Raw genomic sequence first — 175,826 nt, 5'->3', positions numbered from 1 at the left:
AAACTCTGGCGGGGGTGCGAGGCCCGGGCCCCGCCCTCCCCCTTTGGCGGGCACTCCCCCGCCCCGGGGGGGGCCCCCCCCCGGCCCCCCCGCGGCTCGCGCATGACGGGGCTGCCGAACCGCACCCGGGTGGCCCGGGGCGGCGGCGGGACGGGGCGAGCCCCTCCGGTGGTCTCCGAAGGGGCTCGCCGCACCTCAGTGGTGGCCGTGGGCCGACCGGTGATGACGGGAGACGACGCGGTCCACGGCGGCGGCCATGGCCTCCTCGCCCTGGGCGTTGGGGTGGGCGGGCGCCGCCGGGGTCGCCGGGGCGAGGGATTCGATCCAGCGCTCACCGGTGGGCCGGCACATGTCGTGCCCGATGGTCGGGGTGTAGGTGTCGACGTACCGCGCACCCGCCTTGCGGGCCTGTACGGCGAGCATGGTGTTGAGCGCCTTCTCCGTGTCGCGCAGGTAGGCGAAGTCGCCGGCCGCGAAAGGCACCGAGGCGCTGGTGCAGCCCGCCCCGTCGTCCGGGAAGAGGTCCGGGTATCCGACCACCGCGACGCGGGCGTGCGGGGCCCGACGGTGGATCTCGCGGATCGCGGTGGCCACCTTGGGCGCCGTCTCCTGGATGCGCTCCGCGAGCTGGTCGCGGCCGTCGCCCGTGAAGTGGGCCCGGCAGGGCGCGCCCGTGGGGTCGGAGGCCGTCACGCCGGCGCAGGTGGCGATGACCTTGCTGAAGCCGATGTCGTTGCCGCCGATGCTCAGGGTGACCAGGTCCGTCCCGCGGTCGAGGGCGTCGAACTGGGCCGGGGCGCTGCCCTGCGGGGCGGTCAGCTCCGCCGTCGTCGCTCCGGAGCAGCTGACGTCGGTGAGCCGGACCTGTTCGCGCGCCGCGACGAGGGAGGGGTAGTTGTGGCTCGAGCGGAGGCAATGGGCGTCCACCTGATCGGGGATCAGCGGACCGGATGCGTAGGAGTCCCCGAGGGCGACGTAGTCACGTTCCGCGTGGCCTGCCGGAGACGCGCCGGCCTGCCCCGCTCCGAGACCCATCAGCGCCACCATGCCGGTGAGCGCGGCGGCACCCAGTGCGGCCCCGCGGCGGGCGCGGGGCCGGACCTGTGTTCTCTTCATTTGTGTCCGTTCGTTCTGGTCGTTCTGGCTCGCATCCCTGGCGGGCCGCCACCCCGGCGGCGCCCGGCCGCGCGTCGCTCATGCGGTCGTCCGCGCGCGGCGGGCCGACGAGGTCGCGGCACGCCGGAATCGCGCGCGATGCGCGGCGGGTTGACGGGACACGTCCCCGTGCCCGTCGGGCCGTCGGCACCGAGTCGGGCGCCACCGAGGGGCAACTGGCGCCCGCAAGGTAATTGTTGTGGCAAGCAAGTAGATCACCGGGCTGCCGGGAGACGCAAGCGGGACGCCCTGGCCGGGCGGAGCCGGTCCGGAGTCCGCCGGGCGTGCGGACCCCGGCCGTCGGGGGTCCAAGGGCAGGCTCGAGGAGCTGTTCGGCACCGGTGTGACGGACACCTGGACCCTGGCCGCGGCCGGGGCGGTGGCCCTGTCGATGTACGCCTGGATAGTGCTGCGCATGGCCCGGAAGCACGGCATCGCGCGCACCGTGCCCGGTCCCGGATCCGCCCGCGGCACCGCGGGACCGCTGCCCGCACCGGCCTGAGAGCGGCCGCGAAGGGTCCGGGGGCGGGAGGCGTACAGCGCCTCCCGCCCCCGGACCGGCACTCAGTAGGAGAACCGGTGGATCTGCCCGTCGTAGGGGCCGTAGGTCCAGCCGGTGCGGGTGGCCGGATCCAGTTGGACGGAGTTCATCAGACCCCCGTGGACCAGTGGGCCCCCGTGCGCGCCGGACGCGAATCCGCCGAGCGTCCGCAGCACGCCGCCGGTCGCGAGGTCGACGACGAGCATCCGGCCGGTGGCGTTGTTGTCCGCGACGAAGGCGGTTCCGGAGCCCGAGTAGCTCGTGCCCTCCGGCGCCGCGAACGCGGCCACCGCCACCCGGTTCCGGCCGTCGACCGCCATCGCCTCGGACGGGCCGCGCCGCACGGCGGGCGAGTCTCCCGGCTCGCCGGTCGCCACGTCGAGGGACCCGAGGACGCTGGTGGGGACGATCTTCGTGCTGATCGCCGTGGCCGACAGGTTGTACAGGGTGCCGGCGCCGTCGGACGCGAAGCCGTTGCTGCAGCCGGACATGGTTCCCACGGCCGTCACGGTCCGCGTCCCCGGATTCACGCGGGGGATCTGCACGCCGCCCAGACACAGGCCGATGGGGGCGCCCTTCGCCAGGTAGACGTCGCCGGTCGAGGAGTCGATGTCCAGGAGGCTGTAGGTCCCCTTGGGCACCCCGGGGAGGTCGGAGGGGATGGGTGCGCCGGCGGTGCCGTCCGCCAGGTTCACCGGGAGTACGAGGTCGCCGCCGTCCGCGACCGCGCGGAGCAGCAGGGCGCCGCGGGCGCGGGCGGTGTCGACCCGGCCGACGACGAACCGGTACTCCGCCGCCGGCAGTGCCGTCCGGCCGACCAGGGTGTCGGTGGCGGTGTCCCAGGTCTCCACCTGCACGTCGCCGCCCGGCGCCGTCTGGTGCACCAGGAGCGTGCGGTGCGCGGCGGGCGCCGCGCCGAGGACCTCGTAGTCCGACCCCTCGGTGGTGTCCGAGGCGATGACGGCACCGTAGACGCCGGTCCTGGTGGAGTAGTGCCGGACCTCCGTCGTGCCGGAGACGGTCCGCAGCGCGGCGACCGATCCGTCGCCGGCCGCGGCGAACGACAGCACCGTGCTGCCGTCCGGGGCGGGGCCGTCGTCGACTTCGAGGGTCGAGACGGGGGACGCCTGGCCGACCACCCGGTGGTCGCGGTCGAGGGCCATGACGCGCACGCCGTAGACGGCGGACGTGGACAGGCCCAGCCGCAGGGCGTCGAGGCGGACGGTGCCCCTGGTGGCGGGCAGGACGCGGTGCGCGCTGGAGGGCGCGTTCACGCCGTCGTCGTCCAGCGCGGTGCCGTTGGCGTTGGTGAACGTGTTGAACGAGTCGTGGAGGGTCGGGGCGGGTGCCGAGAACTCCACCTGCGCGTACCTCGCCTTCGGGACGTCGCGCACGTCGTACCGCAGCGTGAAGCCGGAGTGGGCACGCGTGACCTGCGCGGCATGCCCCCGGGCGCCGTCGGCACCGCTCACCACAGGCGCCTGCGGGCGCTCCTCGGCGGACGCGCCGTCGACGCGGACCGGGGCGAACTCGCCGTAGGTGACGAGGGCGGGATTGCCGCCGAACCCGGACTGCGCGATGCCGATGCCGTACAGGCCGCCGCCGGCGGCGAACGCCTCGGCGGGGATGGTGACGGTTCCGGCGGTGCCGGTCAGCGCCTGGTGCCACGCGGCGCTGAACACGGGGGCGAGGACGGGGTTCCAGTGGCCGACGGTGGAGACGACGAGTTGCGGGTCGGCGGTGTGCGCGACGCCGGTCAGGTCGTAGGAGACGGTGACCGCGTGGCCCGCCGTGACCACCGCGGGAGCCCTGGGCGCGGTGCTCTCGACGTAGCGGCCGTCGCTGGGGCCGACGGCGAGGGTGCGCCGCACGGTGGCCCGGGTCCGGTCGCCGGTCAGCACCCGGTAGGTGACGGTGATCCGGCGGTCGGAGGCGGAGACCACCGGGAGGCCCGCGGCGTCGAGGAGTTCGGCGGGCGTCACCCGGATCGCCGGGGTGCCGGAGCGCCAGGTCCGCGAGCCCACGGTGAGCGTGTACCGGGCAGCGGACCCCTTCGGGAGGCCGGTGACGTCGCCGGCGAAGGTGACCGGCCCGACCAGGCCCATGCCGTTGCCCCCGGAGGCCATGTCGCCGAGGTCGATGCGGTCCTGGTCGGTCGTCTCCACGAACTGGCCGCCGAGCCCCGCGGTGGTGAGCCGGTGGGCGACGGACAGCCGCACGGCCGTGGTCCCGTCCCGGTCGCCCCGGTGCCCGAGGGCCTCCTCGACGGCCGCGGTGACGTCGATCTGCCGGCCGACGCCGAGCGGGCGGTCGATCTGCGCCGGGGTGGACACCTCCCGGCCGGTCCGCCGCAGCAGGTCGCGTACCTGACCTGGCGTCAGTTCGTGCCCGCCCAGGCCCGCCGCCTGCAGCACCACGGCGGCGGCCGCCGCGATCTCGGGCGCGGACGCGGAGGTGCCGCCGTTGAGGACCGGGGTGACGGACTGCGCGTCGCCGCCGGCGGTGTGGGTGAAGGCGACGATGGTGTCGCTGGGCGCCGCCAGGTCGATGCGGGTGCCGAAGCCGGAGGAGAAGGTGCCGAAGCCGCTGATCCGGGTCTCGGCGGTGGTGGCGTCCCCGGTCCGGGAGGCCAGCGTGTCGTCCAGGGTGGTGCCGCCGGCGGCCACGGCGCCGCTGTCGGGCACCTTCGACGGTGTGGTGGAGTACGCCACGTCGTCGATGCGGGTGGCGTCCTTGTCGTCGCGTGCCGTGTCCGTCGGCGTGCTGCCGCCGTCGGGACCCACGGCGGCCGGGGTGTAGAGCCTGGTCCCGTCGTTGGACGAGATCACCACGACGATGCCGTCCTTCCGGACGATCGAGGCGACGACCGACCGCACGTACGGGTCGTCCTCCAGGTAGCGGCCCGGGAAGCCCTGGGCGTCGGTGCCGAAGCCCAGACTCGCGGTGATGACGTCCGGCCTGGGGGACTGGTGGGCCGCCGCGAGCAGCGCGGTCGCGATCTGGTCCATGGTCGGCTGCTGCGGTACGACGAGCCGGTACCCCGCGCCGGGCGCCACCCCGAGCAGGTCGGTGTAGCCGCTGCCGGTCCGTCCGGGCCGTTGCCGGTCGTGGGCCAGGGGCGCCATCACACTGAAGTCCAGCAGGACTTCGCCGAGGCCGGGGTCCTGGTCCTTGGTGGACGCGGAGCCGCTCAGTGACCCGTCGGGAGCCGCCACATAGGCGGGGATCAGCGGCATCGACGGCAGGTCGAGATAGCGCTGACCGTCCTGGAGCACGGTGGTCGGGCCGTTGCCCCGCACATAGGCGTCACCGGAGTCGGCCATCGCCTGGTCGGTGAGGTCGCCGATGGATACGTTGGTGATGGTCCGGCCGGTGCCCGGCTGCTGCCCGTGCCGGCCCTGGAGGATGTCGAAGGCGCCCACCGCGTCCACGCCACCGGCGTTGAGGAACGCCTGCGCCGACGTGGCCAGCGCGAAGTTCCCCGGTATCGCGGCGGAACCGCCCGACGGGACCGCCCGGTCGGCGGCGTCGCTCTTCGCCGACGCGAGGACGGCCGGCGGAAGTCGCCGGCCCCCGGTGTTCATGGTGTTGACGTACCGGTTCGGCTCGGCGTGCACGACGCCCGGAGTGCCCTGGAGTTCGCGGGCCACGGCGGCGGAGTCGCGGTTCGCGGTGCGCACCACGAAGGTGCGCGACAGATCGGCCGCCTCACCGCCGAGGCGCTCACGGGCCGCTCCGGTCAGGGCGTCGGCGGCCGACGCCGACAGTGAAGGGAAGAGCGGCCGCAGCGAGGTGGCCCCGGCCGCGTCCAGTGTCCGGTTGACGGCACCGCTGCTGGTTCCCGCCGCCCGAGAACCGACCCGGCTGCCCGGCAGCTTCCGGCCGGTCACGGTGGTCTCCGGAGCGAGGGTGACCAGTACCTGACCCGGCACCACACCCTCGCGCTGCGCGGGCGGCGCCTGCGCCGCGGACGCGCCGCCCAGTGCCGTACGGGCGGTGAGGGAGGGAACGGAGCCGCCGGGGCCGGGGGCGGCGGCGGCCGGAAGTGCCGCGACCGCGGCGGACAGGGCCAGGAACGCGACGGAGACGACACCGAGCCGTCGGCCGTGCGGATGGGCACGCGACATGGAACACCTTCTCAGCGGGGCGAGGTGCTGCGGGGGAACACTCCGAGGCGCGCTGTCGCCCACCTGGACGCAGGGCAGCGCGCTCGTTGCTGGAAGATGTCAAGCACGGCGGACGGGCCGCAAGATCGGGAAGGTGGCCTACTTCCGCCAGGTGACCTTTTGGTGCCACGGAGGTGTCGGAGAAGGCATGGGATTCAACGTACTGGGGCTCAGCGACGACATGGAGCGCGTCTACCGGGCCCTGGTGGGCATGCCGCGGTGCACCGCGGCGGACATCGCCGAAGCGTGCGGCATGGCCGCACCCGCCTCGGGGCGACTGCTGTCCGCCCTGGTCAGGGACGGATTGGCGGTACGCAGCGCCGGGCGGCCGCCGCGGTTCTCCGCCGCCGCCCCCGACGTCGCGGTCGGCGCGCTGATCCAGGACCGGGAGCGGCAACTCGGCGAGGCGCGGGCGCTGGTGCAGCGGCTGAACGAGACGCACCGCGAGGCGACCAGGATCAGCCACCCCGACATGGCGGCCGAACTGCTGACGGACCGCGAGGACATCAGCGAGGCGGTGCACCGGCTGACGACCGGGGCCCGCCGCGAGGTGTGCGCCTTCGACCGTCCCCCGTACGTCGACCGGCCCGGCAGCAACCTCGACGCCCAACTGGAACGCCAGCGGACCGGCGTGGCCCACCGCGTGATCTACGACCGGGAGGCGGTGGCCTGGCCCGGCAGGCTCCAGGCCGACATCGTGCCGAGCATCCGCGCCGGCGAACAGGCCAGGGTCCGCCCGGAGTTGCCCCTGAAGCTGGTGATCAGCGACAGCCGGGCCGCCATCATCCCGTTCAGCCTCGCGCCCGGCGGCCAGTCCGCGGCGTACCTGATCCACCGCTCGCCCATGCTGGTGGCGCTCCAGTCGCTCTTCGAGGCGCAGTGGGAGCGCGCGATCCCCCTGGACGACACCGCGCAGCCGCCCGCCGGGAGTGCCCCGGCGGGCCCGGGGGAACCGCGGCAGCCGGACGCCGAGACCAGGACGCTGCTGACCCTGCTGGCCTCGGGACTCACGGACGCGGCCATAGCCCGTACCCAGGGCTGGAGCACCCGCACCACGCAGCGCCGCATCCACCGGCTGATGACCGAGCTCGGCACGGCCACCCGCTTCCAGACCGGCCTCGCCGCGGCCCGTCGCGGCTGGTTGTGAGCCGCCGGTCCCACCGCGCCCGCGACGGCGACGACCGACCCGACCCCGCCCGACGTGCGCCGCGTCCGCACGGCGGGCACGCTGGAGGACGGGTGCGGTGGGCGTCGGCCCGGCCGGGCTCCGCGCAGCGGCGTCCCCGAGGGACGAACCGAGGAGTGCTGATGACACGCACGGTCGACGCCGTCGTCGTCGGATCCGGGGTGAACGGCCTGGTCGCCGCCACCGAGCTGGCCAAGGACGGCTGGTCGGTGGCCCTGGTCGAACAGGCCGACCGGCTGGGCGGATTCATCGCCACCGAGGAACGGACCCTGCCCGGCTATCTGCACGACACCTACTCCTCCTGGCACCCGCTCTTCGTCTCCGGAGATGCCTACGCCGCCCTCGCCGAAGACCTGCACCGCCACGGCCTGAAGTACCTCAACACCGACGGCTTCGTCTCCGGCACCGTCGGCGACGACGGCCGCGTGCTCCTCGTCCACCGCGACCCCGCCACCACCGTCGAGGCGTTCGGCCACGCCGAGGACAGGACCGCGTACCTCGCCATGCTGGGGCGGTTCCTCGACAACGCCGACGCCATCGGCGGCATGCTCGGCGGGGAACCCCGCTCGCCGCGGATGCTGCGGCACATCGCGAAGCTGGTGCGCCGGGAGCGGTTCACCGGCACCGAGGCCTGGCTGCGCGCCACCGTGACCGGCGGCCGCTCGTACTGCCGCGGCACCTTCCGCGGCGACGAGCCGGACCGGCTGTGGGTGCCGTGGCTGCTGCACGCGGGGCTCTCCCCGGACCAGGCCGGGGGAGGTCTGCTGCTGCCCGTCCTGGCCGCCTCGCTGCACGGTTACGGCACGCCCGTCGTGGCCGGCGGTGCCGGGCGCTTCGTCCGGGCCTTCGAGGACCTGCTCGGCGAGCTGGGCGTGGACGTCCGCACCGGGCAGCCGGTGGAGCGGCTGCTGCTGACCGATGGCAGGGTCACGGGCGTGGTCAGCGGCGGAGAGCCCATCCGTGCGCGCCGCGCCGTCCTCGCCTCGGTCACCCCGACCGCGCTGTACGGGGAGCTGCTGCCGCAGGAGGCCCCGGTCCCGCCCGCGGTCCGCGACCAGGCCCGGCGCTACCGGTACGGCCGGGCCGCGATGCAGCTCCACGTCGCCCTGTCGGCCCCGCCCGGCTGGCACGACGACCGCCTGGCCCGCGTTCCGCTGTTCCACCTCAGCGACGGATCGGCCAGCACCGGGATCGCGTGCGCGGAGGCCGAGGCGGGTCTGCTGCCGCGCAGGCCCACCGTCGTCGTCGGCCAGCAGTACGTCCTCGACCCGTCCCGGGTACCGGACGGGGCCGCCGCCCTCTGGATCCAGCTGCAGGAACTGCCGTATCGGCCGGCCGGCGACGCGGCGGGTGAACTGGACGTCGGCGGGGGCTGGACGAAGGCCCTGACCGAGGGCTACGTGAACCGCGTCCTGGCCCGGATCGCCCGGCACGCACCCGACCTGCCCGGGAAGGTTCTCGCGTGGGACGCCGTCACACCGTCCGACCTGGCCTCGTACAACCCCAACGCGGTGGCGGGCGACCCCTACGGCGGCTCGACCGAACTCGACCAGAACCTGCTGTGGCGCCCCCTGCCCGGCGCGCCCCGGCACGCCACGCCCGTGCCGGGGCTGTGGCACATCGGCTCCTCCACCCACCCCGGTCCCGGCCTCGGCGGCGGCTCGGGGCACCTCGTGGCACAGCGGCTCATCCGCGGCGCGCGCCGGCGCGGACGCCGCTGACGCGTCCGCCGACGGCGGGGCCCGGGCGACTCCGGCCGGCGCCGATCCGTCAGCGTGGACGTAAGGTGCATCTTCACAGGGGGGGTGAGATGAGGTCGCTCGCGATCACGTGGACGTTGCCGGGTCGTGGCTGGGCCTTGGTGAAGGTGGCCGACGACCACGGCGAGGCGGAGGTGCTCGCCTCGTACGTCACCGACGGGCCCGAGCGGTTCCTGTACGCGGTCGCCCGGCTGGTGCTGGGTGACCCGGAGACCCGTGCCGAGCTGGAGGGGGAGCCCCAGGTCCACCGGTGGTACTTCCGTCGGGACGGATCCGAGGTCGGCATACGCCTCGTCGTGGCCGACGACACCCGGGCGCCGGACGGCTCAGGGACCGTTCTCTGGTCGGGTCGCCACACGATCACGGCACTGGCGCGGTCGGCGGTGCGCGCATTCGACCAGGTCGCCCACGAGTGGGGGGAGGAGGCCTACGCGGCTCAATGGGGGCGCCCGTTTCCCCGAACCGAACTCGCGGCTCTGCGAACCGCGATGCGGGCGCACGCCAGGGGCCGCGCCCCAGGATCCCACGTCCGGGCCGTGGCACCCCCTCCCGGTGCCACGTCGGCGTGACGACGATGCCGCCGTCGAACCGGAGCCGCCGAAATACGCTGGCGCAGGCCCGCGGCTCCGTGTGACGGTTCGGTCCATGGGCAACTCCAAGGCGTATCCCGTCCTCCGGACCAACGACGCGACCGTGGCGTACACGCAGGCCAAGCGCCTGTGTGTGCTGCTGGCGCAGCACGATGACGAGGTCGGACTCTACGCCGAGCTACGGACGGTCGCGGACGTGCGGCGGATGGCCGCCGCCTTGCCCGAGGCGATTCTCGAGTACGACGGCTTGCATCGCGGTCCGGCCGGCGCGACCTCGTTCGACCTCGACGTCACGACGGCGGACGACACCGCGCTGGAGCCGCACCTGCCGCTGGGCGTCACCCTGGACGTTCCGCGGGGGAGCGTGGAGGAACGCTTCGTGGCGGCTCTCGGCCAAGGCACGGCCGCCATCGACTGGCACGGCAAGTGGCCGGACGACCCGGGGGCCGGCCTGTACGGATGGGCGAAATACGACGGGGTCCAGGTCGTGTTCCACGGCGAGCACGCCCAGTTGGGCCGGTGGACCGAGCACCACACCGTCTTCGTGCACGTGGACAAGTTCGGCGACCTGCCGCGAGCCCGAGAGCTCGCCGCCCACATCGGCGGCGCGGTCCTGGACGAGCCGCAGCTCGGCTGGTGACGTGCCCCGAACCCGGTGAGGCAAGGTTCTCCGCGACCTGAGGATCGGGGCCCACACCGGGCCCATGTGGGCAGTAAGGGGCCGGCCCGATCTCCTGCCCCGGCCGGCGCGCCGCCCGCACTTCATGATCGGCAAATCGTGACTGCACATGGTCAGGGCCGGGATACGATCACGCTCCGGCACACGAGGTGAGGGGCGGGATCCGGTGAAGCGGCGGCTGATGTGGATGGCCTGCGTTGGTACGGCGGCTCTGGCGCTGCTGGCGGGCTGTAGCGATTCCCCCGCTGAGCCGAGACCTGAGCGAGCCGCCTCACCGGCCAGGTCCGCCGGCCAGGCGGAGGCTCCCCGGTCGTCCAAGGCGGCAACCGCCGATCACGTCAAGACGGTCTTGGAGGAACACCTCGCTTCCCACGAGACGCGGTTCGGTTCCGGCACCGGATCGCCCTGTTCCACGTCGTCGGCGAAGATGTTCACCGCCGAGTGCGGCTCCGCGGCGGAGGCTACGGGAGCTGACGCGGCGTTTGCTCTGGAGCAGATCGAGCAGCACGAGGGCTTCGCGGCGCTGCGTTCCGTCGCCACGAAGCTCCGGACCGCCGTCGCCACGTACCGGCGGCTCGACTGTGCGGACAACCCGACAGCGGCATCGACCCGCCGCGCCTGCCTTGAGCCCGCCGCCCTCATCGCTCAGGGCTTCCCAGACCTACGCAGCGGCGCCAACCTCGGCCTGCGGGGCGCGTAGGCCCGGAGGCGGTAGGGGTGTGAGTCCGCCGAGCCGCGCCGGAACCGACCGCGGGTCGGCGGGCGGTCGGCGATGCCGATGAGCCGTCCCAGGAGAGAAGACCCCCAGGAGTCGGAACCGACCCGTCGCTGCGCCTGCGGACTGACTGGATTGCGCGCGGCGAGCGCCAGGCGGCGCCCGGCTCAACAGCAGTGGATCTTCGCTACGGCCTGGCGGAAGTCCCCGATCGCGAATGCCCTGACCGGGATCGTGAAGTACAAGGTTCCGGCGTCTCCCCAGCCCCATCCGAGGTCCGCGTCCTCCGCCAGTTGCAGCAGATGGACTGCGGGGCCGCCGTCCTCGCGGGAGGTCACCTTGAGCGCGTGTGAAGTGTCCGGCCAGCCGAAGGCACAGTGACTGCCGGCGGTGTTCCCGTCGAGATCGCCCATCTCGCCGAGGATGAGCGATGCCGCCCCCCAGTGCTGTTCCTTGTCGAACTCGACGTCGTCGTCCTCGACATCCCAGCAGTCCGGAAGCATGGTGAGCTCAGCCGCGTGCACAGGGACGGCTGGATGGCTTCTCGCCGGTAGAGGTGCCTGCGTTTCGACCGCGCGTGCCGGATCGGCGGGAATCACACGGGATGCCCCGGGTCCGAACGCGTCCAGTTCCCGGTACTCCTCGTACGGCACGTCCGGGTCGAGGTGGAAGAAGTTGAGCAGGCCGGGCCGTACGGGCAGTTCGTCGCCCAGCCATGCGGCAAGGGCATCGGTGTCCAGCACGGCGAGCAGGGACAGCGGGACCCCGCTCTGTTCGGGCCAGGTGGTACCCGGTTCGAGAAGCGCGGTCCCGCCAAGGCGGCATTGCCCGGTGGCCCGCACCTTGCCCATCGGCCGGACCAACTGAAAGCCGCGGCGGGCCATGGCGGCGAACTGTCGGCCTGCCTTCTCGCCGAGCCGTTCGGCGCATACGCGGCTCAAGTCCGCAGAGCCGTCGAACCGCATACCCGGATCTCCTCCTCCTTGACGCCGTGCAGCGCCGCGGAAGTGCGGCAACCGTGATACTGGAGATGTGTCCGAGACTTCCCTCAGCCTGAGCCGTTACGACGGACCCGCCAGGATTGGCGGCATCGACTTCGCCGAGGTCCACCTCAGCGAGCACGCCGGCACCGAGAGCGGCGAGTCCCGCATGGGCTGGGAGGGGACCGCTGAGGTCACCCGCAGCGAAGCACCGGGCATCGGCCCGGAATGGGCGGTGAAGCCAGGGCCGCTGGAGGTACGCCTGCCGCACGGTGGGGTCGGCAGCGCCAACATCCGTAGCCTCTCACTCACGGACGGTACCTTCTGGGTTGTCGAGTTGCTCGGTGTGGGCCCGTCTCCCATGGCCTAGTTGCGGTGTCTCAGGAGGTTGGTTCCACGGCGTCCTCGAACGTCAGCTGCTGCGGGAAGGTACCGAGCGGTTCCGGCGGCTGGTCGAAGGTGACGCGGTAGTCGCTGCCGGAAGTCCGGCTGATGGGCGGTTTCCCGCCCAGGGCGGCGTGCGGCCGCTCGTGGTTGTAGTAGTTGAGGAAGTCGGCGAGAGCGACGCGCCGTTCATGCTCGGAGGTGTGGTCCCGGATACAGGCCCACTCGCGGGTCAGCGTGCCGTTGTGGCGTTCGACCTTCCCATTCGTCCGCGGCGTGTAGGGCCGGGTCCGCTTGTGCTTCGTGCCCGTCGCGGCGAGCGCGGCAGTCCAGCTCCTGGAGCGGTGGCAGGAGCCGTTATCGGTGAGCACGCGGTGGATCACCGTGATGTCGTGGGCAGCGAAGAACGTCACGGCCCGGTGCCAGAAGGCGACCGTGGTCACGGCCTTCTCATCCTCCAGGGCCTCGGTGTAGGCAAGTCGGGAATGGTCGTCGAGCGCGGAGTGAAGGTAGGTGTAGCCGACCTTCCCGGTGCCCGGACCGGTGCGCTTGGAGGCCCGTGCGGCCTCGGTGCCCACTCCGTGCATGCGCCGGCCACCGCCGGCGGGGATGCGTCCGAGTTTCTTGATGTCGACGTGGACCAGGTCGCCGGGGCGCTCGTGCTCGTAGCGGATGACCTCGCGCAGTTGCTCGCCGGTCGGCGGGTCGAGGTCGCGCAGCCGGTTGAGTCCTCGCCGGACGCGGATGTGGTGCACGGCGGCGGGCGCCATGGTGACGCCGTACAGCCGCTTCAGGTCGGCAGCGAGTCGGGCGGGCCCGTGCTTGGTCTGCCGCCGCAACGCCTCCACCAGGTCCGCGACGTCCTGCCCGGTGCGGGCAGGACTCGTGAATGGGCGCGAGGAGTGGTCGAGGAGGCCGTCCTCTCCGTGGTCCCGCCAGCGTGCGTACCACTTCGCGAGACAGCGCCGGGAGATGCCCGCTAAGGCAGCCACATGGGCGATGGGCCGACCGGCGTCGATGCGGAGGCAGCGGCGTAGTCGCCCCTCCGGGGTCAGTGGTGCGTTGCGGTGCCCGGCCCTCGGCCCCGCCGCTTGGTCGTGCCATGTGTCCCCCTACGGTGATCCAGAAGGCTACGGAGCTTCCCTGATGAACCGCAGCCCTGGCAGCACCGAGGTCTACGCAGGTCAGCCAGGCGCTCCGATCTGAGCCTCGGACGGCCACTGGCCGCCGGAGTCCTGGTCGCCGCGGCCGTCACGGTCGCCCTGAGCTCGAAGGAGTACCAAGCCGGGGCGGCCGACCTGCCGAAGCCGGATCCCGAGGCAGTCTCGGACGAGGACTGGCCACCGAGAGCCCGGTGCCTATGCCCGATGCAGACCGGCGAGGCGTTCGGCCAGAAACTCGCGCTCTGCGTCGTTCCCGGTCAACTCCAGTGCTCGGCGGTAGGCGATCGAAGCCTCCTCCGAGCGGCCGAGGCGATGCAGCAGGTCCGCCTTGATCGCCGGTAGGTACTGGTATCTCGCGAGTCGGCCGTCCTTCTCCAGCTGCGCGACCACTTCCAGCGCCTGTGCCGGACCGGAGACCATCGACACCGCCACCGTGCGGTTCAACGCCACCACCGGTGAGGGCCACACCGACAGCAACTCGTCGAACAGCATCACGATCTGTGGCCAGTCCGTCTGGTCGTAGGACGGCGCCTCGGCGTAGAGCGAGGCGATCGCCGCCTGCAGGACATAGCGGCCCGGCCGACCGCCGCGCAGCCCGTCCACGATCAGGTCGTGCGCCTCGGTCATCGCCCCGCGGTCCCAGAGGGATCGGTCCTGGTCCTCCAGTCGCAGCAGGCGACCGTCGGCGTCGACCCGGGTGGCGCGCCGGGCGTCGGTGACCAGCAGCAAGGCGAGCAGCCCACGCACCTCTCGCTCGTCGGGCATGAGCTCCCGCAGCATCCGGGCCAGCCGAAGCGACTGGTCCACCAGGTCATTACGCACCAGCGATGCGCCAGACGGCGCGGTGTGCCCGGCGGTGAACAGCAGATGGATCACACCGAGCACCGCGCGCAGTCGATCCGGCAGCTCAGCCGCTCCCGGCAGCCGAAAGGGGATCCGCGCAGCCGAGATCTTCTTCTTCGCCCGGGTCATCCGGGCGGCCATCGTCGACTCCGATACCAGAAGCGCCCTGGCGATATCGGCGGTCGTCACCCCGCACACCAGCCGCAACGTGAGTGCCAGCTGCGCCTCTTGCGCCAACGCCGGGTGGCAGCACATGAAGATCAGTCGCAGTCGCTCGTCCGGTACCACGTCCTCCGGCTCGGCGGAGGCCGGTTCGTCGATGGCCACCTCGTCCTCGGTCTCCTCGGGCTCTACCAGCAGCGGGAGTTTCGAGCGGAACGTCTGCTCGCGCCGCACCGTGTCCATCGCGCGGCGCTTGGCTGCGGTAGTGAGCCACGCCTCCGGGATGTCCGGGATCCCGTCGCGGGCCCAGCTCGCCAGGGCCGCGGCATACGCCTCCTGCACGCACTCCTCGGCCAGGTCCAGGTCGCGCGCGACGCGCGCCGTCGCGGCGAGCACCAGGGCCCACCCGCGACGGTGCGCGTCCGAGACCGCCGTTTCGACGTCTGACGGGGACGTCATGCCGCGGCGGGCCGATGCGCGATGAAGCCCCCTTCGACGGGCCGCACCTCGACACCGCCGCCCTGCTGAGTGGCGGGATTGGCCCGAGCGATCTTCAGAGCGGCGTCCAGGTCGGGCGCCTCGATGATGGCGAAGCCGGCGATGACCTCCTTGGCATCGACGAACGGGCCGTCCGTCACCACGTCGTCGCGGATGGAGGTCGCTGTGTCGGTGGCGGGCTGCAGCGCGAATGCCGCTACCAGGGCGCCGGACTCCACCATGTCCTCGAAGTGGCGGTCATGGGCCTCCCGCGCCCCGGGAACGACCTCGGCCTCGTCGACATGCGCCTTCGCGTAGATGAGGATCGCGTACTGAGCCATGACGGCTGTCCTTCCAGGTGCTTGTTGTTGCCTGACACACTTATGTCGAACGGCCGGCCCGGATTCGACAGCCCTCCTCGAAGTTTCTTCGACCGATACCCCGCGACGTGACGATCACCCAAGCAGACGCGGCCGAACCGTGAGGGATTGCCCTCCCGCCGGTCCGTCGCCGATCTTGTCGACCGGGCCGATGAAGAAGGTAGATCTCCTTGCTGACCGGGTCCTCTTTGTCGAGCGAGGGCGTGCACTCCGGCCGCCGATGACCGTGGGTGGACTTCTACACGAAGGCCGTCGCCACTCGCGGAACCAACCTCACGAGACAGCAAACCTAGTGAGCGTCGCCGGACTTCTGCGTGCTCGGGCTTGCGGCGCTACCCGGTCTCACGACCTCGAGGTCGCGGAGCGGGCCCGTTGCTCCGCGACCCGCCAGCGGGACCGTGCCATTCTCAGGGCAGGAATTCGTAGAACGGGCGGTCAGGCGCACGGTTGCGAGAACACACCGTCACGTCCTCACCCCTGAGGTAAGCCACCAACCACTCACCGAACGTCATCACGTAGAGAGTCCACGCCGGGCTGTCAAACTCCTGGACCACCACCCGCCAGGCCGACGACGGGTCGTCGGGAACGCGAAGGAAAACCGCCTCGCCCGTCGTGGCCGTCGCCACCGGCATCAACTCACCAGGGTTCGCGCCCACCGGACTGGGCAGAAACTCCGCCATGTCCTCCTCACGCCAGAACTCAAGATCCCCCCTGATCTGTTCGCCCAGACTGTGCAGAAGATGACCGGCGGGATGGTTCAGATACAACTGCCCGTTGATCTCGATTGAACCGTAGGCATCGACGATCTCACGGAAGTCCGCAGGAAACTCGATACCGAACTCCTGCTCCAAGTCCATCCACGGCGCCGGATCCGACCAGTTGAACCGTGGCTCGCCCAACAAGGCCTCGGTCTCCGCAAGCGCTGCCATCGCCATACCCTTCTCGCACTCCAGCCACAGATCGCAATCTTGCCAGTGAGGCGACAAAGAGCAGACCAGACCGCAGTCTTGCAGCACTTGTTACCGATTTCTCCACCTCGTCAAGGCACCCGGCGTCGCTCACGCTCCGCCGGGCGCGCGGCCCGCGTCCGGCCGTGCCCACGCTCCAGTCTTCCCGAGCTCCTCCAGTGCCGGAGGCAGCAGCTCGGGAACGTCGTAACCGGCCTCTGCCCGAGTGCACGCAGCCAGGCGCCGCAATGCGGGGCCGTCGAGACCGGCCACGAGGGCGTCACAAGCAGCACTTACCACGTCGTAGGGGCCGATCTCCCCGATGCCCCAGAGAGTGGCACAGTGCTGAAGGGCTGCTGATCCAGAAGATGACACCTGTTCATGATCTCGCCCCGTGTACTCGCGCGTCGAACGATGTCAGGTGAGCTGCTTCCGCTCCTGCGGAAGTTGCTCGGGCCGTCTGCGGGCCGTCCGAGGGCAGCCAACGACGACAGACGACGCCAGACGACGCCAGACGACGAGCTTCCCCCTGGTCAGAGGTGGCACGTTGGGTCCACCGCAGGTGCTCACCCACGAAGCTACGTTGAGGGGGGCAGGAGTTTGAATCCCCCAGGTCCGCAAGCCGCCCCGATCCGATCCGCGGGCGGGCGTGAGGGGCCGTGATCTCTCGTGGCACGGTAGCTCCGGCCCATGCCGCCCCGCCGATCTTGGTCATCCCCGCGGGGGCGGGCCATCCGCCGGAGATTCACGCCGAGGCGCGCGGTACGGTTCTGGTCCGATCAAGAATGATCACTGGGCGGATCAGAGACGAGGTCGCGTCATGTTCGCGGTCATCTACCGGTGGCGGCTGCATCAAGGCAAGGAGCAGCAATTCGCGTCGAGTTGGCACCGGATGACAGAGGAGATCCACAACCGCTGCGGCAGCTACGGATCGCGCCTGCACCAAGCCGATGACGGCACCTGGGTCGCGTACGCACGCTGGCCGGATGCCTCAGCCCGCGAGCGGTGCCAGGGCGTCGATCCAGAAGCCCTCTCATCCATGCGTGAGGCGATCGCGGAGTCCTTCCCCGAGATCCGCTGCAATGTGATCGACGATCTGCTCGCCGAACCGCTCGGCTAGTGCTGCGCCCGGAGTCCATGGCATCGCGTGGGTCCTGTTCCGGAGTGTTGCCGGCCGGTGAGAACCGGGCGGTGTGGAGCGGTCGACGCCGCGAGACCACAATGGCGTCATGGACCCGGCCAGCCAGATCATCGTCGCACTGGTCGCCGCGCGCCGGGCGTGACGCTTCGGTGACCCCGCTCGGGTGTCGGCGTCGGCGCCTCGTCTGGCGCCCGTGCCCGTGTCTCCGGGTCCGACTCGGGTACCGGTCGGGCGGGATGCCTCACCCCGCATCGCCGTCCATCCCCGAACGGGGCACGGGCGCAAGGCCGAGTGCGTCCGGGAGCCCCAGGATCCACGCTGCTCGGGCCGGTTCGTGTGAGGCGACGCGTTCCAGCGTCCCGAGGAACCCCAGGCGCGCACCGGAGTCCATCCCGCCGAGCTCGGCGGCGATGCCTTCCAGGGCGTTCAACGCCATGTGCGCATCGTGCCCCACCCGGGTGAGATCCTCCAAGGTCGCCAGCGCCGTCAGAAGCGCCCTGACCACTTCGTCTCCCTGCCCCACGGCTTCCCCCCACTCCGTCACGGCTCACCGGGGAAGGATGCTGTCACCCGCGGGGCTTCCGGGAACACCACCGGCGCCGAAGCTCCACGGCCGCCGGGTCCATCGAGGTCCGGCCCGAACCCCCGCACACCGACCCGTGAGGACGGACCGGTGCTTTCCCGCACTTACGGGAGTCCCCGCCGGGTGACCGTCAGCCCGGCAGCTTCGCGGCGAGGACGTCGACCGGGGTGATGACGGGCGGCACGGCGAACAGGTCGTCGCCCAAGGCCTCGATGCGCCGGCGGACCTCGCCCTGCAAGTGCGTCTCGCGGTCCTCCTCCGTCTCGAAGGCGTCGAAGATGCGGAAAGAGGACGGCCCCAGGCGGAAGGCGAACCACGCCAACGTGCCCGGTTCCGCGTCGACCAGTGCCTTGGCCTCGACCAGGAACTGCGCGACGTCCTCCTCCTTTCCCGGGCGGGCCTCGAATTCCACGAAGAATCCGTACGCGGGCATGCGGGTGCTCCAGGTTCCTGGTGGGAAAGCCCCTTCGGGGCCCGTGACGAGTACGACGCTATCCGTCCGCCCCGGCGCGGAACGCGAAGCCGGCCCGGCAATTCGCCGGAGCGGCCGCGCCGGAGGCTGCTGCCGCCGGGTGCGATCGCATGGGCCCCGTGGTCGTCGGGTCTGCTTCCGGATCCGGGTGTGTTGTCCGCCGTGACCACGATCTCTGCCTCGGGCCAGGTGAACGACTCGTACCGGTCGTGCCTCCGCCGCGGGGGCGTGGCGGCCGTTGTGGGCGGTCTCGCCGTGGCGGCGATGGGGCTGCTCGGCTGCGCGGTGGCCGGGCGGTCCTCCGCGGGAGCGGGCGGCTGCCGACGGCATCGGCCTGAACGCCGGCAGCCTGCTGCATGGGTGGGCGATCGCGTGAACCCACCCGCGGTGCCTGCGGGGGACGGCTGGTGATCCGTCGCGCACGGCAGCCGCGGGGCCGCCGGGAGCGGCGCGGGCCCTGATACCGAGGTGGCGCGGAACCCGATGCCGAGGTGGCACGTCACAGGTGCGAGGGATGGGTGGCGGCAGTGCCTGGGGAGGCGTCATGCGATCGTTCACACTGCTGGGTGTGGTCTGCCTGCTCGCCGCGGGAGCCGTGGGGTGCGGTGCGCAGACGGTGTCCGGCGCCGGCGACAGCGGTGCGTCCGCCGGGCGGATGCGCGAGGTCGCCGAGGCGTGGCGGGGCGCGGAGGCGGCCCGGCTGTGGCGGGAGGGCTTCTACCCGCTGGAGGACGTGGTCCGGCTGCCGGAGGGAGCCTTCCGCACCGACGCGGACAAGCAGGCCTACCTCACACGGAACTTCGCCCTGCGCGGCAAGCTTCCCGGGAAGGCGCCGGAAGGGCGGATCCGCTGGGCGGACGGGACCTCGCGACCCGTCACGCCGATGACCGCGCAGCAGGCGTACGAGCTGCTCGGCAAGGGTTCGACGGGCCGCAAGGATCCGCTGACCGTCACGAAGGCCACGTTCGGCGAGATGACGCTGCTCACCAGCGGCGGTGAGGCGCGTGTCCCCGCCTGGCACTTCACGATCGCCGGCTACGACACCCCGCTGCAGCGGGTCGCGATCCGCCCCGCGAAGTCGCCGGAGGCCCCGATCGACGCCCTGACCGAGGTCACCGACGACTCGATGCCTCTGCACGGGCTGCGGGAGGTCGCCGAGGGCGGCCGCAGTGTCACCGTCCGGGCGGGGCACGGCGCCTGTGACGACGGTGCGGCCGTCGACGTGCTCGAGACCCGCGACAGTGTGGTGCTCTCCGCCTCGATCGTCGGCTCGGGCGACGGCGTGTGCACGAAGCAGCTGGTCATCGACCCGGTGACGGTCCGGCTGGAACGGCCGCTCGGCGGGCGGATCCTCCTCGACGCCTTCACCGGCGCCCCCGTGGCGCTCGTCGCGGTGCCGTAGACCGCCGCTCCGGGTTCCGTCCGGGCACCCCGTACGACGACGGCCGCCACGCCCCGACGGGTATGGCGGCCATCGCGCGCGGTGCCGGTGGAGCGTCAGGCGGCGCTCCGGCGGCGTACGACGACGATGATCACGGCGCCCAGCCCGAGGGCGAGGGGCGCGGAGCCGCCGAGGAGCAGCGCGCCGCCCGCGCCGGTGAGCGCGAGGCCGCCGCCGGATGAGCCCTGCGTGGTGCCACTGCCGCGACGGCCGGGCGGGCGCGCCGCCGAGGTGCTGGCGGTCGCGCCGTGGCGGGCCGCGGGCGGGTGGGCCGGAGGGTCCGGGCCGAGCGGCAAATAGGCAGGTCAAATGCATGTTCTGGGCCGGGCGCGTCGCGGAATAGTTGCCTCGGCATACGGGGTTGGCCAGGGTGTACGCCACACGAACGACCATCACCACGGTCCTTTCCCCGCCCGGAGGCCCCGCTCCATGACGCTCACGACGACCGACCAGCCCGCTCCGAGAGCCACCGGGGCGGTCGTCCCGGTCCTCGCCTTCGCGGGCATCGTTGTCGCGGTGATGCAGACCCTGCTCGTGCCGGTCATCAAGGACCTGCCGCAGCTGCTGAACACGGCCCCGAGCAACGCGACCTGGGTGCTCACCTCGACCCTGCTCTCGGGCGCCGTGGCCACCCCGATCATGGGCCGCCTCGGCGACCTGTACGGCAAGCGCCGGATGCTGATCGCCAGCCTGTCGGTCATGGTGGTGGGCGCGGTGATCAGCGCCGTCACCAGTGAGCTGCTCACGATGATCGTGGGCCGTACCCTGCAGGGCTTCGCCATGGGCGCCATCCCGCTCGGCATCGGCCTGATGCGCGACATGCTTCCGCGCGAGCGCCTCGGATCGGCGATGGCCCTGATGAGCTCGTCGATCGGCGTCGGCGGCGGCCTCGCGCTGCCCGGCGCGGCCCTGATCGCCCAGCACGCGAACTGGCACGCGCTCTTCTACGCCGCGGCCGGTCTCGGCGTGCTCGCCATCGTGCTCGCGCTGGCCGTCGTGCCCGAATCGCCCATGCGTGCGAAGGGCTCCTTCGACCTGCTCGGGGCGCTCGGCCTCTCCGCCGGCCTGGTCCTCTTCCTGCTGCCGATCACCAAGGGCAGCGACTGGGGCTGGTCCTCCGGCACCACCCTCGGGCTCTTCGGCGCCTCCGCCGTCGTCCTCCTGCTGTGGGGCCTGCTGGAGCTGAGGGTGAAGGCGCCGCTGGTCGACCTGCGCACCACCGCCCGCCGCGAAGTGCTGCTCACCAACCTCGCCTCGATCATGGTCGGCGTCAGCTTCTACGTCGTCTCCCTCGTCCTGCCCCAGCTGCTCCAGCTGCCCGCCGCCACCGGCTACGGCCTCGGCCAGTCGATGGTCGTCGCGGGCCTGGCCGTGGCCCCGCTGGGCCTGACGATGATGTTCACCGCCCCCGTCTACGCCCGCCTGTCCGCCCGCTTCGGTCCGAAGATCACCCTGATCCTCGGCCTGCTGGTCATCGGGGCCGGCTACGGCGGCGGCATCGGCCTGATGGACGCCGTCTGGCAGACCGTGCTCACCGCGGTGGTCCTCGGCGCCGGCATCGGTCTGGCGTACTCCTCGCTGCCCGCGCTGATCATCGGCGCGGTCCCGGCCTCCGAGACGGGTGCGGCCAACGGCCTGAACACCCTGATGCGGTCCGTCGGCACCTCGGTGTCGAGCGCCGTGATCGGCATGGTGCTGGCCAACACCGCGAACCACGTGAACGGCGTCGCCGTACCCACCCTGCACGGCTTCCAGGTCTCGTTCCTCATCGCCACGGGCGCCGTCGCCGTCGGCCTGCTGCTCGCGCTCGGCCTGCCCGGCCGGCGCCCCGCGGCCGGGCTGCAGCTGCGCGCGAGCAGCGAGGAGGAGGCCGTCGTGGCGCGGGCGGAGGAGATCCTGAGCGGCTTCCGCGGTCGTGTCCTGGGAGCCGGTGGCGCCCCCGTCGCCCGCGCCAAGGTCACCCTGATCGACCGCCGCGGCCGGCAGGCGGGTTCGACGCTGTCCGCGGAGGACGGCAGCTATGCGCTCGCCGTACCGGCGGAGGGGCCGTATGTGCTCGCCGCGCGCGCCGTCGGGCACGGCCCGCTCGCCTCGGCGGCGACGCACGCCGGTGACGAGCGCCTGGTCGACCTCGACCTGTCGCTGCCCGGGGAGACGATCACGGCCTGAGCGGCGTACGCGGCCGGCGCACCCGCGGCACCTCGGCAATCGGGGTGCCCTCGGCTTCCGGGCACCCTCGGCTTCCGGGGTGCCCGCCGGGTGCGCCGGACGCCGCCCCGTCACGGGGTACGGGGGCTTCGCCGACGCCGTTCACCGAATCGCGGACAGCCGTGTACCGGCCGCCGTCCGCCGGTACAGCACCGTCCGCCCCGACCGGGAGCGGGCGACGAGGCCGGCCTGGTGCAGCACGCCCAGGTGGTAGGAGACCGTCGCGGTACTGAGGAAGTGACGTGCCGCGAGCTGCGTGGTGGAGGCCGGCCGGGCCAGCGCGCTCAGCAGCCCGGCGCGGGTGGGGCCGAGCAGCCTGGCCAGCTCGGCGGACGCGGGCGCCGGCGTGGCGGGCCTGTCGCGTACGGGATAGGACACCATCGGCGGTCGCCGGCCTCCGCGTACCGGGTCCACCGTCACACCCGGCGCCCCGGCGACCAGCGAGGGCACCACGATCACCAGCGGAGCGGCGATCCCCACGGTGAACCGGCTGTCGACGCGCAGCGCGCCGGCCGCCCACCGGATGCCGGGGTGGAGCGAGTTGAACATCCCGTCCGCCCCGTGCCGGGCCAGCACACCGGCGCACCGGTCGACCTCCGAGTCGAGCGCGGCCTTCGCGTCCGTCCAGTGCGGAGCGAAGGCCAGCTCCCAGTAGCGCCGCAGCTCCTCCGCGGCCCGCAGGGCGACGTACCGGCCGCCCCGGCCCATCGCCCGCCGCACTTCGGGCGGCAGCTCCGCCCCGTCCAGCCCGTTGCACGGGCGCCCGTCGCGCAGCGCCTCCAGCTCGCCCAGGACGCGTTCGGGGGGCGTGGACCGGACCCGCTCCAGTTCCTCCTCGACGGTGGGTGAGGGCCCGGCCGGATGGGGACTGAGGAAGTCCGGCACATAGCCGCCGCCGTCCAGCGCCAGTTCCGACAGCAGCGGCAGGCGTGCGCGGCGCAGCACGCGACGGGCGCGCGTGACCCAGGGATCGGCGTCCGGGCCGGGGCGCAGCCCCCATGGCAGCAACGTCGACGCGACCTCGTGCAGCGGCGACACCACGAAGCGGGACCGGGCCAACCCGGCGGCGTCCACGGTGAGTTCGATCATTCTTCCCCTGCCACCCCTCGCCCCCGGACCCTTCGAACCTGCTCGAATCGTGGCACGCGGACTCGCGGTGGCGAACCCGCTTGACGCAGTCTGATGCCCGACGAACTGCAGAGGGCACGGAGACGCCGGAGGGCGGGGGTGCGCGGGATGCGGAGCACACGCGGGGCCGGGAAGGCGCGGGGGACGCGCGGGACGCGGAGCACACGCGGGGCCGGGAAGGCGCGGGGGACGCGCGGGACGCGGAGGCGCGGAGCACTGGCGGCGGTCGCGTTCGCCGCCGCTTCGCTGCTGATGGTGTCGGGCACCTGCACGTCGTCGGCACAGGACCGGGGCGCCGCGGGGCAGGCGGGGGGGAGCGGGGGGCTCTCCGGCACCGCGGCGTGCCCCGGCCTGGAAGGCTTCAGCTGCGCCACGCTGACGGTTCCGCTCGACCACAGCGGTGCCGCACGGGGCCGCCTGGGCCTGAAAGTGGCCATGGGGGACAACGCGGACGCCCCCAAGGGGGTGCTGCTGTTCCTGACGGGCGGCCCGGGCCAGCCGGGCGTTCCCTTCGTGGAACGGCTGAGCAAGGTCCTCGCCCCGGTGCTGGAGGACTACCGCCTGGTCATGATCGACCAGCGCGGTACCGGCGGCAACGCGCTGCGATGCCCCGGGCTGCAGGAGCAGATGGGGTCGTCCGACCTCACGCCGCCCACGTCCCAGGCGGTGCGGGACTGCGCCGCGGCCATCGGTCCCGACCGCCGCTTCTACGGCACGAACGACACGGTCGCCGACCTGGAACTGCTCCGCCGCGCGCTGGGCGTGCGAAAGATGACGCTCGACGGGGTCTCGTACGGCACGTACACCGCCGAGCGGTACGCCCTGGCCCACCCGCGGCACGTGGCGCGGCTGGTGCTGGACTCGGTGGTGCCGCAGACCGGCTACGACCCCATGGACCTTGCCGCCATGCGAGCGGCGCCGCGCGTGCTGAGGGCGGCCTGCGAGAGCATCGGCTGCCGGACGGACCCGGCGGCGGATCTGGCCGAGGTGGTGGACACCTACGGCAACGGCGTCGACGTGCTGGACGCGTTGACCACGTGGGAGTTCGTGGACCCGGACTACGCGGAGATGATCGACGCCCTGCACGAGGCGGCGAACGGGAACCCCGGTCACCTGCGCGGGCTGATCGAGGGTGTACGGCAGGGAAGCGCGGCGACCGCGGAGGAGCTCAGCCAGGGGCTGCACGCCTCGACGCTGTGCCTGGACGGACGGTACCCGTGGGGCCGGTCGGACACCGCGGTGGCCGGGCGCCGGGAGGCGCTGGAGAAGGCGGGCGCGGAACTGACCCCGGCGGACTACGGCCCCTTCGACGCCGCCACGGCCACGGGCCTCGGCTCGATGCTCAGCTGCCTGGACTGGCCGCGCACCCCGGTGCCGCCGCTCCCGAACGAGCACCGCCGGCTCCCGGCCGTACCGGTGCTGCTGCTCGGCGGCGACCGGGACCTGTCGACGCCCCTGGAATGGCTCTACGACCAGAAGAAGCTGACGCCGCGCGCCCGGGTTGTGGTGGTGAAGGGCGCCGCGCACTCGGTGCAGAGCAGGGCGGCGAGCGACGAGGGCCGTCAGGCGGTCTTCGAGTTCCTTCTGAGGCTCTGAGCGTACGGTGGCCCGCTCGGGTGAGGTCCCCGTCAGGCGGCTTGCCGTCGCCGACGGGGCCTCGCCTGCGTTCGGGAGACCACCGGGCGCACGTCACCGGCCCCGCGGCCGGGCGTTCGCGCCCGGCCGCGTGCCGCCGGGTGGCGCTCAGGCGCGCGCGAGCAGTTCGAGGGTGTCGACGACGCGGTTGGAGAAGCCCCACTCGTTGTCGTACCAGGCCACGACCTTGACGTGCCGGCCGTCGACCCGGGTGAGAGCGGCGTCGAAGATCGAGGAGGCCGGGTGGCCGGTGATGTCGCTGGAGACCAGCGGCTCGTCGGAGTACTCGAGGACGCCCTTCAGCTTGCCGTCGGCGGCGGCGCGGTAGGCCGCGAGCACCTGGTCGCGGGTCACCTCGCGGGCGACCGTGGTGTTGAGCTCGACGATCGAGCCCACCGGTACCGGCACGCGGATCGAGTCGCCCGACAGCTTGCCGTCGAGGTTCGGCAGCACCCTGCCGATGGCCTTGGCGGCCCCGGTGGTGGTGGGCACGATGTTCACGCCCGCGGCGCGGGCGCGGCGCATGTCGCGGTGCGGGCCGTCCTGGAGGTTCTGCTCCTGGGTGTAGGCGTGCACCGTGGTCATGAAGCCGTGCTCGATGCCGGCGAGGTCGTCCAGCACGGAGGCCAGCGGAGCCAGGGCGTTCGTGGTGCACGAGGCGTTGGAGACGATCACATGCCGGGCCGGGTCGTACTCCTCGGTGTTCACCCCGTAAGCCAGGGTCACGTCGGCGCCGTCGGAGGGAGCGCTCACCAGGACCCGCCGGGCTCCGGCGTCGATGTGCGCGCGGGCGGCGTCCGCCGAGGTGAAGCGACCGGTGGACTCGAGCACGATGTCCACACCGAGTTCGGCCCAGGGGAGCTTGGCGGGCTCGCGTTCGGCGAGCACCTTGATGCGGCGGCCCTCGACGACGAGGTCGGTGCCGTCGGCCTCGACGGAGCGGCCGAGGCGGCCGAGGGAGCTGTCGAACTTGAGCAGGTGCGCGAGGGACTCGGGGGCCGTGAGGTCGTTGACGGCGACCACTTCGAGGTCGCTGTCGCGCTCGAGGAGGGCGCGGAGGGTGTTGCGTCCGATGCGGCCGAATCCGTTGACGGCGATGCGGGTCATGGAGGGTTCCTTTCGTTTCCGCCCTCCATGGTCGGCACCGGGACGCCGGACCGGCAGTGGCCTGAACGACAGCATGCGCAAGTATCCCGCCAGACCTTTCGCCACCGTCCGCAAGGATCTCGCCACCCACCGGCGGGTCGCGGGCGCTCACGCCGAGAAGGTGTGCCGGTACTCCGTCGGTGAGGTGCCGAGGATGCGGTGGAAGTGCAGCCGCAGGTTCGCACCGGTGCCGAGCCCGACCCGGTCGGCGATCTGCTCCACGCCCAGATCGGTGCGTTCGAGCAGTTCGCGTGCCAGGTCCACCCGGGCCCGGAGCACCCACTGCATCGGTGTGTACCCGGTGTCCTCCACGAACCGTCGCGAGAAGGTGCGCGCCGACACCCGGGCGTTGCGGGCGAGCGCCTCGAGGGTCAGCGGCTCCGCGAGGTGCGCCAGGGCCCACTCGCGGGTGCTCGCGAACAGGTCGCCGAGCGGCTCGGGCACGCTCCGGGGTACGTACTGGGCCTGACCCCCGCTGCGATAGGGCGCCGCCACCAGCCGTCGCGCCACGTGGTTGGAGAGCCCGACGCCGTGGTCGCGCCGTACCAGGTGCAGGCACAGGTCGATGCCGGATGCCGCGCCGGCCGAGGTGAGTACGTCGCCCTCGTCCACGAACAGCACGTTCTCGTCCACCCGCACGAGCGGATGCCGGGCGGCCAGGGCCTTGGTGTAGTGCCAGTGCGTCGTCGCCCGCTTGCCGTTCAGCAGGCCCGTCGCCGCCAGCGCGAACGCCCCGGTGGAGATGGCCGCGAGCCGGGTACCGCGCTCGTGCGCCGCCATGAGCGCGCCGACGACCGCCGCCGGCGGCTCCGTGGTCGCCGGTTCCCGGTAGCCGGGGATGAAGACGGTGTCGGCCCGCTCGAAGGCCTCGAGGCCCTCGGCCACGTGGTAGGACAGGCCGTCCCCGCCCGTCACCAGCCCGGGCGCGGCGCCGCAGACCCGCACCTCGTACGGCATGCTCGGCCGGTTGGAGAACACCTGCGCCGGGATGCCGACGTCGAGCGGCTTCGCGCCCTCCAGCACGAGGACGACGACACGGTGGTTCTCGCGGTTCAACGGGCCTCCTCCGGATCTGCCCCGCCTGCCCTGTGGTGGCGTGGACAACCTCCATCGCAAGCATCCTGCCATCCGGCGGAGGATTCCTCGGAACGTGAGTTCGGCCTCGGGCCGCTCCGGCCCGTCCGCGACCGGGCGCGGAGCGGCTGTTCGCGACGTTCGGCCACGCCCGGTCGGAGCGGGCCGGGAGGCGTGCGGCGGATCGCCCCCGGTCGCCGCCGGCCGATCTGAGGCCGGCTCAGTTCCTCGTGGACCTCCTGGACGGCCCTGTGCGCACCGTCGCCGAGCGGGACGCCCCGGTCCGGCTCGACAGCGGTCCGGTTCCGGGCGGGACGGTGGTGCGCCGTGCGCCATGGGCGTCCGCCCGCCGCCGACTTGCCGGGCCCTCGCCGTGATCCCTTGCGGTGCGGCCACGCGCGTCGGGCGCGGAGTCTACGCGGGGAGAAATTTTAACATTGCATTGTCATGGACACTTCCCACAGCCCCGGATCCGGCGCTACCAAGTGGTAGTCAGCTCTCCGCCCAGGGAGGTTCCGTGAGACGCACCACGTCGTTGTCGGCCCTGACCACCCTCCTCCTCGCCATGGTGTTCGGCCTGCTGCTGTCGAGCCCGGCACACGCCGCCGGGCCCGCCTATGTCGCGCTGGGGGACTCCTACTCGGCCGGCAACGGTGCCGGGAACTACGACAGCGCCAGCGGCAGTTGCCACCGGAGTTTCAGCGCGTACCCGTACCTGTGGAAGAACGCCCACGCCCCTTCCTCGTTCGCCGACACCTCCTGCTCGGGTGCGGTGACCACGGACGTGACCAACAACCAGCTCGGTCCGCTGAACTCCTCGACCGGACTGGTCTCCCTCACCATCGGCGGCAACGACGCCGGCTTCTCCGACGTCATGACCACCTGTGTGGTCGGCTCCGACACCGACTGCGTCAACCGCGTGAACCAGGCCGAGACCTATGCGCGCAACACCCTCCCCGCCCGCCTGGACGCCACCTACAACGCGATCCGCGCCAAGGCCCCCAACGCCAAGGTGGTGGTCCTGGGCTACCCGCGCGTCTACACCCTGAACGTGTTCTGCGTCGGGCTCTCCGACACCAAGCACCGCAAGATCGACGAAGCCGCGGACGTCATCGACGGCGTCATAGCAGCCCGCGCCGCCGCCCACGGCTTTGTCTTCGGCGACGTCCGGGGCACGTTCAACGGCCATGAGCTCTGCTCGGGCGACGACTGGCTGCACTCCCTGGTGGTCTCGCCGAGCTGGGAGTCCTACCACCCCACCGCCAAGGGCCACGCGAGCGGCTACTACCCGGTCCTCAACGCCAACAGCTGACCACCCCCCTCCCCGCACCCGGGGCCGGTCCGGTCCGGCCCCCTCCGGCGACCCCGTACGGCCGTGCGCGAAGGTCCGTACGGGGTCGCGTCATGCCGTCACCTGCCGTACCGCACAGTGAGTCAGTGACAAAGTGGATGAGTGGCTGAACCACTCCTTGCGGTCGGGCCCAGCCTTTGCCACTCTTGGCGGGCCCGGTCCTCCGCTCCACGACCGGGTGGTTCGCGCACCTCCCTCGTCTCCCCTCGCCGTTCCGTGCTGCCCGCGCACGGTGGCTGACGACCGAACAGGATGCGTAATGTCTCTGACTCGCCGAAGAATGCTGATGGCGGCCGCCGTGAGCGTGGCGGCCGCCGCCGTCGATCCGGCCGGGCTGACCGGTATCGCCTCCGCCGCCTCGGCGGCCGACGGCGGTGCCGTGCCGGGCCTGTCGACGGTGGACCGGACGCTGCTGCGCGGCCCGGACCTCGGCTCCGGCTACCGCGGCGTCATCGCGGGGCCCGGTGAACCCCACCTCATCCGCAAGGAGTTGGCGAACGTCACCGCTCCGGTGGTGACCCGTTCACTGATCGCCTTCGCCCAGATGTCCGACCTGCACATCGTCGACGACCAGTCGCCGCTGCGCGTCGAATGCCTGGACCGGCTCGCCGACTACGGCCCCCCGCACTACAACTCGTATCCGACCGAGTCCGCCTACCGCGCGCACGAGTTCCTGTCGACGCAGACGACCGACGCCATGTGCCGCGCCGTCCGCCAGATCGGACGCGGACCGCGGACCGGCGCCCCGCTGGCCTTCACCGTCGTCACCGGCGACGCGGTCGACAACTGCCAGTACAACGAGACCCGTTGGTACATCGACCTGCTGGACGGCAACACCGTCACCCCCGACTCCGGCAACCTCGCCCTCGACGAGAGCGTGAGCAGCGGGCGGTTCGGCACCGACGTCCACTACTGGCACCCGCAGGCCCGGCAGAGCCCCGCCGACAACAACGAGCTGGCCGGCTTCCCCCTGGTGACCGGACTGCTCGCCGCCGCCCGCAGGCCCTTCACCGCGGGCGGGCTGCGCATGCCCTGGTACGCCGCCTACGGCAACCACGACGGCCTCGTGCAGGGCAACGTCGCGCCGGACGTCCTGCCGTTCGACCCGCTCAAGAGCATCGCCACCGGCTCGACGAAGATCACCCAGATCGAGGGCGTCCCCGACGTCTTCGACAACGGGCCCGCCTACTACATCGAGCTGCTGACGGACATCATCACCGGCGACTTCACCCTGGACACCGAGAAGGTCACCGCCGACCCCGCACGACGCCTGCTGGAGCGGCGCGAGTTCGTCGCCGAGCACTTCCGTACCACCGGCACCCCCGCCGGACACGGCTTCACCTCCGGCAGCGACCGGGCCTACTACGCCATACCCTCCGGCCCCTCCGACCTCGTCCAGGTCCTCGTACTCGACACCACCAACGCCAACGGCGGCGCGGACGGGGCCCTCGACACCGCGCAGTGGGAGTGGCTGGACGCGCAGCTGCGGGCGAACTCCTCACGCTACGAGACGGACCGCGCGAACGGCACGGGGCCCGGCACCGTCGTCACCCAGCCCGGGGTCAAGGACAAGCTGATCGTCGTCTGCTGCCACCACACCCTCGACTCGATGGACAACACGGACGGCGACGCGCCCTACAGCGGCGCGGACCTGCGGGACAAGCTGCTCCGCTTCCCGAACGTCGTCCTGATGGTGGACGGCCATACGCACACCAACAACGTCACCGCGCACAAGCCCGCCTGGACCTCCGCCCTCAGCGCCGGCTTCTGGGAGGTGAACACGGCCTCGCACATCGACTGGCCCGTGCAGTCCCGGATCGTCGAGATCGCCGAGGGCGGCGGCTACCTGTCGATCTTCACCACGATGGTCGACGCGGACGCGCCTCTGGCGTACGGCGGCGACACCGGCACCCCCGCCGCGCTCGCCTCGCTGGCGCGCGAGCTGGCCGCCAACGACATCCAGGCCGTCGGCCGCGGCATCGACCTGCGGCGCGGAGCGCCGACGGCCCGCAACACCCAACTGCTGCTCCCGCTGCCCTTCCCGCTGCCCACCGGCGCCGGCACCCCCGCGCCCGACTGGCCGCTGCTGCAGCAGGGCCAGAGCGGCACCCGGGTCAGGGCCCTGCAGTATCTGCTGAACGCCCGCGGGGTGGGACTCGCCGTGGACGGCGTCTTCGGCATCACGACCGCCGCCGGTGTCCGCTCCTTCCAGACCTCGCGCGGCCTGCCCTCGAACGGCGTCGTCGGCCCCGCGACCTGGCAGCCGCTCGTCGTCGCGACGCTCAAACCGGGTGACTCGGGTCCCGCGGTCTCCGCCGTGCAGTACCTGCTGAACACCCGCGGTGCGGGACTGACCGTCGACGGCGCCTTCGGCCCGGCGACGGACACCGCGGTGCGCTCCTTCCAGTCCGCCCGCGGACTGCCCGCGGACGGCACCGTCCGGACCGGGACCTGGCTGAACCTGCTGGCCCCCTGACGCACGGGAGGGGCGGGCCCGGAGTCGCCTCCGGGTCCGCCCCTCCGCCGTGCGGGGTACGGCTCAGGCCAGCAACTCCACCTCCGCCAGGGTCGACTCGGCGTCCAGGACCAGGCGGTACTTCGCGTATCCGCCCGGCGACGCGATGGAGAAGGCCCGGGTCTGGCGGTCCCAGGTGAAGGACTCACCGGAGCGCTTGTCGAGCGTCTTCCAGGTCGTGCCGTCCGAGGAGCCCTGGAGTGTCCAGCCGGTGGGCGCCTTGGCGCGGTCCGACGACGAGGTCAGCGTGTACTGGACGGCCTTGGTGCGGTCGCCGACCGGCAGGTCCACCGTCGTGACGGCCGCGTCGGTCGCCGAGGTGTTGTCGAACAGCGCGCCCTCACCCTTGACGGCGTCCGCGCGGGGCGCGGGCACCTCGTCGTCCTGGGTGATCGACACCGGCGCGGCGTCCTTGCCCGTGCCCCAGGCCGAAGGCTTCGGCCCCATGTCGAACTCCAGCACGCCGCCCTTGGCGATGAGCGAGTGCGGCAGCGTGGTCGACTTCCAGGAGCGGCCGTTGACCTTGAGCCCCTGCACGTACACGTTCCGCGTGCTGTTCTTCGGCGCCTTGACCACCAGGTCCTTGCCGTTCTCCAGGTGGACGGTCGCCTTGGTGAACAGCGGGGAGCCGATGGCGTACTCGCCGCTGCCCATCACCAGCGGGTAGAAGCCGAGCGAGGAGAAGAGGAACCAGGCCGACTGCTCGCCGTTGTCCTCGTCGCCGTGGTAGCCCTGGCCGATGTCGCTGCCGGTGTAGAGGCGGGAGAGCACCTCGCGGACGTTCTTCTGCGTCTCCCAGGGGCGGCCGGCCGCGTCGTACATGTACGTCACGTGGTGCGCGACCTGGTTGGAGTGCCCGTACATGCCCATCCGCACGTCCCGGGCCTCCGTCATCTCGTGGATGACGCCGCCGTACGAGCCCACGAACTCCGGCGAGGCCGTCTCCGGGGTCGCGAAGTACTCGTCGAGCTTCTCGGCGAGCCCGCTGCGGCCGCCGTACAGGTTCGCCAGGCCGCGGCTGTCCTGCGGGGCGGTGAAGGCGTAGCCCCAGCCGTTGGTCTCGGTGTAGTCGTAACCCCACACCCGCGGGTCGTACTTCGCGGAGTCCACCCGCCAGTCGCCCTTGGCGTCACGCCCCTGGAAGAAGCCGGCCTTGGTGTCGAAGAGGTTGACGTAGTCCTGGGCGCGGTTGAGGAAGTACGCGGACTCCTCCTTGTAGCGCTTCTTGCCCGTCTTCTCGTAGAGGGCCTGGCCCATCTTCGCGATGCCGTAGTCGTTGAGGTAGCCCTCCAGCGCCCACGACAGGCCCTCGTGGGTGTCGGTGCTCGTGTAGCCGAGGAAGGGCGAGGTGGTCATGCCCTTGCGGCCCACGCCCGACTGCGGCGGGACGACCGTCGCGTTCTTCACGGCCGCGTCGTACGCCGCCTCGGCGTCGAAGTCCACGCCCTTGACGTAGGCGTCGGCGAACGCCACGTCCGAGGAGGTGCCCGTCATCAGGTCCGCGTAGCCGGGCGAGGACCAGCGGGAGGTCCAGCCGCCGTCCTTGTACTGCTGCACGAACCCGTCGACCATCTCACCGGCCTGGCTCGGGGTGAGGAAGGAGTACGCGGGCCACGTCGTCCGGTAGGTGTCCCAGAAGCCGTTGTTGACGTAGACCTTGCCGTCCACGATCTTGGCGCCGGTGTGCGTCGGGGTGTCGGGGCCGGGCATCGGGGAGAAGGGGGACGCGTACTGGTCCTTGCCGCCGACCTTCTCGAAGCCCGAGTTGGGGTACAGGTACAGCCGGTACAGGCTGGAGTAGAGCGTCGTCAGCTGGTCCGGGGTCGCCCCTTCGACCTCGACGCGGCCGAGCAGCTTGTCCCACTGCTTCTGCGCGCGCTTCTTCACCGTCTCGAACGAGGTGCCGTCCGGGATCTCCTGGCGCAGGTTGTCCTTCGCCTGGTCGAGGCTGATCAGGGACGTGGCCAGCCGCAGGGAGACGGCGCGGTCCTCGCCCGCGTCGAAGCGCAGGTAGCCCTTCACGCCGCTCGACGTGCCCTCCGTGACCGGCGCGTCGAACTCGCCGTACACGAAGAGCCGGGTCGCGCCGGCGGACAGCCCCGACTTCACGTCGGAGTAGCCGGTGACGATCCCGTTCTCCTTGTCGAGGGTCAGCCCCGCCTGCTCGGTGACGTTGTCGAACAGCACACTCGCGTCGTCACCGGGGTAGGTGAAGCGGAGCACCGCCGCGTGGTCCGTCGGCGCCATCTCCGTCTTCAGGCCGTTCTCGAACCGCACGCCGTAGTAGTAGGGGCGGGCGGTCTCGTTCTCGTGGCGGAAGGCCAGGGCGCGGGCGCCCCGCGCGGTGTCCGGGGTGCCGGACGCGGCGGAGGGCATCACCTGGAAGGTCTGCCGGTCGCCCATCCAGGGGCTGGGCTCGTGGCTCGCGCTGAACGCCTGGATCGTCGGCAGGTTGTCCGCGTTGTTCGCCTTGGCGTAGTCGTACAGCCAGTTCAGCGTGCCCGCGTTGGTCACCGGCGTCCAGAAGTTGAAGCCGTGCGGCACGGCCGTGGCCGGGAAGTTGTTGCCGCGCGAGAAGCTGCCGCTGGAGTTGGTGCCGCGGGTCGTCAGCGCGTAGTCGGACGGGTGCGCCTTGGGCTTCTCCGGCGCGACGGGCTTCAGCGACACGTCGTCCAGCCAGCCGCGGAACTTCGCCGGGCCCTTGGGGGAGTCGTACGCGACCAGGATGCGGTCGACGGTCTTGCCCGCCGCGACCGAGCCGATCCGCGAGACGACGTCGTTCCACTGGTTGACGTAGAGCACCTTGGCCGCGCCCTGGCCCTGCGGGGTGAGCGCGAACCCGTGCTGGTCGGTGGGGTGGAGGCCGCTGAGGTACGTGCCGTCGGTGAAGGCCAGGTCCACGGAGACGTTCGTGGCGTCGTAGTCCCGGTCACCGTCCGCCATCGACGGATAGATCCGGTACGACAGCGCGGTGTCCCGCTTGACGGCCACATCGACGTCGAAGACCTTGTTGTACGAGTAGGCGCGGCCGTCCGCGGTGTGGCGGCCGGCGTAGCGCAGCGCCCGCGTGCCGGTGAAGCCGGCGCCCGACTTCGCGGTCGGCGAGCCGCTCGGGCCGCGGTCGACGAGCGAGAGCATGTCCTGCGGTACGGGGTCGCCCGTCGCGCCCGTCGAGAACTGGAGGTCGGCGAGCTGGGTGATGCCCGAGGAGCCGTTGTTCTTGGTGATGTCGATCCGGAAGTGCTGGTATTCGGCGGGTTCCGCGAGGTCGTACGACTTCGTCTGGAAGCGCTCGGAGAAGGACTCTCCCGAGCGGGTGTCGATCGTCTTCCAGTCCTTGCCGTCGGTGGAGCCCTGCAGGGTCCAGTCCCGCGGGTCGCGTTCGGCGGCGTCGTTGGCGGAGGTCAGCGCGTAGGTGACCACCTTCGCGGGGTCGTCGAGGTCGAACTCCACCCAGCCGGTGGGCTGGAAGACCAGCCACTTGGTCCCCGGCTCGGCATCGACGAGGTTCTCCTTGACCTCGCCGGAGTCCGTGTACTCGCCGTTGGCGCGGACGTCCGTGACGTGGTCGTTGAGGTTGCCGGGTATGCCGGTGCTGTAGCCACCGTCCACGCCCGCCGCCCGCTTGGACCCGTCCGCCGCGGTGTCGACCGTGTTGCGCCAGTCGGGCGCCGGTTCGCCCGCCTCGAAGGACGACGCGAAGGTGTCGGCGTGCGCCTTCGGTTCGGGCGCCGCGACCGCCGCTTGCTGCGTGGCCGCGGCGAGCGCGAAGGCGGTCGCCAACACGACCGCCGAGGAACCCCATCTGTGCCGGGCAGCTCTCTGCTGCATGGGCGAGCACCCTTTCTGCGCCTAGACAACGTTGTCAAGTTCGCTATGCAAGGGCTAGTAGGGGGGCAAGTCGCTGGTGGTGTCAAGGGTGTTGGTGTGACTTTCGGACGGCGGACTCTCTGACGTTCCGTCACTATCGGTGCCTCCGGGTGTCGACGGGCCTTGGTGCGTCCGCGATGCGGCGAACTCCGCGGCCGTGCAACGGGCGTCCGGCGAGGGCGCCGGTTCGGTCCCGCTCTCCGGGGGCATGCATGGGGGACGCGGTGCCGGCGCCCGGCGGGAGGGCCGGCGCGGGACGGGTGCCGTGAGCCGTCCGTGCTGCGGCACGGCTTCGAGGGGTGCGGCCGCGCGGGAGCCGGCCGAGCAGGACGGGGGTGGTCCGGGCGGGACGGGCCACCTGGCACGCGCGCCTGACCGAAGCCGTCCGCGATGTCCGGGACGCCTGGTGGGCCATCTTGCGCACGCACCCCGGACCCGTGCCCATCCGGACGGCCCCCGCCGTCGCCGCCGTCGTCACCGGCGGGCTGTCGCCCTGGCCGGGCGCATGGATCGGCCTCCGCACCAGCGCGGCCGGAGCCCAACTGCATTGCATCATCGCCGATGTGATGGCCCGTCCGAGTGCGTCGGACACCGATGGGCGCGGTCGCGGCGGGGGCGCACGTCCCGGCGCCCTGGGCCGCCTCGAGCGCTTCCGGACAGGAACCCCGCACCCCGGCCGACGGAGACCGCGCGGCACGCCGCCGCCTGGGCCCGGTCCGTACCGGGCCCAGGCGACGGGCGGGCGTCAGACGAGGTCGGGGCGCTGCCACTCCTCGCCTCGCACGTGGTGGGCGAGGAAGGCCAGCACCGTCGCGTACCACAGGCGGACGTTGTTGGGCTTGAGGATCCAGTGCCCCTCGTCGGGGAAGTACAGGAACTTCGCCGGGACCTGGAACCGGGCCAGGTCGTTCCAGAGGGCCAGGCCCTCGCCGATCGGCACGCGGTAGTCCTTGTCGCCGTGGATCACCAGCATCGGCGTGGTGATCTTCGCGGCCCGCAGATGCGGGGACTCGAGCTCGTACCGCTCGGTGCGCACCAGCGGGTCGCCCTGCCGCCGCATCCAGTAGCCGGGGAAATCGGTGACCTGCGCGAAGCTGTACATGTTCCACAGGCTCGCGTGCGTGACGATCGCCTTGAAGCGGTCGGTGCGGGTGGCGATCCAGTTGGCCATGTAGCCGCCGTAGGAGCCGCCCATCATCGCGGTGCGGTCGGCGTCCAGGTCGTCCCGCCGCAGCGCGGCGTCGGTCAGCGCCATCACGTCGTCGTAGGGCGCGCCGCCCCAGTGCGCCCAGCCGCGCTCGTGCATGTGCTGGCCGTAGCCGGTGGACAGCGCCGGGTCCGGCAGCAGCACCGCGTAGCCCGCGGCCGCCGCCACCCACGGGCTCCAGCGCCAGTGCCAGGCGTTCCAGCTGGTCTGCGGGCCGCCGTGCACCCACAGCAGCAGCGGCGCCGGGGCGTCGGCACTCGCGTCGTCCGGCAGCACCAGCCAGGCCCGCAGCGCCGTTCCGTCCTCGGCGGTGGTGTGCACCTCGGTGAGGCCGCCCGGCAGCGCGGTGTCCTGTCCCGGGCAGGGGAGCGTTGCGGGCTGCTGCCCGGGCGTGCCGGCGTCGAGGCGTACGGGGGCCGGAGGGCTGTCCACGGCGGAGCGCAACGCGTACACGGTGCCGCCGTCCGGGCTGACGACCACGTCCGAGTACGTACCGGAGGCGGTCAGCGCGACCAGCTCGCCGCTGCCGGCGGAGAGCCTGAACACCGGCCCGTGGCCGCCCTCGTCGGCGGTGAAGTAGACCACCGCGGTGCCGTCCTCGGCGGGCACCGGGGAGACGACCGGGGCACCCGGCCACTGGCCGAAGTCCGGCAGCAGGTCGCGTCCGGGGTCCCCGTCGTCGGTGGCGTCCGCCAGCCACAGCGTGACGTCCCCGGGGGCGTCCCAGGTGATCCGGCGCCGGCGGGCGCAGACCAGGTGGCGGCCGTCCGGGGTGAAGGCCGGGGCGCCGAACTCGGCGTCGGGGGACTCCAGCATCCGCAACGGCTTGCCGGTCTCGGCGTCCGCGACCACGATCACGGAGCGGATGTCGTCGGGGACGGTGCCGACGGCCGTCGCGTACGCGACCAGTGAGCCGTCGGGGGAGAGCGCGACCCCCTCGTCGAGGCTCGCTCGGCGCGCGCCGCAGTCCACCACGGCGGGCCGCTCCCCGGCGGTGTCCGGGACGGTGAACACGTGCGGGACGCCGGGGCCCAGGTCGTGGTCCCAGTACCGCACCGGCACGGACTCGTGCAGGATCGCCGAGACCTTGGCCTTCCGGCGCGTCTCGCGCAGCCGCTCGTCCTGCTCCGCGTCCGCGGCACCGGGCAGCAGGGAGGCCGCCAGGGCGATGCGTGCGGAGGCCGCGGAGGTCGCGTACTCGCCGATCCCGCCGGGCCTGGCCAGGAGCTGGGACGCCTCGCCGCCGCCTTCCGGCAGACTCCACAGCGCCGCCTCCTGCCGGTCGTCCTCGCCGTCACCGGGGTCGGCGACCGGGCGGGAGGACAGGAAGAGCAGGGTTCCGTCGGGCAGGAACGCGGGGGCGGACTCCCCGCGGGCGGAGCGGGTGAGCCGCCGGGCCGGGCGCTCCCCGGCCGGGTCGACCTCCCAGAGGGCGCCGATGAAGCGGGTGCGGTCGGCGGACAGCTCCTGAACCACCGTCACCAGACGGGTTCCGTCGGGTGACAGGGCCAGCGAGGAGACACGGGGCAGCGCGAGGAACGCCGCCAGGTCGTGGAAAGCAGTGGATTCGGGCATGAGGATCATCCTGAATCCCGCAGGCGGGCCCGCACCAGTGCCCCTTCGGCAAGAAGCGGTCAAAGAGGCTGGTGGGACGTCCCGATGGGAGAGGGCCGCGCGCGTCGCGCCGCGGTGGCCGCGCCTTGGTGACGTGGTTCGGCGGCCACTGGCCGGGAGGACCGGTCGTACGGCCACTACAACCCCGGGCGAACCCCGGGTGTCTTCTGGGTGACTGCAAATCGGGCGTTGCCCGGCGGGAGAACGGACCGCACCGGGATCGACGCGGCCGAGCGGGACGCCGTGGGCAACCGAGGAGACCAAGGAGGCTCTCCTGTGCGTCACATCAAGAGCGCGGCCCTCACGGCCGCGGCACTCCTCACCCTCGGCGGCGGTTCCGCGTTCGCGGCCTCCGCCGCCCGGGCGAGCGTTCCCTTTCCGTCGATCGGCTGGCAGCAGCACAACTGCGACTTCGACGGCAACGGGTACGACGACGTGCTGATCGGGGCCCCGGGCGCAACGGTGGGCGGAGCCAAGGGCGCCGGGTACGTCACCGTGCAGTACAGCGGACCGCGCGGCCTGAGCACCACCAAGAGAACCGTCCTGAACCAGAACACGACGGGCGTTCCCGGCGCCGCCGAGGCCGGCGACGGCTTCGGGCACGCCGTGGCATCGGGCGACCTGGACAACGACGGCTACGACGACGCCATCGTCGGCATCCCCGGCGAGGATCTGGGCACGCTGTCCGACGCGGGCGGTGCCGTCGTCTTCTGGGGCTCGCCGACCGGACTGCACGGCGGCGACAGCACCTGGCTGGAGGATCCGGACGAGCCGCGGGCGGGTGCGAACTTCGGGCGGGCCGTCGAAGCCGCCCGGTACTTCGCCCCGAACCCGTCCGCTCCGGACGCCGACCCGCGCGACAGCATCGCCGTCCTGGAGAACGACTCCCTGCTGTTCTTCACGGTGACGCCCGGGGCGGAGGCGCCCCGACTGCGGCAGTCCGGCAGGGGAGTCCGGGCCCTGGACCGGGCCGCGGCGGACACCGGCATCGCCCTGCGGAGCCTCAGCCACGGCAACTACAACGAGGACTCCTGGGCGGACCTGGCGATCTCCGGGGTGACCACCGGCGACCATCCGGGCGTGGGCGTCACCCAGGTGCTGCACGGCGCGCCCGGCGTCGAGGAGCTCGGGAACGGCGGCACGTTCGAGGGCGGCCCCGCGGCCGTCTCGGGCGACTTCAACCACGACGGCCAGGACGACCTGGCCATCGGCGACACGGGCAACGGCTCACCGCTGGGCGGGTCCGTCTCGGTCTACCTGTCGGGTCTCGACCCCACCCCGTCGCAGACGTGGACGCAGGACTCGCCGGGGGTGCCCGGCGTGGCCGAGGCCGGCGACCGGTGGGGCGCCGAGATGTCCGCCGGTGACACCAACGGCGACGGCCGCCCCGACCTCGCCATCGGCGCCCCCGGGGAGGACATCGGCTCGGTTCGCGACGCCGGCGCGGTGTGGACCCTGCGGGGCGGGACTGGCGGCCTGACGGCGACCGGGGCGCGCAGCTTCGACCAGAACACCGCCGGCATCCCCGGCGTCGCGGAGGCCTCGGACGCCTGGGGCGGCCAGATCCGGCTGATCGACGCCGACGCTGACGGCCTCTTCGGTCTGCTCGCGGCGGCGCCGGGCGAGAACACGTACGACGGCTTCGTATGGGTCGTCCCCGCGTCGCCGTCCGGGCTGGTCGCCAAGGGAACGTGGACGTACGACGGGGCGAGTCTCGGCGCGCCGGCCGCCAACGCGCTGTTCGGGGCGGCGATCGACGAGTAACGGAAGCCGGTGGGGAGGCCCGGGCGCTCATCGCGGACGCGAGAGCGCCCGGGCCTTCTTTCCGGGCCTTCTTTCCGGGCCTTCTTTCCGGGCCTTCTTTCCGGGCCTTCTTTCCGGGCCCGCCGACCGGCCGGCGCGCGGCACGGGGTGGGAGGCTCTCAGGCAGTGCCCCCTGTGCCGGTGCGAGATGCCCTCGGGGAGGCCCGATTTCTGTGTGTATACTCCAGGCATCCACTAAGGCGACCGGTCGTCTGGCGCTCCGATCGAGCCTGCCGGCGGGAGGATTCCCTCCGACCGCGTCGCAGCGAGACGAGGGCCCCGGCCGTCGGGCGGAACCCCGCCGGGCGACGGAAGGACGCCTCCGCGGCAACCGCCGCGGAGCGCGGCGCGCACCGCCGCACGAGGCGGTGTCCCGGTCCTCGCCGAGCCCGACAGACGTGCCGAGATCCGGAGTCCGGACGCCACGGCGGGCGGACTCTCCGATGCGAAAGGTCTCCACCGTGGCCGAACTGCCCCACGACGACGGCCTGCCCGCCGTCCACGCCCATGAGCCGGGCCGCGCACGGTGACCGGCATACCCACCGGCCGGACGCCGTCCGCGGCCGCGGGGCGGGACGGCCTCCGCCGGGACCCCGATTTCTCCGCCCTCCTCCTCGACAGCTACCGCCGCCTGGTGGGGGTCAGCCTGTGCCCTCCGGTGTGGGCGTCCCCCTCCGAAGCGGCCACATGGCTCTACGAGCACGCGCCGTTCGGGCTCCTGGTCCACGACGCCTCGGCCGACCCGCGGTTCGTGTACGCCAACCGCACCGCGCAGCGGTCCTTCGGTTACACCTGGGACGAGTTCGTCGGCCTCCCCTCGCGGCTGTCGGCCGCGCCGGACGCCCAGGAGGACCGCGACGCCCTGCTGGCGGCGGTGAACGAACGCGGCTACGCCGACGGATACCAGGGCCTGCGGCAGCGCAAGGACGGACGGATCTTCAGCATCGAGGACGCCTGCGTGTGGAACCTCACGTACCCCGACGGAACCCACCGCGGACAGGCCGCCGTGTTCCGCCCGGGCTCGGCCGCCGGCGAGTGAGGCTGCGGGCCCCGGCCCGTGTGATGAGATCACCCCGGGCCCGGTGAGGGGCCCTCGGTGCAAGCCCGACAGGAAAGGTGCCGTCATGAACGACCGGATCAGCCCCGCCCGCCGCCCCGGCGCGGTCAGCGTCCTCGGAGGCCCCACCACCGTGATCGACATCGGCGGGCTGCGCCTGGTGGCTGACCCCACCTTCGACGCCCCGGGCGACCACGGCTACCTCACCAAGACCGCGGGGCCCGCCGTCACCGAGGACGCCCTCGGGCCGGTCGACGCCGTCCTCGTCAGCCACGACCTCCACCCCGACAACCTGGACATCCGCGGCCGCGCCTTCGCTCTCGGTTCGCCTCTGGTGCTGACCGGACCCGCCGCCGCGCGGCGACTGGGCGCACCCGCCCGGGCACTGGCGCCCTGGGACAGCGTGGAGCTCCCCCGCCCGGCCGGTGGCACCGTCACCGTCCACGCCGTACCCGCCCAGCACGGTCCCGCCGACGGCGAACGCGACGAGCAGGGCCATGTGAACTGCGAGGTGACCGGCTTCGTCCTGACGGGGGACGGGCTCCCCACCGTCTACGTCAGCGGCGACAACGCCTCGCTCGCGGTGGTCTCCGAGATCGCCCGCCGCATGCCGCCCGTCGATGTGGCCGTCCTCTTCGTGGGCGCTGCGCGCGTCCCGTCGAAGATGCGCGGCCGGCCCCTGACGCTGACCGCGCAGCTGGCCGGTGCCGCCGCGTCCGTACTGGGATCACCCGTGGTCGTCGCCGCCCACTGCGACGGATGGGCGCACTTCAGCGAGACCCGGTCCGACATCGAGCGGGCCTTCGACGACGCCGGCCTCGCCGGACGCCTGCGCTCCGCGGGCAACGGCGACTGGATCGACCTGAGCCAGGGCCCCACCGCGACCTGACCGGCCGGTTTCCGCGCCGTGCGCCCGGAGCCTCCGGCCGGGACCGGGACGGGACCGACCCGAGGGGAACGCGGCGGCGAGGGGGTTCTCGGTTGGACGGGGCTTTTCGCCTGGGCCATGGGCTGGGGTGAACTCGCCCTGCCCGGCACGTCGCCCGGAGCCTTCAGCGACTACTTCTGGATCCCCATCGTCGGCCCGCTCATCGGCGGCGTGATCGGGGTCCTGGTCTACGACCTCTTCATCGGTGACGTCCTCCACATCCGCACCCGGATGGCCAAGCCCCCGGAAGTCGGCTGCACCCGCCCCGTGACGACCTCGGCCTCGGCCACCACCACGGCAGCGGAGTGACGACCCGCGGTCCGCGCGGGCCCGGCCTTCTCCGCGCGTTCCACGACGCCGGCCGGGCCGTCGGACCGCCGGGACCACCCGCGCGGCGGAAGCCGCTCGCCGATCGCGAGAGTCCTACTGGACGCTCCAGCGGTGCGGGTGGGCGGGGTTCCCGGGGCAGGCGAAGATGTTGAGCTCGCCCCAGCGGCCCACGGTGACCTCGGTCGGAGCGGCGTGCGGATGCGGCGGCAGGCCGCGTTCCTCCAGCGGCGTCCAGCTGCCGCTGCCGCCGTCCCATTCCGAACTGTCGACAGTCAGCAGCAGGTGCATCGGTGTCGTGCAGGTGGGACAGTCCATGGGAGCCGGGTCGGTGGTGTGCCATGAGGCGAAGCCACCGACGCGCCAGCCCGGCGGGATGGACAGGTCGTACTGGTAACCGACCGCCGCGGTGTCCTCGTCCGCCGATTCCTCGGCCGCCTCCTCCAGGGACTCCTCCCAGGCGTCGATCCTGGCGCACAGGTCCTCCGGGAGGAGGCCGGCGAACGGGTAGGTGGCCACCTGTTCCGGATGCAGCACGCACGGCTCCGGCACGTACCCCTCGAAGCCGACGACCTGTGGCTGCGGCGGTTCGGTCAGCACCTGGGTGACCTCCCAGGACCGGCGCCAGCGCAGGTCGAGCAGCATGCCGTGGCCTCCCGGGCCGTGCGCGTCGAAGGGGCACCAGAACACCTGGAGCAGATCGCAGCCGTCCGGCCCGGCCGCCAGGTCGGGGATGTCCTTCCGGTACAGCTGCGCGAGGCCGATCAGCGGCAGGGGATCCGTTACGGCGGCCCCTTCGACGCGGTGCCGCCGGTCGAGTTCCTCCAGCGACCGTCGTTCCTCGTCGGTGGGGCCGGGGTCCGTTTCACGGCGCCATGCGGCTGCCAGGATCTGCCGTCGCCGGTGGATGTCCGCCGGCCGTCGGCCCCGTGCGTGGCCGTGGGACTCGGTGCACACCGGCCAGGCCTCCTGCGACGGCCACAGCAGCGGACCGCCCACGGAACTCGTCGCCACGTCCGGTCGCCCCGGGCGCGGATGGAGCCGGGTGGTGGTGCCCCGATGGGCCGACAGCTCCGGGAAGAGCGCCTCGACATCGAGCGGGCGCGGCGGTGTGGTCCTCGACATGCACGTGACCTTAGACAGCTGCCGGGCACCGTGTTCCGGCACCCCCGGGTGGCGACCACCGCGAGACCACCGCGAGACCGGCTCGACCTCCGGCATCCCGGCGTTCCGCATCCCGGTGTTCCGCCGGGATGTCACCGCCCGGGTGAGGACAGGGTCAGGCGGGCTGCCACAGTTCGATGCGATTGCCCTCGGGATCGGTGACCCAGCCGAAGCGACCGACACCCTCCATGTCCTGCGTCTCCTCGTCCACGGCCGCGCCCTTGGCCCGCAACTGCGCGAGCATCGCCTCCAGGTCGCGGACCCGGAAGTTGAGCATGGTCCGCTGGGCTCGGGACCCGAAGTAGTCGGTCTCGGACTCGAACGTCGCGAACACGGTCGGCCCGGCCGCCTGACTCCACAAACCGTTCTCGTCGGCGTCCAGGCCCAGGCAGTCCCGGTACCACGTGTTCAGGGCCGCCGGGTCGGCCGCACGCATGAAGTAGCCACCGATTCCAAGCACACGTTCCATGCCGCCATCCTGCCAGGACGGCGATCGGCCCGGTGGGCACCACGTCGGCCGCGGAGCGGGCGAACCGCCTCTCCCAGGGTCAGGCGGTCGCCGACGCCAAGGGCGCCGGCCTCGAAGCGGGCCTGGACGCGCCGATGGTCGCGCTGTCCGCCGCGCGGGCGCGGACCACCACGCCCCGGGGATTCCGCGATCCCGGGAACGACGGCGAGGCGGCCCGCCGCCGGGGGGACCTCCCGCTCACGACGAGCGGACCGCCGCCTCCGTATCGTGCGCCCTTCCGGGCCGACGGTCAGAGCTCCGCCTCGCACGCCTCCACCCTGGCGAGCAGTCTCGCCAGGGCGTCGTTCCACCGCGCGGTGCCCCGCTGCTCCGCGAGGAGCGCGCGCAGCGTTCGGATCTCGTCGGTGGCGAAGGACTCGTGACCGGCGTTGTACTCGAACTGCAGGAACGCGACCTGCAGCTCGAAGTACCTGGACGGGTCCGCGTCGTACAGCCACCGGTTCAGCGCCAGGGCCGCGGCGCACTCCTCCCGGGTGCACCGGAGACCGACCGACGGCTCCAGGGCGAATTCGACGGTGGAGACGCCGTCGGGAGTGATGAGGCACATGCGCGCCGCGTCCGGCCCGCTCCCGGCCGCGCCGAACACGGTCCCGGCCTGCGGTGTTTCCGGGCTCCGGCAGGCATCGCAGCTTCCGCCGCGGCCGGGGTCCGCCGTCGCGGTGCCGGAACCCGCGGGGGTGATGCCGGCGCGCACCGGGTGTTCGCATTGCCCGCAGACAGCCATCTCTTGCCTCGACTCTTCCGATCCGGTGGGGGATGGGCGAGGTCTCGCACCGGGGTGCGGCGCGAGCCCTCACAGACATCAACAACCGGGAACGCCCGTGCATACCCGATGCGTCGGGGAGACTTCGGCGGATCGTGCGAGGACCTCGGCCGCCGTACCCTCCCGGACCGGGCCCAGCGATGTCAGGAGTCGGAGACGCGTCCGGCGAGTGCGGTGACCTGCCGGCGGATCACGTCCCGGGCCGCGGGGTCGAGTGACCCGAATTCCGTCCGTTCCAGGGCGTGGAGGGCCTGTTCGGCGTCGGTGTCCAGCGGTGTGCTGTCGCTCAGCACCTCGTAGCCGTCGCGAACGGCGACCCGGAGCCGCCGCCCGCCGTCCTCGGCGTGCACGGCGGTCGCGACGACCAGTGGCGGGGGGCCGCCCGCGTCGCCGGCCGCCTTGTGGTAGGCGCTCGCCAGCGGTTCCCGCCAGCGCAGGCCGAGCAGGAGGTGCTGCTTCGCCACGGCTTCGGCGAGGTCGGTCTCGTAGGTCCGGTCCGTCTCCAGCGTGACGGCGCGGGCGTCGAGGACGAGTGCCGCGGGCAGCAGGCAGCGCAGGGTGCTGCCGACGAGGTTGCCGCCGACGGTGGCCGTTCGGCGTACGGCACCGGTGCCCACGCCGGCGGCCGCCCGCCGCAGCACCTCCGGTACGCGGTCGTCGATCCGGTTGAGCACCACGGCGGCACCCAGGCTTCCGGGTCCGATCGCGTTGGCCTCCGGCAGGTTCCGCAGCGACATGGCCTGCTCGGGAAAACCGTCGCGCTGCCAGGCGGCCCATATGAGTGTCGCCCCGCCGACGGGGACCGCTCCGTGGGCCATGCACTCCTGCGCTTCGGTCACGGACGTGGGCAGATGCAGCAGCACGGCAGTCGACCCGCCTTCCGGGAGTCGGCGGCGGGAGGCGGAGCACTCCGGCCGCATGATCGCTTGCGCTCCGCATTCTCCCCTCACATGCGGGAGCGCGTACAGGGCTCAACTGTCCCCGTCGTGCGCCCTCCGTGCGCGAGGCGCCACCCGCGCGCCGTGCCCCGGCGGCGCCTGCAGGGCCCGGGGCGCGGTCAGTTGGTCTCGCGTTGCCCTTCGTGCCGCCAGAACCCCGAGAAGGTGATCCGGTCCTTGGGGAGCCCGGCCTTGTGCAGGTGCCTGCGTCCCTTGGTGGCGAGGCTCTGCTCGCCGACGACGAAGGCGTATCCGGAGGCGTCCACCGGTGTGTGCCTGCGGAGTTCGGCGAGCGCGGCGGAGCCGGGGACGGCGTGCGGGTCGTCGCGGACGACCCAGGTGACGGCGATCCCGGCGGGTGCGTCGAGGTCACGCCGGTCGTCGGGGGTGGGGATCTCCTGGATGAGGCGGCCCGTGGTGTGGCGGGGGAGCGACCGCAGGATGCCCGTGGCGGCGGGCATGCCGCTCTCGTCGGCGACGACGAGGACCTCGGAGGCGTCCCCCGGGCAGTCGAACATGGCGCCCTGGTCGAGGAGGGCCAGCGCGTCGCCGGGCCGGGCGCCGCAGGCCCATATCGCCGCGCGGCCCTCGAGTTCGCCGTCCGGAGCGCGGTGCACGACGAACTCGATGTCCATCTCGGCGGCTTCGGGGCGGAAGGCGGCCACGGTGTAGTTCGAGTAGTGCGGGCGCTCGGCCGTCGGGATGGCGAGGTAGGGCTGCCACCACCGGGCGCCGGAGTACTCGGGCAGCCGCAGGGTGTCCTGGTGGGGAAGTTGCATGAAGAGGCGGAACCAGTGGTCGTAGCCCATCCACGGGAAGTCGGCGAGGTCCGCGCCCGTGACGGTCACACGGTGCAGGGACGGGGTGACCCGCTCGGTCCTGACGACCTCGGCGCGGAACATCCTGGGGTTCTGCGGCATGAGCCGCGGGGTCTTCGCCATGCAGGAAGGTTAGCCTAAGTTTACCGGCCGGGGAGGGGGGTGGTTCGGGCGGTGATTAGGTTAGGCTAACCTTCGCTGGTGAGTTCTACGGAAGAGACTGCCGCGGCCTCCGGCGTGCGCGGTCACCGGCTGACGGCCCGCGAGGTGACCGTGGCGTACGACGGAGTCGACGTCGTGCACGACGCGACCATCACGCTCCGGCCGGGCGAGGTGACCGCTCTCGTGGGTCCCAACGGCAGCGGCAAGTCGACGCTCCTGCGCACCGTGGCCCGCCTGCAGCGGGCCCGCAGCGCCACGCTGACGATCGAGGGGGAGGGCGGTAGCACCACCGACGGGCTCGCCCTGACGGCCCGTGAGTTCTCCCGCCGGGTGGCGCTGCTGACGCAGGGCCGCCCCACGCCGAGCGGGCTGACGGTGCGGGACGTCGTGGAGTTCGGCCGCTACCCCTACCGGGGCCGGTGGGGCCGGCCCGACCCGGAGGGGCCCGCGGCGGTGGACCGCGCGCTGGCCATGACGGGGGTGGCGGACCTCGCCGCCCGCGGCGCCGAGCACCTCTCCGGCGGGCAACTGCAGCGTGTCTGGCTCGCGAGCTGCCTCGCCCAGGAGACCGGTGTTCTCCTCCTGGACGAGCCCACCACCTACCTCGACCTCCGCTACCAGGTCGAACTGCTGGACCTGATCCGGGATCTGGCCGACGACCACGGCATCGCCGTCGGCGTCGTCCTGCACGACCTGGACCAGGCGGCCGCCGTGGCCGACCGGATCGCCCTGCTGAGGGCGGGCCGGATCGTCGCCGACGGCCGCCCCGAGGACGTGCTGACACCGCGACTCCTCACCGATGCCTACGGCATCCGGGTCGACGTCGACACCGACCCCCTGACCGGCCTGCCGCGCACCCGCGCCGTCGGCCGCCACCACGTACGCAACGAAAGGCTCAGCACCACCTCATGAGACGCCCCCTCTTCGTGACGGCCGCCGCCGCTGCCGCCGCCATCGCCCTGGCCGGCTGCGGCACCACCGAGCCGGCCGCCACCGCCCCCGCCAAGGACGCCAAGAGCATCAGCCTCACCGACGCGACCGGAGCCAAGGTCACGCTCGACGGGCCCGCGAAGAAGGTCGTCGGCACCGAGTGGAACGTCGTCGAGAGCCTCGTGACCCTCGGGGTGGACCCGGTCGGCGTCGCCGACGTCAAGGGCTACACGACCTGGGACACCGCCGTCCCGCTGAAGAACCGGCCCAAGGACATCGGCACCCGCGGCGAGCCCAGCATGGACACCATCGCCTCGCTGTCCCCGGACCTGATCGTCGCCACCACCGATCTGCCGGCGGCGGCCGTCAAGCAGCTCAGGAAGATCGCCCCGGTCCTCGAGGTGCGCTCCGCCGACGCCGCCGACCCGGTCGGGCGGATGAAGGAGAACCTCGACCTCATAGCCGAGGCCACCGGCACCACGGCTAAGGCGGACGAGGCGAAGAAGGCCTTCGACGCCAAGGTCGCCGAGGGCGCGAAGACCCTCGCGGACGCCGGCCTGAAGGGGGCGGGCATCGCGTTCGCCGACGGCTACGTCGCCTCCAACCAGGTCTCCATCCGCCCCTACACCGGCGGTTCCCTCATCGGCGGCGTCAACGAGGCGCTCGGCCTGAAGAACGCCTGGAGCGTCGAGGGCGACAAGGACTACGGTCTCGCCACCACCGATGTCGAGGGTCTCACCAAGCTCGGCGACGTCACGTTCGCCTACATCGGCAGCGACAGCGAGGGCAGCGACGTCTTCGCCGACGACCTCGCCGACAACTCGGTCTGGAAGTCCCTGCCCTTCGTGAAGAAGGGCGATGTGCACCGGCTGCCCGACGGCATCTGGATGTTCGGCGGTCCGCAGTCGATGGAGTCGTACGTCGACGCCGTCGTCGGCGCCCTGACGAAGTAGCAGTGCCCATGGCCGTCACCGCAACGACCTCCGCCACCCGTCCGCACACGGTCACCTCCAGGACGGGGGCGGCCGCGGTGACGGCCGTGCTCGTTCTCCTGGTCGCCGCCCTCGCGGTCGTCGACATCACCCAGGGCACCGCCTCCGTCGGCCCGGCCGAGGTGGGCAAGGCCCTCACGGGCCGGGCCGATCCCGGCGACGCGTCCGTCGTGATCGCCTCGCGGCTGCCCCGGATGGCCGCAGGCCTCCTCGTCGGCGCCGCACTCGGCATCGCCGGCGCGGCCCTGCAGGCCGTCAGCCGCAATGTGCTCGCCGCACCGGACACCCTCGCCGTGAACGCCGGCTCCTATCTGGCGCTGGGCCTGCTCATGGTCACCGGGATCTCGCTGCCGCTGCTCGCCTCCTCCGGTGTGGCCTTCCTGGGCGGGCTCCTGGCCGCCGCCGCGGTCCTGTCGCTGTCGGGGCTCGGCGCGGGCACCGTACGCCTCGTCCTGGCCGGCAGCGCCCTGACCCTCGGTCTGACCTCGGTCACCGAGGGGCTGATCCTGCTCTTCCCGCAGCAGACCAACGGGCTCTACCAGTGGAGCCAGGGCAGCATCAGCCAGAACGGCTTCGACGGCGTGGCGCAGATGGCCCCCGTCGCCGTGGCGGGTGTGGCCGGACTCCTGCTGGTGGCCCGCCGCGTCGACGCGCTCGCGCTGGGGGACGACGCGGCCCGCGGCCTCGGGGTCCCCGTGCGGGGCACCCGGATCACGGTCGTCGTGTGCGCGGCGCTGCTCTCGGCCGCGTCGGTCACGCTCGCCGGACCCGTCGGCTTCGTGGGACTGTGCGCGCCCGCTCTCGTACGGCCCCTCATGCGCCGCTTCCGGACGCCGGCCCGTACGCGGTCGGGCATGCCAGTCGTGGGCCTGGTCGGAGCGGGCCTCGTGCTGGGCGCTGACGTCCTGCTGCGCGCGGTCGTGCCGGCGCAGACCGCCGTGGCGGTGCCCACCGGCGTCGTCACCAGCCTTGTGGGCGCGGTGTTCCTGGTCGTGATGGCGCTGCGGGCGCGCGACACCGGCGGCGCGAGCGCGCCGGACCGGCTGCGCATCCCCGGCCGCGGTGCGGTCGTGGTCACCTCGGCCGTCCTCGTCGCGGCGCTGATCGGCGTGACCGTCGCCGGAGTGCTGCTGGGCGACTCCAAGCTGCTGCTCGGTGATGTGGCGAACTGGGCGCAGGGCAGGGCCGGTCAGGCGGTCGCGTTCGTCCTCGACACCCGGGTGCCGCGGGTCGCCGCGGCGCTCCTCGCCGGTGGCGCGCTCGCGCTGTCCGGGACGCTGGTGCAGGCGGTCACCCGCAACCCGCTCGCGGAGCCGGGCATCCTCGGGGTGTCCGGCGGTGCCGCGCTCGGAGCCGTCCTGTTCGTGACGACGGTTCCGGTCGCGGGGGCGTGGGGAGTGGCGGGTGCCGCGTTCGCGGGCGCCGCGACCACCGCCGTGGTCGTCTTCGGTATGGCGGCGCGGGGCGGCTTCGGGCAGAACCGGCTGGTGCTCGTCGGCGTCGGCGTGTCCGCGGCGACGACGGCCCTCATCAGCCTGCTGATCGTCCTCACCGACCCCTTCAACGCCACGAAGGCCCTCACCTGGCTGTCCGGTTCCACCTACGGGCGGACACTGCCCGACGCGGTGCCCGTCGCGGCGGCCCTCGTCCTGGGCCTGGTGGTGGCGGTGGCGCGGCGCACCGAACTCGACCTGCTGTCAGTCGACGACGACACTCCCGCCCTGCTCGGGCTGCGCCGCGGACCGGCCAGGCTCGGTTTCCTGGTGACGAGCGTGCTGCTGACCGCCACCGCCGTGGCCGCGGCGGGCACCATCGGCTTCGTCGGGCTGGTCGCCCCCCACGCGGCCCGGGCCCTCGTGGGTCGCCGGCATGTACGGGTCGTACCGGTCGCGGTCCTCCTCGGCGCCGTTCTGGTCTGCACGGCCGATCTCCTCGGCCGTACGGTCATCGCCCCGGCGCAGCTGGGCGCCGGCCTGATGACCGCCGTCATCGGCACCCCGTACTTCCTGCACCTGCTGCTGCGCACCCGGCGGTAGGGCCAGCGCGGCCCGGCGTCGGCGCACATGGTCGCGCACGGTGGAGTACGAGGCGCTGAAGTCCTGTTCGGTGCGGAGCCGTTCGAGGATCTCGGCGATGGTGTACCGGCGTGCCGGCCCTGGGGCCAGCTCCTGCAGCAGCATGTGGTCGATGGCCTGCTTCACCGGCTCCAGCACGGAGCCGGTGCGGCGCGTGCGGGGGCGGACGGTCACGGGGAGGGAGAGGGCCTCCGCGACGACCGCCTGCGGCACCCGGTGGCGCACCGCCAGGGTCTGCGGGCTCGCCTCCGGGTGCCGCAGAGCGTCGCGGCGGATGTGTTCGAGAACCCACTCTCGCGTTCTGTACACCGAGGTCTCCTGATGGTGCTTCAGGGCTCTGTGGTGCTCCGGATGGAGCGAAGGGGGCCGCCGGTCGTCCGGCGGCCCCCTCTTCGCGTGCCTCAGGGGCGGGCGGCGGCGGTGGCGGCCGCGGCCGGCTCGGCCTGGCGGGCGACGAGCGAGGCGAGGATCTCGCCGGCCCGGATGGCGGTGGTGGACAGCAGGGTGGAGGTCAGCCCGTGCGTGTGCTCGGTGCCGCCCTGGACGTAGATGCCCGCGGTGACCTCGGGGGCCACCTCCACGCGGTGGTCGCGCCCGACGCGGACGGCGTCGCCGTCGTCGCGCAGGCAGATCTTGGCGGACTCCCCGAGCAGGGTGCCGACGTCCTGGGAGCGGTAGCCGGTGGCGTGCACCAGGACGTCCGCCTCCAGGGTGTGCCGCTCGCCCGTCGGCAGGAACTCCACGGTGACGTCGAGTCCGCCGTCCGCGGGGCTCACGTCGCGGATCCGCGAGACGTTGAGGAAGCGCAGGCGCTCGCGCCCCTGCACCTTCTCGCGGTAGGAGGTGGCGTACAGGGCCTCGATGAGGTCCATGTCGACCACCGAGTAGTTGGTGCTGCGGTGGTAGTCGAACAGGGACTGCTTCACCTCGGACGGGGAGGTGTAGTACAGGTCCACGGCCTCGGGATCGAAGATCCGGTTGGCGAAGGGGCTGTCGTCGGCCGGCGTGTAGCCGTACTTGGCGAACACCGCGCAGATCTCGGCGTCCGGGAAGGTGCGGTGCAGGAAGTCGACGGCCTCCGCCGCGCTCTGTCCGGCGCCGAGGACGACGGCCCGGCGCACTGGGGTGCCGGTCGCCGAGAGTTCGGCGACCCGGGGCAGCAGCTGGCTGTTGTGCCAGACGCGGTCCGAGAGTTCCGTGCCCGGGGGCAGGTGCGGCTCCAGCCCGACGGCCACGCTGACGTTGCGGGCCCGGTGGGTGACGGTCCGCTCGGGGTCCTCGGGGTGGCGGCAGGTGACGTCGAGGTGGTCGACCTCGCCGTCGGCACCGCGGACCGGAGTGATCGACATCACCTCGGACGAGTAGTCGACCACGTGGGCGACGCGGGCGGCGGCCCACTCGAAGTAGTCGTGGAACTCGACGCGGAGCGGGAAGAGGGTCTTCTGGTTCAGGAAGTCGACCAGCCTGCCCTGTTCCCGCAGGTAGCACAGGAAGCTGAAGTCGCTGGTCGGGTTCCGCATGGTGACCAGGTCCTTTAGGAACGAGACCTGCATCGTCGCGTCGTCGATGAGCATGCCCCGGTGCCAGCCGAAACGTGGCTGGCGCTCCAGGAAGTGGGCGTTGATCCGCCGGGAGGCGGGAAGTTGTGCATTGTGTTCCTCAATGGCTATCGCCAGAGCCAGATTTGACGGCCCGAAACCGATTCCCAGGATGTCGTGGATGGTGTCCGGCTCACTGCGCGGTGCTGTCACCGTTGAATCGCCTCCCTCAGCGCGCCACATACTAGATAAGGTAAGGCTTACCTTGCAATAATGTGCCATCGAGAGGGAGACACCATGCGGGTCGTCATGTTCGGTTATCAGACCTGGGGACACCGGACGCTGCAGGCCCTGCTGGAGTCGGATCACGAGGTCGTCCTCGTCGTGACCCACCCCAGGAGCGAGCACGCGTACGAGAAGATCTGGGACGATTCGGTCGCCGAACTGGCCGATAAGCACGGTGTGCCGGTGCTGCTGCGCAACCGTCCGGACGACGCCGAGCTGCTGCAGGCGATCCGCGACGCGGCGCCCGACATCATCGTGGCCAACAACTGGCGCACCTGGCTGCCGCCGGAGATCTTCGACCTGCCGCCGCACGGCACGCTCAACGTGCACGACTCCCTGCTCCCGGCCTACGCGGGCTTCTCGCCGATCATCTGGGCGCTCATCAACGGCGAGGAGCACGTCGGCGTCACCGCCCACCGCATGGACGGCGAACTGGACGCCGGCGACATCCTGCTGCAGCGCTCGGAGCCCGTGCGCCCCGACGACACCGCCACCGACCTCTTCCACCGCACCTGCGACCTGATCGCACCCCTCGTGCGCGAGTCCCTGGACCTGATCGCCTCCGGCCGCGCCGAGTGGACGCCCCAGGACCGCTCCCGCGCCAGCTTCTTCCACAAGCGCTCGGTCGAGGACAGCCGCATCGACTGGAACTGGCCCGCCGAGGACCTGGAACGGCTCGTGCGGGCGCAGTCCGACCCGTATCCCAACGCCTTCACCTACCACCGCGGCGAGCGCATCAGAATCGTCTCGGCGGCCGTCTCGCAGGCCAGGTACGGCGGCACGCCCGGCCGCATCTTCATCCGCGAGGGCGACGGCGTCGTCATCGTCGCGGGCGCGGACGCGCGCGGCGGACACCGCCGGGGCCTGCTGGTGCGCACGATCCGGACGGACGACGGCACGGAGTACGCGGCCGGCGACTGGTTCCGCACCATGGGCGGCTACCTGACGACCCGGCCGTGACGACCGCCCTGGCCGGCCCCGGGCCGCTCCCCGCGCTCCGCGACCTCGGGGGCCGCACCGTCGTGGTGAAGGTGGGCGGCAACGCCATGGGCGACGGCTCCCTGCTGCGTACCTTCGCGCAGGACGTCGTCCGCCTGCGGGAGGCCGCGGTGCGGGTCGTCGTGGTGCACGGCGGCGGCCCGCAGATCAGCGCCCAACTCGACCTCGTGGGCATCGAGGCGCGCTTCGTGGGCGGTCTGCGGGTCACCACGCCCGAGGTCCTGGACGTCGCGCGGATGGTCCTGGCCGGCAAGGTCCAGCGGGACCTGGTGGGCCTCCTCAACGAGCACGGCCCGTACGCGGTCGGGCTCACCGGCGAGGACGCGCACACCCTCACCGCGGTGCGCCGCTACGCGGAGGTCGACGGCGAGATCGTCGACATCGGCCTCGTCGGCGAGGTGACGGAGGTCAACACGGCGGCCGTGGACGTCCTGCTGGCCCACGGTCACATCCCGGTGGTCTCCTCGCTCGGCCGCGGCACGGACGGCCAGATCTACAACGTCAACGCGGACGCGGCGGCCGGGGCCCTGGCCGCCGCGCTGGACGCCGAGACGCTGCTCGTCCTCACCGACGTGCCCGGGCTCTACGCCGACTGGCCGCGCCGCGAGCGGGTCCTGGACCGGCTCACCGCGGCCGAACTGGAGGCGATGCTGCCGTCGCTCGGCGGCGGCATGGTGCCGAAGATGGAGAGCTGCCTGCGGGCCGTCCGTGCGGGTGTGCGCACGGCCCGCGTCCTGGACGGCCGCGCGCCGCACGCCCTGCTGCGCGCGCTGTCCGGGGGCGCCACGGGCGGCGGGACGACCGTCCTGCCGGGGTAGCGCGGCGACCTCGCGGCCTCGCCGGGTGGCCGGGCCGCGGTCGCCCGCGCCCGTCCGTGCCCGTTTGCCCCGGCGGGTGCCTCGCTCGCCGTGGCGTCGGGTAGGGGCGGCGGGCGGATGGGCGCTGTCCGGCGCCGGGCGTTCAGGGCCCGGGTCCGGACGGTGTGGCCGCGGTGGTCGGAGCCGGCCGGGGTGAACCGCCGGAACGGTCCGGAGTACGCCTCGAACCCGCCGATGCCGACTCCGTGCCGCGGCCGGCGTGCTGTGGTGGCTGACGCCCCTGCCCGGGTGTCGTGTGCGGCACCGCCGGCCATCGTCCTCCGGGCGGAGACTCCGTCAGGAGCCGCCCGGGCGACGCGTCCGGCGGCCGGTCAGTCGGTCGCCGCCATCCAGTCGCCTTCGTCCCCCGGCTCGGGCAGGATGCGGCCACCCTCGGCGGCGAAGCGAGCGGGGCTGTCCTTGATGATCACGAGGATGCGCGACTCCGGGACGCCGGTCACCCTGCTGCCGGCGGCCGAGATGTCCTTGGCCAGCTGTGTCTTCTCCCTGTCCGCGTGGCCTGCCCGTGTGGTCGCCTCGATGAGAAGGGGACGTGAGGGAGCCGAATCCGTGAAGACGCTGCCTTCGGGCAGTTCGGCGAACGTCACGTGCACGAAGGAGGTGGGCGCCCCGGTGATCACCGAGTGGAGACGCGTGATCTCCGCCGCCAACTCGGCCTTCTGCTGTGCCGAGACGGTGTTCTGCGTGGTGACCACGTGGTAGACAGGCATGGACGGCTCCGATCCCCGTGCGTTCCCCGTATCAACACGGTAGGGCGCCCCCGCACGCCGCGCAGGTCGAAGGCGCTCCGCTTCCCGCGGTGGGGCTTCAGGGCGGCCGGGACGGTGGAGACGACCTCCGCGGACTCGGCCCGCACGGCCACCGGGGCCGCCCTCGACGGTCGTCCGGCTCCCGGTTCTCCTTCGGCCCCGGGCCGCGAGTGCGGTGGGCCCTCGCCCGCGGGTCCGGGCCGGGGTCGCGCTCGGCGACGAAGCCGAAGGCGCGTCGGCGCCTCCGCGGGCCCGGCGGAGGCCGGCTCCGTCACGACCGCGATTGTCCGGGGACCCGGTCCGTGCGCCGCGGCGTCACTCGGCGGCGACGGGGACCGCCTCGTGGTGCCGGCCCATGGGGATCACCAGGGGGGTGCCGCTGACCGGGTCGGTGGTGACCTGGCAGCGCAGATCGAAGACGTCCTCGACGGTCTCCGCGGTGATCACCTCGGTCGGTGTGCCCTCGGCGGCGATCCGTCCGGCCTTCATCGCGATGACGTGGTCGGCGTAGCGGCAGGCCTGGTTGAGGTCGTGCAGGACCATCACCACGGTGCGGTGCTCGCGGCGGTTGAGGTCGGTGACGAGGTCCAGGACGTCGATCTGGTGGGCGAGGTCCAGGTAGGTGGTCGGCTCGTCCAGCAGGAGCACCGGGGTGCCCTGGGCGACGGCCATGGCGATCCAGGCCCGCTGGCGCTGGCCGCCGGAGAGCTCGTCGACCGCGCGGTCGGCCAGCTCCGTCATGTCGGTCGCCGCCAGGGCCTCGTGGACGGCCAGTTCGTCGGCCTTGGACCACTGCCGCCACCAGGTCTGGTGGGGCGAGCGGCCGCGGCTGACGAGGTCGATGACGGTGAGGCCCTCGGGGGCGACCGGGGTCTGCGGGAGGATGCCCAGGCGTTGTGCGAGTTCCCGCGTGGGCAGCGAGCGCAGCGCGCGGCCGTCGAGCTCCACGACGCCCTGGCGGGGCGCGAGCAGCCGGGCGAGCGCGCGCAGCAGGGTGGACTTGCCGCAGGCGTTGGCGCCGACGATGGCGGTGATGCGGCCGGAGGGTATGACGAGGTCGAGGTCCTCGACGACCAGCCGGTTGTCGTAGGCCAGATGCAGGCCGCGCGCCCGCAGTTCGGGCCCTTCGGCGGGCTGGGGGGCGGAGTCGGTGGTCGCCATGGATTCAGCCTCCTGAGCCCGCGCGGTTGGCGCGGATGAGCAGCCAGAGCAGGACCGGCGCGCCGATGACGCCGGTGACGATCCCGACCGGGAGTTCCGTGCCGGGGATCGCTTCACGCGCGATGAGGTCGGAGCCCAGCACGACCAGGGCCCCGGTCAGCCCGGAGGTGAGCAGCGGCGGGTACGCCGTGCCCGCCATCCGCTGGGCGATCTGCGGGGCGGCCAGGGCCACGAAGGCGACCGGGCCGGCCGCGGCCGTGCCGAAGGCGATCAGCCCGACGCCGATCAGCAGCAGGGCGAGGCGTACCGGTTGTACCGGGGTGCCGAGCCCCGCGGCCACGTCGTCGCCGAGTTGCAGGGTGCGCATCCACCGGCCCATGCCGAGGGCGAGCGGCACGAGCACGACCATGGCGGCGGCGAGCATCGTCACCTGGTCCCAGGTGCGGCCGTTGAGGTTGCCGACCAGCCAGCCGAGGGCGGCCTGCGCCTCGAACCGCTCGCCGCGGGCGACGAGGTAGTCGGTGGCGCTGGTGCAGATCCAGGAGACGCCGATGCCGACCAGGATGATGCGGTAGCCGGTGGCGCCGCCCTTCCAGGCCAGTGCGTACACCAGGAGCGCGGTGACCAGCGCGCCGAGCAGCCCGAGGCCCTGGGTGCCCAGACCGCCGTCCCAGCCGAGCACGATGCCGGCGACCACGGCGGTGCCGGCGCCCTCGGTGAGGCCGATCATGTCGGGGCTGGCCAGCGGGTTGCGGGTCATCGTCTGGTACAGCGCGCCGGAGATGCCGAAGGCGATGCCGACGAGCAGCCCGGTGAGCGCGCGCGGCAGCCGCAACTCCCGGACGACCAGGACCGTTCCGGGGTCGCCGGCGCCGGTGAGGGCCTTGACGACGTCGGCGAGGCCGATCGGGTAGTCGCCGAGGGACACGCCCCAGCAGAAGAGCAGGAACACCCCGACGGTGAGGGCGGCGCAGAGCGCGACCAGCCGGGGCCGCAGCACACCCGAGACCGGCGGGGCCGCGAGCCGGTACGGCCGGCGGCCGCGGAGGGGGGCGAGGACGGTCACGCTCAGACCTCCGCGAGCTTGCGCCGGCGCACCAGGGCGATGAAGAACGGGCCGCCGATGAAGGCGACGAGGACGCCCGCCTGGATCTCGGTGGGCCGCGCGACGACCCGGCCGAGGATGTCCGCGGTGAGCAGCAGGCACGGCGCCAGCGCCGCCGACAGCGGCAGCAGCCAGCGGTGGTCGGGGCCGATGCCCGCGTACTGGGCGAGCACCCGGGCGACGTGCGGCACCACCAGGCCGAGGAAGACCACGGGGCCGATGACGGCGACCGAGGCCCCGGTCAGCAGCATGACCGCGAGGACGCCCTGCAGGCGTATCAGCCCGAGCCGCCGGCCGAGCGAGGCGGCCACGTCGTCGCCCAGGGCCAGGCTGTTGAGCGCCGGAGTGGTGGCGAGTGCCAGCAGCGCGCCGATCAGGAGGAACGGCAGGATGCTGCGGACGACGGCGCCGTCCTGGTCGGCGAGGGTGCCGGCGGACCAGAAGCGGTAGCGGTCCAGGGCGTCGGGATCGGTGAGGACGATCGCGTTGGTCAGGGAGAACAGCAGGAAGGTGACCGCGACTCCGGCCAGCGCGAGTTTCACCGGCGTCGCGCCGGAGCGTCCCATCCTGCCGAGCAGGAAGACCAGCACGCTGGTGGCGAGGGCGCCCGCGAATGCGAACCAGACGTAGCCGTGCAGCGACCCCAGCCCGAACAGGGCGATGGCGACGACGATCCCGAAGGACGCGCCCGCGCTGACGCCCAGGATGCCGGGGTCGGCGAGCGGGTTGCGGGTGAGGGCCTGCATGAGCGCGCCGGACAGGCCGAGCGCGGCGCCCGCGGTGAGCCCGAGGACGGTACGCGGGACGCGGACGGTCCAGACGATGTTGTCGACGAGATGGCTGGAGGGGTGTCCGAAGAGCGCCCGGACGACCTCGTCCGGGGGGATGTCCACGGCACCGAGCCCGATCGAGAGCAGACACAGACCGGTGAGCGCGGCGGCGAGCAGCATGACGAGCAGGGCTGGGCGCAGCCTTCTGCGCGCGGTCACCGGTCGGGCTCCACGGCCACCATCCTTAGGTTAGGCACACCTTAACCCTACCGCTGTGAGCTGTGCGCTTGCCGCCTCGAGGGTGGGGCTACCTAGTTAGGTAATGCTTACCTTAATATGGCGAACGGTCACGGCTCGGCCGAGTCGATTCCGCACGCCTGGGGAGGCACGGCACCTGTGTCGGGTTACGAAGAACTGACGGTTGAGGCAATGGAGTTCTGGCGTGGGCGGCTGATTCCGCTCGCACAGGAGACCGTTCTTCCGATCGACTTCCCCTATCCGCAACAACGGCCCGCGGAAGCGCTCCCAGTCCGCTCCCGCGCCCTGCCCGGCCGGGTTCCGGGGGAGGAGCGGCAACTCGCCGCCTACGTGGCCCTGCTGCACCACTACGGCAGCGGCGCCGCCGACATCGTCCTCGCCCACGACGGGCTGCCGCTGCGCGTCGCCGTCACCGCGGACACCACCTTCGGCGAGCTCACCGCGCGGGTGTCCGCCGCCAGGGAGCAGGCCCGGGCCCACCGGACCCCCGTTCCGGCCCTCGCCGCCGCACTGGGCGCCACGGCGACCCGCGGCGGCGGCCTGATCTGCAACACCGGACTCGCCGCGGGCGCCTGGGACGGCGGCCCGCTCGACCTGGACCTGCGGATCGCGGGGGGCGAGGTCCACGCCGCGTACCGCCCCGACCTGTTCGAGGCCGCGACCGTCGACCGCATCCTCGGCCACTACGCGACGCTGCTCGCGGACGCGACCGCGCACCCGGACCGCGCCGTCGCCGACCTGGAACTGCTGGACGGGCCGGAGCGCCGGCGTCTCCTCCACGAGTGGAACGACACCGCCCACGACGTGCCGCTCGCGACCTGGCCGGCGATGTTCGCCGAGCAGGTCCGCACCCGGCCCGACGAGACCGCCCTGGTCTTCGAGGACGTCCGCCTGACCTACGCCGAACTCGACGCCCGCGCCAACCGGCTGGCCCACGCCCTGATCGCCCGGGGCGCGGGTCCCGAGACGGTGGTCGCGCTGGCCGTGCCGCGCTCGGCGGAGCTCATCGTCGCCGAGGTCGCGGTGCTCAAGTCCGGCGCCGCCTATCTGCCGGTCGACACCGACTACCCCGCCGACCGGGTCGGCTACATGCTCCAGGACGCCGCGCCGGTCTGCCTCGTCACCACCTCCGAGGTGGCCGGCGACCTGCCGGGCGACGTCCCCGCCCTGCTGCTCGACGCCCCGGCGACCGCGGCCGAGCTGGCCGGGCTGCCCGGCCACGACCCCGACCTCGGCGGACGGCTGTCGGTGGCGAGCGCCGCCTACGTCATCTACACCTCCGGCTCCACCGGGCGGCCCAAGGGCGTCGTGCTCTCCCACGCCGGCGTCGCCAAGCTCGTGGCCACCCAGAGCGAGCGCTTCGGCATCGGCCCCCACAGCCGGGTGCTGCAGTTCGCCTCCCCGAGTTTCGACGTCGCCTTCTGGGACCTGTGCCTCGGCCTGCTCTCCGGCGGACGGCTGGTCGTCGTACCGTCCGAACGCCGCGTCCCCGGCCCGCCGCTGGCCGACTACGCCAACGCCCACGGCATCACCTTCATGATCCTTCCGCCCGCGCTGCTCGCCGCCATGCCCGACGACGTGCACCTGCCCGCGGAGGCCACGCTGCTGGCCGGCACCGAGCGCGTGTCGCCCGAACTCGTCGGCCGCTACGCGCGCGGCCGCATGATGTTCAACGCCTACGGCCCGACCGAGGCGACCACCAACTCCACGCTCGGCCTGTGCGATCCCGACATCCCGGCCGGCACCATCGTGCCCATCGGTGTGCCCGACCCGGGCACCCGCGCCTATGTCCTCGACGCCCGGCTGCGGCCGGTCCCGGCAGGTGTCGCGGGAGAGCTCTACCTCGGCGGCGCCGGACTGGCCCGCGGCTACCTCGGGCGGCCCGACCTGACGGCCGAGCGCTTCGTCGCCGACCCCTTCGGCGAGCCGGGGGAGCGGCTGTACCGCACCGGCGACCTGGTGCGCTGGAAGGCCGACGGGCGGCTGGAGTTCCTCGGCCGCGTCGACAGCCAGGTCAAGATCCGGGGCTTCCGCATCGAGCCCGGCGAGATCGAGTCCGTGCTGCGCTCCCACCCCGCCGTCGCCCAGGCCGCCGTCGTCGTCCGCGAGGACCGGCCCGGCGACCGGCGCCTGGCCGCCTACGTCGTGCCGTCCCTGGACGGCGACGCCGAGGTCGCCGAGTGGAAGGACCTGCACGAACTCCTGTACTCCGCCGCCGGCTCCGAGGGCTTCCAGGAGAACTTCGCCGGCTGGAACAGCATGTACGACGGGCTGCCCATCCCGCTCGCCGACATGCGCGAGTGGCGGACGGCCACCGTCGAGCGCATCGCCGCGCTCGCGCCGCGCCGCGTCCTGGAGATCGGCGTCGGCAGCGGCCTGCTCCTGTCCCGCCTGGCCCCCGACTGCGAGGCGTACTGGGGCACCGACGTCTCCGAGGAGGCCGTCGCCGCGCTGCGCGCCCAGATCCGCGACGTACCGGAACTCGCCGGGCGCGTCGAGCTGTCGGCCCGCCCCGCGCACGACACCACCGGACTGCCCGAGGGCCACTTCGACGTCGTCGTCGTCAACTCCGTCGCCCAGTACTTCCCCGGCGCGGACTACCTGGAGGACGTGCTCCGCAAGGCCGCCGCGCTGCTCGCCCCCGGCGGTGCGATCTTCGTCGGCGACGTGCGCAACCTGAGGCTGCTGCGCACCCTGCGCGCCGCCGTGGAGAGCCGCCGCGGTGCCGGCGACGACACCGACGACAAGGAGGCGCTGCGCGCCGCCGTCGACCGGTCGGTGGCATGGGAGGGCGAACTCCTCGTCGACCCCGACTGGTTCGCGGGCCTCGACGGTCTCGCCGCCGAGGTGCGGATCAAGCGCGGCGTCCACCACAACGAGCTGACCCGCTACCGCTACGACGTCGTGCTCCGCCCGGCACACGCCACGGCGGTCCCGGACGCGGGTGACGAGGTCGCCTGGGCCGCGCTCGGCGGCCTGGACGACCTGGACGCCCGGCTCGCCGCGCGGCCGGAGCGGCTGCGCGTCACCGCCGTGCCCAACGCGCGCCTCGCCGAGGACCTCGACGCCCTCGCCGTCCTCGACGACAGCAGCCGCCCCGGCACCGGCGGCGCCGACGGCGTCGATCCCGAATCGCTGCACGAACTCGCCGCGCGGCACGGCCTGTCCGCCGCCCTGACCTGGACCGGCGACGCCGACGACGGCAGCCTCGACGCCGTCTTCACTCCCCAGGGCACCGACCCGGGTCCCCTGTACCGGACCGGCGGCGGCCGCCCGCTCGCCAACCGGCCCGCCCCCTTCCGGGACGTCTCGGCGCTGATGCGGACGCTGCGCGCGCACGCCGCCGAGTTCCTGCCCGAATACATGGTCCCCGCGGCCCTGGTGCCGCTGGACCGCCTCCCGGTCACGCCGAGCGGCAAGCTCGACGGCGCCGCCCTCCCCGTCCCCGACTACGCCGCGCTCAGCTCGGGCCGCGTCCCGCGCGACGCCCGCGAGGAACTGCTGTGCGCCCTGTACGCGCGGGCCCTCGGCGTGCGATCGGTCACGATCGACGACGACTTCTTCGCTCTGGGCGGCGACAGCATCGTGGCGATCCGGCTGCTCGTGCTCGCCCGCGAGGCGGGGCTGCGGCTCACCCCCCGGGACGTCTTCCGGCACCGTACGGTCGAGGCGCTCGCGCGCGTCGCCCAGGACACCGCCGAAGACGGCGACGACAGCGCCGCGGAGCGGGACACGCCCCTGGTGCCGCTGACGGAGACCGAACTCGCCGTCCTGCGCGGCGACCTCACCGTCGAGGAGGTGCTGCCGCTCGGACCGCTCCAGGAGGGCTTCTTCTTCCACGCCCTCGTCGACGGCGCCGACCACGACGCCTACGTCGTCCAGCAGGCCGTCGAGCTCTCGGGCCCCGTGGACGGCGCCGCGCTGTGCCGCGCCGCGGAGCGCCTCCTGGCGCGGCACGCGCCGCTGCGCGCCTGCTTCCGTCAGCTCGCCGACGGGCGGCCGGTCCAGGTCGTCCCGGACGGTGCGGTGCTGCCGTGGCGCGAGGTGGATCTGTCCGCGCAGGAGGACGGCGTGCGCCGCGGCCTCGCGGACGCCGTCGCCGCCGACGAGCGGGCCCGCCCCTTCGACCTGTCCCGGCCGCCGCTGCTGCGGTGCGCCCTCGTCCGCCTCGGCGACGGCCGCAGCCGACTGCTGCTGACGTTCCACCACATCATCGCGGACGGCTGGTCGCTGCCGGTCCTGCACCGCGAGTTGATGGCCCTGTACGCGGACGACCCGGCGCCGCTGCCCGAGGTGCCCGCGTACCGGAACTACCTGCGCCGTGTCGCCGCCGCCGACCGGGACGCCGCCCGCGCCGCCTGGCGTACCGCGCTTGCCGGGCTGGAAGGCCCGACCCGCCTGGTGGAGGCGCCCGCGGACGGCGGCCCGGTCGAGCCCGCGCAGATCCGCGTGGAGCTCTCCGAGCGGGTCACGGCCCGCCTCGCGGCCCGCGCCCGCGAACTCGGCGTCACCCTCGGCACCGTCGTGCAGGGCGCCTGGGGCCTGCTGCTGGGCCGGCTGACCGGACAGCAGGACGTCGTCTTCGGCACCACCGTGTCGGGACGCGACGTCGCCGTGGACGGCATCGCCTCCATGGTCGGCCTGTTCATCAACACCCTCCCGACCCGGCTGCTCTGGGATCCCTCCGTCAGCCTCGGCACGCTGCTGCGCCGTCTGCAGGACGAGCAGAGCGCCCTGCTGGACCACCAGCACCTCGGGCTCGCGGACGTGCAGAAGGCCGCCGGGCACGCGGGCGGCGGCGAACTCTTCGACACCCTCGTCGTCTTCGAGAACTACCCCGCCGAGACCGGCCTCGCCGACCCCTCGGGCGCCGTGCGCGTCACCGGCCACGCCTTCCACGACACCGTCCACTATCCGCTCGCGCTCATCGTGAAGCCCGGCCGCCGTATGGACCTGCGGCTCAAGCACCACGCGCGCAGGATCGACGCCGACGCCGTCCGCGCCGTCGCCGCACGCCTCACGCTGCTGCTGGAGGCCGTGGCCGACGACCCCGGCCGCCCCGTGGCCTCCGTCGACCTGCTCACCCCGCGCGAGCACGACACCGCCCACCTCGAAGGCGCCGTCCGCGACGTCCCGGTCACCACGCTGCCCGCCGCCATCGCGGAGCAGGCCGCCCGTACCCCCGGCGCCACCGCCGTCGTGTACGGCGACACCACCCTCACGTACGCCGAACTCGACGCGCGCGCCGAGGCGCTGGCCGCGCGGCTGCGCGCCCGCGGCGCCGGGCCCGAGCGCTTCGTCGCCGTCGCCGTCCCGCGTTCCGCGGAGCTGATGGTGGCGCTGCTCGGCGTCCTCAAGTCCGGCGCTGCCTACCTCCCCGTCGACCTGGACTACCCGGCCGACCGCGTCGCCTACATGCTCGGCGACTCCGGTGCGGCCACCGTCGTCACCACGGCGGCCGACGCCGCGCGGCTGCCCGCCGTCGAGGGCCTGACGCCGCTGCTGGTCGACGCCCCCGCCGAGGACGGCACGGAGACCCTCGCGGGCGACGCGGCCGGGCCCGACGACCCGGCGTATCTGATCTACACCTCCGGCTCCACCGGCCGCCCCAAGGGCGTCGTCGTCACCCACCGGGCCATCGTCAACCGCCTCGCGTGGACGCAGGGCGAGTACGGGCTGACGGCCGACGACCGCGTCCTGCAGAAGACCCCGTCGAGCTTCGACGTCAGCGTGTGGGAGTTCTTCTGGCCGCTGTGGGAGGGCGCCGCCGTCGTCCTCGCCCGGCCCGACGGGCACCGCGACCCGGCCTACCTCGCCGGGCTCGTCCGCGACCAGCGGATCACCACCATGCACTTCGTGCCCTCCATGCTGGAGGCGTTCCTCAGCACGCCGGAGGTGACCACCGACGCGTCGTGGGCGGCGAGCCTGCGCCGCGTGCTGAGCAGCGGCGAGGCCCTGCCGGGCGGTGCCGCCGCGCGCTGGACGGCGCTCACCGGAGTGCCGCTGCACAACCTGTACGGGCCCACCGAGGCCGCCGTCGACGTCACCCACCACGCCTTCGACGGCGCCCCGGACACCACCGTGCCCATCGGGCGCCCCGTGTGGAACACCGGACTGCGGGTGTTGGACGCCTGCCTGCGCCCGGTCCCGGAGGGCGTGCCCGGCGAGCTCTACCTGACCGGTGTGCAGCTCGCCCGCGGCTACCACGGCCGCTCCGCGCTCACCGCCGAGCGCTTCGTCGCGGACCCGTACGGAGCCCCCGGCGAGCGGATGTACCGCACCGGCGACCTCGTGCGCCGCTGGGCGGACCAGACGGTGGAGTACCTGGGCCGCACCGACCGCCAGGTCAAGCTGCGCGGCAACCGCATCGAACCCGGCGAGACCGAGGCCGCGCTCGTACGGCTCCCGGACGTCGCCCAGGCCGCGGTGACGGTGCGCGAGCAGCGCCTCGTCGCGTACGTCGTCCCCGCGCGCGGCTCCCGACCGGACGCCGCCGCCCTGCGCGCCGCCGTGGCCGAGCTGCTGCCCGCGCCTCTGGTCCCGGACGCCTTCGTCGTGCTGGACGCGCTGCCGCTGACCCCCAGCGGCAAGCTCGACCGCGCCGCGCTGCCCGCTCCCGAGGCCGAACGCGCCGCCGCCCGCGCCCCGCGCACCGACCGCGAGCGGACGCTGACGGAGGTCTTCGCGGCCGTCCTCGGCCTGCCCGACGCCGGCCCCGACGACGACTTCTTCCTCCTCGGCGGCGACAGCATCAGCTCCATCGGCGTGGCCAGCCGCGCCCGCGCCGCCGGTCTCGAACTGACCCCGCGCGACGTCTTCGAGCACCGCACCCCCGCCGCCCTCGCCCTGGCCGCCCGCACCGGCGCCGCCACCGCGGACCGCACCGGGCCCGTCCGCCCCGAGCTGACGCCCGAGGAGACCGAGCGCGTCCACCGCACCGCCGGGGGAGCGGTCGCCGAGATCTGGCCCCTCGCCCCGCTCCAGGAAGGCCTGTTCTTCCACTCCGCCTACGACGACGGCGCCCTGGACGTCTACACCGTCCACGAGACCTTCGACTTCGCCGAGCGCCTGGACGAGGACCGGCTGCGCGCCGCCGCCCGCACCCTGCTCACCCGCAACCCCGGGCTGCGCGCCGGGTTCACCAGCGACGGGCTGCGCCAGCCGGTGCAGTTCATCGTCGCCGAGCCCGAGGTGCCGCTCGAGACCGTCGACCTGTCCGGCCTGCCCGCCGCCGAGCAGGAGGCGCGGCTGCGCGCCCTGATGGACGAGGAGCGCACCCGCCGCTTCGACCTGTCCGCGCCGCCCCTGTTCCGCATGCTGCTCGTACGCCGCGGCGCGGAGCTCGGCGACCGCCTCGTCATCGGCCGCCACCTGATCCTGTGGGACGGCTGGTCCGCCTGGCTCTTCCTCGACCAGCTCTTCGCCCTCTACGCGACCGGCGGCGACGACGCCGGCCTGGCGCGCCCCGGCTCCTACGGCGACTACCTGGCCTGGCTCGGCACCCAGGACGACACCGCCGCGACCGCCGCCTGGCGCGCCGCCCTGGCGGGCCTGGAGGAGCCCACCCTGCTCGTCCCGGCCGTCGCCGACGCGGGCCTGGAACCCGTCATCCCCGAGCAGCTGGACGCGCTGCTCACGGCGCAGCTGGGCGACACGCTGCGCGAGCGGGCCCGCGCCCACGGCCTCACCCTCAACACGGTGCTCAACGCCGCCTGGGGCCTGACCCTGGCCTCGGCGACCGGCCGCACCGACGTGGTGTTCGGCACCACCGTCGCGGGCCGCCCGACCGAGGTGCCGGACGTGGAGAACGTCATCGGCATGTTCCTCAACACGGTGCCGGCCCGTGTCGCCCTCGACCCGGCGGAGCCCGTCCTCGACCTGCTGCGGCGGATCCAGGGCGAGCGGCTGGAGCTCATGCCGTACGAGTACCTGGGCCTCGGCGTGCTGCAGGCCGAGACCGGCCACCGGCGGCTGTTCGACACCCTCTTCGTGCTGCGCAACAACGACACCGAGGACCGGCTGGAGCGGCTGCGCGCCGAGCACGGCGCCACCGCCGTCGCCAACGTCGACGCCACGCACTACCCCGTCAACCTGATCGTGACGCCGGGGCAGCGCGTCCTGGTCACCCTCGCGCACCGCCCCGACGTCGTCCCGCACGCCGCCGCCCGCGCGCTGCTGGACCGCTTCACCCTGCTGCTGGAGCGCATGGCGGCGGACCTGACGGCGCCCGTCGGCCGTCTCGACCCGCTGCTGCCCGCCGAACACGCCGCCCTGGAGCGGGAGTGGGCCGGCAGCCGCGTGCCGGAGCCCACCGAGACCATCGCCGACCTCCTGGCGGCGCAGGCCGGCCGCACCCCGGACGCCACCGCCCTCGTCTTCGGCGAGCGCACCCTCACCTACGCCGAACTCGACGCCGCCGTGAACCGCACGGCCCGGCTGCTGCTCGCCCGCGGCGCGGGCCCGGAGAAGGTCGTCGCGCTGGGCCTGCCGCGCTCCGCCGAGATGGTCGTGGCCCTCTTCGCCGTGCTGCGCACCGGCGCCGCCTACCTGCCGCTGGAGCTGGACCACCCCGCCGACCGGCTCTCCCTGATGCTGGAGGACGCCCGGCCGCTGCTGCTCCTGACGAACGCCGCCGTCTCGGCCACCCTGGACGCCGGCACCCCGCGCGTCCTCCTCGACGACCCGGCCGTCGCCGCCGAGCTGGCGGAGCTGTCCGACGCCCCCGTCGTGGCGAGCTTCAGCCTGGAGCACCCCGCCTACGTCATCTACACCTCCGGCTCCACCGGCCGCCCCAAGGGCGTCGTCACCCCCTACCGGGGCCTGACGAACATGCAGCTCAACCACCAGAAGGAGATCTTCGAACCGGCGATCGCGGCGGCCGGCGGGCGGCGCCTGCGCGTGGCGCACACCGTCTCCTTCGCCTTCGACATGTCGTGGGAGGAGCTGCTGTGGCTCGTCGAGGGCCACGAGGTGCACGTCTGCGACGAGGAACTGCGGCGTGACGCCCACGCCCTGACCGCCTACTGCGAGCGGCACCGCATCGACGTCGTCAACGTCACCCCGACCTACGCCCGGCTGCTCATCGAGGAGGGGCTGCTCGAAGGGCACGTCCCGCCGCTGGTGCTGCTCGGCGGCGAGGCCGTCCCCGAGACGGTCTGGACGCGGCTGCGCGACACCGAGGGGACCTACGGCTACAACCTGTACGGCCCGACCGAGTACACCATCAACACCCTCGGCGGCGGCACCCACGACAGCGCCACGCCCACCGTCGGCCGCCCGATCCGCGGCACCCGCGCCCACATCCTCGACGCCTGGCTGCGCCCGGTGCCGGACGGCGTCCCCGGCGAGCTGTACATCGCGGGCATCGGCCTGGCCCGCGGCTACCTCGACCGGCCGGGCCTGACGGCGGAGCGGTTCGTCGCCGACCCCTTCGGCGAGCCCGGCGAGCGGATGTACCGCACCGGCGACCTGGTGCGGCGCAATGCCGATGGGAATCTGGACTTCCTCGGGCGCACCGACGACCAGGTCAAGATCCGCGGCTACCGCGTCGAGCCCGGCGAGATCGAGACCGCCCTCAGCCGCCACCCGCGCGTCTCCCAGGCCGCCGTCGTCGTCCGCGACGACCGGCTGATCGGCTACGTCGTCCCGGCCCCCGCCGACGCCGCCGAGCGCGAGTCCACCGAGCGCGCCCAGGTCGGCGAGTGGCAGGAGATCTACTCCGACGAGTACGAGGAGATCTCCACCGCCGTCTTCACCGAGGAGTACGCGGGCTGGGACAGCTCCTACGACGGGCAGCCCATCCCCTTCGACGACATGCACGAATGGCGCGAGGCCACCCTCGCCCGCATCCGCGAACTGCGCCCGCGCCGCATCCTGGAGATCGGCGTCGGCTCCGGCCTGCTGCTGTCCCGGCTGGCCCCGGACGCCGAGGCGTACTGGGCGACCGACTTCGCCGCCCCCGTCATCCGCAAGATCGGCGAGGAGCTGCGGCGCGACCCGGAGCTCGCCGCCAAGGTGGAGCTGCGCTGCCGCCCCGCCGACGACCTGGAGGGCCTGCCCACCGGGTACTTCGACACGGTCGTCATCAACTCCGTCATCCAGTACTTCCCGAGCGTGGCCTACCTGGAGTCGGTCGTGCGCGGCGCCATGGAGCTGCTCGCCCCCGGCGGCGCGCTCTTCGTCGGCGACGTCCGCAACCTGCGGCTCGCCCGCACCTTCCACTCCGAGATCCAGCGCGCCCGCGGCACGGGCGGTGCGGAGTTTGAGCGGGCCGTGGAGCGCGGCCTGCGCCTGGAGAAGGAACTCCTGGTCGACCCGGACTTCTTCGCGAGCCTCGGCTACGGCCTCGACCTGCGCACCAAGCGCGGGCGTCACCACAACGAGCTGTCCCGGCACCGCTACGACGCCGTGCTCCACCGCGGCGAGCCCTCGCTCAGGCTGGGCGACGAGGCCGCGGCCGCGTGGACACCCGGTCTGCCCGGGCGGCTGCGCGAGGAGCGGCCGGAGCGGCTGCGCGTCACCGCGATCCCCGACGGCCGCGTCACCCCGGACGGCGTGGACCCCGAGACCCTGCACGACCTCGGGGCCGGGCTCGGCTACCGCGTGCTCACGACGTGGGGCGCGGAAGCCGGCACCTATGAGGCGGTGTTCGTCCCCGCCGGGACCGCCGGCACCGCCGGCATCACCGCCGGGCTCTACCGTCCGGGCGGCGGCACCGCCCCGTACGCCAACGACCCGGCGGCGGGCCGCGACGCGAGCGCCCTGGTCCGCGTACTGCGCGAGGACCTGAAGCGCGAGCTGCCCGAGTACATGGTCCCTGCGGCCTTCGTGACCCTCGACCGGCTGCCGATGAACGCCAACGGCAAGCTCGACGTGCGGGCGCTGCCCGACGCCGAGCCCGCCGTGGCCCTCGGCGGCGGACGCGGACCGCGCACCCCGCAGGAAGAGGTGCTGTGCCGCCTCTTCGCCGAGGTGCTGGGCCTGCCGACGGTGGGCGCGGAGGACAACTTCTTCGACCTGGGCGGCCACTCGCTGCTCGCCACCCGGCTGGTCAGCCGGGCCCGCACCGAGCTGGGTGCCGAACTCGCCATCCGCGACCTCTTCGAGGCCCCGACACCCGCGCAGCTCGCGGGCCGCGCGGACGCCGGGCGGCCCGCCCGCCCCGCGCTCACCGCGGTGGCCGAACGGCCCGGGCGCGTCCCGCTCTCCGCCGCGCAGCGCCGTCTGTGGCTGGTGGAACGTCTGACCGGCGGCGGCGCCGCCTATAACTTCCCGCTCGTCTTCCGGCTGCGCGGCGCCCTGGACACGGACGCCCTGCGCCTGGCCCTGTGCGACGTCGCGGACCGGCACGAGGCGCTGCGCACCCTCGTCGGCGAGCAGGACGGCGAGCCGTACCAGCGGATCGTCGCCGCCGAGGAGGCGCGGCCGGAGTTCACCGTCACGGGTTGCGCCGAGGCGGACCTCGCCGGGCTGATCGAGGCGGCCCAACGCCGTCCCTTCGACCTGTCGACGGAACTGCCGCTGCGCTGCGAGGTGTTCGCGGTCGCGCCCGACGACCACGTGGTGGCCGTCGTGCTGCACCACATCACCACCGACGAGTGGTCCGACCGCCCCTTCATGGCCGATCTGACCGCCGCCTACACCGCCCGCGCCGCGGGCTCCGCCCCGGCCCGGCAGCCGCTGCCCGTCCAGTACGCGGACTACACCCTCTGGCAGGAGCGGCTCCTCGGCGCGGTCGGCGACGCGCAGCTCGGCTACTGGACGGAGCGGCTGCGCGACCTGCCCGAGGAGCTGGCGCTGCCGCTGGACCGGCCGCGCCCCGCCTCGCCCACCGGCGCCGGGGCGATCGTCCGCGGCGAGGTCCCGGTGGACCTCGGCCGGGAGCTGCGGGAGCTGTCCACCGCGACCGGCACCAGCATGTTCATGCTGTTCCAGGCCGCCACCGCCGCTCTGCTGCACCGCCTCGGCGCGGGCGAGGACGTGCCGCTCGGTGCGCCCATCGCGGGCCGCACCGACAGCGGCCTGGACGACCTCGTCGGCTTCTTCGTCAACACCCTCGTGCTGCGCACCGACCTGTCCGGCGACACACTGACGTTCCGTCAGCTGCTGGGTCGGGTGCGTGAGTCCGCCCTGGCGGCGTTCGAGCACCAGGACCTGCCCTTCGACCGGGTCGTGGAGGCGGTGAACCCGCCGCGCGCGGCGGGCCGCAACCCGCTGTTCCAGGTGATGCTGGGCTACCACCACCGCCCGGACGGCGACCCCGACGTCCTCGGGCTGCCCACCGAGTGGTTCGACATGGACACCGGCACGGCCAAGTTCGACCTGGACTTCACCTTCGTCGACCACGGCGAGGCGCACCCGCTGGCGCTGCTCCTGGAGTACGCCACCGACCTCGCCGACGAGGGCACCGCCGCGCTGCTCGTCGAGCGATTGGTGACGCTGCTGCGGCAGGCCGCCGCCGATCCCGACCTCCCGCTGGCGGAGTTCGACCTGCTGACGCCCGCCGAGCGCGCGGCCGTCACCGGCGTGTGGAACGACACCGCGCGGTACCCCGCGGAGACCCGGGCGGTGCCCGAGATCCTCGCCGACACCGTCCGGGCCCACCCGCTGCGGACGGCGCTGGTCACCGCCGAAGGCGCGCTGACCTTCGCCGAACTGGGCGCCCGCGTCCACACCATCGCCGCCCTGCTGCGCGGCCACGGCGCGGCCGAGGGGACCGTCGTGGGCCTCGCGCTGCCGCGGCACGCCATGGTCCCCGCGATCCTCGGCGTGCTCGCCTCCGGCGCCGGCTACCTGCCGCTCGACCCCGCCCTGCCCACCGACCGGCTGGAGTTCATGCTCCGCGACGCAGGCCCGGTCTGCCTGCTGACCACCGCAGAGCTCGCCGAACGCCTCCCGGTCGCACCGGGCGTCACGCGGCTGCTGCTCGACGGCACGCTGCCCGACGGTCCTTCGCCCGAAGCCGAGTTCGCTCGCCCCGCCGGGTACCCGGCCCTGGGCGCGGCCTACACCATTTACACCTCCGGTTCCACCGGCACCCCCAAGGGCGTCGTCGGCACCCATCAGGGCCTGTCCAACCTCTACGGCGCGCACCTGCGAGACATGATCGAACCGGCGGTCCGCGCCACCGGCCGCGAGGCGCTGAAGGCCGCGCACACCGCCTCGTTCAGCTTCGACGGGTCGTGGGACCCGCTGCTGTGGCTGCTGGCGGGCCACGAACTCCACGTCGTGGACGAGGCCACGATGCTCGACCCGGCCGGTCTGCCGGCGCACCTGGCCGAGCAGGCCGTGGACTACGCCGACTTCACCCCGACCTACCTGGGCGAGCTGATGCACCACGGCTTCCTCGCCCCCGGCGGCTACGCGCCCGCCGTCCTCACCGTGGGCGGCGAGGCCACCCCGGCCGCGCTGTGGCGACGGCTCACCGCGCTTCCCGGCACGGTCGTCCACGACCTGTACGGGCCGACGGAATGCGCCGTCGACGCCTACGGCTGGCACGGCGGCCCCCCGGAGTGGGCGGCGCCGCTCGACAACATCCGCGTCCACGTCCTGGACGCACGGCTGCGCCCCGTCCCGGTCGGCGTGCCCGGCGAGCTGTACCTCGCCGGTGCGGGTCTGGCCCGCGGCTACCTCGGCCGCCCCGGCCTGACCGCCGAGCGCTTCGTGGCCGACCCCTTCGGGGAGCCGGGCGAGCGCATGTACCGCACCGGTGACGTGGTGCGCCGCCGCGGGGGAGGCACCCTGGAGTTCCTGGGCCGCGCCGACGACCAGGTCAAGATCCGCGGCTTCCGCGTCGAGCTCGGCGAGATCGAGTCCGTCCTCACCGCCGATCGCGGCGTGTCGGCGGCCGCCGTCGTCGTCCGGGAGGACACCCCGGGCGTGCCGCGCCTGGTCGCCTACGTGGTGACCGCCACCGGCCACGAGCCCGACCCCGCCGCCCTGCGCGCCCGTGTCGCCGCCGCGCTGCCCGAGCACATGGTGCCCGCGGCGTTCGTCGCCCTCGCGGCCCTGCCGCGTACCGTCAACGGCAAGCTGGACCGGGCCGCGCTGCCCGCGCCCGACCTGTCCGCCGCGGTCGGCGGCCGCCTGCCCCGCACCCCGCGCGAGGAGCTGCTGGCCGAGCAGTTCGCCGCCGTGCTGGGCCTGGAGCGGGTCGGCATCGACGACGACTTCTTCGTGCTCGGCGGCCACTCGCTGCTCGCGATGCGTCTGATCAGCCGTGTCCGTACCGCGCTCGGCGCCGAGGTGACGCTGCGCGCCGTCTTCGACGCGCCCACCGTCGCCGGTCTCGCCGCCCTGCTGGACGGCGGGAGCGCGGTGGAGCGCCCGCCGCTGGTCGCCGGCCGTGCCCTGCCCGAGCGGCTGCCGCTCTCCTCGGCCCAGCACCGGCTGTGGCTGCTGCACCAGGTCGACGCCGACGACCCCTCGTACAACCTCCCGGCCGCCTGGCGCCTGACCGGCGCCCTGGACCGCGCCGCGCTGGAGGCGGCGCTGAACGACCTCGTCACCCGCCACACCACCTTGCGCACGGTCTTCCCGGCCGTTGAGGGCGTGCCCCACCAGCACGTCCTGGCGCCGGAGCAGGCGCGCGTGACGCTCGGCACCGCCGCCCGGGAGGAGCTGCCCGGGATCGCCGCCCGCCCGTTCGACCTGGAACGCGAACTCCCGCTGCGCGCCGTCCTGGCCGCGGCCGGGCCGGACGAGCACGTGCTGCTGCTCGTGCTGCACCACATCGCCACCGACGAGTGGTCCGACCGGGCCCTGCTCGCCGACCTCGGCACCGCCTACGCCGCGCGCACCGCGGGCCGTGCCCCCGACTGGGCGCCGCTGCCCGTGGGTTACACCGACTACACGCTCTGGCAGCGCGAGCTGCTGGAGCACTCGGGCGACGACCTGCTCGCGTACTGGACCGAGACCCTGCGGGGCCTGCCCGAGGAGCTGGCGCTGCCCACCGACCGGCCGCGCCCCCAGGAGCCCTCGCACACCGGCGGCACCGTCGGCTTCACGGTGCGGCCCGAGCTGGAACGCGCCCTGCGCGCGCTCGCCCGCCGCGAGGGCGCCAGCATGTTCATGGTCTCCCAGGCCGCCGTCGCCGCGCTGCTCCACCGGCTCGGCGCGGGCGACGACATCCCGCTCGGCGCGCCCGTCTCCGGCCGTGCCGACGAGCGCCTCGAGGACCTGGTCGGCTTCTTCGTCAACTCCCTCGTGCTGCGCACCGACCTGTCCGGCGACCCCGGCTTCGCGGAGCTGCTGCGCCGGGTCCGGGCGACCGACCTGGCCGCGTACGAGCACCAGGACCTGCCCTTCGAGCGGCTGGTCGAGGCCCTCAACCCGGGCCGCTCCCTCGCGCGCCACCCGCTGTTCCAGGTCATGGTCGTCCACCTCGCCGAGCGCGGCGGCACGCCCGTGCTGCGGGGCCTCACGGCGAGCCCGGAGCCGGTCGGCCAGGACACCGCCAAGTTCGACCTCAGCTTCGACTTCGTCGAGCAGGGCGAGGGCAACGGCATCCAGGGCTGGATCGAGTACAGCGCCGACCTCTTCGACCGGCCGACCGCCGAACTCCTGGCCCGCCGCATGGAGCGGCTGCTGGAGCAGGCCGCCGCCGAACCCGGGCGGCCGGTCGGCCGGCTCGAGGTGCTGGACGACGAGGAGCGCGCCCGGGTCCTGGGGGAGTGGAACGCCACCGGTCACGCCGTGCCCGCCCTCACCCTCCCCGAGCTGTTCCGCGCCCAGGCGGCGGCCACCCCGTCCGCGACCGCCCTCATGGTCGAGGGCGACGCCGTCGGCTACGCCGAACTGGACGCCCGCGTCGAACGCCTCGCCCACGTCCTCGCGGGCGCGGGCGTCGGCCCGGAGTCCACGGTGGCCGTCGCGCTGCCGCGCTCGGCGGCCCTGGTCGTCACCCTGCTCGCCGTGCACCGCGCGGGCGGCGCCTATCTGCCGCTCGACACCGACTACCCGGCGGAACGGCTGGCGTTCATGCTCGCCGACGCCCGCCCGGTCTGCGTGGTGACCGCCGACGGCGTCGCGCTGCCGGACACCGAAGCGCCGCGCCTGCTGGTCGACGCCGACGGCGTACCCGCTGCGGAGGCCGCCACCGGGCCGCTCCCGCTCGCGTACGACCCGCGCCACCCGGCATACGTCATCTACACCTCCGGCTCGACCGGCCGCCCCAAGGGCGTCGTCGTGCCCCAGGAGGGCATCGTCAACCGCCTGCTGTGGATGCAGGACGCCTACGGCCTGACCCCCGACGACAACGTCCTGCAGAAGACGCCGTCGAGTTTCGACGTCTCCGTCTGGGAGTTCTTCTGGCCGCTGATCACCGGCGCGACGCTCGTCGTGGCGCGCCCCGAGGGCCACAAGGACCCGGCCTACCTCGCCGGGCTGATCCAGGGCGGCGGCGTCACCACGGCGCACTTCGTGCCGTCGATGCTGCGCGCCTTCCTCGACGAACCGGCGGCGGCCGGCTGCACCGGCCTGCGCCGCGTGATGTGCAGCGGCGAGGCGCTTCCCGCCCCGCTCGCCGCCCGGTTCCACCAGGTGCTGGGCGCGAGCGAGCTGCACAACCTGTACGGCCCCACGGAGGCGTCCGTCGACGTCACCGCCCACCAGGTGACCCCCGGCGCGGACGCCGTGCCGATCGGCCGCCCGGTGTGGAACACCCGCACCTATGTGCTGGACGGCTCACTGCGCCCGGTCCCCGCCGGCGTGCCCGGGGAGCTGTACCTCGCCGGTGTCCAGCTGGCACGCGGCTACCTCGGCCGTCCCGGCCTGACGGGCGAGCGGTTCGTCGCCGACCCGTACGGGGAGCCCGGCGCCCGTATGTACCGCACCGGCGACCTGGCCCGCTGGACCCGCGACGGCGAACTGGAGTACCTGGGCCGCGTCGACGACCAGGTCAAGCTGCGCGGATTCCGCGTCGAACCGGGTGAGATCGAGGGAGTGCTGACCCGGCATCCCGCGGTCGCAGCGGCCACCGTCCTGCTGCGCGACGAGCGCCTGGTGGCGTACGTCGTCCCCGCCGCCGGACCGGACGCCGACACCGCGGCCCTGCGCGCCCACGCCGCGGCCGCGCTCCCGGAGCACATGGTGCCCGCCGCGTTCGTCGTCCTGGACGCCCTCCCGCTCACGCCCAACGGCAAGCTCGACCGCGCCGCGCTGCCCGCGCCCGACTTCGCCGCCGAGGTCGGCACGGCCGAGCCGCGCACCCCGCGCGAGGCGCGGATGTGCGCCCTGGTCGCCGACGTCCTCGGGCTCGAACGCGTCGGCCCGGACGACGACTTCTTCCGCCTCGGCGGTGACAGCATCGTCGCGATGCAGCTCGTCGTCCGGGTCCGTGCCGCCGGTCTGACGATCACCCCCCGCGACGTCTTCCGCCACAAGACCCCCGCGGGTCTGGCCGCCGTCGCGGTGGACACCGTCCGCCCGGACACGGCGGACGAGGCCGCGCTGCTGCCGGACCTCACGGACGCCGAGCGCGCCGAACTCGGGGGCACCGGCGCGGCGGAGCTGCTGCCGCTCTCCCCGCTCCAGGCCGGACTGCTCTTCCACGCCTCGTTCGACTCCGGCGACCAGGGCCCGGACGTCTACACCGTCCAGGTGTCGTACGACATCGAGGGCCCGGTCGACGCCGAGCGCCTGCGCGCCGCCGGGCAGGCCCTGCTCGACCGGCACGAAAGCCTGCGCGCGGGCTTCCGCTACCTCGCCTCCGGCCGGCCGGTGGCCGTCGTGCCGCGCTCGGTGCCGCTGCCGTGGCGGCACGTCGACCTCACGACCGCCGCCGACCGCGACGGGGAGTGGGAGCGCCTGCTGCTGCAGGAACGCCGCCGGTTCGACCCCGCCGAACCGCCGCTGCTGCGGCTGCTGCTGGCCCGTACGGACGACGGCGGCCACCGCCTCGTCCTGTCGCATCAGCACCTGCTGCTCGACGGCTGGTCGGTGCCCCGGCTGATGGCGGAACTGACCGCCCTGTACGACGGGACCACCCCGCCCGCCGGCGCGCCCTACCGCGACTACCTGCGCTGGCTCGCCGCCCAGGACCAGGCGGCCTCCGCGGCCGCGTGGGCCGAGGCCCTGGACGGACTGGAGGAGCCCACCCACCTGGTGCCCGCCGACGCCAACCGGGCGCCGGTCGTGCCGCGCACCCACACCGTCGAGGCCGGCGAGGAGCTGACGGAGGCGCTCGGCGCACTCGCCCGCCGCCGCGGGCTGACCGTCAACACCCTTGTGCAGGCCGCCTGGTCGGTCGTGCTGTCCCGGCTCACCGGCCGCGACGACGTGGTGTTCGGCGCGACGGTCGCGGGCCGGCCGCCGGAGCTGGACGGTGTGGAGTCGATGATCGGCCTGTTCATCAACACCGTGCCCGTCCGGGTCCGGCTGAACGAGCGGGAGCCGGTCGGCGCCTTCCTGGACCGGCTCCAGGACGAGCAGTCCCGTCTGCTGCCGCACCAGCACCTCGGCCTGGCCGACATCCAGCGCGGCGCCGGGCTCGGCGACCTCTTCGACACGCTGATGGTGTTCGAGTCCTACCCGGTCGCGGACGACAGCGACGACGCGGGTCTGCGTCTGTCGGTGCGCGAGCACGAGGACTCCACGCACTACCCGTTCGCCTGGGCCGTCGAGCCCGACGACCGCCTGCGCCTGACGGCCGAGTTCCGCCCGGACCTGTTCACCCCGGCCGCCGCCGGGCGCATCGCCTCGGCGATGCTCTCCGTCCTGGAGGCGATGGCCGCCCACCCGGACACCGCCGTCGGCCGCATCGACATCCTCGGCGACGCCGACCGGCGCCTGCTGCTGGAGACCTGGAACGACACGGCCCTGCTCCCGCGGGCCGGCGACGCCACCGTCCCCGCCCTCTTCGCGGCGCAGGCCGTCGCGTCCCCGGACGCGGTCGCCGTCACCGACACCTCCGTGACGTGGACCTTCGCGGAACTCGCCGCCCGCACCGACCGGCTGGCCCGCGTGCTGGCCGGCGCGGGCGCGGGCCCCGAAGGGATCGTGGCGCTGGCGCTGCCGCGCACCGCCGACCACATCACGGCGATCCTCGCCGTCATGACGGCGGGCGCCGCCTACCTGCCGATCGACCCCGACCTGCCCGCCGACCGTGTGCTCGACATGCTCACCGACGCGGCGCCGCGGCTGATCCTCACCACCCGGGAACTCGCCGCGTCCCTGCCGGACACCGACGTCCCGGTGCTGCACCTGGACGCCCTCGACGGGCTGCCCGAGGCGGCGCCGCAGGCACCGGCGCCCGACCACCCCGCGTACGTCATCTACACCTCGGGCTCGACGGGCCGCCCCAAGGGCGTCGTCGTCACCCAGCGCAGCCTCGCCAACCTCTTCCACAGCCACCGCCACGACCTCCACGACCGCGCCAAGGAGCTGACCGGCCGCCGTCACCTGCGCGTCGGGCACGCCTGGTCGTTCTCCTTCGACGCCTCCTGGCAGCCGCAGCTGTGGCTGCTCGACGGGCACGCGCTGCACATCGTCGACGACGAGACGCGCCGCGACGCGGAACTGCTCGCCGCCCTCATCCGCGCCGAGGGGCTGGACTTCATCGAGGTCACCCCGTCCCTGCTCGCCCAGATGGCCGACGCCGGACTGATCCGCGACGGCCACTGCCCGCTGGCGGTGGTCGGCGTCGGCGGCGAGGCCGTGCCGGACGCCCTCTGGTCGCGCCTCGCGGCCCTGGAGAGCACCGAGGCCTTCAACCTGTACGGGCCCACCGAGGCCACCGTCGACGCCCTCGTCGGACGGGTCGCCGACAGCGACCGCCCCGTCGTCGGCCGCGCGGTGCGGGGCACGCGGGCCTACGTCCTGGACGGCTCGCTGCGCATGGTCCCGCCCGGCGTCACCGGAGAGCTGTACCTGTCCGGCGCCGGACTCGCCCGCGGCTACCTCGGCCGCCCCGACCTGACGGCGGAGCGGTTCGTCGCCGACCCGTACGGGCCGCCCGGCGCCCGGATGTACCGCACCGGCGACCTCGCCCGGTGGACCGAGGAGGGGCAGCTGGAGTACTCCGGCCGCTCCGACGACCAGGTCAAGATCCGCGGCTACCGGGTCGAGCTCGCCGAGGTCGAGACCGCCCTCGCCGCCCACGACACGGTGGCCCAGGTCGTCGTCGCCGCCCGCGAGGACCGGCCCCGCGTACGGCAGCTCGTCGGCTACGTCGTCCCCGCCGAGGGCCGCACCGCCGACCCCGCCGCCCTGCGCGCCCACGTGGCGGCGACCCTGCCGGAGTACATGGTCCCGGCCGCCGTGGTCGTCCTGGAGCGGCTGCCGTTGCTGTCCAACGGCAAGCTGGACCGCAAGGCGCTGCCCGCCCCCGACTTCACCGCGGGCACGGGCGGCCGCAGGCCCGGCAACGACACCGAACGCACCCTGTGCGGCCTCGTCGCCGAGGTGCTGGGACTGCCCGCCGAGGCCGTCGGCACCGACGACGACTTCTTCGCCCTCGGCGGCGACAGCATCGTGGCGATGCAGTTCGTCAGCCGGGCCCGCGCGGCAGGGCTGCGGATCACCCCGCGCCAGGTGTTCCAGCACCGCGACGTGGCCTCGCTCGCCGAGGTCGCCGTCCCGCTCGCGGGCGACGACCTGGTCCGCACCCACGACGACGGCACCGGCCTCGTCCCGCTCACCCCGATCATGCACGCCCTGCGCGAGCGCGGCGGCCCGATCTGGGGCTACCACCAGGCCGCCCTGCTGCGGACCCCGGCCGGCATGGACGAGGACGGTCTGCTCGCGGTGCTGCGCGCCGTCGCCGACCGGCACGACATGCTCCGCGCCCGTCTGGAGCGCACCCGCACCGAGCCCTGCCACAAGGGCGACAGCGGCGAGCAGTGGGCGCTGCGCGTGCCCGCCCCGGGAACCGTCGACGTGGCATCCTGGCTCGTCCGCGCCGATGTCTCCGGCGCGGACGACACGGCGCTGCGGCAGACGATCGCCGCCCGCGCGGCCACCGCGCGCGCCGGACTCGACCCGGACAACGGCGCCATGGTGCGCGCGGTGTGGTTCGACGCGGGGCCGGGCGGGCCCGGCCGGCTGCTGCTGCTCCTGCACCACCTCGTCGTCGACGGCGTGACCTGGCGCATCCTGCTCCCGGACCTGGAGACCGCCTGGGCGGCCGTCGCGGCGGGCCGCGCACCGGAACTCCCCCCGGTGGACGTCTCCTTCCGCCGCTGGTCCGAACTGCTCACCGCCCGCGCGCAGGACCCCTCCCGCGAGGACGAACTGCCCCGCTGGACGTCGGTCCTCGCGGACGGCGCCGGCCTGCCCCTGTCCCGGCCGCTCGACACGGCACGCGACACGGTGGAGAGCACCCGCTATCTGTCACTGACCCTGCCCGCCGAGGTCACCGAACCCCTGCTGGGCCGGGTGCCCGCCGCGTACGGGGCGAGCGTCAACGACGTGCTGCTGACGGCCTTCGCCCAGGCAGTCGCCGACTGGCGGACCCGGGTGCTCGGCGCGGAGCCGGGCAGCGCGGTCCTGGTCGACCTCGAAGGACACGGCCGCGAGGAGGAACTGGCCGGCAACGCCGACCTGTCCCGCACCGTCGGCTGGTTCACCAGCGTCGTCCCGGTCCGCCTCGACCCGGGCCCCGAGGGCAGCGACCCCGAGGACGCCGTCGCCCGCGTGCGCGAGCACCTGACGGCCCTGCCCACGGCGGGCGTCGGGCACGGCCTGCTGCGCCACCTCAACCCGGTGACGGGTCCCGAGCTGGCGAGGCTGGGCGAACCGCAGATCGAGTTCAACTACATGGGCCGCTTCGACGTCCCCGAGGCCGCCGACTGGTCGTACGCCGAGGAGGGCGACGCCGCCGACCTCGACGCCGACCCCGGGATGCCCATGTCCCACGCCCTCACCCTCAACGCCCTCACCGAGGACCGCCCCGGCGGCCCCGAGCTGAGCGCCCACTGGGCCTACGCCGGCGAACTCCTCACCGAGGAGGCCGTCCGGGATCTGGCGCAGACCTGGTTCCGGGCCCTTGAGGCCCTGGTCACACGGAAGGAATCCACCCGATGAGCAGCAACCCCTTCGAGAACCCCGACGGCGTCTACTCCGTTCTGGTCAACGCCGAGGGCCAGCACAGCCTGTGGCCGGACTTCGTCGACGTCCCGGCCGGCTGGACGGTCGCCCACGGCCCGGCCGCCCGCCAGGAGTGCCTCGAGTTCATCGAGAGCAACTGGACGGACCTGCGCCCGAAGAGCCTCGTCGAGGGCCGGTAACCCGGAAGGCACGGCGACAGAGCGAGAGGGGGCCGCCCTGTGGGCGGCCCCCTCTCGTACCTCCACGCACCGCGTAGGGGAGACGACCTGCCCACCTCCCCGTGATGCTCCGTCACCATGCGGTGCACGCACCGGGGACTGCCCGGTATCCACCCCATCAGGTGCGGGCGCTTGATCCGTACTCTTCGCGCATGAGACTCTTCCGGCCGCGCGGCCGACATGAGGCCGGTCGGCCGAAACCCACCCCCGTGGACGCGGTCATCGCGCTCTACACAGCCGGGCGTTACGCCGAGGCGGAGACCGAGGCCCATGCCGTGGCGGCCGCCTGGGCCGGGCGGCGCGGCACCCCGTACGCACCGCTGGCCCTGAGCTTCGCCGCCCTGGCGGCGGGGGCCCAGGGCCGTCACGCCGAGGCCGTCACCGCGTACGACGAGCTGCTGCCCGTCTTCGGCAGGACGTTCGGTGCCGAGCACGTGCAGACCCTGAAGCTGCGTTCGGATCGCGCGCAGGCGCTCGCGGCGCTCGGCCGGCACGCCGAATGCGAGGCGGAATGCCGGGCCGTCGCAAGGGTCGCGGCCCGCGGCACCGGCCCGGACATGCCGAACTTGACGGCGGCCGCGCGCAACGGGCTGGTCTTCGCGCTCACCGCTCAGGGCCGTCACCCGGAGGCGGAAGCCCTCGTCCGCGACGCCCTCGCGGCCCATTCGGCACACGACCGGTTCACTCTGGTGCTGCGGCTCGGGCTGGCCCGCAGCCTCAACGCCCAGGCCCGTCACGAAGAGGCTCTCGCCGAGGCGGAACGCGCGGATGGCCTGTGCCGCGGCATGTCCGCGGAAGAGCACCGCCCGGAGACCGGCGCGGTCGAACTGGCCATGGCCACCGCCCTCCACGGGCTCGGCCGCGAACGCGAGGCCCGCAGCCGGGCCGAGACCGCGCACGATGCGTGCCTGGCGAAGTTCGGCCCGGACCATCGCCGGACCGTCGAGGCCCGGGACCTGCTCGAACGTATCGCCGGGGACCGACCGGCCACCGACGCCCGGTAGTTGGCGTGCCGACCGGCGGGACGCGGTGCCCGCTCCATCCCGATCCCGCACGGCCGGTGTGCGCGGGACGCAAACGGGCCGGGGCCCGCTCTGCGCACAGAGCGGGCCCCGGCCCCGGGTTACCCGGCTTCGGTCCGGCGGCGCACGGAGCACCGCGGGACGCGGCGATCAGGACGCGGGCTGCTCCACCTTCGTGGCCGGGTCGCCGTCCACCGCGGCGGCGAGCTGCGGTACCAGGCGGTCCAGGACGTAGGGGATGCTCAGCACGGTCGACAGGGACACGGCGTTGCCGTAGTCGCCGGTCTCCGGAACGAAGACCTCGCGGCCCTCCTTGACCACCTTCAGGTCGGCGTACAGCTTGTTCTGGTGCAGCTTGGTCACGGCCTTGGTGGCGTCGGGGAGGATCCACACGGCGACGCTCTGGTCGAGCAGGTCCGTGCGCTCCTTGCTGATGTTGGCGCCGAACTGGTCGCCGATCACCTTGTCCAGGTCCGCGGGGAGCTTCAGGCCGAGGTCGGCCAGCAGCCGCGAACGGGCGTCCTGGCTGCCGTAGACGAAGGTGCCCTCGTACGGGGTCGCCATCACGGCGGTGGCGTCGGCGAAGGCCGGGTTGGCCTTCTTGGCCTCGGCGAACTTCGCCTCGACGCCCTCGACGAGCTTCTTCGCCTCGTCGGGCTTCCCGAGCGCCTTGCCGATGGTCTCGGTCTGCTGCTGCCACGGGATGCCGTAGTCGTTGAACTCCTTGGGCTGGGCGACCACCGGGGCGAACTTCGACAGGGTGTCGTACTGGGCCTTGGTCAGGCCCGAGTACAGCGCGAGGATCAGGTCCGGCTTGAGCGCGGCGATCTTCTCCACCTGCGGCCCGGTGCCGGTGTCCTTCAGGACCGTCGGCGCGGCGGCGGACCCCAGCTTGTCCTGGGCCCACGGGCCGACGGCGCCCTTGTAGCCGCCGATCCACTCGGTGGTGCCGACCGGGACGGTGCCGAGGGCGAGAACGGCGTCCTGGTCGGTGAGGCCGACGGTGACCACGCGCTTGGGCTCGGCCTTGACGGTGGTGCTGCCGTACTTGTGGGCGATGGTGACGGGGAAGGCCTTGCTCGCCGACGCCTTGGTGGAGCCGGACCCCGGCTTCGACGCGTCGGAGGGCGAGTCGGAGGAGCCGCAGGCGGCTACCGCGCCGACGAGCATCAGTACGGAGGCGAGCAGTCCGGCGAACCGGGTGGCTCTGGTGGCGCGGGGCATCGGATGATCCTTCGTTTCGTGTCCCTGTACGGGACGGGGTCGGGACAGGTTGTTGCGGGGGGCGGCGGGGCGCGAGGCGGCGGCCGCGGCCGGCTACGGCCCGGTGGTGCTGCGGTTCTCCGCCCACGCGCGCCACAGGGCGGCGTAGGGCCCTCCCGCGGCGCGCAGTTCGTCATGGGTGCCGCTCTCGGCGACGCGGCCGTCCTCCATCACCACGACCCGGTCGGCCGAGGCCGCCTGGCTGAGCCGATGGGCGACGACCAGGGCGGTACGGCCCTCGAGCGCGCGCTCGGCGGCCTCCTCCAGCAGTCCGGCGCCGGCGCTGCCGGCCTCCGCGGTGGCCTCGTCGAGGACGGCGACCGGCGGGTCGGCCAGCACCAGCCGTGCGAGGGCGAGCTGTTGTGATCGGTCGGCGGTCAGCCGGTGGCCGCCCTCGCCGACGACCGTCTCGAGGCCCTCGGGCAGCGCCCGCGCCCAGCCGAGGGCGCCGACCCGCTCCAGTGCCTCGCACAGCTCCTCGTCGGTGGCGTCCGGCCGGGCCAGGCGCAGGTCCTCGGCGAGCGGGCCGGAGAAGACGTGTACTTCCTGCGTCACCAGGGCCACCGTGCGCCCGGTCTCGGAGGGTTCCGCGCCGCCGACGTCGACCCGGCCGGACGAGGGCCGGTGGATGCCGACGACGATCTTGGCCAGAGTGGTCTTGCCCGCGCCGCTGGCGCCGACGAGGGCGACCTTCTCCTTCGGCCGCAGTACGAGGTCCACATCGCTCAGCACCGGCCGGCCCGGGACGTAGGCGTGGCCGACGCCCTCGACGGTGACGGCCGGGGCACCGGCGGCCCCCGCACCCGCGGACGCCTCCCGCTCCGCGGTCGCGGTCGCGGGGTCCGGCTCGTCGACGACGCCGACGAGCCGGGCCAGGGCGGCCGTCGCGGACTGGGCGTCGTCCAGCAGCACCAGCGCGGTGTTCACCGGGCCGAAGAGGCTGTGGAAGTACAGCGCCGCGGCCGTCGCGGTGCCGATCGAGGCGGAACCGCCGCGGACCAGCAGGAAACCGGTGACCAGGACGGCGGCCAGACCGGTGTACTCGGCCACGTGCAGCCGGCTGTAGAAGCGCAGCACGAGGTGCACCCCGCGCAGCGTCAGGCCGACGGCCTCGTCCGACCGTTCGGTGACCCGCGCGGTGTGCCGGGCCTCGGCCCGGTAGGCGCGCACGGTCGCCGCGCCCCCGATCGTGTCGAGCAGCTGCTGCTGCTGGGCGCCGGTGGCGATGCGCTCCTTGGCGTACAGCGGCGTGGCGTTGCGTACGTACCACCGCGCGGTGTGCGCCTGCACGGGCACCGCGAGCAGCGCGGCCAGCAGGAACCGCCAGTCCAGTACCGCGAGCGCCGCCAGCGTCAGCACGATCGACAGCCCCGACCGGACCAGCTCCGGCAGCGCCGTGCGCACCGCCTCGGCGACTCGCGACACGTCCCGCGTGACACGGGCGTTGAGGTCGCCCGAACCGGCCCGCTCGAGCCTGTCGAGCGGCAGCGACAGCGCCCGTTCGACGAAGCGCTCCCGCAGCTCGGCCAGCACCGTCTCCCCGAGCCGCGACACCAGCGACATGCCGGACGCCGTGGCCACGCCCTGGGCCACCGCGACGAGCACCAGCAGCACCACGGGGAGCGTCAGCGCGCCGGCCGGGCGCTTGTCCGTCACCAGGTCGACGATGTACCCCAGCAGCGGCTGCGTCAGCAGCCCGACCGCGGTTGCCGCCACCATCACCGCGGCGCCGCCCGCGGCCAGCGCCTTGTGCGGGCGCAGCAGTTCGCGTACGGCCGCCCGGGTCCTGGCGGGGGTCGCCGTGGGCAGCAGCTCGCGCGCCGCGGATCCCGATGCCGTCGTCATGCGAGAACCGCCGTCCGGTAGGTCGCGTCGCCGTGTATGAGGTCGTCGTGCGCGCCGTCCGCGGCCACCCGGCCCCCGTCGAGGAGCACGACGCGGTCGGTGACGGACAGCAGCGCGGGGCTGTTGGTGACCAGCAGCGTCGTACGGCCGCGGCGGTGCTCGCGCAGCCCGGCGGCGATGCGGGCCTCGGTGACGGCGTCGACCGCCGTGGTGGGGTCGTGGACGACGAGGACCGGCCGCTCGGCGACGAGGGCGCGGGCGAGGGCGACCCGCTGGCGCTGGCCGCCCGAGAGCGAGCGGCCGCCTTCGGTGACCTCGGTCGCGGTGCCCAGCGGCAGGGCCCGGGCGACCTCGTCGGCGCAGGCGGCGGCGAGGGCGCCGTCGATGTCCGCCGTGACGTGCGCGCCGATGTCCGCGCCCATGTCCGCGCCGACACCGACGTCGATGTCGCCCGTACCGCCCAGGTTGTCGGCGAGGGTGCCCTCGAACAGGTCGGCGTCGTGCGCGGCGACCAGGACCGCGGTGCGCAGGCGCGCCGGATCGAGCTCCGGCAGCGGCACGCCGTCCAGTTCGACCACGCCCGCCTCGGGGTCGGCGGTACGGCCGAGGCACTCGAGCAGGGCCTGTGCCGCGGCCGGTTCGGTGGTGGCCACGCCGAGCAGCTCGCCGGGCCGGACCTCGAGGTCGGCCTCGCGCAGCGCGCCGAGGCTGACACCGCGCAACCGCAGGCCGCCGCGCACCGGTTCCGGCAGCGTGCCCGCGCCGGGCAGCACGTCGGGCTCCGCGGCGAGTACGGCCGCGATGCGTCCCGCGGAGGCCCGGCCCTGGGCGAACTCGGTGTTGACCCAGGCGAACACCTCCAGCGGTCCCAGCAGGAACAGCGCCAGACCGACGGCCGACACGAGTTGCCCCAGCGTGATGTCGCCCGCCGCGGCGAGCCGTCCGCCGATGAGCGCGACCACCGCGATGAAGACTCCGGTGAGGGTGAGCACGACGCCGCTCTGCCACGCCTCCGCGCGCGCCGCCCGCACGGTGGCGCCCAACGAGGCCCGGCTGGTGCGCCGGTAGCGCTCGACGGCCGCGGCCTGCGCCCCGATGCCCTTGAGCACCCGCAGCCCCGCCACCAGGTCCGCCGCGACGCCGGAGGCGTACGCGGCCCGCTCCTGCTCGGCCTCGCTGCGCCGTTCCAGGGGCTTGCTGAGCAAGTGCCCGAGCCAGAGCAGCAACGGCGTGCCGAGCAGGACGACCAGGCCCAGGACCACGGAGATCCGCAGCAGGGCGACGGCGCTCACCAGGAGTCCGGTGAGTGCCGAGATCCCGGTCATCACCGCCATGTTGACGGCGCCGACCCGCTTGGCGTCCTCGGTGGCCGTGTTGGCCAGTTCACCCGGCAGGTGGCCGCGCTCGGCGCCGCCGCGGGGGTCGAGGACGCGCCGTACGAGGGCGACGCGCAGGTCGTGCGCGGCCAGTTCGGCGGCCCGTTCCCCGGCGCGGGCGCCGAAGCGGAAGCTGAAGGAGAGCCCGACGTACACCACGGCCAGTACCGCGAGCCAGGCGACCAGCGCGCGTCCGTTTCCCTCGGATACCGCCTGGTCGATGACGAGGCCGATGAGGACGGGGACGAGCGCCTCCCCGAACTGATGGCCGGCGCCCAGGACGGCGCCGACGGCGACGTCCCTGCGTCGGCTCCTGACTGCCCGCAGCAGGACATCACGCCCCGGCGGCACCTTCGTTCCCACCCCGCGAACCCCTCCGGCCGTCGGCGACCAGCACCCTGCATCAAAGTTTAGGTAAGGCTACACTAACTCGCTCTTCGGGGTGAGGCCCGTGGGGGACATTCACGATGCCCGCCGTGACAGCCGGTTCGCCGTCCCGTCCCACGCCGCGGCGGTGCCGGCGGCCGCGTTCCCCGTGCACGCCGGCCGCCGGGGCGACGCGCCCGGGCCGGTTCAAGGTGACCCCGGACACGTGCGCGCCCCCACGCTTGACCTCAAGCGCTTGAGGTTTCGAAGACTGAGGACGTGGCTATGACAGACGCCCCGCCGGTGTCGATCCAGGAAGTGTCGCGACGGAGCGGCCTCTCGGAGCCGACGCTGCGCTACTACGAGAAGATCGGCCTCATCGGCCCGGTTCCCCGTGACGAGAGCAGCGGACACCGCCGTTACAGCGCTTCCGTGGTCGAGAGGATCGAGGCACTGAGCTGCCTCAAGGCGACCGGGATGAGCGTGCGCGACATGCACGCCTACCTCCGTCACCTCGACGGGGAGGCGGACGCCGACCGGGCCGCGCAGTTGCGCGACCTGTTCCGGCGCAACGCCGACCGGGTGGCCGAGGAGCTCGAGCGGATGCGGGTCCGCCTGCGGTACCTGCGGCTCAAGACCGATCTGTGGGACGCGCGTGAGCGGGGCGACGCGAACGCCGAGCAACGTGCCGTGGAGGAACTCACGCGCACGGTGCCCGACCTGAGATAGAGAAGAGCACCCATGTACGACATGACCCCCGGCGACCGACCGGTCCTGGTGACGGGCGGCAACGGCTACCTCGGCTCGCACGTGATCGACGCGCTGCTGCGCTCCGGTCACCGGGTGCGCACCACCGTCCGGTCGCTCGACCGCGCGGAGGGGATCCGGGCGACGGCCGCCCTCCGGGGCTCCGCCCCCGGCGAACGGCTGGAGATCGTCGCCGCCGATCTGGGCGCCGACGAGGGATGGGCGGAGGCGGTGAAGGGCTGCGACCACGTCCTGCACGTGGCGTCCCCCTTCCCCGCCGCTCAACCCCGGCACGAGGACGAGGTGATCGTCCCCGCCCGGGACGGTGCCCTGCGCGTGCTGCGGGCCGCGCGGGACCACGACGTCCGGCGCGTCGTCCTCACCTCGTCCTTCGCCGCCGTCGGCTACAGCGGCAAGGACGGCGGCGTCTACGACGAGAACGACTGGACGAACCCCGAGGACGACCTGACCCCCTACATCAAGTCCAAGGCCGTCGCGGAGCGCGCCGCCTGGGACTTCGCGGCGGCCGAGGGCGGCGACCTCGAACTGTCCGTGATCAATCCCCCGGGCATCTTCGGGCCCGTCCTGAACCGGCATCTGTCCGTCTCGGTGGCGCTGGTCAAGGCGATGCTGGAGGGGGCCATGCCGGTGGTTCCGCCGCAGTACTTCGACGTGGCCGACGTGCGGGACGTGGCGGACGTCCACCTGCGGGCGATGACGGAACCGGCCGCCGCGGGCGAGCGCTTCCTTATCGGCAGCGGCACGGCGACGAGCTTCTTCGGAATGGCCCGGGTCCTGAAGGACGCACTGGGCGAGCGCGCGGCCAAGGTGCCGGCCCGGGAACTCACCGCCGACGAGGTGCGGGAGGGCGCGCGCACCGACCCGGCACTGCGCGAGTCGGTGAGTCAGCTGGGCAAGGTGCCGGTGCTCCGCACGGACAAGGCACGCGCCGTCCTGGGCTGGCAGCCCCGTGCCGTGGAGACGACCGTCCTCGACACCGCCGAGAGCCTGTTCCGCCTGGGGCTGGTGGACGGCTGACGGTTCACGCCCCCGTGGCCCGGCGTGCCGCCCCTGCGGCGCGCCGGGCCACGGCCGCACACCTCAGGTCGGCCAGTGGTACCCGATGGTGAAGTCGACCACGACGGCGAAGGTCAGGTACAGCAGCCAGGCGGCCGTCAGCAGGCGGAACAGCCCCATCACCCGCTCGGCGACGGGGACGCCGACCGACATGACGAACTTGCTCAGGTACACCAGGAAGAGGCCGATGAAGACGAGCCCGACGGGCCAGTCGGTGGCCCCGAAGAACACCGTCGCGCCGAGCGCCGACAGGACCATGTAGGCCACCGCGACACCGGCGTTCACCCGTGCGTCGTTGCCGCGGTAGCGGTCCCAGCCGAGCGCGAACCAGTGGATGCCGTACGCGGAGAACGCCAGGGCGGCCATGTAGAGCGGCGGCTCCTTGAAGACCTCGAACCAGGTGAGGCCCACGAAGAGGATCATGCCCGCCAGGAACTGGCAGAAGCCCGGCAGCCAGATCCCCCAGACACCCATGGCCCGGTCCACCCGCTCGTCTCTCGCGGGCCAGCCGAACAACTCCTGTGATCCCCAGATCAGGTAGCCGGTGGCCAGGCCGAAGAAGCCGAGCGCGAGCGGCGGATACACCGACGGTTCAAAGACCACGTCCATTGATTCATTGTTCACCTGAATGGGTCATTACGCACATTTCGCCCCATGGGGAACTCTGGTGCCCCTGCGCTCGCGCGAGACGCTCACATACGGCTTCGGTCACCTGCCCGCCGGGGCGATTCGCCTATGTAGACGAACGGTCGTATAATCAACGTAGAGTCTCCCCTGAGCGGTGGGAGGCCCCCGTGCGTGCCGACCCGTGGGGACCGGGTGCGGTGCGGACGGCCCGGTGCGGGCTTCGCGTCGCGCGCAGGTCGCGCCGGGCTCCTCGCGCGTTCCGCGCGCGTGCGCGGATCCGTGGGGGGTCCATCGTGCGCGCGGGGGCCGCGGAAACGGCCGCGCCGAGGGGAACGCGGGTTCCCCTCGGCGCGGTGCTGCGTGATGCGAGGATCAGGCGGCGAAGCCCTTCTTGAGCGCCGCGGCGAGCTCGACGACGCGCTCGGCCTGGTGGCGAGCGGCGTTGCGGGTGGTGTCGCCGACGGGGTTGTTGCCCTGGGCGTCGACGTGCGAGGTGCCGTAGGGGTTGCCGTCGACGAACTTCACCGGGTCGGTGTAGCCGGGGGAGACGATGATGCCGCCGAAGTGGTGGATGGAGTTGTAGAGGGCGAGGAGCGTGGACTCCTGGCCGCCGTGGGCGGTGGCGGTGGTCGCGAAGCCGCTGTAGACCTTGTTGGCCAGCTTGCCCTGGGCCCACAGGCCGCCGAGGGTGTCGATGAACTGCTTGAGCTGCGAGGAGATGTTGCCGAAGCGGGTCGGGCTGCCGAAGATCACGGCGTCGGCCCACTCGACGTCGGCGGGGGTGGCGACCGGGATGCCGGCGCTGGCGGCGGCGTGGGCCGCCCAGGCCTCGTTGGACGCGATGGCGGCCTCGGGGGCCAGCTCGGCGGCCTTCAGCAGACGCACCTCGGCGCCGGCCTTCTCCGCGGCGCTGCTGATCTCCTTGGCGATCTCGGCGCTGAAGCCGGTCGAGGAGTAGTAGATGACGGCGAGCTTGACGGGAGAAGTCACGGGGGTGGTCTCCGATTCGTTGGTGGTGCGGTTCTTGCGGCGGAAGAAGCCCATGGTGCTGTTTGCGGCTTTCGGATTGTTCTGTACATCCCAGCAGGCGCGGGGTGGCGCCTGTGCGCCTGGTTGAAAACTAAACCATCCTGGCGGGTAGTGCAAAATTCAACAGATGGCGAGCGGGGTGCGGGCCGCGACGCCTTCGTACGCCCCACCGGCAGCGCCGCAGGTCAGCGCGGGTGCGCACCCGCCGCCGTCCACCCGTCCACCCGTCCACCCGTCCACCCGTCCAGCCGCCCAGCCGCCCAGCCGCCCACCCGTACGGGCCGGACGGCTGGACGGACCCGCGCATACGGCCCGGCGCCGAGCGGTGACAACCGCTCGGCGCCGGGCCGTGGAGGACGGGGGACGCGGGTTCGGCCTACCGGCCGCCCTCGCCCGCCGCGATGCGGAGCCTGATTGTGCGGGCCTCCGGGCGCAGCGCGTACTCGGGCCACACATCGGGTCCGCACGCCCGTGAGCCGAGGCCGTGCTGGGCGGCGTCGACGATCAGGTGGCTCGTCGTCGAGGCCGGAAGCTCGAAGGGATGGCCGGCCCGGGCGATCTGCTGCGGGGTGTGGCGGCTGAGGGTGAAGCCGGGGCGGCGTCCGCGGGTGTCCGGGATGGTCACGAAGCGCAGCACCGCGCTGCCGCCACTCGTCAGCTCCAGCCGCCGCAGCCGGGAGCGGTGCCCGGTCTCCTGGGGCCGCGCGTAGTCCACGGAGAGACCGTCGAGTGTGGCGGAGAAGCGGCCGGTGCGGGCCGCGCGGAGGCTGTCGGGGTAGGACTCGTGCGGGCCGAGGCCGAACCACTCGGCGCCGTCGACGGGAGCGGTGCCATCGGGCAGGTCGAAACGGATCCCGATCCGCGGCCACACCGTCCGCCACCCCCGCGAGGGCGCCACCTCCACCCGCAGTTCGAGCTCGTCGCCCTCGAGCGTCCAGACGGTCTCCACCGTCACCGACAGGGCCGAGTTCGCGGCGGAGACCCTGGAGACGGTGCGCAGGGCGTCCGCGGCGCGCTCCACGGACACCCGCCGCGTGGTCAGCCGGTCGAGACCGTCGCGGCGCCACAACTCGGCGTTGGAGACTCCGGCGATGTCTGCGTCGCTCTCCCCGACCTCGTCGGACGCGCCTTCGTCGTTGTCGGTCGGGGCACGGAACAACTCCAGCCGCGGGCCCGCCACATCACGGCCGGCGAGGCGGACGAGAGATCCGCCCGCGAACTCGGCGATGCCCAGCCTCAGCGTTCCGTCGCTCGGCCGCCAATCGGTCCGGGGCTGGACGGAGGGTGCGGGACGGCGGCTGGAGCGGTCCAGCTGGGCGCTCGCCAGCAGATGCCCCTCACGCGCCCAGGCGGTTTCGGCCGCCAGCACCGCGTCGACGGTCAGCCATGTCTCCGCCTCCTCCGACACCTTGATCGGTGGCAGCGGCACCCGCGCCGAATCGCCCGCCGCGACGACCGGCACCTCCAGGTCGCCGGAGTCCACCAGTGTCCCGTCGTGCTCGACGCGCCACTGGAAGCGCAGGTCGGAGGTGTCCGCCGAGTGCCGCAGATTGGTGATCACCACCGTGTCGCCGTCGCCGTCGCCGTCGCCGAAGGCGAAGCGGATCGGCTGCACGACCGCCTTGTACTCGTGGAGGCCGGGGGTGGGGACGCCGTCGCTCAGCACCATCCCGTCCATCACGAAGTTGCCGTCGTGGACGACCTCCCCGAAGTCGCCGCCGTACGCGTAGTAGGGGGTGCCGTCCGGAGTCGTCGTCAGGATGCCGTGATCGCGCCACTCCCACACGAAGCCGCCGTGGAGCCGCGGATGCTCGTGCACCAGCGCCTCGTACTGGTCGAGCGCACCGGGACCGTTGCCCATCGCGTGGGCGTACTCGCAGAGCAGGAACGGCCGGGTGCGCTGCCGAGCGCCCTGCGCGGGAGTGCAGTGCAGCAACGGCGCACGCGAGCCGTCGGTCCCGATCTGCTCGGTCTCGGGCACCGAGGCGTACATGCGCGAGTAGACGTCGGTGTACTCGCCGGTGTGGTCGCCCTCGTAGTGCACGGGCCGGCCCGCGTCGCGGGCGTGGACCCACGCCGACATCGCGGCCAGGTTGCCGCCGGTGCCCGCCTCGTTGCCGAGCGACCAGATCACCACACTGGGATGGTTCTTGTCCCGTTCGACGGTGCGCTGGATGCGGTCGAGGTACGCCGCGCGCCACGCCGGGTCGTCGCTGGGGTTGCCCACCCAGTCCACGGTGTCGAAGCCGTGCGTCTCCAGATCGCATTCGAGGACGACCCAGAACCCGAGTTCGTCGGCGAGGTCGAGCAGCCGCGGATGCGGTGGGTAGTGGCTGGTGCGGATCGCGTTCACGTTGAACCGCTTCATGCGGGCCAGGTCCTCGCGGGCGTCCGCCTCGTCGAAGACCCGGCCGCGCTCGGGGTGGGTCTCGTGGCGGTTCATCCCGTGGAACACGACGCGGCGGCCGTTGACCAGGAAGCGGTCGCCGCGGATCTCGACGGTACGGAAACCCACCCGCTGGGTGATCGTCTCAGCGGCCGTCGACACGGTGGCGTCGTACAGGCGGGGCCGCTCCGCCGACCAGGGCTCCACCTCGCCGACGTCGAACGGGGCCACGTCGGCGGCCGACTCCCAGACCCGCTCCACACCGAGTTCGGGGAGGCGCAGGGTGACCGGGAACGCCGCGGCGTCGGCGGTGACCTCGGGCTCGAGCCGTCCGCGCCCCTGCTCGAAGCCGGTGCGCAGCCAGACGTCCTCGATGCCGCCGGCCGGCCGTGCGATCAGGGTGACGTCGCGGAAGATGCCCGGCAGCCACCACTGGTCCTGGTCCTCCAGGTAGCTGGCCGCCGACCACTGGTGCACGCGCACCGCGACGACGTTGTCCCCCGGGCGCACCGACGACGTCACGTCGAACTCGTGGGCCAGCCGGCTGCCGCTCGCGCTGCCGATCTCGTCGCCGTTGACCCAGACCCTGAAGAGCGACTCGACGCCGTCGAACCGCAGCACGACGCGCTCGGCCTCCGACCACCGCGCGGGCAGGTCGAAGCGGCGGCGGTAGTCGCCGGTGGGGTTCTCGTCCGGGACGTGCGGCGGGTCGATGGGGAAGGGGAACCGGATGTTCGTGTAGATCGGCCGGCCGTAGGCGCCGTCCCCCTGGAGCACCCAGTGGGAGGGCACCGGGATGCTGTCCCAGCCGTCGTCGTCGAAGGTCTCGGCCGCGAAATCGTCGGTCGCGGGCACCGTCGGCGACAGCCGGAAGTGCCAGGGGCCGTTCAGCGAGCGTGAGGGGGCGTCGGAGTGCAGCCACGAGCGCGCGGGGCGCAGCGCGCCGCGCCCTGGTGTGGTGTCCGAAACGTACGCGGAAGGCTCGGAGGGCAAGAGGTCACACACTTTCTTGGTAGCGAGGGGGGATCCGAACGCGGGTCGCGGGCGCTTACCGGACCACGACCGTCCGGATCTCCCACGGACCGAGGACGAGTTCCAGCCCGTTCGCGGCCGGCGTGGCGGACAGCGGCCGGCCGAGCAGGTCGACCGTGGTGGCCTGCGTGAACGCGCCGGTCACGCGAGCGGTCGAGCCCGAGTCGCTCATCGCGGTCAACCGCAGCTCGGTGCCGGCTCCCGGACCGTCCCCGGCGACACGGCGGATGCCGGAGACGAGGACGTCCGCACCGTCGACCCGCAGGCCGGCCGCGTCGGGGGGCAGTTGGCCGCCGGCGGGCGCGGTACCACGGGTGACCAGCACGTCGTTGCGGAAGTCCTCGGCGAGGGCGACGGCACGGGCGCTCTGCCAGCCGGCCGCCGAGGGCACGACGGCGAAGCGGTTCTCGATGCGCACGCCGAGGTCCTGCGCCCCCGGCGCGGGGATCTCACTCGCCGCCGGCTCGTCGCGGAGCGGATGGATGTTGACGCTGATCGAACCGATCGCCCGCAGCAGGGTGACGGCGAGTTCGGAGCCGCCGTCCACGAGTTCGTACTCGGTGACGTGGTCGAGCAGAACGGTGGCGGCACCGGCCGAGACGAACGAGTCGGCGGGGAAGGTCGGGATCGGGTACTCGCCCCAGCCACCCTCGGCGGTGAGCCCGCGTTCGGTGACGGCGAACTGCCCGGCGGAGGCGGAGACCGCCGCCGGCTCGGGCAGCGGCACGTGCAGGCGCAGCCGGTGGTCGGCGGACTGGTTGAGGAAGGACGTGGAGACGCGTACGAACGGCTCGCCCGCGCGTACCTCCACCAGGGTCTCCACCGGGGTCGGCACGGTCCGGCCGCCGCGCACGTCACGGTCGGCGGACAGGGCGGTGGGCCACTCGTACACCCGGGTGATCCGCATCCTCGACCGCAGCGGCCCGCTCTCGAGGAGTTCGACGGCGACCTCGGCGGGCTCCGACACGAGCACATCCCGCGCCGGCGGAGCGTAGTTGTAGCTGTCGCCGCGGTCACCGCCGTCGACGAGGCGGCCGACCCCGCGCAGCAGCGTGCCGTCCGCGCCGGTCACGTCGAGGGTGCCGTCGGCGGCCGCCACGACCTCGACCAGCCCGTTCGCGAGGGTGCGCGCCGTCGCCGTCGCGGGTGCGAACGCCGGCGACGGCGCGGCGGCCGTCTCGGCCGGTGCGACCCGGAAGCTCGCGAGCCCGGAGGCGGGGACGTTCACCGGCACGAGAGCGGTCGCGCGTGCCTCCTCCAGCGTCAGCACCCGCCACTCACCCGGGTGCGCGGCGGCCGCGGCGGCGACCTCGCGGCGCAGGATCAGCAGGTCGAACGGCCCGCTGGTGGGGACCTCGGCGAGGTGGAAGACCAGTGACCCCGGGGTGAGTTCGTACTGGTCGATCTGCCGGCCGAAGAGCTCGCGGCGGTGGATGCGGCGCAGGACGCGTTCGAGTTGCGAGGCGTCCATGCGTTCGTCGCTGAGCACGGTCGGCGCCTCCGCGACCGGCTGCACGGGATATGCCGTGCCGTCGGCCGCGGTGGCGACCAGCACGGTCCCCTCGGGCGCGGCCACGACGTCCACCTCGACCAGCGCGGTGCGCGCGAACGGCAGCGGATTGGCGACCAGGTGGCCGTCGCTCGGCACCAGGGCGGCGGGTTCGGCGAGCGCGGCGTCCCGCACCGCCCGCGCGGCGTGCGCGGCCTCGGCCAGTCGTGCTTCGACCTGATCGGCGGTCTCGTCCGTGCCGGAGCCGACGACGGAGTCGTGCGCGCTCGACTCGATGACCTTGTGCCAGGCGAGTGAGAGGAACCGCGAGTCGTCGCGGCCGGACCACTGCGCGTTGAGCCGCTCGGCGTGGTCGATGGTGCGCTCGGCGACGGCCATCCGCCGCTTGAGCCCGCGCCGTACGGAGATCACGCCCGGGAGGATGTTGCCGCGTACATGGCTGCGCAGCTCACCGGTGACGATGGCCGTGACCTCGTCGCGCGCGTGCTTGCGGATGTACTCGTCGAGCGTCGCGATGGTGATGGGGCGGTCGTCGCCCGACGCGCGCCGCAGCCACTCCGCGAGCCGCGGGTCGGGAGCGTTGTGGTCGGTCCCGGCCATCGCGAGCACCGGGTCGTCACCCCACCGCTCGGCCGTCATCTCCGCGTACTCGCCCAGCGCGCGCCCGATCTGATCGGGGACCAGCAGGACGTCCAGGCCGTTGTCGTAGCCGTCGAAGAGGAACTCGGTGCGCACCTCGGAGCCGTCCGGAGCCCGCCAGCGGAAGGCGTGCCCGTCGACCGAGCCCGGGACGCCGCGCCAGAGCGCCGCGTGCTCGATCCCGGCCCGGGCCAGGATCTGCGGCATCTGCGCGACGTGGCCGAACATGTCCGGCAGATAGCCGATGGGCATCGAGCCGCCGAGTTCCGCCGCGGCGGCCCAGCCCATCCGCAGGTTGCGGACGATGGTCTCGCCGGAGCAGAGGAACTCGTCGAGCAGGATCAGCCACGGCCCGATGGCGAGCCGGCCCTCGGCGACGAGCGCCGCGACGCGCTCGCGGTTCTCCGGCCGCATCTCCAGGTAGTCCTCGACCGCGGCCATCTGACCGTCGACGGTGAACCGGAAGTCAGGGTTCGTCTCGGCCGTCTCCAGCACGGTGTCGAGGGCGGTGACGAGCCGGTGCCGGAACACCTGGAAGGGCTCGTACCATTCCCGGTCCCAGTGGAAGTGGGGCACGAAGACGGCGGATCTGCGCATGCGGGGAGGACCTTCTGTGCTGGCGGGGCGACCGGGACGACCGGGACGACGGAGAGCGCGGACGCGGGGGCTACTTGAGGGAGCCGGCGGCGAGTCCGGTGCGCCAGAACCGCTGGAGGAGGATGAAGACGAGGATCACGGGCACGATCGAGACCAGCGAGCCGGTGATCACGGATTGCTGCAGGAGCGGGGCGCGGGCGGTCTGACCGTTCCACTGGTACAGGCCGAGGGTGATCGGGAAGAGCGACTCCTTCTGCAGCATCACCATCGGCAGGAAGAAGTTGTTCCAGATCGCGACGAACTGGAACAGGAAGATGGTCACCAGCGACGGCGTCATCAGCTTCAGCGCCACCGAGAAGAAGGTGCGGAACTCGCCGGCGCCGTCCAGCCGCGCCGACTCCAGAAGCTCCTGGGGCACGGCGGCGGAGGCGAAGATGCGGGCCAGATAGACGCCGAACGGGCTGACGATGCTGGGCAGGAACACCGCGAGGTAGGTGTTGACGAGCCCCGTCGCCGAGAAGAGGAGGAACAGCGGCAGCGCGAGCGCGGTGGTCGGCACGAGGATGCCGCCGAGGATGACGGAGAACAGGAACTCGCGGCCCCGGAAGGCGAACTTGGCGAGGGCGTAGCCGCACAGCGCGGAGATCAGGGTTCCCACGGCCGCGCCCACCACCGCGTACAGGACGCTGTTCAGGGCCCACCTGCCGAAGATGCCGCCGCTGCGGGTGAAGAGGGTGTCGAGGTTGTCGAACAGGTTGAAGTGCGAGAAGGCCAGCCCGTTGGTGGAGGCGAGGTCGCCCTGCGGCTTCGTCGCCGCGACGATCAGGAAGTAGACGGGCAGCAGGAAGTAGATCGCCAGGAGGAACATCAGGGCCATGGCGGCCGTGCGGCTGACGCGGCTCTCGCGGATCGGGGGCTGGTTGCTCACAGGCCGGCCTTCTTCGAGGTCAGTCGCATGAACCCGAAGCTCAAGACGAAGGTGATGACGGCGATGACCACGGAGACCGCCGCCGCCTGCTGGTAGTTGTTCCCGGAGGCCACCGTGTAGGCGAGCATGTTCGGGGTGAAGGTGCTCGAGATGTTCGAGGAGATCTGCCGCAGCACGGCCGGCTCCGCGTAGAGCTGCAGTGTGCCGATGATGGAGAACACCGTGGTCAGGACGACCGACGGGGCGATGATCGGGACCTTGATCCGCCATGCGATCGCCCAGTTGCTCGCACCGTCGAGCCTGGCGGCCTCGTAGAGCTCCTGCGGGATCGACTGCAGCGCCGAGAACATGATCAGCATGTTGTAGCCGGTCCACAGCCAGGTCGAGACGTTCGCCGCCGACCACAGCACGGCACCCGGGCCGAGGAAGTCGGGCTCCAGCCCGATGCCCTTCAGCAGGTCGACGACCGGGCTCAGTTGCGGCGAGTACAGATACGACCACATGATCGCGGCGATGACGCCGGGTACGGCGTAGGGCATGAACGCCGAGATGCGGAAGAACGACTTGAGCTTCAGCAGGGGAGTGTCGAGCAGCAGGGCCATGACCAGCGCGACGAACAGCATGACCGGCACCTGCACGATGCCGAACAGTCCGATGCGCCCGATGCTGGCCCAGAACTCGATGTTCCGGAAGACCTGTTCGTACTGCTCCAGACCGCCGAAGGTCGTGTACGACGTGCCGTACTGGCCGCCGGTGCGACGCACGACGAGCAGGCTCTGCCAGAGCGCGTAGCCGATCGGCACCAGGTAGAACAGGACGAACGGAAGGAAGAACGGGGTCACGAACGCGGCGATGGTGCCCGCCCGGGGGCCGCCGCCGTTACGGCGACGGCGGCCCCGGGTGGTCGCCACCACGCGGGTCGCGCGGGTTGCGATGTCGGTCATGCTGTGGTCACTTGCCCGCCGCGGCCGGGATCGCCTGGTCCTTCATGGACTTCAGCGCGGCCTCCTGGGCGGCCGACAGCGCGTCGCCGACGGTGCCGTCACCGGCGGCCGCCTTGGCCATCGCGTCCTGGAGCGCCAGGTTCACCGCCTTCTGGGTCGGGCCCCAGGTGAAGCTGGTGTCGATGTTCTTGGACGACTCGGCGAAGACGTCGAAGATCTTCTCGTTGTTGTAGTAGGGCACGCCCTCGGAGAGCGCGGGCAGCGCCAGACCGGCGGTGGCCGCGGGGTAGAGGCCGCCCAGCTTGTTCTCCAGCGCGAGGGCCTCCGGGTCGGTGTTCAGCCAGTTGTTGAACTTGACCGACTCGTACAGGTGCTTGCCGCCCTTCATGAAGGCGACCGTGGATCCGCCCCAGTCACCGGACGCGGCGCTCGTACCCCAGGTCGGCATCGGCACGATCGACCACTTGCCGGCCTGCTTGGGCAGGTTGTCGCGGAACATGCTGTAGCCCCAGGCGGCACCGACGTAGGTGGCGATCTGGTTCTTCTGGTACGCGGTGTACATCTGCGTCGAGCCGTGGGCGAGATCGGTGCGCACCAGCTTGGCGTCGATCAGCTTCTGCCAGTACTCGGCGACCTGCTTGCTCTGCTCGGACTCGACGGTGACCTGCCACTTGTCCCCGGAGTAGGAGTACATCTCGGCGTTGTTCTGCCACAGCAGCCCGTTGAACCACTCGGCGTTGTTCGGGTCGAAGAACGTCATGCTGAGGTTCGGGTCCGCCTTGTGCAGCTTCTGCGCCTCCGTCGCGTACTCGTCCCAGGTCTTCGGGATCTCGAGGCCGTGCTGCTTGAAGATGTCGCTGCGCACATAGAGGGCCATCGGACCGGTGTCCTGCGGGAAGGCGAACACGCCCGTGCCGCCGAAGCTGGTCTGCGACCAGGTCCACGGCACGAACTTCGACTTGGCCGCGGTGGCCGCGGAGCAGGCCGACGCGTCCACGAAGGCGTCCTGGCTGCGCAGGTTGGGCAGCTCGTCGTAGCCGATCTGGGCGAGGTCCGGTGCCTTGCCCGCCTTGAGGGCGTTGCCGATGGTGCCGTACTGGTCGTTGGAGATGTTCTTCGTCTCCACCTGGATGTCCGGGTTCTTCTTGTTCCACAGCGCGACGACTTCGTCCATGCCGGGAACGGTGTTCCAGTACTGGAGGGTGACTTTGCCCTTCGCGGGCGCACAGGAGTCTGCTGATGCGCTGTTACCCGACGGCGCCGGCGATGAGCATCCGGCGAGTACGGCGATGCTGGCTGCCGCGGCGACGACGGCGAGGCGGATGCGCGTGACTGTGCTGCTCATATTTTCCGTTCCAGAGGACGACTAGCGGTGGCGCTAGACGGGTCGACGTTGACACCTCAGGCGGGACGATCGCTGATGGGAAGGGGTGGGCCGCAGCGGCGTCGGTTGCCTTGCCGAACGCCGTTGCGAGATAGGGCAAAACCTCGTATTCCGGTCCCGTGAGCGTTCACGTGAGCGTTCACGTGAACGCTCACGGGATCATTGAGAATTGTTCGGAAGTGTGCGCTCCGGTGTGGTCAAGTGTCAAGACTTCGGGGCGTACACGAGTCCGGCGGGTTAAGCGGATCCGCTCAGCCGCAGTTCGGCCCGGACGACCAGGTCCTCGGCGCCGAGCGGGTCCATCCCGGTCAGCAGCCGGGCGACCTGGTCGATGGCGAGCGCGCCCAACTTCCGCGTGTCGAGGGCGACGCTGGACAGCGGGGGCTCGACCAGGGTGCCGAGTTGCAGACCGTCGAAGCCGATCACGGCGAGGTCCGCGGGAACGCTCCTGCCGAGCCGGCGCGCCTCGCGCAGGGCGCCGATGGCGATGATGTCGTTGAAGGTGAAGACCGCGGTGACCTCGGGATGGTCGGTGAGCAGGGCGCCGAGCGCCGCCCCTCCGCCGTCGGCCGACTGGGCGGCCCCGACCACCAGGCCGGCGTCGATCCCGTGGGCCGCCGCGGCCGCCGCGAACCACTCGCGCCGGATGCTGGGCTCGGAGCGGCCGTCGTGGTCGAGCATCCCGATGCGCTCGTGTCCGGCGGCGACCAGGTGCGCGACCGCGGCGCGGACGCCCTCCTCGCCGTCGATCCTGATGGAGCTGAACCCCGCCGTGTGGTGCTCCCGGCCGATGAGCACCACCGGAAGTCCTCGGGTGAACCGCTCCAGATCGTGCTCGGAACAGCTGAAGTAGCCGACGACGGCGTCCACTTGCGAGGCGATCACCTGAAGGGTGCCGAACTCCTCCTCGGCCCGGTCCGCGGTGTCGTACACGACGACGTGCCAGCCGCGGGCCCGGGCCGCCTCCAGCGCGGCCGCGGCGACCTCGGTGAAGAACGGATTGAGCAGGTCGGGGATGACCAGCCCGATCGTGGTGGTGTCCTGGCGGACCAGACCGCGGGCGAACCGGCTCGGCCGATAGCCGAGCTCGCGGGCCGCGTCGAGGACCCGCTGCTTCGTGGCGGCGTCGATCTCGTCCTTGTCGTTGAGCGCCCGCGACACGGTCTGACGGGACACCCCGGCGGACCGGGCCACGTCATGGATCGTGACCTTCCGGATTTCCGCCCCCGACGACGACACCATCGCGTACCTCCCGCTCCTCGCGGGTGCCGGCGCGCCCGCAGGGCCTGAGTATGCACGTCCCGGGCGCGGCGGCGCGAGATCGTGCCGCCCGGCGGGCCGGGGCACGGCCGGGCCGCTGATCACGGTCACGACCTCGGGAAACGCCGCTCAGGTGGCGACCGTGCGGAACACCGCGCCGAGCGTCTTGAGGTCCAGACCCTCCAGGTGGTCGAGGAAGCGCCGGCGTACGGAGGCGAGGTGGGTCGGCCAGGCCCCTTCCAGGCGGGACAGACCGGCATCCGTGAGGACGGCGTTCCATCCCCGGCCGTCCTGCTCGGACTTGACCCGCCGGATGAACCCCTGGTCCTCCAGCCGACGTGCGACGCCCGTCATGCCGCTGAGCGACATGTCGCAGGCGGCGGCGAGATCGCTCATCCGCAATCTCCGGTCCGGGGCCTCGGAGAGGTTCATCAGGGCCTGGTACTCGATGAGGGGAAGCCGCTGCTCATGGGTCATGTCGGCGTCGAGGGCCCGGGGCAGGGAGTAGATGACGCGGCTGAGGGACCGAACGAGGGCTTCTTCATCCGGATTGAGGGGTATCGGCGGCTCCGCATCCGATTTCATCCGCTGTGTGGCGTCTGGCATGCCCCCACTTTACTTGCTCGGTGAAGCATATATATTTGCTATGCCAAGCAAATATCTTGGAAACGCGGTCCCGCGGCCGTTCCCGCCTGCGCGTCAGCGCCGGATCGGCGGCACTCCTGGAAAGGGAAGCAGATGCCCTACTCGATGACAGACCCCCAGTCCTCCGCCGCGAGCGGGACCGCGGCCGCCGGTTTGACCGCCGGTTTGACCGCCGGTTCGGGCACCGGCTTGACCGCCGGTTCGGGCACCGGCCGGCACCGGGGCCGGCGAGCCGACGGGGACTCGTGCGCACGGGGGAGCGGAGTGGGCGCGGGGGGCGGCCGGCACCGCCGGATCGTGCGCTCGCTGCGGACGCGGGCGGGCGACGAGGAGCCGACCCGCCTGATGACGGGCGACGACGGCGGCACGCCCGGTGCGGACCGGGACTCCGCCCCGGTACGCGCCGAACGCGCCGAACGCGCCGAACGCGACGCGCGCTTCGAGCGGGAGGTGCTGGCCCATCTCGACTCCGTGTACCGGGCGGCCTCGGGTGTCACGGGTGATCCGGCCGACGCCGAGGAACTCGTCATGGAGGTGTTCACGCGGGCGTACGCGGCATTCCCGCGCGTCGTCGACGGCGTCGACCACAAGGCCTGGCTCTACGACCTCCTGGCCTCGGCGTTCGTCGGCCCCCACCCGGAGGTGTGCGTGCTGCCGCCGGAGTCCGGGATTTCGGAGGGGCTGCGGGTGTCCGCGCTGGACGAGTTCGTCCTGATCCCCGAGTCGGACGTCCGGGGCGCCCTCCTCGCGCTGCCGAAGGAGCAGCGGTTCGCCGTGTACCTCGCGGCCGTTGAAGGCTTCACCTATCACCAGATAGCAGACATCATGGATGTTTCCTCGGCAATTGCCGCGTACTGGCTGCACGACGCCCGGCTGCGGCTGTGGGCGGCCGAAGGCCCGCGCGTGGCCGCGTCCGAGGAGGAGTACGTCGCCGGCGGCCTCGTCGGTGCCGGGCGGTCCGGATCCGCGTGACGCGCCGTCGCGGGGGGAGGCCGCGGGGAAGGGCCGGCGGGGCCGCGCCGCCCCCGCGCGAGGTGTGATCTTCGTCGCCTCGTCACATTCCCGGGGCCCGCGCGGTCATGCCCGCGGGAGGCACACCTCCGTCACCTGCGGAAACATGGCCCCCCGCAGCCGGGAATCCTTTGCGGCCCCGCGAGGTTGATGCGAGCGCAGAAAGAAGATGATCACAGTGAACGAACAAGCAACCGCAACCGCGGAACCGTTGCAGCGCCTGGCCGCCGAGGGAGTCTCGATCTGGCTGGACGACCTGTCGCGCAGAAGGATCGCCTCCGGCGACCTCGCCGAACTCGTCGCCTCGGGGCGTGTGGTGGGCGTCACCACGAACCCGTCGATCTTCCAGGCCGCCATCGGCTCGGGGGAGGACTACGGGGAGCAGCTCGCCGAGCTGGCCGTGCGCGGGGTCACCCGGGACGAAGCCGTCCGCATGATGACCGCCGCCGACGTCCGGGCCGCCGCCGACATCCTGCGTCCGGTGTACGAGGCGACCGGCGGCCGGGACGGCCGGGTGTCGATCGAGGTCGACCCGCGTCTGGCCCATCGCACCAGGGCGACCGTCGCCGAGGCCAGGCAACTCGCCTGGCTGGTCGACCGCCCCAACGTGATGATCAAGATCCCGGCCACACCGGCCGGGCTCCCCGCCATCACGGAGGTCATCGGCCTCGGCATCAGCGTGAACGTCACGCTGATCTTCTCGCTGACGCGCTACCGGGAGGTCATGGCGGCCTACCTGGCGGGTCTGGAGAGGGCACGGGCGGCCGGCATCGACCTGTCCACCGTGCACTCCGTCGCCTCGTTCTTCGTCTCCCGCGTCGACACCGAGATCGACAAGCGCCTGGAGAAGCTGGGCACCGACGAGGCCAGGGCCCTCAAGGGCAAGGCGGCACTCGCCAACGCCCGGCTCGCCTACGAGGCCTACCAGGAGGTCTTCGCGGGCGACGGATGGTCCGCGCTCGCCGCGGCCGGCGCCCACGAGCAGCGACCGCTGTGGGCCTCGACGGGCGTGAAGGACCCCGCGTACAAGGACACCCTCTACGTCGACGAGCTGGTCGCGCCCGGAACGGTCAACACCATGCCCCAGGCGACGCTCGACGCCACAGCCGACCACGGCCGCGTCGTAGGGGACACGGTCACCGGCGGATACGACCGGGCCCGCGCCGACCTGGCGGCCGTCGAACGGCTGGGGATCTCCTACGAGGAGGTCGTGAATCAGCTGGAGGACGAGGGCGTCGCGAAGTTCGAGGCGGCCTGGGGCGACCTGCTGGAAGCGATCGGAACCGCACTCAACGACAAGGGAGCCGACGGGCGATGAGCAAGTCCGAGACCACACCCACCATCCCGTGGTCCAACCCCCTGCGTGCCCCCGGCGACCGGCGGCTGCCGCGCATCGCGGGCCCGTCGGGCCTGGTGATCTTCGGCGTCACGGGCGACCTGTCCCGCAAGAAGCTGATGCCGGCCGTGTACGACCTGGCCAACCGCGGGCTGCTGCCGCCGGGCTTCTCGCTCGTCGGCTTCGCCCGCCGCGACTGGGCGGACCAGGACTTCGCCCAGGTCGTGCACGACTCGGTACGCGAGCACGCACGCACCCCCTTCCGAGAGGAGGTCTGGCAGCAGCTCGCCGAGGGCATGCGCTTCATCCCCGGCGACTTCGACGACGACGTGGCGTTCAAGCAACTGGCCGTCACCGTGGACGAACTGGACGCCACCCGGGGGACGAGCGGCAACTACGCCTTCTACCTCTCGGTGCCGCCGAAGTTCTTCCCCAAGGTCGTGCAGCAGCTGAAGAAGCACGGGCTCGCCGACGCCCCCGAGGGCTCCTGGCGGCGCGCCGTCATCGAGAAGCCGTTCGGCCACGACCTGGCCAGCGCCCAGGAGCTGAACGCGATCGTCCACGAGGTGTTCGCCCCGGAGCAGGTGTTCCGGATCGACCACTACCTGGGCAAGGAGACGGTCCAGAACATTCTGGCGCTGCGCTTCGCCAACACGATGTTCGAGCCCGTGTGGAACCGCTCCTACGTCGACCACGTGCAGATCACCATGGCCGAGGACATCGGCATCGGCGGGCGCGCGGGCTACTACGACGGGATCGGCGCCGCGCGCGACGTCATCCAGAACCACCTCCTCCAACTCCTCGCGCTGACCGCGATGGAGGAGCCCGCCTCCTTCGACGCCAAGTCGCTGGTGCGGGAGAAGCTGAAGGCGCTGCAGGCGGTCAAGCTGCCGGCGGACCTGGGCAGGCACACCGTGCGCGGCCAGTACGCGCACGGCTGGCAGGGCGGCGAGGAGGTGCTCGGCTACCTGGAGGAGGACGGCATCGACCCCAAGTCCAAGACCGACACCTATGCCGCGATCAAGTTGGAGATCGACAACCGCCGCTGGGCGGGCGTCCCCTTCTACCTCCGGGCCGGCAAGCGGCTGGGCCGCCGTGTCACCGAGATCGCGGTCGTCTTCCAGCGCGCCCCGCACTCCCCGTTCGATCCGGCGGCGACGCAGGAGCTCGGCCAGAACGCGATCGTCATCCGCGTCCAGCCGGACGAGGGCGTGACCGTGCGCTTCGGGTCGAAGGTGCCCGGGACGTCGATGGAGATCCGGGACGTGACGATGGACTTCGCCTACGGCGAGTCCTTCACCGAGTCCAGCCCGGAGGCCTACGAGCGACTGATCCTCGACGTGCTGCTCGGCGACGCCAACCTCTTCCCGCGGCACCAGGAGGTCGAGGAGTCCTGGAAGATCCTCGACCCGATCGAGGAGTACTGGGACCGCCACGGCAGGCCCGCGCAGTACACCGCCGGTACATGGGGTCCGAAGGCGGCGGACGAGATGCTCGCACGAGACGGACGGAGCTGGCGCAGGCCATGAAGATCGACCTGACCGACACCACGGCAAGCCACATCAACAAGGCCCTGGTGCAGGGCCGCCGGGCGATCGGGAGCCCCGCCGTCGGCATGGTGCTGACGATGGTCGTCGTCACCGACGAGGAGAACGCCCACGATTCCCTGAAGGCGGCCGAGCAGGCCTCGCACGAGCACCCCTCGCGCATCCTGGTCGTCATCAAGCGTCCGGCCCGGACCGCGCAGCGGCCCGTGCCCTCGCGTACCGACGCCGAGGTCCGCGTCGGCTCGGACGCCGGATCCGGCGAGGCGGTACTGCTCAGACTGCACGGTGAGGTGTCCGAGCACGCCGACTCCGTGGTCCTGCCGCTGCTGCTGCCCGACGCCCCCGTCGTCGTGTGGTGGCCGGTCGACGCCCCCGCCGACCCCGCCGCCGACCCGCTCGGCGCGCTGGCGCAGCGCCGGATCACCGACGCCTACGCGGTCGAGCGGCCGCTGGAACAACTGGCGGCCCGGGCGGCCGCCTACGCCCCCGGCGACACCGACCTCGCCTGGACCCGGACGACGCCGTGGCGCTCGATGCTCGCCGCCGCACTCGACCAGGCCCGCGCGCGTGTCACGTCGGCCGTCGTGGAGAGCGAGGCCGACAACCCCAGCGCCGAGCTGCTGGCGCGCTGGTTCACCGACCGGCTGCGCGTACCGGTCGAGCGCGTCGTCACCGACGGCCCCGTCGTCACCGCGGTGCGGCTGAGCACCGCGGACGGCGACATCCTCATCGACCGCCCGGAGGGCGCCGTCGCGCGCCTGTCCATCCCCGGACAGCCCACGCGCACCCTCGCACTGAAGGTGCGCACCACCGCGGAGCTCATCGCCGAGGAGCTCCGCCGCCTCGATCCCGACGAGGCGTACGCCGCGGCGCTCCGGGCCCGGATCACCGCGCCCCCCGCGGCGGCGGCCCCGCCCGCGTCCCCCGCGGCGGCTCCGCCCGCGCCGGCACGGCGGCGGGCACCCCAGCAGAGGAACCAGGAGAAGCACGATGCCTGACACACCCGCACCGAGCCACCGCCCGCAGTGGGCCGCGCTGGCGGACCACCGTGCCGCCGCGCAGCCGGAACTGCGTCTGCGCGAGCTGTTCGCCGCGGACCCCGCGCGCGCGGAGCGGTACACGGTGGAGGTCGGCGACCTGCGCATCGACTACTCCAAGAACCTGATCACGGACGAGACCCTCGCCCTGCTGCGCGACCTGGCCGCCGCCACCGGTGTGTTCGCACTGCGCGACGCCATGTTCCGCGGCGATAAGATCAACGTCACCGAGGGCAGGGCGGTCCTGCACACCGCGCTGCGCGCCGCGCGGGACGCGGTGATCGACGTCGACGGCGAGAACGTCGTGCCGCAGGTGCACGCCGTGCTGGACAAGATGTCCGCCGTCGCCGAGCGGGTCCGCTCCGGTGAGTGGACCGGCCACACCGGCAAGCGGATCAGGAACGTCGTCAACATCGGCATCGGCGGTTCCGACCTCGGTCCGGCCATGGCGTACGAGGCGCTGCGTCCCCACACCGACCGCTCGCTGACGTTCCGCTTCGTCTCCAACGTCGACGGAGCCGACCTCCACGAGGCCCTGCGGGACCTGGACCCGGCCGAGACGCTGTTCATCGTCGCGTCCAAGACCTTCACCACCATCGAGACCATCACCAACGCCACCTCGGCGCGCGGCTGGCTGCTGGCCGGTCTCGACGGCGAGGAGAAGGCGGTGGCCCGGCACTTCGTCGCCCTGTCCACCAACGCCGGCAAGGTCGCGGAGTTCGGCATCGACCCGGACAACATGTTCGAGTTCTGGGACTGGGTGGGCGGCCGCTACTCCTTCGACTCGGCGATCGGCCTGTCCCTGATGATCGCGATCGGTCCGGAGCGTTTCCGGGAGATGCTGGACGGCTTCCGGACCGTCGACGAGCACTTCCGCACCGCACCCGCCGAGGCCAACGCGCCCCTGATCCTCGGCCTGCTCGGGGTCTGGTACGGCAACTTCCTCGACGCGCAGTCGCACGCCGTGCTCCCGTACTCCCACTACCTGTCCAAGTTCACCGCCTACCTGCAGCAACTGGACATGGAGTCCAACGGCAAGTCGGTGGACCGCGACGGGAATCCGGTGGAGTGGCAGACCGGCCCCGTCGTGTGGGGCACTCCCGGCACCAACGGGCAGCACGCCTACTACCAGCTGATCCACCAGGGCACGAAGCTGATCCCGGCCGACCTCATCGGCTTCGCGCGACCGGCCGACGAGCTGAGCGACGAACTCAAGGCCCAACACGGCCCGCTCATGGCCAACCTGTTCGCCCAGGGACAGGCGCTCGCCTTCGGCAAGTCCGCCGACGAGGTGCGCGCCGAGGGGGTGCCCGAGGAGCAGGTGTCCCACCGCACCTTCCGCGGCGACCACCCGACCACCACGATGCTGGCCGCGGAACTGACCCCCTCGGTCCTCGGGCAGCTCATCGCGCTCTACGAGCACAAGGTCTTCGTCCAGGGCGCGATCTGGAACGTCGACTCCTTCGACCAGTGGGGCGTCGAACTCGGCAAGGTCCTGGCCAAGCGGGTAGAACCGGCCCTGACCGGCGACGCCGACGTGGCCGGCCTCGACCCCTCCACCGCGGGACTGGTGGCGGCGTACCGCTCGCTGCGGGGCAACTGACCTGAGCAGACCACGGCGGCGCCGCCCGGCCCCGGGTGAGCGCCGCCCGCCGGCAACGATCCCGCGCCCGGCGACCACAACCCCGCGCACAGACAAGGAACACGTACATGCAACTCGGACTCGTCGGCCTCGGCAAGATGGGCGGCAACATGCGCGAGCGGATCCGCCGCGCCGGCCACACCGTCGTCGGCTACGACCGCGACCCCGACCTCGCCGACGTCGGCAGCCTCACCGAACTGGTCGACAAGCTCGACGCCCCGCGCACGGTCTGGGTGATGGTCCCGGCCGGTGCCCCGACCCAGTCCGTGATCGACGAGCTCGGCGGCCTCCTCGAACCGGGCGACATCGTTGTCGACGGCGGCAACTCCCGCTGGACGGACGACGAGAAGCACGCCGAGGAGCTCGCGGCCAAGGGCATCGGCTTCGTCGACGCCGGGGTCTCCGGCGGCGTCTGGGGCCTGCAGAACGGCTACGCCCTCATGGTCGGCGGCGAGGCCGACCACGTTGCGAAGGTCCGGCCGGTCTTCGACGCCCTCAAGCCCGAAGGAGCCCACGGCTTCGTCCACGCGGGCAGGGTCGGCGCCGGCCACTTCGCGAAGATGGTCCACAACGGCATCGAGTACGCCATGATGCAGGCCTACGCCGAGGGCTGGGAGCTGCTGGAGAAGGTCGACTCGGTCACCGACGTGCGCGAGGTCTTCCGCTCCTGGCAGGAGGGCACGGTCATCCGCTCCTGGCTGCTGGACCTCGCGGTCAACGCCCTCGACGAGGACGAGCACCTGGACAAGCTCAAGGGCTACGCCGAGGACTCCGGCGAGGGCCGCTGGACCGTCGAGGCGGCCATCGACAACGCCGTGCCGCTCCCCGCGATCACCGCCTCGCTCTTCGCCCGCTTCGCGTCCCGCCAGGACGACTCCGCGCAGATGAAGATGATCGCCGCGCTCCGCAACCAGTTCGGCGGCCACGCCGTCGCCTCCTCGGACGACCGGGCCTGACCACCACCCGCGCCCGGGACGGCGCCGGCCGGAGATCCGCCGGCCGGCGCCGTCACCGTCCCGGGCACCGCTCCCTCCCTCCCACCCTCCCGGACCGCTCCACCCTCCCCCCTCGTTGCCGAAAGTGGATGAACGACCATGGGTGATCTGCTCCTGCTCCGCCACGGCGAAACCGCGTGGACCCTGTCCCGACAGCACACCAGCCACACCGATCTGCCGCTCACGGCACACGGCGAGAGGGAGGCCGCTCGCGTCGCCCCCCTGCTCGCCGGACACGACCTCTCCCTCGTCCTGACGAGCCCGCTGCGCCGCGCCGTACGCACGGCCGAGCTCGCCGGGGTGACCGGTGCCGAGATAGATCAAGACCTGCGTGAATGGGAGTACGGAGGGTACGAGGGCGTCACCACCGCGCAGATCCACCGCACCCGGCCGACGTGGAACCTGTGGACCGACGGCGTCGCTCCCGGCTCCGCGGACCATCCGGGGGAGGGCCCCCGGGACGTCGGCGACCGCGCCGATCGCGTGCTCGCGCGCATCGAACCGATGCTGCGCGACCCCGCCGCCGGTGACGTGCTCCTCGTGGCCCACGGGCACATCCTCCGCGTCCTCACGGCCCGCCGGCTGGGCCTGCCGCCCTCCGCCGGTTCCCTGTTCGCCCTGGACACCGGTACGGTCAGCCGGCTCGGCACGGAACACGGCCGCGCCGTCATCAAGGCGTGGAACGCGACCGGGACCTCACCGGCCGGTACCGCCGCACCCGTTCCCGGCGGCATCCCCCGGCAGCGGCACCCCGCGCACGACTCCCGGGGAAGGTGAGACGGGCCCGCGGGTCCCGGAAGGGGCGCTGCTAGCCTGCTCGGCATGATCGGGAGGGGCTCCAGGCAGCGGACGTCCGGCTCGCCGGCGCCGAACGGCCCGCAGCGCGCTCTGATCATCTCGAGCTTCGTCAGCCGGGTGGGCAACGGGCTGTTCAACTCCGCCGCGGTGCTCTACTTCACGCTGGTCGTGCACCTGCCCGCCGCCCAGGTCGGTGTCGGCCTGACGATCGCCGGGCTGACCGGTCTGCTGGCCGGGATCCCGGCGGGGAATCTCGCCGACCGGTACGGGCCGCGCACGGTCTGGCTGACGAGCGTGGCGACGCAGGCCGCGACGATGGCCGCCTTCGTCCTCATCCACGACTGGGTCACGTTCACGCTCATCGCCACCCTGGACCGGCTGGCGGCAACGGCGAGCGGCGCCGCGGGCGGTGCGCTCGTCGCCCGCGCCGGCGGTGAGCGCCCGGCCGCGTTCAGGGCGAGACTCCGCACGTTCGTCAACCTCGGCGTGGTCCTGGGCACCCTCGGCGCCGCCTTCGCCGTCTCGGTCGACACCCGCTCGGCGTACACCGCGCTCATCCTTGCCAACGCCGCCAGCTTCGCCTGCGCCGGCCTGATCGCCCTGATCGGCCTCCCGAACTACCGGCCCCTGCCCCGGCCCAAGGGGCACCGCGGCTGGGCCGTCCTGGCCGACCGGCCGTACGTGTCCTTCGTCGCGCTCTACGGCGCCATGGGCCTGCAGTATCAGACCGTCTCCCTGCTGCTGCCGATCTGGCTCTCCGCTCACACCGACGCGCCCCGCTGGACCGTGGCGGCGGTCTACGCGGTCAACAGCGGAGTGTGCGTGCTGCTCCAGAGCAGGATCGGCTCCCGGGTGGAGACTCCGCGTCAGGGAGGCCGGGCGTTCCGCCTCGCCGGGCTGCTCTTCCTGGTCAGCTGCCCCTTGATGGCCCTGACGGCGGACGTTCCGGCATGGATCGCGCCAGGGCTCGCCGTCCTCGCCGTCTGCGTGCACAGTCTCGGAGAGGTATGGGAGTCCTCGGCCGGCTTCGCGCTCGGCTTCGGGCTCGCCCCCGACCACGCCCAGGGGCAGTACCAGGGCCTCTTCGGCATCGGCTTCGACGCCGGACAGGCCCTGGCCCCGGTCATCCTCACGGGAGCGGTCCTCGGGCTCGGACACACGGGCTGGCTGCTGCTCGGCGTGTTCCTCGCGACGCTGGGCGCGGCGGGCCCGCCGGTGGCCGCGTGGGCGGAGCGAAGCCGTTCCACGGGCAAGGACACCGGCTGCGCCACACCTGGTCGGCGGAGCGAGGCCCTGCTGCTCGACGCCGACCAGTCGCCGCGGGTTCTCGGAGGCTGAATCCCCGTACGGCACGGCGGCAAGGCGGTACGGCGGTACGGCGATACGGACACCTCGGCGCCCCGGTCGTCCGGGGTTCGCGGAAGCGTGCGCTCGCGACTGTGCGGCGCCCGGGAGTTCCCGCGGCGCGGGGCGTCCCGAGGTGGGGGAACTCCCGGGCGCCGCGGGCCGGAGACGCCCCTCGGCCCCCGGCCGGGCGGTGAGGGGCGGCGTCCGGGACGGCGGCCGCTCAGGTGCCGGGCGTGTCGCTTCTCCCCAGGGGGGCGCCGCCCGCGGCGAGGCGCATGAGGGGGGTGCCGAAGTCGACATCGGCGGCGGTGCGTTCGGCCCGCGTGGCGTTGCCGTCGAAGTGGTGCTGGTAGCCGGACCACGCGCGGTCGGCGATCGTGCGGCCGATGCCGCCGGCCATGAGGGCGGCGAGTTCGGTGGTCGCGCGGGTGATGCGGTCGCCCAGCGCGGGTGTGCCCCAGTCGTCGGGCGCCGCGAAGACGGAGGTGGGGAGGGTCAGGGCGCGCAGGTAGGCGAACATGGGCCGCACCTGGTCCTCGACGGCCAGCGCGTGCCGGGGGCTGCCCGCGGTGGCGGCGACCAGGACGGGGGTCGCGACGATCAGGTCGCTGTCCACGACGTCGAAGAACGACTTGAACAGGCCGCTCATGCCCGCGGTGTAGACGGGGGTCGCGGTGATGACGCCGTCGGCGGCGGCCAGGTCGGCGATCGCCGACCGCAGGGGTTCGCCGGGGTGCCCGGAGACGATCGCGCGGGCGATCTCGACGGCGAGCGGGCCGAGCTCGACGACGCGGGTCGTGGTCTCCCGGTCGAGTTCGCGCAGCGCGGCGACGGCCTTGTGGGCGATGCGGTCGGCCAGCAGCCGGGTGGAGGAGGGGTCGCTGACGCCGGCGTTGACCACGACCAGGTTGAGCGGGCCCCCGGCGGGGGCGCGGGTGGGGGAGTGCGTCACGGTTCAGCCGATCGCGGGGTAGCGGGTGGCGACGGCGGGGTCGCTGTCCTGGTAGGGCGAGGCGCCGGTGACGTTGTCCCCGCGGTTGGGGTTCGGCCGCGGCCGGCGCGGCTGCGCGTCGCCGTACGTCGCCTTCACCCGCGCGGCGTGCGTGGGTGCCTGCGGCACGCCCGGCGCGCGCACGGCGGCCATCTCCTTGCGCAGCACCGGCACCACCTCGGTGCCCAGCAGTTCGACCTGCTCCAGTGCGGCCTCGATGGGCAGGCCCATGCCGTCCACGTTCCACAACTGGCGCTGGTAGTCGCCGAAGCGCTCCCGGAAGTCCATGGTCTTGTCGATGATCTCCTGCGGGCTGCCCACCGACAGCGGGGTGAGCTTCATGTACTCCTCCAGCGACTGCCCGCTGAACATCGGGAAGCCGTTGAAGTAGGGACGGAACGCGGCCACCGCGTCCTGCGACCGCCTGGCGATGTGGACCTGGCCGCCCAGCCCCACGATCGCCTGTTCCGGGGTGCCGTGCCCGTGGTGGGCGTAGCGCTGCCGGTAGAGGTCCACCAGCCGCTCGAAATGGCCGTACGGGGCGAGGATGTTGTTGGCGAAGAAGCCGTTGCCGTAGTAGGCGGCCTGCTCGGCGATCTCCGGGGTGCGGATCGACCCGTGCCACACGAACGGCGGGACTCCGTCCAGCGGGCGCGGCGTGGAGGTGAACCCCTGAAGCGCGGAACGGAAGTTGCCGTCCCAGTCCACCACGTCCTCGCGCCACAGGCGGTGCAGCAGGTTGTAGTTCTCCAGCGCCAGCTCCAGCCCCCGCCGGATGTCCTGCCCGAACCACGGGTAGACCGGCACGGTGTTGCCGCGGCCCAGCACCAGGTCGACCCGGCCCCCGGCCAGGTGCTGCAGCATCGCGTACTCCTCCGCGATGCGCACCGGGTCATTGGTCGTGATCAGCGTCACCGACGTGCTGAGCACGATCCGCTCGGTCATGGCGGCGATGTGCCCCAGGATCGTCGTCGGCGAGGAGGGGATGAAGGGCGGGTTGTGGTGCTCCCCGATCGCGAACACGTCCAGGCCCACTTCCTCCGCCCGCTTCGCGAGCCGCACCACCCCCTGGATCCGCTCCGCCTCACTCGGCGTACGACCGGTCACCGGGTCACGTGTGACGTCCCCGACCCCGAAAATCCCGAACTGCACGATGATCCGCCTTTCCTGGTGTGGGGCCGGCGCGTCGCGCCGTCGCAGCACGGGCGCGCCGGGAACCCGCTGGTGTGTACCGCGCGACGCGGTGCCCGGAGTGGGTCGCCCCATCCTAAGGTATTTGCTTGACGTTGCAATAAATCTCTCCGGGATACCTCATCGGATGGACATCGGGGCCGTTCGGGCCGTGTCGCCCGGGCCGCGCGCCGCTGGGAGGCCAAGCTTGTGTGCCGGTTGTCGCAGGCACAGAGAGGTCGCGCCGTGGAGGGCATCGCCGACATGGGGGGCACACCGGGCTGGGGCCCCGTACGTCCGCCGAGAGCGGGCGAACCGGTCTTCGAGGAGCCCTGGCAGGGCCGGGCGTTCGCGCTGGCGATCCTCTCCACCCGGGTGTCGGGGTACACCGTGGACGGCTTCCGGCACGCGCAGGAGCGCCTGGACCGCGCCGCGTACCTGGACGAGGGCTACTTCGGCCGCTGGCTGAACGCCGCGGAGCTGATGCTCACCGAGAGTGCCGTCCTGGCGCCGTCCGCCGTCGAGGCCCGCGCCCGCAACCTGCGCGGCGAGCGCGTCGAGGAACCCCCGGCCCCCGAACCCGCCCGGCCGGACCACACGCCGACCGCCGAGGGATCGCTGCGCACCGTCGACACCCCGCCGGCCTTCGCCGCCGGCGACCGCGTGCGCGCCAGGGACTTCTCGCCGCCCGGGCACACCCGGCTCCCGCGCTACCTGCGCGGGCACACCGGCGTCGTCGACCTCCTCCAGCCCGCCGCGGTCCTGCCCGACACCCACGCGCACTTCCTGGGCGAGAACCCGCAGCACGTCTACTCGGTGCGGTTCGACTCCCGCGAACTGTGGGGCGAAGGCGCCGAGCCCTTCTCCGTCACCGCGGAGCTGTTCGAGAGCTATCTGGAGACACCCTCATGACCTCCACCGGCGGATCGCACGACCGCCTCCCCGCGGCCCTGCGCACCGAGGCGCTCGAGCAACTGCTCACCGAGCGCGGCCTGATCGACCCGGACGTGCTGGACGGGATCATCGCCACCTACGAGACCCACGTGGGCCCGCTCAACGGCGCCAAGGTCGTCGCGAGGGCCTGGACCGACCCTCGGTACCGGCAGCGGCTGCTCCGGGACGGCACCGCCGCCATCGCGGAACTGGGCTTCTCTGGGCGGCAGGGCGAGCACATCGTCGTCGTGGAGAACACGCCGACCGTCCACAACGTGGTGGTCTGCACCCTGTGCTCGTGTTATCCGTGGCCGGTGCTCGGCCTCCCGCCGAGCTGGTACAAGGACCCCGCCTACCGTGCGCGCATGGTCAGGGAGCCGCGCCGGGTGCTGTCCGAGATGGGACTCGAGCTCGCCGACGACGTGCGGATCACCGTCCGCGACTCCACCAGCGAAGTGCGCTGGCTGGTGCTCCCCGAACGCCCCGCCGGTACCGAGCACCTGCCGGAGGAGGAACTCGTGCCACTGGTGACCCGGGACGCGATGGTCGGCGTGGCGAAGGTGGCGGCACCATGACGGCGCCGCTGGACATCGAAGGGCCGGCCGCGCCGCCCCGTTCCAACGGCGAGCTGGTGTTCGCCGAACCCTGGGAGAGCCGTGCCTTCGGCATGGCCGTCAGCCTCCACGAAGCGGGTGCGTTCACCTGGCCCCGGTTCCAGGCCGCGTTGATCGCCCGCATCGCCGCCTGGGAGAACCCGCCGGGGCGGGACGGGCCCTGGAACTACTACCGGCAGTGGCTGGCCGCCCTGGAGGACGTACTCGCCGAACACGGCGCGGTGTCCGAGCGGGAGGTCACCGCACGTACCCGGACCCTGGCCGGTCGCCACCCGGGCCATGACCACGGTGACGACGGCGACCACGGTCACGCGCACTGAGGGCGGGAGCGGGCGGGGCTCAGCGGTCCGGGATGGGCAGGTCCAGCGACACGGTCTTGCCGCGGCCGTTGGGGGAGGTGTTCCACGCCCCGGCCAGGGCCTCCACGATGAGCAGGCCCCGGCCGTGCTCGGCTTCGGCGTTCTCCTCCTCGTCCAGGGCCAGCGGCGAGGGGACCGGCGGATTGGTGTCGGAGTCCCGTACTTCCAGCCGGATGCGGTCGGCGTACGCCCGCAGGCGGACGTCGACGTCGCTGCCCGCGTGGATGAGGGCGTTGGTCACGATCTCGGAGACGATGAGCTGGAGGGTGTCCGACATCCGGGTCAGCGCCCAGGAGCGCAGGTGGTCGTCCACGAAACAGCGGGCCTCCTTGACCCCGTGCAGGTCCCGGCGCTGGACCTGCAGGCTGGCGGTCCGCGGTACGTCCGCGCCGACGGCGCCTTCGTACCGGGCCAGGAGCAGCACCGCGTCGTCGCGGCGCTCCTCCGGGCCGGAGGCCTCGGCGATGAGCTGGTCGGCCAGCTCCTCGAGGTCGCTCCCGGCCTCCCGGCTCGCCACGCCCAGCGCCGCTCGCACATGGGTCCCCGGATCTCGGACGCTCCAGTCGGTCAGTCCGTTGGTGTACAGCATCAGGACGGACCCCGGCGGGAGGGTGTGCTCACAGGCCCGGTAGGCGTGCCGTGCGGTGATGCCCAGCGGGAGGTTGGCGGGCGCGTGCAGGGTCGCGACGCTCCCGTCGGGCTTGCGGGCCAACGGTTCGGGGTGGCCGGCCAGGGCCACCTCGGCCGTGCCGTCACAGGTGTCCAGGGCCACGACGCAACAGGTCACGAGCCGGTCCGTACCGAGCGCGGCGAGCAGCCCGCCCGTGCGGTCGATCACCGCGGCGGGCCGGTGGCCCTCGGTGGCGTAGGAGACCAGGGCGGTGCGCACCTGACCCATGACGGCGGCGCTGTCCAGGTCGTGGCCTTCCACGTCGCCGACGACCAGCACCGTGCGATGCCCCGGCACTTTGATCACGTCGTACCAGTCGCCGCCCACCTTGAAGGTGACCGTGGCGGGCCGGTACCGCGCGGTGGTGGTGAGCCGGGGCAGCTCGGAAAGGGTGGTCGGCAGGAGCCGTCGCTGCAGGTGCTCGGCGACCTCGCGTTGCCGTGTGCTCAGTTCGACACGCTCCACCGCCGTGCCCAGCAGGCCCGCCATCATGCCCATCACGGCCCGTTCTTCGGGCGGGAAGTCGCGCGACCCTTCGAAAGCCAGGCAGCATACGCCGACGACCTGTGAGGTCTGGGTGAGCGGCGGGCTCATGACGTGCCTGGACCCGATGAGCGGCAGATAGGCCTGAGCGCCGGTCTCGCCGTCGGGCCGGTCGGATTCGGCATCCGCGGTCGGGCCGTCGGAGAGGAACAACGGGCGCCCCCGGATCGCCTCGGCCGCCGGGGTGTGGGCGTCCAGCCTGACGCCGTGAACGGTACGGACCAGGCCGGAGGTGGATCCGCTGTGCCCCAGGACCCACAGGCGGCCCTCGCTCGCCGAGACCAGCATCAGCGCCCGGGCACGGAACGGGGACATGAGGCAGTGGCGGGAGGCCGCGACGATGTGCTCCATGGTCGTGGACTGGTTCAGCAGGTCGGCGAAATTGCGCAGCGGGTACATCAAGCTGGTGCCGGCCGAGCCGGGGACGTCCGGCGATCCCCAGCCCGGCGTGCCGACGCTCGTGTGGAACACCGGAATGAGCGTCGGCGCGGGACCGGCTTCGATGGGGACACCGCTGTCGGTGAGCCTGACGAGGGCGGTGGCCAGCTCCTCCCCGATCTCCCGCAGCGCCGCACGGTCCGTGCTCCGGAAGCCGCCCTGCGTCTCCAGTTGCAGGACGGTGAGCGAGCCGAAGCGGTGGCGACCCGCGATGACGGGGGCCGCGAGGGCCGCGTAGGGATAGGGCAGTACATACGGCCGCCCCGCCGTGGCGGGGTCCGGATCGGTCAGTGCCGCCACCTTCCCCGAGGCCAGGGCGCGGGCGGAGGCATAGGGCGCGTCCAAGGCGAATCGGTACGGCAGCGTGAACATCGAGGGCGGGCTGCCCGCGATCATCGCGACCCGGAGTGCCTCGTGTTCCTCGTCCAGCAGGTAGACCGCCGCAGCGACGCTGTCCAGCCGGTACAGCGCCTCGCGGACGGCGCCGTGCAGGACCTCCGCGAGACCGGTGCCCTCGATCCGTGCGGACCCGCCTCCGCGGGGGTGCTCTCCGACTGCGCTGCTGCTCGTCATCGAACGGCTCCCTCGTGGCGAGTATAGGTGCGCGGAGGGCCGTTCGCTCAGGTGTGCGGTCCGACCCTTGCCCCTCCCGAGATAGGAGCATATGCTCGTAAATATGCGAGCCGGGTCCCCCGAAGGTGTGGTCGCGCTCGGAAATCCAGTCAGCCAGGAAGGGAGCGACCTATGGTTGCCGGCAATCTTGTTCTCATGACCGGGGTCGGCGGTGTGGGCCGCGCGGCCCTCGAGCACCTGCGGGCCCAGGACGTCCCGGTGCGGGCGATGGTGCGTCGCGACGACGAGCGGGCGGACGCGTTGCGCGCCCTCGGCGCGGAGGTCGTCCTCGGCGACCTGACCCGGCCCGAGACCGTGGCGGCCGCACTGGAGGGTGTCAGCCGCATGTACTTCGCCATGCCCGTGTCGCCGGACCATCTCCTCGCGGCGACCACGGTGGCCTCCGTGGCGCGGGAGTACGGGCGGTTGGACGCCCTGGTGGGCATGTCGCAGATGACGGTGTCGCAGATGACCGCGACCAGCACCGGGGAGTCGCACCAGCAGCGGCTGCACTGGCTGGCGGAGCAGGTGCTCAACTGGTCGGGTCTGCCCGTGGTTCACATCCGCCCGACGTCCTTCCTGGACAACCCGCTGTTCACCGCCCTGGCGGCGCGGTCCATCCGGGAGAGGGGGACGATCGAGCTGCCGTTCGGCAAGGGGCGCACCTCGCCGGTGGCCGTGGCGGACGTCGCCAGGGTGGTCGCCACAGTGCTCCGCGACCCCGCTCCGCACATCGGGAGCGTCTACGAACTGACCGGGCCGCGCACCGTCGACATGGTGGAGATGGCCGAAGAGTTCTCGCGGGCGCTGGGGCGCGAGGTGTCCTATGTGGACGTGCCGCTGGACCGGTGGCGTGCGGAGGTGCTCGCCCAGGCCGGGCTGCCGCCGCACATCGAGGCGCACATCGCCACGATGGGACGCCTGCACCAGGAGAACCGCTACGACCGGGCGTCGGCCGACGTCGAGCGCGTCACGGGCGTGCCCGCCGGCACCGTCGAGGACTTCGTGGCCGTTCGCAGGGACTTCTATCTGGGGTGAGCCGTCGCGTGCCGGGGCGGTCGGGAGCAAGGCGGGGGCGCGGGGAGTGGGGAGCGGAGGGCGGGGCCGGACGTCGGTCGCCGGGCCGCGCGGCTCCGCGTCCCGGCCACCGCCCCGCTCCGCGACCTCGCGCCCCGCAACCTCCCGCTGCGCCGACGGCCGCTGTGACCGCCCTCTTCTGACCGGGTGACACCTCGGGGTCCGGCTCCGGATGAGCGATCCGTCCGCCTGTGGACGGTTCGCATCCTCCTCCCGATTGATGGTGACTCAAGCTACTTGCCCGTACAAATGTTTCAATGTTCTACTTGTTTGACCAAGCAAAAAGAGGTGCGAGGGCCCGGCTCGGCTGGGAACTCCTGTCTGCGGCGCCGCCCGACAGCGGATTCGCAACAGGCGTGCTCCTGCAGCACCGAACGACGGGTACCTCGTCTCGAACGGCCGACGGGCCGGCCGAGCTGCCCCGACCCGGGATGTCCTAGGCGGCGAACCTGCCGACATCCCACCGAGTCGGAGGCCCTAAGCGTCGTTCGGTGTGTGTCCGTGCAGCCCGTCGCCCGGCCGGCTTCGCCGTCCGTACGCCAGTCCCGCATCACCGTCACGTACCCCTGTCACGTCGTGATGCCCGGGGCCGGCCGCCGGAACGTCGGCGAAGCGGCGCAACGCTCCCATCGGGCAGATGGGGCGCGTGCGCCCACGGCCTCGAAGGGGGTCTTTCCCGCACCCAGATCACCCAGAACAGGATGAGCATTTACATGGCAACGACCAGTAGGCGGACCGTCTTGGGTATGGCCGGCGTGACCGCGGCGGCGGTCGCGGTGGCCGGGACCGGGGTCCTCGGGTCGACGGGTCTCTTCGAGGGTACGGCGGAGGCGGCCGACGCGCTGCAGGGTGTCAACGAGCCGACGTTCAAGGCTCTGACGCCGTTCCGGGATCCCCTGCGGGTCCCGCCGACGCTGCGCCCCAAGAGCCAGGGGCTGACCGAGATCGATCTGGTCGAGTCGCGGGTGCGGTTGCACTCCCAGATGCCGCCGAGCCGGCTGTGGACGTACGGCGGCCACTTCCCCGGTCCGACGATCGAGGTGCGCAGTGGGCGGCAGGTGCGGGTCGCGTGGAACAACAAGCTTCGCGGCAAGACGCCCATCAAGGCGGTGTGGGTGAACCCCGAGGGCCCCGGCCCCGGTCTTCTGCCCTACAACCGTCCCGGCTCCGAGGGCGCCACCGCGCGTCCGGAGGTCGACAGGCTGAGCGCCTGGACCACCGTTCACCTGCACGGCGGCCATCAGAACGCCATGAGCGACGGTGCGGCGGATTACGGGATCACCGCGGGTGGCGCGCAGTTGGCCGAGTACGCCAACGACCAGGCGGCCACGCACCTCTTCTACCACGACCACGCGATGGCGGTGACCTCGCTGAACGTCGCGGCCGGTCTGGTCGGCAACTATGTGGTGCGTGACGCCGAGGAGGACCGGCTCGGTCTGCCCCAGGGCGAGCACGAGATCCCGCTGATGATTCAGGACGTCAACTTCGACACCGACTCGCAGGGCCTGCTCACCGGGCAGGTGCTGTCCAAGCGGGTCGTGGGCGGAGGCGCGATGCCGATGCCCGGCACCATCCCCCCGGCACTGGCCGCGCTGGCCCCGTTCACCATGGTCAACGGTGTGGTCTGGCCGCATCTGGAGGTGCAGGCCCGCACCTACCGCTTCCGGATGGTCAACGTCGCCAGCACCCGCATCTACCGCCTGGTCGTGGTGGACGAGGAGACCGGCAAGCCGGTGCGCGGCGCGATGAAGCTGATCGGCACCGACCTGGGTCTGCTCGGCAAGCCGCAGACGATCGACGAGGCGCTGTCGCTGTCGCCGGCCGAGCGCGCCGACATCGTCATCAACTTCGCCGCCCACCCCGGCAAGAAGCTGAAGCTGGTCAACACGATCCCGGGCCAGACCCCGGGGGCGGCCCTGCCGGACTTCCTGATCCCCTTCCCGGAGGTCATCCAGTTCCGCGTGGAGGAGAAGCGGCGCCCGGTGCCTTCGCTTCCGACAACGTTGTCGGCGTCGTTCCGGAACCTCACCCTCGCCGACGTCCCCAAGGACGCCACCGAACGCTTCGTGCTGCTCGGCTTCGACACCACCGGCGCCATGCCCCAGATCTGGGAGATGGAGGAAGCCCCGAAGGGCACCAAGCCGGGTGAGGGCATCGTCACCGTCGACATGCCCGACGGCACCCGCACGCTGCGCCGAACCGGCACCATGTTCGAGGACACCACCACCTTCTTCGCCGCCGCCGGCACCTGGGAGAAGTGGCACTTCATCTCGGTCGCCCCCGAAGGCCTTCCCATCTACCACCCCATGCACATCCACCTGATGAACTTCCAGGTCATCGACCGCCGCGCCGTCGACGCCTCCGGCGTGGACTTCCCCACCGCGCAGACCAAGCGCCCGATCACCCTGGGCGCGGCCCTGCCGGTCGCCCCCGAGGAATCGGGATGGAAGGACACCATCACCGTCAACGCCAACACCCTGGTCACCGTCGCCGGACGGCTCGCCGACCAGACCGGCAAGGTCATGTACCACTGCCACCTGCTGGACCACGAGGACGAGGGCATGATGCGGCCCTTCGTCATCATGCCCTCCGCCGTCCATGACATCCACCACATGATCATGGACATGAACGGCGGGATGGCGACGGGCATGCGCCACGGCAAGAGCGCGCACCACGGGATGAAGATGTAAGCCACCCACCCCGCGCGTACGCCGGCCCCGCTGTGGGGAGTGGGGCCGGCGTACCCACCCGCGATGGCCGGCGATCCGGTCCGCGGCGAAGGCCGCCCCCGGCACACGGGGGCGGCCTTCGGTCCGTCCGGTGGGGAGGTACGCCGATTGCGTCCCGGCGGTGTGCCGTTGGGATACTCCGGCCATGGAGACGGGCACGGGAGCGGACGGGAATCCGGCGGGCCGGGCGGAGTCGGGGATCGAGGCCGGGATGGCGCCCGCGATCGAGCCGGGCCGGCCCGTCGTATGGGCGCTGCGTTCCGCGGCTCCTGCGGACGTGGAGGCGATCGCGGAGCTGCGGGCGACGGTCATGCGCCCGGACCTGGAGCGGTTGGGGCGGTTCGACGAGCATCGGGTGAGGCAGCGGCTGCGGGACTCCTTCTCGCCGCGGCACACCTCGGTCATCGAGGCCGACGGCGCCTTCGCGGGCTGCGTCACGGTCCGCCCCGTCGAGGACGGTCGGTGGCTCGAGCACTTCTATCTCGCTCCGGGCCTCCAGGGCCGGGGGCTCGGATCGGCCGTCCTGCGGAGCCTGCTGGAGCGGATCGACGCCGACGGTGTGCCGGTCCGCCTGATCGTGCTCCAGGGCAGCGCGGCCCGGCGGCTCTACGAGCGCCACGGGTTCACGGTGGAGGCGCAGGACCCCGTCGACGTCTCCATGGTGCGGCGACCGGCCGCGGGCTCCGCCTGAGGCGGAACACGTCCGTCACGGGGCCGTGGCCTGCCGGTGTCAGGCCGATGCCGAGGCGGCCTGCTCCTTCTTCCTCCGCCGGTAGGCGCGCATGGACGCCTGTGAACCGCACCTCGGACCGCAGAATCCCGCCGAGCTGTTGCGCGTGCGGTCGTAGAAGCAGAAGTGGCACGGCTCGTGCCGGCAGGCCCGCAGCCGGTCCCACAGTCCCGCCTGGGCGAGTTCCGTGATGCTCGCCAGGACGGTGCCGAACAGCCCCGGGACGCCCGACTGCGCGGTCGTCAGTGAGGCGCCCGAGGCGGTGATGACCGTCACCAGCGGATACCTGGAGGCGATGCCGCCGAGGTAGGCCTCCGCCTGGGAGAGTTCCTCGGGGGTGGTCTCCTGGTCGCCCGCATGGGCGAGCAGCACGGTGATCAGGGCGTCGCGGAACTCGCGCGCGGTCACCGCGTCGGCCTCCGAGACGGGTGTGTCCGGTGTGCCGAGGCCGTTCTCCAGCAGCCATGCGTGCATGCTCCGCGCGTCCGTGAAGCGCTCCGTCAGTTGGCGGGGGCCGGACGTGTGTGTGTTGACGAACCGCAGGACCGCCTCGACGGCGGGCGGCGGTTGGGTCATCGGATTGCGCTCGGTCGTGCCCGGCGACATCGTGTGGGCCTCCTTGGTCGAAGGAAGGCTAGATCATCCATCGTTGCTTGTAAAACCGTGACGGAGGTAATTCTCTTCCCGGGACGCCGCCCGTCCGGAAGGGCACGCCGGACGAGCCGGCCGATCCGTCGGTGGGGGGTGCTCCCGCCTTCGCGAGCCGCGTGGTGCGGCCGCTCGCGATGCGGGGCCGCCCGCCGTGGCGCGGTCCGGTGATGCCTCCGGGGGAGTGGTCGGTTCCGTCCGCCTCTGGGGCGGACGCCCGCCGGGAGTCGACGCATTGTGCGGAGGAGGCTCCGTTCTGTCGCCGCGCCGGGGGAGGGCGGGGCTGTGACCGTCGTCATGTCCGTGGCGGTTGTCGTGTCCGGGAGGCGCGGACGGGCCATGTGCCGAGCGGCTTGCGGCCACTGTGACATCCGGCGGTGAGACACAGGGCACCCCGAGATTCGCCCGCCGCGTGTTGCGCGTTAGGAGTCAATGACCTACGGTCCTAACCACGAGAGCTTGTGAGCGGCTCGGGAAGTACGGCTCGCAGGCTTCGACGGCCGGCAGGTTCACTCGCAGAGTGGGCCCGCGCGACGCGGCCGGCGCCTCGGCGCCGGGTCCGGCGGCGAGACGCCGGTTTCCCCCCGCCTTGGAGGAACCGCCGCGGACGCCGTCCGGTCGTCCTCGTTCTCCAGAGAACCGGTGGCTCACGGATGTGAGGCGCACCGACATCAGAAAGAAGAACCTCTCCATGTACATGAAGCTCGAAGTGACCGTGCTGCCCGTGTCCGATGTCGATCGGGCCAAGGCCTTCTACGAGGCGCTGGGATTCCGTCTGGACCTGGACAAGACGGTCAGCGCGGACTGGCGAGCCGTCCACTTCACGCCGCCGGGCTCGGAGTGCTCGGTCATGTTCGGCCAGGGGCTGACGTCTGCGGCGCCGGGTTCGGCCCAGGGCCTGTACCTCGCCGTCTTCGACATCGAGGAGGCCCGTGCCGAGCTCGTCGCCCGCGGCATCGAGGTCAGCGAGGTCTTCCACGACGCCGGCGGGATGATCTACCACGGCCACGAGGGCGGAGAGGTGACCCACCGCCTGGAGGGCCAGGGCCGGATTCCCGGTCTCCACCCCGACCGTGCCTCCTACGGTTCCTTCGCCACCTTCAGCGACCCGGACGGCAACGGCTGGACGCTCCAGGAGATCAAGCAGCGCTTCCCCGGCCGCTGACCCGGCCCCGCGCGGTCACGACGTCGGCTTCGCCGACAGCTGCACCCTAATACGAGCACATGCTCCCACGTCGCGGGGGTCAGGCTGCACCGCGGTGTTCGAGCAGCATTGCGAAAGGAAATCCCCATGAACGACTCCCCCGTGGAGTCCTCCGGCCAGGACGGCCCCGTCCGGCCGACGTCCCACCGCGCGCCGCGCGGGTTCTCGCGACGCCTCTTCGTCGGTGGCGCGGCCGCTTCCGCCGTCGCCGCCGCGGGCGTCCCGCTGGTCGGCGGGCTGTCGTCGGCGTCCGCCACCGCCCCGAAGCGGATGCCGCGAGGCTTCGGTTCGGTCTCGACGGCGCCGCGGCTGCCGGCGGGGTTCACCAAGACGTTCACCAGCCGGTTCGTGCAGGCCAATGGGCTGCGTCAGCACGTGGTCGTCGGCGGTGAGGGCCCGCCGCTGCTCCTGGTGCACGGCTGGCCCGAGAACTGGTACGCCTGGCGCATGGTGATGCCGGAGCTGGCCCGGCACTACACGGTCATCGCCGTCGACCAGCGCGGCATCGGCCTGACCGACAAGCCCAACGACGGCTACGACACCGGCACCCTCGCCGACGACCTCGTCGCCCTCATGGACGCCCTGGGCCACGAGAAGTTCGCCGTCGTCGGACACGACACCGGCATGATCATCGGCTACGCGCTGGCGGCGGACCACCCGGACCGGGTCGAGTACGTGGCCCTCGCCGAGGTCCCCGGTCCTCCGACGACGGAGCACTCGCCGGACCTGTTCCTGCCCGAGCGCGACAACAACCGGCTGTGGCACATCCCCTTCAACCGGGTCAACCACGAACTGACCGAGAAGCTCGTCAGGGGACGGGAGGACGTCTTCTTCGGCTACGAGTTCGACATCCAGGGCGGGAAGCGGCTGCCCGACTACGCGCGCGAGTACTACTTCCGCCTCTTCTCGGACCCCGAGACCCTGCGTGGCGGATTCGGCTTCTACCGCGCGTGGGAGGTCACCCAGAAGCAGAACGACGACCGTTCGAAGACCAAGCTCACGATGCCCGTCCTGGCGATCGGCGGATCGGAGAGCTGGGGTCCGTACGTCGGAGGCGCCATGTCGGGCCTCGCCAACGATGTGCGCGGCGTCGTCATCCCCGGCTCCGGCCACTGGGTCGCCGAGCAGGCTCCCAAGGAACTGCTCGCGGAGCTGACGGACTTCCTGGCCCCGTACCGCCGCGCCGCGGCGCCCCGTCGGTCCCGCTGACGACGCCGCCGGACGTCCGGGCGCGCCCTTGAACGCCGACGGAAGGGCCGTCCTGCCCGCCGGTGCCCCGGCGGGCAGGACCCGGGCGAACGCCGCGTCATCGCGCGGTCCGGTCCGGGCGCCGGGACTGCCGGTCGCACACCCCGTGCGACCGGCAGCCCGCGCCCGTGCGACCGACGACACGGCTCACCTCCTGTCCGGGAGCGGCGGAGCCCTCACGAACCCAGACGGGAGTCATGGATGTTTTCCGACATCGGCCCGCTCGAAGTGGTGGCACTGGCCGTGCTGGCGGTCATCCTGGTCGGGCCCGACAAGCTTCCCAAGTTGGTGGCCGACACCGCGCGCACGCTGCGCAGGCTCCGCGAGTTCTCACGGAGCGCCCAGGAGGGCATCCGCGAGGAACTTCCCGCCGAACTGCGGGACCTGTCCCTCCAGGACCTCGACCCGAAGACCTTCGTGACCAAGAACCTGCTGGGTGACCGGGGCCTCGGCCTCGGCGACCTGGCCTCCGGACTCGACTTCGAGGGACCGCCACCGCACGGCGGCGGCGCGGCGAAGATCTCGAAGAGCCCCGGGACACCCGCCGCCTCCGGCGCGGTCCCGGCGAACGCCGGCCACCCGCCCCGGCAGCCCGCCGGCGCGGGGCACCCCGACGGCCACCAGGGCCCCGGCGACGGCGGTCCGTGACACGGCGATTCCGCGTCGCCCGCCGTCGGCCCGCGCCGTCCCCCCACCCCGCCCACAGGCCCCGCACCCCGCCCACAGGCCCCGCACTCCGCTCCCCGGCGGCAGGGCCGTCCGCACGGGAGCGCCGCTCCCGTGCCCTCAGCCCCCCTCGGAAAGGAAACACCCATGTTCGGCAGGCTCGGAGCACCCGAGATCATCCTCATCCTCGTCGTCGTCCTGCTCCTCTTCGGCGCCAAGCGCCTTCCCGACATGGCCCGTTCCTTCGGGCAGTCGCTGCGGATCCTCAAGAGCGAGACCAAGGCCATGCGGAAGGACGACGAGGACGGGACCCCGAGCGGCACGCACGCCGCGACCGTCCTCGAGCCCGGGCCCGAGAGCCTGCGCACGGCCACCGAGGCCGCCGCGGCGGAGGCCACCCATCGGCGTTGACGCGCCGCGACCACTGACGGACACCTGTGCGGCCGGCGCCGCCGACGAAGGGACCGGGACCGCCATGCCCACCGGTACACCGCGCGACATCGCGGAGATGCCCCTGCGGGAGCACCTGAGCGAGCTGCGAAACCGCCTGCTCAAGGCCGTCGGAGCCATCCTGCTCGTCACGGTCGCCGCAGCCCTGTTCTACCAGGACCTGATCGGGTTCCTCATCGATCCCCTGCCCGGCTGCGCTCCGGGCCGCCTGGCCGGCGCGAACGACGCCGGGCACTGCGGTGTGATCTCCCTCAACGGTCTGCTCTCGCCCTTCAGCCTGGCTCTGAAGGTGTCGATCACCGCCGGTGTCGTCGTCGCGAGCCCGGTGTGGCTGTATCAGCTGTGGGCCTTCGTCGCCCCGGGACTGCACCGCCACGAGAAGAAGTACACCCTGGTCTTCCTCGGGGCCGGCATCCCGCTGTTCCTGACGGGCGCCGCCGTGGCCTACTGGACCCTGCCGACGACGGCCCGGGTGCTGATCTCCTTCACCCCCGAGAACGCCACCAACCTCCTGCCCGTCGACGACTTCCTCGACCTGGCCACCCGCATGGTCGTCGTCTTCGGTCTCTCCTTCGAACTCCCGGTGCTCCTCGTGCTGCTGAACCTCGGCGGTGTGATCAGCGCGCGCCGGATGGCCGGCTGGTGGCGCGGCATGCTCATGGGCATCGCCGTCTTCGCGGCGATCGCCACCCCCAGTACCGACCCCCTCAGCATGCTGCTGCTCGCCTCACCGATCGGCGTGCTGTACCTGGCGGCGTGCGCGGTCGCCTGGTGCAACGACCGTCGCCGGCGGCGCGGCGGCACGGACGGGCCGGGTGGAGTCCCCGACACCGAAGCGTCGCCCCTCGATCCGCCTCCGGCCGCCGTCGACACCCCCGACGGCATCTCCGCGGGCCGATGACGGCGGGTCCCCGCGCGGCCGTGGATCCGTCACTCGGCCCAGGGCTCGAAGCCGGTGCCGAGGACGGCTTCGAGGAACCCGCGCAACTGAGCCGCCTGGGCGCCCCCGAACTTCTCCTCGAACTCGCCCTGCACGCCACTCCACAGCGGGAGCGCCGCCTTCATCCGGGCGAGGCCGTCCGGTGTGATCGCGACGATCCGTGCCCGGCGGTCGGTCGCCGAGGTCTCGACGGTGACCAGGCCCTCCCGCGCGAGCGGCTTCAGGTTGGAGGCCATCGTCGTGCGATCCATGGCGATCATGTCCGCGAGGGCGGTGATCGTCATCTCGTCGTGGGTGCTGAGCTGCTGCAGGATGCTGAACTGCGTCGCGCGGAGGCCCACCGGAGCCAGCGCCTTGTCGTAGGTCGCGCCGAGATACCGGGCCGCCTTGCGCAGTGCCAGGTTGTTGCACGCGTCCGCATTCGACGCCGGAGTGGTCATGGTCGCCTCCAGAGCATTCCCGTCCAGGATAGGAGCATCTGCTCTCACACGGGAAGCGCGCATGTGCACCCGGCGCCGGGCGGAACCGGCCGGAACCGTGCGCTGAGCCCCCGCGGGGCCGGAGGCGGCTGCCGACGACCCGGCTCGGGCCCGCGGCCGCGGGGCCGCACGGCCGACAAGATCCAAGAAGAACCACAGGAGCAGTGATGAACGCAGCAGACGCACACCCGGCACGGCGCACCTACGACGTGGTCGTCATCGGCGGGGGCCCGGTCGGCGAGAACGTCGCCGACCGGGCCGCGGCCGCAGGGCTCAGCACCGTGATCGTGGAGCGCGAGCTCCTCGGCGGCGAGTGCTCCTACTGGGCCTGCGAGCCGAGCAAGGCACTGCTGCGGCCGGTGGTGGCGCGGGCGGACGCGCTGCGCGTCCCCGGGCTGCGTGAGGCGGCGGGGCCGCTGGACGTCGACGCGGTGCTCGCGCACCGCGACAAGATGGCCGCGTACTGGAAGGACGAGGGCCAGGTCGACTGGCTCGGGTCGGTCGGCGTCGACCTGATCCGCGGCCACGGGCGGCTCGCGGGCCCCCGCGAGGTGGAGGTCCGGACACCCGAGGGCGGGACGGTCGCGCTGACCGCTCGGAAGGCCGTGGCCGTCTGCACCGGCACCGGCGCCGCCCTGCCGGCGGTTTCCGGACTCGACGCCGTGGGCCCGTGGACCAGCCGCGAGGCGACCGGCGCCGACAAGGTCCCGGGCCGGCTGGCCGTGGTCGGCGGGGGAGTGGTGGCCGTCGAGATGGCCACCGCCTGGCAGGGCCTCGGCTCCGAGGTGACCATGCTGGTCCGCGGCGACGCGGGTTTGCTCCCGAGGATGGAACCGTTCGCGGGCGAGCTGGTCGCCGACGCTCTGCGGGAGGCCGGTGTCGACGTCCGCCTCGGTGCCTCCGTGGCCTCGCTGGCCCGTGAGGACGGGGAGGTGCGGATCACCCTGGCCGACGGTGGTCACCTGGTGGCGGACGAGATCCTGTTCGCCACCGGCCGGACCCCGAACACCTGGGACCTGGGGCTGGAGACGATCGGCCTGACCCCGGGCGACTGGCTGAAGGTGGACGACACCTTCCGCGTGACCGACGTCGCCGACGGCTGGTTCTACGCCGTCGGCGACGTCAACCACCGGGCGCTGCTGACCCACCAGGGCAAGTACCAGGCCCGCATCGCCGGCGCCGTCATCGCCGCCCGCGCGGGCGGGGATCCGGTGGACGACACCGCGTGGGGCGCCCATGTGGCGACGGCCGATTCCGTGGCCGTTCCGCAGGTCGTCTTCACCCACCCCGAGATCGCCGCCGTCGGTATGACCACGCAGGAGGCGGAGCGCAGCGGGCGCCGGATCAGTGTCGTGGACTACGACCTGGCCCGCGTCGCGGGTGCGCACCAGTACGTCGAGGGCTACCAGGGCCGGGCCCGCATGCTGGTCGACGAGGACCGCGGCACCGTCGTGGGTGTGACCTTCGCGGGTCCCGGCGTGGCCGAACTGGTGCACTCGGCCACCATCGCGGTCGTCGGCGAGGTGCCGCTCGACCGGCTCTGGCACGTCGTTCCCGCCTTCCCCACGCTCGGCGAGGTCTGGCTGCGGCTGCTGGAGACCCACCGTGACCGGCGCCTCATGTGATGCCGGTCGTGGCGCGGCGCCGGTGGGGAGCGACGTGGGCGGTGTGCCGCCTCACGGCCACCGGCGGCCGCGGTGCCGCCCGCAGCGTGCCGCAGGGCGGGGACGCGCTGCCGTGGTGCGTTCCGGCCCAGGGAGCGGACTTCGTCCATTCCCTTCGCTGTGCAAGTAAGCTACAGCCATGTCAGACGTCAAGCCGCAGCCGCAGGCGGCCTCGGAAGCGATAGAACCGCTCAGCCCGGACGAAGAGGCGGTCGTCCGGTCCCTCAGCCGTGTCATCTATGCCCTGCCCCGGGCCATGGACGCCGACATGGTGCGTGAGCAGCGGATTCCGCTGATCGAGTACCTGACTCTGATGAATCTGTCCGAGGCTCCCGACCGGCAACTGCGCATGAGCGATCTCGCCCGTGTCTGTGAGTTGTCGGTCAGCGGCATGACGCGCGTCGTGCACCGGCTCGAAGGTGAGGGGTTCGTCCAGCGGGTCAAGTGCGCGCAGGACGCCCGAGGCTGGAACGCCGTGCTGACCGATGCCGGCTACGCCCGCCTGAGTGAGGCATGGCGGACCAACCTGCTCTCCGTCAGGCGGCACTTCCTCGACCATCTGGAGGGCCTGGACCTCAAGGCCCTCGGCGCGGCCCTGAAGAACGTCGCCACCTGAGCCCCAGCCCCGCCGGAGCGCCCCGCGTCGCGTGAGCCACGCGTGGGCGCTCGTTTTTTTGCCCGCCGGGGGCCGTGGAAGCGATCGGCCGCGGCCTCGCGCACGTCGCCCCGCAACAGGTCGAACCCTTGCCGTTCGTCTGATACGAGCATATGCTCCTAATGTGGACGGGGTCCGGCAGGACCGCTGTCCGTCACGGAAGCCGGGCGCCGTCCAGCGGCGCGGACGTCCTGCGGCCGGGAGCGCCGAGGACCTCGTCCGGTGTCCCGTCCGGTCCTGTTCTCCCGAACGTGCCGGCTTCCGCTCGTCATCCGCCGCCCGTCATCCGCCGTGTGCCGTCCGCCGGACGGCGACCGCGGCACACCGTCGCGTCGACCGCGCATCCGGAGAAGGAGCCACACCATGACCGTCGTCAAGGCCGCCGCCGTCCAGATCAGCCCGGTGCTCTACAGCCGGGCGGGCACCGTAGGGAAGGTCGTGGACAAGATCCGCGAACTGGGGAGGAAGGGAGTGCAGTTCGCCGTCTTCCCCGAGACCGTCGTGCCCTACTACCCCTACTTCTCCTTCGTGCAGCCGCCCTACGCCATGGCCGCGGAGCATCTGCGCCTCCTCGAGGAATCCGTGACCGTGCCGTCCCCCGAGACGCACGCGATCGCCGAGGCCGCCAGGGAAGCGCGGATGGTGGTCTCGATCGGCGTCAACGAGCGCGACGGCGGCACCCTCTACAACACCCAGCTGCTGTTCGACGCGGACGGCACGCTGATCCAGCGCCGGCGCAAGATCACACCCACCTACCACGAGCGGATGGTCTGGGGCCAGGGCGACGGTTCGGGGCTGCGCGCGGTGGACAGTGCCGTCGGCCGCATCGGACAGCTCGCCTGCTGGGAGCACTATCAGCCGCTGGCGCGATACGCCCTGATCGCCGACGGTGAGCAGATCCACGCCGCGATGTACCCCGGTGCGTTCGGCGGCCCGCTCTTCGCCGAGCAGATGGAGGTCGGCATCCGCCAGCACGCGCTGGAGTCGGCCTGCTTCGTGGTGAACGCCACCGCGTGGCTCGACGCCGACCAGCAGGCGCGGATCGCCGAGGACACCGGCGGTCCCGCCGGTGCGATCTCCGGCGGCTGCTTCACCGCGATCGTCGACCCCGAGGGCCGCGTCATCGGTGAGCCGCTCACGTCCGGCGAAGGGGAATTGATCGCCGACCTCGACTTCGCCCTGATCGACCGGCGCAAGCGCCTCATGGACGCGCGCGGCCACTACAGCCGCCCCGAACTGCTCAGCCTGCGGATCGACCGTACGCCGGCGGCCCCTGTACACGAGCCCGGCGCCACCCGCGCACCGGTCCGTGTCGCGCCGGCGGTCGAGGAGGACCGTTCGTCCGAGGCCCGGTGAACGGATTCCGCGGATCGTCCGACCGCCGCGCGAAGGGAGCCCCGGCCCGGCGCGGAAGGTCTCCGGTCGTGTCGACCATGACGGCGGTGGCCCCGGGCGGGGCCACCGCCGTCATCGGCGAGAACGCACTCCGCGCCGGTCGGCGCGGTGCTCGGCGAGAGCGAGGCGGCCTCCTCGTCAGGATGACGTGCGGTCAGGCCGTGGCCGTTTCGGGCTCCGACCTTGGCTCGGCAGCCTCGCCCGCCGTCGCGCCCGCCGGAGGCGCGACAGGGGTGTAGAAGACGCTGCCCTGCTTCCGCTCCCGCTCGGCCAGCCCCTTGGCGACCAGGGACTCAAGGGCGTTGCGCATCACCGGAGCGCTCGGTGTCGCGCGGTCGGGGAAGCGCTTCGCCACGGCATCGACGAACTCGCTGACCATGCGCGGTTCGGCGACCGCGCCCAGGACGTCGGCGACGAGGCTGCGCAACGTGGGTTCCTCGCCGCGTGCCGCCGGAGGTGCGGCGGGCTTCGCCTCCCGGCCGCGCCGGGACGCCGCCGCCTTCTTCGCGGGCTTGCGGGCCCGCGGTGGGGCGGCCGGCTTGCGGCCGCGCGGACGCGGCACGGCCCGAGGCTCCTCCGCTCCCGCGTCTGTTTCCGCTTCCGGTTCCGCTGTGGTTTCCATCGTGGTTTCCGGCGCCGCTTCCCCGGCCCCGTCGGTGGCCGGTGCCTCATCCGCCGGGTCCTCGTGCCCGCCCGCGCCGGTAGCACTGGTGACCGTGCCCCGCAGCCGGGTCAGCCACTCCCGTTCCTGTTCCAGCCGGGCCAAGTGGGCCTGCAGTTCCGCCAGGTGCGCGCGGAGCTTTTCCTGTTCGTTGGCGTTGCTCTCCAGGTCCTCTGCGAGACGCGTCGCATACCGGTCCTGAATGGTGGTGTTGTTGGACACGACAGCCGCTTCCTCGTGAATTGGGTGTTGCTGCCGGATAGTACCCACCTGCGTGCCGGTGTGCGTGGTCGCCGGGCCCCGGCGACCCCCATCGGGAATATGTTCCGGAGCGCTCCCGGGCCTGTACGGCAGGCCGGTTGTGCCCCGTTCCGGAGTCCGGAAGTCCGCCGGCCGGGAGGTGACATCGTCACCCGGTGGTGAACGCCGTGCGGCCGGCGGCGGATCGCCGCCGGCCGCACGGGCCGTGAGCCGGACCTCAGCCGGCGTGGACGCCGTAGGCGCGGATGACGGTCTGGTCCACCAGGTCACCGGCGGTGTCCTGGGCCTGGACGCGCAGGGAGACGTAACCGGTGCCCTTGGATGCGGACTTGGGGTCGATCAGTGCCTTCCAGGCGCCGGTGCCCTCGTGCGACAACCGCGTGACCTTGGTCCAGTGGGCGCCGTCGTCGTAGGAGACCCACGCCTGCATGCGGTCGATCCGCGGACCCTTCAGGCCGTCCTGGTGCCGGGCCTTCAGGGACACGGCCGTCGGACCGGTGGCCCGGACCTTGTTGCCGCCGTCCACGGGAACCCCGTAGTCCAGCTGGATCAGGGGCAGCAGGGTGCTCTTCTGCGTGGTCCTCGACGAGAAACGCCAACTGGTGTCGGTCGAGGTGGAGACCTGCCACTCCGGTCCGGCGGGCCGGCTGGTCCGCACTTGGAGGCGGTAGTCTCCGCCACCCGTCACGGGAAGGTCGCCCCACGGGCTGCGCTGCTCGGCGACCAGCTTCCCGTCCTGGTAAAGACGGGTGTTCACCTGGTCGTTGTACTCGGCGAAGGAGTAGTGGCCGTCACTGTCGGAGAACTCCGGGATCCTCAGGGAGAGGGTGTCCCCCTTGCGGACCGAGGCGAATCCCTCGACGCCCTTCGGCGCTGCCGGCCGGATCACCGAGCGGTACCAGTTCTCGTTCCGCGATTCCCCGGGAGCGTACTGCTCGAATCCGGCCATCATCCCGTTGGTGAACAGCGGCTCGAAGCTCCACGGAATCGTGTGGCTGACGCGGTGCAGCCACACGGTGTCATCGGCGCTGACGGTCTCGGTGCGCGTCGACGGCACCTTCACCCACGACTGCCCCTCCATGGTGACGTCGGTGGTCTGCCACGGACGCCAGGAGAAGCGCTGCTCCATGTGCCACTCGGAGTCGCCGGGGCGGTGGTAGCGGCTCTTGACCGTGGCGGTCGGGAGCCGGTCGACGCGGTACAGCAGCTTCCCCGGCACCCGGTCGCGCTGGACGAGCATCACGTCGTACTGGTACGGACTCGCGGAGACGAGCGACCACGAGATCCGCACCTCGCCCCGGGACAGCAGCTCGGACAGGGCCTTTCCGTGGTCCCGGCTGATGAGCGCGCTCATGACCGGGAGCCGCTCGCCCTGGGGGGTCCAGGGCTGCCAGGCGGCCCCGGGGAACGGGGACTTCATCAGGATCGCGGCGGCTCCGCCCTCGCCGACCCCGGCCACATTCGAGAATCCGAACTCGCCGGGGTCGACCAGCGCGATCTTGCCGCGCAGGTCCTTGCCGGCCAGCTCCTCCTTCGTGCCGGTTCCCACGTCCACGAGGGGGAGACGGCGAGTGCCGTCCGGCAGGGGAGAGTTGACCAGGGGGGTGGCGTAGAGCTCTGGCGCGTTCCGGCCGAGCACCTTGACGTTCAGCCGCGGCGGGGTGAGCTGCCACCGCGAGTAGGCCTCGAAGGAGCCGTTGGCGGGCTTGTCCGTCGGCGTGACGTACAGGGTCTTCATGGTGCTGTACGCGACCACGCTGGTGGAGATGTCCCTGCCGGCGAAGGCCCGGTGGACGCCGTAGTGCACCATGCCCTGCGACTCGGCCGGCTTCGGGGTGCGGATGTCGACCTTGACGGCCTTCCGGGGGTCCACCACCAGGGTCATGTCCCCGGTGACCTTCAACTCGGGCCGGATGACAAGGCTGTTGTCGTCACCGATGGCGTCCGTGCCCTCAGCGAGCGCCGCGAAGAAGTACGTGTCCTCCGGCAGCCGGAAGGACACGCTCTCGCCGTGCATTTGCGGCAGGAAGCTCCCGATGGTGTCCCACCTGGAGTCGCTGCCGTAGAACTGGAACCACGTGACCGGGTGCGGGCCCTTGCCGGAGCGGTCGAGGCCCGTGAGCGTGATGGTCCGCAGGGCGCCCTGGACCGTCAGGGCGACGGCGGTCCGGAGCCTGACCGAACCGTCGGCGCCGGTGGCGGTGAGGTGGCCGGTGAAGCGGCCGCGGGTGTCGGCGGCGGGCGTCGCGGTGACGGGCACGGTGGCCGTCGCGCCCGGGGCGACGGTGACCGTCGACGAGCCGGCCGCGAACATTCCGGCGGGTGCCGCGGTGCCGTCGGCGCCCCTGACGTCCAGCGACAGGGACAGCCGGACCTCGGAGCGGGAGTCGTTGGTGTAGGTCACCTTCCCGTTCACGGGGCCCTGGTCGGGCTGGGTGACCCCCAGGTTGAGGGTGCCGGTGGCGTGGACGGCCTGGGCGGAGGCACGTGCGACGTCCATCCTGCCGCTGCCCTGCGCGTCCACGGCCGCGTTCTGAACGGCCTTGGCGGTGCCGACCAGGGCGTCCTTGATCCGGCCGGGCGTCCAGTCCGGGTGCTGCTGGGCCAGGAGCGCCGCGGCGCCCGCGACGTGGGGCGTGGCCATGGAGGTTCCGGACGCGGAGGTGTACAGCTCGTCCACGGGGGTCCCCATGGCGGTGCCCTGGGCGCGGGCGGCCACGATGTCCACACCCGGCGCGGTGACCTCGGGCTTCACCCGGTACGCGGCGTCCACGGGGCCTCGGCTGGAGAAGCCCGCCAGGGTGTCCTCGTGGTCCACGGCACCCACGGTCAGCGCCCGCTCGGCGACACCGGGGGAGCCCACGGTGCCCGATCCGGGGCCCTCGTTGCCGGCGGCGACGACGAAGAGGGTGCCGGTCTCCTCGGTCAGCCGGTCGACGGCGGCGGCCATCGGATCGTCCTCCTGGACGGCTCCGCCCAGGCTCAGGTTGACCACCGAGGCGCCGGAGCGGGCGGCCCACTCCATGCCGGCCATGATCCAGGACTCCTGGCCGTACCCTTCGTCGTTGAGGACCTTGCCGATGACGAGTTCGGCGTCGGGTGCCACACCCTTGCGGGTGCCGCCCGATCCCGCTCCGCTGCCGGCGACGGTGGCGGCGACGTGGGTTCCGTGGCCGAACCGGTCGGCGATACCCTCGCCCTCGGCGAAGTTGCGGCCCTCGGTGATCCTGCCGCGCAGGTCCGGGTGGTCGGCGTCCGCGCCGGTGTCGAGCACGGCCACCTTGACGCCCTTGCCGGTGTATCCGGACTTCCAGACCTCCGGTGCCCCGATCTGCGCCACGCTCCGGTCAAGGTCGGCCGTGACCTTTCCGTCCAGCCACACCTTGTCGATGTTCCCGGCGAGCCGCGGGGTCCCTGCCCGGCCCTGCCTCGACGGTGCGGTGGCGGCCTTCCAGAAGTCGGTCAGGTCGGCCTTGCGGGCGCTCAGCGAGGCACCGTGCACGCTGTTGAGGACGGCCGTACGGCGCGTGCCCGCGGGGGCGTTCTGCGTCCTGAGCGAATCGACGGCATCGCCGTAGGAGACGATCAGCGGGAGCTGCGCGGCGTGGGCGTCGTCGTAGCCCTGCTCGATGAGTGACGTGACGTCGAAGAGGCTGCGGTCGAGCCGGCCCGAGGCCACGTAGGGCAGCGCCGACGCGGGCATCACATGGAGCCGTCCGTCGACCTCCCGGGTGCTGAACGACTCGTGCTCGTTGCCGGCGGCCGGTTTCACGGTCGCCGCCTGCCGGCCGCCCGCGAACCGCTGGACGTTCACGACATCGCCGGTCACGAGGGTGACGGTCCACTGCGCGGTGACCGCGCGGCCGTCGAAGGTGCCGGGTTTGGCGGCCGCCGCCGGCTTCGGGGCCGTGCCATACGCGTGGGTCGGCACGGCTGTTGTGAGCGTGACGACGGCCGTCGCGGCGGCTGCGGCCACGGTTGCCCGCGTGGACCACGGGGTTGTGCCCCTGCCCGCCGCGGTGGTTGGTATGAATCTCATGGCGGGTGATCTTGGAACGCCGTGTGACGGCCGGTCAATGACATGTGCACGGGGCATGTTTGTTTGAGCAAACAGGTATAGGGTGGAGCTGATGGCCCGTGCCCGGAGCCGCGCCGCGCGTCCCGTCGTGTGATCCCGGCGACGGGACGGCCGCCGCGTCGCCCGGCACGGGAAGGCGACGGCCGGGCGGGTCAAGGTGACTGGTCGTACGGCCCGCAGGGCGTTCCGCCGGCTACCCGCCGTCTCTCCGGCGGGCGTTCCGAAGGCGCCGACTCGCCTCCGCGCGCTCCCGGCTCACGCCGTGGGCCACGTACCGAGTGCACGGGCCAGGCGATCGCCGTGCTCTGCGGAGATGCCCTGGGCCAGTTGTATGCCGCAGCGCGGGCTCATACGCCCGTCGCAGCGGAGGATCCCGGGGGAGTGGGGCCGGTCGCCGGAGAGCGGTGAGACCCCTGGAAGCGTCCATGCCGCCGGATTCCACAAAGGGTGATCGGCGAGGAGGGCCCGCGCCAACCCGGCCGTGTCACCTGCCGGGACGCCTGCCTGCGTGAGAGCGTCGCCCACGATGCCGGCGGCCTCGGCGGGCAGGTCCGCGTCGCCGAGCACGGGCAGCAGGAGCAGCAGACGGGCGGCCTCCGCGTGGACGCCGGGCGCGTCCGGGTCGGGGGTGCCCGCGATGTGCGCGAGCTCCCGCCAGGACAGCCCCGGGCCCGCCTGGTGGCCGTCGAGGGTGGCCAGGTGGCCGTGCCGTCCCCACTCGGGATGGGTGACGAGGTACTCCGTTCCGGGGTCGTCGGGAAAGTTGCGGCCGAGGACCGCGGCGGTGTGACCATCCGCGAAGGGGATCCGGAAGACCGGCCACCGATCCTCGTCGTTCAGGGCCTCGTACGCCGCGTCGAGATCCGCCTCGGCGACGCCGAACCACTCCGCGTCGGCATCGCCTTCCTCGGTCTCGCACATCCACGACAGGTAGGCCGCCCAGAATCCCGGGAGCGCCAGGAGGTCCTCCGCTGCCACGAGGGGGTCGTTCTCGTATCCGTCGATCAGCACGTGCCGAGCATCCCATCCGGGTCCGACAACCGGCCCACCACCCGGGAGACCTCCTGCCGGGCCCACCGAAGTGCACGCGTGAGTACGTCCGGTGGGGTCAGCCCTGGAGGAGCTTCGCGACGCCTTCTCCCGCCCGTTCGGCCGCGGTGTAGAGGGCCCGGATCTTCAGCAGAAGGTCCACCAGGGACGCCGCGTAGCCCTCCGGGACGTCGCCGTTCCGGAAGGTGCCGGCGATCGTGTCCGCGTGGCCGGCGACCGCGCGCCCGATGTCCAGGGAGGACAGAAAGCGTGCCGCGATCGCCACTTCCTCCGGGGGAAGGTAGAAGCAGGCCGTGCCCATGTCGTCGTCACCCAGGAGATCGCCCATCGTGATGGCGAGGTCGCCGACCTCCTCGGGATCGTCCGCGAGCAGGATCCGTTCGAGGATCTGCCAGTCCCGGCCCAGGGGGCATTCCTCGTCCGCGTCCGCCCCGCCGCCTGGCCCGGAGAACCGGGAGAGGGCCCACGCGAAGCCCTTCTCCGCGTCGAGCGGACGCATCCTCCGCAGCGTCAAGTCCACACGCGATCCCTTCGACGAGCCCGACCCGGCCTCATCCGGGGAGCGGCCGGGGCACGGAACGGCGCGACTGCTGTGGCCCGCTCGTCGGCCAGGACCGGTCATGGCCGCGGGAGTCGCGGCTGCCTGTCTACCCCGGCCGCCGGCGAGCCGTCCAGTGATCCCGTGCGGCCGCCCGCGGACAGGTCGGCGGTGCGCTCGTGCCGGAGCGTCAGGCGGGTGCGGAGTGGCGCGTCCCGGGACCACTGCGAGGTTCGCGGGGTGCCGGGCCGGGCGTGTTACGGATGGCGACGCAGGCGATGTCGTCGTTGAGTTCGCCGTTGCCGTGGTGCAGGAGGGCCTGGTGGAGACGGCTCAGGAACACGCGCGGCGAGGTGCTGCCGGTCTGCCGCGTCCAGGCGGTGAGGGGGAAGAACGCACCGGCCGGGTCACGGGTCTCGCTGACGCCGTCGGTGTAGAGGAACAGCAGGTCACCGGGTTCGAAGGGGACCTGGTCGACGTGGTATTCGGAGCCGAGCAGGGCGGCCAGGTTGACCGGCGGCGAAGGGGCGACGGGGTCGATGGCCCGGGTGCGCCCTCCGTGGACGAGCAGGGCCGGCGGGTGCCCGCAGCTGAGGACAAAGGCGTGGGTGGCGGCGGGTGGGATTTCGACGAGGACGGCCGTGGCGAAGCGCTCGCAGTCGTCGTCGGCGGGAACCGCGGCCGTGTAGCGGGTGACGGTGGTGTCCAGGCGGCGTGCGAGGTGTGCCAGGTCGGGGGCGTCGTAGGCGGCTTCGTGGAAGGAGCCGAGGATGGCGGCCGAGACCCCGACGGCGCGCAGGCCCTTGCCGCGGACGTCGCCGAGGATGAGCCGCAGGCCGTGGGAGGTGTCGGCCGCGGCGTAGAAGTCGCCGCCGATGCGGGCCTGGGGTGCGGCGGCGAGGTAGATGGTCGAGATCTCGAGGTTCCTGATGCGGTCGGGGACCGGCCTGAGGAGGACTTCCTGGGTGGCGTCGGCGACGGCGCGGACCTGGGCGAGGGTGTGTTCGCGCTGCAGGCGCAGATGGCTGGCGTAGGCGGCCGCCAGGGTGACGGCACCGATGGCGCCCGCCGTGTACAGGGCGGACATGTCGGAGAAGGCCAGGGCGTAGCCGATGACCGGGAGCAGGCAGATCACGCCGAGGGCGAGGGTCGCCCGCACGGACCAGACCGACGCGGCGAGCGCGGGCGCCGCCGGCAGCAGCCGGGTGAACGGGACGTCCTGGGGGGTGAGGATCGCCAGGACGCCGATCACGGCGGTCAGGGCGATGGGGGACAGGAGCACGGGGTCCCGTCTGCGCAGGTTCGACCATGTCGCCCGATAGCTGCCCAAAGCGCTCATAGCCGGATCGTAAGGGATCCTTGATCGACTTCCGGGCGATGGTGCCGCCCCGGCTGCGTCCGCCGTCCCGGCGAGCGAGGGCTCCGCCGCGCCGTTTCCGCGGCCTCGGCGCCCGGGCCTCGGCGCGACGTCCCGGGGCGATCCGCTCGTCCGCCGACGTGGGTCCGGCCCCGGCCGGGAGACGGCCCGGGGCGGACCCACGTCGCAGCCCGGGTCACTGCACGAAGTGGCCGGGGCCGACGACCTTCCACTGCTGGGCGTGCGGGTCCTTGATCGAGGCGTAGGGGGCCTTGAAGACCAGCACCTCCTCCGTGGAGCGCTTGATGGTCCAGAGTTCGGGGGTCCTGGTCGACCGGTCCCAGGCGATGGCCTGGCCCTCCACGTCGGGGAGCTTGACGGTGGCCACCCAGCGAAGGTCCGAGCCCTCGGACGGGATGTCCATCACATAGGCCTCGTCGTAGTCGTGGCCCGTGATCCACAGCCGGCCGTCGGGGCCCCACGAGCCGCCGGAGTTGCTCATCGGCCTGACCTTGTCGAGGAGTTCCTGCGGCAGCGTCCAGGACTCCACGACCTGGAAGCGGTCGTCGAGCTTGACGATCTGGGTGTTGTCGGTCTTTCCGTACGGCTCCGTCGAGCCCGCGGGCGGCTTGTCGTAGTTGGCGAAGGCCGCCCACCACGCTCCGTCGTGCCGGTCCAGCCAGGTCAGCGAGCCGCGGTAGATGCCGAAGCTGAACGTGTCGATGTGCTTCATCGTCCGGGTGTCGAACACCTCGACGGAGCTCTTCTCGGGCGTGACGTTGTAGTTCGAGGTCGCCGCGTACAGCTTGTCACCGACCACGGTGGCGCTGTCCATATGGATGATCGGGCCGTCGCTGTCTCCGACGAACTGGAGGAGCGGCTTGCCCGTCGCCTTGTCATGCTTGGTGATGGTCTGGTTGTTGACGGCGTAGAAGTACTTCCGGTCGACCGCGACACCCTGCCGCGCGTCGAAGGCGGCGAAGGAGCGCTGGAGGTCGGCCGTGTACTCCACGGGAGCCGATGCGGCCGTCTTGGCTCCGGTGGGGGCCGTGGCCTCCGCGGACCCGAGGCCGGCGGTCACCGTGAGGGCGGCCGCCGCCAGGCAGGCGGCCACCGCTGAGGCGATCTTGGTCCGTACGCGCATGGTTCCCCTTGGCGAGTGGAGTGGCAGAGGGCGGGACCGGGCCGCGGGATCCCGCGCTCCGGCCGACGGATACGACCCTGACGCGCGGGACGATCTTCCCCGGAAATGCCGGACGAGCGGCGGGCGAGCGACCGGTGAACCGCAGGCGCGCGCGGCGGGGTGAGGAGTGTGGTCGCGAGCCGACCGGCTGCGAGGCGACCGGCCGCGTGCCAACACGCCTCCGTGGCGGATCCGTTGTGCGCTGCCATCGCGGGTGCCGCCTCACGGCTCGCTGCGGCGGGATCCGCTGCCGCGGCGGCGCGGGTACGCCGGCCGCCGTCCCCCGCGGGACGAACCGGTAGTCGGCGAGGCGTTGCCGCGCAGGGCTGTCACAAACGGGGAGGCCGACTTGTCCTCACTGCGCACAGTCCCTTTTTGGAGGAACACATGAGCGCTGAGCACACACACCTGCCCCCGGGCGTCGAGGTGATCTCGGTCCTGCCGGAGGCGGCGGGTCGCATTCCGGCGGGCGCCGAGGCCAGGACCATCCGGGTCACCCTGCCGCCCGGCGACGCCGGCGCGCCGCCGCACCGACACCCCGGGCCGCTGTTCGGTTACGTGACCCAGGGCGAGATCCTCTTCGAGCTCGAGGGGGAGCCGCCCCGGGTGCTCAAGGCCGGCGACGCCCTGTTCGAGCCCGGAGGCGACGTGATCCACTACCTGGGCGCCAACAACCTCTCGGACGCGCAGTCGCAGCTGGTGGTGACGATGTTCGCCGCTCCCGGCACTCCGGTCCTGACCGTGGTCAGCGCGGAGGAGCTGGCCGAGCGGCGGCACCTGCGGTACACCCAGCCGTAACGACCACCGCTCGTCCGGATCGCTCCTTCCGCCCCGGCCGGGCGGCGGCCTGCCGCCCCCGGGAAGGCTGACGAGGCCCTCGGCTCGCGACGACCGCATGGTGGGACCGGGACGAGTCCGGTCCCGGCGACGGAGCCGCCGAGCAGGCCGGGCCGGTACCGTACCCGCTCCCCGCGGGTGCGGGCCGGTCCGGCCTGCTCTATTCCCGTGATCTTCCCGGCTCGGTCACGCACCGGGCGGTACTCAGCCGACCAGCCGTTTGCGCCAGTCCAGCGGTGTGACCGTGACGGCATTCCCGGGGTCGCCGTCCCACTCCGTGGGCAGCCCGGCCGCCTCGAGAGCGGCGACGACCTCCCGGCCGATCGCCGCCGTCGTGTCGGACGAACCGTCGAAGCCCCCGAAGAGGAGCATCAGTCCCCGCCCGGCCGCCGCCGAGTCCGTGCACTGGGCGTGGAAGTAGACGAAGCCGCGGGCATCGGGCGGGCCCGCCGGGCCGATCTCGGACTCACCGCACGAGCGGCAGCAGGAGAAGTTCTCCCGGGCCGTGATGCCCGCCGCCTCCAATGCCGCGAATGCCCGGGTGAGACGTTCCGGGTCCGTCTCGCCCTCCCAGCGGGTCTGCTCCGCCACGCGCTCCAGCCACATCCGGTCGGCCAGTTCGCCCGCCTGCTCGGGGGAGACCGGCCGCCGCTTCCCGGAGACGAGATACTCCTCCGCGACCTTTGCCAGCTCCGCCCGAGTGGCGTATCCGCCGACCAGGACCTCGCGTACGCGTGCCTCCAGAAGGGCGCGGTCGGAGTCGTCGAGCTTCAACGGGCGCACGCGCTTGGGGGCCTTGAGCTTGAGCCGGGCCCAGGCGAGCCCGTCGTCCCAGCCCTTCTCGCGGCCGGCCCAGCCGGTCATCGCCGCCACCACGGGTTCCGGCGAGTCGAGGAACACCTGGAAGTGGCGGTCGTGCGCGCCGTCGCGGTGCTCCAGTTGGTATTCCTCCCCGGCACGGTGCCACACCTGGATGTAGACGTCGGGGAGGTCGGGTATCCGCTGGACGATCAGGAACAGGTCCCCCGGGCCCCCGATCGCCTCGACCAGTTCCGCGAGTTCGTGCGCGGAGGGGCGGACGTGCCGCCGCCCGCTCTCCTGGTGCACCGTGATGGGAAGCATGCGGCAACCCTGGCACGGGACGGCGCCCGGCGGCCATGGTTCTTCGGGCGGCCCCTCCCACCACGCAGGACGGGACAGCGCGGAGCGATACTCGTCCTGTGGACTGGTTCGAGAAGGCCCGGGCAGCGGAACGACTCCAAGACTGGGACGAGGCCATCGCGTTGGTCGGCGCCCATGCCGAGTGCTACTCCACCGACTACCTGATGCACGACAACCATCTGTGGCACATGGATCTGCTCGCGAGTGCGGCGCGGTTCACCGAACTCACGGAGCTCGCTCTCTCGGACGTCCACGCACGTCGGCGACTCAACAGGGCGCTTCGCGATCAAGGGATGGAGGCAGTTCTGCGCGACCGCGCCAAAGATGGCGACCGTGACGCTCTGTACGTCCTCGTTCGGCTGCTGTGCGAGACCGATCGGGTCCAGGAGGCTGATCAGGTCATCCAGGATTTCGGCCGGGAGGATCAGTACGCGCACGAGATCGCAACCGGCTTTCGATCGCCACCAGGCGGTGCGCGGTAGCGCTCGGCGCCGTGCCCTGTCCGACCTATCGGGAGGGGGTTCGTGGAGCGCGCCGGTCGGTTGCCACGCTGTGGTGCGGCCCCCGACGTCGATCGCGGCGAGGACGCCGAGCTGCCCGGTCTTGCACACGGTGATCACCGGGCGGTCCGTCCTGCCGGACGAACACGGTGTAGCCGGGGAGGCGTCCGGTACCAGGTCGTACCGGTCACCAGATGTCCGGACATCTGAATTGCAAGGTGAAACTCAGGGGTACACTGGCTTACCGCCCCGTACGACGCCGGGCACATACGGCACGCGGTACGCGGCGCGACGTGTGAGGAGGACCGTGGCAACCGAACGGCAGTGGGCGGGCCCCGCCGGTGACGAACCGGCCTGCTCCATCGAGCGCAGCCTGCAGGTCCTCGGTGAGCGCTGGTCGCTCCTGGTGCTCCGCGAGATCTTCGCCGGCCGGCACCGGTTCGCCGAGATCCAGGCTTCCCTGGGTATCGCGTCCAACCTGCTCAGCGCCAGGCTGAAGCTGCTCGTCGAGACCGGGGTTCTCCGCACGGAGACATATCGGGACCCGGGCAGCAGGCCGCGGCAGAGCTACCACCTGACGGAGGCGGGGCGGGAGCTGCGGGTGGTGCTGACCGCGCTCCAGCAGTGGGGCGACCACCACCGCCCGCGCCCCTCCGGCCCCTCCGCGCTCCGGCGGACCCGGTCCTCCGGGCTTCCCGTCCACGTTGGCTTCATCGACGACCAAGGCCGGGAAGTGCCCGCCGCGGACGTGGTCATCGTCACGGACACGGCGGCCGCCACCTGAGCGAACCGGCCGGCCGTGGTGGCGCCCCGCCGCCGTCGACGTGCTGCCCGTCCCGTCGGTGACCGCGGCCGGTGACCGCCCGGGCACCTGCGCGGTGGGGATGCCCGGTGGGTTCAGTCGTCGAGCAGATCGGCGAGGTGCGCGCCGAAACGGTTCTCCAGGTCGCCTTCCTGCTGCATTCCGCGCTGGAAGAGCGCGGCGACCCGCTGCCGGGTCTCGGGCCAGCCGAGGGCGGCGGCGAAGGCGTTGCGGCCGTCGAGGAGGCTGTCGGTGGTCGGCAGGGTGACCTGGTTGACGAGGTTCTTCGCCGCCTCGATCGGGCGCTGGTCGAAGGAGGCCAGACGGCGTGCGAGCGTGTCGACGAACGCGTCCAGCTCGGCGTCGGGAAGGGACCGGTTGATCCAGCCGTAGCGCTCGGCGGTGTCGGCGTCGAAGTCGTCGGCGCCGAGGATGATCTCCAGGGCCCGGCCGCGGCCGGTGAGCAGGGGCAGTCGCTCCGTACCGCCGCCGCCGGGGATGACGCCAGCGCCGACCTCGGGCTGGCCGAGTACGGCGTTGTCGCGGGACGCGAAACGCATGTCGCAGGCGAGGACGAATTCGCTGCCGATGCCGCGGGCGCGGCCGCGGATCTTGGCGATGCTCACCACGGGTGACCTGGTGAGGCGGACGAAGGTGTCCATGGGGATGGGCAGTCCGGCACGGCCGGTGGTCCTGCTGATGCCCGCCGACTTGCCGGACATGTCGAAGTGGGCGAGGTAGAAGTCGAGGTTCGCGCTCTCGAACACGACGACGCGGAGTTCCGGACTGTCGTCCATCCGGGCGAGCAGGTCCTGCAGTCCTTCGAGCACGGTGTGGTCGACCACGTTGAGGGGCGGGTTGTCGAACACGACCCGCCAGTAGGCGGGCGTCTCCTCGATGACGCGCAGGGGCGCGGCTGATTCGGTCATGCATGCATGGTAGACGCTGGATTTAGATGTGCAAGCTAGGTGCTGTGTCAGGCGCGTCGCCCGCGCCCCGCCGGGCGGGCCGCGGGCACCTGCAGCACCGGACGTACGAGATGTACGGCACCCTCAAATCGCCCTCTGAACCGGGTGCCCGCACGCTTCGACCGCCCCCGGTGGCGGGCACGTTCCCCGCAGGGACACGGGGGTGACGTCATGGACGACGGAACGGACGTTCGGCTGGAACCGCACGAGGTCGCGCTGCTGCGCGGCGGGCCCCGCGCCGCCGTGACGGTGGCCGTGGTGGCGCTGCATCTGCGCGGCGCCGTGGAGTCGGGCCGCCCGGGCACCCTGATCAAGGTGGGGAGCCCGGACTCGGCGGACCCGGCGCTGTACCGGCATCCGCTGGAGAAGGCGGTGCGCATCGGGCTGTACCGGCCGGCGGGGATGAGGGAGCTGCTCGCCCGGGCGGTCGTGGGCAGGGCGCTGGCCCGGATGCGGGCGGAGCTGGCCGCGGCCGGGCTGCTGCGCCCCCTGCGGGCCCGTCCGAGCCGGGACGCCCGCCGCCACCTGGATGCCCTGCGGCGGCGGACACCGCTGCCCGGGGGACCGGACGGGCTCGCGGAGGGGGAGGTCCTGCTCGCCGTCGCCCTCTACGGGGATCCGGCGCTGACCGCACTCGTCCCGGGCTTCACCAGCCGGGCCGGGCTGACCGGCCGGGGAGCGGTCGCGGACGAGGGGCTCTTCCCCTTCGGCAGAAGCGAATTCCTTCGCTGGCGCACCGACTTCCCGGACTCCGGCAACACCGGCGACTCCGGTGACACCTCGTACGGTGGTGCGGGCCACGGCGACCACGCGGGCGGCGGCTTCGGCTGCGGCGGAGGCGGGGGAGGCGGTTCGGACTGACGGCGGCAAGCGGTCGGCCGGGACGGTTCACCGCCCGGGCCGGACCGGCCCGGGCGGTGGGTCGCCGTGGTCAGAAGCCGAGCGACTTCGTGGTGTAGGCGCACTCGGTGTAGATGTACCCGGACCTGAGCGTGGCCTTGTCGGACGCGGGGGAGGATCCGTCGGACGCGGTGGACTTGTGGAGGAAGTACGTGGTGCCCACGGGCAGGCGGATCGTCCGCTGGGGATAGTTCTTCCCGCTGTCCTGGCAGGGCTTGAATCCGAGCAGACTGGGCTCCAGAAGGGAGTACGAGGTACAGCTGCCGCACGCCTTCAGGGTGATGCTTCCGGTGACCGGGCCGGTGTAGAGCACCGTGATGGGATGGGGGCTGTCGTTCTTGATCGTCACCGAGATGCTGCCGCCGGAGGCCAGCGTGGGCAGGCGCTTGCCCGCCGCGGGGATCTCGTCCGCGATCTCCGACGCGATGACGAACTTCTTGGCCAGCGCCCGGTGCCCGTCGCTCTTGTTGTCGGTGACGAACTGCTTCATCGTCTCCCGCGCCTCGGCGAAGTCGCCGTCCTTGTACTGGTCGACCCCGCAGGTGTAGACACCCGAGCCGGCGCTCTTCGCCGCCCGGTCGGCGTGCCCGCCGATGGTCCCGGTGACGTCCGCGCTGCCTCCCCGCAGCCCCCCGACCTGGGTGCCGAGGGTACGCAGACGTTCGACGGCGGAGCAGGGATCGGAACCCCGCACGGCCCGGGCGGCCTTGTCCACGGCCGAGCCGACGGCCGGTGCGACCCTCGTCGCCTGCGCCGAGTCGGGGAAGGCGGTCAGGAGTTCGCCGAAGGATCCCGTCCAGTCGGCGTCGCCGTCGGCCAGCCGCTCCGCGCCGCACTCGTAGAGGGAGGTGGCCAGCCGGTCGTCGGGCCACGCGGCCAGCGAACCGAGCTCCTTCTCGCCCACGGTGTCCGGAAGCGTGCGCAGATACTCCAGGGCGGGGATCGCGGCGCAGTAGTCCCGCTGGTCGTAGGCGGCGCCGACCGTCGCGTAGTAGGTCTTCAGCCGGTCGGGCACCTTTTCGGCTGCCCGTGATCCCGGATGGCCGGATCTGATGTCGCGGTAGTCGCGCAGCGCCCTGCGGTAGCCCGCCTCGGCCGTGCCGAAGGGCTCGCCCTCTCCGTCGCGGACGAGGCGGTCGGCCCGGTCGAGACGGTCCAGGAGCATCTTCTCGTTCGCCTCGTCCCGCGCCATGTCGTACAGCACCACACCGCCGGCCGGCACGGCCAGCAGCACCAGGCCGAGGCCGATGGCGACGGCGGACGCCGCCGGCCACACCAGCCGGGTCCGCAGACCGGCCCGCGCGCCGTGGACCGCCACGACCGCCAGGAAGACCAGGTAGGCCACGAGCAGGCCAGTGGGCACACCGTCCGGGTCGGCGGGCAGTGCCACCAGCAGCAGTGATCCGGTCGCCAGCCAGCACACGACCATCAGGAGCCGGCGCCGCACCAGGGCGTAACCCAGGCCGAGACCGGTGAGGTTGAGCAGGGCCACCGCCGCCGCCCGCAGGCCGTCCGGCGGCGCGGGCGGCGGGGCGGAGGGCATGGGCGGGACGACGAAACCGTAGGGATGACCGTGCGGTGCCTCGGACATGGCGGATCCCCCCGTCGACAATGTCCCCATACCTGCAACTTGTCAGTGTACGGACGGAAGTCTCGCCTCGACAGCGAGTTCGACGGCGGAATCGGGCCAATGGCCGGCAGCCATGCGACGGCTTGCCGGGGTGCTCCCGCCCGCAGCCCCGCGCAGTCCGCATCGCCAACCCACCGGCATCGTCAATAGTGTGACAACATTCGCGATGAGCGGTGTCGCAGTGTGGACATGGCGTGTTTGTGTCACCGAAGAAGGTGGCAGGTCGGAGCAGTTTGGCGCATGCTTCCGGACGGGCGGTGAACCACGAGTATGCGGAAAGGTGTTGTTCATGGCGTGGGACCGCCAGACGAAGGTGACACCGAGAGGAACGATGTTGCGTTCCCGAGGGGCGCGCGGGTGTGCAGGCCGGCACTCCGGGTCGGTGCCGATCGCATGCGTGGCAACACCGTTGACCGCCGTTGAAGCCGGTGGCGATCCCGTGCCTCGCCCCCTGGACCGCCCGCGCCGTCGCTGACACCTTCCCGCCGCACCCGGCTCGACACGCCCCGCATCGGGGGCACCTGCCTGCCGAGCCCGGACACCTGATGCCGTACGCCGGTCCTCCCGCATGTCGCGGACGAGGCGTGCGGGATCCGCGTGTTCGCCATGCCCGCTCACACACACCGTTCCCGGACACGCCAGACGCAGGGACGACAGAAAGGTGTACACACCAATGAGACGGATCCGCCTTTGGGCGGTGATATCGATGTCGGCAGTGGTGGCGACGGGTGCGATCACGCCCGTCGCCGCCCAGTCCCCGCGGGGGACCGAGGCACGCACGCCGGCACCGCACGACCGCACGAGCACCGTGCGGTTGATCACCGGTGACCTGGTCACCGTCGGCGACACGGCGAACGGCAAGAAGTCGGCCTCGGTGCAGCGCGCACCGGGCCGCGAGAACGTCCTGTTCCAGATCACCGAAAAGGACGGCGCCCTGACGGTCATGCCCTCCGACGCGGCGATGCTGGTCCTCACGGAGCGGCTGGACAAGGGGCTCTTCGACGTCACGGGCCTCATCGCCCAGGGATACGACGAGGCCCACACCGACGCCCTGCCCTTGATCATGTCCGCGCCCAAGGGCTCGGCACGGTCGGCGGCCAAGCGGGCGGACGCACTCGCCGACTTCCACGAGGGCTCCGCCGAGCCACGGCGACTGCCGAGCATCGACGCCCAGGCACTGCGCGTCGCCGACCAGGACCTGGCCTCCTTCTGGAAGAAGCTCGCACCTGCGGCGGGCGCGTCCGTCGCGAGCGCGGCGGCCGGGACTCCGAAGATCTGGCTGGACCGCAAGGTGCGTCCCACGCTGGACCGCAGCACCGCGCAGATCAACGCGCCGGCCGCGTGGGCGGCCGGACACCACGGCAAGGGCGTCAAGGTCGCGGTCCTGGACACCGGGGCCGACCAGAGCCATCCCGACCTCGCAGGTCGCGTGATCGACGCGAAGGACTTCTCCGAGAGCGGCTCGACCGAGGACCGCCAGGGGCACGGCACGCACGTCGCCGCCACCGTCGCCGGCAGCGGCGCCGCCTCGGGCGGCCTGCGCAAGGGTGTCGCGCCCGGTGCCGACCTGCTGATCGGCAAGGTGCTCGGCGACAACGGCTCCGGCTCGTTCTCCGGGATCATCGCGGGTATGGAGTGGGCCGCGGCCCAGGGTGCCAAGGTCGTCAACATGAGCCTGGGCGCAGACATGGAGACCGACGGCACCGACCCCATGAGCCTGGCGCTCAACGAGATCTCCCGCAGCAGCGGCTCGCTCTTCGTCGTCGCCGCCGGCAACAGCGGCACCAGGGGCGAGATGACGGTCGGGTCGCCCGGTGCGGCCGATGCCGCCCTCACCGTCGGCGCCGTCGACCGCGATGACTCGCTGGCCTCCTTCTCCAGCCGCGGCCCGCGTCTCGGCGACAAGGCGGCCAAGCCGGACATCACGGCTCCGGGTGTCGGAATCGTCGCCGCGCGCGCCGCCGGGACGCAACTGGGCGCCCCGGTCGGCGACCACTACGTCGAGTTGAGCGGTACCTCGATGGCCACGCCTCACGTGGCCGGTGCGGCCGCTCTGCTCGCAGGGCAGCACCCCGACTGGACGGGCGAGCAACTCAAAGACGCGCTGATCAGCACGTCCCACACGGTGTCCGGCCAGAAGACGACCGAGCAGGGCGGCGGCCGCGTCGACGTCAAGGCGGCGTTCACCGCCCCTGTCACCTCCACTGGCACGATCGTCCTCGGCCCGTTCGACAGGGACGGATCCCCGGTGGAGCGGGCCGGAGTGCTCCGCTACACCAACCACTCCGACGCTGAGGTCTCGCTGAACCTGCGTGCCGCACTGGCCACCAAGAGTGGCAGAGAGCTCCCCGCGCAGGCGCTGACGCTGGGCGCGGACCCGGTCCGGCTCGCCCCGGGGGCGACCGCGGAGGTGCCGGTCGGCATCGACCCCACGAAGGCCGGCCGCGGCTCCTACTACGGCTACGTCACCGCCACGTCCGCCGACGGCGTGTCGGTCCACACCACCGTCAGCCTGTGGGTGCGCTCCCCGATGCACAAGCTCACCGTCGAGGTCCACGACCCGGCCGGCGACCCCCCGTACTGGAGCGCGTGGCAGGTCTTCGGAGGGGACACGGACATCCGGTTCACCAGCTTCAGCCCTCTGGCCGCCGAGGTCGAGGAGGGCACCTACCAGGTCGCCAGCGCGGCGGAGCAGCGGACCGCCACCGGCGTGCGGCTCTTCCAGGTCGTGGAGCCCGAGGTGAAGGTCACCAAGGACATGACCGTGACCCTGGACGCGCGTGAGGCCGAACTGGTGCGTGTGCAGACGCCCGAGCCCGCCGTGCGGCGCAATGACCTGTCGTACTCGCTGTACCGGAAGATCGACGGGACGGCGTCGGAGCTGACCATCCGTTACGCGGGCGGCGCCGAGGCGGTGGACCTGTACGTGACGCCCACGCGCAAGGTCACCGAGGGCGAGTTCGAGTTCAACACCCGCTGGGAGATGACGGCACCTCAGATCAGGACCGAGGTCCGCGGCGCGGACATCGGCCTGACGCCGTACTACATCCATGGGTCCATCCCGTTCGACTCCGAGGGGGAGCGGCTCACCGCCGTGGACGTGGGTACCAGGGAGAACCTGGACCTGCGGCCCGGCACCGTGCGGGGCAAGCTCGCCGTGATCCGCGACGAGGCCACGGAGAACGTTTTCGAGCTCGCGGAGACGGCTGCGCAGGCGGGCGCCAAGGGCGTCATGTTCGTCCTGCCCGAGTGGAGGACGGCCTGGACCGAATGGGAGCCGTGGTACGTGCGCTCCGCCATCCCCGTATTCCAGGTGGGGAGCGCGGCCGGCGGCGCGGAGCTGCTGCGGTACATGAAGAACCACCAGGCCGTCGTCGACATCTCCGGGACGGTCGAGAGCCCGTACCTGTACGACATCAGGGCGATCTGGCCGCAGCAGATCCCGCAGGACCCGACGTACACCGTCTCGGACCGCAACACCGCGCGGGTGAAGGCGTCCTACACGGACAACGGCGCGCTGGATTGGACCGGCGAACAGCGCTTCAGCTGGCGTCCCCACCAGATGTACAGCTGGGAGACCTCTCGCTGGGTGCCGACGGGTAAGCCGCGCACCGAGTACGTCACCTCCGGGGACACGCAGTGGATGCACTACGTCAATTTCATGACCGCCGAGTACGCGGACTACCCGATGACGTCGGGCCTGCGGGACGCCCCCCGCACCTTCGGGGCGGGCGAGAAGGTGAAGGAGGAGTGGTACAAGGCCGTGGTACGGCCGTCCATCCCGCGCGGCTGGAGCCGTCCCTCCGTCCGCAACGGTGACGCCCTTCGCCTGGCGATACCGGAGTTCACCGACGCGAGCCACTGGGGCCGCAAGCAGGCCCCCTCGCCGTGGGGAGTCCGGACACCGGGGACGATGGACATTCCGACCTACCCCCACGGTGACACCGTGGCGGCCGTTCTCTACCGCGACGGCAAGAAGGTCAGCGAGGCCGCAGGCGCCTGGGGGAACTTCCACGTCCCCGCCGGAGAGGCCGACTACCGCCTGGACCTGACCACCGAGCGCAAGACCGAGTACTGGCAGACCGGTACGAAGACCGCCACGTCCTGGACGTTCCGTTCGGACACCGCGGCGAAGGACGTACTGCTGCCCTTGCTCCAGGTCGACTACGGGGTCCCGGCCGACCTGCGGAACACGGTCAAGGGTGGCAAGCGTCACGACCTGGACCTGACGGTGCGTCACCAGGACGGGCTCGCCGCCCCCGCCGGGACCAAGCTCGAGGTCGAGGTGTCCTTCGACGACGGCAAGACCTGGAAGGGCCAGGTCCGGACCAAGGACCGCGGCCACAACAGGTTCACCGCCACCATCGAGCGGCCGGGCGACCACCGGCAGGGCGCGTACGTGACCCTGCGGGTCACCGCCTCCGACAAGGCGGGCAACACGGTGCGGCAGACCGTGGAGCGGGCGTACCTGCTCGGAAAGTGAGCACGTGAGCACGTGAGCACGTGAACGGGTGCCTCCGCGGGATCCCCGCGGAGGCACCCGCCTTCTCGTCCGGCGCGGTTCGGTTCGGCCATCCGGTGGGGGGACCGGATGTCAGTGCCCGGTGCGAGACTGTCCGCATGATCGAACCGGACCCGAAGGCGGACCTCCTCCGTTATCTGCAGGACGCGCGTGACGCCCTGCTCTGGAAGCTCGACGGGCTTTCGGAGTACGACGTCCGCCGCCCCCTGACGCCCACGGGAACGAATCTGCTGGGGCTGGTCAAACACGTCGCCGGCGTGGAACTGGGGTATCTCGGCGACACGTTCGGACGGCCGTTCTTCGGTGCGGAGCGGCCGCCGTGGTGGTACACGGAGGACGCGGAACCCAACGCGGACATGTGGGCCACCGCGGACGAGTCGCGCGATGGGATCGTCGGGCTGTACCGCCGGGCGTGGGAGCACTCCGACAGCACGATCGCGGCGCTGCCGCTCGACGCGATAGGCCATGTCCCGTGGTGGCCGGAGGAACGACGGGAGACGACGCTGCACCACGTCCTGGTCAGGGTGCTCTCCGACACCCAGCGGCACGCGGGCCATGCCGACATCGTGCGGGAGATCGTCGACGGAAGCGTCGGGCTGTCGAAGAGCGGCGACAGCATGGCGGTGGGCGATCAGACGTGGTGGGAGGGGTATCGGGGCCGGCTGGAGCGAGCGGCGCGGGAGGCCGACGACCGCCACGGCGTCTGAGGCCGGCCCCGGGAAGGTGCCGCCACGGCTGCGCCGGCTCCACGGCCCACCCCGGTTGCGCCGGGTCCGGATTCGCCCGGGCCCATGAGCCCGGCGGCAGGACCGGCCGATCCCCGCCCGCCGGCCTCGCGGCCCGCCGGCTCCGAGGCCCCGCGCGGAGTCAGCGCGGTTCTCCCCCACCGGCCGCCTTCCGCAGCAACGCGGCCGCCCCATCGGCGAGTTCGCGAACCACGTCGGCGGCGGAGTCGATGCGTGTGACGGCGCCGACCGCCTCACCCGCGTAAAGGGGCATGGCGTCCAGGTGGCCCGTCGTGGTGCGGGTCGGGCAAACGGGGCTGGACGCCGGAAGCCGGACGGTCACGCCGCCGAGCACCGCCTCGCCGGCGATGGTGTCGGTCAGCGTGCGCGCGCGTTCGACGCAGTCCGCCAGGACCCGGTGCGGCGCGTTCGGCCATGAGGCCGAGAACTGCGTGGTGAGGACGGTGTCGCCGCCGGCGGCCCGGACCAGGGCGAGCTTGTACCGCTGATGCGCGTCGGCCTCGTGCGTCGCGACGAACCGCGTTCCGACGCGCGCTCCGTCGGCACCCGCGGCGAGGACCGCGGCGACGGACCGCGCGGTGCCGATGCCGCCGGCCGCGACGACCGGGAGGTCGACCGCCTCCAACACGTCGTCGAGGAGGGGGAGCAGGGGCCTGGTCCCCCTGACGTGTCCGCCTGCCTCCCTGCCCTGTACGACGAGGAAGTCGCACCCGGCGTCGACCGCCGCGCGGGCCTCCTCGACCGAGCCGACCTGCCAGGCGACCAGCGCCCCGCCGCGCGCCGCCCGCGTGACGAGGCGCGGGGAAGGCTCCGCGTAGAAGAACTCGACGACGCGCATCCGCTCCGCGGCGACGTCGACGCAACGCTCGTCCTCGAGCAGCGGCAGGATGAAGTTGATCCCGACCGGACGCGCGACGCGTGCCCGCACCGCGTCGAGCAGTTCGGTGAGGACCGCCGGCGGTACCAGGGGATAGCCGACCATGCCGAGGCCACCCGCCCCGGAGACCGCGCCGGCCAGGTCCACTCCGCTCACCCAGCCCATGCCGGCCAGCTGGATGGGGAGGGAGCAGCCGACGAGTTCCGTGAATCGGGTGCGCAGGGGTACGGGTGCGGTCGCCATGCGCCGATGCAAGCGGCGGTGGCCGCTCGGGCGCCACCGCGACGCGGGCCCGGGGGCGGCGCGTCACACCAAGGGCCTACACGAACGGGGTCCGCGACCCGCATCGGCGGCGGCGCCCGGCCCGTGGCCGATGGTCGCGGTGGGGCGCCGGCGGCCATCGGCCGAAAGTCGTAGCGGCCCACGAAGAGGTCTGACTTCCGCCCGAAGCGGTGGGGCACAGGGGCTTCATAGCCTGCTGGTCATGAGCTTCACGCCGTTCACCGGCCCCGCGGCCGGCCTCGCCCGAGCCGCCGGACCGGGCACCTCCTGCCCGGTCCGGCGAGGACTCCGACCCGTCCGCATTCCGGTGACGCCCTGGGCCTTTCCGGTCCTCGGGGCGCCGGCCCGACCGCGACACCCCGAAGGACGCCCCATGCACTGCGCACCACTGATCGACCCCGCTGTTCGCATCGCCGATCCGCCCCGCCCATCCGGCCGGAGGGCGGTCCCGGAGCTGACGGTGGACCTGGCGGCGGTCGCCGCCAACACCCGGGTCTTCGCCGCCCGTGCCGCCCGTCTGATGGCCGTGGTCAAGGCCGACGGGTTCGGTCACGGTGCCGCGGAAGCCGCCTTCGCCGCGCTGGGCGCGGGCGCGACCTCCCTCGGGGTCACCTCCGTCGAGGAGGCGCTGTTCCTCAGGGGCGCGGGAATCCGTGTGCCGATCCTGAGCTGGCTCAATCCGGTCGACGGTGCTTTCGAGGAGGCCCTGCGGGCCGGTGTCTCGCTGGCCGTACCCGGTCGCGAACACCTGGCCGCGGTGGTCCGCGCCGCGTCCCGGACCGGCCGGCCCGCCCAGGTGCACCTGCACCTGGACACCGGGATGTCCCGCGACGGTGCCGACCCCGCGGAGTGGGCCCATCTGTGCCGGCAGGCGCGAGAGGCGGAGCGGGACGGGCTGGTCCGGGTCGTCGGCGTGATGAGCCATCTCGGCTGCGCGGACACCCCGGGCGACCCGTGCACCGACCGCGCCCTGGAGCTGTTCCGGGACGGGGCGGTCACCGCGGCCCGGGCCGGGCTGCAACCCAGGTTCCGGCATCTGGCCGCGACCTCGGCGACCCTCACGGATCCGCGCACCCGTTTCGACCTGAGCCGGGTCGGTGCCGGCCTCTTCGGCATCGATCCCACGCGGACGACCCGGCTGCGCCCCGCACTGACGCTGACCGCGCCCGTGATCTCGGTCCGCACCGTGCCGGCCGGCGCGCGCGCCGGCTACGGGCACGCATGGACCGCCTCGCGGCGTACGCACCTGGCCCTGCTCGCGGTCGGATACGCCGACGGGCTTCCGCGCACGGCGTCCGACCGCGCGGAGGTACTGCTCGGCGGGCGCCGCTGCCCCGTGGTGGGACGCGTCTCGATGGACCAGGTCATCGTGGATTCCGGCGAGCGCCCCGCCGCGCTCGGCGACATCGCCACCGTCTTCGGGGCGGGCGACCGGGGCGAGCCCACCGTCCTGGACTGGGCCCGGTGGTCGGGAACCATCGAGCACGAGATCGTGACCGGTCTGGGCGCACGACTGCGCCGCACCGTGCGCCGTTCGGCGGTGGCCGCATGACCGGCTCCTCGAACGCCGGCCGGATCCGCGTCGCCGTGATCGGCGGTGGCCGCAGTACCGAGCACGAGGTCTCCCTGGCGTCCGCGGCGTCCGTACGTTCGGCGCTCGACCCCGCCGCCTACGACGTCGTGGCCCTCACCATCGGGCGGGACGGGCTGTGGCGGGACGCTGCCGAGCGGCCGCTGGCGGACTCACCCGCGGCAAGCCTGTCCGCGGCCCTCGCCGTGCTGGCGGGCTGTGACGTGGCCTTCCCCGCTATGCACGGCCCGCAGGGCGAGGACGGCACGCTCGCCGCGCTGCTGGACCTCGCGGATCTGCCGTATGTCGGCGCGGGTGTCCGGGCGGGCGCCCTGGCCATGGACAAGTGGGCGACGAAACTGGTGGCCGAGGCGGTCGGCATCGCCGTGGCCCCGGGCTTCCTGGTCACCGCGGACTGCGCGGACCGTGTGCGCTTCGACGGCCCGGTGGTCGTCAAGCCCGTCGCCGCGGGGTCCAGCCACGGTGTGTCCCTGGTGACCGAGGAGGCGGAGCTCGCCCCGGCGATCGCCGCCGCGCTCGCGGTCGACGACCGGGTCCTGGTCGAGCATCTGGTGACCGGACGCGAGGTCGATCTCGCCGTTCTGCAGCGCGCGGACGGCAGCCTGGCGGTGGGGCCGCCGCTGGAGATCCTGCTCGACGACGGCAGGCTCTTCGACACCGAGCAGAAGTACGACGGCGGAGCCCGGTTCCTGATTCCCGCCGCGCTCTCCGCCGACGAGCACGACGGTCTCGTCGAGGCGTCCCTCGCCCTCTTCGGCGCGCTGGGCTGCCGCGGGGTGGCGCGCTGTGACTTCTTCCTCACCGCCGACGGTCCCGTCCTCAACGAGGTCAACACCATGCCGGGCATGACCGCGCAGTCCCAGGTCCCCAAGATGTTCGCGCACCAGGGGCTGACGTACCCCGCGCTCCTCGACGAACTCGTCCGGGGCGCGCTGCACCGCCCCACGCCGGGAGCGCACCGCCCCCTTCCCGCCGCCGACCCGACCACTGAGCGGGTGCGCACGTGACCACACACCACCGCCCCGCCGATCACGGCTCCGCCGGGATCCCGGCCCACCACGACGGCACTTCCGAGGAGCACCGTATGCACCGCCTGCTGCGCACCGCCCGGGTCTACGCCCAGGCCGCCATCGACGTCGTCGTCCTCGGAACGGGAACGGACCTCGGCGACAGGGAACCGGAGCGCGCTCGGCGCGGTGAGCCGGCGCACGCCCGGTCCGGAGACGAGCGAGGACGGCCGGCGCCCCTCGGGCAGCACGCGGCCGGTGCGCACGGGGACGTACCGGCGCCCTCCGAGGCGTATCGGTGACACTGGACGGGACACTCGGAGCGGTATCCGCTCGGTCGGCGAGCGGAAGTGGAGACGACGAGAACGTGAGCAACGGAGCGGACCGCTTCTTCGAGCGGGTGGTGCGGGGCATCGGGTGGCTGGCCGCGCTGGCGGCCCTGCTGGTCCTGGGAATCCTGGACGTGACCCTGAACCTGGCCCACCTGCCGAGCGTCCTGCTGGCGGTCGTGGTGGCCCTGACCGCGCCGCGGCTGCGCGGCGAGGCACTGGGAACGGTCGCCCTCCTGGTGGGTACGGCCCTCCTGCTGGCCGCACGGGCCATGCCGCCGGTCGACTACAGCCTCGTGCCGTTCGAGTTCACCGTCGCCACCGTGACCGTCCTGCTGATCGGACTGTCCGCCTGGCGGGCCGAAGCGGTGCGTGCCACGGTCGCGGTCGTGGTGCTGCTCGCCGGCCTGGTACTCCAGCCCCTGCAGTGGGACAGATCGAGACTCTCGCTGATCTTCGCCCTGGCCCTGGCCCTGGGCGGCGTCATCGCCGGTGCCGCGGGCCTGTCCGTACGGTTGGTCCAGACCAGTCGCCAGCGCCAGATGGTCGCGGCGCAAGTGGCGCAGCGCACCGGCATCGCGTCCGACCTGCACGACTATGTCGCCCACCACGTCACCGGCATGATCGTGCTCGCGCAGGCCGCGCAGACCGTGGCGGCGAGCAAGCCGCAGGCGGTGCTGCCCGCCCTGGAGCGCATCGAGGCCGCCGGTGACGAGGCGATGACGGCCATCCGCCGCATGGTCACCCTGCTCCGCGAACCCGATGCCCAGGCCCGGCTATCGCCCCCGGGCACGATCGCGGACATCGCCTCCCTCGCCGGTCACTTCACCTCCGACCTCGGGCCGAAGGTGCGGCTGAACATCGACGGCGACGTCGAGGACGTGCCCATCGACGTCCAGTCGGCCGTGCACCGGGTGGTCATGGAGGCCCTCACCAACGTGCGCAAGCACGCCGACGACGTCCGCACGCTCGACATCGACGTCCGTCGCCACGGCCGGCCCGACACGGTGACGGTCGAGGTCTCCAACGACGGCCGCCGGCGCGGCGCCGGGTCGGCGGACGGCGGCTACGGGCTGAACGGTCTGCGGGAGCGGGCGGCGGCGCTCGGCGGCTCCTTCACCGCCGGTCCGAGGCTCCCGGAGGGCTGGAGCGTGCGGGCGCAGATACCGACCAGGGGGGCGTCATGACCATCCGGGTACTGCTGGCGGACGACCAGGCCATGGTCCGGACCGGCTTCTCGCTGATCCTCGGTGCCGAGGAGGACATCGAGGTGGTGGGGGAGGCGAAGGACGGCGTCGAGGCCCTGGAGATGGCCCGCGCGCTCACCCCCGACGTCGTCCTGATGGACATCCGCATGCCGCGGATGGACGGGCTGCAGGCCCTTCGCGAGCTCAATCGCCCCGGAGCCGGGGTCGCGCCGAAAGTCGTCGTCGTCACCACCTTCGACGACGACGAGTACGTCTACCGGGCACTCGACAACGGTGCCTGCGGGTTCCTCCTCAAGGACTCCGGCCCTGCCCTGCTGACCGAGGCGGTGCGCGCGGCGCATTCCGGGGAGGCCCTGGTCAGTCCCGCGATCACGATCCGGCTGCTGAGAGGCGTCAGGCCGCCTCGGACGGCCGCCCCGGCGGGATCGGGTCTGTCGTCCCGCGAGACCGAGGTCGTCCGGCTGGTCGCCGACGGCCTGACGAACGCGGAGATCGCGGCCGCGCTCTTCGTGTCGCTGGGGACGGTCAAGACCCACCTGGGCAACATCCAGACCAAGCTCTCCGCCCGCAACCGGGTGGAGATCGCCCTGTGGGCGTGGCGCTCCGGCCTGGTGGAGGGCTGAGCCCGGGCCTGGCGGGGACCTCGTGCTCTGCCGTCAGCGCCCCCGACTGCCGTCGCCGCGCGGAGCGGCCGGGCGCTGCGTCGTCTCGCGCCATGATATATGCTTGCCTTGTCAATTAATTGGGTATCGCTGCCCCCTGCGGGACGGCCCGCCCCGCGGCCCTCTGGCCCCGGGGTCTGCCTGAATGCCCTGTGTGTGAACTGTCATTGTGTCGCGCCGAGCACCCTGGGAGCGCCCCGCCGACGCCTTGGAAGATCCGCACCGGGGTCTCTCGATGTGCGTATACATGCCGTGTATACGCAGTGTGTATAGTGCTCGCCATGTCCATCGCCCACACACTGCTCGGGCTTCTGGAATCCGGCCCTCGCCATGGCTACCACCTCAAGCGGGCCTTCGACGAGAAGTTCGGACACGACCGCCCGCTGCACTACGGGCAGGTCTACGCGACCATGTCCCGGTTGCTGAAGAACGGCCTCGTCGAAGTCGACGGCGTCGAGCCGGGCGGCGGTCCGGAGCGCAAGCGCTACGCCATCACCGACGCCGGGATCAGCGATGTCGACGCCTGGCTCGCCACGCCCGAGAAGCCCGAGCCGTACCTGCAGTCGACCCTGTACACCAAGGTCGTCCTCGCCCTCCTCACCGGCCGCAGCGCCGCGGACCTGCTGGACACCCAGCGCTCCGAGCATCTGCGCCGGATGCGGACCCTCACCCACCGCAAGCGGCACGGCGACCTCGTCGACCAGCTCGTCTGCGGACACGCCCTGTTCCATCTCGAAGCCGATCTGCGCTGGCTCGAAGTCACCGCTGCCCGTCTCGAAGGCCTCGCCAAGGAGGTACGCGGATGACCGCCGCGGATTCCCTGCTCACCGCCGTCGCCCTGCGCAAGTCGTACGGCTCCACACCCGCCCTGGACGGCGCCGACTTCGCCATCCGTCCCGGCGAGATCGTCGCACTGATGGGCCCTTCCGGCTCCGGCAAGTCGACCCTTCTGCACTGCCTCGCCGGCATCGTCACTCCCGACTCCGGCGTCATCACCTATGCCGGACGCGAGTTGTCCGCGATGAGCGACGCCGCGCGCAGCGCCCTGCGCCGCAGCGACTTCGGCTTCGTCTTCCAGTTCGGGCAGCTCGTGCCCGAACTGACCTGCCTCGAGAACGTCGCCCTGCCGCTGCGCCTGAACGGAACCAAGCGCAAGGAGGCCGAGGGCACCGCGCGCTCGTGGATGGAACGCCTGGAGGTCGCCGACCTCGGCCACAAGCGGCCGGGAGAAGTGTCCGGAGGGCAGGGGCAGCGGGTCGCCGTCGCCCGGTCGCTCGTCACCGGGCCGAAGGTGCTCTTCGCCGACGAGCCCACCGGCGCGCTCGACTCCGTCAACGGCGAACGTGTCATGCAGCTCCTCACCGACGCGGCCCGCTCCACCCGCGCCGCCGTCGTCCTGGTGACCCACGACGCACGCACCGCCGCCTACGCCGACCGCGAGACCGTCGTACGCGACGGCAGGTCCGGCACCGTGGAGCGTGCCGCATGAGCCGTGGCACCACCTGGACACAGGATCTCCTGACCGGTGCGAGGTTCTCCGTCACCGGCGGCCGGGAGGGGTGGATGCGTACCCTGCTGACCTCGGTGGGCGTCGGCCTCGGAGTCGCCCTGCTGCTGTTCGCCACCGCCGTCCCGAAGGCCCTCGACGCCCGCGAGCACCGGGGCGACGTGCGCAGCACCTACGTCCCGGCCGAGAAGGCCGGCGACGACACGCTGCTCATCGGGGAGGCCGAGAGCGTCTTCCGGGACAAGAGCGTCTGGGGCAGGCTGGTACGCCCTCAGGGCGCCCACGCCCCGCTGCCGCCCGGAGTGAGCCACTTCCCCGCCCCCGGCGAGATGGTCGTCTCCCCGGCCCTGGCCGCCTTGCTCGGCTCCGCCGACGGCAAGCTGCTGGCGCCCCGGCTCCCCTACAAGAGGGTCGGCACCGTCGGGGACGAGGGCCTGCTCGGCCCGCGTGACCTCGTCTACTACGCGGGCGACGACACCATGAAGCCGGGCGACGACTTCGTCGAGCAGATCAAGGGCTTCGGCAACGTGCCGGATAACCAACCCTGGGATCCCGTGCTCCTGTTGCTGATGATGGTCATCCTGGTCGTCCTGCTGGTGCCGGTGGCCGTCTTCATCGCCGCCGCGGTCCGCTTCGGCGGCGAACGCCGCGACCGGCGCCTGGCCGCAATGCGCCTGGTGGGTGCCGACGGGGCGACGACCCGCAGGATCGCCGCGGGCGAGGCGCTGGGGGGCACTCTGCTCGGACTCGCCGCCGGGCTCGCCCTCTTCTTCGCCGGCCGCCGATTCGCCGACGACGTCGGCGTGTTCGACACCGGGTTGTTCCCGTCGGACGTTCACCTGAGCCCGTCCCTGGGCCTGCTGGTCATCCTGGCCGTGCCGGTCGCGTCCGTCGCGGTGACCCTCTTCGCCATGCGCGGCGTGGTCATCGAACCGCTCGGTGTGGTCCGCACCGCCGGACCGCCGAGGCGCCGCCTGTGGTGGCGCGTCCTGCCGACGCTGGCCGGACTCGCCCTCCTGCTACCCATGATGGGCCAGCCCGAGGACGAGTCCTTCAACCAGTCGCAGGTCATCGGGGGCGTCGTACTGCTCCTGATCGGCGTGACCGCTCTGCTGCCCTGGCTGGTCGAATCCACCGTGAGCCGGCTCGGCGGCGGCTCCGTCGCCTGGCAGCTCGCGGTCCGGCGGCTCCAGCTCACCAGCGGCATCGCGGTCCGCCCGGTCAACGGCATCGCCGTCGCCGTGGCGGGGGCGATCGCCCTGCAGTCCTTCTTCACCGGCGTGCAGGGCGACTACCGCAGATCCACGGGCGCCGACCTCGACCGCGCCCAGATACAGGTACTGGTCCCCGCCCAGGTGGAGGCCTCCCGGATGCCCGGGATCACCGAGCGGATCGCCGCCGCGGACGGGGTACGGCGTGTCCTCACCCTCGCCACGACGGACCTCGGCGACAAGCCCCGCCAACCGGGCACGTCCACCGCGCTCACCGTCGCGGACTGCGCTTCCCTGCGGGAGGTCGCCCGGCTCCGCACCTGTGAGGAAGGCGACGTGTTCCTGATCAAACCCCAGAAGGGGCTGAAGTACGCCGGGCCCACGGGCAAGCCGGGACAGCGGTTCTTCGTCGCCCCGACCTATGACGAGGACGGCGCCACCGACGCCGTCCGCTGGACCGTGCCGGCGGACGCGGCCCTCGTGGATCCCCGCCGGGATCCCAGCGGCTCCCCGAGAAGCGGCGTCCTCGCGACCCCCTCCGCGCTCCCGCACCTGGCGGCGGGCGCCCTGCGGTACCAGGCTTTCGTCACCGTCGACCCGGCCGATCCCGACGCGTTCGAGCACGTCCGCAACGCCGCCGCCCAGGCCCACGCGATGCTCGTGCCGATGAGCCTCGCGGCCGTCCAGGTCGACAACCGCTTCGCGGCCGTGAAGAAGGGGCTGCTGGTCGGCTCCGGCGCGGTGCTGCTGCTCATCGGCGCCAGCCTCTTCGTCTCCCAGCTGGAACAGCTCAGGGAACGCAGGAAGCTCCTGGCGGCCCTGGTCGCCTTCGGTGCGCGCCGCCGCACCCTGGGGTTGTCGGTCCTGTGGCAGACCGCGGTCCCCGTCGTCCTGGGCCTGGCTCTGGCCTGCGGTACGGGCCTGGCGCTGGGGGCCGTCCTGCTGCGGATGGTGAGCCGCCCGGTGCACGTGGACTGGGGAGCGGTGGGCGCGATGACCGGTATCGGCGCGGCCGTCGTGCTCCTGGTGACGGTGGCGAGCCTGCCGCCGCTGTGGCGGATGATGCGGCCGGAGGGGCTGCGGACGGAGTAGCCCTTCCGGAGCCGCCCCGGGCGGGTCGACTGTGTTCTCGGCCTCGGCCTCATATCGGGATGCGCGCTCCGCGAGGGACCGCAGCGGCTCGGTCATTCGGTCGCATCGGTCACATCTCTCCCTGGTCTCCGGTCAATGCAGGGGACGGAGGAAGGCAACCGGACCGCAGTCCGCTCCGCGGACCGCGATCCGGCTGCCCCGTCCGCTCGCACTGATCGCAGATTTCGGGAGTTTCGCCATGTCCGTCCGTATTCTCGCCCTCGTCGGCAGCCTCCGCGCCGGTTCCCACAACCGGCAGCTCGCCGATGCCGCCGTCAAGCACGCCCCCGAGGGTGTCGAGATCGTGCTGCACGAGGGGCTGGCCGACGTCCCCTACTACAACGAGGACATCGACGTCGAGGGCAACGTTCCCGCCGCCGCCGCCGCGCTGCGTGCCGCCACCGCACAGGCCGACGCGCTGCTCCTCTTCTCGCCCGAGTACAACGGCACCATGCCCGCCGTGCTGAAGAACGCCATCGACTGGCTGTCCCGTCCCTACGGCGTCGCCGCCCTCAAGGAGAAGCCCGTCGCCGTCATCGGCACCGCCTTCGGCCAGTTCGGCGGCGTGTGGGCGCAGGACGAGGCCCGCAAGGCCGTGGGCATCGCGGGCGGCCACGTCATCGAGGGCGCCACGCTGTCGATCCCCGGCTCCGTGACCCGATTCGCCGAGACGCACCCCGGCGACGACGCCGAGGTCGTCGACGGCCTGACCAAGGTCTTCGAGCAGATCGTCCAGGCCGACTCGGCCGCCTGATCCACCGGGTTCCGGGCACCCGCACCGTGCCGCTGCCGGTGTCGCCGATGACGGTGGCGGTACCGGCGCGTGCGGTTCCACCGCGTGGCACGCGCGGGGCTTGATCGCGCCGGGAGGAATCAGCCCGGTGCCATGGCGGCCGGCTCTGTCCCATGGGGGTGGGACGGCGCCGGCCGCCGGCTTCGGTCCGCGGATTCCACGGGGCCCTACGGGGTCAGTAGCGGGCGCCGTTGGCCCGCAGAAGCGGTGAGACCGTGGACGGGCGCCCGTCCACGGTGGCTCCGCCGAACTGGAGCATCGGAGCCAGGGTCCTGTTGTTGTCGGCCGGGAAGTTCAACGCGGGAGCGGAGAGGTCGTCCAGTACACCCCGCTGGGCCTCGGTCAGCGTCACTTCCAGGGCCCGCAGGTTGGCCTCGAACTGGTCCATGCGGCGCGCGCCGATCAGGGTGGAGGTGATCCCCGGACGTCCCCGCACCCAGGCCAGGGCCACCGCGGCGGGGCTGACGCCCACCTCGCCGGCGACGGCGTTGACCGCGTCGATCACCGGGTAGTCGGCCTGGCCGGGGGCTCCGACCAGGTGCGCGCGCGTGGTGTCGACGGGGCCGGTGGCGGTGCTGGAGTACTTCCCGGACAGGAATCCGCTCTTCAGCGGTCCCCAGGGCATCACCCCCATACCCAGGGCCTGGGCCATGGGGATCAGCTCGCCCTCCGAGGTCCGCTCGAGCAGCGAGTACTCCAGCTGCAGCGCGATGATCGGCGCCCAGCCACGGAAGCGGGCGATGGTGGCCGCCTCGGCCGTCGCCCACGCCGGCACATCGGAGAACCCGACATAGCGGATCTTCCCCTGGCCGACCAGGTCGTCCAGCGCGCGGAGGGTCTCCTCGACCGGCGTCGACGGGTCGAAGTTGTGCAGCCAGTAGATGTCGACATGGTCGGTCCGCAGACGCCGCAGCGAGTTCTCCAGCTGTTGCACGATCGCCTTGCGGCCGGGTCCGCCGCCGTTGGGGTCGTTCTCGTACAGGTTCCCGAAGAACTTCGTGCCGATCACCACCCGGTCGCGCAGCGCGGAGCGGCCGGCGAAGTAGTCGCCGATGATCTTCTCGGAGTGGCCGTTGGTGTAGATGTTGGCGGTGTCGATCGAGTTGCCGCCCCGGTCGAGGTAGGCGGCCAGGATGTTCCCGGACTCCTCGGGGCTGCTGCCCCAACCGTGATCCTCACCGAAGGTCATCGTGCCCAGCGTGAAGGGACTGACGCGCAGTCCCGAGCGGCCGAGCGTGACGTAGGAATCGAGCGACATGGTGGAACTCCCCAACCGGACGACGTTCGGGGACGCCGTGCCGGCCGTCCCCTGGTGCTCCTCCATTCGACTCCGCCACAGGGCCGCGTCCTAGACCGATGGGCGCGCGTCATTGCACGATCCGCTCAACCTCACCCGGATCATGGTGGACCCGCACGCGGTTCCGTGGTCGACTGGTGCGGTGCGGCACCTGGAGGAGATCCGTCACCGGATCGCGCGCCTGGCCGCGGGCAGCTCCCGCCCGCGGCGGATCGAGGGCATGGCGGTGTTCTCGTCCGGGCGCGTGACCGAACCGCTGGGCTCGGTCAGCGAACCCATGATCGCCCTGACCGTCCAGGGGGCGAAGCGCTCCGTCCTCAATGACCGGATCTTCGACTACCACGCGGGCCAGTACCTCGTGGCCACCGTCGAACTGCCCCTGACCTCGCAGATCACGCGTGCCACGCCCGCCGAGCCATACCTCGGGTTCGGGCTTCCCCTGCGACCGGCGGTCATCGCGCAGCTGCTGTTGGAGGCCGGTCCCATCGCCGTCCGCCCGCACGACGGGCCGGGCATCGCGACCAGCGACGCCGACGACAAGCTGCTCGACGCCGTCGTCCGGCTGCTGCGCCTGCTGGACGATCCACGCGACGTCCCCGTGCTGGCGCCCGGCGTTCGACGCGAGATCCACTGGCGGCTGCTGACCGGCCCCCAGGCGGCCCTGGTCCGCCAGATCGGCCTCGCCGACAGCCGGATGACGCTGGTCGCCCGCGCGATCGAGTGGATCAAGACCCATTACGACCAGGTGATCCGCGTGGACGACCTCGCCGACGACGTCGGTCTCAGCGTCTCCTCGCTCAACCGGCACTTCCGCGCGGTGACCGCCATGAGCCCGCTGCAGTTCCAGAAGCAGCTCCGGCTGCAGAAGGCCCGACTCCAGCTCATCGCGGCGCCGCACGACGTGGCCGCGGTGGGGCATGCCGTCGGGTACGACAGCCCCTCGCAGTTCAGCCGCGAGTACCGGCGCATGTTCGGGGCCCCGCCCGGCCAGGACGCGGCACGCCTGCAAACCGCGGTGATCGTCCAGGAGTAGACGCTCGGTACGGCCGCACGTCTCGCGCCGTGGGCGGTCGTCGTGCGCCGTCCGTCACCCGGTCGCCGCGCCGGCGTGGCGCAGGCGGTTCGAGAGCTGGTCGATCGAGACCAGGGTGAGGCCGTGTGCGTCGGCGAAGACGCGCAACCGGTCGGAGGAGGCGACCGAGCCGTCGTCCTCGCAGACCTCGCTGATCACGCCGACCGGTGGCAGGCCGGCCAGGCGCAGCAGGTCGACGGTGGCCTCGGTGTGCCCGCGGCGCTCGGCGATCCCCTTGGGGCGGGCGCGGAGCGGAAGGACGTGTCCGGGACGCAGCAACTGGTCGGGGCGGGTCCCCGCTTCCGCCAGTGTTCGCGCGGTCAACGCCCGGTCCGCGGCGGAGATGCCGGAACCCACGCCGACCGCGTCCACGGAAACGGTGTAGGCGGCCGCGTCGGCGGCGGGATCGGAGGGGACCATGAGCGGCAGTTCGAGCCGGTCGGCGATCTCCGGGCCCATGGGCGTGCAGATCAGGCCACTGGTCCAGCGGACGAAGAATCCCATGGCCTCGGCGGTCGCGAACTGGGCCGCCATGACGAGATCGCCCTCGTTCTCGCGGTCCGCGTCGTCGACCACGACGACGGGCCGGCCGGCTCGCAGATCGTCGACGGCGGCCGTCACCGTGTCCGGATCCGCGGTCGATCGCGGTGCCGATGCTGAGCTCACAGGAATCTGCCCTTTCTCGGATCCCCCCTGCGTGCGGGATGCATCGGTAACCGGATCAGTGGCTTGGGAAACCTGTGCGCCGACCAAACGAGTGTTCACACCCTGGCGCGCTCCGGCGTGCGCCGGTAGCGGGCGCATCGTCCCCGGGAGTGCTCCGGCGCCGCCGAGATACCGGACAGGACTCCCGCTCCGTCGCGGGCGACGACCGCGCGTGATGCCGGCGCCGGCGGCCTCACGGAGGAAGCCGCCGCGGAACGTGCCGTCGCCGTACGGGCGGAGCGGATCAGGGGCGCCCCGCCTCTTCGCCGCTACGTGCTGATGCCGGCCTCAGGACAGGCAGCCGACGTGCGCGAGGGCCTGCCTGAGCAGGACTCCCTGCCCGCCGGGCATCTCCTGCTGCAATTGCGCCGACGACGCTTCCTGGGGGGTGAACCAGACCAGGTCGAGGGCGTCCTGCCGGGGATGGCAGTCACCCGCGACCGGGACGACATAGGCGAGGGACACGGCGTGCTGCCGAGGGTCGTGGAAGGGGGTGACCCCCAGGGTCGGGAAGTACTCGGCGATGGTGAAGGGCTGCGGGGACGCCGGGATCCGGGGCAGGGCCATCGGGCCGAGATCCTTCTCCAGATGGCGGATCAGTGCCTCACGGACGCGCTCGTGGTGCAGTACCCGGCCGGACACCAGGGCGCGGCTGACGCTCCCGTCCGGCCCGATGCGGAGCAGCAGGCCGATGTGCGTGACCTCCCCGCTGTCGTCGACCCGCACGGGTACGGCGTCGACGTACAGGATCGGCATACGTGCGCGGGTCAGCTCCAGATCCTCAGGAGACAGCCAGCCGGGCGTGGTTTCGGTCATGTCGGCCATCGAGTGATCGTACGTGGAGAGAGCGCCGCGCGGGGAGACCGTCGGCGCGCCGCCGTGGACGTACTCGACGGCCGGTCGGGCCCGGCGTCCGCGGCGACCGGCGAACGGGGAAGCGGAGCCCGGCGGGGCGTCGTCCGACCGCGCGGGAGGGCCCCGGTCGCCGACGTCCGGGAGGCCCTCGCGCGGGCGCGATCGCTACCGGTGGGAGCGGGCGGCGGCGACACGGTAGGGGGCGAGGAACGCGGTCAGTGCCGCGAGCATCTCCTCGGGGGCTTCCTCGGGGAGCCAGTGGCCGGCGTCGGGGACGACCAGGCCGCGCACGTTCTCCGCGGCGAGCTTCATGGTGGTCGCGACGCCCTCTCCGACGCTCTTCGCTCCGCCGATGGCCAGGACGGGGAGCGACAGCGGTCGCTTCGCGCGTTCCGCGTTCTGGACGAAGGTGGTGTCGAGGTCGCGGTACCAGCCGAAACCGCCGCGCAGCGCGTGGCGGTGGGCGGTGAGGGACCGAATGTAGTAGCGGACCGCGTGATCGGGCAGTTTCCGTGCGGCCTTGGTCCTCAGCTGCCATCCGAAGTAGATGTCCTCCCGGCCGACGACGAGTTGCTCGTTGATGTCGTCGAGGCGGTTGAACGGGAAGTGCCAGAGCATGTTGTTGGCCTGGGCGGAACCCAGCAGGGGCGGTGAGGGCGTCACGCCGGGGATGACGGCTTCGGCGACGGCGAGGCGCTCGACGCGGTGCGGATGGTCGGCGGCGAGCGCGTAGCCGATGGGCATGCCGGTGTCGTGTCCGACGACGGCGAACTTCTCGTGGCCCAGGGCGTCCATGAGGGCGACGAGGTCGTCGGCGAGGGTGCCGGTGTCGTAGCCGTCGTTGGGCTTGTCGGTCAGGCCGATGCCGCGCTGGTCGACGGCGATGACCGTGTAGTGCCGGGCCAGCTCCGGCATCACCATGCGCCAGGCGTACCAGTTCTCGGGCCAGCCGTGCACCAGGAGCAGCGGCGGGCCCTCGCCTCCGACGACCACGTGCTGACGCAGCCCATTGGCCTGTACGAACCGGCTGGTGAACGTCTTGGTGAACCCCGCCGGCAGCCCTGGAGCCGTCGAGACCGAACCGAAGCCTCGCGGCATCCGCCCGGAAGCGGCGGCCGGCAGGGCCGAGGCCCCGACCAGTGACAGACCGGCGGCGACGGCGGCCGCACCGCCGACGAAGGCCCGCCGCGAAAGCCCGTGGTCGGGACGCGGCGCCGGCTGTGCGCCGGGGCCCGCCGAGGAGGGCGGCTCGATGGGGGAGGGGTTCATGCGGATTTCCCTTTCGATGGTGCGCGATCACGCGGCCGGCCGGGCGCGCCTGTGGCTCCGGATGGGTGGGGACGCCGGGCGTGCCCGCCGAGGGGGTGGGGATGCGTCCCACCGGGAACGGCGGGCGGCCGACGGAGCGGGGGGACGATGATCGGCGCGCGGTGCGTGACCGCTTGCGTCCGTGTCGGCCGCGGTGGGGGGTTCCCGTCAGTGCCGGCCGGTGCCGCTGCCGGCGGCGCGTATGGAGTTCGGCGACGCCGGGGACGGCGCCGGGCGCGGCGACGGTGCCACGGCTTACGAGCATATGCGCGTATCAATGGGATGGCAAGGGTGGGCGGGGAGCGTCTCCGTACCTGGTGAGCCCGCGATGAAGCCGGCGCGCGGCGCCCCGGCTCCCGTGGTGCGTGGCCGTCCCCGCTGGTGGCGGCGTGCAACGCGGCGGCGTCGTTCATCGGACCGACGGGCGGGCCCCATCCGTGCCGCGGTCACGGATGGGGCCCGCCCTCGCGGCGTCAGAAGCCGCAGTAGTAGCTGGAGCCGTTGCCGGGCAGCAGGGAGTCCTTCACCCAGCCGTAGGTGTTGTCGTGGGCGTTGCGGAGGTAGGTCCAGGTGCCGTTCTCGCCGGAGGTCCAGCAGTAGTAGACGAGCGTGTCACGGTTGTCGGCCCAGCCCTTTACGCCGCAGCCCGTGCTCGAGCCGCTGCGCTGGTTCGCGGACACGCCCGAGGTCATCGTGACGACGGTGGCGTCCTTGAGCGGGCCCGCGGTGCCGCAGGAGGAGCTCGCCGCCGCCGGCCCGGCGGTGACGACCGCCAGGCCCGCCGGTGCGGCGAGTACGCCTACCGCCAGTGCCGCCAGCTTGGCGCGATGTGTTGCTCGCATGGTTCTCACCCTCCCCATTGGGCTCACGCGTTTTGTCGTGAGCACGTAAGAAGCATGGAGGTGTGACCGCGCGCCCGATAGGCCGACTCTCGGCCTTTCGCGGCGGGAAATGGCGCATTCCGCCACTTTTGCCACGCCGCCGCGAATTCGCAACTTCCCTCTCACATAGGGAAGGTGAACGTCCTCCTTCACTTCCGACACGGAAATACCGGTCGTGGGATGTGCCCTGGGATTCGCCGCGCGAAGTTCCTTCGGGGCGGGATGTGCCCGGGATGGCTGTGGTCGCGTCAGCGGACGCGCACCCGGCCCTGGAGACTCGGCGGCGCGTGTGCCGGTGCGGCGCGGCGCGAAGGGTACCGGCCCGGTGCCGCCGGCGATCCGCCGGACGGAACACCTGGCGGGGAGGCCCTCGAAAACCAGTGGTGCGTCGCCGCTGTGCGCAACTACCGTGCTGGCGAGCCGAGTCGTCTAGCCAAGGACGTGCCGTTGTACACCGTGTGAGACCTCCCAAGCGCTGATGTGTCGCGCGTCGCACCTGTGCGCCGCGCTCCTTTCTGCTGCGGACTTCTCACTGAAACCGGTGTACTTCTGTGCTCAATAACTGGGTGGTCGTGCCCACCTGCCTTCCGCTCGTCCTCCGTCGTTGCCACACGTGCGCGTCCGAGCGCTTTCGGGCGAGCGGCAAATTCCGCGTCAACGCGAACCACAAGCTCATCGACGCCTGGATCCTCGTGCTCTGTACCGCTTGCGGGGAAACCGCGAAGCTCACGCTCCTGGAACGGGTGCATGTGCGTTCCGTACGACCCGAATTGCTGGAGCGGCTGCATGACAACGACAGCGGCCTGATTGCCGGGCTGCTTCAGGATCCGGTCGTGCAACGCCGCAATCGCATCGCCCTCGACTGGGACGGCGCCTGGCGCCTCGACACCGGCGGATCGGATCACCTCGACCGCGAAGTGATCGACGTTTCGGTCCACTTCGCGGCCCGGATCCCAGTCCGGCCGGTGCGATTGATCGCCGAAGGGTGCGGTCTTTCGCGGGCCGAGGCCGACAGACGTGTCGCGCAGGGGAAACTCGTCTCGGCCGTCCGGCTGAGCGGCAAGCTCTCCGGCGATTTCACCTTCACGCTCAAGCGCTGAGTCCTTGGGGTCAGGGGTCCGTCCGGCGCGACTGCCGGACGGATCCCGTCCCGACCTCGTTCGTACCGCCGGCTTCTGCCGGGCCGAACAAGGCCGACCGGACCGGCTGCCGGCGACCTACCGCCGCACCCACGGCGTCACAAAGGCACCGCCAACAGCCTGGCCGCCGTGAAGTCGATCCGGGCCACCCGCCCGGACCCTGCACGCCTACCTGCGCCGGCGCAACGCCAACGCCCGCCACCCCGGCATCCTCGCCGCCCAACGCCAAGAACGCGCCCGCATCCGCAGCGGGAAAGGCATCCGCTGGGGCGGACGCGCGGGAGCAACCGCAGCCTGACCACCCCGGCAAACCTATGCAGTCACAGCACCAACTGTTCCGCGCGGCGGTCCTTTGGGCGCGTCCTGTCAGCGCTGAATCATTGGCGGGGGTTGCGGGGGATCCGGACAGGATGACGTGTGGCGCGGTGGGCCCGTCAGTTCACAGAGCGAGGCAGTACGGCGAGGGCAGTCTGGGCAATGTCCGTCAGCGTCTCCGTGTTCGCCCCGGCCTTGCCCAATGCTTCTATACCGCGCAGTACGGCGAGCACCAGCGCAGCCAGCTTTCCGGGATCCACGTTCGCGGCGATATCGCCGTTGCGCTGGCAGGCGGCGATATCGTCCTCGAGCAGCGTGCGCAGTGCCTCGATCGTCGCGTGCGCCCGCTTGGCCACCGTCTCGTCGTGTTCGGCCAGCTCCGCGGCACCCTTGGCCAGAAGGCATCCGCGGTGCACGGTGTCCGCGGCGGTGGCCGCCGCCACCAGGTGGACGTGGCCGGACAGCCGCGCGTACGCGTCCTTGTCGTCGCCCCGCAACTGCTGTCCCGTGGCATCGACCACAGAGGCGCAGTAATCGTCGAACACTCGACGGAACAGCTCCTGTTTTCCGCCGAACGCGCCGTACAGGCTGCCTTTGCCAAGGCCTGTCGCCGCGGCGACGTCTTCCATGCGCGTGGCGGCGAACCCACCAGACCAGAACAGATCACGGGCGATGTCCAGTACCTGCTGCTCGTCGAACTTCCGGGGTCGCGCCATGACGGGCAGCCTACACCTTTCTTGACTATGTCGTCCATAACGGTCGGCTTTGAGGGTGGGGGAGTCGGGAACCGAGGGTGGGAATGTCATGACGGAAGCGCCGGCAGTCGAGGTGGCGGTCGCCGCCGAGGTCAACGGCGACATCGGAACGGCTTCCGCGATCCGCGGGGCCTACCGCGCGATCATGACGTCGATGCGCGCCGGAGAGTGGGTTGGGTCACAGTTCTTGACCCGTTCGTCCAGTACTAGGTTTTTTACCGTATCGTCCATAACGAGCCCGCCGCACTGGACGCGGGTCTGACGCAGAGCAACGGCCGCGGAGTGCAGACCTCCGCCGAACAGGAGCCTTGACCATGGGACAGCTCGACGGTAAGACAGCCATCATCACTGGGGGTAACAGCGGGATCGGGCTGGCCGCGGCCAAGCGGTTCGCCGCCGAGGGCGCGTATGTGTTCATCACGGGTCGACGCCAGGAGGCGCTCGACGCCGCGCTGGCTGAGATCGGTCCGAATGCCACTGCCGTTCGGGGCGACGTCTCCGATCTTGACGACATCGACCGCCTCTACGCCGCTGTCGCCGAGCAGGGCCGTCGCATCGACGTGCTGTTCGCAAACGCCGGCGGCGGCGAATTCTCCACCTTGGAAGACGTCACCGAGAAGCATTTCGACTCGACCTTCGGTATCAACGTGAGGGGTACGCTCTTCACGGTCCAAAAGGCGCTTCCTCTGCTGAACGAGGCCGCTTCGGTCATCCTCACGGGATCCACCGCCGCCACCTCGGGCGGCGAGGCCTTCGGCGTCTACGCCGCCTCCAAGGCCGCCATCCGCAGCTTCTCCCGCACGTGGGCCAACGAGCTCAAGAGCCGGAAAATCCGAGTCAACACCCTCGTCCCGGGTCCGATCGAGACGCCCGGCAACTCCGGACTGGCTCCTGATGCGGCAGAGGCCGCCAAGCTCTGGGACTTCTTCGCCAGCCAGGTGCCGCTTGGCCGCATGGGTCGGCCGGAGGAGGCCGCCGCGGCGGCACTCTTCCTCGCCGGCGATCAGAGCAGCTTCATCACCGGAACCGAGCTCTACGTCGACGGCGGTCTCAATCAGATCTGATCGCCCTCGTGGGGACAGCGGTTCCGGCCCGGGGCGGCAACCGCGGTTCACCGTGGAGAACCAGCTCTAAGCAGCACCTACGCCCTCACCGCAGTGGCCGGCCAGTGCCTGCCTGATCTGGTCGGCTCGGCGGTGCGCGGACTGCTCGGACGAGGCCCACGCAATGTAGGCGTCCGGTCTGACCAGTACGGACTTGCCGGTCAGGCCGGCTGGGGTGACGCACTCCACCGCGTCGGCCCAGCCTTCGGTCACCGAAGAGGGGAGCGCTGTGTCTGCCGGTGTGACCAGTACAAACCGGCGGCCGCGCAGCGCCTCGTACAGGCGTCGTCCGTCGCTGAGGAGGACATCCGGTGCCCGTTTCCCCGTAAGCGGGTGCGCGCCGGCCGGGGCGCCGTAGGCGATGTCGATTCCGGACATCGCCCGCCCCAGCCGCAAGGCCACCGGCGGGAGACGCAGGACGGTCCGGGCGGTGATGTCCCGGACGCCGCGAAGCGCCCTGGGAGTGGTCAGTACACCACGCAGCAGCGCACCGCTCATCCGCAGCACCCTGCGCCCGACAGGGTGCCTTTCGGCCTCGTAAGTATCGAGCAGGGCTTCGCGGGCATGGCCGTGCAGCACGGCAGCCAGTTTCCAGCCCAAGTTCGCAGAATCCTGAATGCTGGTGTTCATGCCCATGCCCCCGGCGGGGGAGTGCACGTGCGCCGCATCACCGACGAGGAAGACCCTGCCCACGCGGTAGTGCGGCGCCTGCCGCTCATCGCTGTGGAACCGTGACATCCAGCGCGGGTCGTGCATGCCGAAGTCACCGCCGAGCGCCCGGCGGGCGACCGCCCGGATCTCCTCCAGATCGACCGGTGCGCTGTCCGGCATCTCGTGGTGGCGGTTCCACGCCATGATGCGGAACCATCCGTCGCCGAACGGAACGAGTATCGCGAAGGCGTCGCCCACCGCCCCTACGGTCGGGGGCCTTTTCGGGGGGTCGGCCAACCGGACATCGGCGAGCATCATCGACCGCACCGCGGAGCGGCCGGGGAACGGCAGGCCGACCGACCGGCGTACCAAGCTGCTTCTTCCATCGGCGCCCACGGCGTAAGCCGCGCGCAGGGTCTGCGGGGAGCCATCCGCCGCCCGGACCTGAACGTCCACGCCGGTCGCATCTTGCGCAAGCCCGACAGCTTCCCAGCCTTCCCGGATGTCGGCACCTCGGGAAAGGGCCCGCTCCCGGAGCACTCGCTCGGTGTGGTACTGCGGCGTCACCAGTACATGCGGGTAGCGGGTTGGCAACCGCGACAGATCGATCTGCAAGAACTGGAGAACCGGGTTACGGACACCGGTCGCAAGCAGCTGGTCGGCGACACCACGGGCGTCCAGTTGTTCCAACGTCCGGGCGTGGACCGCAAACGCCCGGGTGAGTTGCGAATTCTGTACGCGGCGCTCGACGACGGTACACCTGACACCGGCCTCCGCCAGATCGCCCGCCAGCAACAGCCCCGATGGGCCTGCTCCTACGATCAATACCTGGCTGTCGGAGCTCATGTGATCCCCTCCAGGGTTGCCGGGGCCACTGTGGTGAGCGGGTCGGAGGGCTGGTTCCGGGCTCCTTGCCCGGCCGTCCGGCCGGACAACCGAAAGCCGCGGCACCGGACCAGCCCCAGCCGCAAGACCACCGTACTTACGGTACCTCTGGCCCAAGGCCCGCGCGCGGCGTCCCGGCACGCCTTGCCCTTGTCTCCGTCCGGAGGACAAAGACTCACCGGACTCGGCTCGAGCCGGAGCCTGCGCCGGCAGACGGTTACCGTAGTACGCCCAGAACTCAGGCTCCCGCCGTGCGCCATCTGTTCGAAAGTGACACATCTTTCCGCACGCGGCCGACCGCCGAGTTGACGAGGCGGCCATGTGGATGGATGCCGACTCGAATGAACCGCTGTCATGCAGACGGATGCGCCGGTGTACGGGGCTGCCGTTGACCATCGGCAGCCCCGAACTCCTTTGGCCTGCAAGCCCATGGCAAGCGATGCCTCCCGCGCCGATGCGGATGACGCGTCCGTGGACTTTGCGTAGGCAGACGGCGAGTTTGCGGAGGGACCAGCGGGTGAAGGGCCGGCCGCGTGCGGTGGTGCGGGTGGTGGCCGTCTGGACGACGAAGTCCTCGTCGTCAGGGGTGAGCGGGCGGGGACGGCCTCCCGCCCGCTGAGGGTCCAGGCAGGCCAGGCCGATCTCGTTGAACCGGTGGATCACATCGCGCACCGTGTCCTCGTCGGTCTGGACCAGCTGGGCGATCACCGGCACCCGGTTCCCGCCGGCGGACGCCGGCAGCAGCGTCGCCCGCCGCTAGCGCACCGAACTGGTACTGCCCCGGCGAACCGATGAGTTCACAGCACTACGCCGTATCAGGCAACGTTCGCCCTGCTGTTGCTGGGCTGGACACTGCCATACTCGGCGCTATGGGGAGAGCTTCGAGTCGCACCCGATCGTGGGGACCCGGTGATCTGACCGGTGGGCTGGTCGATCAGGTTTTCGCGGGGGTGCGTCACACTGTGCCCGGGTTGATCATCGAACGTCTGGCGGTCGCGCACGCCAATGATGACGACAACGTGTACTACCTGGGTGATGCGGCCATCCTGGATCGCGTCCAGCTCGATACCGGCCCGGATGGTCAGCCGCCGTTCCTGGTTGAGGCCGATGATCGGGTGGTGACCTCAGATGTCGCAGAGGCAGTCGCGGCTGTTTCGCGGGGGCTGGGTTCAGGCGACGTTGATCTTGGCGACGACCTGCCGTAGGCGGTTGTCGTTGGCGTGGCGGTTCCGCCAGATGATGTAGCGGCGGATCATGCTGCCCTGTTCTTTGCGGCTGTCGTGGTCGGTGCCGTCGAGGATGAAGTAGCGCAGGGCGGTGAACTGGGCGGCAGAACTCCAGGAACGTCGAGCGGTTCTTGGTCGTCTTGATGTGCCCGTAGAGCTTGTCCGTGCCCGGGTCGTAGGCGGCGAACAGGTGCCTGACCCCCGTGTGGTCGGGTGCAGTTCGCCCGTCGCCTCGGCCTGGGACCGCGCTCAGGGTCTTTGTGTGTGCCGCCGCGCTCGGCTCATTGCCGTCCGGGGTGGGGCTGCAGGTTGAGCGGCCCGAACTCATCAACGCAGAAGATGACGGTGGGCTCGCCGTCCTCGGCGATCGCGTAGAGGTGCTCGACCCGGGCCTTCTTGGCCTCGTAGTCGGGGTCGCGGGAGGTCTTCCAGGTCTTCACGCATTGAACGAGACGCCCTCTTCGCGGAGCAGAACCCGAAGGCCCTCGTGGCTGATGTCGTCGACCACCGCCTCGGCGACCAGGAAGTCTGCCAGCTTGGCCAGGCTCCAAGTCGAGAACGGCAGTCCGTGCTCGGCCGGCTTGGACTTGGCGATCTTCTTGATCTCGCGGCGCTCGGGCAGGGTGAAGGTCCTCGGGCGTCCGCCTTTGTACTTCGGGTAGAGCGCCTCGAAGCCGTCGTTGTTGAAGTCGTGGATCACATCCCGGACCCGGTCCGGGCTGGTGAACGTCACCTCGGCAATCTTCGCCACCGGCATGCGCTGCGCGGACAGCAGGAGCATCTGTGCGCGCCGCCAGGTAACCACCGAGCCGGTCCCTCTGCGGATGATTCGCAGCCCGTACGCGTTCTGCCACCCGCACAGCGTGGCGGCCCGCGACTGCCGCAGCGATCACCCAGGCGGCGCGTCACATCACAAGAGGGCAAACGTTGCCTGATGCGGCACTAGGTCGTGTCTCATAATTGATCTTGTGGTGGGGCGAGGAGAGATAACGGACTCGGCGTGGTCGCGGATAGAGCCGCTGCTTCCGCAGAGCGAAGGTGCTGGACGTCCGTGGCGAGACCATCGGCAGGTCGTGAACGGGGTGCTGTGGCGGCTCCGTACTGGTGCGCCCTGGCGCGACCTTCCTGAGCGATACGGCCCATGGCAGACCGTCTATCGGCGCTTCGCCCAGTGGGAGAAAGACGGCACCTGGGCCAGGCTGTTGCAGGAGGCCCAGGTCCGTAACCACGCGG

Annotated in this window: 127 protein-coding genes and 4 pseudogenes (1 of these 131 only partly in view); 70 read left to right on the top strand and 61 right to left on the bottom strand. The window is 72.4% G+C overall.

All coding sequences use genetic code 11. The features are described 5' to 3' along the window. Positions 1 to 195: 195 nt before the first annotated feature. Positions 196 to 1,035 (bottom strand): SGNH/GDSL hydrolase family protein, encoded by an 840-nt coding sequence (locus AB0F62_RS05585; protein ID WP_361792501.1) that lies wholly within the window; start codon positions 1,033 to 1,035, stop codon positions 196 to 198. Positions 1,036 to 1,498: 463 nt separating this feature from the next. Between AB0F62_RS05585 and AB0F62_RS05580 the strand changes: the two genes are divergently transcribed. Next, the gene (locus tag AB0F62_RS05580; RefSeq protein ID WP_361792477.1) at positions 1,499 to 1,657 is read left to right on the top strand and encodes a hypothetical protein; all 159 of its coding nucleotides are present in this window, start codon (positions 1,499 to 1,501) and stop codon (positions 1,655 to 1,657) included. Positions 1,658 to 1,719: 62 nt separating this feature from the next. On the opposite strand, the gene AB0F62_RS05575 is transcribed toward AB0F62_RS05580, so the two are convergent. Beyond that, a complete protein-coding gene (locus tag AB0F62_RS05575; protein ID WP_361792475.1) occupies positions 1,720 to 5,823 on the bottom strand; it encodes a S8 family serine peptidase in 4,104 nt (1,367 codons plus the stop codon). A gap of 187 nt (positions 5,824 to 6,010) precedes the next feature. Between AB0F62_RS05575 and AB0F62_RS05570 the strand changes: the two genes are divergently transcribed. The 5 genes from AB0F62_RS05570 to AB0F62_RS05550 all read left to right on the top strand — a co-directional run bounded on the left by AB0F62_RS05570 (position 6,011) and on the right by AB0F62_RS05550 (position 10,777). Further along, the gene (locus AB0F62_RS05570) at positions 6,011 to 7,009 is read left to right on the top strand and encodes a helix-turn-helix domain-containing protein (protein ID WP_361792473.1); all 999 of its coding nucleotides are present in this window, start codon (positions 6,011 to 6,013) and stop codon (positions 7,007 to 7,009) included. A gap of 161 nt (positions 7,010 to 7,170) precedes the next feature. Continuing rightward, positions 7,171 to 8,769: an NAD(P)/FAD-dependent oxidoreductase gene (locus AB0F62_RS05565; RefSeq protein WP_361792471.1), complete on the top strand. Its 1,599-nt coding sequence runs from the start codon at positions 7,171 to 7,173 to the stop codon at positions 8,767 to 8,769. An 89-nt stretch (positions 8,770 to 8,858) separates the two neighbouring features. Then, complete coding sequence (locus AB0F62_RS05560; protein ID WP_361792469.1) at positions 8,859 to 9,377, top strand: hypothetical protein; 519 nt, start codon at positions 8,859 to 8,861, stop codon at positions 9,375 to 9,377. Between the two features lie 76 nt (positions 9,378 to 9,453). Then, a complete protein-coding gene (locus tag AB0F62_RS05555) occupies positions 9,454 to 10,038 on the top strand; it encodes a hypothetical protein (protein WP_361792467.1) in 585 nt (194 codons plus the stop codon). A 388-nt stretch (positions 10,039 to 10,426) separates the two neighbouring features. Continuing rightward, positions 10,427 to 10,777, top strand: coding sequence for a hypothetical protein (locus AB0F62_RS05550; protein ID WP_361792465.1), 351 nt, complete (start codon positions 10,427 to 10,429; stop codon positions 10,775 to 10,777). A 182-nt stretch (positions 10,778 to 10,959) separates the two neighbouring features. On the opposite strand, the gene AB0F62_RS05545 is transcribed toward AB0F62_RS05550, so the two are convergent. Further along, positions 10,960 to 11,757 (bottom strand): DUF1963 domain-containing protein, encoded by a 798-nt coding sequence (locus AB0F62_RS05545; RefSeq protein ID WP_361792463.1) that lies wholly within the window; start codon positions 11,755 to 11,757, stop codon positions 10,960 to 10,962. Positions 11,758 to 11,824: 67 nt separating this feature from the next. Between AB0F62_RS05545 and AB0F62_RS05540 the strand changes: the two genes are divergently transcribed. Then, positions 11,825 to 12,142, top strand: coding sequence for a hypothetical protein (locus AB0F62_RS05540; protein ID WP_361792461.1), 318 nt, complete (start codon positions 11,825 to 11,827; stop codon positions 12,140 to 12,142). A 112-nt stretch (positions 12,143 to 12,254) separates the two neighbouring features. Here the strand turns inward: AB0F62_RS05540 and AB0F62_RS05535 are convergent. The 4 genes and pseudogenes from AB0F62_RS05535 to AB0F62_RS05520 all read right to left on the bottom strand — a co-directional run. After that, positions 12,255 to 13,226 (bottom strand): annotated as a pseudogene (locus tag AB0F62_RS05535) (IS481 family transposase); the annotation flags it as partial. A 288-nt stretch (positions 13,227 to 13,514) separates the two neighbouring features. Continuing rightward, positions 13,515 to 14,783, bottom strand: coding sequence for a sigma-70 family RNA polymerase sigma factor (locus AB0F62_RS05530; protein ID WP_361792459.1), 1,269 nt, complete (start codon positions 14,781 to 14,783; stop codon positions 13,515 to 13,517). After that, entirely contained in the window at positions 14,780 to 15,142 is a 363-nt protein-coding gene (locus AB0F62_RS05525; RefSeq protein WP_361792457.1) for a YciI family protein, read from the bottom strand. The genes AB0F62_RS05530 and AB0F62_RS05525 overlap by 4 nt, the downstream gene beginning before the upstream one ends. A gap of 446 nt (positions 15,143 to 15,588) precedes the next feature. Further along, entirely contained in the window at positions 15,589 to 16,110 is a 522-nt protein-coding gene (locus AB0F62_RS05520; protein WP_361792455.1) for an SMI1/KNR4 family protein, read from the bottom strand. A gap of 838 nt (positions 16,111 to 16,948) precedes the next feature. Here AB0F62_RS05520 and AB0F62_RS05515 point away from each other — a divergent pair. Next, entirely contained in the window at positions 16,949 to 17,248 is a 300-nt protein-coding gene (locus AB0F62_RS05515) for an antibiotic biosynthesis monooxygenase (protein ID WP_361792453.1), read from the top strand. A 262-nt stretch (positions 17,249 to 17,510) separates the two neighbouring features. Here the strand turns inward: AB0F62_RS05515 and AB0F62_RS05510 are convergent, their stop codons facing one another. Together AB0F62_RS05510 and AB0F62_RS05505 are read right to left on the bottom strand one after the other, a co-directional pair. Further along, on the bottom strand, positions 17,511 to 17,774 hold the full coding sequence (locus AB0F62_RS05510; RefSeq protein ID WP_361792451.1) for a hypothetical protein: 264 nt from the start codon (positions 17,772 to 17,774) through the stop codon (positions 17,511 to 17,513). A gap of 208 nt (positions 17,775 to 17,982) precedes the next feature. Beyond that, entirely contained in the window at positions 17,983 to 18,285 is a 303-nt protein-coding gene (locus AB0F62_RS05505) for an antibiotic biosynthesis monooxygenase (protein WP_361792449.1), read from the bottom strand. Between the two features lie 583 nt (positions 18,286 to 18,868). Between AB0F62_RS05505 and AB0F62_RS05500 the strand changes: the two genes are divergently transcribed. Further along, complete coding sequence (locus AB0F62_RS05500) at positions 18,869 to 19,726, top strand: hypothetical protein (protein WP_361792447.1); 858 nt, start codon at positions 18,869 to 18,871, stop codon at positions 19,724 to 19,726. A 95-nt stretch (positions 19,727 to 19,821) separates the two neighbouring features. Here the strand turns inward: AB0F62_RS05500 and AB0F62_RS05495 are convergent, their stop codons facing one another. Then, the gene (locus AB0F62_RS05495) at positions 19,822 to 20,061 is read right to left on the bottom strand and encodes a hypothetical protein (RefSeq protein ID WP_361792445.1); all 240 of its coding nucleotides are present in this window, start codon (positions 20,059 to 20,061) and stop codon (positions 19,822 to 19,824) included. 13 nt (positions 20,062 to 20,074) lie between these two features. Here AB0F62_RS05495 and AB0F62_RS05490 point away from each other — a divergent pair, with 13 nt between their 5' ends. Next, the gene (locus AB0F62_RS05490; RefSeq protein WP_361792443.1) at positions 20,075 to 21,934 is read left to right on the top strand and encodes an MFS transporter; all 1,860 of its coding nucleotides are present in this window, start codon (positions 20,075 to 20,077) and stop codon (positions 21,932 to 21,934) included. 141 nt (positions 21,935 to 22,075) lie between these two features. On the opposite strand, the gene AB0F62_RS05485 is transcribed toward AB0F62_RS05490, so the two are convergent. Continuing rightward, positions 22,076 to 23,062, bottom strand: coding sequence for a helix-turn-helix domain-containing protein (locus AB0F62_RS05485; protein ID WP_361792441.1), 987 nt, complete (start codon positions 23,060 to 23,062; stop codon positions 22,076 to 22,078). A gap of 474 nt (positions 23,063 to 23,536) precedes the next feature. Here AB0F62_RS05485 and AB0F62_RS05480 point away from each other — a divergent pair, with 474 nt between their 5' ends. Continuing rightward, on the top strand, positions 23,537 to 24,697 hold the full coding sequence (locus AB0F62_RS05480; RefSeq protein WP_361792439.1) for an alpha/beta fold hydrolase: 1,161 nt from the start codon (positions 23,537 to 23,539) through the stop codon (positions 24,695 to 24,697). 147 nt (positions 24,698 to 24,844) lie between these two features. Here the strand turns inward: AB0F62_RS05480 and gap are convergent, their stop codons facing one another. Both gap and AB0F62_RS05470 read right to left on the bottom strand, forming a co-directional pair. Then, a complete protein-coding gene (gene gap, locus AB0F62_RS05475) occupies positions 24,845 to 25,843 on the bottom strand; it encodes a type I glyceraldehyde-3-phosphate dehydrogenase (protein WP_361792437.1) in 999 nt (332 codons plus the stop codon). Positions 25,844 to 25,990: 147 nt separating this feature from the next. Beyond that, complete coding sequence (locus tag AB0F62_RS05470) at positions 25,991 to 26,938, bottom strand: DJ-1/PfpI family protein (RefSeq protein WP_361792435.1); 948 nt, start codon at positions 26,936 to 26,938, stop codon at positions 25,991 to 25,993. A 535-nt stretch (positions 26,939 to 27,473) separates the two neighbouring features. On the opposite strand from AB0F62_RS05470, the gene AB0F62_RS05465 reads away from it, so the two are divergent. Then, on the top strand, positions 27,474 to 28,268 hold the full coding sequence (locus AB0F62_RS05465; protein WP_361792433.1) for an SGNH/GDSL hydrolase family protein: 795 nt from the start codon (positions 27,474 to 27,476) through the stop codon (positions 28,266 to 28,268). Between the two features lie 298 nt (positions 28,269 to 28,566). Beyond that, positions 28,567 to 30,783: a TIGR03767 family metallophosphoesterase gene (locus AB0F62_RS05460; protein WP_361792431.1), complete on the top strand. Its 2,217-nt coding sequence runs from the start codon at positions 28,567 to 28,569 to the stop codon at positions 30,781 to 30,783. 63 nt (positions 30,784 to 30,846) lie between these two features. On the opposite strand, the gene AB0F62_RS05455 is transcribed toward AB0F62_RS05460, so the two are convergent. Beyond that, the gene (locus tag AB0F62_RS05455; protein WP_361792429.1) at positions 30,847 to 34,653 is read right to left on the bottom strand and encodes a GH92 family glycosyl hydrolase; all 3,807 of its coding nucleotides are present in this window, start codon (positions 34,651 to 34,653) and stop codon (positions 30,847 to 30,849) included. Between the two features lie 784 nt (positions 34,654 to 35,437). After that, on the bottom strand, positions 35,438 to 37,474 hold the full coding sequence (locus AB0F62_RS05450; protein WP_361792427.1) for a S9 family peptidase: 2,037 nt from the start codon (positions 37,472 to 37,474) through the stop codon (positions 35,438 to 35,440). A gap of 315 nt (positions 37,475 to 37,789) precedes the next feature. Here AB0F62_RS05450 and AB0F62_RS05445 point away from each other — a divergent pair, with 315 nt between their 5' ends. The 4 genes and pseudogenes from AB0F62_RS05445 to AB0F62_RS05430 all read left to right on the top strand — a co-directional run. Further along, positions 37,790 to 39,277, top strand: coding sequence for an esterase (locus AB0F62_RS05445; protein ID WP_361792425.1), 1,488 nt, complete (start codon positions 37,790 to 37,792; stop codon positions 39,275 to 39,277). A 565-nt stretch (positions 39,278 to 39,842) separates the two neighbouring features. Beyond that, entirely contained in the window at positions 39,843 to 40,355 is a 513-nt protein-coding gene (locus AB0F62_RS05440) for an MEKHLA domain-containing protein (RefSeq protein WP_361792423.1), read from the top strand. A gap of 85 nt (positions 40,356 to 40,440) precedes the next feature. Continuing rightward, positions 40,441 to 41,262: an MBL fold metallo-hydrolase gene (locus AB0F62_RS05435; RefSeq protein WP_361792421.1), complete on the top strand. Its 822-nt coding sequence runs from the start codon at positions 40,441 to 40,443 to the stop codon at positions 41,260 to 41,262. Between the two features lie 102 nt (positions 41,263 to 41,364). Further along, positions 41,365 to 41,610: pseudogene (locus tag AB0F62_RS05430) on the top strand (hypothetical protein); the annotation flags it as partial. A gap of 114 nt (positions 41,611 to 41,724) precedes the next feature. On the opposite strand, the gene AB0F62_RS05425 reads toward AB0F62_RS05430, so the two are convergent. The 5 genes from AB0F62_RS05425 to AB0F62_RS05405 all read right to left on the bottom strand — a co-directional run bounded on the left by AB0F62_RS05425 (position 41,725) and on the right by AB0F62_RS05405 (position 45,963). After that, positions 41,725 to 42,753, bottom strand: coding sequence for a hypothetical protein (locus tag AB0F62_RS05425; RefSeq protein WP_361792419.1), 1,029 nt, complete (start codon positions 42,751 to 42,753; stop codon positions 41,725 to 41,727). Positions 42,754 to 42,907: 154 nt separating this feature from the next. Beyond that, a complete protein-coding gene (locus AB0F62_RS05420; protein ID WP_361792417.1) occupies positions 42,908 to 43,261 on the bottom strand; it encodes a VOC family protein in 354 nt (117 codons plus the stop codon). A gap of 289 nt (positions 43,262 to 43,550) precedes the next feature. Then, on the bottom strand, positions 43,551 to 43,868 hold the full coding sequence (locus AB0F62_RS05415) for a hypothetical protein (RefSeq protein ID WP_361792415.1): 318 nt from the start codon (positions 43,866 to 43,868) through the stop codon (positions 43,551 to 43,553). A gap of 359 nt (positions 43,869 to 44,227) precedes the next feature. After that, complete coding sequence (locus tag AB0F62_RS05410; protein ID WP_361792413.1) at positions 44,228 to 44,947, bottom strand: FAD binding domain-containing protein; 720 nt, start codon at positions 44,945 to 44,947, stop codon at positions 44,228 to 44,230. 194 nt (positions 44,948 to 45,141) lie between these two features. After that, entirely contained in the window at positions 45,142 to 45,963 is an 822-nt protein-coding gene (locus tag AB0F62_RS05405; protein ID WP_361792411.1) for a siderophore-interacting protein, read from the bottom strand. A 78-nt stretch (positions 45,964 to 46,041) separates the two neighbouring features. Here AB0F62_RS05405 and AB0F62_RS05400 point away from each other — a divergent pair, with 78 nt between their 5' ends. The 3 genes from AB0F62_RS05400 to AB0F62_RS05390 are packed head-to-tail and all read left to right on the top strand — an operon-like array spanning position 46,042 to position 49,960. Further along, positions 46,042 to 46,914: an ABC transporter ATP-binding protein gene (locus AB0F62_RS05400; RefSeq protein ID WP_361792409.1), complete on the top strand. Its 873-nt coding sequence runs from the start codon at positions 46,042 to 46,044 to the stop codon at positions 46,912 to 46,914. Next, positions 46,911 to 47,885 (top strand): iron-siderophore ABC transporter substrate-binding protein, encoded by a 975-nt coding sequence (locus tag AB0F62_RS05395; protein WP_361792407.1) that lies wholly within the window; start codon positions 46,911 to 46,913, stop codon positions 47,883 to 47,885. The genes AB0F62_RS05400 and AB0F62_RS05395 overlap by 4 nt, the downstream gene beginning before the upstream one ends. Before the next feature lie 8 nt (positions 47,886 to 47,893). Beyond that, complete coding sequence (locus AB0F62_RS05390) at positions 47,894 to 49,960, top strand: iron ABC transporter permease (RefSeq protein ID WP_361792405.1); 2,067 nt, start codon at positions 47,894 to 47,896, stop codon at positions 49,958 to 49,960. A 440-nt stretch (positions 49,961 to 50,400) separates the two neighbouring features. Here AB0F62_RS05390 and AB0F62_RS05385 read toward each other — a convergent pair whose 3' ends face one another. Next, positions 50,401 to 51,750 carry a lysine N(6)-hydroxylase/L-ornithine N(5)-oxygenase family protein gene (locus AB0F62_RS05385; RefSeq protein WP_361792403.1) on the bottom strand — a complete coding sequence of 450 codons (1,350 nt, stop codon included), beginning with the start codon at positions 51,748 to 51,750 and terminating at the stop codon, positions 50,401 to 50,403. 84 nt (positions 51,751 to 51,834) lie between these two features. Here AB0F62_RS05385 and AB0F62_RS05380 point away from each other — a divergent pair, with 84 nt between their 5' ends. Next, entirely contained in the window at positions 51,835 to 52,782 is a 948-nt protein-coding gene (locus AB0F62_RS05380) for a methionyl-tRNA formyltransferase (protein WP_361792401.1), read from the top strand. Further along, positions 52,779 to 53,639, top strand: a complete 861-nt coding sequence (argB, locus tag AB0F62_RS05375) for an acetylglutamate kinase (RefSeq protein WP_361792399.1) — start codon at positions 52,779 to 52,781, stop codon at positions 53,637 to 53,639. Before AB0F62_RS05380 ends, argB begins: the two co-directional genes overlap by 4 nt. A 371-nt stretch (positions 53,640 to 54,010) precedes the next feature. Here argB and AB0F62_RS05370 read toward each other — a convergent pair whose 3' ends face one another. From AB0F62_RS05370 to AB0F62_RS05355, 4 genes are all read right to left on the bottom strand, one after another. After that, complete coding sequence (locus AB0F62_RS05370; RefSeq protein ID WP_361792397.1) at positions 54,011 to 54,409, bottom strand: tautomerase family protein; 399 nt, start codon at positions 54,407 to 54,409, stop codon at positions 54,011 to 54,013. A gap of 354 nt (positions 54,410 to 54,763) precedes the next feature. Continuing rightward, entirely contained in the window at positions 54,764 to 55,609 is an 846-nt protein-coding gene (locus AB0F62_RS05365) for an ABC transporter ATP-binding protein (RefSeq protein WP_361792395.1), read from the bottom strand. A 4-nt stretch (positions 55,610 to 55,613) separates the two neighbouring features. Further along, complete coding sequence (locus tag AB0F62_RS05360; protein ID WP_361792393.1) at positions 55,614 to 56,675, bottom strand: iron chelate uptake ABC transporter family permease subunit; 1,062 nt, start codon at positions 56,673 to 56,675, stop codon at positions 55,614 to 55,616. A 2-nt stretch (positions 56,676 to 56,677) separates the two neighbouring features. Further along, positions 56,678 to 57,703 carry an iron ABC transporter permease gene (locus AB0F62_RS05355; RefSeq protein ID WP_361792391.1) on the bottom strand — a complete coding sequence of 342 codons (1,026 nt, stop codon included), beginning with the start codon at positions 57,701 to 57,703 and terminating at the stop codon, positions 56,678 to 56,680. 210 nt (positions 57,704 to 57,913) lie between these two features. Between AB0F62_RS05355 and AB0F62_RS05350 the strand changes: the two genes are divergently transcribed. From AB0F62_RS05350 to AB0F62_RS05340, 3 genes are all read left to right on the top strand, one after another. Continuing rightward, positions 57,914 to 79,762, top strand: coding sequence for a non-ribosomal peptide synthase/polyketide synthase (locus AB0F62_RS05350; RefSeq protein ID WP_361792389.1), 21,849 nt, complete (start codon positions 57,914 to 57,916; stop codon positions 79,760 to 79,762). Next, positions 79,759 to 79,965 carry an MbtH family protein gene (locus tag AB0F62_RS05345; RefSeq protein WP_361792387.1) on the top strand — a complete coding sequence of 69 codons (207 nt, stop codon included), beginning with the start codon at positions 79,759 to 79,761 and terminating at the stop codon, positions 79,963 to 79,965. The genes AB0F62_RS05350 and AB0F62_RS05345 overlap by 4 nt, the downstream gene beginning before the upstream one ends. 191 nt (positions 79,966 to 80,156) lie before the next feature. Continuing rightward, the gene (locus AB0F62_RS05340; protein ID WP_361792385.1) at positions 80,157 to 81,008 is read left to right on the top strand and encodes a tetratricopeptide repeat protein; all 852 of its coding nucleotides are present in this window, start codon (positions 80,157 to 80,159) and stop codon (positions 81,006 to 81,008) included. Positions 81,009 to 81,176: 168 nt separating this feature from the next. Here the strand turns inward: AB0F62_RS05340 and AB0F62_RS05335 are convergent, their stop codons facing one another. From AB0F62_RS05335 to AB0F62_RS05325, 3 genes are all read right to left on the bottom strand, one after another. Further along, positions 81,177 to 82,250, bottom strand: coding sequence for an iron-siderophore ABC transporter substrate-binding protein (locus AB0F62_RS05335; protein ID WP_361792383.1), 1,074 nt, complete (start codon positions 82,248 to 82,250; stop codon positions 81,177 to 81,179). A gap of 93 nt (positions 82,251 to 82,343) precedes the next feature. Continuing rightward, a complete protein-coding gene (locus AB0F62_RS05330; protein ID WP_361792381.1) occupies positions 82,344 to 84,134 on the bottom strand; it encodes an ABC transporter ATP-binding protein in 1,791 nt (596 codons plus the stop codon). Continuing rightward, complete coding sequence (locus AB0F62_RS05325) at positions 84,131 to 85,873, bottom strand: ABC transporter ATP-binding protein (RefSeq protein WP_361792379.1); 1,743 nt, start codon at positions 85,871 to 85,873, stop codon at positions 84,131 to 84,133. Before AB0F62_RS05325 ends, AB0F62_RS05330 begins: the two co-directional genes overlap by 4 nt. 288 nt (positions 85,874 to 86,161) lie before the next feature. On the opposite strand from AB0F62_RS05325, the gene AB0F62_RS05320 reads away from it, so the two are divergent. Continuing rightward, the gene (locus tag AB0F62_RS05320; protein ID WP_361792499.1) at positions 86,162 to 86,605 is read left to right on the top strand and encodes a MerR family transcriptional regulator; all 444 of its coding nucleotides are present in this window, start codon (positions 86,162 to 86,164) and stop codon (positions 86,603 to 86,605) included. Positions 86,606 to 86,617: 12 nt separating this feature from the next. Further along, a complete protein-coding gene (locus tag AB0F62_RS05315) occupies positions 86,618 to 87,661 on the top strand; it encodes an aldehyde reductase (protein WP_361792377.1) in 1,044 nt (347 codons plus the stop codon). 63 nt (positions 87,662 to 87,724) lie between these two features. Here the strand turns inward: AB0F62_RS05315 and AB0F62_RS05310 are convergent, their stop codons facing one another. The 9 genes from AB0F62_RS05310 to AB0F62_RS05270 form a co-directional block, all read right to left on the bottom strand. Then, positions 87,725 to 88,309: a hypothetical protein gene (locus AB0F62_RS05310; protein WP_361792375.1), complete on the bottom strand. Its 585-nt coding sequence runs from the start codon at positions 88,307 to 88,309 to the stop codon at positions 87,725 to 87,727. Between the two features lie 390 nt (positions 88,310 to 88,699). Continuing rightward, positions 88,700 to 89,317: an NAD(P)H:quinone oxidoreductase gene (wrbA, locus tag AB0F62_RS05305; RefSeq protein WP_361792497.1), complete on the bottom strand. Its 618-nt coding sequence runs from the start codon at positions 89,315 to 89,317 to the stop codon at positions 88,700 to 88,702. Between the two features lie 415 nt (positions 89,318 to 89,732). Then, on the bottom strand, positions 89,733 to 92,735 hold the full coding sequence (locus tag AB0F62_RS05300; RefSeq protein ID WP_361792373.1) for a glycoside hydrolase family 2 TIM barrel-domain containing protein: 3,003 nt from the start codon (positions 92,733 to 92,735) through the stop codon (positions 89,733 to 89,735). 55 nt (positions 92,736 to 92,790) lie between these two features. After that, on the bottom strand, positions 92,791 to 95,520 hold the full coding sequence (locus tag AB0F62_RS05295) for an alpha-mannosidase (RefSeq protein WP_361792371.1): 2,730 nt from the start codon (positions 95,518 to 95,520) through the stop codon (positions 92,791 to 92,793). A 70-nt stretch (positions 95,521 to 95,590) separates the two neighbouring features. Next, a complete protein-coding gene (locus tag AB0F62_RS05290; RefSeq protein ID WP_361792495.1) occupies positions 95,591 to 96,397 on the bottom strand; it encodes a carbohydrate ABC transporter permease in 807 nt (268 codons plus the stop codon). A 47-nt stretch (positions 96,398 to 96,444) separates the two neighbouring features. Beyond that, a complete protein-coding gene (locus tag AB0F62_RS05285; protein WP_361792369.1) occupies positions 96,445 to 97,392 on the bottom strand; it encodes a sugar ABC transporter permease in 948 nt (315 codons plus the stop codon). 7 nt (positions 97,393 to 97,399) lie between these two features. Continuing rightward, positions 97,400 to 98,737: an ABC transporter substrate-binding protein gene (locus tag AB0F62_RS05280; RefSeq protein ID WP_361792367.1), complete on the bottom strand. Its 1,338-nt coding sequence runs from the start codon at positions 98,735 to 98,737 to the stop codon at positions 97,400 to 97,402. Between the two features lie 276 nt (positions 98,738 to 99,013). Beyond that, on the bottom strand, positions 99,014 to 100,018 hold the full coding sequence (locus AB0F62_RS05275; protein WP_361792365.1) for a LacI family DNA-binding transcriptional regulator: 1,005 nt from the start codon (positions 100,016 to 100,018) through the stop codon (positions 99,014 to 99,016). Between the two features lie 147 nt (positions 100,019 to 100,165). Continuing rightward, the gene (locus AB0F62_RS05270) at positions 100,166 to 100,642 is read right to left on the bottom strand and encodes a MarR family transcriptional regulator (protein WP_361792363.1); all 477 of its coding nucleotides are present in this window, start codon (positions 100,640 to 100,642) and stop codon (positions 100,166 to 100,168) included. A 336-nt stretch (positions 100,643 to 100,978) separates the two neighbouring features. Here AB0F62_RS05270 and AB0F62_RS05265 point away from each other — a divergent pair, with 336 nt between their 5' ends. The 8 genes from AB0F62_RS05265 to AB0F62_RS05230 all read left to right on the top strand — a co-directional run bounded on the left by AB0F62_RS05265 (position 100,979) and on the right by AB0F62_RS05230 (position 110,385). Then, positions 100,979 to 101,653 (top strand): sigma factor-like helix-turn-helix DNA-binding protein, encoded by a 675-nt coding sequence (locus AB0F62_RS05265; protein WP_361792361.1) that lies wholly within the window; start codon positions 100,979 to 100,981, stop codon positions 101,651 to 101,653. A 208-nt stretch (positions 101,654 to 101,861) separates the two neighbouring features. Next, positions 101,862 to 103,010, top strand: coding sequence for a transaldolase (gene tal, locus AB0F62_RS05260; protein ID WP_361792359.1), 1,149 nt, complete (start codon positions 101,862 to 101,864; stop codon positions 103,008 to 103,010). Continuing rightward, positions 103,007 to 104,557 carry a glucose-6-phosphate dehydrogenase gene (gene zwf, locus AB0F62_RS05255; protein WP_361792357.1) on the top strand — a complete coding sequence of 517 codons (1,551 nt, stop codon included), beginning with the start codon at positions 103,007 to 103,009 and terminating at the stop codon, positions 104,555 to 104,557. Before tal ends, zwf begins: the two co-directional genes overlap by 4 nt. Then, entirely contained in the window at positions 104,554 to 105,573 is a 1,020-nt protein-coding gene (opcA, locus tag AB0F62_RS05250) for a glucose-6-phosphate dehydrogenase assembly protein OpcA (protein ID WP_361792355.1), read from the top strand. The genes zwf and opcA overlap by 4 nt, the downstream gene beginning before the upstream one ends. Further along, positions 105,566 to 107,215, top strand: coding sequence for a glucose-6-phosphate isomerase (gene pgi / locus AB0F62_RS05245; RefSeq protein WP_361792353.1), 1,650 nt, complete (start codon positions 105,566 to 105,568; stop codon positions 107,213 to 107,215). Before opcA ends, pgi begins: the two co-directional genes overlap by 8 nt. 107 nt (positions 107,216 to 107,322) lie before the next feature. Then, positions 107,323 to 108,210, top strand: coding sequence for a phosphogluconate dehydrogenase (NAD(+)-dependent, decarboxylating) (gene gnd / locus AB0F62_RS05240; protein ID WP_361792351.1), 888 nt, complete (start codon positions 107,323 to 107,325; stop codon positions 108,208 to 108,210). A 138-nt stretch (positions 108,211 to 108,348) separates the two neighbouring features. Further along, entirely contained in the window at positions 108,349 to 109,026 is a 678-nt protein-coding gene (locus tag AB0F62_RS05235) for a histidine phosphatase family protein (RefSeq protein ID WP_361792349.1), read from the top strand. A gap of 45 nt (positions 109,027 to 109,071) precedes the next feature. After that, positions 109,072 to 110,385: an MFS transporter gene (locus tag AB0F62_RS05230; RefSeq protein ID WP_361792347.1), complete on the top strand. Its 1,314-nt coding sequence runs from the start codon at positions 109,072 to 109,074 to the stop codon at positions 110,383 to 110,385. 229 nt (positions 110,386 to 110,614) lie between these two features. Here the strand turns inward: AB0F62_RS05230 and AB0F62_RS05225 are convergent, their stop codons facing one another. Continuing rightward, entirely contained in the window at positions 110,615 to 111,346 is a 732-nt protein-coding gene (locus AB0F62_RS05225) for a CE1759 family FMN reductase (RefSeq protein WP_361792345.1), read from the bottom strand. Between the two features lie 3 nt (positions 111,347 to 111,349). Further along, a complete protein-coding gene (locus AB0F62_RS05220) occupies positions 111,350 to 112,537 on the bottom strand; it encodes a CE1758 family FMN-dependent luciferase-like monooxygenase (RefSeq protein WP_361792344.1) in 1,188 nt (395 codons plus the stop codon). A 264-nt stretch (positions 112,538 to 112,801) separates the two neighbouring features. On the opposite strand from AB0F62_RS05220, the gene nthB reads away from it, so the two are divergent. The 3 genes from nthB to AB0F62_RS05205 are packed head-to-tail and all read left to right on the top strand — an operon-like array spanning position 112,802 to position 114,422. After that, on the top strand, positions 112,802 to 113,467 hold the full coding sequence (gene nthB / locus AB0F62_RS05215) for a nitrile hydratase subunit beta (protein ID WP_361792342.1): 666 nt from the start codon (positions 112,802 to 112,804) through the stop codon (positions 113,465 to 113,467). Then, complete coding sequence (gene nthA / locus AB0F62_RS05210; protein WP_361792340.1) at positions 113,464 to 114,063, top strand: nitrile hydratase subunit alpha; 600 nt, start codon at positions 113,464 to 113,466, stop codon at positions 114,061 to 114,063. The genes nthB and nthA overlap by 4 nt, the downstream gene beginning before the upstream one ends. Further along, the gene (locus AB0F62_RS05205; RefSeq protein ID WP_361792338.1) at positions 114,060 to 114,422 is read left to right on the top strand and encodes a nitrile hydratase accessory protein; all 363 of its coding nucleotides are present in this window, start codon (positions 114,060 to 114,062) and stop codon (positions 114,420 to 114,422) included. The genes nthA and AB0F62_RS05205 overlap by 4 nt, the downstream gene beginning before the upstream one ends. A 19-nt stretch (positions 114,423 to 114,441) precedes the next feature. Here AB0F62_RS05205 and AB0F62_RS05200 read toward each other — a convergent pair whose 3' ends face one another. Next, positions 114,442 to 116,685, bottom strand: a complete 2,244-nt coding sequence (locus tag AB0F62_RS05200; protein ID WP_361792336.1) for a SpoIIE family protein phosphatase — start codon at positions 116,683 to 116,685, stop codon at positions 114,442 to 114,444. Between the two features lie 195 nt (positions 116,686 to 116,880). Here AB0F62_RS05200 and AB0F62_RS05195 point away from each other — a divergent pair, with 195 nt between their 5' ends. From AB0F62_RS05195 to AB0F62_RS05185, 3 genes are all read left to right on the top strand, one after another. Continuing rightward, positions 116,881 to 117,762: an NAD(P)H-binding protein gene (locus AB0F62_RS05195; protein WP_361792334.1), complete on the top strand. Its 882-nt coding sequence runs from the start codon at positions 116,881 to 116,883 to the stop codon at positions 117,760 to 117,762. A gap of 785 nt (positions 117,763 to 118,547) precedes the next feature. Continuing rightward, positions 118,548 to 120,491: a multicopper oxidase domain-containing protein gene (locus tag AB0F62_RS05190; protein WP_361792332.1), complete on the top strand. Its 1,944-nt coding sequence runs from the start codon at positions 118,548 to 118,550 to the stop codon at positions 120,489 to 120,491. 250 nt (positions 120,492 to 120,741) lie between these two features. Continuing rightward, complete coding sequence (locus AB0F62_RS05185) at positions 120,742 to 121,221, top strand: GNAT family N-acetyltransferase (RefSeq protein WP_361792493.1); 480 nt, start codon at positions 120,742 to 120,744, stop codon at positions 121,219 to 121,221. Between the two features lie 39 nt (positions 121,222 to 121,260). Here the strand turns inward: AB0F62_RS05185 and AB0F62_RS05180 are convergent, their stop codons facing one another. Continuing rightward, on the bottom strand, positions 121,261 to 121,866 hold the full coding sequence (locus AB0F62_RS05180) for a CGNR zinc finger domain-containing protein (protein ID WP_361792330.1): 606 nt from the start codon (positions 121,864 to 121,866) through the stop codon (positions 121,261 to 121,263). A gap of 733 nt (positions 121,867 to 122,599) precedes the next feature. Between AB0F62_RS05180 and AB0F62_RS05175 the strand changes: the two genes are divergently transcribed. From AB0F62_RS05175 to tatC, 5 genes are all read left to right on the top strand, one after another. Further along, the gene (locus AB0F62_RS05175; RefSeq protein ID WP_361792328.1) at positions 122,600 to 123,073 is read left to right on the top strand and encodes a VOC family protein; all 474 of its coding nucleotides are present in this window, start codon (positions 122,600 to 122,602) and stop codon (positions 123,071 to 123,073) included. Positions 123,074 to 123,199: 126 nt separating this feature from the next. Next, entirely contained in the window at positions 123,200 to 124,321 is a 1,122-nt protein-coding gene (locus AB0F62_RS05170) for an alpha/beta hydrolase (RefSeq protein WP_361792326.1), read from the top strand. Between the two features lie 240 nt (positions 124,322 to 124,561). After that, positions 124,562 to 125,008: a Sec-independent protein translocase TatB gene (locus AB0F62_RS05165; protein WP_361792324.1), complete on the top strand. Its 447-nt coding sequence runs from the start codon at positions 124,562 to 124,564 to the stop codon at positions 125,006 to 125,008. 165 nt (positions 125,009 to 125,173) lie between these two features. Continuing rightward, positions 125,174 to 125,437 (top strand): Sec-independent protein translocase subunit TatA, encoded by a 264-nt coding sequence (gene tatA, locus AB0F62_RS05160; RefSeq protein ID WP_361792322.1) that lies wholly within the window; start codon positions 125,174 to 125,176, stop codon positions 125,435 to 125,437. A gap of 64 nt (positions 125,438 to 125,501) precedes the next feature. Next, entirely contained in the window at positions 125,502 to 126,377 is an 876-nt protein-coding gene (gene tatC, locus AB0F62_RS05155; protein ID WP_361792320.1) for a twin-arginine translocase subunit TatC, read from the top strand. 29 nt (positions 126,378 to 126,406) lie between these two features. Here the strand turns inward: tatC and AB0F62_RS05150 are convergent, their stop codons facing one another. Then, positions 126,407 to 126,856 carry a MarR family winged helix-turn-helix transcriptional regulator gene (locus AB0F62_RS05150; RefSeq protein ID WP_361792318.1) on the bottom strand — a complete coding sequence of 150 codons (450 nt, stop codon included), beginning with the start codon at positions 126,854 to 126,856 and terminating at the stop codon, positions 126,407 to 126,409. A 206-nt stretch (positions 126,857 to 127,062) separates the two neighbouring features. Between AB0F62_RS05150 and AB0F62_RS05145 the strand changes: the two genes are divergently transcribed. The 3 genes from AB0F62_RS05145 (at position 127,063) to AB0F62_RS05135 (ending at position 130,570) form a co-directional block, all read left to right on the top strand. After that, positions 127,063 to 128,520, top strand: a complete 1,458-nt coding sequence (locus AB0F62_RS05145; RefSeq protein WP_361792316.1) for an NAD(P)/FAD-dependent oxidoreductase — start codon at positions 127,063 to 127,065, stop codon at positions 128,518 to 128,520. Between the two features lie 178 nt (positions 128,521 to 128,698). Next, a complete protein-coding gene (locus tag AB0F62_RS05140) occupies positions 128,699 to 129,175 on the top strand; it encodes a MarR family transcriptional regulator (protein ID WP_361792314.1) in 477 nt (158 codons plus the stop codon). 402 nt (positions 129,176 to 129,577) lie between these two features. Beyond that, entirely contained in the window at positions 129,578 to 130,570 is a 993-nt protein-coding gene (locus AB0F62_RS05135; protein WP_361792312.1) for a nitrilase-related carbon-nitrogen hydrolase, read from the top strand. A gap of 193 nt (positions 130,571 to 130,763) precedes the next feature. Here the strand turns inward: AB0F62_RS05135 and AB0F62_RS05130 are convergent, their stop codons facing one another. The 6 genes from AB0F62_RS05130 to AB0F62_RS05105 all read right to left on the bottom strand — a co-directional run bounded on the left by AB0F62_RS05130 (position 130,764) and on the right by AB0F62_RS05105 (position 139,698). Beyond that, entirely contained in the window at positions 130,764 to 131,492 is a 729-nt protein-coding gene (locus AB0F62_RS05130; protein ID WP_361792310.1) for a hypothetical protein, read from the bottom strand. Positions 131,493 to 131,748: 256 nt separating this feature from the next. Then, positions 131,749 to 135,570 (bottom strand): S8 family serine peptidase, encoded by a 3,822-nt coding sequence (locus AB0F62_RS05125; RefSeq protein WP_361792308.1) that lies wholly within the window; start codon positions 135,568 to 135,570, stop codon positions 131,749 to 131,751. Between the two features lie 294 nt (positions 135,571 to 135,864). Then, a complete protein-coding gene (locus AB0F62_RS05120; RefSeq protein ID WP_361792306.1) occupies positions 135,865 to 136,620 on the bottom strand; it encodes a hypothetical protein in 756 nt (251 codons plus the stop codon). A 97-nt stretch (positions 136,621 to 136,717) separates the two neighbouring features. Next, positions 136,718 to 137,179, bottom strand: coding sequence for a hypothetical protein (locus AB0F62_RS05115; protein ID WP_361792304.1), 462 nt, complete (start codon positions 137,177 to 137,179; stop codon positions 136,718 to 136,720). 208 nt (positions 137,180 to 137,387) lie between these two features. Continuing rightward, positions 137,388 to 138,536, bottom strand: coding sequence for a PP2C family protein-serine/threonine phosphatase (locus AB0F62_RS05110; protein WP_361792302.1), 1,149 nt, complete (start codon positions 138,534 to 138,536; stop codon positions 137,388 to 137,390). Between the two features lie 214 nt (positions 138,537 to 138,750). Then, positions 138,751 to 139,698, bottom strand: a complete 948-nt coding sequence (locus AB0F62_RS05105) for a hypothetical protein (RefSeq protein WP_361792300.1) — start codon at positions 139,696 to 139,698, stop codon at positions 138,751 to 138,753. Positions 139,699 to 140,124: 426 nt separating this feature from the next. Between AB0F62_RS05105 and AB0F62_RS05100 the strand changes: the two genes are divergently transcribed. Then, positions 140,125 to 140,535, top strand: coding sequence for a cupin domain-containing protein (locus AB0F62_RS05100; RefSeq protein WP_361792298.1), 411 nt, complete (start codon positions 140,125 to 140,127; stop codon positions 140,533 to 140,535). 243 nt (positions 140,536 to 140,778) lie between these two features. Here AB0F62_RS05100 and AB0F62_RS05095 read toward each other — a convergent pair whose 3' ends face one another. Continuing rightward, positions 140,779 to 141,696, bottom strand: a complete 918-nt coding sequence (locus AB0F62_RS05095) for a hypothetical protein (protein WP_361792296.1) — start codon at positions 141,694 to 141,696, stop codon at positions 140,779 to 140,781. Between the two features lie 98 nt (positions 141,697 to 141,794). Here AB0F62_RS05095 and AB0F62_RS05090 point away from each other — a divergent pair, with 98 nt between their 5' ends. After that, positions 141,795 to 142,217, top strand: a complete 423-nt coding sequence (locus AB0F62_RS05090) for a hypothetical protein (RefSeq protein WP_361792294.1) — start codon at positions 141,795 to 141,797, stop codon at positions 142,215 to 142,217. Between the two features lie 325 nt (positions 142,218 to 142,542). Next, positions 142,543 to 143,019, top strand: a complete 477-nt coding sequence (locus AB0F62_RS05085; protein ID WP_361792292.1) for a helix-turn-helix domain-containing protein — start codon at positions 142,543 to 142,545, stop codon at positions 143,017 to 143,019. A gap of 113 nt (positions 143,020 to 143,132) precedes the next feature. On the opposite strand, the gene AB0F62_RS05080 is transcribed toward AB0F62_RS05085, so the two are convergent. Beyond that, positions 143,133 to 143,966 carry an enoyl-CoA hydratase/isomerase family protein gene (locus AB0F62_RS05080; RefSeq protein ID WP_361792290.1) on the bottom strand — a complete coding sequence of 278 codons (834 nt, stop codon included), beginning with the start codon at positions 143,964 to 143,966 and terminating at the stop codon, positions 143,133 to 143,135. Between the two features lie 210 nt (positions 143,967 to 144,176). Between AB0F62_RS05080 and AB0F62_RS05075 the strand changes: the two genes are divergently transcribed. Beyond that, positions 144,177 to 144,866 (top strand): TIGR04222 domain-containing membrane protein, encoded by a 690-nt coding sequence (locus tag AB0F62_RS05075; protein ID WP_361792288.1) that lies wholly within the window; start codon positions 144,177 to 144,179, stop codon positions 144,864 to 144,866. Between the two features lie 70 nt (positions 144,867 to 144,936). On the opposite strand, the gene AB0F62_RS05070 is transcribed toward AB0F62_RS05075, so the two are convergent. Further along, positions 144,937 to 146,496, bottom strand: coding sequence for a hypothetical protein (locus tag AB0F62_RS05070; RefSeq protein ID WP_361792286.1), 1,560 nt, complete (start codon positions 146,494 to 146,496; stop codon positions 144,937 to 144,939). A gap of 745 nt (positions 146,497 to 147,241) precedes the next feature. On the opposite strand from AB0F62_RS05070, the gene AB0F62_RS05065 reads away from it, so the two are divergent. Both AB0F62_RS05065 and AB0F62_RS05060 read left to right on the top strand, forming a co-directional pair. After that, positions 147,242 to 151,018: a S8 family serine peptidase gene (locus AB0F62_RS05065; RefSeq protein ID WP_361792284.1), complete on the top strand. Its 3,777-nt coding sequence runs from the start codon at positions 147,242 to 147,244 to the stop codon at positions 151,016 to 151,018. A 137-nt stretch (positions 151,019 to 151,155) separates the two neighbouring features. Then, positions 151,156 to 151,764 (top strand): DinB family protein, encoded by a 609-nt coding sequence (locus AB0F62_RS05060; protein WP_361792282.1) that lies wholly within the window; start codon positions 151,156 to 151,158, stop codon positions 151,762 to 151,764. Between the two features lie 160 nt (positions 151,765 to 151,924). On the opposite strand, the gene AB0F62_RS05055 is transcribed toward AB0F62_RS05060, so the two are convergent. Continuing rightward, entirely contained in the window at positions 151,925 to 152,923 is a 999-nt protein-coding gene (locus AB0F62_RS05055) for a nitronate monooxygenase (protein ID WP_361792280.1), read from the bottom strand. Between the two features lie 412 nt (positions 152,924 to 153,335). Here AB0F62_RS05055 and alr point away from each other — a divergent pair, with 412 nt between their 5' ends. From alr to AB0F62_RS05010, 9 genes are all read left to right on the top strand, one after another. Continuing rightward, entirely contained in the window at positions 153,336 to 154,514 is a 1,179-nt protein-coding gene (gene alr / locus AB0F62_RS05050; protein WP_361792278.1) for an alanine racemase, read from the top strand. After that, complete coding sequence (locus AB0F62_RS05045; protein WP_361792276.1) at positions 154,511 to 155,560, top strand: D-alanine--D-alanine ligase; 1,050 nt, start codon at positions 154,511 to 154,513, stop codon at positions 155,558 to 155,560. The genes alr and AB0F62_RS05045 overlap by 4 nt, the downstream gene beginning before the upstream one ends. Further along, positions 155,557 to 155,862 (top strand): hypothetical protein, encoded by a 306-nt coding sequence (locus AB0F62_RS05040; protein ID WP_361792274.1) that lies wholly within the window; start codon positions 155,557 to 155,559, stop codon positions 155,860 to 155,862. Before AB0F62_RS05045 ends, AB0F62_RS05040 begins: the two co-directional genes overlap by 4 nt. 65 nt (positions 155,863 to 155,927) lie before the next feature. After that, positions 155,928 to 157,076 carry a histidine kinase gene (locus AB0F62_RS05035; protein WP_361792272.1) on the top strand — a complete coding sequence of 383 codons (1,149 nt, stop codon included), beginning with the start codon at positions 155,928 to 155,930 and terminating at the stop codon, positions 157,074 to 157,076. Beyond that, a complete protein-coding gene (locus tag AB0F62_RS05030; protein WP_361792270.1) occupies positions 157,073 to 157,720 on the top strand; it encodes a response regulator transcription factor in 648 nt (215 codons plus the stop codon). Before AB0F62_RS05035 ends, AB0F62_RS05030 begins: the two co-directional genes overlap by 4 nt. 320 nt (positions 157,721 to 158,040) lie before the next feature. Next, on the top strand, positions 158,041 to 158,565 hold the full coding sequence (locus tag AB0F62_RS05025; protein ID WP_361792268.1) for a PadR family transcriptional regulator: 525 nt from the start codon (positions 158,041 to 158,043) through the stop codon (positions 158,563 to 158,565). Beyond that, the gene (locus AB0F62_RS05020) at positions 158,562 to 159,248 is read left to right on the top strand and encodes an ABC transporter ATP-binding protein (RefSeq protein WP_361792266.1); all 687 of its coding nucleotides are present in this window, start codon (positions 158,562 to 158,564) and stop codon (positions 159,246 to 159,248) included. The genes AB0F62_RS05025 and AB0F62_RS05020 overlap by 4 nt, the downstream gene beginning before the upstream one ends. After that, a complete protein-coding gene (locus tag AB0F62_RS05015) occupies positions 159,245 to 161,569 on the top strand; it encodes an FtsX-like permease family protein (protein WP_361792264.1) in 2,325 nt (774 codons plus the stop codon). The genes AB0F62_RS05020 and AB0F62_RS05015 overlap by 4 nt, the downstream gene beginning before the upstream one ends. A gap of 238 nt (positions 161,570 to 161,807) precedes the next feature. Beyond that, the gene (locus AB0F62_RS05010) at positions 161,808 to 162,362 is read left to right on the top strand and encodes an NADPH-dependent FMN reductase (protein ID WP_361792262.1); all 555 of its coding nucleotides are present in this window, start codon (positions 161,808 to 161,810) and stop codon (positions 162,360 to 162,362) included. A gap of 214 nt (positions 162,363 to 162,576) precedes the next feature. Here the strand turns inward: AB0F62_RS05010 and AB0F62_RS05005 are convergent, their stop codons facing one another. After that, the gene (locus AB0F62_RS05005; protein ID WP_361792260.1) at positions 162,577 to 163,659 is read right to left on the bottom strand and encodes an aldo/keto reductase; all 1,083 of its coding nucleotides are present in this window, start codon (positions 163,657 to 163,659) and stop codon (positions 162,577 to 162,579) included. A gap of 259 nt (positions 163,660 to 163,918) precedes the next feature. On the opposite strand from AB0F62_RS05005, the gene AB0F62_RS05000 reads away from it, so the two are divergent. Beyond that, positions 163,919 to 164,731 carry an AraC family transcriptional regulator gene (locus tag AB0F62_RS05000; RefSeq protein ID WP_361792491.1) on the top strand — a complete coding sequence of 271 codons (813 nt, stop codon included), beginning with the start codon at positions 163,919 to 163,921 and terminating at the stop codon, positions 164,729 to 164,731. Positions 164,732 to 164,785: 54 nt separating this feature from the next. Here AB0F62_RS05000 and ribB read toward each other — a convergent pair whose 3' ends face one another. The 4 genes from ribB to AB0F62_RS04980 form a co-directional block, all read right to left on the bottom strand. Then, positions 164,786 to 165,436, bottom strand: a complete 651-nt coding sequence (gene ribB, locus AB0F62_RS04995) for a 3,4-dihydroxy-2-butanone-4-phosphate synthase (RefSeq protein ID WP_361792258.1) — start codon at positions 165,434 to 165,436, stop codon at positions 164,786 to 164,788. 327 nt (positions 165,437 to 165,763) lie between these two features. Beyond that, the gene (locus AB0F62_RS04990; RefSeq protein ID WP_361792489.1) at positions 165,764 to 166,291 is read right to left on the bottom strand and encodes an NUDIX hydrolase family protein; all 528 of its coding nucleotides are present in this window, start codon (positions 166,289 to 166,291) and stop codon (positions 165,764 to 165,766) included. A 204-nt stretch (positions 166,292 to 166,495) separates the two neighbouring features. Then, a complete protein-coding gene (locus AB0F62_RS04985) occupies positions 166,496 to 167,599 on the bottom strand; it encodes an alpha/beta hydrolase (protein ID WP_361792256.1) in 1,104 nt (367 codons plus the stop codon). A gap of 512 nt (positions 167,600 to 168,111) precedes the next feature. After that, positions 168,112 to 168,480, bottom strand: coding sequence for an SH3 domain-containing protein (locus tag AB0F62_RS04980; RefSeq protein WP_361792254.1), 369 nt, complete (start codon positions 168,478 to 168,480; stop codon positions 168,112 to 168,114). A gap of 590 nt (positions 168,481 to 169,070) precedes the next feature. Between AB0F62_RS04980 and AB0F62_RS04975 the strand changes: the two genes are divergently transcribed. Next, the gene (locus tag AB0F62_RS04975) at positions 169,071 to 169,619 is read left to right on the top strand and encodes a DUF1062 domain-containing protein (RefSeq protein WP_361792252.1); all 549 of its coding nucleotides are present in this window, start codon (positions 169,071 to 169,073) and stop codon (positions 169,617 to 169,619) included. 473 nt (positions 169,620 to 170,092) lie between these two features. On the opposite strand, the gene AB0F62_RS04970 is transcribed toward AB0F62_RS04975, so the two are convergent. Next, positions 170,093 to 170,689 carry a TetR/AcrR family transcriptional regulator gene (locus tag AB0F62_RS04970; protein ID WP_361792250.1) on the bottom strand — a complete coding sequence of 199 codons (597 nt, stop codon included), beginning with the start codon at positions 170,687 to 170,689 and terminating at the stop codon, positions 170,093 to 170,095. 88 nt (positions 170,690 to 170,777) lie between these two features. On the opposite strand from AB0F62_RS04970, the gene AB0F62_RS04965 reads away from it, so the two are divergent. Both AB0F62_RS04965 and AB0F62_RS04960 read left to right on the top strand, forming a co-directional pair. Beyond that, positions 170,778 to 170,990, top strand: coding sequence for a hypothetical protein (locus AB0F62_RS04965; RefSeq protein WP_361792248.1), 213 nt, complete (start codon positions 170,778 to 170,780; stop codon positions 170,988 to 170,990). A 52-nt stretch (positions 170,991 to 171,042) separates the two neighbouring features. After that, complete coding sequence (locus tag AB0F62_RS04960; RefSeq protein WP_361792246.1) at positions 171,043 to 171,792, top strand: SDR family oxidoreductase; 750 nt, start codon at positions 171,043 to 171,045, stop codon at positions 171,790 to 171,792. A 66-nt stretch (positions 171,793 to 171,858) separates the two neighbouring features. Here AB0F62_RS04960 and AB0F62_RS04955 read toward each other — a convergent pair whose 3' ends face one another. After that, a complete protein-coding gene (locus AB0F62_RS04955; protein ID WP_361792487.1) occupies positions 171,859 to 173,328 on the bottom strand; it encodes an FAD-dependent monooxygenase in 1,470 nt (489 codons plus the stop codon). Positions 173,329 to 173,892: 564 nt separating this feature from the next. Beyond that, positions 173,893 to 174,075, bottom strand: a pseudogene (locus AB0F62_RS04950) (helix-turn-helix domain-containing protein); the annotation flags it as partial. 263 nt (positions 174,076 to 174,338) lie between these two features. Here AB0F62_RS04950 and AB0F62_RS04945 point away from each other — a divergent pair. Further along, entirely contained in the window at positions 174,339 to 174,572 is a 234-nt protein-coding gene (locus tag AB0F62_RS04945) for a hypothetical protein (RefSeq protein ID WP_361792244.1), read from the top strand. Here AB0F62_RS04945 and AB0F62_RS04940 read toward each other — a convergent pair. Continuing rightward, positions 174,537 to 175,374: pseudogene (locus AB0F62_RS04940) on the bottom strand (helix-turn-helix domain-containing protein). The gene AB0F62_RS04945 and the pseudogene AB0F62_RS04940 sit on opposite strands and share 36 nt — an antisense overlap. Positions 175,375 to 175,564: 190 nt before the next feature. Between AB0F62_RS04940 and AB0F62_RS04935 the strand changes: the two are divergent. Next, positions 175,565 to 175,826, top strand: a protein-coding gene (locus tag AB0F62_RS04935; protein ID WP_361792485.1) for an IS5 family transposase (it continues 622 nt past the right edge of the window). Within the gene, positions 175,565 to 175,826 belong to an annotated coding region that runs on past the window's edge; the region does not span the whole gene.

The organism is Streptomyces sp. NPDC026673, assembly GCF_040638135.1.
In the GTDB taxonomy this organism is placed as follows: Bacteria; Actinomycetota; Actinomycetes; order Streptomycetales; family Streptomycetaceae; genus Actinacidiphila.
This window is presented reverse-complemented; position numbering and strand designations above follow the sequence as displayed.

What these genes read in the sequence shown, in the direction of transcription:
- AB0F62_RS05585 (WP_361792501.1), bottom strand. Translation starts at nt 1,035, where the DNA reads ATGGGTCTCGGAGCGGGGCAGGCCGGCGCGTCTCCGGCAGGCCACGCG.
- AB0F62_RS05575 (WP_361792475.1), bottom strand. Translation starts at nt 5,823, where the DNA reads ATGTCGCGTGCCCATCCGCACGGCCGACGGCTCGGTGTCGTCTCCGTC.
- AB0F62_RS05570 (WP_361792473.1), top strand. Translation starts at nt 6,011, where the DNA reads ATGGGATTCAACGTACTGGGGCTCAGCGACGACATGGAGCGCGTCTAC.
- AB0F62_RS05565 (WP_361792471.1), top strand. Translation starts at nt 7,171, where the DNA reads ATGACACGCACGGTCGACGCCGTCGTCGTCGGATCCGGGGTGAACGGC.
- AB0F62_RS05560 (WP_361792469.1), top strand. Translation starts at nt 8,859, where the DNA reads ATGAGGTCGCTCGCGATCACGTGGACGTTGCCGGGTCGTGGCTGGGCC.
- AB0F62_RS05555 (WP_361792467.1), top strand. Translation starts at nt 9,454, where the DNA reads ATGGGCAACTCCAAGGCGTATCCCGTCCTCCGGACCAACGACGCGACC.
- AB0F62_RS05545 (WP_361792463.1), bottom strand. Translation starts at nt 11,757, where the DNA reads ATGCGGTTCGACGGCTCTGCGGACTTGAGCCGCGTATGCGCCGAACGG.
- AB0F62_RS05530 (WP_361792459.1), bottom strand. Translation starts at nt 14,783, where the DNA reads ATGACGTCCCCGTCAGACGTCGAAACGGCGGTCTCGGACGCGCACCGT.
- AB0F62_RS05525 (WP_361792457.1), bottom strand. Translation starts at nt 15,142, where the DNA reads ATGGCTCAGTACGCGATCCTCATCTACGCGAAGGCGCATGTCGACGAG.
- AB0F62_RS05520 (WP_361792455.1), bottom strand. Translation starts at nt 16,110, where the DNA reads ATGGCAGCGCTTGCGGAGACCGAGGCCTTGTTGGGCGAGCCACGGTTC.
- AB0F62_RS05515 (WP_361792453.1), top strand. Translation starts at nt 16,949, where the DNA reads ATGTTCGCGGTCATCTACCGGTGGCGGCTGCATCAAGGCAAGGAGCAG.
- AB0F62_RS05505 (WP_361792449.1), bottom strand. Translation starts at nt 18,285, where the DNA reads ATGCCCGCGTACGGATTCTTCGTGGAATTCGAGGCCCGCCCGGGAAAG.
- AB0F62_RS05500 (WP_361792447.1), top strand. Translation starts at nt 18,869, where the DNA reads ATGCGATCGTTCACACTGCTGGGTGTGGTCTGCCTGCTCGCCGCGGGA.
- AB0F62_RS05490 (WP_361792443.1), top strand. Translation starts at nt 20,075, where the DNA reads ATGCATGTTCTGGGCCGGGCGCGTCGCGGAATAGTTGCCTCGGCATAC.
- AB0F62_RS05485 (WP_361792441.1), bottom strand. Translation starts at nt 23,062, where the DNA reads ATGATCGAACTCACCGTGGACGCCGCCGGGTTGGCCCGGTCCCGCTTC.
- AB0F62_RS05480 (WP_361792439.1), top strand. Translation starts at nt 23,537, where the DNA reads ATGGGGGACAACGCGGACGCCCCCAAGGGGGTGCTGCTGTTCCTGACG.
- gap (WP_361792437.1), bottom strand. Translation starts at nt 25,843, where the DNA reads ATGACCCGCATCGCCGTCAACGGATTCGGCCGCATCGGACGCAACACC.
- AB0F62_RS05460 (WP_361792431.1), top strand. Translation starts at nt 28,567, where the DNA reads ATGTCTCTGACTCGCCGAAGAATGCTGATGGCGGCCGCCGTGAGCGTG.
- AB0F62_RS05455 (WP_361792429.1), bottom strand. Translation starts at nt 34,653, where the DNA reads ATGCAGCAGAGAGCTGCCCGGCACAGATGGGGTTCCTCGGCGGTCGTG.
- AB0F62_RS05450 (WP_361792427.1), bottom strand. Translation starts at nt 37,474, where the DNA reads ATGCCCGAATCCACTGCTTTCCACGACCTGGCGGCGTTCCTCGCGCTG.
- AB0F62_RS05435 (WP_361792421.1), top strand. Translation starts at nt 40,441, where the DNA reads ATGAACGACCGGATCAGCCCCGCCCGCCGCCCCGGCGCGGTCAGCGTC.
- AB0F62_RS05425 (WP_361792419.1), bottom strand. Translation starts at nt 42,753, where the DNA reads ATGTCGAGGACCACACCGCCGCGCCCGCTCGATGTCGAGGCGCTCTTC.
- AB0F62_RS05420 (WP_361792417.1), bottom strand. Translation starts at nt 43,261, where the DNA reads ATGGAACGTGTGCTTGGAATCGGTGGCTACTTCATGCGTGCGGCCGAC.
- AB0F62_RS05415 (WP_361792415.1), bottom strand. Translation starts at nt 43,868, where the DNA reads ATGTGCCTCATCACTCCCGACGGCGTCTCCACCGTCGAATTCGCCCTG.
- AB0F62_RS05405 (WP_361792411.1), bottom strand. Translation starts at nt 45,963, where the DNA reads ATGGCGAAGACCCCGCGGCTCATGCCGCAGAACCCCAGGATGTTCCGC.
- AB0F62_RS05395 (WP_361792407.1), top strand. Translation starts at nt 46,911, where the DNA reads ATGAGACGCCCCCTCTTCGTGACGGCCGCCGCCGCTGCCGCCGCCATC.
- AB0F62_RS05390 (WP_361792405.1), top strand. Translation starts at nt 47,894, where the DNA reads ATGGCCGTCACCGCAACGACCTCCGCCACCCGTCCGCACACGGTCACC.
- AB0F62_RS05380 (WP_361792401.1), top strand. Translation starts at nt 51,835, where the DNA reads ATGCGGGTCGTCATGTTCGGTTATCAGACCTGGGGACACCGGACGCTG.
- AB0F62_RS05370 (WP_361792397.1), bottom strand. Translation starts at nt 54,409, where the DNA reads ATGCCTGTCTACCACGTGGTCACCACGCAGAACACCGTCTCGGCACAG.
- AB0F62_RS05365 (WP_361792395.1), bottom strand. Translation starts at nt 55,609, where the DNA reads ATGGCGACCACCGACTCCGCCCCCCAGCCCGCCGAAGGGCCCGAACTG.
- AB0F62_RS05350 (WP_361792389.1), top strand. Translation starts at nt 57,914, where the DNA reads ATGGAGTTCTGGCGTGGGCGGCTGATTCCGCTCGCACAGGAGACCGTT.
- AB0F62_RS05345 (WP_361792387.1), top strand. Translation starts at nt 79,759, where the DNA reads ATGAGCAGCAACCCCTTCGAGAACCCCGACGGCGTCTACTCCGTTCTG.
- AB0F62_RS05340 (WP_361792385.1), top strand. Translation starts at nt 80,157, where the DNA reads ATGAGACTCTTCCGGCCGCGCGGCCGACATGAGGCCGGTCGGCCGAAA.
- AB0F62_RS05335 (WP_361792383.1), bottom strand. Translation starts at nt 82,250, where the DNA reads ATGCCCCGCGCCACCAGAGCCACCCGGTTCGCCGGACTGCTCGCCTCC.
- AB0F62_RS05330 (WP_361792381.1), bottom strand. Translation starts at nt 84,134, where the DNA reads ATGACGACGGCATCGGGATCCGCGGCGCGCGAGCTGCTGCCCACGGCG.
- AB0F62_RS05320 (WP_361792499.1), top strand. Translation starts at nt 86,162, where the DNA reads ATGACAGACGCCCCGCCGGTGTCGATCCAGGAAGTGTCGCGACGGAGC.
- AB0F62_RS05315 (WP_361792377.1), top strand. Translation starts at nt 86,618, where the DNA reads ATGTACGACATGACCCCCGGCGACCGACCGGTCCTGGTGACGGGCGGC.
- AB0F62_RS05310 (WP_361792375.1), bottom strand. Translation starts at nt 88,309, where the DNA reads ATGGACGTGGTCTTTGAACCGTCGGTGTATCCGCCGCTCGCGCTCGGC.
- AB0F62_RS05295 (WP_361792371.1), bottom strand. Translation starts at nt 95,520, where the DNA reads ATGCGCAGATCCGCCGTCTTCGTGCCCCACTTCCACTGGGACCGGGAA.
- AB0F62_RS05290 (WP_361792495.1), bottom strand. Translation starts at nt 96,397, where the DNA reads ATGGCCCTGATGTTCCTCCTGGCGATCTACTTCCTGCTGCCCGTCTAC.
- AB0F62_RS05285 (WP_361792369.1), bottom strand. Translation starts at nt 97,392, where the DNA reads ATGACCGACATCGCAACCCGCGCGACCCGCGTGGTGGCGACCACCCGG.
- AB0F62_RS05280 (WP_361792367.1), bottom strand. Translation starts at nt 98,737, where the DNA reads ATGAGCAGCACAGTCACGCGCATCCGCCTCGCCGTCGTCGCCGCGGCA.
- AB0F62_RS05275 (WP_361792365.1), bottom strand. Translation starts at nt 100,018, where the DNA reads ATGGTGTCGTCGTCGGGGGCGGAAATCCGGAAGGTCACGATCCATGAC.
- AB0F62_RS05270 (WP_361792363.1), bottom strand. Translation starts at nt 100,642, where the DNA reads ATGCCAGACGCCACACAGCGGATGAAATCGGATGCGGAGCCGCCGATA.
- tal (WP_361792359.1), top strand. Translation starts at nt 101,862, where the DNA reads ATGATCACAGTGAACGAACAAGCAACCGCAACCGCGGAACCGTTGCAG.
- zwf (WP_361792357.1), top strand. Translation starts at nt 103,007, where the DNA reads ATGAGCAAGTCCGAGACCACACCCACCATCCCGTGGTCCAACCCCCTG.
- opcA (WP_361792355.1), top strand. Translation starts at nt 104,554, where the DNA reads ATGAAGATCGACCTGACCGACACCACGGCAAGCCACATCAACAAGGCC.
- pgi (WP_361792353.1), top strand. Translation starts at nt 105,566, where the DNA reads ATGCCTGACACACCCGCACCGAGCCACCGCCCGCAGTGGGCCGCGCTG.
- gnd (WP_361792351.1), top strand. Translation starts at nt 107,323, where the DNA reads ATGCAACTCGGACTCGTCGGCCTCGGCAAGATGGGCGGCAACATGCGC.
- AB0F62_RS05235 (WP_361792349.1), top strand. Translation starts at nt 108,349, where the DNA reads ATGGGTGATCTGCTCCTGCTCCGCCACGGCGAAACCGCGTGGACCCTG.
- AB0F62_RS05230 (WP_361792347.1), top strand. Translation starts at nt 109,072, where the DNA reads ATGATCGGGAGGGGCTCCAGGCAGCGGACGTCCGGCTCGCCGGCGCCG.
- nthA (WP_361792340.1), top strand. Translation starts at nt 113,464, where the DNA reads ATGACCTCCACCGGCGGATCGCACGACCGCCTCCCCGCGGCCCTGCGC.
- AB0F62_RS05205 (WP_361792338.1), top strand. Translation starts at nt 114,060, where the DNA reads ATGACGGCGCCGCTGGACATCGAAGGGCCGGCCGCGCCGCCCCGTTCC.
- AB0F62_RS05200 (WP_361792336.1), bottom strand. Translation starts at nt 116,685, where the DNA reads ATGACGAGCAGCAGCGCAGTCGGAGAGCACCCCCGCGGAGGCGGGTCC.
- AB0F62_RS05195 (WP_361792334.1), top strand. Translation starts at nt 116,881, where the DNA reads ATGACCGGGGTCGGCGGTGTGGGCCGCGCGGCCCTCGAGCACCTGCGG.
- AB0F62_RS05190 (WP_361792332.1), top strand. Translation starts at nt 118,548, where the DNA reads ATGGCCGGCGTGACCGCGGCGGCGGTCGCGGTGGCCGGGACCGGGGTC.
- AB0F62_RS05185 (WP_361792493.1), top strand. Translation starts at nt 120,742, where the DNA reads ATGGCGCCCGCGATCGAGCCGGGCCGGCCCGTCGTATGGGCGCTGCGT.
- AB0F62_RS05180 (WP_361792330.1), bottom strand. Translation starts at nt 121,866, where the DNA reads ATGTCGCCGGGCACGACCGAGCGCAATCCGATGACCCAACCGCCGCCC.
- AB0F62_RS05175 (WP_361792328.1), top strand. Translation starts at nt 122,600, where the DNA reads ATGTACATGAAGCTCGAAGTGACCGTGCTGCCCGTGTCCGATGTCGAT.
- AB0F62_RS05170 (WP_361792326.1), top strand. Translation starts at nt 123,200, where the DNA reads ATGAACGACTCCCCCGTGGAGTCCTCCGGCCAGGACGGCCCCGTCCGG.
- AB0F62_RS05165 (WP_361792324.1), top strand. Translation starts at nt 124,562, where the DNA reads ATGTTTTCCGACATCGGCCCGCTCGAAGTGGTGGCACTGGCCGTGCTG.
- tatA (WP_361792322.1), top strand. Translation starts at nt 125,174, where the DNA reads ATGTTCGGCAGGCTCGGAGCACCCGAGATCATCCTCATCCTCGTCGTC.
- tatC (WP_361792320.1), top strand. Translation starts at nt 125,502, where the DNA reads ATGCCCACCGGTACACCGCGCGACATCGCGGAGATGCCCCTGCGGGAG.
- AB0F62_RS05150 (WP_361792318.1), bottom strand. Translation starts at nt 126,856, where the DNA reads ATGACCACTCCGGCGTCGAATGCGGACGCGTGCAACAACCTGGCACTG.
- AB0F62_RS05145 (WP_361792316.1), top strand. Translation starts at nt 127,063, where the DNA reads ATGAACGCAGCAGACGCACACCCGGCACGGCGCACCTACGACGTGGTC.
- AB0F62_RS05140 (WP_361792314.1), top strand. Translation starts at nt 128,699, where the DNA reads ATGTCAGACGTCAAGCCGCAGCCGCAGGCGGCCTCGGAAGCGATAGAA.
- AB0F62_RS05135 (WP_361792312.1), top strand. Translation starts at nt 129,578, where the DNA reads ATGACCGTCGTCAAGGCCGCCGCCGTCCAGATCAGCCCGGTGCTCTAC.
- AB0F62_RS05125 (WP_361792308.1), bottom strand. Translation starts at nt 135,570, where the DNA reads ATGAGATTCATACCAACCACCGCGGCGGGCAGGGGCACAACCCCGTGG.
- AB0F62_RS05110 (WP_361792302.1), bottom strand. Translation starts at nt 138,536, where the DNA reads ATGAGCGCTTTGGGCAGCTATCGGGCGACATGGTCGAACCTGCGCAGA.
- AB0F62_RS05105 (WP_361792300.1), bottom strand. Translation starts at nt 139,698, where the DNA reads ATGCGCGTACGGACCAAGATCGCCTCAGCGGTGGCCGCCTGCCTGGCG.
- AB0F62_RS05100 (WP_361792298.1), top strand. Translation starts at nt 140,125, where the DNA reads ATGAGCGCTGAGCACACACACCTGCCCCCGGGCGTCGAGGTGATCTCG.
- AB0F62_RS05095 (WP_361792296.1), bottom strand. Translation starts at nt 141,696, where the DNA reads ATGCTTCCCATCACGGTGCACCAGGAGAGCGGGCGGCGGCACGTCCGC.
- AB0F62_RS05080 (WP_361792290.1), bottom strand. Translation starts at nt 143,966, where the DNA reads ATGACCGAATCAGCCGCGCCCCTGCGCGTCATCGAGGAGACGCCCGCC.
- AB0F62_RS05075 (WP_361792288.1), top strand. Translation starts at nt 144,177, where the DNA reads ATGGACGACGGAACGGACGTTCGGCTGGAACCGCACGAGGTCGCGCTG.
- AB0F62_RS05070 (WP_361792286.1), bottom strand. Translation starts at nt 146,496, where the DNA reads ATGTCCGAGGCACCGCACGGTCATCCCTACGGTTTCGTCGTCCCGCCC.
- AB0F62_RS05065 (WP_361792284.1), top strand. Translation starts at nt 147,242, where the DNA reads ATGTCGGCAGTGGTGGCGACGGGTGCGATCACGCCCGTCGCCGCCCAG.
- AB0F62_RS05060 (WP_361792282.1), top strand. Translation starts at nt 151,156, where the DNA reads ATGATCGAACCGGACCCGAAGGCGGACCTCCTCCGTTATCTGCAGGAC.
- AB0F62_RS05055 (WP_361792280.1), bottom strand. Translation starts at nt 152,923, where the DNA reads ATGGCGACCGCACCCGTACCCCTGCGCACCCGATTCACGGAACTCGTC.
- alr (WP_361792278.1), top strand. Translation starts at nt 153,336, where the DNA reads ATGCACTGCGCACCACTGATCGACCCCGCTGTTCGCATCGCCGATCCG.
- AB0F62_RS05045 (WP_361792276.1), top strand. Translation starts at nt 154,511, where the DNA reads ATGACCGGCTCCTCGAACGCCGGCCGGATCCGCGTCGCCGTGATCGGC.
- AB0F62_RS05030 (WP_361792270.1), top strand. Translation starts at nt 157,073, where the DNA reads ATGACCATCCGGGTACTGCTGGCGGACGACCAGGCCATGGTCCGGACC.
- AB0F62_RS05025 (WP_361792268.1), top strand. Translation starts at nt 158,041, where the DNA reads ATGTCCATCGCCCACACACTGCTCGGGCTTCTGGAATCCGGCCCTCGC.
- AB0F62_RS05020 (WP_361792266.1), top strand. Translation starts at nt 158,562, where the DNA reads ATGACCGCCGCGGATTCCCTGCTCACCGCCGTCGCCCTGCGCAAGTCG.
- AB0F62_RS05015 (WP_361792264.1), top strand. Translation starts at nt 159,245, where the DNA reads ATGAGCCGTGGCACCACCTGGACACAGGATCTCCTGACCGGTGCGAGG.
- AB0F62_RS05010 (WP_361792262.1), top strand. Translation starts at nt 161,808, where the DNA reads ATGTCCGTCCGTATTCTCGCCCTCGTCGGCAGCCTCCGCGCCGGTTCC.
- AB0F62_RS05005 (WP_361792260.1), bottom strand. Translation starts at nt 163,659, where the DNA reads ATGTCGCTCGATTCCTACGTCACGCTCGGCCGCTCGGGACTGCGCGTC.
- AB0F62_RS05000 (WP_361792491.1), top strand. Translation starts at nt 163,919, where the DNA reads ATGGCGGTGTTCTCGTCCGGGCGCGTGACCGAACCGCTGGGCTCGGTC.
- AB0F62_RS04990 (WP_361792489.1), bottom strand. Translation starts at nt 166,291, where the DNA reads ATGACCGAAACCACGCCCGGCTGGCTGTCTCCTGAGGATCTGGAGCTG.
- AB0F62_RS04985 (WP_361792256.1), bottom strand. Translation starts at nt 167,599, where the DNA reads ATGAACCCCTCCCCCATCGAGCCGCCCTCCTCGGCGGGCCCCGGCGCA.
- AB0F62_RS04980 (WP_361792254.1), bottom strand. Translation starts at nt 168,480, where the DNA reads ATGCGAGCAACACATCGCGCCAAGCTGGCGGCACTGGCGGTAGGCGTA.
- AB0F62_RS04970 (WP_361792250.1), bottom strand. Translation starts at nt 170,689, where the DNA reads ATGGCGCGACCCCGGAAGTTCGACGAGCAGCAGGTACTGGACATCGCC.
- AB0F62_RS04965 (WP_361792248.1), top strand. Translation starts at nt 170,778, where the DNA reads ATGACGGAAGCGCCGGCAGTCGAGGTGGCGGTCGCCGCCGAGGTCAAC.
- AB0F62_RS04960 (WP_361792246.1), top strand. Translation starts at nt 171,043, where the DNA reads ATGGGACAGCTCGACGGTAAGACAGCCATCATCACTGGGGGTAACAGC.
- AB0F62_RS04955 (WP_361792487.1), bottom strand. Translation starts at nt 173,328, where the DNA reads ATGAGCTCCGACAGCCAGGTATTGATCGTAGGAGCAGGCCCATCGGGG.